The organism is Aeromonas sp. ASNIH5 (genome assembly GCF_002902865.1).
Taxonomy (GTDB): Bacteria; Pseudomonadota; Gammaproteobacteria; order Enterobacterales; family Aeromonadaceae; genus Aeromonas; species Aeromonas caviae.
In genome coordinates this window covers 3,982,501-4,208,688 of record NZ_CP026122.1, presented here as the reverse complement: position 1 = coordinate 4,208,688, position 226,188 = coordinate 3,982,501, and the positions used below count along the sequence as shown (strand labels likewise).

The window sequence follows — 226,188 nt, the reverse complement described above, 5'->3', positions numbered from 1 at the left end:
CTTCCCCGCCTCGGATCTCGTGCTGCAAAAGGCGCTGGGGGGCGGTGACAAGCTGCCGGTGAAAGAGGTGACAGCGCGCAGCGCCCCCTGGCAGCCGTGGCGCGCCTACGCCGCGAGCTGGCTGTGGCACGCCATGAGTGAACAACCGGCGCTGCTCACCCGGCCAACACAGACACAAGACGAGGAGAAGAGCCCATGATCCGCTATGACATGATGCCCACCGACCAGGGCGAACTGCTGGTCGCCATCGACGAACGCGGTCTGGTGCACGTGGACTTCCTGGCCGGACTGCGGCCGCTCCCCGACATGCAGGACTGGCAGCAGGACGGCGAGGCGCTCGCCCCCTTCCTCGCCGAGTTTCGGGACTACTTCGCGGGCCGGTTGCAGCGCTTCACCCTGCCGCTCGCCCCCAGGGGCACGGCGTTTCAGCAAGCGGTGTGGCAGGCGCTGTGCGACATCCCCTACGGGGAGACCCGCAGCTACGGCGACATCGCCCGCGCCATCGGCAAGCCAAACGCGGTGCGGGCGGTGGGTGCCGCGAACGGCCGCAATCCGCTCTCCATCATCATCCCCTGCCACCGGGTGATCGGCCAGAATGGCAGCCTCACCGGCTATGCGGGAGGCCTGCCCATCAAGCAGGCACTGCTGACGCTGGAGAGGGACTCTCGTTGATCCGGCACCACCCGGCCAGGGCTCACTGCCGCTGCGCCAGCCAGCCGTGAAACCCCAACGCCTGAAAGAAGCGGTGCGCCGCCGCGAAACCGACCCCTTGCAAGAGGCGCCGGGTCTGTCCCTCGTCCAGGGAGGTGAAGTCCTCTCCGAGGCGGCGCACCATCTGCTCGCAGGCAGGAAGCGGCAGACCGGCGAGGGCGGCTTGCAGCCCCATCGCCTTGCGCTCGAGCGGGTCCGTGGGCGCCATCAGATCCGCCAGCAGCAGGGGAGCGCCAGGATTGAGCTGGCGATAAATATCACCCAATAGCGCGGTTTTGGCATCTTGCGCCAGAAAATGCAGCACCAGCAGACAGAGTGCACCATCGCAAGGCTTATCCACCACAGGCAATGCGCCCAGGTGCCAGCACACCCTCTCCCCCATGCCCACCTGCTCGGCCCGCATCCTGGCATGGGCCAGCATGTCCGCCGAGATATCCTGGGCCACAAAGGTCCAGCGGGGGCAGAGACGGCCAAGCAGCAGCAGCTCGCTGCCCGTGCCCACCCCCACCAGCAGCACCCGGGCCTGCTGGCCCAACGCGGCCATCAGCCGGGAGGCACAAAGCTGGTGCAGCAGCTCGTAGCCTGGCACCAGCAGGGGGATGCGGCTGTCATAGGCCTTCGCCCCTTCTCCTTCGAATCGCTCCGTCATCTTTTGCTCCTTTGGTGTGAGCCCCCTTGATAGGGGCTGCCGCCGGGAGAAGGTCAAGAGCCACAGGGACGAGCCAGTTGCCAGCCCAGCCCTTCCCATGAAGGGAGGGCCCTAGCCCCCCTTGCCCAGCGCCGCTTTCAGAGCAGGATTGAAGACGCGCTGGAGGGAGGCGGGGTTGTTCACCAGCTTGGCCGCCGGGCGGCGCGGGCGCCTGACCAGCTCGCCGCCACAGTTGGGGCAGGTCAGGTGCAGATACTGATCGTTGCACTCGGCGCAGAAGGTGCACTCGAAGGAGCAGATGTAGGCCGTCGCCGTGTCGGCGGGCAGATCCCGGTCACAGCACTCGCAGTTGGGTCTGAGTTCAAGCATGGCAAGTTCCTGATGTACAAGGGGAAGCGGGAAAGAGAGCGGCTCAGTCGACGATAAAGAGGCGAGCGCCCAGTTCGGTATAGGAGCGATGGGGTTCGGCGTTGTCCGCCACCTGGTAGCTCATGCCCGGCGTCAGGGTGAAGACGCGGCCATCCTGCAACTCGGTGTGCAGCTCCCCTTCGAGGCAGAGCAGCACATGGCCCTTGCTGCACCAGTGATCCGCCAGATACCCGGGGGAGTACTCCACCATTCGCACCCGCAGATCCCCGAACTGCCGGGTGTGCCAGCGGGCGACGCCGCGTTCTCCCTTGTGTTCGGTCGGCGGGACCTCGGCCCAGTTCGTGGTGCAAAACGGCAGTGCATGGATGTTCATGACGGATCCTTTGTCAGAAGAAGGCTGGGGGAAGGTGCCTCACCACGGGATATCCGTGACAAGGCCGCGCCCCATACTGCCATCAAATCCGCTCCAGCCCCATGCCCACACGGGCAATCATCCCCTCTTCAGGCTGCCCATCACCTGCATCTCGCAGCGATGGCAGTCAAAGCGCAGGCGGAAACTCTCCTTGCCCATCTTGAGCGCCAGGGGCTCGGCCTTGAGACCGGGTACCTCCTTGGGGCAGAGCTGCTGGCTGTAGCGGATGCAGTGCTTCGTTGTCATCAGCACCACTTCCCGCTCCTCCTTGTTCGCCTCATACGCGGGGGCGATGCTCCCCACCCCGTGCTCGCGAAAGAACTGCTCCGCCGCGCTGTTCAGCACGTTGCCGAGGTAGGAGAGCCGATGTTGGGGATAAACGGCGCCTCGCAGGGGAATGCGCCGCTCGGGTCGCCGGTAGGCAGCCAGACGGGCCGCCTCCAGGGCGGCAATGCCGTCCCGGCGCAAGCCGTTAAGCTGTGAAGCCGCAATAAACAGCGGCCTCGTTATTGCCAACTCAATCTGGCGAGCCACAAACAGGGTGTTGCCGAGTTTGCCGAGCTGATCCCTGGCCTGCTGCAGCGCCCGTTCCGGGTTGTCCGCCGGCTGCTGGTCGCAGGGGAGCGTAACGGCGGCGCCAATGCCCTGCTCGTCGGTAAGCGTGAGCCGCAGTCCCTCGTCGCACTCCGATAGCCGCATATCGACCCGGATGCGGCGATCCGCGCTCCCCTTTTCGAGCTGCTTGCTGAAGGCCTGATCGTGGTTGCGAAAGATCTCGGTGCCCACCTTGAGACCGGGCATGGGTTCCGACAGGAGTAACCGCTTGCTCTGTGCCTTCTCTTCCACTTTATTGAGGCGCATCCCCACCAGCTCGCCCCCCGGCTTGAAGAAGCCGAGGCCATCGCCGTTGTTGAGGGCAACAGCCTGGCCGTCGATCTCGATGCCATCGCGGGTCACGCTGGTGACGCGCCCGAGCGGCTCCCCGACGTATTTCGGGCTGCGCGGCGAGTCGATGCCTGGCTGTCGGCCATGGAGGAAGTAGTCGGTGCTGCCCCGGTTGAAACTCTTCTTGGGATCCGGCGTAAAGGTGTAGCTGCAACGACCGGCGGAAGCGGCCACCAGGTCGGGGCGGCGCTCCAGGATGGTGTCCAGCTTCTGGCGATACCAGGCGGTGACGTTCTTGACGTAGTCGAGCCCCTTGAGGCGCCCTTCAATCTTGAAGGAGCGGATCCCTGCGGCGATCAGCGCCTCCAGGTTGTCGGTCTGATCCATGTCTTTCAAGGAGAGCAGGTGGCTGTTTTCCACCAGCACCTCCCCCCCTGGCGTTTGCAGGGAACAGGGCAGCCGACAGAGCTGGGCGCACTCGCCGCGATTCGCGCTGCGGCCGGTGCGGGCATGGCTGATGTTGCACTGGCCGCTGTAGGAGACGCACAAGGCGCCGTGGATGAAGAACTCCAGCTGCACGCTCGTGGCGGCGCTTATCTCGCGGATCTGCGCAAGGGAGAGCTCGCGGGCCAGCACCACCTGGGAGAAGCCCACGTCCTGCAGAAACTTCACCTTTTCCGGGGTGCGGTTGTCGGTCTGGGTGCTGGCGTGCAGCGCGATGGGGGGTAAATCGAGCGCCAGCAGCCCCATGTCCTGCACGATCAGCGCATCGGCGCCCGCCTCGTAGATCTGGTGGGTCAGGCGCCGGGCCTGCTCCAGCTCGTGGTCGTGCAGCAGGGTATTGAAGGCGACGAAGACCTGGGCGCCGAAGCGGTGGGCATGGCGCGCCAGCGCCTCGATGTCCTCGAGGCTGTTGCCTGCTGCGCTGCGGGCACCGAAGGCGGGGCCGCCCATGTAGACGGCGTCGGCGCCGTGGTTGATGGCCTCGATGCCATAGGCAAGGTTCTTGGCCGGGGCCAGCAACTCCAGGCGGTTGTGATGGTTCTGATCGCGCATAACGTCCGGTTCGAAGGGCTGCAAATGGCCGCCACTCTAGCCAGACTCCCCGCCCCCCGCCTTGATCCCGCTTAAGATCACCGCAGAATGCAGGATTGACCCGGTACAAGAACGTCTGGCTGCCCCCTCATCCCCCGGCCCTGAGAGAGTGCCGACTACGCTGGCACCCGACGCGGAGCTAGATCACGACCTTGAGGGCCAGCCCCAGCAGCACCAGGCCGCTCACCTTGTCGATCACGGTGGATTTGGCCTTGAGCCAGGCGAGTACGGGCCCGCGAGAGAGCACCAGGGCCACCAGCACATACCAGAGCGCATCGATGCCGCCTGCGGTCAGCATCATGATGCCCCCCTCACGCCAGCCGGTGTCGGCATGCACGAACTGGCTGAACAGGGCGATGAAGAAGATGGCGAGCTGGGGGTTCAAGAAGGCCACCATGAAGCCTTCGAACGCCCCCTGACGGCCACGCGCACCGTGCACCGTCTCGTCGGCAGCGTCGCCACTGGCGGGCTTGGCCAGCAGCGCCTTGAGCCCGAGCCAGGCGAGAAAGGCCGCGCCGCCGTAGCGGATCAGATCAAACAGCAGCGGGGTCTGGGTGATCAGTACCGAGAGCCCCAGCGCCGTGATGAGGGCGTAGATCCCCACCCCCAGGCCGTGGCCGAGCGCCGTCGCCACCCCGTGGCCCTGCCCCCCCTGCACAGTGTTGCGGATGATCAGCGCCAAGCTGGGCCCCGGACTGATGGCCCCCATCACGCAGATGGCGGCGAGCGCCAGCCAACTCGTCATTTCCATACTCTGTCCTTCTTTCAAGCCGAATGTTGCTACCCGGAATCAGGGTAGGGGTCGGCCAGCTATGCCAGAAGTGAAAGTTATGAATAGAGCCCATAGCCAACGGCTATAGGCTGGCATAACGGACTGCCCTAGCGGAGCGGGTCTGCCTTCCGCTCCAGCTGTTTGCGGCTCTCCCCCAGGGTGAATTGCAGGTGATCCCGCAGGAAGGGGTAGGCCAGCTCGCGAAACCAGCGGTGGGCCGGATCCAGGTGGTGGCGCTGGTGCCACAGCAGATGATACTGCTGCACCCGGGTGGCGAAGGGGAGGTCGCAAAAACTCAGGGCATGCTCCCTGGACAGCTGCCAGGCGATGTGGGCCGGGGTGGTCATCAGGCAATCGGTGCGCAGCAGCACCTCCACTGCGGCCTGGAAGAAGGGCACACGGGCAAACCAGCGACGGGAGAGCCCCAGGGGCGCCAGCACCTGCTCCACCGGGCTGTCCTTGTCGCCGCCGCCGCTCACCTGCAGGTGGGGCCAGGCGAGGTACTCCTCCAGGCTGGGCGCCGTGCCCGAGAGCGGGTGATGGCGCCCCATCAGCATCACCAGCCTGTCCTCCCCCTGATGCAGACCGCGGATCTGATCCGGCACCAGCTCGGTGATGGTGGAGACCAGATCCAGCTCGGACTGCCACAGCTGCGGCAGCAGGCGCTTGTCCCACAGGCTGTACTCCAGCGCCGCCTGGGGCGCGGCCCTTGCCAGCGCCGCGCAGATGTCCGGCAGGATGTGCTGGGCCACGTAGTCGGAGGAGGCGAGCCGGAACACCCGCTCGCAGCGCTCGGGGACAAACTCCGGCGCCGCGTAGAGCCGCTCCAGGGCACCGAGGGAGTCGGCAAGCGCCGCCGCCAGACTCTCGGCCCGCGGCGTCAGCAGCCAGCGCTGCCCCTCCCGCACCAGCAGCTCGTCACCAAACTCGCTGCGAAGCTGGCCGAGCTGCTTGCTGATAGAGGGCTGACTCAGGTGCAGCAGCTCCGCCGCCCGGCTGATGTTGCGGGTCTCCAGCAACACCTTGAGGGTGGGCAACAGGTTGAGATTCGCTTTGTGCACTGACAACACCTCGGGAAGGGAGAGCCTGGGTCGGGCTCTCATCTTAAGACAAGGAGAAGCGGGAATTTAAGCAAAATCACCACCTTGTTCCCCCATCCCCTCCTTGCGCTCCCCTGCCCGCGGGATGACACTGGAAAACCTGTACGACATAATTGCGCCATGTTCCGCCCGCGGGCACTCCACAACAAGAAGCGATAACAAGATGAAATACGCCAATATCACCGGCTGGGGCAAATGCCTGCCCCCCGCAGCGCTGACCAACGATGCCCTCGGTACCATCATGGATACCTCGGATGAGTGGATCTACCCGCGCACCGGCATCAAGGCCCGTCGGGTCTCCCACGTCAGCACCCAGGCGCTCGCCACCCTGGCCGCCCGCCGCGCCCTGGCGTGCGCAGGCCTGGACGCCGCCGCCCTCGATGGCATCATCCTGGCCACCGCCACCCCGGGCACGCTGGTCCCGAACTGCGCCTCTGCCGTGCAGCAGGCCCTCGGCGCCCACCAGGCGGCGGTATTCGACCTCAATGCCGCCTGTACCGGCTTCGTCTATGCGCTCTCGGTCGCCACCTCCCTGGTGCAGACCGGCATGATGCAGAAGGTGCTGGTGATCGGCGCCGAGCGTCTCACCCAGTTGCTGGACTGGGCCAAGCGTGACACCGCCGTGCTGTTTGGGGACGGCGCCGGCGCCGTGGTGATAGAGGCGAGCGAGCAGAAGAGCGGCCTGATTGCCAGCAAGCTCGGTTGCGACAGCGAGGCGCGGGAGATACTGCACGTGCCGAACTTTGGGACCGATCGGGTGCGTTTTGCCGACGTCGATGGCCTGTTCACCTTCAACTTCGAGGGGCAGGAGATCTTCAAGCGCGCCGTGCGCGGCATGGGCGAGGCCACCGGCGCCGTGCTGGCCCAGGCCGGCATAACCCCCGAGCAAGTCGACCTCATAGTGCCGCACCAGGCCAACGTGCGCATCATCGAGACCCTGGCCAAGCGCATGAACGCCTCCATGGAGAAGGTGATGGTCAACATAGAGCAGTACGGCAACACCTCCGCCGCCACCGTGCCCATCGCCCTGTGCGAGGCGCTGGAGCAGGGCCGGGTCAAGCCAGGCAGCCATCTGCTTACCGCCGCCTTCGGGGCCGGCCTGACCTGGGGCGCCGCTCTCATCAAATGGGGGGATCGCGTCACCCCGATCGCGAGCTGTGAAGAGGAGCTGCCCCCCTGCGAGCAGAGCGCCCTCGAGCTCATCGCCCACGCGGTGCAGGGCTGCCAGCAGGCGCGCACCGCCGACGCCTGAGCCTCGCCACGCCCCTTTCCCCCATCAAAAAGAGGAGCCCATCGTGGCTCCTCCGTGCCTGCCCTCCCTTCCGACCCTCTCGGACATCGGCATAAAAGTCATTGAAAAGCGTGAATTTTGAGCGAAACATATCAAAAAATAACCAGTTGACACTTTTTTGTCGTCAGAATGCGGCCAAGGGGTTCACAACCTTGCCGGATCTGGTAGTATGCGGCCTCGCACTTGGGGAGGGGTTCCCGAGCGGCCAAAGGGATCAGACTGTAAATCTGACGGCTCTGCCTTCGAAGGTTCGAATCCTTCTCCCTCCACCATTCAAGTGCGAACAATCAGGAAAATACCCCGTGGAGGGGTTCCCGAGCGGCCAAAGGGATCAGACTGTAAATCTGACGGCTCTGCCTTCGAAGGTTCGAATCCTTCTCCCTCCACCATCTTCCTGCATTGCGTGAACGGCCTGTAAAAAAGTAGTACCCCTGTGGAGGGGTTCCCGAGCGGCCAAAGGGATCAGACTGTAAATCTGACGGCTCTGCCTTCGAAGGTTCGAATCCTTCTCCCTCCACCATTATTCAGAAAACCCGGCCTGGCGCCGGGTTTTCGCATTTATGACCAGTGGTCATTTGACACTGTCAGATCTGACAATTGCCCTGCCCCCGCTTTTTCGAAACAGTAAAAGCCTCGAGTCGCAAGGAGCGCCCGCACATGTTTGAAATCTGGGATGAAAGGGGCCGTGAGCAGGGGTTGACGCTGCCCGAGCTGCAACAACGGCTGAGGGATTACCAGGGAGACGTGATGGTGCGCTACCTCAACCGCCTCGGCCTGCCGAGCACCCTGTTCCTGACCGTTGCGCAGGGCCAGGCCTACCAGCGCTTCAAGGCCGGCTCCCCCAGACTCGACTGGTCCTGGCTGGCCCAGGCCATGCATGGCACGCCCCTCCTCGATGCCGGAGGCCGTCAGCCGGAACACGCACTTCGTTGACGCGCCACCCGACCTCCCTTGAGTGCATTTCATCAGGGTCCCCCGCTTCCTGAGGGATCTCCCTCGCGCGCCTCCAGTCCCCTGCCCACTCGAGTGGCAAGTTGATTATCAGACGATTCCTACAGCCCCGATTTCCTCTCGCCCTGTATGATGCGCAGCCATCCATCTCCATCAGGTGAGAGCCATGCTTGCGTTCAAAGAAGAGTATCCGATGAGTGCCATGGCAACGATGGCCATGGCGGATGTCGCCGTCCCCTTTTACCAGCCGATCATAGGTCGAGACCGTCAGGTCAAGGGCTACGAGGCGCTGGCAAGACGCTGGGATCCGGTGGCGCAATGTTTCCAAGGCATCAATTTTCTCGCCCTCAGCCAGGATGAATCCCTGCATCTGGATATCGTCATGCTCAGGGCCATCATGAGGGATCTGCCCGTTCTGGCGAAAGGAGGGGAATATGCGCTCTCCATCAACCCGGCGCTGTGCAACCCCACTTACCAGGGGCTGTTGCTGCGGGTGCTGGTACAGGCGCGCAAGGTGGGGATCGCCATCTGGTTCGAGGTGCTGGAGCACACCCGGCTGGAGAGCCGGCACAGGGCGCTTATCGAGGAGCTGCGTGCCCATGGCGCCCACATCGCCTGCGATGACTTCGGCTCCCTGGCGTGCAACTTTCAGCGGCTGATGGCCCTGCCCTACGAGGTCGTCAAGCTGGATCGCTCTCTGCTGCTGCAGGCGACGCGCACCGCTCACGCCTTCAAGATGCTGGTGGGGCTGGTGGCCTACCTGCAGCGACTCGGCATGGCCGTGGTGTGCGAGGGGGTGGAAACCCAGGCCCATATCGAGATAGCAAGCCGCCTCGGCTGTGACTATCAGCAGGGCTACGCCTACGCCATGCCCTCCCCCCTCTCCCGCTGGTCCTAGGCGCCCTGGACACCATCAACCGGGCCCGGACCTGACTGCCTGCTCACCCCGCCGTTTTCCTCTTCCCGCACTGTGAATGGACTCACAGTTTGGCTCATTCAGAGCCCGTTTCAGACCCGCATCTCTATAATGGGCCCGCCTGGGCCTCTTCGACGCCTGGCATAACCTGTTGATGCTACGGAACATTACAATGAAAAATAGCCACAAGACCCTGCTCGCCGCTGCCATTTCCCTTGGATTGATGGCAGGCTGTAACAGCCAAAATGACTCCGAGACCCCGACCCCCATGGTTCGCTTCGCTACCTTCAATCTCGCCTTCGATCGCACTGCACCCGGCATGCTGGGGGAAGAGCTCGCCCTGACCCGCACCGAGCAGGATGCCCTGCTGGCCCGCCTCGCCGACGGCACCTTGAGCGGCGCCGAGAAGACCAAGGCCCTCGACGTGCAGCAGATCCGCAACATCGCCGAAATCCTCCAGCGCACCCGGCCGGACGTGTTGCTGCTGAGCGAATTCGACAATGACGGCAAGGGCCGCGACACCACGGACCTCAACGCCTTCAACGACAACTACCTGGCCCATGCCCAGCACGACGAGGTGACCGCCATCAGCTACCCGGTGCTGCAGAACTTTGCCACCAACACCGGCCTGATGAGCGGCCATGACCTCAACCTGGACGGCAAGATCAACAACGGGCCGGACGACGCCTGGGGCTTTGGCAACTACCACGGCCAGTATGCCTTCGCCGTGATGTCCCAGTACCCCATCGATACCAAGCAGATCCGCACCTTCCAGACCTTCAAATGGAAGGACATGCCGGGCGAAGCGAACCCCGTCATCGACGACTGCAACAATGCCAAGGCGCCGATCCCGGCCGGCCGCCAATGCGGCGATGCCTGGTATGACGACGCCGCCTGGCAGGCCTTCCCGCTCTCGTCCAAGAACCACGCCGACGTGCCGGTGCGCATCAAGCGTGGCAACAAGGAGGAGGTGATCCACTTCCTCATCTCCCACCCGACTCCGCCCATCTTCGGCAACGCGGCGCGCCACAACGTCAAGCACAACCGGGCCGAAGTCGCCTTCTGGCAGGATTACGTGGAGACCGCCAGCTACATGGTGGATGACGCCGGCAAGGCCGGTGGCTTGGCCGAGGGCGCCAGGTTCGTCATCGCCGGTGATCTCAACGCCGATCCCCAGATTGGCGATGGGGATCTCACCGCCATTCAGGCGCTGCACAACCATGTGCTGGTCAACCAGGCCGTCACCAACGGCGCCCTGATCCCGGTCAGCCAGGGCGGCCCCGAGTGCCTCGCCAGCCAGCCGGATCAGTGCAAGCGCAACAACAACCGCCCCACCCCGGAGCGCATCACCAGCAGCAGCGGCCTGCAGCTCGACCACGTGCTGCCCTCCGCCAACCTGAACGCGGTCGCCTCCGGCGTGTTCTGGCCGGCCAGCTTCGAGCCGGGCTACCACCTGGTGTATGACCCCAAGCTCGGCATCGCCAAGGGCGTCAGTTCGGATCACCGCCTGGTGTGGGTCGACGTCACACTGTGACTGTGACGCAGAGCAGACAAGCAACGGGGCACGCAGGCCCCGTTTTCACTGGTTTGTCATACCAGCTTCTCCACCCGGGCCGGCAGCCCCTGCCGGGCCGACGAGCCGATGGCCCAGTCCACCAGGGGATAGCGGCCATGGCGGCTGGGATCCAGCACCGCCAGATCGTTGAGGTTGACTCCGGCTCCGCGCAGGGGATTGGCGACCACTTTCTGGCCGTCTATCCAGTGTTCCCGCGCCCCCAGCTCCTTGTGGCCGAAACCGTGCTCGATGGCGATGGCATCGGCCTGTACCCCTGCCACGCACTCGGCCACCCCGATCACGCTGCCATCCGGGGTGCTGACCCGCACCCTGTCCCCGCTCTCTATCCCCAGCTGCGCCGCCGTCTGTGCATTGAGCCGCACCCGGTTGCTGGGGTTCACCTGGCGCAGACGATCCGAGCCGATGCTCATGGAGCTCATGGTGTGGGACTTGTAGCTGGTGAGCAGCAGCGGCCACTGGGCCGGCTTGAACGCCTCGTTGAGCGGCGTGCCGTCCGCCAGCTGGGGTCGGAAGAAGCGCGGGGTGCCGCTCAAGAACTGGCCGCTCTGGCTGTGGCGGCGGCTGCCCACCTCGGGGTTCCACACCATCAGCGGCTTGGGCCAGCGCTTGCTTGGCTGACCCGCGTCATCGCGCCCCTTGGCCGCCGGCTCGAAGCGCCCGCCACGGGCGAACAGATAGGCGGCGCGGCCCGCCTCCTCCGCACTCAAAGTGGCATTCAGCACCGGCAGGATCCGCTCCACCCCGGACCAGGCGAGATCCTCCGGATCTATGGCAGGCACCGGCTCGCCGAGATAGGCGACGTTGGCCGCCCCGTAGAGGGAGAAGTCCGCCGCCCTGTTCAAGCCATGCAACTTGCCGTCCGCCCCTTTGAGCGCCCCCTCGCCAAAGCCCGGCAGCCCCAGCCGTTTGGCCACCGCGATAAAAAAGGACTCCATGCAGACCGGATCCCCCTCGGCAGTCTTGGCGACACGAGGCTCCACGATGGGCCAGCGGCCGGTGGAGACCTTGGTCAGCACCCCGTGCCAGGCGGTGGCCCAGCCCCAGGACTCGTAGGTCAGGGTATCCGGCACTATGTAGTCCGACAGCGCCGACGACTCGTTGATGAAGCTGTCGATGCTGACCACAAGGGGCAGCACGGCGGGGTCCTTGAGCTCGTCGCCTATGGCCTTGCTGAGCCCGGCCTGACCGTAGAGGGGGTTGCCCATGTGGTTGATCCAGGCCTTGAGCCGGTAGGGGTAACCATTCACCGCCGCTGTCAGGTGTTCGCCGAGCAAGGGGCCGGAGATGGGGAACCAGGGCTCTTGCGCCGGATAGGGGTTCTGACCCGCCTCACGCTTGCGCCGATACTCAGAGGTCTTCTCGTAAGGGAACTTGGAGCGCGACAGGAAGACCCCGGCGGGCTTGACCATGCCGGGGAAGCTCGCCAGATCGTAGCGCGGCCCCGCCCCGAAGGGATCGAACTTGCCGCCACTCGCCACGGCGCCGCCCCTTGCGTTCAAGTTCCCAATCATGACGTTGAGCATCATGATGGCCCAAGCCGAGTAGAAGCCATTGGCGCTCATGGTGCCGCCGTGGGAGACCACTGCCGCGCGGGTGCCATGGCTGGTGAACTCCCGCGCCAGCGCCTCGATGTCCGCCACCGGCACGGTGCACTCGGCGCTGTATTGCGCGAGGGAGTGCTCCCGGCACGCCTCGGCCAGCAGCTGGAAGCTGCTTTTCACCATCAGCTCCCCCTTGGGGCCCTGAATGGGGCGATCCACCCAGAGATTGGCCCGCTCACACTGGCCGGCGGGTCTCGGCTCGCCGCTGTTCGCCTCCTCTACCAGCATGGCGTCCCCCTCTCCATAGGCTTCCCCCTCAAAGGGCAAGCCGAGATCGCTTGCCCGCAGCATCTGGCCGAAGCGCGGATGCCCCTCGTCGCAGACAACCAGATGGCTGGCGTTGCAAAAACCGCGATAGCCGGCCCGCTCGGCGGCAGCGGCATGGGGGGCCGTCAGGAAAGGCTCGGCGTAGCGTTGGTGGTCGATGATCCAGCGCAGCATGGCCATGGCCAGCGCCGAGTCGGTGGCAGGGCGGATGGGCAGCCAGCGGTTGGCGGGGGCGGAGGGCATGTTCACCGTGTTGGGCAGGCTGGGGGCCACCACCACGTAGGAGAAGGGCTTGCCCTGCCGCGCCCGGTTCGCCGCCAGCTGACGGGACTGACGCTTGAAGGGGTTGCCCGATTGCTGGGGCGAGGTACCCATGAACAGCAGGAAGTCGCTCTCGTCCCAGTCCGGCTTGAGGTGGGCGTTCTTCTCCAGATCGTCCAGCAGGGCGCCGGCCCCGACCCGGAACGACAGACCGCAGTAAGCGCCGTGATTGGCGAAGTTGCGGGTGCCAAAGCTGTTGAAGGTGAAACGCTTGATGAAGTGATCCCGCCCCTCGTCCGAGGCGTTGCTCACCAGCAGCTGGTTGGCCCTGGGGCCGTACTCCGGGTTGGCCGGGTCGAGGGGCTCGGCGAGGTTGCGAATGGCCCGCAGCCCCTCAACCTGGCCCTCGCCGAACAGATCCCCCCCTCCACCACCTCGGCCACCAGCTGCTCGAAGGGGATGCTCTGCCAGCGGCCGCTGCCACGGGGCCCCAGCCGCTTGAGGCAGTGGGTGACTCGCTGCGGGCTGTCGAGCTGCTCGAGCATGGCGTTGCCCCGGGCGCAGGCGGTGGAGCGCCCGTCCAGCCCCCCTTCCTGGTAGCCACTGGTTGCGAGCAGCGCCTGTTTGACCGGGGTCTTGAAGTCGATGTGGTGGCGGGCGGAGAGGGGGTGATAGGGGTTGCCCAAGATCCGCACTATCTGGTCGCGCTCGTTGTCGATGCGGGCCCGCACTCCGCACAGGGTCCAGCAGCCGAGGCACATGGTGTTGGCAACCCGCTGGGCCGGGTTGGGGTGCAGTTCCCCCCGCTCGTCAACCCGGTACTCCACGGCCAGCGAGTTGCCATGGATGGGATCCCGGGTCGGCTTGCCCGAGCTGCCGGTGGCAAGGCCAGTCGCCACCTGCTTGAGGGTGTCGCTGTAACCGGCGACGAACAATCCGGTGCCGCCGGCGATGGCGGCGCCCTTGAGAAACTTGCGTTTGCTGTGATCCATCAGAGTGCCTCGCGTGCAAAAGGAGTGGGTGCCTTGATGGCGGGGGAAGCAGAGGGGCGCACCAGCTCCGAGAGGGCCACCAGCAGGGCCAGCAGCAGACCGAAAGTGCCGAGAATGCCGAGCACACCGGCCGGGCCCCAGGCGATTTCATAGAGATAGACGCCAGCCCCGTACTTGGGTGCGAGCTGCCCCTGGATCAGCACCAGCCAGCGCAGGCCCCACACCAGGTGCAGCCCCAGCAGCGCCAGCCCCCAGAGTGCCAGGCGAGCAGAGATCCTGGGCCGCAGCAGCATCAGCAGGCCGGCCAGCCCCAGGGTCAGCAACAGCCAGTGGGCCGCCAGCCGCCAGCTCGGGTCGAGCCGATAGAGGGCTGCAGCCTCTGCCGCCGAGGCACCGCCCAACAGGGCCCAGCCCAGCAGGGAGAGCGCCAGCAGGCTCAAGGTCCAGCCACTTTGGCGCAGCAGAGTCGATTCGGTCTGGGCACCCCAGCCCGCCAGCAAGCGGTTGAGCAGCAGCAGGGCACTCTGGGCCCCCAGCACGGCGCTCAGGGTCAGCAGCCAGGGCAACCAGGGGGTATGCCAGAGCGGGCGCGCCGCCACCGCCATGGTCTCGAGCCCGGTATAGAGGGCGATACTGAGCCCGCTCAGGGCCGCCAGCAGGGAGAGGAGCCGCAGCCAAACGTGCCCCGACCAGCTTCCCAGGCAGAGCAGCTGGGCAAGGCGGGCTATCTTGTCCTCTTCTGCACCGCGCCGGGCCAGGGCGGGCCTTAGCAGCAGCCAGCCGAGCAGCATGGAGAGCAGGCTGAACAGCGGCAGCAGATAGGCGCCATACCACATGACGGAGCCAACGCGCGTCTGGGCATAGAAGTGCCAGGCCCGGGCCGGCTGGTGCAGATCCGCGGTCAGGGCGATGGGAGCCACCAGACCGGCCGCCACCATCAGCACCGCCGCCAGGGTCTGCAGCCGCGGGTCCGGCGCCTTGCGCCACAGCTCAAACGCGCCGAGCCAGAGGGCCCCGTAAGCAAGGCCGATGAGGAAGAAATATTGCACCGCCCAGGGCAGCCAGGTGATGGGCTGAGCCGGGGCCAGCAGTTCGTTAATGACCATGGGCTATCTCCTTGCCATCGTCGGTGAGCAGGGTGCGCAGGGCCGGGTTGCCGGCGACCTTGCTGACGAAGGCCTCGTCCATGCCGAGATAAAAGACCCGCGGCTGGGTATTGGCCTCGGGCTTGAGCACCTTGAGCGCCGGCTCGTGTTCGCGCAGCAGCTGGCTGATCCGGCTCTTGGGATCGTTCAAATCGCCTATGATGCGCGCCTCGCCGACACAGCTCTCCACGCAGGCGGGCAAGAGCCCCGCCTCCAGCCGATGGGCGCAGAAGGTGCACTTGTCGGCGGTGTTGGTCTCGTGGTTGATGAAGCGGGCATCGTAGGGACAGGCCTGCACGCAGTAACCGCAGCCGACGCACCAGTCGTTGTTGACCACGACGATGCCGTCATCGCGCTGGAAGGTGGCGCCGGTGGGGCAGACATCGAGGCAGGCAGGCTCGGCGCAGTGGTTGCACAGCCTCGGCAGCATCAAGAGGGAGGCGGGAGCCGCGAGGGCGACCACGTCGCTCACCTCGTACTGGCTCACCGTGGTGCGAAACTGGCCGAGGGGAGGCTGGTTTTCGATGGTGCAGGCCACGGTGCAGGCCTGGCAGCCGACGCAGCGGCGCAGGTCGATCAGCATGCCGTAACGCTTGCGCCCGTCCCCCCGGCTGATGGCCGCCCGCCCGTTGCGGGGAGCGGGAACGGACTGCGCCTGAACCTGGGTGACGGGGAGCAGGGCCGCCCCTGCGGTGAGGGCGGCGATCCCGGATAACAATCGGCGCTTGCTGGGCTCCATGGCGTCTTTCCTTCTGCTGAGCTGGCTTGAAAGGGGTTGGGCCGATTGTCCTCAACGCAGGAAGTCGCCTCTATTGTGGTTTTCCACATACCGGGAGCCGGGTTGATCCAGCGCAATAAAAAATGCCCCAGCCCTGCTGAACTGTGACCGGGGCGGCGTTTGCCGCCCCTCCCGGCCCCCGTTCGCATGCAAGCGCACATCCCGGTGATAGACTGCCCCCTTTGCACCGAGAGGAGAGCCCCCTGCACGCCCCAGTCCCCTTGCCCCTGCTCAGCCTGCTGCTCTGGCTCGCCCTGTCAGCCCTGCCGCTGCGGGTGCAGGCCGCCCCGCCCCCCTCTGTGCCAGAGCCGGCCCGACAGGAATCCACCCCATCCCAGGCTACGCCGGTGCAGGCCATGGCCGAGCCGATACGCATCGGCGTGCTGGCGACCCGCGGCCCGGCACTGGCCAGAGCCCAGTGGCAACCGCTGCTGCGCTGGCTGGCACAGCGCGTGCCCGACCATCGCTTCGTGCTGCATCCGCTGGGGCTCGATGAACTGGCCGAGGCCGTCGCCCGCGAGCACCTCGATTTCGTCATCACCAACCCGGGCCAGTCGGTGAGTCTGGCGCGCCAGTATCCGCTGGCCTGGCTCGCCACCCTCAAGAGTCCGGCCGGGGGGGACAACCTCGCCATCGGCGCCGCCCTGGTGGTGCCTGCCCAGACCCCCTACCAACACTGGCGTGACCTCGAGGGGCAAGCGGTCGCCGCCGTCTCGGAGAACGCCTTCGGCGGCTACCTCGCCTATCGCTTCGAGGCGGGCGAACAGGGGGTCAGGCTGGAGCGCTTCTTCTCCACCGTGCAGTTCACCGGCTTTCCGCTGGACCGGCTCATTGAGCGGCTGGCGGCAGGGGAGGTGGCCGCCGCCATCGTGCCGGTGTGCCAGCTGGAGCGCATGGAGCGGGAGGGCAAGGTCGCCAGGGGGGCGTTTCGGGTGCTGGACGATCAGGCGCCGGCCGGCTTTGGTTGCCAGAGCTCGACCCGGCTCTACCCCAACTGGTCCTTCGCCAAGACAGAGCGGGCCTCCCCCGCGCTGGCGCTGGCGGTGACCCGCGCGCTGTACGATCTGCCCGCTGATAGCGAGGCGGCCATCGCCGCCGATTCGGCGGGCTGGACCGTGCCCACCAGCGAGCTTGCCATCGACCGCCTGCTCAAGGCGCTGGATCGCCACCCGCTGCAGGGCCCCTGGTGGCAAGCGGCCTGGCACTGGCTGCGCCAGCATCAGCAGTGGGGCTGGGGTGCCCTGGCGTTGGTACTGCTGCTCGGCGGCCACCACCTGCTGCTGCAATACCTGTTCAACCGCAGCCAGCGCCGGCTGCTCAAAGCCCGCCACCAGCTCGAACAGAAGGGACGCCAGCTGGCACAGGCCAGACGGCTCGCCGAACTGGGCGAGCTGGGCGCCAACGTGGCCCACGAGATCAATCAGCCCCTCAGCGCCATCGCCAACTACAGCCAGGGAGCCTTGTTGCGACTGGACAGATTGGCACAGGATCCGGCCCAGTCTGCCGCCCAGGCCTCCCTGCGTCAGGCCCTGGAGCAGATAGGGCTACAGGTCCAGCGCATCACCCAGACCGTCAACCGGCTCAGGGCCAGGCTGCAAAAGCGCCCTCCCCGCTTCGCGCCTTGCGACCTGCCCACCCTGGTGGCGGAGTTGCACCCCCTGCTGGAGCAGATGCTGGCACCGCTCGACGTCGCCTTCACCCTGCACTGGCGGGGCCAGCCACGCCCGTTACCTCTGGACGGCACCGGGATGGAGCAGTTGCTGGTCAACCTCATCAAGAATGGCGCCGAGAGTGCAGCGAAGAGAGCGGCGCAGAGGGCAGCTAAGAGTGCGCGCCCCGCTGTTCACTCCCCTACTCACCCCACTACGCAAGCACCGGCACAGGAGCCTGCCCGGGTCGAGCTGCTGATCGCCTTCGAGGCGCAGAGGTTGCTGCTGGAGATCCGCGACAACGGTGCCGGCCTGAGGGTCCCCGCCACCGAACTGCAGCAGGCGTTTTACAGCGACAAGCCGGACGGCATGGGGCTGGGGCTCGCCATCTGCCGGGAGGTGGTCGAGAGCCATCGCGGCCAGTTCAGCCTGGAGAACCTGAGCCCCCACGGCTGCCTGGCCCGGGTCATCCTGCCCGTGCCGCCCCCCGAAACCCTCCCTTCATCCACTGACATGCCGAGGAACTGAGATGCCGACCCCTGCCCGCCCCCCGCTCTATCTGGTCGACGACGACGAGGCCGTGCTCGACTCCCTGCGCTTCATGCTGGAGAGCTGCGACGAGCGGCAGCTGCTCAGCTTTGCCGATGGCGAGCGCTTTCTGGCCGAGGTCGACCTGCACCAGCCCGCCTGCCTCATCCTCGACTGCCGCATGCCGGGGCTCTCTGGCCCCGAGGTGCAGCAGCGGCTGAAGACGGCCCAGAGCCCCATCGCCATCCTGTTTCTCACCGGCCACGGCGAGGTGCCACTGGCGGTGGAGTCCCTCAAGCTGGGGGCGGTGGATTTCTTGCAAAAGCCGGTGCAGCTGGCCCCCCTGCTCGCCGCCATCGAGCGGGCCGAGCAGGCGACGCTGAGTGCGGCCACCCGCCTCGCCCAGCTGGCCGCCTTTGAGCGCCTCACCCCGCGCGAACGCCAGTTGTTGCAGCTCATCGCCCGGGGCAACAAGAACCAGCAGATAGCGCAGGATCTCTGCATTTCGGTGCGCACCGTCGAGGTGTGCCGCGCCAGCCTGATGAAACGCCTGGCGGTGAACTCTCTCGCCGAGATGCTGCTGCGCTACGCGAAAGTGAACGAACAACCCTGAGTGGCCTGCAACCGTACAAAACGGGCAGGGATCACACATTTGGCGCTTCGATGGCGGTAGAGTGCCCTCTTCTCTTCACCAGGATCGCCCGGGTCCTGCGCCTTGTTTCGAGGACACATCATGGAACTGCTTCTGCTCAGCAACGGTAAAACCACAGAACACCCCGGCCTGCTCGGCTGGGCCCGCGACCGGGTGCAAACCCTGCTCGCTCGCAACCAGGTCAAGCGCATCCTGCTCATCCCCTACGCGGTGATCCGCAGCGACTGGGATGCCCGCGCCCGGGAGCTCACCGAGAGTCTGGGGGTGGACGCCATCAGCATCCATCACTTCGACGATCCGGTGGATGCCATCAACCGGGCCGACGCCATCTTCATCAGCGGCGGCAATACCTGGCTCCTGAACCAGCGGCTGCACGAGTATGGTCTGGTGGTCCCCATCCAGCGTGCGGTGCGCGAGCGGGGCGTGCCCTATGTGGGCTGGAGCGCCGGCTGCAACGTGGCCACCCCCAGCATCCGGACCACCAACGACATGCCGGTGTGCAGCGCCGTCGTGCTGCCTGCGCTGGGGCTCTTCCCCGTGCAGATCAACCCACACTATCTGGACGCCAGCATCAGCGGCCACATGGGGGAGACCCGGGACGAGCGTCTGGCCGAGTTCTGCGCCATCAACCCGAGCGAATCCGTGGTGGCCCTGCGTGAGGCGAGCCTGTTGCAGATCGGCGGCAATCACATCGAGTACTGGAGTGCCCGGGGCGAGACCTTCAAGATCTTCAAGCACGGCGAGCCCGTCCGGGAATACGGGGACGCTGCGCCTCTGGCAGCGCTCACCCCCTTCACGCCGGCACGCTGATCCTGCCAAACGACAGAGGGATGGCCTGCGCCATCCCTCTTGCTTTGTTGCTCGCCCCTTCGTGATTCATTCCAGAATGGCCATCTCCTCCCGAGAGCCGCTGCGACCGGGAGCCCTCAGCAACACCACCAGCGGCACGGCGCACAGGCTGACCCACATCATCAGGCGAAAATCCTGCAGGTAGGCGAGCAGGCTGGCCTGCCGGGTCACCTCGCCGTTGATCATGGCCAGCCCCTTCGGCGTCATCAGCTCCGCCATGCCCCCGCCCTGATGCAGGTTGACATTGAACGGGGTGATGTAGGCGGCGAACGCCTCGTGGTTCATCTGGGATCGCTGGGCCAGATAGGTGATCACCACCGAGATGCCGATGCTGCTGCCGATGTTGCGCACCAGGCTGAACAGCGCCGTCCCCTCGTTGCGATAGCGCGGCGCCAGGGTCGCAAAGGTGATGGTGGAGAGGGGCACGAAGATGAAGCCGAGCCCCAGCCCCTGGATGATGCCGGTGCGCACTATGTCCCAGCTGCCGATGTCCGTGTTGAACAGGGTCATCTCCCACATGGAGAAGCTGGTGAGCAGCAGCCCTGACAGGATGAGGTAACGGGCGTCCACCCGGCCCGACAGCCTGCCCACCAGCATCATGGCAACCATGGTGCCCACCCCGCGCGGGGCGAGCAGGTAACCCACGTCGATCACCGGGTAACCCATCAGCCCCTGCATGAAGGGAGGCAGCAGCGTCATGGTCGCCAGCAAGATGATGCCGACGATGAAGATGAAGAGCAGACCGACGCTGAAGTTGCGATCCCGGAACAGGGCCGGTTCTATGTAAGGATGCGGGTGGGTGAAGATATGCACCACGAAGAGGTAGAACGCCATCACCATCAGGGCGGTCTCGATGACGATCTCCCGGCTGGCGAACCAGTTCTGGGACTCTCCCCTGTCCAGCGCCATCTGCAACGCCCCGATGCCGAGACTCAGCAGGGCGAACCCCAGCAGATCGAAGCGGCGGCTGGCATCGATCTTCGTCTCCTCGATGAAGGCGGCAAGTCCGAACCAGGCCAGCAGGCCGAACGGCAGGTTGATGTAGAAGACCCAGCGCCAGTTGTAGTACTCGGTGAGCCAGCCCCCCAGCGACGGCCCCAGAATGGGGCCCACCATGACCCCTATCCCCCAGAGCGCCATGGCAGAGCCGTGCTTCTCAGGCGGATAGGTGTCCAGCAGCACCGCCTGTGAGAGGGGCACCAGGCTGGCCCCGAAGATCCCCTGAAGCAGGCGGAACAGCACTATCTGCTCCAGGCTCTGGGCCGCGCCGCACAGCATGGAGGCAACGGTAAAGCCCGCCACCGACCACATGAACAGCCTTTTGCGGCCAATTCTTGCCGAGATGAAACCGGTCAGCGGCATGAAGATGGCGGCCGCCACTATGTAGGAGGTGAGCACCCAGGAGATCTGATCCTGGGTCGCCCCCATGGCTCCCTGCATGTGGGGGAGGGCCACGTTGGCGATGGTGGTGTCCAGCGCCTGCATGATGGTCGCCACCATCACCGACAGGGTGATGAAGGTGCGACGGGAAGCCTGGTCTGCCTGCCCTGTGGCTGCGCTCGTCATATCAACCTCGACCTGACAGGCCAGGCAGGGTGCGCTGATGGCCGGTGTCTATCTCGGCGGTGGCACTCAGACCCGCCCTCAGGGTGGGCAGATCCGCTCCCGAATCCAGCTTGATCCGCACTGCCACCCGCTGGGCGATCTTGACCCAGTTGCCGGTGGCGTTCTGGGCCGGGATCACCGAAAACTCGGAGCCTGTGGCCGGGCTCAGGCTCTCCACCACCCCGGTCCAGTGCGCATCGGGGTAGGTATCCACACTGATGTCCACCTTCTGGCCAGGTTGCACATGGGTCAGCTCCGTCTCGGTGAAGTTCGCCTCCACCCAGGGGGTGTCGGTCTCCACCAGCATCATGGCGGTCATGCCCACCAGATTGTACTGGCCGGGCTTGGGCAACTGGCTGACGATGCCGTTGGCGGGGGCATAGATGGTGGTGCGAGCCAGATCCAGCCTGGCCTTGGCCAACTCGGCCGCGGCCTCCTGATAGGCGGGCTGCTGCTCCACCGGCAGGTTCACGTCCCCGCTGAGGGAGGCTTCAATCTTCTTGAGCCCCTCCTCCAGCGCCACCTGCTGCTGGGCGGTCTGTATGGTGAGCTGGCGGGCATCGTCGTAATTGGCGGTGGAGGTGAAGTGCCTGGTCACCAGATCCGCCTGGCGATGCTCCTCCTTCAGGGCATAGGCATGGCGGGTGCGGGCCACGGCGATCTCCGCCTGCTGGCCGCGATAACTGGTCTGCAGCGCCACCAGATCGGTGCGCACCTTGGCAAGTTCCGCCTCGGCCTTGGCCACGGCGACCCGGAAGGACTCCTGATCCAGCTCGAACAGCGGCTGGCCGGCCCGGACCTGCTGGTTTTCCTCGACGAACACCTTGGCCACCCGGCCCAGCACCTCGGTGCTGATGGGGACCTTGTCCGCCTTCACATAGGCGTTGTCCGTCTCCACATAGCGCCCGCCTTGCAGATAGATAACGCCCGCACCGATCAGGGCCAGTGCCGGCACCACCACCAGCAACAGCAGGCGGGTGCGGCGCCTGTTGGCGGCGGGACGGGAGGAAGAGGGGGAATCAGTGGTCATGATATGGCTCCACGTTGGTTGGCATCACAGGAAAGCATCAGAGGTGGCCGAGGTTGGCACGCAGGATCTTGAGGGAGCGGCACAGCGCCTCGGTCGCCTCCTCCCCCAGCTCGCCGATGGCCCTCTGATGCACCAGATCGGACGCCTGTTTGATCATCGCCAGATAGGGGGTGGCCCCTTCGGTCAGATGGAGCTGATAGGCACGCCTGTCATGGGGGTCGCTGCGCCGCTCCACCAGGCCGCTCTCCGCCAGCTGATCGAGCTGACGGGCCAGGGTGATGGGCTGGATGTCGAGCCGCTCCGCCAGATCCACCTGGCGGATCCCTTCGCTGCGTGCAATGTGCACCAGAGCTCTGGCCTGGGCCAGGGTGAGGCAGCTTCCCTCCAGCTGCTGCTGGAACTGGCGGCGCATCAGGCGCTGGACGTCGCCGATGAGAAAGCCAAGGGTGTCCGGTTGTTTGTTCATGATATGCAACCCATATAGTAAGCTTTACTTATTATATGCAAAGCGTATCCATGTGCAAGCTGGCCCCGGCCGCCGTTTGGGTTCATGCTGGGTGCCACCACCTCAACGGCAGGAGACACGTCATGGATATCAGGATGGAGCGGGACAGCCTGGGGGAGATAGCCGTCCCGGCGGACAGGCTCTGGGGGGCCCAGACCCAGCGCTCCCTGCATCACTTCAACATCTCGGGGGAGCGCCAACCCATGGAGATCATCCATGCCCTGGCCCGCATCAAGTCCGCATGCGCCCGGGTCAACCACGCCCTGGGGCTGCTCCCCGCCCGCAAGGCCCAGGCCATCATGGCCGCTGCCGACGAGATCCTGCGCGGCCTGCACGACGCCGAGTTTCCCCTGATGGTGTGGCAGACCGGCTCCGGCACCCAAACCAACATGAACCTCAACGAGGTGCTGGCAAACCGGGCCAGCGAACTGCTCGGCGGCCCCCGGGGGGAAGCGCGGCTGGTGCATCCCAACGACGAGGTAAACAAGAGCCAGTCCAGCAACGATGTCTTCCCGAGCGCCATGAACCTGGCGGCGGTCACCGCCATCACGCAGCGGTTGCTGCCGGCCCTCGCTGCCCTGAAGCAGACCCTGACAGGCAAGGCCGCCGCCTTCGACCACATCGTCAAGATTGGCCGCACCCATTTGCAGGATGCCACTCCCCTCACCCTGGGCCAGGAGATCTCCGGCTGGGTCGCCCAGCTTGAACAGGGGGAGCGCCATCTACGGGCCGCCCTGGCCCATTTGTGCGAGCTGGCGCTCGGCGGCACCGCCGTGGGCACCGGCCTCAACTGCCCTCCCGGCTTTGCCGAGGCGGTGGCCAGAACCCTGGCCGAGCAGACCGGCCTGCCGCTCATCAGCGCCCCCAACAAGTTCGAGGCCCTGGCGGCGAGTGACGCCCAGGTTCACGCCCACGGTGCCCTCAAGACGCTGGCAGCCTCCCTCATGAAGATCGCCAACGACGTGCGCTGGCTGGCGAGCGGCCCCCGCAGCGGGCTGGGGGAGCTGCTCATCCCCGAGAACGAGCCCGGATCCTCCATCATGCCCGGCAAGGTCAACCCGACCCAGAGCGAGGCGCTCACCATGCTGTGCGCCCAGGTGATGGGCAACGATGTGGCCATCAACATCGGCGGCGCCAGCGGCAACTTCGAGCTCAACGTGTTCAGGCCGATGATCGCCTACAACGTCCTGCAGAGCGTGCGGCTGCTGGCGGACGGCATGCAGAGCTTCCACGACCACTGCGCCGTCGGCATCACCCCGAACCAGGCCAGGATCGACGATCTGCTCTCCCGCTCCCTGATGCTGGTGACGGCCCTCAACCCCCATATCGGCTATGACAAGGCGGCCGAGATCGCCAAGCGGGCGCACCATCAGGGGCTCAGCCTGCGGGAGGCAGCCATTGCCTCGGGCCACCTCAGCGCGGAGCAGTTTGATGCCTGGGTGATCCCCGCTGACATGGTGGGTCGCACGCCATAAGGCAGCTCAGCTGCGCGATAATCCGAGCCCGGGTGATCCCCGCTGACATGGTGGGTCGCACGCCATAAGGCAGCTCAGCGCACTGCACGGCAATCCCATGCCCGGGGCATACCAGCTCAGGTGGCAGGCGCAGCAAATAGGGACTGTGATGGGCAATAAAGATGAAAAGGGCGCCATGGCGCCCTTTTCATTGCAGATCTGCCGTCAGGTCTTGCTCTGGCAGTTGAACATCCAGTGGGTGCCGAACTTGTCCACCAGGGATCCGAAATAGTCACCCCAGAACATCTCCGCCAGCGGCATCTCCACCTGGCCTCCCTCAGCCAGGGCTGCGAACAGGCGATCGGTCTCGCCCCGGCTGTCCGGCTCCAGGTTGAGGTAGCTGTTGTTGCCCTGCACCAGGGTGAACCCCATGCTGGCCGGAGCATCCGTGCCCATCAGCACGTGACCCCCAAGGATGGGCAGGGCCACATGCATCACCAGCTCCCCGTCTTCCTCCGACAAAGGGGGCTGGCCCGGGCAACCCGGGGACTCCTTGAACCTGTGGATGGGGCCGCTGAAGTCACCGCCGAACACTTCGCGATAGAAGAGGAAGGCAGCCTCCGTCTCCCGGGCAAAATTGAGATAGGTACTGACACGCGCCATGGGTTTCTCCTTGTCACCGATAGCTGGCCCCTGTGGCCAGCTAACAGCATAGAAGAGCACGGGGCTCTGTCAGGTGGCGCTCCGCCCCCTTCTGCGCACGGGGGAGCCGCGCTCACAGCCCGGGCTCGGTCGAACACGCAAAAGCGCAACCCGATTCGCAGTGGGTTGCACCTCATATAGGCATTCATAAGATGCATTGCCAACCCATTAATAATGCTGTGAAAAGCGGACAAGCGGCGGGCTTGAAAGGAGCCTGATGGAGACCGGATTCATGGAAGAATTCAACAATGTAACCAATACATTAAAATTTCTTGCTTGAAGGTTTCACCTGGTTGCACCATCATCGGCGAAATTTAACCGTCCGGTAATATTGTTACCTTCTAGACACAGGAAGTCCCATGGCCACTACCACCCTCGGCGTCAAACTCGATGAAGCGACCCGCGACCGCCTCAAACAGGCTGCGCAGACCCTGGATCGCACTCCCCACTGGCTGATCAAGCAAGCCATCTTCACCTATCTGGAGCAACTGGATCGCGGTCTGACCCCGCCCGAGCACTCCGGGCTGGCTGCCGCCGCCGGGGAAGAGGCCGTCGAGACCCTGACCGAGCAGGGCATCCAGGTCTTCCTCGAGTTTGCCGAGAGCATTCTGCCCCAGTCCGTGCTGCGGGCCGCCATCACGGGGGCTTATCGCCGCCCCGAGACCGAAGCCGTCCCCATGCTGCTGGAGCAGGCCCGTCTGCCCAAGGAGAAGGCTGACGCGACCCAGAAGCTGGCCATGGGCATCGCCGAGAAGCTGCGCAACCAGAAGAGCGCCAGCGGCCGTCAGGGCCTGGTGCAGGGGCTGCTTCAGGAGTTCTCCCTCTCCTCCCAGGAAGGGGTGGCCCTGATGTGCCTGGCGGAGGCGCTGCTGCGCATCCCCGACAAGGCGACCCGGGATGCCCTCATCCGCGACAAGATAAGTGGCGGCAACTGGAGCCAGCACCTGGGCCAGAGCACCTCATTGTTCGTCAACGCGGCCTCCTGGGGTCTGCTCATCACCGGCAAGCTGGTTGCCACCCACAACGAGGCGGGCATGAACAGCTCCCTCAAAGGACTCATCGGCAAGGGGGGTGAGCCGCTCATCCGCAAGGGCGTCGACATGGCGATGCGCCTGATGGGTGAACAGTTCGTCACCGGCGAGACCATCGCCGAGGCGCTGGCGAACGCAGGCGGCATGGAGAGCAAAGGGTTCCGCTACTCCTACGACATGCTAGGGGAAGCGGCCCTGACCGAGGAGGACGCCAAACGCTATCTGGCCTCCTACGAGCAGGCCATCCACGCCATCGGCAAGGCCTCCCACGGTCGCGGCATCTACGAGGGGCCGGGTATCTCCATCAAACTCTCCGCCCTGCATCCGCGCTACAGCCGCGCCCAGTACGATCGCGTCATGGAGGAGCTCTACCCCACCTTGCTGGGCCTGACCCAGCTCGCCAGGCAGTATGACATCGGCATCAACATCGACGCCGAAGAGGCCGATCGCCTGGAGATCTCCCTCGATCTGCTGGAGAAGCTCTGCTTCGATCCGTCCCTCGCCGACTGGAACGGCATCGGCTTCGTCATCCAGGCCTACCAGAAGCGCTGCCCCTATGTGATCGACTACGTCATCGATCTCGCCAAGCGCAGCCGTCACCGCCTGATGATCCGTCTGGTGAAGGGCGCCTACTGGGACAGCGAGATCAAGCGCGCCCAGCAGGAAGGGCTGGAAGGCTACCCGGTCTATACCCGCAAGCCCTACACGGACGTCTCCTACCTCGCCTGCGCCCGCAAGCTGCTGGCGGTGCCCGAGGCCATCTATCCCCAGTTCGCCACCCACAACGCCCACTCCCTGTCTGCCATCTATCAGCTGGCGGGTCAGAACTACTACCCGGGCCAGTACGAGTTCCAGTGCCTGCACGGCATGGGTGAACCGCTCTACGAACAGGTGGTCGGCAAGGTGGCCGACGGCAAGCTGGGTCGCCCCTGCCGCATCTATGCTCCGGTGGGCAGCCACGAGACCCTGCTCGCCTACCTGGTGCGCCGCCTGCTGGAGAACGGGGCCAACACCTCCTTCGTCAACCGCATCGCGGACAACAACATCTCCCTCTCGGATCTGGTGCAGGATCCGGTGCAGCAGATCGAGCAGATGGCCGCCCGTGAAGGGACCCTGGGTCTGCCCCATCCGCGCATCCCCCTGCCCCGGGATCTCTACGGCGAGGCGCGCCCGAACTCCGCAGGTCTGGATCTCGCGAACGAGCACCGCCTGGGGTCACTCTCCGCCGCCCTGCTCGCCAGCACCAACACCGCCTATCAAGCCGTGCCCATGCTGGGTTGCGACACCGAGGCGCCGACCCAGTTCCAGCCCGTGCTCAACCCGGCGGATCACCGCGATGTCGTCGGTCAGGTGAGCGAAGCCACGGTAGCGCTGGTGGACAAGGCTCTCGCCTGCTCCCTCACGAGCGGCCAGATCTGGCAGTCCACCCCGCCAGCCGAGCGGGCCGCCGTGCTGGACAGGGCCGCCGATCTGATGGAATCCGAACTGCAACCCCTGATGGGCCTGCTGGTTCGCGAATCCGGCAAGACCTTCGCCAACGCCATCGCCGAGGTACGCGAGGCGGTGGACTTCCTGCGCTACTACGCCGCCCAGGCGCGCAACCACTTCGCCAACGACACCCACAGACCGCTCGGCCCCGTGGTCTGCATCAGCCCCTGGAACTTCCCGCTGGCCATCTTCAGCGGCCAGGTTTGCGCGGCCCTGGCCGCCGGCAATACGGTGCTGGCCAAGCCTGCCGAGCAGACCCCCCTCATCGCGGCACAAGCGGTGCGCATCCTGCTGGAAGCGGGGGTTCCCGCCGGTGCGGTGCAACTGCTGCCGGGCCGTGGAGAGACCGTGGGTGCGGCGCTCATCGCGGACGAACGGGTGCGCGGCGTCATGTTCACCGGCTCCACCGAGGTGGCGGGCATCATCTCCCGCAACCTGGCCGGTCGCCTCGACGCCCAGGGTCGCACCATTCCCCTCATCGCCGAGACCGGCGGCCAGAACGCCATGATCGTCGACTCTTCCGCCTTGACCGAACAGGTGGTGATGGATGTCATCTCCTCGGCGTTCGACAGCGCCGGTCAGCGCTGCTCCGCCCTGCGAGTGCTGTGCGTGCAGGATGACGTGGCGGATCGGGTGATCCGGATGCTCAAGGGCGCCATGGCCGAGTACAAGGTCGGCAGCCCCGAGCACCTCTCCACCGACATCGGCCCCGTCATCGACGCCGAGGCCAAGACCAACATCGAACGCCACATCAAGGCCATGGGCGACAAGGGGCGCAAGGTGCACCAGATCGCCCGCACCCAGGGGGATGCCTGCAGCCGCGGCACCTTCGTGCTGCCGACCCTGATCGAGCTCGACAGCCTGGACGAACTGGGACGCGAAGTGTTCGGCCCTGTGCTGCACCTGGTCCGCTACCCGCGCACCCGGCTCGGGGAGCTGCTCGAGCAGATCAACGGCAGCGGTTACGGCCTGACCCTGGGTGTCCATACCCGCATCGACGAGACCATCGCCCAGGTGGTGAATGTGGCCAAGGTGGGCAACCTCTACGTCAACCGCAACATCGTAGGCGCCGTGGTCGGGGTGCAACCCTTCGGTGGGGAAGGGCTTTCCGGCACCGGTCCCAAGGCCGGCGGCCCGCTCTACATGTATCGCCTGCTCGGCGCCCGTCCCCAGGAGGCGGTGGCCAACCAGCTGCACCAGGAGTCCGGTGCCCTGCACGCCGAGGCGAAAGCCCCCCTCGTGGCCCTGCGCGACTGGGCGAGCAAGCAGGATCCGGCCCTCGCCTCCCTGTGCGATCACTACGCTGCGCTCTCCCAGAGCGGTCGTACCCAGCTGCTGACCGGCCCCACCGGCGAGCGCAACAGCTACAGCCTGCTGCCCCGGGAACGGGTGCTCTGTCTTGCCCAGGAGAAGGCCGACCTGCTGGCCCAGCTAGCCGCCTGTCTGGCGGTCGGCAGCCAGGTGCTGCTGCCGGACGATGCCCAGACACGCGCCCTGCTCTCTTCCCTGCCGACCGAGGCGCGGGATCCCATCGCGCTGGTGGCGGACTGGGCCACGGGGGAGACGGACTTCGATGCCCTGCTGCACCACGGCGACTCGGATCAGTTGCGGGAGGTGAGCAAGCTCGCCGCCGCGCGCCAGGCAGCCCGTAACGGAGCCATCATCGGTGTGCACGGCCTGCATCGCGGCGAGACCGACATCCCGCTGGAGCGCCTGCTCATCGAGCACGCCCTCTCGGTCAACACCGCCGCCGCCGGTGGCAACGCCAGCCTGATGACCATAGGCTAAGCGCCACATAGTGACGGAGACTCAAGCCCCGCCGATGCGGGGCTTGTTCTTTCGTCTCTGGGACACGCCCATGAAAAAGGCCGCCCTTGTCGGGGCGGCCTTTTTGTTCTCCCCTCTCCCCTCGCGGGAGAAGGGTGGGGGATGAGGGGCGACTCGCCTACACGTACTCCATAAAGACGCGGGAGGTGAGCTTGGTGATGAGCTCATAGGGAATGGTGCCGATCTGGTCGGCCACCCGCTCCACCGGCAGCCCTTCCCCCCAGAGCACCGCCTCGTCACCGGCCTTGTCGGTGGCGCCGGGGCCGAGATCCACTGTCGTCATATCCATGGAGACGCGGCCCACCAGGGGTACGATGCGGCCATTGACCAGCACAGGTGTGCCGTTGGGGGCCATGCGCGGATAGCCGTCGCCGTAACCGATGGCAATGACCCCGAGCCGGGTATCGCGATCCGACACCCAGTTGGCGCCATAGCCCACCGGCTCGCCCGCCTTGTGATCCCGCACCGCGATGAGCTGGGTCTTGAGGGTCATCACCGGTTGCAGGTCGTAATCCGCCGCCACCGTATTGGGGAAGGGCGAGACGCCGTAGAGGATGACGCCGGGGCGCACCCAGTCGCAGTGGGAATCTGGCCACGCCAGGATGCCTGCCGAGTTGGCCATGGCGCGCTCGCCCAACAGCGGCGCAGTCAGCTGGCTGAACAAGTCGATCTGCTCGCGGGTGGTGGGTTGCTCCAGCTCATCGGAGCGGCTGAAGTGGGTCATGACGTTGAACGGCTGCACCACGTTCTTGCACTTGCCGAGGCGCTCGATAAAGGCGGGCATCTCCTCGGCCCGCACGCCGAGACGGTGCATGCCGGTGTCGAGCTTGAGCCAGGTCACCACGGGGGCAGGCAGCTCGGCCCGCTCCAACGCTTCGAGCTGCTCCCAGGTGTGCACCGCGGTCTGCAGGTTGTTGGCCGCCAGCACCGGCAGGTCGGCGGCGCTGAAGAAGCCCTCCAGCAGCACGATGGGCTTGACCACGGCGCAGGAGCGCAGCATCAGCGCCTCTTCGATGCGGGCCACCGCATAGGCGTCCGCATCCACCAGGGTGCGGGCGACCGGCAGCAGGCCGTGACCGTAGGCGTTGGCCTTGACCACGGCAATGATCTTGCATTGGGGGGCGTGGCGTTTCACCACGGCGAGGTTGTGGCGCAGGGCCGCTGTATTGATCTGGGCGATAGCCGCTTTCATCTGTTTTCCCTTACGAGGGCATGATAATCAGGCACCGGGTGGTGTCAGCCCTCAAATCTCATCGTCTAAGGCCGGACCGGCAGAATTGTCGAACCGGGAAAACTGTTTATGGATGCCGGGAGCAGGCTCCCGACTTAGTAGTCATCGTCAAACGCCGGGCCCGCGTAGTTGTCAAAACGCGAGAACTGACCCTGGAAGGTGAGCCGCACTCGTCCTATGGGGCCGTTACGCTGCTTGCCGATGATGATCTCGGCGATCCCCTTGTCGGGGCTGTCGTCGTGATAGACCTCGTCGCGGTAGATGAACATGATCAAGTCCGCATCCTGCTCGATGGAGCCGGATTCCCGCAGATCCGAGTTGACCGGGCGCTTGTCGGCCCGCTGTTCCAGGCTCCGGTTGAGCTGGGAGAGCGCCACCACGGGGCACTGCAACTCTTTCGCCAGCGCCTTGAGGGAGCGGGAGATTTCACCGATTTCCAGAGTACGGTTGTCAGACAGGGCCGGCACCCGCATCAGCTGCAGGTAGTCCACCATGATCATGCTGATGCCGCCGTTGTCCCGCGCCACCCGACGGGCGCGCGAGCGCACTTCGGTCGGGGTGAGGCCGGAGGAGTCGTCGATGTACATCTTCCCCTTCTCCAGCAGCAGCCCCATGGTGGAGGAGAGCCGCGCCCAATCCTCGTCGTCGAGCTGGCCGGTCCGCACCTTGGTCTGGTCGATGCGCCCCACGGAGGCGAGCATACGCATGATGATCTGCTCGGAGGGCATCTCGAGGGAGAAGATCAGCACCGGCTTGTCGGCGGTGAGGGCCGCGTGCTCGCACAGGTTCATGGCAAAGGTGGTCTTGCCCATGGAGGGACGGGCGGCGACGATGACCAGATCCGAACGCTGCAGGCCGGCGGTCATCTTGTCCAGATCGTTGTAGCCGGACGACACGCCGGTCACCCCGTTGTGGGGGGTCTTGAACAGCTCTTCAATCTTGTCGACGGTCTGCTCGAGGATGAGCTTCAGGGGCTGGGGGCCCTCGTTGGCGCTGGTGCGCTGCTCGGCGATCTGGAACACCTTGCTCTCGGCAAGATCCAGCAGATCGTTGGAGGTACGGCCCTGGGGCTCGTAGCCCGCTTCGACTATCTCGTTGGCGACCGAGATCATCTCCCGCACCACCGCCCGCTCACGCACGATCTCGGCGTAGGCACTGATGTTGGCGGCACTCGGGGTGTTCTTGGCGATCTCCACCAGATAGGCGAAGCCACCGGCCTCTTCCAGTTGCTCGGAGCGCTCGAGCTCCTCCTGCAGAGTGATGAGGTCGATGGGGTTGCCCGCGTTGGAGAGGCGGGTCATGGCCTGGAAGATCAGGCGGTGCGGGCGGCTGTAGAAATCCTTGTCGATCACCCGTTCGGCGACCCGATCCCAGGCCTCGTTGTCCAGCATCAGGCCGCCCAGTACGGACTGTTCGGCCTCAAAAGAGTGGGGAGGTACTTTCAGCTGTTGTGTCTTGGCGTCTTTTTTCGCCGTCACTTGCTCTGCCATACACATAAAAACCGCAGCGGGAAGGGGACGGGAATTTTACAAAAGAAACCCCGCCATCGCGAGTGCTAATACGTCCCGTCATCGCATCCGGCGACAAGACGGGACCCAGGCCTCGTCAGCGTCATCCACTTGTGCGCCGCAGACATGCCTCACAGTACGAGAAAGGGCCAGACCAGGGTCTGATCCTTCGTTCTTGCTCTTTGTTTGTTGCGCAGCCTGCGCACCGAGCGACTCGGCCGTCTGTGTTTCATAAGCGCCTCCCCTGTCGGACGACTCAATCTGTTCATGAATAATTCATGCCATCCGTGATAATCATACCCGCAAGCTGCAACACAAAAAGGGACTGGCAGCCTGCCATGCGCCTCGCTGAGCTTGCACAAGCAGAGCATGCCCCCACCTACATGAGAGTGAAAGAGTCAAAATGAAAAAGATGCTGACCCTGTTTGCCCTGATCCTGGCCATTGGCCTTGGGGCACCCATCGCCGAGGCCAAGAAACTTGGTGGCGGCAAATCCTTTGGCAAGAGCTACAAGACGGCTCCGGCCCAACCTGCAGCCAAGCCGGTCGACACCAAGAACCCGACCGTGGGCGCCCAGGCCCCCAAGAAAGGCGGCATGATGGGCGGCCTGCTGGGTGGTCTGCTGGCCGGCGGCCTGTTCGCCTACCTGCTGGGCAGCGGCGCCTTCGAAGGTCTGCAAGGGATGGACTTCCTGCTGATCGCCCTGCTGGCACTGGGCGGTGTCTTCCTGTTCCGAGCCCTGCGCAGGAACAAGGCGGCAGCGGCCCAGCCACAGGCGGCCTATGCGGGCTATCAACCGCCCCAGAGCGCGGCCCCTCAGCAGTTCGAGCAGAGCCACAGCGCCCCGCAGGCCACCGGTTTTGCCGACAGCGACGTGCCCTTCCGTCTGCCCCCGGGCTTTGACATGAACGGCTTCCTGGCCGGTGCCCGCGATCACTACCGCACCCTGCAAGAGGCCTGGAACAAGAACGACCTGGAGAAGATCCGCGAGTACGTGAGCCCCGAGCTGTTCGAGCACCTCAAGGCCGAACGCGCCGAGCTCTCCGGTGAGCAGCACACCGAGGTGATGTACGTGGACACCCAGCTGGTCCGTGCCGACTACGGCAGCGACTGGGCCCAGGTGAGCGTACGCTTCAGCGGCCGCTACATGGACCGTCAGGAGCAGGTCGAGGAGGATATCAAGGAGGTGTGGCACCTCGAGCGTGATCTCGCCAAGGACAATGCCCCCTGGCATATCGTCGGCATCGAGCAGCTCTAAGGTTCAACCGACCCATTTCATCAAGGCGACCTCAGGGTCGCCTTTTTATTGCCATCAGATCGTGTCATGCCCTATTTCGAGGCAGCTCCCCGTGGCCGGATATATTTCCCGAGAGACACTGCTGATGACATTGAAAATAAAAAGAGAGGCAGCCATGGCTGCCTCTCTTTTTTATTGGCTCGGGGTGCAGGGATTATTTGCAACCCTCTACCGAGGTGGAGTTGATATAGCTGACCTCGCCGGCCGGCTGATAATCGGCGACCTGAATGGTCTTCTTCGCCGCGATATAATCCTTCAGCACACCGGCATCCACCAGACCGGCATTGATGGTGTCGATCTTCGGATAACCGTCACCACCGGCCGCGCTGAAGCTCGGGATGGAGAAGCTGTAGGTTGCCGCCGGATCGAAGGCCTTCCCGCCGATGGTGGCGATGTCCACGCTCTTGGCCTGGCAATCCACCGTCATCTTGATGCCGCCGAACTGGGCATAGCCACCGGTATTGGCGGTCTTGGTCGCGACCTGACCCAGGTAGGTCAGCAGCTCGTTGCCGCTCATGGTCGCCTTGTTGACGGTGTTGCCGAACGGATGCACGGTCAGCACGTCACGGTAGCTGATGTCCCCTGCCGCGATGGAGGCACGCACCCCACCGGAGTTGACGATGCCAAAGTCGGTGCTCAGCTTCTCGGCAGTCGCGGTGGTGATGAGACGACCCAGGTTGGTCTGCTTGTTGCGCACGTTGGCGCGTTCACCGTCCAGTACGCCATCGGTGGCACCGATGACCACACCCAGCTCCTGCTGTCCCTTCTCCTGATAGGTGAGCAGGGTGTTGTAGAGCTCGGGATCCTTGACGATCTCTTCCTGAATGAAATCACCGTCCGCATTCTTCAGGTTGACCGGGATCAGATCGTACTGGGTCAGGGTCAGCTTGCCATTCTGATAGTCAAACTGGGCACGACCCACATACTTGCCCCACTCGTGAGCCTGCATGATCCAGGTGCCGTTCTGCTGATCCGGCTGGCAGTCGTCGCCCGGCTTGAAGTCGGCGTACTTGTCCGGGGTGCCCGGCTCCATGCAGACCGGGTTCTGGGAGTGACCACCGATGATGGCGTCCAGAGTGCCTGCCGGCAGCGCACGGGCCATCTCCACGTCACCCGGTGCGTTGCTGCCGTGCTGGCCATTCTCGTAATGGCCCATGTGGGTGATGGCAAGAACCAGGTTCGCCTCTTTGTTGTCGCGGATTTGCTTGCCGAGATTGGCGGCTTCCGTGGTCGGATCGCGGAACTCCAGGGTCTGGACGTTGTTGGGATCCACCAACTGGGCGGTGTCCTCTGTGGTCAGACCCAGCACGGCGACCTTGAGGCCGCTCTCCAGCTTGAACACCTTGTAGGGATCGAAGTAGCGCTTGCCACTCGTCTTGTCATAGATGTTGGCGGAGATCATCGGGAACTGGGCCCACTGACGCTGTTTCTCGAGGATAGTCAGGGGGTTGTCGAACTCGTGGTTGCCCACCGCCATGGCATCATAACGGATGCTGTTCATGGCCATGAAGTCCGGCTCTGCATCCTGCAGATCCGACTCTGGCACCCCGGTGTTGACGTCACCGCCGGAGAGCACCAGCACTTCGCTGCCCGCCGCTTTCGCCTCGGCACGCAGCCGCTCGACCAGGGTCTTCTGGGCCGCCATGCCATATTCGCCCTTGTCGTTGTGCCAGAAACGACCGTGGGTATCATTGGTATGCAAAATGGTCAGCTTGCAGACATTTTCGGTGCAGGGGGCGACGCTGTCGTTGCTTGAGGTATTGCAGCCGCTCAATGCGGCAAGCACTGCCAGTGCGATACTTCCTTTGACAAATTTATAATTCATTTCCATATCACCTTGTTATTTTGTTATTGGACGACCCTATCCAGGATCGGGCGGTAATATAACAAACAACATGTGACGGTTTTTCATCGGCGACTCACAAATTCCGCCAAATGTGATCATCCACGCAACCTGTTTCCCCTATTTGGAACAGAGGCACCCCACTCGCAGAGCAATTTCCCCCATGATGGCAGCCCGCCGGTAACGGTTATGGCATACTGCCCGCCAATCAATGCCAAGGAGTGCCTGGAATGGCCAAGTACGACAAAATTTCCCCCGAAACCCAGCAGGAGGCGATGAAGATCGCCCGTGCCAACCAGAAGCCGGGGCAGACCAAGGAGCAAACCCAGCTCATCGCCCAGGGGATCCAGAAGGGCATAGACGAATACAAGAAACAGATGAAGGCGAAGGCCCGCGAGGCCAGCCGCCAGAAGAAACTGCAAGCCAAAGCCAGGCACTCTTCCCAAGAGACACGGGAAGAGGAGAGCGAAGCCGAGGTCATCGAGCTCACCCGCCAGCACCCGCTGCCCTGGATCCTGCTGGTGCTGAGCTGGCTGGTATTTGCCGTGCTCTGGTTCTGGTTCCGCTGATCCTGCCCAGGCAAACCTTTGCCCTGCGATCCGCTTCACAGCCCGGGCGCGGGGGACTGGTCATTCCCCACCCGGACTGCCTACACTCTGCCCCCCTTGTCAGGAGACACTCATCATGAACCCGGCCCCGCTCTATCTGCTGGCTCCCCTCGCCCTCTTCCTCGTGACCCTGGTGCTCTATCGCATCTCGCCACTGCGGGCGGTCGCCGCCGGCCATGCCCGCTGGTTTATCCTGCCCGCCTTCACCCTCTTTATCCTGCTCATCGTCATCAATGGCGCTGCGGATCCCGCCCTGAGAAGCCCTGCTTTCCACTGGCTGATGCCGGGGTTCGGCTTTGCCTTGAGCCTGTTCCCTGCCCTGCCCAAGGCACTGGTACCGCGCCTGGCTATCAAGGAGGGAGCCTTCGCTGCCCTGGGTCTGATGCTGATGAGCCTTGCCATGGTCTACTGATCGGCAAGCGCTGGCGTCACGATGGCGCCAGCCCCCCTTCTTGTACAAAGAATGGCCTTCGGGCATCTTGGTGGGCGGATAACCGGCATGGAGGCCAGATGAACAATCCGCCCGATTTCATGGCGCTGTGGGATTATCAGGATCCCGTTGCCAGCGCCCAGCGTTTTCAAGCACTGCTGCCCGAGGCGCGTGCCGCCAACCTGCAATGGGAGCTGGAGCTCCTCACCCAGATAGCCCGCACCCATTCGCTGCAACGCCAGTTTGCACAGGCGCACCAGCTGCTCGACGAGATAGAACCCCGCCTCACCGAGGCGACTCCACGGGCCCGCGTGCGCGCCTTGCTGGAGCGTGGCCGCACCTTCAACTCCGCCGGTGACAAGGCCAGCGCCAGAGCCCTGTTTGAACAGGCCTGGCAACTGGGAGAACAGCACGAAGAGCACTATCTGGCCATCGATGCGGCCCACATGGTGGCCATCGCCGCCCCCCTGGAGGAGCAGAGCCACTGGCACCAGCTGGCGATGACCCTGGCCGAGCGCAGTCACGACAAGCGGGCGCGAGGCTGGCTCGCCACCCTCTATAACAATCAGGGCTGGACCCTGTTCGAGCTGGGTCGCCTCGACGAGGCCATCGCCTGTCAGCAAAAGTGCCTGGTCTGGCACGAGCAGCACAACAACCAGGGCAAAGCCTTTATCGCCCGCTGGAGTCTGGCGCGCCTGAGCCGGGCCCAGGAGCGCCATGAACAGGCCATGGCCGAACTGGCGCAGTTGCGCGACGACATGACCGCCGCAGGCGCCCCCGAGGATGGCTATGTGTTCGAGGAGCTGGGGGAGAATGCACTCGTGCTCAATGATCCCGCGGCGACCGAGTACTTTGCCCGCGCCTGGTTTCTGCTGTCACAGGATGGCTGGTTCACCGCCAACGAGGCAGAACGACTGGCCAGGCTCAAGCTGCTCGCCAAACTCTGATAAGCGTGCGGGGCGGCCAATTGGCCGCCCCGCACATCAGCATGTCTGCCCGGGAGCAGAGATGACGACTCAGGCCGGACTCGCCTCTTCCCAGCCCTGCTTCTTGCGATAAATCGTGGAAGGGCTTATTTCCAGCAGGGCCGCCGCCTTGGGGATGTTGCCGTCACAACTGGCGATGGCCTGTTCGATGGCCTCCTTTTCCACCTGCCAGAGCGGACGAACCTGCCTGCGAACGACCACGGGTTCTGACTGGGGATCCGCGATCCCGACCGCAGGCTCCGGGGCCAGGGTACGCCCCCCGTTGAGGGGAGGTGGCAGGATATCCGGGCTCACCAGCTCGCCATCATTGAGCACCACTATGTTGCGTACCACGTTTTGCAGCTTGCGCACGTTGCCGGGCCAGGGGTAGTCGAGCAGCACCTGCACTGCGTCCGCATCAAAATCCCTGAACCGCTTGTTCTCCTCACCGGCATAACGCAGCAGCAACTCCCGGGCCAGCAGCAGGATGTCCTCTCCCCGCTCCCTCAGGGGGGGCAGCGCCAGCGGGATCACGTGCAGCCGGTAGTAAAGGTCTTCACGAAACCGTCCGGCCTTGACCTCCACCAGGGGATCCCGGTTGGTGGCGCAGACAAAGCGCACATCCACCGTCTCCAGCTTGCCGCTGCCGACCCGCTGCAGGGTGCCGGTCTGGATGAAGCGCAGCAGCTTGCTCTGCAGGTCGAGATCCATCTCGCAGATCTCGTCGAGGAAGAGGGTGCCGCCGTCCGCCAGACTGGCCGCCCCCTTGCGATCCCCTTGGGCACCGGTAAACGACCCCTTCACGTGGCCGAAGATCTCGCTCTCCATCAGGTCATGGGGAATGGCGGCGCAGTTGAGGGCGATGAAAGGCTGATCCCGACGCGGGCTGCACTGGTGGATGGCCTCGGCGCACACCTCCTTGCCGGTGCCGCTCTCGCCAGTGATGAAGACGGTGGCCTTGCTCGGCGCCGCGCTCTCGATGATGCGATAGACCGCCTGCATCGCCATGGAGGCGCCGATGAAACCGGCAAAGGAGCTGCGCTCGAAGTTTTCCCGATACTGGGCCACCAGCGAGCTGAGCTGCTGGTGCTTCAGGGCATTGCGCGCCGTGGCGCACAGGCGCTTGCCATCGAACGGCTTGGTGAGAAAATCGAAGGCCCCGAACCGCATCGCCTCCACCGCCACATCCACCGAGCCGTGAGCGGTGATCACCACCACGGAGCAGGGCAGCTGCCGCTCCGTGATCTGCTGCAAGATGTCCATGCCGGACATGTCGGGCAACTCCAGGTCGAGCAGCACCACAGGGGGCGGGCTTGCCAGCAATTGTGCCAAAGCCTGCTGGCCACAATCTGCCAGCTGCACCTCGTAGCCATCCTGGGCCAGATACTGCTCATAGACGACCGCCAGACTGCGGGTATCTTCCACCAACAGGACACGGGGTTTGCTTTCAGCCACGAGATCCATCCTTGCGCTTGATTTTGTTGTCTATTCTGGGGGCTAGCCGCCACACACTCAAGACGGCCTCATCGCTTTATCCGGGGGATTGCGACAATACACAAGCAAAAACGGCTCCCTGGGGAGCCGTTTTTATGGTGCTTTGAGCTTATTTCTTGGCGTTGTCGCCATCGGCAGCCGGTTTTTCGATGGCCAGCAGCTCTACGTCAAATACCAGCACGGCGTTGGCCGGGATGGAACCTGCACCGTGCTCGCCATAGGCCAGCTTGGACGGCAGGAAGAACTTGAACTTGGAGCCGACTGGCATCAGTTGCACCCCTTCGGTCCAGCCCGGGATCACCTGGTTGAGCGGGAAGGTAGCCGGCTCGCCGCGATCGACGGAGCTGTCAAACTTGGTGCCATCGGTCAGGGTACCGGTGTAGTGCACCTTGACGATGTCGGTGGCCTTCGGCTTGGCGCCGTCACCCATCTTCTCGACCTGATATTGCAGGCCGGACTCGGTGCTCTTCACGCCCTCTTTCTTGGCGTTGGCAGCCAGGAACTCTTCACCCTTCTTCAGGTTTTCCACGGCATCCTTGTCGGCCTTCGCCTTGGTCAGCTCGTTGATCTTGGCGTCGTATTCCTGCAGAACCTTCTGGATCTCCTCGTCGGTCATCTTGGCTTCTTTGCCCAGACCGTCGGTGACACCCTTCAGGATCACGGTGTTGTCCAGCTTGATGCCGAGCTCCTGCTGGCGCTCCAGGGTATTGGCGATATAACGACCCATGGAGAGGCCGATCGCATAGCCGGATTGCTCTTCAAAGCTCTTGGCCTCAGCCTTGGGGGCCTCTGCCGGCTTGCTGGCTTCTGCCTTGACCTCTGCGGTGTTGGTCGCAGCAGGTTTCTCATCTTTTTGGCAAGCAGTCAGACCGACGGCAACCGCCGCAGCCAACAGGGACACCTTCAGAAAATTGTTCATCAGTTTCTCCAAAACTCTAAATACCGCTCTCGGTTCCTTCGTGAAATGAGAGGTTTATCGTGATAAGCGCCTTATACTAACGCCGTGATCGCAGGTAACGAAAGCATGAGACAGGAAAAATGATCAAAAGTGCCATTTATCTCATCGGTATTTGCCTGATGCTGACGGGGTGCGAACAACGCTCACTTCCCAGCCAGCAGATCCACCTCGCCAACCAGGGGCTGCTGAGCGCGGATCTCGCCAGTTCCGGCAAGCTCGCGCTCGTCTCCAGCCTGAGTCAGGGCACTGTGGTGTGGGATCTGGAACAGGGCAAGGAGCGCTGGCGCTGGCGCCAGAGCGACGACCAGGAGGAGTTCGTCACCCTGACCCGCTTCTCCCCCGATGACAGCCATGCCATCACCGCCACCCAGCACACCTTCGCCATCTGGCGCTTGCAGGATGGCCGCTCCCAGGGCTACTACTCCCTGCCAGAATCCCGCCTGCGCGATGCGGCGATCTCGGCGGATGGCCGCCAGGTGCTCATCGGCCGTGAAGACGGCAAGGCGGAAGTGGTCGACACCCAGACCGGACGCCGGCTGCAATTCCTCGGCCACACCGAACAGGTCAACACGGTGGATCTCTCCCCCAATGGTCGCTATGCCCTCACCGGCGGCAACGATTACAGCGCCTATCTGTGGGATACCCGCACGGGCCAGGTGGTGTGGCGCTTCAACCACGCCGGGCGAGTCGTGATGGCGAGACTGGATCCGTCCGGACGTTTCGCCTTCACCGCAGACAGTCGCCAGGCCAGCATCTGGGATCTCAAAACCGGCAAGGAGCACAGCAGGTTGCAATATGATCACCGCTTCGAGGTCTACACCAGCGCCCGCTTCGCCAACGGCGGCAACTGGCTCATCACCGGCGCCCCCTCCCGCCAGCTCACTCTGTGGCAGGTGAGTGACGGCCAGCCGTTGCAGAGCTGGCGCGTCTCGCCCCATCCCAAGGTGAAACCGCCGAGCGCTGTGGTCTATGGCGTGGCTTTGCGCGACAATGACCACCTCGTCAGTGCCAGCTCCAGTGGCCTGGCTGAAATCTGGACTATCAAGTAAGGACCAAAAGGCCCATGAGTCAGCAACTAAACGAACGCCTCGAAACCCTGGAAAGCCGCCTCGCTTTTGCCGAATACACGGTGGAGCAGCTCAACGACGAGGTCACCACCCAGGGTCGCGAGCTGGACCGGCTCAAACACCAGATCCATCTACTGGTGGATAAATTGCAGAGCGTACAGCCGAGCCAGATCGCCAGCATGGCCGAAGAGACGCCGCCACCGCACTACTGATGCGTGCCAGCCATAAAAAAACCCGCGCCATGCGCGGGTTTTTTTATCATCGGCCAGGCCGTGATCAGTGCTGATGGCCCTTGCCACCACAACCGCCACCACCGCAGCAACCACCGTGACCGTGATCGTCGCCGTGATCGTGTGCATGGTTGTGACCATGGCCACCACAGCAGCCACCGTGGTCATGATCGTGATCATGGTCATGACCATGATCGTGACCGCAGCCACCGGCGCCGTGCACATGGCCGTGGGCCAGCTCTTCGGCGGTCGCGGCACGCACGTCCTTGATCTCGACCTTGAAGCCCAGGGTCACGCCAGCCAGGGGATGGTTGCCGTCCACCTTGATGAACTCCTCGGACACCTCGATGACGGTCACCGGGCGGTGACCATCGTCGGTCTCGGCCACAAAAGTATCCCCTTCAGACACTTCCATGCCGTCGAACAGCTCGCCGGGCACTTCCTGCACCAGATTCTCGTCGTACTCGCCATAGGCCTGGTTCGGCGTCAGGGTGACGTCGAACGCCTCGCCCACGCTGCGACCTTCCAGCTCGGCTTCGAGGCCGGAGACCAGGTAACGGGTACCGTGCAGATACACCAGCGGCTCTTTACCGACAGTGGTGTCGATGACTTCACCGTGTTCGTCGGTGACCGTGTATTCCAGCGTAACCACGCTCAGGGGAGCTACTTTCATGTCAGGGATCCTGCGGATAGAAAAAAACGGGCTCAGAATACCTCAAAAAGGCAGACAAGCATATGGTCGGTCCGGCTTCGGTGTGATGAAAAAGTCATCAACAGCGACCAGCCTGACCGGCGTACCATCACCTTGAGGCATGGCACTCACTCGGGACGAAACACCCCTATCACCTGCTCCGCCTCACGCGTCGCCTTGTCCACCTGCTCCTGAGTCTGCACCTGGGTATCCCCGCACTCGACACAGGTCACCTTCTCGACTCCATGCTCCATATACAGCATCATGGTGTCCATCTTGCCGCACGCCGGGCAAACCGCCCCGGCAATGAAGCGCTTTTTACGTCTGGTTTCCATTTTTGTTACCTCCAGGCAGCATCATATCAGGGTTTTTACATGCATCACGCCATCGAATATCAGCATTTTTCCACTTCCACCCTTCAGGTCGGCCCCCGCAAGCGCTCCCCCATGGGCCAATTGCTGCGCATCACCCAGGGGGTGGCGCTGCTGAAATTGGGTGCCCATGAGCTGCTGCTGACACCTGGCAGCCACTTCTGGCTCTGTGCCGATGCCCTCGCCGCCTTCACCCCTCTGGCTGGCTGCCAGCATGATCTACTGGCCTGCTCCGTGCGGGTGCCCCAGCCCGCCCAGGCTGGCTGGTTGCAGGCAAGCCCGTTGATGGACGCACTGCTGGACAGCCTGGCGGCCTGGTCACGCCCACGCGACTGGCAAGGCCCCTATGGGCAGCGGCTGCAAGTGGTGGGAGATGAGTTGCACGGCTGCACCATCTCGTCACTGGGGGATCAGGCACTGCAAGATGCCTGGCAAGCCCTGGCCAGAGCGCAGCCGGATAGCGTGGCTGCCTGGCAGACCCTGCTGGGCACTCGCGGTCTCGAGGGCCCGGACGCCCGGGCACTGCAGGATCAGTGGCAACTGTTGCAGGGGATTCGCCTGCTGCGAAGCGGCAGCACACCGTCACAGGTGGTGAGCAGGCTGGGTTATCGGGATGAAAGCGCGATGGCCGAGGCTCATCTGCAATGGCTCGGGGCGCCCCTCTCCCCTCAGCCGTCCGCGACCCGATAAGAGAGGCATAAAAGGATGACAAAAGAAATCCAGTTTTGCGGCTCACCGCCGCTAACAACAAAGGAGTCATTCATGTCACCATCCTTTATGCTGAACACCCGATTGACCGTCACCGACTAGATCAACAGGACATCCGCCATGACGAGCAAGGCCAACCAATCCCAGGGCATGTTGCTGTTCCACCTCTCTGCCAGACAATCCTTCGCCATCGGTACCCTCAAGGTGAAGGAGATCGTGCCCTACACCCAGCTCACCGCCCTGCCACAATCCCATCCCACCGTGCTCGGGGCCGCCAGCATGCGCGGCACCACCATCCCGGTGATCGACATGGCAATGGCCGTGGGCTACCGCCCCATCAGCCGGGAGGAGATGCCCCACTGCTTCATCATCATCACCGATTGCCGCCGCACCCAGGTGGGCTTTCTGGTGCGGGGCATCGACAAGATCACCGAGTGCAACTGGCGTGACATCGAGCCGCCCCCTCCCTCCTTGGGACAGAACGTCTTCGTCACCGGCGTGACCCGGGTGGGAGATCAGTTGATACAGTTGCTGGATGTGGAGCTCATCCTGTCGCGGGTCTATCCGGACGATCCCAGCCATCTCTACCCCGTGCTGACCGACGTGCAGCGCGAGCGGCTCAAGCCGATGCGGATCCTGCTGGTGGACGACTCCTCCGTCGCCCGTCGCCAGCTCATGGCGGCGCTCGATTACATCAACATCCCCTACGAGGTCTGCACCAACGGACGTGACGCCCTCACCCTGATGCAGACACGGGTCTCCCAGGGCACGCGGATAGACATCCTGGTGAGCGATATCGAGATGCCGGGGCTGGATGGTTACGAGCTGGCCTTCGAGGTGCAGAGCGATGCCAAGCTGGCGGGAGCCTACATCATCCTGCACACCTCCCTCTCCAGCGAGATCAGCGTGGAGCGGGCCCATCAGGTCGGCGCCCACGAGGCGCTCACCAAGTTTGAAGCCAACGAACTGATCCAGGCCATGCTGCGCGGCGCCGAGCACCACGATCGTCTGCTGGCCTGATGTCGCGGCGAGCCAATGGCTCGCCGCCCCCTTTTCCTCCCTGCTCTTCCGAGTCGCTGCATGTTGACAGAAAGCCACTTCCACGCCCCCTGGTGGGCGCGCAACCCCCATCTGCAAACCATTTTGCCCAAGTGGCTGCGCCGCTCGCCTGCCCGCTTCATCCAGGAGCGCCTCGAACTCCCGGACGGCGATTTCGTCGATCTGGCCTGGAGCGGCGAACCCGGCCAGGATGAACAACCCCTGGTGGTGGTGTTCCACGGGCTGGAGGGGAGCATTCACTCCCACTATGCCAAGGGGCTCTTTGCCCACCTGCAGCGACAAGGGAACGAGGCGGTGCTGATGCATTTTCGGGGGTGCAGTGGCGAGCCGAACCGGCTGCTGCAGGCCTATCACTCAGGCGCCATCGAGGACGCCCAGACGGTGATTGCCGAGCTGGAGCGGCGTTTTCCTGGCCGCCCCCTGGTCGCCATCGGCTATTCCCTGGGGGGCAACATGCTGGTCAATCTGCTGGCGCGGGCCTGCCCGGCACCATTGAAGGCGGCGGTGGTAGTGTCGGCCCCGCTGCAACTGGCAAGCTGTGCCGATCGGGTCAATCAGGGCTTCTCACGGGTCTATCAGAACTACCTGCTGCGGACCATGCGAACCAACCTGCAAAGCAAGATCCGGCGCCAGAGCGCGGCACGGGCGCGCTGGCAGCCGGCCCAGATCACCCGCATCGCCACACTGAGGGAGTTCGACGAGCTGGTGACAGCACCGCTCCATGGTTTCGAGAGCGCCGATCACTACTACCAGACCTGCTCCGGCCTGGGCCTGCTGGCCCGTATTCCCATACCGACCCTCGTCATTCACGCCGCCGACGATCCCTTCATGACCGATGCCGTCATTCCGGCGGCGGAGCAGCTCTCCCCTCTGGTGCGCTACGAGCTGAGCCGCCAGGGCGGCCACGTGGGCTTCCTGCACGGCTCTCCCTGGCGCCCCCGCTTCTGGCTGGATGAGCGCATCAGCCAGTGGTTGCGGGAACAGACTCAGGGCGCGAACCGGTAACCGTTGCGCCCCTCTTCCTTGGCCTGATAGAGGGCGCCATCGACCCGCTCGAGCAGCATGACGAGGCTCTCCCCGGCTCGCCACTGGGCTATCCCCTGGCTCAGGGTGAGGTGGGGGGCTACGTCGGAATCCTCATGGGGCAGAGCCCTGGCCGCCAGAGTGGCGCGAATGCGCTCCGCCACCTCCTGGCCACCGGCCAGCGTCGTCTCCTGCAGCAACACCACGAACTCCTCTCCCCCGTAGCGCGCCACCAGATCGCCGGGCTCCCGCACACTCTCCTCCAGGCACTCGGCCACCAGGATCAGGCACTCATCCCCCGCCTGATGCCCATAGCGATCGTTGTAGCGCTTGAAGAAATCCACATCGAGCAGGATCACGGTGAGCGGTACATCCTGGGTGGTGCCTTGCGCAATGGCACGCTTGCACGCCTGATCGAAGTGGCGACGGTTGGCTATGCCGGTCAGGGGATCCCGGTTGGCCATGGCATTCATCTTGTTTGCCAGCATCAGGTTGTCGTGCTCCCTTGACACCGCAAGCTCGAACCAGCCGTTGAGCATGCGCCGTCCCGTCTCCAGCACCACTAGCAAGACCCCGACCACGATGGTGTTGACCAGAACAAAGGGCTCAGGACTCCAGGAGGCTCTCACCAACAAGAACAGCAGGGGGACCGACACCAGTGCGTAAAACAGCCGCACATCGCAATACGCGGCGACGAGACCGGTCAGCAGCAACAGACTGACCATGTTGAAAATGAAACTGAAGCCCCCCTTCAAGTCGACGATCGAAATGGTGTAACCCACCATGGCCCAGGCTAGCCCCCAGGCCAGGGCACAGACGCACAGGGACACCAGCCAGATGGCATGGGATTGACGGGAGAGCCAGCCCCACCCGAGCGGCAGCAGCAGGCCAACACCTATCATGGCAAAGAGCTGCCATTTGTATGACCAGGGCAGGTTGCCGACCAGTACCAGGTGTGCATCCCGATAGATGTAGAAGCGGGTCAGCAGAAATACGAGGGCGATGAGATTGATGACCCAGTACCAGCGCAAACCGGCGCTCAGGGCGCGGCGGCGGGCATCGAACAGGTGCTGTTCGAATTGACTGGAGGGTCGGCGTGCGTCAATGGATTGCATGGCACCCCTCGTCCAAAACGAGACAAATCCCTTGCGCTTGCCGACCAGACATCGACAATATCCGCAACCCACTGAGTGAAGATGAAATCATGATTATCCCCTGGCAAGAACTGGAGCCGGACACCCTCACCAACCTGCTCGAACACTTTGTGCTGCAAGAAGGCACCGAATACGGTGAACAGGATGTCAGCCTGACCGACAAGGTCGAAGCAGTCAGGCAACAATTGCTACAAGGTAGCGCCGTGCTTGTCTACAGCGAGCTGCACGAAAGTGTCAATGTCGTCCCAAAGACTCATTTAAGCAAGTCACCCACTGACGACTTCCCCCAAGCGTAACGCGGTCACGGCTTATCGGGCGGCTCACCCCGCCCTCCACCTATCCAGCTCACATCATCAGGCCGCATGACCAGTTCGCCACCCAGCAGCACCTATTCCAACGTACCCAGAGCACAGGGCAGCCCTTGTTCACAGCTATTGCCGGGAAGCGTGGGGGCAGCGGGAGGATGACGGCGCACTTGACCGCACTTTGGGCCACCCCTTATAACGGAACTCCCAAGGAAGAGAGAATTCTATGTCCGCCAAGCATCCCATCATCGCGGTCACCGGTTCGTCCGGTGCCGGTACTTCCACCTCCACCAACGCCTTCCGCTCCATGTTCCACCAGCTTGGATACAAGGCGGCCGTGGTCGAGGGGGACAGTTTTCACCGCTACACCAGGCCCGAGATGGACGTGGCGATCCGCAAGGCCCGGGAGCAGGGGCGGCATATCAGCTACTTCGGCCCGGAGGCCAACGACTTCGGTCTGCTGGAGTCCTTTTTCCAGGAGTATGGCCAGAGCGGCACAGGCCAGTACCGGCGCTATCTGCACAGCTTCGACGAGGCAGTGCCTTTCAACCAGATGCCGGGCACCTTCACCCCCTGGCAGGATCTGCCCGGCGAGACGGATCTGCTGTTCTACGAAGGACTGCATGGCGGCGTGGTCACGGGGGAGCACAACGTGGCGCGACACGTGGACTTTCTCATCGGCGTGGTGCCCATCGTCAACCTGGAGTGGATCCAGAAGCTCATTCGCGACACCTCGGAACGCGGCCACTCCCGCGAGGCGGTGACCGACTCCATCGTGCGTTCCATGGACGACTACATCAACTTCATCACGCCGCAGTTCTCCCGCACCCACATCAACTTCCAGCGGGTGCCGACCGTCGATACTTCCAACCCCTTCAGCGCCAAGGTGATACCCAGCCTGGACGAGAGTATGCTGGTGATCAGGTTTCGGGGCATCAAGCAGGTGGACTTCCCCTACCTGCTGTCGATGATAGACGGCGCCTTCATGTCCAGGATGAACACCATCGTCGTGCCGGGTGGCAAGATGGGCTTCGCAATGGAACTGATCCTGCGCCCCCTGATCCAGCAACTGATCGAAACGGGCAAGATCACCTGAGCCAAGGAGCTTAACGATGCGCGCTGCACTTCTCTCATTCACGCTGGCAACCCTGCTGGGGGGTTGCAGCTCCGGCCCCGCCGCACCCACGGTCGAAACGGGCACCATGGTGGTTCGCCCGGCGGAGCATTGGACCTACGGAGCGACACCACGCTATGCGCTGGCCGAACAGTTCCAGTATGCGGGCAACAGCGCCGCGCCCTGGCTCGAGCCGGTACAGCAGGCCGTCATCCGGCAACTGGACGGCAAAGGCTGGCGCAGCGTTCCCCTGGATGAGGCCGACGTCTGGGTCGCCATCGGGGTAGCTGGCAGCCAGGACATGAGCGATGGCGAGATCTTCTCCCGCCTCGGCATGACACCGGGCCTGAACGTCGCCGCCAATGCCCGCAAGGGGACCCTGGCCGTCGTGCTGCTCGACGGGCATAGCCAGAAAGCGGTGTGGAGCAGCGCCATCCAGCTCGCCAGCGACGTGCCTGTCGCAGAGGAAGCCCGTGGCCAGCTTAGCCAGCAACTGGCCGCCCAGTTGCTGGGCTCGCTACCGTCAGAGTGATGTCTCTTTCAACAAAAACGGCCTGCTTCACGCAGGCCGTTTTCCATGCACGCCGTGACGGCATCAGGGTCACTTCAACTCGCAGGTCAGCTGGGTCACACCGCTCTTGACCAGGGTGGCCTGCTTGTCCTGACGGGAGAAGGTAGTCACCCCGTCGGAATAGCTGGCAGTCTCTTTGGGCGACTCGATGCGCCCCAGCTTGTGATAGACACCGGCATAAGGGAACTGCACCATGTCGGCCTGGGCATCATAGGTGATGGCCAGCAACTCTTCCCCGCACTGATACTGGCTGTATTGATACTGGGTCGGCTGCGGCATGCTGCAGGCGGCCAGACCGAACAGGGGAAGCAACATCATCATTTTTTTCATCGCACTTTCCTTATGTCATGGCGTTATCGACGGGACAAACTTTAGCGGTCAACCCTCAAGAATTTGATAACTATGGGTAATTTCTACCGCTTTTTCCAACATCAGGGAAACTGAACAATATTTTTCCATGGACAGATCCACCGCACGGGCGACCTGCTTCTCCGCCAGCCCCTTGCCGGTCACCACGAACTTGAGGTGGATCTGCTCAAATACCCGGGGAACGGTATCGGCGCGGGTCCCTTCCAGTTCGACATGGCAGGCGGTCACGGACTGACGGGCCTTCTCCAGGATGGAGACCACATCGATGGAGCTGCAACCGCCGACAGCCAGCAGGATCATCTCCATCGGGCTGGCACCTTCACCCGGGTTGGCGCCATCCAGGGTCACCTGATGACCGGACTCGCTCTCCCCCACAAACTTCATGCCTTCCACCCAGCTGACCTTGGCTTTCATCTCTCACTTTCCTCTCAATGACAACGGTTCTAACGCCCATAGCATACCTCAAGCCGGGGTCGAGTGGCACATGCGCCAGGATCTTGCCCGTTCCCGACGATAAAGCCCCGTTTGTGGCGACAGCAGCCTCTCCTGCGAAACGGACGACGACCCAAAGGGAAATAGATCGAAATCAACATCCGACCTCCTCTTCTTGCCTAGAATGCCCCGGACGACGCAGCAGATGGCGGCTCACCGGTGGACGGCAAAACCCCAAAGCCTTGTCAGCACAGGCAAAGGCTCTTATTCTACTGCGACCAAAGAGTAAGGAATGGCAAGCTTGGCAACTTGCCTGGACGCACAGTCCATAAAAATGACACTACAGAGGAAGTCTCATGATCATTGGCAAACCGCAAAGCGATCCCACCCTTGAGTGGTTCTTGTCGCATTGCCACATTCATAAGTATCCCGCCAAGAGCACCCTGATCCACGCCGGTGAAAAAGCGGAAACCCTCTACTACATCGTCAAGGGCACCGTCGCCGTCCTGATCAAGGATGACGAAGGCAAGGAGATGATCCTCTCCTACCTGAATCAGGGGGATTTCCTGGGCGAGATGGGGATGTTCGAAGAGAACGAGAATCCGGAGCGTTCCGCCTGGGTACGTGCCAAAGGCGCCTGCGAAGTTGCCGAGATCTCCTACAAGAAGTTCCGCCAGCTGATCCAGGTCAACCCGGACATCCTGATGCGTCTATCTGGTCAAATGGCCAAGCGCCTGCAGCACACCAGCCAGAAGGTCGGCAACCTCGCCTTCCTGGACGTGACCGGCCGCATTGCCCAGACCCTGCTCAACCTGGCCAAACAGCCGGATGCCATGACCCACCCGGATGGCATGCAGATCAAAATCACCCGCCAGGAGATCGGCCAGATCGTCGGCTGCTCCCGTGAAACCGTCGGCCGCATCCTCAAGATGCTGGAAGAGCAGGAGCTCATCTCCGCCCACGGCAAGACCATAGTGGTGTTTGGTACCCGCTGACCGGGTTCCGCCGACGGCGCCCGCACAGCGCCGTTGGATAAAAAGGCTGCCCATGGCAGCCTTTTCCGATCCTCTCCCCTATAATCCCGAACGCCCCGCCGTCATGGCCTTCGCCAAGAGAACTCCTATGCACCTTCAATGCCCCCTTTGCCGCAGCCCCCTGCACCTTCATGCCGCCTCCCGCGGGGTCTATTGCGACAACAAGCACCATTTCGATCCCGCACCGGAAGGCTATCTGGACCTCATCCCCGGCAAGAAGAACCCCAAGGACAGCGACAGCCGGGCCCTGCTGCGCGCCAAGCGCCGCTTCCTGGAACAAGGCCACCAGCTGCCTCTGGTGGACGCCATGGCGAACCTGCTCGCGCCTCTTGGCGAGCGCGAGCTTGTCCACCTCGGCTGTGGCGAGGGGTACTACTGCCGCGCCCTGGCTGAGCGGCTGCCCGGCTGGCAGGTCGGCGGTTTCGATCTGGCCAAGAATGCCATCTTCGCCGCCAACAAGGCGCAACCGGAAGGCCAGTTCGTCATCGCCGACCCAGCGCGCGCCCCGCTGCTGCCTGGCACGGCCCAGGTGCTACTGGTCAACGACCTCAAGGTCAAGACGGAACTCCTGGTCAGCTGGCTGGCGCCGGGCGGCTATCTGCTCCACGTGCAGCCAGGCCCTCGCCATCAGTGGCAATTGCGCGTCAGCCTCAATCCGGTGAGCATGGAACATCCCCTGAGCTGGCCCGCCTTCACCGGGCTCGTCAGTGTTGCCCAGCAACGCGCCCAGTTCAGTACGGCGCTGGATCAGGGCCTGCGCGAGCACATTCTGGAGACCAGTCGCCTCGGCTGGCGTGCCAGCGGCGAGCAGCGCCACGCCTTCACCCACCAGGGGCCCGACGCCCTCGAGCAGGATCTGCTGCTCAGCCTGTGGCAAAAACCGCTGTGAACCGGTGACATACCATGAAAAAAGGCCCTGACGGGCCTTTTTGACAAAGCGAGTGCGCCTTTCCCCTGACAGGGAAGAGACACCCGACCACGCAGCAAGACAAAAAATGGGGCCCTCGGCCCCATTTTTCATCACGGCAGATCAGTTGCAGCTCGCCGCGCCCTGATCGACCCAGACGGCGGCCTTGCCGGGCTCATCGCCCTTGGTCCAGTACTGGGCCTTCCACTTGCGGCCGTTGTGGCTGGTGACATCACCGCCGTTGTAGACCACTCCGGCATCCCAACCCAGTTGCACCTGGCTCACCAGTTTCCACTGATCGGCGGTGCGGCTCGGCTCGTTGCCCTGGGTCCAATACTTGGCCTGCCACACCAGTTGCTTGTGGCTCACCTTGTCATTGGTGTTGTAGACGGTACCAGCACTCCAGGCCGGATGGTTGGCCGCATCCGGATCGCTGGCCTCGCAGCCACCACCTGTACTGGCCGGCTTGACGGTCAGGCGGGTAACGGCTGTGGCATCCAGCGCCCCGTCGGTGACCACCAGGGTCAGATCGTAGGCCGTATCACTGGTCACGTTCGAGCCCGTCACCACCAGGGTCGCGCTGTCCAGACCGGTGGCGCTGAGCCCGGCCGGCACTGTCCACTGATAGCTCAAGGCATCACCATTGGGGTCGGAAGCGGTGGCCTTGATGCTCACCTGCTTGCCGGCCTCGACGGTCGCACTGGCCGGTACGCTGACCACGGGGGGCAGATTCGGCTGCGGCGCCTTGTTGGTGACCACCACCTGATCCTTGGCCGAGAGCCCCTGATCGTCCGTCACGGTCAGCTCGAACACCAGATTGATGTCGCTGCTGACGGCATCCAGTACCACACGGGCCTTGGCCTGGGTAACATCCAGCAGGCTGGCCTGGGGTCCGGAGACCTGTTTCCAGCTGTAGGTCAGCGCCCCGTTTTCCGGATCGTGGGAGGCGCTGCCGTTGAGGGTCACCTCGGCCGGGCCGGTGGCACTCAGATCGCTGCCGGCATTGGCAACCGGCGGCTTGTTGGCCGGCGGCAGCGTACCCTCGCCGTGGCCCAGCCCCTCGTGCATGGCGTTGAGGATGTCGCCGTTGTCCGCATCAATTTCCCAGGCGAACAGACCGCCGAGCTGGTTCGCCAGCACGTACTGCCCCTTGGCCTTGACCGAGCGGTCGTTGTCGAAGGTGATGAGGTCGCCACTGCTGGCCTTGAAGACATAGGGGGCCTCGGCCGACTCGTCATAGCCCTGCTCCCAGCCTGCGCCCATGCGGTTGTTGACGATGTCGCGGTAATCCACCACGCCATTTTCCCAGGTACCGCTCACCGGTCCGGTGGCGGTGCCGGTGAAGGGGTTGCCGGCCTGGTAGTTCTTCACTCCGGTCCAGCCACGGCCATACATGGCCGCCCCCACCACAATCTTGCCCGGTGTCACCCCCTGACCCAGCAGCGCCTTGACGCCCTTGTCGGTGGTGTACTTGGTGGCCGGATCCCAGCTGGAGGCAAAGAGGTTGGTCTGGTGGGCCAGATTCGTCAGGTCGAAGGCGCCGCTGAAGTCGTAGCTCATCAGGAAGATGTGGTCCATGTACTGCTGGGCCGCCTGATAATCCACCTTGGCAATCTTGTCACCGCCGGCGCTGATGGCCGAGGTCAGCTCATACTGGCGGCCAGTCTCGGCTTCCAGTTCATCGAGCATGGCTCGCAACTCCTTCATCAGCACCACATAGGTGGCGCCGTCATTCGGGCCGCCCAGGCTGGGGTTGGCCCCCTGTCCGCCCGGGAACTCCCAGTCGATGTCCACGCCGTCGAAGAATTTCCAGGTCTGCAGGAACTCTTTGACCGAGGCGACGAAGGTATCGCGCTTGGTCTTGTCACCCAGGAAATAGAAGGGATCGGAGAGGGTCCATCCGCCGACAGACGGCAGAATTTTGAGGTCCGGATGGGCCTGTTTGAGGGCCATCAGGTTGCCGAAGTTGCCCTTGTAGGGCTCATCCCAGGCGCTGAGGTTGCCTTGGGACATCTGGATCGCCGCCCAGGGATCATGGATGGAGACCTTGAAGTCTTCGCGGCCCGCACAGGAGCGCTGCAACGCCTCGAAGCTGCCGGAGATCTCTTTGAGGCTGTCGTTGATGCCGTTGCCACCGCAGATGGGGGTGAAGCCGTAGAGAATATGGGTCAGGTTCTGGGCCGGGATCTTGTCCACGGTGAACTTGCGACCATAGACACCCCACTCCACGTAGTAGGCCCCCACCACCTTGCCGGACTTGTTGGCGTAGGGCTTGTTGTTCTCCTTGAGGGGCGCATTGAGCGGCGCCAGGTGGCTGCCGTCGGTATCGGCGACCATCAGCTCCTTCTTGTCGGAGAGGGTGCAGCCGTCGGCGTTGCACAGGGCCACCTGCATCTGGTAACGCCCCCCCTTGGTGACCTTGAAGTTGGCGGTACCCGCGGCGGAGGCCGGGCCTGACCACACCTCCTTGCCATCGAGCAGTACCTTGGCGGTCTGTCCGACGTCACCGGACCAGAGGTTCCAGGTCACGCTCACGGGAGCGCCATCCTTGTGGACGGTCACCAGCTGGTTGTAGGCCGAAGCGGCCTGATTGACTTCAACGATGGCAAACTTGGTGGGGCCGGATCCAATGGTGGGTTTGCCCGGGGCAGCGGCGAAGGCGGAGGTAGTGCAAAGCCCCCCGACCAGAAGCGCCAGCAGGGAAAGTTTTGGACTTAACATATTTGAACTTCCTTATTTCGTTATTGGAATTAACAACGAAAAAGGCAACGCAACCTGCCAGGTAACGCAGACAACATCGCAACCATGGCTTGGCCCATGGACGATACAACCTGTGGTGGCCCCGCTATCCTAGGTACGCAGACCCTTAGACCGGAAGCTTTGCGTCCCGGACTTTCATCCGGTTTGCCTTTTTGCACAACTTGATTTGCGACAAAAATAATCGCCGAAAGACTATAGAGGAGAGTCGCCCGGGTGCCACCTGCCAAAAGTGACACCCAGCAAGACTCAATTATCACCAATCACGAAAAATGGCGACGAAAATGGCGCCATCATCGGCGATCATGACGCCTGGATGGCATCCAGAAAATGTTCAGCCAATGCTCGATTCTGTGAGACCAGTCACTGAACCGGCATCAGCAGGCTGTTCATCAGTGCGCGCAGCTTGAGAGGTTTGACCGGTTTGCTCACGTAGCCGAAGCCGTGCTCACGGATCTGTGCCTGCAACTCGCTCTTGCGATCCGCACTGATGATGATGCCGCCGATACCGTTGCCGTGGGCCAGCCTGATCATGTGCAGCGCCTGCAACCCGGTCTTGCCGTCATCCAGGTGATAATCCGACAGCACCAGCGCAGGCAGGAAGCCGCCGCCGATGATCTCTTCCGCCTGCTCCAGGCTCTGGGCACAGCGCACCTCGCAGCCCCAGCGTCCCAGCAGCGAGGCCATGGCGATGAGGATATCCTCCTCGTTGTCGATGCAGAGGATCCTGACCCCTTCCAGCTGACTGTCTCGCAGGGCCGGGGTCGTCACCTGGCTGGGGATGACGGGCCGGGTCGCGAGGTTCAGGGTGATGGCAAAGACGGACCCCGCTCCGGGCCAGCTGCGCAGGGAGAGCTGATGACCCAGCACCAGCGAAATGCCGCGGGCGATGGCGAGCCCGAGGCCAAGCCCCTGCTCCCTGGCGGTGCGGGAGTGATCGAGGCGGGAAAACTCGTCGAAGATCGCCTCCTGCTTGCCCTCCGGGATGCCGGGGCCGTTGTCCCACACCTCGATGCGCACCTTATCCCCCATGCGGCGACAGCCGAGCAGCACCCGACCGCCGGGGTTGTAGCGAAATGCGTTGGTGAGGAAGTTCTGCAACACCCGCCGCAGCAAGCGCACATCGCTGTAGACCGCAAGGCGGCTCTCCACCACGGAGAACTGGATCCCACCGGCCTGGGCCAGCACGCCGAATTCCGCCTTGAGATTGTCCAGCACATCGCTCAGGGCGAAATCGAGCTTCTTCGCCTTGAACTTGCCCGCCTCGAGGCGCGAGATGTCCAGCAGATCCGTGATGAGATCCTCGGTCGCCCCCAGGGCGTCGTCGATGTGGCGAGCGATGCGGGCCGGTTCGTCCTCCGGGGGCAGCATTTCCAGCAAGGAGGAGGTGAAGAGCTTGGCCGCGTTCAGTGGCTGGGTCAGGTCGTGGCTCACCGCCGCAAGGAACCGACTCTTGGACTGGTTGGCCCGCTCCACCTGCTGGTTTACCAGCAGCAGTTGGCGGTTGAGTTCGGAGAGCTCGTGGGTGCGCTCGGCCACCCGCGCTTCCAGGTGCTCGTTCGCTTCCCGCAGCACCCGCTCCGCCGCCCTGAACGGGGTGATATCGGTGAAGGTCATGACAAAGCCCCCCGCAGGCATGGGGTTGCCCTGCATCTCGATGACTCGGCCATCGGGACGCTCCCGCGCCGAGACATGGGGGCTGCCACGCTTCATGAAGGCAACCCGCCGCGCCACCTGGGCCTCGATGTCTCCCTGGCCGCACAACCCCTGTCCAGCGTTGTAGCGGATGATCTCCTCGATGGAACGGCCCACCTGAATGAGACCGGGGGGATAGGAGAACAGCTCGATGTAGCGTCGGTTCCAGGCCACCAGCCTGAGCTCCCTGTCCACCACGGAGATCCCCTGCCCCATGTGTTCGATTGCCCCCTGCAACAGGCCGCGGTTGAAGCGGAACATGTCGGAGGCCTCGTCCACTATGGTGGCGATCTCCTCGAGCTGCATGTTGCGTCCCTGCAGGGCAGAGGCCAGCACCAGGCGGGCGGACGAGGTGCCGAATACCCCCGCCAGCAGTCGCTCCGTGTGGGCGATGAGCTCGGCGGAGGCCTGCATCTGGGGCGCCAAGGTGCCTCCCCGCTCGCCGGCGAAGCGACCGAAGGCCCGCTTGACGCGGCTGGAACCGACGAAGCGGGCCGCCAGCATCTCCAGCTCCTTCACCGAGACCCGCGCATGATAAAGCGCCGAGGTGTCCCGGCTCGTCTTGCCGACGAAGTTGGCGGCCTGCAGCCGCTCGCTCACCGCCGCCCGTGACAGCAGGGAGCCCGCCACATAGCCGGCGAGGTTGAGCAGAAGACTCAGGAAGAGGCACCAGGCCCCCAGGCTCAGATCCCGCACCGCTGGCCAGTCTGGGGGCGCCAGCAGGGCTTCGAGGGGGGAGCCAGCCAGCAGTCCGCTCTCCGCCAGCAGGGTCACGAACCAGAGGCTGACCCCGAGGGCGAGCCCGAGATAGACGCCCTTGCGATTGCCATGACGCCAGTACAGGCCGAGCAGCAGGGCTGGCGAGAACTGGGCCACGGCCCCGAACGAAAGGTAACCGATGCGCGACAGACTGGTGAGATCCCCGAGCCAGAGATAGAGCGCCCAGGCCGCCAGCAAAATCAGCAAGATGGCGCCCCGACGCACCTGCAGCAGCAACAGCATCAGGCGCTCGTCCCGCCCCTGTTGCCAGACCCGGCGCAGCAGGACCGGCAACACCAGATCGTTGCTCACCATGATGGCCAGGGCGATGGTGCAGACGATCACCATGCCGGTGGCCGCCGAGGTACCGCCGAGAAATGCCAGCATCGCCATGCCGTCGTAGCCGAGCGACATGGGGAGGCTTATCACATAGGTGTCCGAGGCCATGTCTGCCCCGACCCACTGCTTGCCTGCCAGCGCCAGCGGCCAGATGAAGAGCCCCATCAGGAAGAGATAGAGGGGGAAGATCCAGCGGGCCCAGTGCAGATCCTGCCCCTGGTTGTTCTCCACCACGGTCACGTGAAACTGGCGCGGCAGGCAGATGACGGCACACATGGCGATCAGGGTGTAGATGGCGAGCTCCAGCAGACTGCCCGGCGTCACCGCCACCACCGCATCGAGGAAGTCGCCCGCCACCAGGGTACGCGCCTCGCTCGGTCTAGCGATGATGAGCCAGAGCGCAAAGCCCCCCACCGCCATGAAGGCGAGCAGCTTGACCACGGACTCGAAGGCGATGGCCACCACCATGCCCCTGTGGTGCTCGGTGGCATCCAGGTTGCGGGTGCCGAACAGAATGCTGAACAGGGCCAGCAGCAGGGTGACCCCCAGCGCCAGCTCCGCCATGTTGCTGGTGGGGCTGACCCCCGTGCTGTTGGCCATCAGCAGATCGAGCCCGGTGACGATCGCCTTGAGCTGCAGCACCAGATAGGGAAGTATCCCCATGACGGCGATGAGGCTGATCACCATGGCCAGGCGCTGGGACTTGCCATAACGAGCGGCGATGAAATCGGCGATGGAGGTGATGTGCTCGCGCTTGGCCACCAGGATGAGGCGGGCCAGCAGGCGCCAGCCAAACAGGAACACCAGCATGGGGCCCAGGTAGATGGGCACCGGCGACCAGGGGGATTCGCTGGCCTGGCCCACTGTGCCGAAGAAGGTCCAGGAGGTGCAATAGACCGCCAGCGACAGGCTGTAGAGCAGAGGCTGCCCCTTGGGGCGACGGCGCTTGTTCTTGTCCGCCACATAGGCGATGAGGAACAGCAAGCCCAGATAGGCGAGCGACAACCCGATCAGCAGCCATCCTTGGTGCATCTCTCTACTTCCCTTTTCCAGATAAGTCGGAGGCCTGCCGCGCCAGAGACCGGCAGACCTGTGTCATCGGCCCTGTTCAGGGCTCTCTTCACGCAGCCGCAACACGAAGACCGGCAGCACTACCAGCACCATGATAAAGAAGATGCCGCCTCCCAGCGGCTCGAACAGCACGCCGCAGATCGCCATCAGGGCCGCCACCGTCATGCCGAGGCCGAGCGCCGCATAGAGCGCCTGGGTGGGGATCTGCTGCTCCGCGGGCAACTGGCGGGTCATGAAGCGGATGGCGCCAAGGTGACTGACGCAGAAGGTGACCCCGTGCAGCAGCTGGCCGAGCACCAGCACCGCCAGGTCGGTAGAACTGCCGAGCAGCACCCAGCGCACCACGCAGCCAAGGGCCCCCACCAGAAACAGCGTCTGGGCGCCGAAGCGCTGGAGGAAGCGCTTGTCCGCGGCGAACATGGCGATCTCCGCCACCACTCCCAGAGCCCATAGATACCCGATCAGGGTGCCGCTGTAGCCGGCGCTCTTCCAGTAGATGGCGCTGAAACCGTAGTAGGCCGCATGACTCCCCTGCAGCAGGGCGGTGATGAGCAGGAAGCGGCGCACCGGGGCCGACCTGAGCGTGACGAGCAGCGAGGCCTTGGCCCGCTCCCCTTGCAGCTCCCGGGGGGCGGGTCGCAGCGGCAGCAGGCTGAGCCCCAGCATGATCAGCAGCCCGGCCACCATGGTGTGCAGCACCCAGTCGCTGCCAAAGTTGCCCACCAGGGCCCCCACCAGGGTGGAGGCGACGATAAAGGCAAAGGAGCCGCACAGCCGCACCTTGCCGTAGTCGAGGTGGGTCTGAACCACCATGCGGGTGGCAAGCGCCTCTCCCATGGGCATCAGGGTCGGGTAGATGAAGTTGGCCGCCAGGGTCAGCACCACCAGCCACCAGAGGCTGTGGCCCAGATAGAAACCGAGGAAGGCCAGCAGACTCAGCAGACAGAGCAGCCGGGTGACGGGCAGCAACTGGCCGGCCCCCTTGACTCGCCCCATCACCATCAGGTTGCCGGCAAAGCGGATGGCCATGCCCACCCCCAGCAACAGCCCTATCTGTTCAGTCCTCACCCCGATGCCTTCCAGCCAGAGCGACCAGAACGGCAGGTAGGCGCCATAAACGAAGTAGAAGGCACCAAAAAACAGGGCTAACCAGGAGAACGCGGGCATAGAGGCTCGGGCTGCATGACAAGGGGCACAAATGATAACCGATTTCGGGACGGGGATCCCCAGGCGGCATGACAGATAAAAACCATAAATATCAATAAAGTTGAACCTTTGTCACATCCCCCTGTCTATTGGGTAACACCGCTTCCTGATGAGTGTTGCAATCCTTCCACCCGCCCCTGGCGGGTTTCTTTTTTGCATACGCCGACCTTCATGACAAAAGGGGCCCGAGGGCCCCTTTTCCTGCATGCTGGTCCACGACCATCAGAACACGTACTTGACCCGTGCACTGAGGTTGCGGCCAGGCTCGGTCTGCTTGCTGGTATCCGCGGTGGCGGCAAGGCCGGTGATGCTCTCGTAGCTCACGTACTCCTTGTCAAACAGGTTGAATACCCCCACGTTGAGCTGCAGGTCCTGCACCGGCTTGAACTGGGCATAGAGATCCACCACGCCCCAGCCTGCGCTCTTGATGTTGTCGTTGCCTCGCGCATCCTTGCCCACCTTGTCCATGTCGTCGGCAAAGCGCAATGCGGTGTTGATGTTCCAGTTCGGCTGCTCCAGACGCACCCCGACGCTGCCGTTCAGGGGGCTCAGGCTGTTGATGTAGTTGCCCTCGCCATCCTTGCCCTCGATGTAGGCCAGGTTGCCCCAGACGTTGACCAGCTCGTTCAACCAGTAATCCGCCTTGGCCTCGGCCCCCTTGGTGGTCGCCTTGTCCAGGTTCTGGTACTGATAGAGGGCGGTACGGCCTTCGGTGCCCACGGCCGTCAGTTCGATGAAGTCGTCGAACTTGTTGTAGAAGGTGGCCACTTCATAGCTGAACCCGCCACGGCTGCCGCGCACCCCCAGATCGATGCCGTCGCTGCTCTCTGGCTTGAGGTTCGGGTTGGGCTCGATGCGATAGCCATACGCCTGGTGGTTCAGGGTGGAGAAGGCGTTGTCATACATGGGCGCCTTGAAGCCGTGGCTGTACTGGGCGAACAGGTTCGCCGCCTCGTGCGCCTTGAACACCAGCCCCAGCTTGGGAGAGAACTCCCCTTCGGAGATCTTCTTCATGTTCTCGCCCGTGTAGGCGGGATCCTCGTCCGGGGTCATCTTGTAGTAGTCGTAACGCACGCCCGGGGTCAGCACCCAACGCTCGCCGAACTTGATCTCGTCAAAGGCCCAGAGCGCACTGCGCTCGCTGGTGGTGGAGGGGAAGCTCAGCTCGTTGTAGCCGACGAAGTCACCCGGCACGGTCGGCCCCTTGAAGCGGGTGCGCTCGTTGTCGGTGTGCTCGTATTCCAGGCCCCAGGCCAGACGCTGGCTGGCGAGCGCCTTGTTGAACTTCACCTGGGCGCCCAGGCTCTCCTGCTCGAAACCGTTGTGATCCAGGGAGTTCTTGGTCACATAGGGGTTGCCCGGCATGACCGGATACTTGGACGAAGCGTACTGATCCAGGGTCTGCTTGGCGCGGCTGTAGTAGATCTTGCTGTCCACGCGATCCGCCCAGGGGGCGTTCAGGGCGAGGCCATGATCCAGTACCAGGGAGAGGTTGTCGGTCTCCTTGTCGGTAATGGGCTGGTTGAAGACGGAGCCCGCCTTGGTCAGATCGATGGCATCCGGATCCTGCCCCTCGGTGAAGTAATCCACCGTCAGTTTCAGGAACTGCTCATCGGAGAGATTCCACTTGCTCTTGAACAGCACGGCCTGGCTGACGATGTCGAACTCGTTCTTGTCGCCGTCATAATTCTGGGTGACACCGCCATCGCGCCAGGTGTAGCGCAGCAGGTTCTCGACTTCCCCGGTGCGCAGCGCCCCCGTGATGCCGGCCATTCTCTGGTGACTGCTGGAGGCATAACCCGTGGTCGCATCCAGATAGCTGTCGCGGCCCTTGAGGAAGTCGCCTGCATCCTTGGTGGTGATGGCAATGACGCCTCCCAGGGCATCGGAACCGTAAGCGGCGGAGGCCGGCCCTTTGGCCACTTCCACCTGCTTGATCATGTCGGTGTCGAAGTAGGTCTGACCCACGCCGCCATTCTTGTAGGCATCGTTCTGGCGCACACCGTCCTGCACCACCTTGACCCGGTTTTCGCTCATGCCGCGAATGGTGAAGGTCTGGGCATCTCCTGCACCTCCCTGCACGCTCACCCCGGGCTCATAGCGGAACAGATCGGCGACGTTGCTGACGACCTGCTCTTCAATCTGCTCCGAGGTAATGACGGCGATGGGACCGGAAACATCTTCCAGCTTCTGTTCCATCCGTGAGCCGCTGACGACCATGACTTCATCGGCTTTCTTGTCTGCGGCGAAAGCGGGGGAGATCAGCCCGGCCGCCACGGCGAGGGCTATCAGGGAGGGGGGGGTGTTGTGCGCCACTGCAAAGTCCTTATTGAGAATTATTATCAAGAGGAAGGCATATTACCCCGCCAGAGACAAAGATCAATAATAAAGTAAATAATTCTCATTTCACTTTATCGTCATTCCCCCTTACACTGGCGCCACTTTTTCGCTCGCCATGCCGCCATCCCATGGTGCAGCCTTTTCCCATCCCCTGTTTCTTGAGTGAGTAACCATGATCCGACGACTCCCCCTGCTCGCCCTGCCCCTGCTGCTGGCCGCCTGCACCACCACGCCGCAGAACACCCCACCCGAGACCCTCTATGACGCACGGCTCGATACGGCCCAGGGGCAGGCGCTGACCTTCGAGCAGGCGATGGCGCGGGTGGCGGATGCCGACATCGTGCTGGTGGGGGAGCTTCACACTCACCCGGCCATCCATCTGTTGCAGGCACGTCTGCTGGCGGGGCTTGACGAGATGTCGCAAGCCGATGGCCGGGCCTTGGTACTCTCCATGGAGCAGTTCAGCCGCGCCGATCAGCCGGTGCTGGATGCCTACCTGGCCGGACGCATCGGCGAATCGGCCCTCATTCGAGATGGCCATGCCTGGCCCAACTACCAGAGTGATTACCGCCCTCTGGTGGAGTTCGCCAAGGCGCAGCACCTGCCAGTGATTGCCGCTAATGCCCCCAAACCTCTGGTGAGCTGCGTCGGTCAGGAGGGAGCGGCCTGGCTCGACAAACTGCCGGTCAATCGCCGCAACCAGCTTGCCCGCGAGCTGACTCTGGGGGATGACGGCTACCGCCAGAAGTTCATGGCCTCCATGCACCATGGGGATGCGGACGGCAACGCCCGTCGCTTCGCCGCCCAGACCAGCTGGGACGACACCATGGCCGAAAGCATGGTGGATTATCTGGGCAAGCATCCCGGCAGGCGCATCATGCATATCGCAGGCAACTTCCACGTGGAGGGGGGACTCGGGATCGCCAGTCGCATCGCCAGCCGCAATCCGGCACTCAAGGTGGCACTCATCGTGCCGCAAACCGGTGACGAGACAGCCCCCGGGAGAGACGCCGATGTCAGGGTCCACATCGCTCCCCTGCCGGAACGCTGGCTAAATGCAAAGGAAATGAAGCAAGATATGGGCGCACTGCATCAATCCCGAAGCCGTGACTGCAGCCAATGGTTGCAACCCTCAAAATAGCCCAAGGATTTCATATGGATGTGTTACTCGTCATCGACATGCAACAGGGGTTGTTCGATAACCCCCGCCATCAGGATGCCCAGGTCATCGCCAACATCAATCGTCTGGCCGATCGCGTGCGGGGCCAACACGGACGGGTCATCTATGTGCAACACGACGAACCGGGTTCCGAACTGGAACCTGGCAGTGCGGGCTGGCAACTCCACGCCGATCTGGCCCCGTCTCCCCACGACAGCCGGGTGCGCAAGACCGCCTGTGACAGCTTCCTCGATACCGAGCTCGGCTTCCTGCTGGCAGAGCAGTCGGTAGACAGACTGCTCATCTGCGGCTGTGCCACCGACTTTTGCGTCGATACCACGTTGCGCAGCGCCGCCGCCAGGGGCTTTGACGCCTTTGCGGTGACCGACGCCCATACCACGGCGGACAGGCCGCACCTGAGTGCGGAGCAGATCATCCAGCACCACCACTTCATGTGGCGGCATCTGAGCCTGCCTCAAGGCAGAAGCGTGACCCTGCTCACGACGGATGAGCTGCTGGCCACCATCTAACCCGAGCGGGCGTGTTAATCTGCCCGCTCTGAAGCGATCACCCGATTGGAGTCTTGTGTGCGTCTACTCTCTGCCGTTGCCCTCACGCTGCTGTTACCGGCGCTCACCGCCTGCTCCGGATTGCCGGGGGCAGCACCCGATGGCCCGGCCCCCCTGTTCCACACCCATATCAGCGACGACGGGAGCAAGCGCTTCACCTTTGAGGCCGCCCCTCTCGACGTCCTGCCAACCCGGTTGCAGGAGGGAGATGACAACCGGCTGAGCCGCCGCGACAAGAGCCTGCTGGAACGCCGGGAAGCCCTGCAGGACGAGCAGCTCACCCAGATGCTGGCCACGCGCAAGTATTGCCGAAGCGGCTATATCGTCCTCAGCCAGACCTCCTGGAAGATCCGCGGGGAATGCAACGAAAGCGCCAGCCAGGCCGATCGCGATGCCTTCCCCAACCAGGCAGGCTGGCAGGAGTAACCCGGGACATAACAACAAAACGGGCAGCCCAGGCTGCCCGTTTCTCATCTCGCTGATTGTCCCCTCAAACGGGTTCATCCGCCGGGCTGGTCAGCTCGGCGCCATTGTCGATGCGTTTGTGCCCTTCCACCAGGTGAACGAAGTCCACCAGCTCGTCGCCGGAGACACGGAACGCCTGACCGAATCCCTTGACGAACAGCCCCTGCTCGGGCTTGAGCCTAAACAGCACGAAGTCCTTGAGGTTGGAGAGCCCTTTGACTATCTCGCCGAAGCGCCCTTCCAGCGCCGCAACGGCCTTCTCCCAGCGTGCGTCGTCGCGCGCCACCACCTCGGCGACCGCATCGAAGGTCAGACGCTTGCGGGCAAACAGCTCGCGGGCCCCGGTTTCGTCCTCGATCAGCATCAGCGATACCTTGGGCACCTGTTGCAGGTTGCGGGCGTGGCGAGCTATTTCGGAGATGAGCACATAGTAACCATCTTCCTGCAGCACGAAGGGGGCATAGCTGGCATTGGGGTTGCCTTCGCCATCCACAGTGGCGAGCTGCAGGGTACGGCAACCGTCGCGGAACTCGCGGATCTCCGGTTGCAGGCGGTTTTGCAGGCGCTCCTGACGTTCACTCATGCTTTCACTTCCTCTTGATACTGACGGCGCAGGGCCATGAAACGCTCCACCTGCTCAGGCAGCAGTTGACGCTGCTCGTCCCGGCCCAGGTAGATCTTGAAAATGCAGCGGCCACTGTGGCCGAAGAACTGGAAGGAGTGCCCTTCCTTGCCCATGAAGAGCTTGCTGACCAGGGCGATGCCCGCCACGTTGTCGAGCTTGAGGTGGCCGTGCAGTTCGCCGTCCCGCCCCATCAGGTTGTAGTAGCCGCGCGCGTTCTTGCCCTTGGGGAAGGGAGCCTTCACCTCGAAGATGGAGCCATCGGATTCGACGATGGTGGTCACCTGACCCCAGCTGGACAGGTCCGCCAGCAGGGCTTCGGCCTCCCCGGCCGGCACTTGCGTCATCAGGGCGGCAGGCAGATGGCGTACCACCTCCCACTCGCTGACGGCCAGCTCGGTGGCGAGGGTGGACGGGTGGGCGCTGGGGTCTTGCTCCAGCAGCGCCTGAATGCGTTGTGCAATGCTCATCGGTTCTCCCTGGATGATCTGGCGATGGTGCTCGGTGTCGCGGCGGATACTGTAATAAAGCGCCCCAAGTAACGCAATTGATAATCGCTTTCATTCTCAGTGCATTTTGATGGACGACTTGATATTCTCGGCGGCAACCCTATTTCATTCACCCTTCGGAGGTTCGCATGGGCCGTCGTTTTGCCCTCGCATTCAGCCTGCTCGGCTGTGCCCTTTCCCTCTCTTCCCCATCCGTCATGGCGGTGGAGCGTATCGTCAGCATAGGCCCGGCCACCACGGAACTCATCCTGGCACTGGGAGGCGAGCAGAGCCTGGTCGCCACCGATGTCAGCAGTCCGGAGCCCAGAGGCGTGCCCAAGGTCGGCTATCACCGCGCCCTCGCCGCCGAAGGGATCCTGAGCCTCTCTCCGACCCTGGTGGTCGGCAGCGACGAGATGGGCCCGAACAGCACGCTTGATCAGTTGCGCCGTGCCAACGTCAAGGTCGAGGTCATGGACACAGCCCCTACGCTGGCCAACCTCAACGAGCGTATCGACACCCTGGCCCATCTCCTGGGTGACCAGGCGGCAGGGAGCAAGCTCAAGGAGGAAATTGCCGCCCAAAGCGACACCCTGGCGGCGCAGGCGAAGCAGAACAAGCCCCTCAAGGTCGCCTTCCTGCTGCTGCACAAGGGTCAACCCACCAGCATCGCTGGCGGCAACACCACCGCCAGCGCCCTCGTCACCCTGGCGGGCGGCGTCAATCCGGTGGCTGGGCTCCACGACTATAAGCCCGTTTCCACCGAATCCCTCATCGAGCTGCAACCTGATCTGGTGCTGGTGAGCGGTCGCGACTGGCAGCAGTATCAGGATCCCGACGCCGTTCTGAGCCAGGTACCGGCCCTGTCAGCCACCCCTGCAGGCAAGAATAAAGCCATCCACGCCATCGACGGACATGCCCTGCAAGGGGGCCTCAGCCTTCGTTCCCTGCAACAGGCGAACCAGATCGCCCAGTGGATCAAGCAGGGTTCCTGATGCGCCTGCCTCTGCCCTGGCTGCTCGCCCTGACCGGCTGCGCGCTGGCGTTGCTGCTGGTCGGGTCCCTCGCGACCGGCCCCATGTCCCTCTCCCTTGGCGAGAGCCTGCGCGCCCTGTTTGCCGGACCCCAGAGCGGGATTGAGGCTCACAAATTATTGATCGTGCAGGAGATCCGTCTGCCACGAACCCTGCTCTGCATCGCCGTGGGGGGCATTCTCGGCCTCTGCGGCGCCGTCATGCAGGGACTGTTTCGCAACCCCCTGGCAGACCCCGGCATCATAGGGGTGTCGGGCGGGGCAGCACTCGGCGCAGCCCTGGCCATCGTGTTGCTCGCCCCGTTGGGCTCGCACCTGCAGAGCCTGCTCGGCCTGGGGTTGCTGCCCCTGCTCGCCTTTCTCGGCGGAGCCCTCACCACCACCCTCGTCTATCTGCTGGGTACCCGGGAGGGGGGCACCTCGGTCACCGTGATGCTGCTGGCCGGGGTGGCCATCACGGCGCTCTCCGGCGCCGTCATCGGACTGCTCACCTATCTCGCCGACGATCAGATGCTGCGCAACCTGAGCCTGTGGCAGATGGGCTCCCTGGCGGCAGGCAAGCCGGTCGATGTGACGCTGGCGCTGCTGACCCTGGCCGCTTTGCTGCTGCTGTTCATGCGCGATGCCAATCCCCTCAACGCCCTGCTGCTGGGAGAGGGAGAGGCACGGCATCTGGGGGTGAACGTGCAGACACTGAAGCGTCGCCTCATCCTGCTCACCGCTGCCGGTGTCGGCGTGGCGGTGGCCGTGGCGGGCATGATCGGCTTTGTCGGCCTGGTGGTTCCCCATCTGGTACGGCTGCTGGCCGGTCCCAACCATGTCCGCCTGTTGCCGCTGTCTGCCCTGTTGGGGGCTGGCCTGCTGCTGGGGGCCGACATGCTGGCACGCACCCTGCTCGCTCCGGCCGAGCTGCCCGTCGGCATCATCACCGCCCTGCTGGGGGCCCCCTTCTTCATCTGGCTCTTGGTCAAGAGCCGCCGAACCCTGTAACAGGAGATCGTCACCTTGCCCGGATCCCCCTCCCCCCTGCTCAGTTGCCGGGGTCTTCACCTCAGTCGTGGTAACCGGCTTATCCTGGACAGCCTGGATCTCGACCTGCATGTCGGCAGCCTGACCGCCCTGCTCGGCCCCAACGGGGCGGGCAAAAGCTCACTGCTCAAGTGCCTGACCGGCGAGCTGGAACATGAAGGGGAGATCCACCTGTTCGGCCAGACCCGCAGGGGGTGGGCCGACAACGCTCTGGCCCACCGGGTCGGTGTGCTGCCGCAAAGCTCCTCCTTGAGCTTCCCCTTCCTGTGCGAAGAGGTGGTGGCCATGGGCCGGCTGCCCCACAGCGAGCCTGCCAGCCGGCGCGACGAGATAGTCCGCTCCGCCATGACCCACGCCGGGGTCGACCATCTGGCGAACCGCCTCTATCCCGGCCTTTCAGGCGGGGAGCGTCAACGGGTGCAGTTCGCCCGGGTGCTGGCCCAGATCTGGCAGGCCCCGGAGGAACCGCAGCAAGCGCGGCTGCTGCTGCTGGACGAGCCCACCTCGGCGCTGGATCTCAAATACCAGCACCAGTTGCTCGCTATGGCCCGGGCGCTGGCCGGTCGCAACACCGCCGTGCTGGTGGTGTTGCACGACCTCAATCTGGCAGCCCGCTACGCCGATAGGCTGGTGATGCTGGAGCAGGGCAGGCTGATGGCTGACGGCAGCGCAGGCGAGGTGCTGACCCCGGCGCTCATCGCGCGCCTCTACGGCTACCCCGCCCAGGTGATCCGCCACCCCGAGAGCGGCGTCCCCATGGTGGTGTGACACCCGGGGACAGATAGCAACAGAGCGCCATCAGGCGCTCTGTCTTTTTGCGGTATCCAGCCCTGGGCTGACCAGCAGGGCAATCCCCACGGGCACATCAGGCTATCTGGTAGCGCCCCGGCTTGTGATTGAGTGTCAACACCAGGTTACAGATGATGGCTGCCACCACAGAAAGCGCCAGCAGCCAGGGGGAGACCACGAAGAAAGAGGCGACCACGATGGCGCAATCCAGCCCCATTTGCAGCTTGCCTGCCCGCACACCCCATCTGTCCTGAATGAAGAGCGCTAGGATGTTGAAGCCCCCCAGGCTCGCCTTGTGGCGGAACATGATGAGCAGCCCCATGCCGATCAGGGTGCCGCCGATCAGCGCCGCATAGACGGGTTCGATCTTGCCGATTTGCAGCACGGCGTTGAGGTGATCCGTCATGAAGGAGACAGTGGCCACGGCGGCAAAGGTATTGAGGGTGAAGCGCGGCCCCATTCTGAGCCAGGCCAGGGCATAGAAAGGCAGGTTCATGGCGAAGAACAGCAGGCCGAAGCTGATGCCGGTCACCTGTTGCAGCAGCAGCGCCAGGCCGGCGGTGCCACCGGTGAGCAGGCCGACCTGATGGAACAGGAAGATGCCGAGGGAAACGAAGCCTGCTGCGGTCAGCAAGGCGAGCACATCCTCATACAGTGGATGCGCAGAGCGTGAAGTGTTGTCCATAACCAGGTATCCAGTCGCGAAGTAAGAGAGTGTTGGCCGCCCGTCGGGCGGAGCGAGCCCCGTGAACCGGGGCTTCGTTATGCCGACAGTCTCCATTTTGAGTGAGATGGATCACAAGTCCCGCCCTTCACGCGCCAAAATGGTGCGCGTCATCCAGGCGTTACAATCCTTGCACCAAAATGTCCCACACTCACCGCCGGCCTGATGCTGAAAAACCTGAAACGGGCCGCTGCCCCCGCGCCCGAATCGTTCTAGAATGAGTCGCTTGTCACTGCCAGCGGAACAACAGCGGATGAGAGTCACCGTATTCGGAATAGGTTATGTCGGGTTGGTTCAGGCCGCCGTACTGGCGGAGATGGGTCACAAGGTGGCCTGCGTGGATGTGGATGCCGACAAGGTCGCAGGCCTGAAAGCGGGACACATTCCCCTCTTCGAGCCCGGCCTCGCCCCTCTGGTGCTGCGCAATCATCAGGCCGGCCGCCTGATCTTCACCACAGACCCGGCACGGGCGGTGGAGTTTGCCGAGCTTATCTTCATCGCGGTCGGAACGCCGCCGGACGAGGACGGATCCGCCGACCTCCATCAGGTAATGACGGTGGCGGACACCATAGGCCGCCTGATGCAAGGGGGCAAGGTGGTGGTCAACAAGAGCACTGTCCCTGTCGGCACCGCCAGCCGGGTACGGCGACACATTGCGGAGCGCCTCGCCGACCGTGGTCTCGATCTTCCGCTCGACGTGGTCTCCAACCCCGAATTTCTCAAGGAGGGCGCCGCCGTCGCCGACTGCCTGCGGCCGGATCGCATCATCATCGGCACCGACTCCGATCACGCCTTCTCCCTGCTGGAGGAGCTCTACGCCCCCTTCAACCGCAAGCGAGACCGCATCCTGCGGATGGATGCACGCAGCGCCGAACTGACCAAGTACGCCGCCAACGCCATGCTGGCGACCCGCATCTCCTTCATGAACGAGATGGCCACCCTGGCCGAAGCCCTGGGCGCCGACATCGAGGAAGTGCGCAAGGGCATTGGTGCCGATCCGCGCATCGGCCACCACTTCATCTACCCGGGCTGCGGTTATGGCGGATCCTGCTTCCCCAAGGATGTCAGGGCGCTGATCCACACCGCGAAGGAGGCGGGGTGCGAGACCCCCCTGCTGCGCTCGGTGGAGCAGGTCAACGAGGCGCAGAAGCACAGGCTGATGACCCGGCTGCACCACCATTTTGGTGCCAGTCTGTCGGGGCGCACCTTCGCGTTATGGGGACTCGCCTTCAAACCCAATACCGACGACATGCGCGAAGCCCCGAGCAGGGTGCTGATGGAGGCGATCTGGGCGGCAGGAGGCCAGGTGCAGGCATTCGACCCCGAGGCCATGACCGAGGCCGCCCGCCTCTATGGCCAGCGGGCGGACTTGACCCTGTGCGACACCCAGGAAGCCGCCCTCCAGGGGGCCGACGCCCTGCTCGTCTGCACCGAGTGGCAACAGTTCCGCGCACCGGATTTCGACCTGCTTCGCCAGACCCTGAAGCAGGCCATCATCTTCGACGGCCGCAACCTCTATGACCCGGCCCGTCTGCGCCAGCGCGGTTTCACCTACTATGCCATCGGCCGTGGCGACAGCCTGACCCATCAGGAGGAGCGATGAAGTACCTCGTCACCGGCGCCGCCGGGTTTATCGGATTTCATGTGGCGCGCAGGCTCTGTGGCGACGGCCATCAGGTGGTGGGGATAGACAACCTCAACGACTACTACGCGGTGAGTCTCAAGGAGGCGCGCCTCGCCCTGCTCACGCCTCTGCCCGGCTTTCGCTTCGAGCGCACCGATCTCGCGGACCGCGCGGCCATGGCTTCGCTCTTTGCCCGCGAGCAGTTTGACCGGGTGATCCATCTGGGGGCCCAGGCCGGGGTGCGCTACTCCCTGGACAACCCCTTCGCCTATGCCGACAGCAACCTCACCGGCCACCTCACCGTGCTGGAAGGGTGTCGCCAGACCCGGGTGCAGCACCTGATCTATGCCTCCTCCAGCTCGGTCTACGGGCTGAACGAACAGATGCCGTTCAAGCCGTCCCATGGGGCGGATCATCCCGTCTCTCTCTATGCGGCGAGCAAGAAGGCGGGAGAGCTGATGGCCCACTCCTACTCCCATCTCTACGGCCTGCCCACAACCGGGCTGCGCTTTTTCACCGTCTACGGCCCCTGGGGTCGGCCCGACATGGCCCTGTTCAAGTTCGTGCACGCCATCCTGAACGGCGACCCCATCGACCTCTACAACCAGGGCCAGCTCTGCCGGGATTTCACCCATGTCGACGACATCGTCGAGGGGACAGTGCGCATCTCAGACATCCCCCCTGCGGGCGATGCCCACTGGCAGGGGGCCCCGGACGCCAGCCCGGCCCCCTATCGCCTCTTCAACATCGGCAACGACAGCCCGGTCAGGCTGCTGGACTTCGTGGATGCCATCGAGGCGGCCCTCGGCAAACGGGCCATCCGCAACATGCTACCCATGCAGCCCGGCGACGTGCTCGCCACCTGGGCCGACACCCGCTCGTTGTTTGACGCCACGGGCTATCGCCCCCGTGTCGGGCTCAAGGAAGGGGTTGACGGCTTTGTCCGCTGGTATCGGGACTACTACCGGGTCTGAGCCAGGCGAGGTGGCAGGGTCGCCTGGCTCAGACCCTGCGCTCAGGATGAAGGGGTATAGCTGAAGGGCACCATGGTGGGGGAGAGCCCACGACAGGCGGGTTTGAGTGCTTGCGGGCCTGCCAGCAGCCAGTCGGTACGGTGACGGTTGCCGAGGTTTTCCATCTTCGCGGGGTCAAAACACCTCACCATCAGGTCGGCGCTCCCCAGTACCCAGCGCCCGGGGGCAGCCTCTATCCAGGCGGCAGCTTCCCGGGCCTGCTCCCCGTCTCCCATCAGATAAGGGTAATGTTTCACTGGTTGCAGGCTAAACAGCAGATGCTGCTCCTTGAAGCCCGCCAGCAGCAGTTCATCCCCCGCGGGCACCCTCTGCGCCGCCAATGCCATGACTCCCTGAGGGGTTCGCACCTCGTTGAGGCGCACGCTTATCCAGCAGGAGTAGATCAGCCACCCCACCGCCAGGGAGCAGAGAATGGCGGTCAGTGGCGCCCGGCGAAGCCAGGCATTGATCAGCAGCAAGGATCCCCCCAGCACCAGCAGGGGAAGCCAGGGATCCGGCCCCAGTTCCCCCAGACGGCTGGCCACTCTGTAGCTATATGCCAGCACCAGAGCCCCCACCAGCCCTACCCCTCCCAGCAACCAGCCGAGCCCGGCCAGCAGTCGCCCCGGCCAGATCCGGACCAGCAGGGTGCCGATGAAGGGTGCGGTCAGGAGCGCCAGGGCGGGCGTACCGGGCGTGATGTAGACGCCCCGCTTGCCCGGCGAGCAGGAGAAAAACAGCACCACCAGCACCAGATAACCCAGCAGCAGCAGGATACGCCTGTCCTGCGCCCGGATGGCGCGCCGCCAGGCCACCACCAGCCAGGGCAACAGCAGGGAGAGCGGCAGCCAGAACGGCGGGATCACCGAGGTGATGTAGTACCAGAAGGGTTTGACGTGATGCCAGGCGCTGGTATAGCGAGTCACCGTCTGGCGCAGCAGTATGTTGTCTCTGTAGGCCAGCAGGAGGGGATCTCCGCTTCGGGTCACGGCCTCCAGCATGGGGACCAGCCAGAGGCCCATCGCCAGGGCCATGGCCAGCGGCCCGAGCAGGGCCTTCAGCCAGGCTGACAAAGGCGCGGCGCGGATTTGTGCCCTGTGGGTCCAGAGCGCGGGAAGCAGCACCAGCAGGGCCAGTACTCCCACCCCCTTGGTGATGACGCCAAGCCCTGCGGCAAACCAGCCGAGCCAGTACCAGCGCCACCCGCCACCGCAGAGGAGGAAGCGCAGAAAACCATAGAGACCGAGGGTGATGAAGGCCGTCGCCAGGGCATCGATCTGCGCCGTCTTGGCCTGCAGGGTGAACTGGACGGTGAACAGCAGCAACAGCCCGGCCATAAAGCCGACCGCTGGGTTCCATAACCGACGCCCCAGGTCCCACACAAGCAAGATGGTCAGCAAGCCAGACAGCAGGGAGGGCAGCAGAAAGGCCACCTTGATGGAGCCAGTCAACACATAACCGATCGCGATCCCCCACATAAACAGCGGCGGCTTGTCCGGATAGAGCTCCCCGCCGCGCATGGGGAAGAGCCACTGGCCACTCTCCACCATCTCCTTGGCGATCAGGGCAAAGCGCGGCTCGTCCGCCGGCCAGGGGTCCCGCAGACCCAGCCCGGCCCCCAGCACCACCAGCGCGATCAGCAGCAACCAGCCAAGGGACGTCTGATTGAGCAGGGTGCGATCACTCACCATGACGAGCCTCCCCGGTCACTCCCTTGTCACGCCGCCAGCCCCGATGCTGGATATCGAGATAGAGGCTGTAGAGCGCGGTGAAGGTGGGGAAGAGGTTTTGCAGCACGCCGACGGAGTCCTGCTTGGGAGAGAAGGTGAAGTAGCTGAGCGTCATCAGGCTGCCGAGCACGCTCATGTACCAGAACAGGCGCGGGATGACGGGTCGCCCCGCCCGCCTGGACGCCAGAAACTGCACCAGCCAGCGTCCGCCGAACATCAGCGCCCCCGTGTAGCCGATCAGCTTCCAGCCGGTGACGTGCACCCCGGTCCAGTCCAGCCAGTCGATGGGGGCAGACAGCCAGGCGTCCATCACTCCAGCATCTCCCGGATTTCAACCACCTTGGATCGGCGCTGCAACCACCAGACCCCGACCACGTCCACCAGCCCGACCCAGAGCCGGTTCCAGACCCCATATTTGGAGATGCCCGCCTGGCGCGGCCTGTGGTTGACCGGCCAGGGCGCCATGCGCCCCCCTTGTGCCTGGATCAGCGCGGGGATGTAGCGGTGCATGTGATTGAAGGCGGGCAGTTTCAGATACCAGTCGCGACGCACCACCTTGAGCCCGCAGCCGGTATCCGGAATGCCGTCGCGCAGCAGCAGATCGCGAAAGCCGTTGGCCAGCGTTGAAGAGAGGCGCTTGACCCAGTCGTCACGGCGGTTGACCCGGTGGCCGATGAGGCCCACTTGGTATGGATCGCTCTGGTAGCGGCGCATCGCCTCCTCCAGCATGGCGGGGATGTCGGCGGGATCGTTCTGACCATCGCCGTCGAGTACCACCAGCCAGTCGCCACGCCCGTGGCGCACCCCGCTCAGCACCGCCATGCTCTGGCCCACGGCATGGACATGGCACAGCACCCTCAGCCTGGTGAAACGCGTCTGCAAATCGCGCAGCACCACATGACTACCGTCCACACTGCCATCGTCCACATAGATAAGTTCGTACTCGAACCTGCCCCCAAGGGCGGCATCTATTTCGCCGACGAGCGGGGCCAGATTGTCCCGCTCATCCTTGGCAGGCACCACGACAGAGATATCGACCGATTCGACCATATGCACATCCTGCCCTCATCCGAGGCGCTATCGATTCACCCGGCAGACCCGACGACATTGCATCGATGGCCTGGCTGACATCATGCAAATACAAGGCGTTAGAAAACAACTGTGTCAGCATATTGAACCTCAATTAACAAATCTGTCAAAGCAGTCACTGACCCGGGAGCCATACCGCTTCTCCCCTGCACCAAAAGTTCCATACCGTTTTCATCTCTGTTGCTCACCCACATAACCAGATGTTCCATCTGCTGGCTGGCGTCCCTCCCCGGATCGGGCCTATATGTTGCGGATACCAAAGACGAGGTTTCCATGAAAAAACGACTCTGGGGCTGGGGACTCCTGATACTGCTGGCCACCACTTCCCACGCAGATCCCTTTCGTCAGGCCCCCAAGGCCATGAGCGCACTGCGCCAGGGCGCCGCCATGGAACAGGGCAATCCGAGGCAGGCCATCGCCCACTACTGCACCGCCGCCAACCTTGGCAACCCGGAAGCCTATTACCGCATCGGCCGCCTGCTGGCCCGCGGCCCCCAGGGGATCCGCAATGCCCGCAGCGCCAACGCCTACCTGGCCATGGCCATGCGCCTTGGCAACCAGCAGGCCGCCCGTTACTACAACGAGCGGGTCGGCAATGCCCCCCTGGGTACCTGCGGCATCGGAGGCGGTGGCGGTGGAGCTCCCTGGGTACGCCCCAGCACCCCCTTCGATCAGGAGCGCTACCTGGCCAGACAGTCACAGGCCAAGCAAAAGCTGGCTGTCATGATCCGCCAGGCCGCCCAGCGTCACAAAGTGGACCCCCAGCTCGCCCTGGCCATCGCCATCGCCGAATCCAATCTGAACAGCACCGCCGTCTCCCCCAAGCAGGCACAGGGCGTCATGCAGCTCATTCCCGAAACCCAGGCCCGCTTCGGCGTGACCCGGCCGTTCGATGCCCAGCAGAACATCCGTGGCGCCATGATCTACCTGAAGTGGCTGGAGAAGCAGTTCGGTCCGGACTGGGTGAGGATCAGCGCCGCCTACAACGCCGGGGAGCAAGCCGTACTGCGCCACGGCGGTGTGCCGCCCTATCAGGAAACCCAGGAGTATGTGCAGCGGGTGCTCTACTACTCGGGGCAGGATCCTGACAAACCTGCCCGTCGCAGCTCACCGCGCTGAGCTTGCCCGGCGGCCCCTCTTCCCTCGCGCCTGTCGACCGTCCCGGCCTGCGGCGCCCGGCTTTGCCGCCCCTCTCCCATTGGTTTACAATCGACGGGTTTTTTGGAACCGGGTTGACGGCCCGTCGACCCGGCCCCACCACGACATCAGTTTGTTAATGCCAAGACATTAAACTGCTGAAAGGAAGAGAATTAGCCAATGGCTCAATTTATTTACACGATGAACCATTGAAGTGAGATGAAAGCCAGCTAGAGCTAGCAAGAGCTGCATAAAGCTGGCAAATTCAGGACCTTACAATCAATATCCGACAGCTAATCTCGGCTTTCCACAGCTCTTTTTTTGGCCCCATTTTGGCCCCAAACTCATCAGTTCTGTATTTTTTGGCCCCAGGATGGCCCCAATTTTTGAGGCCTTTTGCTGGAGATGATGGCTCCAATCACCAAGAGATACAGCACTGTTAGATCTGACAGTTGCCAAGATGGAAAGAGGGGGGAAGTGTGCCGTGAGTGAATGGCTCATTGATTTACCTGAGGCAGGAATGGCCACATTGCGTGGCCATTGTCACATCAGCGGGTGAGGTCTTCTATCTGGGTCACCTTGCCATTGATGATGGTCACGGCCTGAGGGATGTCACTTTCGCGGGCCTGATAGGTCCAACGTTCCCCAATCTTCGGGGCATCCAGAAGGCGTTCATCAATGATGTCCTCTTTCATCTGCGGTTGACCGCACTTCTTCTGCACGTTGAAAGATGAATCTCCCTCACTGATGAGCGCGTTCTTACAACGCATTGCTCCTGCATGAGATGTCAGTGGCACAAGAGCAATCACACACAACAGCATCCATTGTTTCATAGCCATTCCTTGTCAGAGGTGTATTGGTCAATTTCAGGCATCAATTGTAGTCCGACCTCAAAGACATGGACTCTGGATTTGACCCCATAGATCCAGACACTTTTTCCCGCTTAGGGTTGTGATACCCGACTGCGCAGAAATTCCCGAGGTGAACGGTATCCCAAGGCGCTGTGCGGGTGGTGTTCGTTATAATGCTCAAACGCGATGGCCAAATTGCCTACCGCTGTTCGGCTATCTGGTTTCGGCATCATCTCGATATAGTCTCGCTTCATCGTCTTCACGAAGCTCTCCGCTATACCGTTGCTCTGTGGGCTTCTCACCGCCGTCGTTCTGGGCTCCAACCCGATTTCTCGTGCAAACGCGCGGGTCTCATGGGCTCGATACGCCGAGCCATTATCAGTCAGCCACTCCACCGGTGATGCCGGCAACGCATCCCCGAAGCGTCGTTCGACAGATCTCAGCATGACATCTTGCACCGTGTCACTGTCGTAACCCCCGGTGCTGGCAGCCCAGTCCAACGCCTCCCTATCGCAGCAGTCCATGGCGAACGTGACTCGTAGTTTTTCACCGTTATCGCAGCGAAACTCGAAGCCATCCGAGCACCAACGTCGATTGCTATCTTTGACGGCAACACGCCCCTTATGTGCCTGCTGGGCCAATGGTGCAGCCGGTTTTCTTTCCAGCAGCAGGCCATGCTCTCTCATGACGCGATATACCCGTTTGGCGTTTACTACAGGCTGTCTTGTTGCCTCTGACTGACGCCGTAACAGCGCCCAGACCCGGCGATAGCCATAGGAGGGAAGTTCTGCCATCGCCTCCATGATACGGCCAAGTAAGGCTGCATCATCACGCTGGCGATGATGACGACCATCTTGCCAACCTGGTTTGCGATGAACACGAACGGATAGCTGCGCACGCGATACATTAAGGGCCTGGCTCACAGCACTTAATCGTCGTCCCCCGGCAACAAGGGCGCATGCGCAATCCATTTTTTTGCTCGACCATACTCCACGGCTTCTTTGAGGATCTCGTTCTCCATGGTCTTCTTCCCGAGCAGACGCTGGAGCTCTCGGATCTGCTTGATGGCAGCAGCCAACTCGGAGGCTGGAACAACATCCTCACCGGCGGTGATCGCCGTGAGAGAGCCTTCCTGGAATTGTTTACGCCATTTGAAAAGCTGGTTGGCGTTGACGTCGTGCAAGCGAGCGACATGAGATACGGTCATTCCGGGCTCAAAGGTCTGCTGCACGATGGAGATCTTTTCCTGCGGAGTCCGGCGTCGACGGCGCTCAGCCCCTGTTAACACTTCGACCATTTTCTCGTTGCGACTAGTACTGAACATAGTTCCAAGACTACCTCTTAAATTAAGAGGGGCGAAGTGTCTGGATCTTCAAGGGGCCAATCTAGACTCAAACTTCCATCTCAAATGTTGGTAGATCAGGGGCCCATCCTGCCATCTCACTACTTCGGTAAAACGCCTTCTGGCCGATGGCCACCCCTCCCCCCCTCGCACGATCACCACGTCCCCGCCCGTGTAGCCCGCCGCGAAAAATGAGAAATTCTTACGGGGAAAATGACTATCGACTGGAGCATGGTATTTATCATTCTCTGCGATGCAGATTCCGCCGAGAATGAAAGATGCTATTGGCAGATGAATGCTTGAGTTTCTTGACGGGTTCGGCCACTTGGCGGCGTCACAAGATTGACCTGTGCATTACCTGAGATACAGAGGCTGATGACATGTTCATCTTCATCATCGATATCCCGAGTAAATAGCTGTTCCGAATAGTAGATCACCGGAGGAAGGGAACTCAGTCCAGTTTGTGCGATCTGATTAGTCGCTAAACAAAACAAGCCACACCCAAAGGACTGAGTTGATGCCTATCCTACCACCTCTGCCACGACCACAACGGCGCCGCATTCACAAAATCATCCATGCCACCCGTGATAAAGGACATGCTCGTCGCTTGATGGCCATCTTGCTGTTACATGAAGGACGCACGATCACCGATGTTCATCACCTTACCGGCGCTGCGCGCTCGACCATCGGTCGTTGGCTTCGGTGGTATCGAGATGAAGGCATAGATGCGCTAGAAGCCTTACCGGCTGGCCGTGCCCCAGTCTTACCTATCGCCAAGATTGTCACCTTACTGGTGCTGCTCATGCAGTTTTCTCCGCAAGATTTTGGTTATCAGCGCAGCCGTTGGTGTACTGAACTATTGGCTATAAAAATCAATCGGTTAACAGGGCTCAATGTGGCAGCCTCCACGCTCCGCCGATGGTTACCTCGTATGGGCATTGTCTGGCGCAGGCCCGTGCCGACCTTGCGGATAAAAGACCCAGCCTATCAGGAAAAAATGGCGAATATCGACGCCGCGCTGGCCCGCTGTGATGCCGATAATCCGGTGTTTTATGAGGATGAAGTCGATATAGACCTCAATCCCAAATTAGGAGCCGACTGGATGTTCAGAGCGCAGCAAAAGCGGGTTGTCACACCGGGGCAGAATGCCAAGCATTATCTGGCAGGCGTTCTCCACGCAGGCAACGGAAGGGTACTTTACGTCAGCGGGATCAAGAAAAACTCATCGCTGTTTATTGCCATGCTGGAAAAGCTGCGCCACCACTACCGACGAGCCAAAACCATCACGTTGATCCTCGATAACTACATCATTCACAAAAGCAAACAGACCGAGCGATGGTTGAAGAAGAATCCCAAGTTCTGCCTGGTGTTCCAGCCAGTTTACAGCCCTTGGGTTAATCACATAGAACGGCTATGGCACAAGTTACATGAAACCATCACGCGCAATCATCAATGCAGAGGGATGGCAAACCTGCTGGCCCGAGTGAAACACTTCATGGATACCGTGTCTCCTTTCCCGGGGAATGGCTATGGCACAGCGAAGGTGTAGCACTATTGGGATCAGTTATTTACCATCCGGGCTGAAAGTGCTAGAGGTGATGCTGTTGGTTGCTGTCAGTGAGCTGGGGAAATCTGCACTTCTTACCAAAACCTGCTCTCCATTGTTCAGGACGTCATTTGCATTGTCGTCAATGAACACCAAGAAATGCGAGGGGTCTGCCGTTACGCAATTGTCGTTGGCATCAGCCAAACACGCAGTCACTACCGTCTGATTGTCAATTGCTTGGCTACGAGCGAATCTCATGTTTTTCAGTATGTTACGGGACTCGAAATGCAGGGCGTTTCCGCTGAGCAAGCTGGATAAAGCCGGGGCCCCAATACCGAGTAAAATGACGCCCAAACTGACCGCTATCATCAGTTCAAGCAATGTGAATCCTTTCACATTCTTCATAGCGATATCCTCCTTGTACAAATAAAGCCTAACCACTGATTGCCATATCGCCAGAAAAAGCCAACGTTTAACAGGGGTTTAAACCTCGATTTCATAGGTTGGTAAATCAGGCGCGGGCCCAATGATGGCGCCTCCCTGGTAAAACGCCTTCTGGCCGATGGCCACCCCTCCCCCACGCACGATCACCACGCCCCCGCCCGGGGTCTCCAGCGTGGTGCCAGTGCCCGTCGTTGCGGTGACGGTACCGACCAGCAGCGGGTCGGCACCGGGTATCAGCGCTTGGAACTGCTTGAACAGGTTCATACAAATCGCTCCACACTCAGTTGCTGGCGCACCGTCATGGCCTTGTTCTGCAGCTCAGCAGAAACCCTGACGCCCCGGTTGTATCCCTTCCAGCCATCCACCGCGAGCAACGCCCCGGGCAGAATAAGCCCCGTATCGGCAGACAACGGCAGTTGGATGGTCTGGGTGCGCTTCGGCATGGTCTTGGCCAAGCCCACCACACCCTGGGCGCGGGCCGCCACCACATCACACACCAGCGGGTGGGTGATGGCCAAAGCCTGCCGCTCCCCTGCTGTGCCTTGACGCAGCACCCGCGCGTTGATGCCCTGATGGCCACCGCTGACATAGATGCCGTTCGCCGGCTGCCCCGGCTGGAAATCGCTGCCCAGCGTCGTGATGATGGCGCGGGGGATGGCCACGTCGGCCAGCGCCCCATCGAGCTGCCAGGGCACGGTCGGATAGCGCGGCTTGATGACCAGGTGCCGATCGCGCTGGTGCGGCAACACGAACCCACCTGCCGCCTCGGCCAGGTACTTGATCGCCTCGATGGGTGTCTGACTGTCCAGGCTGAAGAAGCCGCCAGGTACCAGCCAATCCGGCGCCTGCCAGTCCAGGGTCCACCCGAACGGCAGCAGCGCCTCTGCGAGTTGGGCCATGGTCGCTGCACCGATCTCGCTCACTGCCTGGGGTAAGACATGGGTCGGTGACAAATAGGCCGTGCGAGAGCGCCCGGTGAGGGTCGCCGACTCACGGGCAAAGCTCTGGCTTGATTGCCAACCATCGCACACGCAATCCCACTGCTGGCCGTTGACGAAGATGCTTACCTCCTCCTCGTCCGTCATCTCGGCTGCCGCGATGCGGGGGATCTGGGCCGTGAACTGCCAGGCCCAGGAGTCGGTGTCGAGCTCGATGCTCAGCGAGGTGGCGGGAATGTCGAGCCCGTCCCTGACCCGCACAATGCTTGCTGCGTTGCTCACCAGGTAAACCCTCCGGGTTGGAATAACGATGTGGGCTTGCCCGAACCAGACAAACTCCAGGGAGGCATCCCCCCGAGGGCGGCCGAACGCCAGCTTGCGGCTGCGCTTGTCCGGCCGCTCCGGGGTGATGGGGGGCTTGGGGGGCGGCGTGATACCCCAGGGGGGCTGTATCGCCTCGTCCCACCCATCCCGCCAGCTTTTGCGAAGAGGCAGGCCCCACTGCCAGCGCTGACCGGTCAGGGTGAACCCCAGCCCGATACCCTGGGCCCAGCCGCCCTGCCACTCGTTGTCCAGGCGCGGCAGGTCGCGATAACCGCTCACCTGCCAGCACCCCGCCCTGGTGGCCTCACGCCACGGCGAGCGCGGGGTGACATCGCAGCGCGGCAGGCTGGTAAAGCCGGTGCCGTGGGTCGTGCCCAGTGCCGGGCCTTCTTCAAAGCGATCCTGCACCAGGTTATCGCAGCGCGGCATCTGGGCCGCGACACCTACCAGAGTGCTCTCCAGCGCCGTGCCCTCTTGCCAGGACTGCTGATGGTGCGCCTGGGCCACCCCGGGGCGCTCCCAGTGGCTGGTGACGCTGGTCACTACATCCTGGGCTTGCTGCCATTGCCCCTGGCTGGTGTGGCTCGGCCCCCGAAACACGTTGATGTCATAGCCCGCCTCAATCTGGTAGAGCGCGGCCCGCGCCGTCACGGTCAGCGTTGCATCGATCACCACGCTGGCGGTGATGTCCGTGACCGTGGCCGGGGCCGTGCTGGCCAGGGTAGCCGGATGGATGGGCGTGATCGTGACATCTGTCAGCGGTGCCTGCCCCTGCCCCTGCAAGACGGCAGGCAGCACCAACCCGGGGGAGCTGGCGAAGGTGGGCGGCAGACAGGTGCCCTGCAGCACGGCCGCATAGCGCACCACCATGGCCGGGTTCAGCTCCAGGGCAGCGGACGACTTGCGGGCCTTCTGCAGCGCCAGGCGGGCGTCGGTTCTGGCCATGCTGACCTCTTGGCTCACGCAGAGCGGTTAGGGTTCGGTGAAGGTGGCATTGTTGATGCGCACCATGGCGCCCGCATACAGCTCGTTCGCCGGGATCTCGATGTCGGCCCCGCTGCCCGGTGGCCCCACATCCAGGTCTGCGATAAAGACCCCATCGCGGTTGGCCAACCGCCCCCACGCATGGACCCCGTTGCCGGTGACCATCTTCTCGGCAAGCGGCTTGAGGGTCAGCACCCCGCCCGTCACGCTCTGGGCGCAGGGGTGGGTAAACTGCATGGCGACCAGCAGCACCTGACTGGTGACGGCGGCCCCCGGGGCGGGGCGTGGCCCGGTGTAAATGGTGAGGGTCGCCGGCCCCGCACTGCCTGAGTCGATGGCCGTGGCCAGCAGATTGGCGCGAGCGGTGCGCAACGTATCGGAGTAGGTGAACATTTCAACCTCCTGACAGGCCGACCCCCTCACCGGGGGCGTAGGGGGTAGGGAGCTGGTAGTCGGCCGCCACGGCGTTGTAATCGGCCGGGCCGAACGCCGGATCGTCCTGGGCGACCAGCATGTAACGGCGGTTGAGCCAAAGCAGGTCGAACCGGTACTTGCCGTCAGATGCCCGGCTGTAGGTCTCGCCGACGATATTGCCCGCCTGGTCAAAGCACAGCACCCGACGCCTGACCCCCTCCCCGTTGATGGTGACGGTGCTCTCGATATAGCCCTGCTCAACGTTACGTATCCCATCACGGAGCCAGAAATAGTCTTGTCCAACGCAGATTTTGGTCGGCATGCTAACAAACAACTGCCGCACTGGGCCTGCGAAAAACGGTGGTTCACCACGCCAGGCCACATCCTGAGGTTGGAACTGGCTACGGGCCTCCTTGTTGATGGGGATAATCGCCATCGGCACAGTGACAAGTGTGTACGGAAGGGTATCCGCCATGATTACCTCCACGGGCCTGTCAGGTCGAAGCCCATAAGAGTTATTTGACCTGCTGTAGTTTGCGACTCTGCATAACCGACTTGGATCAGGCGCACTATCTTTCCAGGCAACGCGGGCAATCCGATATAATTCTTGCCTGAAAGTGCTGCTACATTGACAAATGGCTGAATGAGGCCAATCAAGTAACCACGTAGCTCATTACCCGTTTCCATCACCATAGGCGGGGATGCACTCGCATAAAACGCATTATCAGGCCCGTTTGGGTAGTTCATTCCATTGCCTGGTCGGCCAAACAATCCTTTGGTCCACCAATTATTAATCGTCCCTGCCAATTGGGTAAAATTCCGCGCCAATACCCTATAACTGGTGTTATCAAACAATGGGAATGTATTGCCATAACTGGTATTTGAAGATCCGGCATTGGTCGCCCAGTTGCGTGACAGTTCTGATGTGGACGTAGTTGGGTAATGGCTCAACACCGCATGGTAACGATCACCTGGTCGCACCGACAGCAGATAACCGAAACAAAACAGAAACTGATAATTGGCAGACGCATAGGCAGGCAAAAAATAAAATAATTGGCTGTCACCAATAAAATCCCAACGACCATTGCTATAACGCTTAGTCGCTGGCCAGCGGTGCTCGAAAATCAATGTGTATGTGTCGATATCGATCACATCCTCGACCATCGCCACCTTTGCTAGATAGGCATTACTGGTTCCTGTCCAGCCGCTGAATGCGGTGTTGTCGATGCGCAGGCTCACATTACCCGACTCGCTGACGTTGCTCGGCCGGTAGATGGCCACCTGACCGTCACCACTCTCATGGGTCAGAGTCCAGCCGAGGGGGGCCACCTTCATCGACATGATGCCGCTGCCAGCACTACCCGGGTTGCCGCCGTCCAGCTCGAACCAGACTTCGGTGCTGCTCACCTTCTTCGCCCGATGCTCGCCGTTGTAGGCGGCCGGGCTCGCCCCGCTCACCTCGATCACGGAGTCCTGCAGGTAAGCATGACCGCCGGAAAACGTGGCCTTGGCGGCACCCTCGGCAGCATCCCACATCAGGGCATTAATCGTGAGGTTGCCGAACCCGGTCACCAGCACCGCTTTGAGCAGGGCCGTCAGGGCCCCGGCGGCGGTGTCCCCCAGGCTTGGCGCTCCCTGCATCGCATTGCTGTACCATTTCACTGGAAAATCCATGATGCACCCCTTTTCTTTAGCGCCAAGGCCCGACAAGATCAAAACCCATTAATGATCTTGGATCAGTGTTAAAGGTATTGGTCTGATAGGTAGGCCGGATAAAACGCACTAACTTGCCAGGCAAGGCGGGCAGGTTAGCGAAGTTATTACGATGCCAATCCAAGACGTCGCCATAGGGCACGATCAGACCCGGCATATAGCCACGTAAGTGGTTGCCAGACTCCACTACCATGATGGGGTCTGTACTCATATAAAAACTGTTATCGGGGGCGTTTGGAACAGAAAGACCAGCACCGAAGCGACCGAAAAGCCCCTTTAACCAGTAACTGGTAACACCAAAGAGTTGATGAAATGGGCGAGCAAGAATACGGAAGCTAGAATCATCAAAGGCTGTGAACGCCGTGGCACAAATATTATTGTTGGTGTTTTTATTTGCCATATGCAAACTACTATGGGCCGGGTTTGTCGTGGTGTAGGTATGCAGCATGGCATGATAGCGATCCCCTGGACGAACCGATTTCAAATAGCCAAAACAGAATCCAGATTGAAAGCTGGCGTTGCCGATTGCAGGAAACCAGTAGAATAACTGTGAGTCACCAATCAAGTCCCAAATCTTGGCGCTGTAACGCTGGGTAGCTGGCCAACAGTGTTCATAAATAGTGGTGTAGGTATCAATATCCACCACATCCTCGACCATGGCTATTTTGGCAAAGTAGCTAGCTGACCCAGAGGAATTCGTTCCTGTCCAGCCGCTGAATGCGGTGTTGTCGATGCGCAAGGAAACGTTCCCCGACTCGCTGACATTGGTGGGGCGATAGATGGCCACCATGCCGTCACCGCTCTCATGGGTCAGAGTCCAGCCGAGGGGGGCCACCTTCATCGACATGATGCCGCTGCCAGCACTACCCGGGTTGCCGCCGTCCAGCTCGAACCAGACTTCGGTGCTGCTCACCTTCTTCGCCCGATGCTCGCCGTTGTAGGCGGCCGGGCTCGCTCCGCTCACCTCGATCACCGAATCCTGCAGGTAAGCATGACCGCCGGAAAACGTGGCCTTGGCGGCCCCCTCGGCGGCATCCCACACCAGGGCATTGATCGTGAGGTTGCCGAACCCGGTCACCAGCACCGCCTTGAGCAGGGCCGTCAGGGCCCCGGCGGTGATGTCCCCCAGGCTCGGGGCACCCTGCATCTGACTCGCATACCATTTCACCGGAAACGCCATGATGATCTCCTATAGAGGTGGGGCAGATTGCCCCACCTGGTTGGTCCCTTATGGGGTGTTGATGTTGCCGCGCAGGGCCAGCTCGAACTTGTCGGTATCCTGTGACGCCACCGACTGCAACACGGTACGGATCGGCCAGAAGGGGGCGCCGGCTGCCTCGGTGGTGAAACGCAGCACGTTGCCACTCGCCCAGCCTGACCCCCAGCCCCGCTTGTCCAGCCGGAAATAGGGCTGGCCGTTGTTGGGGTTGATGGGCGCCAGATCGGTGTTCACATCCCCCGCCGCGATCTGGCCCACATGCTCCCCGACCAGCACAAAGGTGGTGCTGGAGGTGAAGATCACCGCCCAGCGCTCCTGCAGGGCGCCCCGGTTGGTGACCAGGATCGGGTAAACCGTGTCGTTGTATTGCGCCGTGGACTGGTCTCCGATGAGGAAATCAGACCAGACATTGGTCCACGCCTTCTGATCGAACAGGTTGGTATACCTGGCCCACAGGTCGCCGATGATGAGGGCGCTGGAGACATAGGTATCTGCCGGGTCATAGGCATGGGACAGCGCCTTGGTCAGCAGCAGGCGCCCCGAGATCTCCACGTCGCTGACCAGGCTCATGTCCTCGATGCGATGCACGGCATAGAGGGGTTCGACATAGCCGGTCAGGTCTAATGGAGTGCCGAGCGTCACCACGCCGCTATCCAGGTTGACGCTGTAGAGGGTGGTCGCCAGCGCTTTGCCGTTCTTGTCCTCCACATGGGCATGCGCCAGGCGGGTGCGGCCGGTGCTGAGCTGCTGCCCGGCACTGACCCCCAGCGGGAACGCCGACTTGCGGGTGCTGTGAACCACCACCGTGGTCCCCTTGCGGATGAAGGGCACCCGGCCATCGGACGGCAACCGCACCGGATCCAGCCCGATGATGTCGGCATCGAGAGGCAGATAGCTGAACACCACACAGTTGAACAGGATGGTGTCGGCCACCACGCTGATGGGGCGCCAGATCTTGCCGTCCAGCCCCACCTGGTCAACGTCATACCAGGGCTGGCTCTCGTTGCCCGCAGCGGTGACGAACCGACCAAAGCGCACCGTCACCACCCCGGTCTGGTAGTTCACCCGGCCATCCATGTCGGTGGTGGTGAAATAGCCGTCCCCGTCCGCCGTGGCCTCGATGCGCCGCCCGCTCGCGGTGTTGGCGCTGATGTAGAGGCTACCCGGCGCCACCGGCGCCCCCGGGGTGCGGAAGGTCACCTCATCCACCGACTGGGCACTGAACGAGGTGGCCAGGGACTGCAGCGACGGCTGCGCCGTCTGCCCGGCCGCCCAGTCAGACAGCACCGCCAAGCCGTTCGAGTAGTCGATGGTGCCTGCCTGGATACCGGATCCCGTCTCCGGGTCCGGGTTGCGGTAGAGCAGGCCCTGCCGATCCACGTAGGTGCTCCCCCCCAGGGTGAAGCGCAGCGACCCTTCCAGAATGGCCTCCGCAAACCCGGGGGTGACATCAATGCGCAGCGCCTGGGCGGTCAGGGTGGCGTTTTGCGCCAAGGCACTGTTGTTGTTGCGGTAGGTCACTTCGACCCAGCCCCCCTCGCCATCGGGGAAGGTGTACGCCGTGTTGTGGTACTCGATGCCGGTCATGGTCCAGCGCTGCACCGCCACCTGGTTGTTGCCCACCCATTTGGTGCCCACGGTCACCCAGGCATAGGTCGGCTTGGGCAAGAGGGCACTGCCATCCGGCATGAAATGCAGGGTGCCGGCGGCGTAGTTGATGGCCCCCAGGGTGTTGCCGCTGGCGTCCTTGAGGTTGCCCTGGCCGTCATCCAGCAGGGTGATCACCGGGTCGCGGGTCTGGATCACCAGCTCCTGATCGTCCACATCGAACTTGTGATAGAGCGCGTTGAATTTGACATGCACCGACCCGGGGGTCAGGTTGGTGGCCCCGCCGCCTGCGCCGTCCAGGGTGATGGAGAGGTGCCCCACCTGGCCGGGGGTACTCAGGCGCTCCGGTTCAACGTGGCGCTCGGTCACCGGCTCACCGTACTGGTACTGGGCGATGTACTCCTGGCCCAGCGCCGGCAGGGTGATGTGATCGAGAATGATCACCCCCTCGGCATAGTTGATGGTGCCGGTGATGTTACCGCGCAGGCGCCCATCCCCCACCGCATCGTTGGCCGTTTGGCCGCTGCCCCAGGTCAGGATCACGCTCTTGGGGGTGATCCCGGTGTGGGGCAGTTGCCATGCCGACTTGCTGATGCTGATGGGCTGGTTGCTGCGGTTGGTGTAGTTGACCGGGGTCGCCCAGCTGAACAGGATTGCGGTGTCCACGTCCGGCAGGGCTCCCAGGGTCAGCATGACCGACCCGGTGGCCAGGTTGACGATCCCGGTGCCGAACGAGCGATCCGCGCCGAACAGCTCGCCGCGCCCGTTGTCCTTCAAGTCGTACCATTTCCCCTGCGCCATAAACGACACCGTGAGGGTGCCCGGTGCCGGGGTCGGCAGCAGGGTGATGGTGTAGGCATAGCCCCGGTTGTTGGCCTTGATGTCGATCCTGGCCGTGTCAGCGATACGGGACGGGCGAGACGCTGGCCAGAAGCTGATGGTTTTGCTGGCGGTCCCGTAGTTCGGGCACTGGGCATTGAACTCCAGCTGACCCCGGCCATAGTCGATGGCACCCACCACGGACCCGGCGACAACCAGCTCGCCCCCCTTGTCGGTGATGACGGCTGCACCGATGGTGATGGTCAGGGTGCCGGGTTTCACGCCTGTGCCGAGGAACAGGCCCCGGCTGGGGGCAATGCTGACCACGGTCGAGAAGCTGACCAGGCCCTTGCCCGAATCCACCAGGCTGGCCATTTCGCCAGCCGCTGTCAGATCCACCGCTGGGGTCTCGGTGCGGGCAGACGGCACGATCTGGGTAAAGATCGTCTTGGCCCGCACCTGCATGGCGCCCAGGTTCACCGCCTCCGCCAGCTTGGTGGTGGCGAAGTAGTTGGCGGCATCGGCCACCACGGTTTCCCGCAGGGCGGTTTTGACGTTGGTCACCACATCATAGGGGGTCGGCTGCTCCCCCTCGAAGGTGTAACGCAGCGGGTCCGCCAGCTTGCAGGTCACCACGTTTCGGGTGAACTCGGGCACGTTGGGCACCTGGAACTTGGCCAGCTGCTGGGTGACTTCCAGCACCCGCACATACTGCTCGAACTCCCCCGCCTTGCCCTCGTTGCCGACCAGCACCAGGGTCTCCCCCACTTCCGGCAGGCGCACTTCGACGCGCTGGAAGAAGCGGATCGCCCGCTGGCCTTCGAGCTGGGTGTCGTACAGGAAGCCGCGCCACTTGGGCCCACGGGCCAGATAGCGCTCCAGCACGTCGCGGGCATTGGCGCGGGTGTCGTGATGATCCCGGGTGTTGATGAGGCATAGCCCCACGTTCGGGTCAGCCGGGGGCACCTGCACGATGATATGGGCACCCCGATAGGTGTCCGTGTCATCCGTCTGCACCGCCAGAAACGCCTTGCGCATGCTGACCACCCCATAAGTGCGGTCGAGATCGCTGATGTCCTGAAACAGGCCATTGTGCTCGCCGCTCACGATCTCCTGCCCGGTGATGCGGCCGCCGCCGTCCGTGGTGTCAGTCAACCGCTGACTGGCCATCAGTTTGATGTCGCCGGAATGAATGGTCATGGGGTTACCTCAAGAAGGCGAAGGGTGATTTCATAAGGGGTCTGGGCATCCGGATCCGCGATCCGGTAGAGTTGCTTTGCCTCCAGCCCACCGCTGTTTTCTCGACGCCATATGACGGTGAAGATGCGCCCGTTGAGGAAGAGCTGCATCCGAGTAGACGGGGCCGCAGCCAATGACTGCAATGCCAACACGGTCGAACGCCTTACCCATGCCTCACCATCAGAGCGAAGAGTGATGGGGCGCCCCTCGGATTGGACGGACTCTTCGACGATGATGGCCCCTGAAAGCGTTGGGGTTATGACCTGTCCAACAGGCTCCCACGCGAACTCATCTTCCCAGTCCAGGTCATCTGGCAATTCGATACCCGCTAATGTGATCATCAGCTTCTGAGTCCTTGCTGTTTCAACAGACGCAGCAACGCATCCAGGTTTTCCTCATCGGACTGGAGTTCTGCGCTGTGAGTGTCGGATTTGAGATAGATGGTGACCGTTTTATTACTGCCTGATGGCGTCGGTGCACTCTGTTGTTGCGGCGGCGTGGTCCCTACAGTCGGCTGAGTCGTCGCTTTCTCCGCTTCCTTATGCTGCGCCTTATTCAACTCCTTCTGGAGCTGGGCACGCATGGCCTCCATCTCCTTCTGAAATTTCTCTGCGTACCACTTGCTCCACTCGCTGTAGGCGGGGATGTCCCTGACTTTCTGGCTGTAGCGGGCCAGCTCGTCCTCCACTCCGGCCAGGGTGTTGGCCAGGGCATCGGCGTTGCCGCGGAGCTGGTTGATATCCACCGTTTTGTAGAAGAAGGAGCCAGCACCAACCGTGCGAGTCACATCCCCTCGCCCCGCCCCCGACAGGGCAGAGCTGCCACCACTCGTACTGCTGATGGCGTCTTCCACATCGGCTTTGGTCTTTTTGGCCTCTTCTTGCACCCCTTTGAGGTTCTCCCTCATGGTGTCGGTAGCCTTCTTCGACTTATCCGCCGCGGTGTTGAAGCCATCACCAATCTCTGCTGCTTTCGCTTTGGTCTGGCGGATATGATCATCCAGATAGGTAAGCCCGCGTCCTTGCTCCTGTGCAGAGACCTTTCCCGCCTGCCCTACCGATAACCAGACCTTTTTCAGCTCCTCCAGCTCTTGCACCGTGTCTGCCTTGTTGACGGCCGCCTTCATGGCGGCGGCAATGTCTTGCGAGGTGGCATTCACATCGGTAGCAACAGCGCGGAAGGTGTCGATGGTCTGGCGGCCCACGGCATCAATGCCGGTATGGAGCGCTTGATAATCCACGCCCAAGCGGCGCAGCTTTTCTGACAGCACCGACTCAGTGATCTGGGCCGTGCTGATGGCACCATTTTTCATGGTGTCAAAAGCCGCCATTGACTGGACCTTCAATACCTCGAGATCCTGTAGGCTCATGTCCTGCAGACTCTTGCGCAGCCCCGCATCAATCTCGGTCTGGGTGACCTTGCCCTGCTCACGCAGCGACTCGAGCGCCAGGGTAATGTTCTGCAGGGAGGTGGGATCCCCCAATTGCAGACCCTTGAACACCTCGCTGATCCCGGTGGCCGTTTCCTTCCCTTTTGCCTTGAGCAAGTCGAAGTCGGCCACCAGCTTCAGCACGGCTGGTCGAGTCTTGGCGTCAATGGCCTGGCCAGCCATGTCGGCTCCAGCCGCCAGATCGAGAAATCCCTGTCGCATGCTGGCCAGTGCAGCATCGGCCTGATATTGCAAGGACTCGGCCTTGAGCCCGGAGGCTTCAAGCGCCTTTTGCACCTGCAACTGGCCCGTCAGGTACTCGCGATGGCCTTTGAGCCGCTGCTCGTAGGCTGCCCGCTCGACGGCAGAGAGGTTGGCGACCTCCTGTGCAGTGAGGATCTGCACATTCTTGAACTCGTCAAACTGCGCCATGGTGGTCATGCCCTGGCGCTGCAGTTGGGCGAAGAAGGCGCGAGACTGCTCGGCCACTCGCTGCTCAACCTCCCCAGCCTCGCCCATCTTGGCCGCCCAGACCCCGGCGTCTTCGGCCAGCTTGGCCAGCCCTTTTCCACCCTCGTAGACAAGAACAGAGAGGCCAGCCGCAACGGCACCATTACCCAGGGTAAGCGCCCCCAGCACCCCATTGAGCTTGACCGCTTTCTTGCTCGTCTTGTCGAGCTCTTTGCCGGCCTCTGCTGCCGGCTGTACCACCCCGGTTTTCATCGCCTGCCCGAAGCCGAGCAGTTGGGTACTCCACTGGATCACCTTCATGGTGCCCCAGACCTTCACCACCAACCCGATCCCGTCTCTCATCTCGACAAGGGTTTCGGTGATCCCACGAATGGCGATGGCACCAGATCTCATGCCATCGGACACACCTTGCGCCCAGGTTGCCAAACTGCCATCTGCCGCTGCGGCTTTGATCTGGGCAGTGACCTCTGCCAGCTCGGATTTGATGAAGGCAAAAATCCCCGCATCGGCCACGGCCAGTTCGACCTGGTTGAGCTGCTCGAGAAAGTTCGACCATATTCCACTGAAGGTCTGCGCCATCTCCTCCGACGCACCGGCCGCATCCTCGCCCATCGCCTTGATCAGCAGTTCGATCTCGTTTCGACCCAGCTTGCCTGCCGTGGCCATGGCGATGATCTCGTCAGTGGTCTTGCCCATGGCTTTCGACAGCAGTTTGGCCGCTGCCACCGAGCGCTCATTGAGCTGGTTCATCTCCTCCGCTTGCAGCTTGCCTTTCACATAGGCTTGCCCGAGGGCGGTGATGACCCCTTCCAGATCCTGATAGGTGCCGGCCGTCTTGGCGGTGTAGTTGGCCGTGGCCTGCAGCACCCCGTTATAGGGGTCCAATCCGAAGTTCTTGGCCTTGATAAAGGCGGTGGTAATCTCGTTGAGTTGGAACGGGGTCTTCTCGTTGAACTCCCGCAACCAGGCCAGCGCCTTCTCGCCGCCGGCGGCACTCCCTTCCACGCTCTTGAGCGAGACGCCCAGGCGCTCAATCTCATCCGCGGTTCTGACCATCCCGGTGGTTCGGGCAGCCAGTTGATCAAAACTGAGAAAGGCTGCTGCAACGCCGGTGATCTTGCCCGCCAGAGCTTCCCATCCTTGCTCACCACTCTGAACCGCTTCATGCAGCTGCTCGGTGTTCTGTTCTGCCTGCTTGGCTTTCTTGCTGTATACCTCCATCCCGGCAGCATTGGATCGCAATTGCCCTGCCTGTCCTGCAAGCTGGCTCTTCAGATAAGCCACCTGGGTTCCAGCCTGTTGGCTGGCCGTTTCAATCCGTTTCTGCTCGCTGGCCAGCTTGCGGGTGTCGACTCCTGCTTCGGTCAGAGCCCGGCGCAGCCCATTGAGCGTGGTGTTCTGCCGCTGATATTGGCTATCGAGGGATTGCACTTCCCGGCGAGCAGCGTTGAACTCCCGGGACTGCTGGCGCAGCGCCTTCTCGCTGGCATCCAGTCCGTTCTTGAGGGCATTGGTTTGCCCCGCGCTCTCTTTGTACTGGTCCCCCAGCAGACGAACCTGATCCCGCGCATCCTTGAGCGCCTGGCGCTGCTCCTTGGTGACGCTGGTCGCCTCACTGTTGGCCTGGCGCAGCAGATCCACCTTGGCCTTGGCTTCCGCATGAGCGCTCGCCAGCCGCTCGGTCTCCTGCCGACTGGTGCTGTAGGCAGCATTGGACGCCGTCAGCTCTTTCTTGGCATCCGCCAGTGCCTTGCCCATGCCGGTAGCACGGGTGCGGGCAGCCTCGAGCCCCTCACCCAGATCGGCAGTGCTGCGCTTGAGATTGGCAAACTGGGTCAGGGTCGCGTTTTGCTCACCGAGGCGCTGCAGCTCATCCCCCAGGGAGCCGACCTGCTCGCTGCTCGATTCGGTCTCACCACCCAAGGTATCCACCTCAGCGATGAGCTTGCTGATCTCGGCCAGCCCCTCAACGGCGGCGCGGATCCGCAGCTGGATATCGGTATCGTTGCTGGCCATGGGGATTCCTCAGAAATGAAAAAACCCGCCGAAGCGGGTTAATAGTTACTTTTTGTGACAATGGCGATCTGTATTCAATTGCATCACACCATTTTTTGGATGATATTTGTCCTGCCACATTCAAACAAAATGGGGTGCCAGTCGGTTACGCCGCTGGTGTTGTGCTGTCAGGAAAACTCCTGCCAGTGCCCGATCTACCCGATAAGGTGTGACGGGACTTCAACTTCAACATTGAAGCCCGGCACTGTTCTGTCTGTTATCCCCCCGGGCTTCAAGCAACTTTTGGAGCCCTATATGGCAAGTTCAATTCATAAACAACGTCACCGCGCAGCGGTAAACCAAGCATATCGTTGCTACTACTGCGGCATGCCTATGTGGGAGGCGAACCCAACACAGTTTTCTGATCGATATCAGATAAGCAAGCAGCAAGTAGACCACTTCCAATGCACCGGGGAGCATCTATTAGCCAAATGCGATGGCGGGCCTAACTCTGCGAGCAACATTGTGGCTGCTTGTAAGTATTGCAACCAAGCAAGGCACAATGACAAAGACCCTTTGACTGCAGCTAAATACAAGAAGAAGGTCAAGTCTCTCGCCAAAATGGGACAATGGCATACCTCAAGAATCCTTCAGCAAGCTCAACAGTCAAAGAGCCCAAAAGCGAAGTAACTGCATCGCGGGTCGAATAACAGAATGGCATCCATCGATGCCATTCGATTAGTTGAGGATCTCCATCCGATACGGCTCGGACTTACCGGGCTGAGTCACCAATGAGCCTTCCAGCTCCCCTTCCATAAACTCGCCACTCATCAGCGCCAGGGCGCCCTGGGCGGCCAGCATGGCCTGGTCGATGGTGACGCGCACTCGCTGGCCGGGGTTGGCTAGGTTCTCGCCGTCGATCAGGAAGTAGCGCGGCTTGAGGGTCTCGGTGGTGCCGGTGTAGGTGGTGCCGGTCACGGCCGCTTTGGTGTAGCTCACCTTGCAAGCGACAGCCGCCGTGTCGTTCAGCGCCATCACCATGTTGCCATTCACCTTGTAATCGGTGTCGAGCACCAGCGTGGTGCTGCCGCTGGCGAGTTTCACTACGATGGTGCCGGGCTTGATGTAGGCGTTGCCCAACTCGACCCATCCCTCTTTACTGAGGGTCACCGGTTCATCCACGACCGCGGCCTCGGTCTGGGTGAAGGCCACCTGCTTGCCGGCGATGGCATCGGCCAGCAGTTGCTTGGTCATGGAGTCCCACTTCAGTGAGAGCTTGGCCGGGTCCTTCGGCAGTTGAACCGAGTCCAGCGCCTGGCCAAAGGTGCTGCGCTTCTTGGAGATGCGCGACTTCTCCTCGGTGGTCGGTGGGGTGACGGTGATCTCGTTGACGTTGATGGGGCCAATCAGGGGCCCTTTCACGCCGTTGTTGATTTCGGCGATGTAGACATCACCGGCCAGCAGCAGGCCTTTGTCGGTAAATGACATGCTTGGATGCTCCTATGGTATCCAGATGGGGGTGCCAACCTAGAGGATGGCGGTGTAGGTGAGGCTGAATTGGATGGAGGTCAGCAAGGTGTCGCTGCCGATTTCTTCGGGTTCCAGATTGATGGTGCCAACCGAGATAGCGAGCAGCGTCGTGCCCGGCAGGGGGATCCCCGCCGTCGAGGGCACCAGCGCCGCCAGCACCTCTGACAGCAACTGATCACGCCCGGCACGTCCGGCACTCGCGGGCTGGTAGAGATCCACCTGAATGTTGCGGGTGCGCTTCCACTCCCGCCCCCGCCGCTCCGGTTTGCCCTCGGTCAGTTCCCGAAAATGGGCCAGCGGCAGTGGGGTATGCTGGTCGATCTGCGGGTCGCTGTCGCACACCCGGTCTTCTGGTGACAGTGAAGGCACGCTGCGCAACTTGGCCAGCAGCGCATCGATGATGACGGTCGCTTCGGTCATGTCACTCTCCTGCTGAAGGTGCTGGCAAGGTTGGCTTGCAGCTCATCGAGGAACTGCTCGGTGATGATGTCGCTCCACCAGCCCCGCAGGCCCACACCACCCGCCATCACCAGCCGAGGCTTACCGGCTTTCGCATAGCGGATCATCGGGCGTCGCTTCTTGCCGTAGGGGTTGATAAAGCCGTAGACCTGCACTCGCTTGCCGCCCCGCATCACCCAGACGCTGGCCCGGGTGCCAGTACCATCGGTACGCTGACTGGCAAATTTGACTCGGCTGAACGGGATCGTCTTCAGGTCCAGGCTGATGGTGGCAACGTCGTTGCTGACGTTCGCCTTGTCGAGCCGGATCCGCGCCCTGACCGAGGCTGTATTGAAACCATCCGCTGAGATCCGGTTCACGATGTCACCACGGGTGTTGGAAGCCACTTCATTGACCACGGCCACCAGCTGCTTGCGGATCGTGGCAGGGAGCGCCTTGAATGCATCAACGCTCTCGCTTAGGCCGGTGACGTTGATCACCCTGGCCCTGCGCTTGCGGCTAAGTCCGCCCGGCATCAGACCACCATCACTCGGAGCGTGGTGCCGTTGTCACTGCCCTCAATCAGCCCATCGATACGATATTGCCGTCCCCGCAAGGTGATCTGGTCACCCTGTCGTGCAAAGGGGGGGACGAGTTCAGGCAGGATCAGGTCTATCTGGTGTCGCGGTTCGCTGCGGGCCCCCACCATCACGTTCTCAGCCGCCAAGAAGGCGGTGACCGGATAAGGATCCCCCTGCTTCGGGGTGTAGGTCGCTGGCTCGCCGGAGAGCTTGCGGGCCGAGATCTGCAAGGCGCCAGGCTCGCTGGCGGTGTCTTCGATCAAGTACCAGCAGGCATTTCCCTTCAGCAACTGCCCGGGCAGGATATCGCCCCGAGCCCGCACCGTGATCAAAGTCGAACCGGTTGCATAGATACTGGCCTGGGCCTCGCGACCTGCCGCCTTCGGGTCAATGATCTTCGCCCACAGTTTGCCAAGCAGCGGCCATTCTGGGGGCGTGCCAGTTGCGGCGCCAAAGCGCGTCAGCCGGGTGTCGAGTTCGCCACTTTTAAGCATGCGTCCCCCTAGCCCACCACGATGTCACGGTAGGGGTGGATCAGCGAGTCATACGCCAGCGGCAGAGTCGTGGCAATGGTGCCCGTCACCACGGCCTCCCGGTGGGTGTACCAATGGCCGATCAGTAGCAAGGCCGCCAGCTTGAGCGCAGGAGTGAGGGGCTGCCCCTCCTCCCCTGCTGCCACCAGCGGCTTGTTGATGTCGGACTGGATGTGGCTGATCGCCGCTTCAATCAAACCGGTCAGAAGCGCATCTTCGTCGGTCATCTCCGGTTCGATTCGGCACTGAGCCTTGGCTTCAACCACGGTGATCAGCAACATGTTTACTCCTCACCCTCGGCTGCGGTGTAGGCCTCAGCCACGCCACCGTCGATCAAGGCCTGCGCCTTGGCTGCGTCAAATCCGGTGATGTCGCCGGGGCTGTAGTTCTTGAAGGGGCGGATCACCTTGATAAGCATCACGGTGGGTTCGCTCCCCGCCTTGTCTGGTTTGGCCATGATGGCTCTCCTGAACGGTCTTGATAGGGAAATGGAAGGGGCTACGAAGTAGCCCCGTGACAGGGCTTACCAGGTAACGGCGGTCCCCAATACCAGCCCTTCTACGTGACGGAAGCCCACGTCGTGGTTACCGACCAGACGGATCAGGGACTGGTTGCGGGCAAAGGAGCTGACCAGCTCGCCGGCAGCATCCACATAGGTGGCTTCGCGGCTGAAGTCGATGGTCATGTTGTCCTGCTCGCCGATCACCACGTCGTTCCAGTCGGCGAAGTAGATCTCGGTCTGGTTGGTACCCGCGCCGAGGTTCACCGGAATGGTGTTGGTATGGGCAACCGGGTAACCCTTCAGCAGGCCTTGGGCCATTTCCGGATAGACCTTATTACCGTTGCCATCGCGCAGGCCGAACAGCTTCATCCAGGAGCGCGGGCTCATGCCCCAACCCGGGTTGATCATCATGGAGTCGGAGCTCATCAGTTTCAGGATGAGCAAGTCGAGGTAAGCATCGATGGTGTCCAGATCCGCCGTGCCGGTCCAGGCAACAGTACGGCCCGCGTCGGTGGCCACTTTCTTGAAGCCGATCGGGGTATTGTTGCTGCCGTCATCGCGCAGGAACGCCTTGTCTTCACGACCGCCCATGGCCGCGAGCATGTCACCCAGCACCAGCTGTTCGACGTTGTACCCGGCACGCCCGATCAGCTGGTTGCTAATCGGCACCAGGGTGATCATGGTCTTGGCCGCCAGCTTCACGTCATCGAAGCTGCCACCGGTAGCCTTGGCATCAACGCCTTCCCCCACGTAGCTGGAGGTGGCCCCACCGGACATGCGCGGCATGCTCAGATTGCCGTTGGGCAGCGGCACCGGCCGGGCCCCGAGTTTGCGAACGATGGTGCGGGGGCGCAGCAACTCGATCACCTCGGAGTGCAGGTTCTCGGGAATGATTGCGCCACCGGAACCAGCCGCGGTGCTGATAGCCATGGCAATCCCGGCATCACCGATCTCGTTGGCGGCAAACTGCTCTGCCAGCTTCATGTCCCCCTCACCTGCAGCAACGGCCATGGCGAGACGAGCCATACCAGCACCGGGGTACTGCTTGAGTTCTTGTTTCACATGTACTGCCGGGGGGGCCTGGGATCCGTGAGCATTGACCGGCACAGCCTGCTGCGCCATCAGTCGCTCGGTGCTTTCTTGGCGAGCAATGGCGGCACTGATCTGGTTCGCTTGCGCCTCCAGATTGGCAAACTGAGCCAGTTGCTCGTCACTCAAGGCAGTGCCGCTCGCTTCCAGGTCGGCAAGGGCTTTGATCTGGGCGACGATTTCGCCACGCTCGCGGCGGAGGGTTTCGATAGTTTTCATCGAGTGGTTTCCTTTGGGTATAAAAAAAGCCCCTGACGGGGCTTATTGGGATGGGCTCCGCCGCAGGGCTAGAGCTGGTTCTGCAATTCGATGGCCTTGGCCCGCAGGCCGATGGTCTGTTGGGGTTTGCCCTGGCTGGCCACGCTGGCGGCGAGGGCGTTGAGGTAGTCCTGGGGATTGGCCAGCTCGTCTGCCAGGCCATTGGCCACGGCTTCACTGCCGCTGAAGAGGGCCGCTTCAGTGGCCTGCACTTGCTCTGCCGGCAGGCCGCGATATCGAGCGACGGAGCTCACGAACAGCTCGTAGGCCTGATCCATCCGGTGGTCAATGGCGGCCATCGCCCCCTCGGAGAGAGGCTCGTGCGGGGTGCCGTCTTTCTTGCGCTCGCCGCGGTAGAAGGTGGTGAAGGTGAGGCCCACTTCCTGCTCCCACTTGCTCACCTCCATGTGCTCCATGATGACGCCCACCGAGCCGCAGCCGCCGGTCTCGCTCACCACCACCCTGGTGCAAGCGGCAGCGATGAAATAGGCGGCCGAGTAGGCGGCAAAGTTGACCAGCGCGGTAATCGGTTTGACGCTGCGCTTGGAAAAGATGTATTCCGCCAGCTCCTTGCAGCCCACCGCCATGCCGCCGCCAGAGTTGATGTCGAGCACGATCTCCTTGACCCGTTCGTCAGCCTGCGCGGTGGCGATCTGCATCCTCACCCACTCGTAGCTGGTCAGCTCGGTGCAGGTGGCATCGATGTGACCACGCCGCGCCATCAGGATGCCGTGCACTGGGATCACCGCCAGACCGCCGATGCGGTTCTTGAACTCCCCTCTGGCCTCCAGCGGCGCAGGCTCGAACCCGTCCGGCAACTCGTCGGCGGCCATGATGTCTCGCTGGTTGCCCAGCATCCGTGTCAGCAGCAGGCTCTTCACCCCGGCCAGAACTTCCTGGGTGGCATAGAGGGGTTGGCCAAACGCCATGCTGGCCAGATGGGGGTAATTGATCAGCTTCGGCATAGGATGGCCTCGATCTCGTTGAGTTGTTCGGCGCTGGCTTTGGTGATGCCTGGCGGGAGGGAGCCAGTGCTCACCATGTTGAGCGGAGTCAGGTAGATATCTCCACCTGCTACCGGCGGCAGGTTCTCCAGCCGGCGGATATCGTTGACGCTGAGCCAGCCCCATTGGCGGCCGAGGGCATAGGCCTCGTAGCGGGATTTCTGATCTGCCCGTAGCAACCCGGAGACGTTGAACTCGATGTAGAGGTTCTTTCGCTCCGCTGGCAACAGCAGGTCACGCATCATGGCGCCTTCGATCCGCTTGACCCATGCCAGCAGGGTGTAGATGACAAACTGCAGCCCCTGGTGCTCGATGTTGTTGTTCGTCGCCCGCTCCAGTTCGCCGATCATGTGCGGCGGTACCTTGTAGAGCCGGCAGATCTCGTTGGCGCCATACTTGCGGGACTCCAGCAGCTGCGCCTGCTCGTTGTTCATGGCGAGCTGTTTGTACTGCATCCCCTCCTGCAGTAATGCGACCGAAAAGGCGTTGCGCAGTCCGGAATGGCGCTCTACAAACTTGCCGAGGAACGCATCCACCTTGGCCTGTGAGTCGAACTTGGCGCCATCCTTCGGGCTCTCGATGACTCCGGAGAGCGTGGTGCCGTTGGCAAACACCCGTCCCGCATGCTCATCCACCGCCATCGCAAGTCCGATGGTGTCCGGGTTGGTCTGGATTGGTGACAATCCCAGGTAGCCGTCAAGACTGAACGCCTTGACGTGGTGCACCATCCGCATCGGCAGGATCTGGTTGCTGCCATCCAGCAACTGGTAGTAGGGCAACCCATCCGGTCCCTTGAGCACAGCTACCTTGTCCGGGTTGATGGGAATGAGTTCGGTGATGAAACCCCGCCCATCCCGGTCGATCAGGCTGTAGCTGTTACCCCGCAGGCCCAGGTGGCCCATGCGTTGTTCGTTGTACTCGAACGCAGTGTCTTTCTGGTTCGGCTGGTTGTGGATCAGGTCGTAAAGGGGGTGGTCGGTGGCACGCAGCCGCTTGTCATCGTCACGGCGGTAGAGCTCGCAAGGGAGCTGGGCCACCGACTCCGCCAGCAGGGTGACACAGGCACGCACGACGCCTTGTGCCAAGGCAGTCTCCGGCGTCACCAGCACCCCAGCCTTGGTCGTCTTACCGGCCATGCTGCTGATCCACTGACTGAAGTTGCCGCCCTTGCGCCCGCTGCCGAACATCATTGGCAGGAACATCAGCTATCCCCCTTGTTGCGTTTGGCAAACTCGGCGGCCGCCACTGCCCGGCTCATCAGAAATGACCAAGCGAGGCAGAGCAGGCCACCGACCACCCAGCCAAGGGGGTGTGAGTAGAGACTGGCGCCATAGGCCAGTGCCGCAGCCCCCAGCAGGCCCACGATGAAAATGGAAAGTTGTGTCAGCATAAAACGTCCGAGGTTTCGTAGATGGAGCGATCATCTTCACGGCCCGGCACCATGGCCCGACCGATGGCCATCATCAGCGCGACAGCACCGTCTATCTTCTGGTCGGCGCTCTCCTTGACCGGGCGCACCATGTCATCGTTACCGGGCAGATGCTTGCCGATCACGTTGCCAATGCACCAGGTCATCAGGCTGTTGCCGTCGTGGTGGAAGCGGCCTGCCGTGATGGCCGCCTCCAGCTCTTTCATGGCGCCGGACATGTTCTGATAGTTCTGGGTGATGGTGATGGGGGTCATCCCTTCGTCCGCCAATGAATGCGAGAGAGCGATGGCGCCCGCCGGGTCGAGGGGTGTTTCCAGCACCTTGTTGTCGAGGTTGGCCTCTTTGGCCTCCTCGAAGATCTCGCGATAGTCGATCTCCGCGCCATCGGTGGTACTGAGTTCACCCAGATTGACCCACTTCTGGTATCGCTCCGCCAGACGCCGGTTGTCGTTATCGAACACGGTATCTTCCGGCACCCAGAATCGGGGGGCCACGGAGTAGTAGTGGCGCTTGCCGTCGATATCGCGCCAGAACAGGCGGGCCATGGAGTTCATGTCGAGCTTGCGTGCCAGGTCGAAGCCGAGAATGCACTCGTCACCGGCAAACTGCTCCAGGGTGAGGCTCTTGTCCTCGCAGGCCGCCCAGCGCTGCATGTTGTAGAACGCCGTCTTGGCCGAGACCCAGACGTTGAGGTGTTTGGTCTTGAAGATGTTGGCAAAGCGGGCCGACTTGATTGCCTTGGCCTGCTGCGCCAGCAGGTGATCTGAGTAGACCGAGATCCCCATATTGGGGTTGGCCTTGGCCAGCACAGCGGGATCTGCCCAGTCATCACCTTCGTCGATGGTGTAGATGATCCCGAACAGCTCATCGTCCGGCACCGTGCCGGCGAGCATCTCGATCACCTCCCGCCGCTTGTCGTAACAGGGCCCGTCGATGTTGTAGCCCGCGGTGGTGATGATCCACATCAGGGGCTGCTTGCGGGCTCCCATACCGGTGATCATGGTGGTATAGAGATCGTCGCTGTCGTGCTCGTGGTATTCGTCCACGATGGCGCAGGATGGCGACTGGCCGTCACCAGGGTTGCCGATCAGTGGCTCGAAGCGGGCGCCATCAGCAGGGATGTTCATGTTGCTGGCGTTGACCTCGATGCCGTAATGATCGAGCAACGCCGGGGTACGTTTGGCCATCAGGCGGGCTGGGCGGAATACCTCCCACGCCTGTTTCTCTGTCGTGGCGCCGGAGTAAACCTCGGCGCCAAATTCGTTATCCGCCGCGAAGCAGTAGAGGCCAACCGGGGCGGAGAGCGCCGACTTGCCGTTCTTGCGGGGGATCTCGTTGTAAACCTCGCGAAAGCGCCGTAGGCCACTTCCTTTGCGCACCCAGCCGAACACGCTGCAGATAATGAACAGCTGCCAAGGCTCGAGGTTCAGAGTCTGGCGCTTGAAGGCCCACTCACCCTTGGTGTGGGGCATGAGCTGAACGAACTTGGCGGCCCGCTCGGCTTTGTCCTTGTCGAATCGGTAGCGAAACTTGGCCGACTTCTCCTTGGCCAGATCATCGAGATGACGCTGGCAGGCCTGGATCACATAGCGGCAGGCAGGAATCTTGCCGCGCACTATGTCGCGGGCGTAGCCATTGGCCACGTTGACGTAGGGATAGCTTTTGCGTGCGGCCATGGTCCATCCCTACAAAGCAGCGAACGGGTTGCCGCCTCCCTTCTTCTTGTTGCCGCCGATCAAGCGCGAGCGGCTGGAAGGGTCCAGCCCGAGCATGGCCCCGTATGTGGTCATTTGCTTGAGTGATTCGTTGGCGACGGTACAGGCCGGATTCTTGACTGGACCACCAGTGGCCCCTTCAACCACCAGGCCGTGCTTGGTGATCTCAATCTCGGCTCTGCGCCAGCGGGAGTAAGCGGCGCAGAACGCCTCCAGGTTGTGCAGATCGGTGATGCACAGCACCTCGGCGGCGCACAGTTCTTTGATGACCATATCCCACAGCGTGGGAGCCCATGGATCCTCTGCCAGCCACTCAGGGCAGGCGACCCCGATGAGAGGGGTGAAGGTGGGTTCGTCTTTATTCAGTGCCCGCTTGCCGGCATTGCCCCCCAGGCGCTTCAGTGCGGTCGGCTTGGGCTTTCTGCCGCGCCCGGGCACGGCAGCTGCACCGGCCATCGCGCCCTCCATTTAAATTTTTAATTTCGCGGGTATAAAAATTTCGCGGGGCGGAGCAGTGGTGAGGTCGAAAAGCTGGGAGGATTTGATCCCCCCTACCCCCTCCCCAGCCCCGCCCGGCGGGCTGCCAGCGCCTCTGCCCGCGTCTTGGTGGCGTGGCAAGGGTCGCAGATGCTCTGCAAGTTATCGTCATCATCGGTGCCGCCAGCGGCCTTGTTGACGATGTGATCGACCTGAGTCGCTGGTGTCACGATGCCCAAGGCAAGGCACACCTGGCACAGGTACTTGTCCCTCTCCAGTATCCGCTTGCGTCGCTTGCGCCACGCCCAGTCATAGCCGCGATCATCGGCGCTGACCTTGGCCACCGTCTTCCACCCATCGAGCAGATGTATATGGGCTGGGCAGTAGCCATGCCGCTCGGTGGTCAACTGATGACAGGTGCGCTCTCTGCACACCTTGGGAACTCGTAGAGGCATGGCTGCTACCTGGTTGGTGCCGCACCGGCACACATTAACGCGGGACGACCCGCCAGATGGGAGAGTGACCCGGTGCGGCGATTCGGTTACTGATGGGAAATTAGGGAGTGGTAGGCTCTTTCGCAGGCCAGACCGGAGGCTCGAGCTCGGTCATAAGCTCTTGCCAACTCTCCCGCTCGCGCATCAGCCCGGCTGAGCAGGTCGGCGAGCACCACGGCGGGCTGTCTGGCTGTTTCGCCTGGCTGGGCAGCGCCGGTATGGCTGGCGCACTGATTTGCTCGTGCTGCCAAGCGGCGGGCTTGCTCGTGCAACCCAACAGCAACAGCACTGGCAGCAGCAGCGTCACTCTCAGCCCGGGCAATCTCTTGTTCTGCATCCTGTCTCACCTTCTCTATGTCCGCTTGGCGACGCTGCTCAGCCTCTCGCGCAGCGGTTACCGCATCCGCTCGTGCAGTGGCCAGCTCGGCCGCCTGTTTGTTCCACTTCTCTGACCACTCAAGCCCCTTGTCATGAGCTCCGGAGCTGTAGCCTGAGTGGTGAATCCACCACGCCAGCAGCGCTACCGCGGTCAGGCGAGCGAAGAACCACACCACGGGATGCGCATCGAGGAACTGCCTGACGGGGTTCATGCTGCAGCCACCCCATTTTTGATGGCCGCAGCGGCATCCATGCCCCTGAACAGACATTCCTCTGCGACACGCCGGCGGGTCAGCCCGCGCATCACCTTGCCATCGTTCTTGTTCCACTTCCGAAACTCACGGGCTGCACCATCGTAATCACCGGCGTTCAGCTTGCGCAGCAGCGTGGAATCTCCCAACCCTTCCGGGATGGTGTCGGCATCGATATCAGAACCGACGTTGTAGGCGAACGACACCAGCGCATCGAACTGGCCTTGAGTCAGTGGAACCTTGACCAGCGACAACACATCTCGCTCAAAGCGGCGGAGGTCATCAACGAACGCGCTGTCAGCCTGTTGCTGCGACCACTCCAGCCCGGGCTTCACCTCTGGCCCTGTGTGCCCCCACCCGATAGTCCACGGCTCCCCATTTTTACTGCCAGGGTCTGGGTAGGCCCTCAACTTGCAGGTCTCGAAGTAGTGCATAAGGCTGATGCCGTGCGGTGATGTGCGCTCAACTCGGACCATTGCCAAACCTCCTATCCAGCACGCGACCGGCAAACTCGCGGATCTTCTCGACCCCGAGGAACCCGATCGAACCGCCGACAAACCCGGATGCGGTGGCCGCAATCCCGAACAGCTCCATCCCAGACATCACCGAGAGGGAAATGGCACCACACAGCAACGACTCGAGTAGCCGCTGTCGAACGCCGCCGCCGGAGTAAGTCACCCGCAGCCAGGAGATCACCACGGACAGAATGAAGCCATACAGCGCGGGCCAGTGAGTGTCGGCCCACGCCAGCAGCCAGGCCAACAGGCCAAGGTCTTTATCAGGCATCTTCATACCCACCACCCCGCAGGGCCTCTGAAATGAAAAAACCCCGGCAAGGCCGAGGTTTGGAAAGGGAAATAAAAAAGGACTGAACCCTTTCGGGTGCAGTCCTCCATCATTAGAAATCAATCTACACAAAATTGCTCTCGATTGTCAACCGCCACCAATAGGCAAACGATCCCACCACACATTGAACACGGTATGGCCCGCCAGTTTCTCAGGAGCATCGGACACGACAGCTCTGTGCAACATCATGACGTCATAGCGACTGACCTGCACATCGATCAATTTTGCGTGACCACTGTCTGTCCGCGTGATCAACCCAACGGGATCTGTAAACAGCACGGCACACTGCTCAGCAAGGCCCCTTGGTAGGTAGCCATCCAACCCCTGCACGCACATTACAACCTGAGCCCGCCTCGCGTTGAGATTACCTCCCCCCCACAGTGCGCCGCCACTTGCCAATAGCCATATCAAATATCCAAGCACTGCCGCCGCTGCTGCCACTGACCCTATTCTGACTCCCATCACGCCTCCTAGGCAAAAGCCTATCTGTCAACACCAACACCCCACCAACCCCGCTCATGCACGCAATTTGCTGCAGTGCCACCAGCTCCGCCCTGCATGCCCCCATATCACGACCATCCCGCTCCTGTGCCAGGATCATCATCATGAGAGCAGAGTTACCAGCCCCAAGCAGCTGGAAAAGCTTGAACTCCATAAAAGCCTCCTCGCGATCTTGGGATGTATAAACCCCTCTCTCCTGCCAATAATGGAGAGGATATTCAGTCATCAACATAATAACGGGCCTCCGGCATCACCTGCTCGGATAAAAATTGAATGCGTCAGTTATTAGGCAGGAGCTGCCAATGCTGATAATCTACAGATCAGAAATTAATTCTGTCAATCATTTTCGATAAAAACTTTTTTAAGAAGCTCACACGCACAAATATGTCCCGTCAGAACAAAACCACTTTTTGTAGCGTTTTTCCACTGACTGTAGACTCTAGTTAAGAAATTTATGATCTTGATTATACGTAATATGGAAAAGCAATACGTGAAATATCTATCCATCCTGCATTGATGACCCATGGCTCTTATTCGATAACAATGGTTTTGATACATGATATAAACATTGTCACCGTCCGCTACATCATGGTCGACCTAACTGGCCTTACCCATCGCATCAAACCATGGTAACTGTTCGCTGACGTCAACACGGCTGCATTAAAGGCTTTAAGGCTGATTACCCATCAAGACTGCAATCTTGATGAAGGCCGGAGCCGGATAGATAAAACCCCAATTGAATCCCCACCGACACTTCAACTACCTCAGAGCCTGCATGCCGCCTGACTTCAACAGGCTATCTACTTTTGTGGGGCTGACATGATGATATCATCACAAAATCAAATAATCATGGTTGGTTGTGCAGTATCAGATTTTAAATATTGATTGCCATGGTGTTCATGTGCACCTAAATCAACCATTGGCAGATGCTTAAAAATGATTTTAAGACTAACATCATCCCCCACGAAAAAGAGTTTAAGCGATGTGGCTGCTTAAACACTTTAACGATACCAACCGATAACCAGCCAGTCGTCGTCTAAAACATCTATTCATTGCTTTAATAGTATTTAAAAACTGTCTTATCGATACAGAAGCAGGGTTTGTCACAACAAGACATATTTAGCCGCTAAAATGACTTTAATGGGTAGGCAGGCTACTTGGGAAACCTGAGAAACCCCAAACGACACCCATCACGGACGACAAAGCTCTTTCGTTACTGTACAAAAACACAGCATCATACTTGTCTACCCCGGACTGGTTCCGGCCCTCCCGCCAACCGCTCAGCATGCTGCTGCACCAGGTAGGTTCGCGCCAGTTCAGGGCCCTTACACCCCAGCCAGGTGTCGTAGTCATCCGGCGACACGATGACCAGGCCACGCTTCTCGTCCCCTGGTTTGTGCATTCGCCGCAGCAGCGGGTGCGTGTCGGCATTGATGGTGAGCTGGGAGAAACTGAAGGTGTAGCCCTGCTCCTCCTGCCATGCCCGCCAGATGCCGGCCACCGCGAAGGGCATGCCGTCGGCCATGCTGATCCGCCAGCGCTCGGCCTTGCCGCTCTCGTAACAGGGTTCGAAGAAACCGGTCATAGGCACCAAGCAGAGATGCCCCTGCTGCCAAGCGTGGCGGTAGGTCGGCTTTTCACCCACCGTCTCGGCCCTGGCGTTCATAGTGGTGTAGTGCTTGTTGCCAGGCTGCACCTTTCTCTTCGGCACCATCCCATAGCTGGCGATCAGCGCCTGCCGCCGTCCGTCTCGCTGGATCAGGATCGGGGCCTGGTAGTCCTGCCACACCTCCTCCTTCCAGTCGTACCCGGGGTCATCAACCCCGAAGTATTCCACCAGCTCCGCCTTGGTGGTCGGGATGTAGTTGATGCACATGCACAGCCCCTCCGTCGGATGAGAGCCCAGACTCACCGAGCCGGTTTCTACCAAGCATAATTCGACGCGGCACAGCCCGCACTGCCAAGACCCGATTGCCGACCAGTGATCTTTCCGGATCCCTCGGATAAAATGCCTGTATGTTCATACAGTGATAATTGCCATGATCCCCCACGCCACCGATGCACCTATCATAGAGCTCCCTCTGTTCCTCACCCCTGCCGCCTGTGGGTTTCCCTCCCCGGCTCAGGACTATGTGGAACAGTCCATCGACCTCAACCAACACTGTGTCCCCCACCCGGCGGCCACCTTCTATGTGCGGGCCAGCGGACACAGCATGGTCGGGGAAGGCATCAATGACGGCGATATGCTGATCATCGACCGAGCCGTCACAGCTCGCCACGGCGACATCGTGCTGGCCTGTCTGGATGGTGAGTTCACCGTCAAGATCTTGCAGTCCGACCCGCCCGCACTACTACCGTCCAACCCGGATTTCGCCCCCATCATTCTGCAAGAAGGGCAGGAGCTGGATATCTTCGGCGTCGTCACCTTCGTTCTGCACAAAACCCGGCGAGGGTAGCCATGCCAACCGCCATTGCCCTGGTCGACGTGAACAACTTCTATGCCTCCTGCGAGCGCTTGTTTCGCCCCGACCTCAGAGGGGTGCCGATCGTCGTGCTCTCCAACAACGATGGCTGTGTCGTGGCCAGATCGGCAGAAGCCAAGCGGTTGGGGATCAAGATGGGGGTGCCCTACTTCCAGATCCGCGAGCTCTATGAGGAGCAGGGCGGTATCTGGTTCAGCTCCAACTACGCCCTCTACGGCGACATGTCGAACCGGGTGATGACCACCCTGGAGAGCATGGCCCCAACCGTCGAGGTCTACAGCATTGATGAAGCCTTCGTCGAGCTCAGCGAAAGTTGGGCAGGTGACCTGCTGGCCTATGGCCGCCAGATCCGCGAGCGGGTGCAGCAGTGGACTGGCCTCACCGTCGGAGTCGGGATTGCGCCGACCAAGACCCTTGCCAAGCTGGCGAACTACGCAGCCAAGAAGTGGCCGGCCACCGGCGGTGTGGTGGATCTGCGTGATGAGGGGCGCCGCGCCAAGCTGATGGCCATCACCCCGGTTGAGGAAGTCTGGGGGATCGGACGCAAGCTGACCGCCAAACTCAACAAACAGGGCATCAACTCCGTGGCAGACCTGGTGGCAGCCGACCCCAAGAGCCTGCGCCGACAGTATGGGGTTGTCGTCGAGCGCACCGTGCAAGAGCTGCGGGGGCTCCCCTGTGCCGAGCTGGAGCAATTGGCCCAGGCCAAACAACAGGTCATCTGCAGCCGGAGCTTTGGTGAACGCATCACCGCGTTTGGGCCCATGCGGGAGGCGCTGGCCGGCTACATGGAGCGGGCCGCCGAGAAGCTGCGTGCAGAGGGGCAACGGTGCCGCCACATCACCCTCTTTATAAGGAGCAGCCCCTTCTCGGAGCGGGAGACCTACTACAGCAACCAGATATCGGCCAAGCTGCAGACAGCCACCTCAGACACCCGAGATCTACTTGCTCTGATTGAACCGCTGCTGCGCCGTATCTGGCGGGATGATGTCCGCTACATGAAGGGGGGCGTCATGCTGGCTGACTTCAGCCCGGCCAGCATGCACCAGGGAGACTTGTTCGCTGACCGGCAGCAGGATCCACGCAGCGAGGCACTGATGAAGGTGATTGACCAGATCAATCAGGGAAGGTTGGGGAAGGTCTACTTTGCAGCTCGTGGCCGGGACACCAGCGAGTGGATGATGAAACGAGAGCAGCTTAGCCCTCGCTACACCACCTGTATCAGCGAGCTCCCCGCGGTGAAGGCATGAGTTTGACCAGCTTGGTCAACTGTTGCTGAAGAGACACCGACTTTGGCACCGACGGCATCTTCTTGGGGCTTGGTGGAGCCTCTGGATGAATGCAGAGCACCTTGATGAAAATCCGCTTGTGGACTTTCTTCTCCTCTTTTAGCCCTCTCCGAACTTCAGCTACCAGCTCGACACATTTCATCGAGCGTAAGTAGATCATGAGATCGCCAGCCTGACCACTCGGTATCTCAAGCACCTCGACGACGTCATACAGGTCGAAGAAATCGCCGTGAAGAAGTCCCCACCCTGCCATCTTCAGAGCTGGCGATCTCAATTTGCTATCCATGCGTTGTGGCCCCATCCTCGCTCTTGCAGTTCAGTCCCCCCCCCGGTGTCAGAATAGTTGTCGCCTAATCTGAATAATCTAAATGTGAAGACCGGGGGCGGATAAAGAGTGTCGAATGGCTCGTTATTCAAGTGAGCGCAAGGCTGCTTTGCTCAAGAAGCTGCTGCCGCCCATCAATATGTCGGTGGCCGAGTTGGCTCGGCAGGAAAACATCAGCGAGGTCACTCTGTATAATTGGCGCAAACACGCCAAAGACGGAGGGTCTCCTGTGCCCGGGGACAACAAACTGACCGATGAATGGCCCCCCCCGGTGTCAGAATAGTTGTCGCCTAATCTGAATAATCTAAATGTGAAGACCGGGGGCGGATAAAGAGTGTCGAATGGCTCGTTATTCAAGTGAGCGCAAGGCTGCTTTGCTCAAGAAGCTGCTGCCGCCCATCAATATGTCGGTGGCCGAGTTGGCTCGGCAGGAAAACATCAGCGAGGTCACTCTGTATAATTGGCGCAAACACGCCAAAGACGGAGGGTCTCCTGTGCCCGGGGACAACAAACTGACCGATGAATGGCCCGCCGAGGCCAAGTTCGCCGTCGTGCTGGAAACCGCTGCGCTTTCCGAGATTGAACTCAGTGAGTACTGCCGCCGTAAGGGTCTCTATCCCGAGCAAGTCCAGCAATGGCGCCAAGCCTGTATTCTGGGCCAGCAATCCGCTCGTACCTTACAACAGGCGGAGAAGGCACAGGCCAAAGCGGACAAGAAGCGTATCCGGCAACTGGAGCAAGAGCTGCGGCGCAAAGACAAGGCCCTGGCCGAGGCGGCAGCTCTGCTGATATTGCAAAAAAAGCTCGATGCCTACTGGAGCAACGTCGACGAGGACAACTGACCTCGTTGCCAGAGCGGCAGCAATACGTTGCATGGTGGCGCGAAGCGCTTGAAGCTGGCGCCCGCAAGCATCCTGCGGCCGAGGTGTTGGGGCTGAGTCTGCGCACGCTCCAGCGCTGGTTGGCCGGGCCTGAGCTGAGTGCCGATAGGCGACCGGATGCGGTTCGTTCCATACCTGCTCATGCATTGAGCCCAGAGGAGCGGCAGGCCGTGCTGGACGTCTGCAATAGCCAGGAGTTCGCCTCGTTGCCGCCGAGTCAAATTGTGCCACGGCTGGCCGACCAGGGGCGCTACTTGGCCAGTGAGTCGAGCTTCTATCGCATCTTGCGGGCGGCTGACCAGCAGCACAGGCGTGGCCGGAGCCAGCCACCGCGTCATGTGCCGGTACCAACCAGCCATACCGCGACTGGGCCCAATCAAGTGTGGTCCTGGGATATCACCTACTTGCCGTCACTCGTGCGCGGCCAGTATTACTACCTCTATCTGATAGAGGACATCTACAGCCGCAAAGGGGTGGGCTGGGAAGTGCATGAGCAAGAGTGCGGTGAACGGGCGGCGGCGTTGCTGCAACGGAGCATCATCCGCGAGCAGTGCTGGAAGCAGCCGCTGGTCTTGCACTCGGACAACGGCGCGCCAATGAAGTCAGTCACGCTGCTGACCAAGATGCATGACCTGGGTGTCACGCCCTCGCGGGGACGGCCTCGGGTCAGCAACGATAATCCGTACTCGGAGTCATTGTTCAGGACGCTGAAGTACTGTCCGCAGTGGCCATCAGACGGCTTTGCCAGTCTGGAAGCGGCCAGGGAGTGGGTGCGCGACTTTATGGCCTGGTATAACGAAGAGCACCGGCATAGCCGTATCCGCTTCGTCACACCCAACGAGCGGCATCGGGGTGACGATAAAGCCCTGCTGGCGAAACGGGATGCTGTGTACCAGGCCGCCCGAGCACAACACCCAGCGAGGTGGAGTGGCAAGACGCGAGACTGGACACCTATCGGTGCCGTGATGCTAAATCCGGAGCGGCCCGAGAAACCCGAGCCGGAGCAGAAAGAGGCTGCTTAAAACAGCTTTGCGCGACAACTATCTTGAAAAACGCCGCCCCCCACAATCAGCTCTGTACTTGCTCCACACTCACCGTTCGACCTTGCTTACCTTCGAAGGTGGCCGCTAATTCCACTGCCTTTTCATGACTAAACCCTCTGGCATCGCGAACTTCTGTGGATGCACGAGGTTTACCTTCTCGACTCAGGCTTGAGATATAGAGGGGGCCGATCGGTATTCCCTCATCCTTGAGGCGAACAATCCAGCTACCAGGAGCCGCCTTCATAGGAATAGGCAGTTCCACATGATGCAGATTTCCGCTCTCATCACGCACGATGGCAACTGCAACAGCATACCCAGGGCCCCGACGATTCGCCGACGCCCACGCCTTGGCTGCAGTCTCGTACAGCAGGGCAGCTGCCGGATCCCAGAGGTAATTACATGGTGATGCGGTGATCAGGTACCCACTCTCAATTTCACTGTAAACTGCATATCCAATGTGTTTAGACATCCTGTTCCCTCTTCTACCCGATGAAGATCCAGTTCCATGGCCAACCGTACTGCATAACTCGGTCAGAACATCTATACGCTGTAAGCACCTCATTACTGTGCTCTATGATAGCGGTAATCGCCTATCACCGCAGCCCATTGCTCCACAACAATAGCCTCAGACGAGGTGATTTCACTATGTACCCAAAGAGAAATCCTATATCAAAGTCTAGTTTGAGCTACTAAATAACCGTTCCGAAATGTAGATCACTTATCCGGGAAAGAAGGGAACTCGGCGTCGTTTGTGCGATCTGATTAATCGCCAAACCAATCAAACGACAAACGAGCCGAGCCCGAAATGATACTAACACTCCCCGACCATGATGAGCGACGCCGGATCATCAACAAGATGCACCGGACCAAAGATAAAGATCTCTGCCGGAGGCTCAACGCCATCTTGCTCCTTGCTGACGGGCACAGTGTCTCGGCTGTTTCTCGGCTCACTGCCGCCGCCCGGTCATCGATCAATCGCTGGGTGAACTGGTACACCTTGTACGGTCTGGAGGGGCTTGAAAGCGAGCCTCGGGGGCGCAAGCCGGTGCTGCCATTTGCTCACATCTCGGGTCTATTACACCTGTTGATCCAGTTGTCTCCACAGGAGCTCGGATATCAGCGCTCTCGTTGGAGTACCGAACTGATGGCGCTTGAACTCAAACGGAGTTGGCGCCTGACATTGCATGCTTCAACAATACGGCGATGGCTGCCCAGGCTAGGGATTGTCTGGCGCCGGGCCGCGCCCACTTTGCACATCCGCGATCCCCATAAAGAGCGGAAAATGGCCGCCATCAATGAGGCCTTGGGACGCTGCAGTGCGGACCATCCCGTGTTCTATGAAGATGAGGTGGATATCCACCTCAATCCCAAGCTGGGGGCGGACTGGATGATGCGAGGGAAGCAGAAGAAAGTGGCAACTCCGGGCCAGAATCGCAAACATTACCTCGCTGGCGCCCTGCATGCCGGAACAGGTAACGTGACCTATGTGGCGAGCGATAGCAAAGACACGGACTTGTTCTTGTCACTGCTCCAGACACTAAAGCGAACTTATCGGCGCGCCAAGAGCATCACGCTGATCCTGGATAACTACATCATCCACAAGAGCAAAAAAGCACAGCGATGGCTGGCAAGAAATCCGAAGTTCATCGTGCTTTTTCAGCCGGTGTATTCGCCATGGGTGAACCAGATTGAGCGGCTGTGGCATGCCCTCCATGAAACGATCACCCGGAACCACCAATGCCGCACATTGGGTGAGTTATTACGTCGCGTGTTCTACTTCCTGGATCATGCCGCCCCGTTCCCCGGTAATGGACATGGGCTTATGCAACTGGAGCGAAATTAGGATCAGCTATTTAGGTTGATGTTTACTAAATACCTTCTTTGACTGCTTCTATATCAAGAAGATTAATTTTATTGATTTTATCTTTGTGTATTACGATCGTCAGTTTGGCCGGATATTTAAATCGCATTTCGCTGATTCTAAATGTCCACAGCATAATTTTCAGTAAATCTTCATCACTGATTCTTCTATGTTCTTTAATTCTTGTTATCCCTGATCCAAAAATTGGAACAGAGACACTTTCCTGACCATACACCTGATTAACCTTATCCCAAAAACTAATTAAAAATCCAAGATACTCAGGCATTGTCAAATATGCTTTATTTTGAGAATCAAACTTTGAAAAAGCCGTAAAAATATAGTCATTATATACACAAACCGTTCCTATCTTATATTTTTGTTTTTTTCCAGACCGACGTAGGTCGTTAATCTCCAACACTTCACCTTCGTCAAAATCATAATTGGAAATGTATTCATCAAGTGTCTCAATAGGTTCAATGAGATGCTGCTTTAAATACACCCCATTAAGTGATTTATATGCAATCACTTTATCATCAACTTGCGTATCAAAATATTCGTTGAAAGCAATAACTTTGAATCCAGCCTGTTTGAATATATCACCACTTTTTATGCATATCTTACTGCTCTCTACTTCAATTTCTATCTCATTAAGATGGTTTGATGACCACCATATATATACATAATAGAAAAATAGAAGCAATAAAAAGATAAACCCAGATTGAATTTTATGTTTGTCTGGAATTTCGCAGAAGATCAATACCAATGATAGTATTGTACTTAGAGCCGATGTTGACTCAAGAAATTTTTTTCTAATCCTAGAGTCGAAAAAATCTACTTTTTTCATAATTATCTTTTTGTGTAAAAATGCCACTATATCAAATAATGGCATTGAGGAAAGTCAATTAATTTCGAAAAATAAAGACACCAGATTCTCTTTTAGAGTTTTTCATGAAGCCTGTGTCTTTTAATGCTTTCTCTATGAGTTCTTTATTCATAGGGATATGCAAAGTAGGAACATCACTCATTGAGTCTCTGAACTTAGGGAGTTTATCCCACAGATCCTTCACATCTTGTATCAAACAGTTATTACTTAATAGCTTGTCATTTGTTTTGTAGTCCGGATAAATGACTATCACAGGTAAACCTAAAGAATTGATGCCATAATCTATTTCTTCTCGAAGAGCTTGAGAGCTTTTGGTCGATTGACTAAGGAAAAGAATGATGTTTTTTGAATTACGCAGTCTTTCTCTCAACCTCGGTTTGAGTGTGCTCTCCCAATCACTACCATCACGCACATTGTATGTTTTATCATGTGAATTAATAAATGGAAATTCTGAGTCGCTGACTTTCCATGCTTTTAACAGATTGTAATACACAAAATCCTTAGTTGCATTTGCCCCTAATCCACCCTCAGTAAATGGCTCCGAAACATAAAACGCTGCATAATTTCCATTTGCATAAGCCATTGTTAACTCCTATGTATGACTTTTCGGCCAGCAGTTAGATAGATAAAATTAAAAACATAGTGACACATTAAAAGTGCAGCAGCACAAACCTTTTAAAATACAAATCCCACACAATAAACCACTCTATCCGTTATGCCACACTACAACGACGATCTTTTCACATGATAGGGTAATGAATAGACAACCGTCCCTGAGTTACAGCACTCAAATTGCTGCTTTTAACCAATGATAATGGTCGCATGTACTACTCATAAACAAGCTTGGCGGACACCAAGATTGCCATATGGGTATGATACTATCATATGAGTTCCAAGCGAGATAAAACATTGAGGAAATTTGCCACGGATCAAATAAATGTCTATGTAACTAAAGGATCAGAAGAGGTTTACAGCACTAGGGCTAAATAACTGATCCCAATAGTGCTACACCTTCGCTGTGCCATAGCCATTCCCCGGGAAAGGAGACACGGTATCCATGAAGTGTTTCACTCGGGCCAGCAGGTTTGCCATCCCTCTGCATTGATGATTGCGCGTGATGGTTTCATGTAACTTGTGCCATAGCCGTTCTATGTGATTAACCCAAGGGCTGTAAACTGGCTGGAACACCAGGCAGAACTTGGGATTCTTCTTCAACCATCGCTCGGTCTGTTTGCTTTTGTGAATGATGTAGTTATCGAGGATCAACGTGATGGTTTTGGCTCGTCGGTAGTGGTGGCGCAGCTTTTCCAGCATGGCAATAAACAGCGATGAGTTTTTCTTGATCCCGCTGACGTAAAGTACCCTTCCGTTGCCTGCGTGGAGAACGCCTGCCAGATAATGCTTGGCATTCTGCCCCGGTGTGACAACCCGCTTTTGCTGCGCTCTGAACATCCAGTCGGCTCCTAATTTGGGATTGAGGTCTATATCGACTTCATCCTCATAAAACACCGGATTATCGGCATCACAGCGGGCCAGCGCGGCGTCGATATTCGCCATTTTTTCCTGATAGGCTGGGTCTTTTATCCGCAAGGTCGGCACGGGCCTGCGCCAGACAATGCCCATACGAGGTAACCATCGGCGGAGCGTGGAGGCTGCCACATTGAGCCCTGTTAACCGATTGATTTTTATAGCCAATAGTTCAGTACACCAACGGCTGCGCTGATAACCAAAATCTTGCGGAGAAAACTGCATGAGCAGCACCAGTAAGGTGACAATCTTGGCGATAGGTAAGACTGGGGCACGGCCAGCCGGTAAGGCTTCTAGCGCATCTATGCCTTCATCTCGATACCACCGAAGCCAACGACCGATGGTCGAGCGCGCAGCGCCGGTAAGGTGATGAACATCGGTGATCGTGCGTCCTTCATGTAACAGCAAGATGGCCATCAAGCGACGAGCATGTCCTTTATCACGGGTGGCATGGATGATTTTGTGAATGCGGCGCCGTTGTGGTCGTGGCAGAGGTGGTAGGATAGGCATCAACTCAGTCCTTTGGGTGTGGCTTGTTTTGTTTAGCGACTAATCAGATCGCACAAACTGGACTGAGTTCCCTTCCTCCGGTGATCTACTATTCGGAACAGCTATTTAGGATTCACCTTGAGCCACCCGCTTATAGAACGCCGCCACCTCGCTCTCCTGCACATGGCACCAAGCCAGCACCGCTTGATAAAGCGGGTACCACTGCCGCTCCCACTCGCCTCGGCTAAGCGTCCCCAGCAAGGGCTCGATGGCGCGACGCACCTGGGTACCGGGGATGGGCCGCAGCCCGGTACCGCCACAGCGCGGGCATACCTTGTCGACGGCTTTGCCGTGCAGGCGACTCAGCTCCAGATCGCGGATCACCCCTCGCCCGTGACAGAACTGCGGGTGACAGGCTGCCCCCGGGGTATCCACCGTGCGGCAGTAGTGTTGCACCGCCAACGCGGCGATTGCCTTCAGGGCCATCCCCTGGCCGCGCTCCTTGACGGCCCCCACATACTTGGGCACCAGCTTGCTGCACTGGGCCATCACCCCGATCACCGCCTTGCGATGGCTCTCCTTGTCCTTGGTATAGCGGGCCATCATCAGTGCCAAGCCCACCCCTTCATATTTTTGCACCAGCCCCAACGCCCCCAGCACATCGGCCTGCGTCAGGTGAGAGGGCCCGGTGGAGCGGGACTGAATGGCCTGGATCATCGCCGAGCGGGGTTCCCCTATCGACAGCGCATATTCGAGTCGCATCAGAATGCCTCCAGTGACCAGTGGGCGCCTTTGCGCTGGACCCCGACGAAGGTGAACATCCAGTGCTGCTTGGCGGCCACCTTGATCTTCACCCGGGCATCGTCCTCCCAGAACCCCTTCACCTCGTGCAGCTCGATCAGCCCATCCCGGCGCACCACCATGAAGTCCGGGGTGTAGAAGGTCTTGTCGGCCAGCCGCAACTTGAGCGGTTCAAACTCGTAGTGCAGCACCTCCCCCGCCAGCATCAACGTGCGCAGGTGGCCGGCATAGGCCTCCTCGGTCTTGTTCATGGATCCCGGGACCGACTGCGGACGGGCACGCGCCTTCACCCTCAGTTCTCCTGCAGGCTTTCCACTGTATGGCGTCATCCAAACACTCCCAGGCCGGCGGCCTTGTTCAACGTCATCACGACGTGATCCAGCTGGCTGCCGTGGGTTTGCTCCCACTGCTGCCAGCCCTTGTTGTGCAATTCCATGTGTGCCTGGTGGCAGAGCGGAAAGGTCATCAGGTCATGGCTCTTGCTGCCCATCACACTGAGCCCGTGCCCCACCACGTGGTGCGCCTCGATGCCATCGGTCTGGCCGGTCACCACGCACGGCAACTGGCGGACGAACGCCAGATAGTTGGCCGACTCCCAGCGCCGCATCTTGGGGCGGGGGATATGCAGCATCGGCGGCTCCGGGTCGATGGCCTTCACCGCTGGCTTGATACGCAGCCGGCCGCGCAGCTCGGCCAGCGGATCCTGCTCCAGCAGCTCGGTGCGATTCACCCGATAGCGGGCATCCGTCTCGCGATAGCCGCGTCCTGGCACCAGCAACCGCTCCGGCTCCAGCGGCGGCAAACGGCAGGCGTGGCGCACCACGGCGATCGGCAGATGCTGCTGCACCTTGAACACGCTGGCCCACCAGCAGAGATCCCGTGCCTGCAACTGGGCAATGGCAACCCCACACCAGCCCGCCACCCGGGTCAGCAGTGCCCGGGCGATCGCCGCGGCGTGCTCCGCCGGGTTGAACGGCAACTGGCCATCCCGGTATGCGTTGTCATGGTGCCAGCACAAGGGGAGCGGCAGGCCCCCCATCTCGGCGGTGACCGACTCCCCGATACAGCCATGGCCGATCAGGCAATGGCCCACGCTGCGCAAGGCCAGCTCGCCGCCCGCGGCGTTGACGATGGAAGGGTTGAGAAGGGCACTGGCCAGCTCCGGGAACTGAGCCAGCAGGTCGCCACCGTCTGGGGCAGGAACCAATACCGCCGGGCGGTTGGCCAGGGCGGTGCGAAGCTGTGCCAGCCCCTCCCCCACCTTCAGCAGCACCATCCCCATCTCTGGCACAAAGACCGGGCGGGCCGGGATCATCCCAGCTTCTCCACCATCTCCAGCTTGTCGAGCAGCGGGCCCAGGCGGGTCAATAGCTGATAGCTGGCGGTGCGGCGCACGGCGAGAGACTCAGAGGAAATGACCCGGCGAGCGGCTTCGGCGGCAGTCAGGCCCGGGCAGGCTGTGTCGATGGAACGGAACAGCTCGACGCTGGCATTGATGGCAGCCCCGGTCGGGTTGCTGGCCTGCTGTTGTAAATGACGTGAACGGGCCGCACTGCGGCTAGAGAATTGGCTCATAACCAGTACCTCACGGTAGGGGTGATGGCATTATGATAACAAAATACAAACCAAAAGTTAGTTTTTGTTGGTTAGGATTTCCAGTCACTTAACCTACTAATTAGATGAGTAGAAACACTTAGGCACATGACAGCAACTCCCTCAAAAAGGTCAATACTGAATGCACTGTGCAAACCGTTGTGTTGATCCAGAGGAGAAGGAGAGGACATGAATCAAATGAAAAAGTACTTCATTGAGGTGATTTGGCCAGTAATGAAGAAACACATCATTAGCTTTGCCAGCGCACTACTGGGAGCAATCTTGAAAGACGCGTTCAGTAGCAAACCATCCACCAGTACCAGTTGAAGAAGCAAGTCCATGCTGAATGTAACGACACCAGCACTGGCTTTAATCCCACAAACTGTCGCCCGGGACACTCGGGCGACACTAGATAGAAAGACCGCCCACAAAAAGCCTCTAAAGAGAATCAAACTCTCCCATCTCTCCCGCCCCTGAATCGCAAGCGTGTAGGGAACCATTGAGTTGTTACAGGCTGATTCCAAGAATTTATTTTATAAAAACGAATCGAAAATTCACCAAGTTGGTTGATTTTCCAGTTTGTGTAGGATAGAGTTCAGGATAGATGTAACCCCCACCACACAACTAAGGAATGCACCATGGCTCTCACTGAGTTCGGCAAAGCCGTCCGCATGGCGAGAATCCAGATTGGAGAAACGCTACTCACAATGGCGAATGCACTGAACGTGTCATCGTCATTTTTGAGCGGGCTTGAAACTGGGAGTAAAAAAGTTTCCAAAGAATGGGTAAGCAAGATCAGCACATATCTGGAAGACAAGGGCTACCCAGTGCCCGAATTGGAAGAACTCGCGGCGGTATCTAACGAATCCGTAGGACTGGAAGGACTCTCTGCTCAGCAAAAGATGCTAGTAGCCGGGTTCGCCAAGTCCCCCTTTACCACAGAGCAACTGGCCCGTTTTGCTGAACTGCTCGAGCAAATGAACAAAGGTGATAAATGAACGACCCTCAGCATTACATGATGCGTGGCAACAGAGTCTTACCCATGTCTTCTCGCAGCATTGAACTCCTCGCAAAAGGCTTTTGCGGGGCAGTTAAAATTGGCAAGAAATACAAACGTTTCGATGTGTTCTTCGAGTCTCTCGTGGAATACAACATCACATTGAACATCGTCGATGATGAACAATGGGCGGAAGATACACATAACCTCACCAGAGGCCATTTCGATCCCGATACAATGACGATCAGTGTTCCTCAGAGCACCTATGAACTTGCTTGCCTACGGGATCAGGATTCGCTCTCCATCATGTTTCATGAATTGGGCCACCTGCTGCTTGGACATAAGCCGATGCTGCACTTCTCTCAGAAACCTCCGGAGGAAATTGAAGATGCAGAGTGGCAGGCAGACCAGTTTGCAGAGCATGTACTCACCCTGCTGGGATTCAACATTCAGCAGCTGAGCTTTGACTTTGCAAAATGAAAAAGCCCTGTAAGAACAGGGCCTTGGATGGAGCTGAGTGTTAGCGCACAAAGCTCCGAAGAAAACGGGGGATAACCCATCCGCTTATCTCAGATTCGCACCCTCAGATTAGCGGTTCTCCTTGAAAATGACAATCCTGTATGGGTTTACAGGATTGACGGCTAATCTGAGGATAATCCTTATGGCCACTGGTATTTGTTCGAAATGCGGTAACCCTTGCTCCATCATCTTCCGTCCCTATTTCACAAAGAACGGAAAGATCATTCGCTCTCGGTCAGGAAGGATGTTCCCGATTCCTGTCTGTGACTGCACGAGTCGCACAGTGTAGCTCATTAAAAAGACCGAATTGGAGACATATCTAAAGGGGCTTAAGCCCCTTTATTGATTCAATACACATTGCTAGTGCAATACTGTACATCGCTCATGCCGCCACCTTCCCCAGCCCGACCTTGGCCAGCAGCTCGGCGAACCGGCTCTGGTACCAGTGCGGCTGCGTCTCGCGCTGGCAGCGCGGATCCACGATGTTCTTGCCGTACAGCAGCCCCTTGGGCGTGATCGCCCAGAACTCCTTCTGCTTATCCGGTGACTTGGTGGAGGGGCGGCGCATCTTGGTCAGCAACCCGTTCGACTCGAGCAGGGCGTTGAAGTAGCGCACCCCCATGCTCACCCCGTGCTGCTTCAGCCCCTCGGTGGCCGAGAAGGTCGGCCGCGAACTGCCATCGGTGGCATCGCTCGGCGCGTCGATGGCGTAGGCTGGCAGCAGGTTAGGCAGACCGTGTTGGCGCTGGATGGTCTGCAGCATGCCCAGCTTGCCGGAGTTACTGACGTTCAGCATGCGGGCCGCGGTCTCAACGAACAGCAGCTCGACCTGTACCGCCTCCATGTTGATGACCGGGGCCTGGCCGATCGCGTACTGCCCCGTCTTGCGAATGCTGGGCAGCACCTCACCGGTGACCCACTGCTTGAACCCCTTGGCCGCGGGCAGCTTGCTGCCGAAGATCAGGGCATAGACCCCGCTCTCGCACAGGAAGCTGACCTCCTGCATCCCGCTGGTCGTGGGGGTGTCGCGTTTCACGACATCCCCCTCGTCCACATGACGCTTCACCGCATCCCTCGGGTTGCTGTAGCCCAGCGCCTTGCACACATCGACGGCACAGAACAGCACGCGCCCGGCTTCATCGATCAGGCGCACCTTGCCAAACTCCATACTGTCAAAACTCAACACCTGCATGTCACTCTCCCGATTGTCATGTCCTTGGCATAGCCCCAAAAGATACTGTGTATTTATACAGCCATCAATCACCGTTTGTTATGTTCTCACGGCGGGATATGACCTACACCATCAACGGCAGATGCTGCCTGACCAGCAATCCCAGGGGGAGCTCCTCGACGTCCAGTTGCAGCAGCACCAGGCCGAAGGCGTGCGCCCGGGTGAACTCCTGCCGCGCCCCCTTGCTCTGCTGCCAGCCGGGCAAAAACGCCACCGCCTCACACTCCATCAGCATCGGGATGGCGATCCGCATATAGGCATCATGCGCCCAGCCATCCGGCAGCACGGCGGGGTTCATCACCCTGGCCCCCTGCCCTTGCAGGTAGGCCTCGGCGGCAAAGAACGCAGGCCGGTTGAACTGTGGCAGGCCCGTCATGGGCCCTGCCACATACACCTTCACCCCGGCCAGGTCGATCAGGCCACGTTCATTCAGTTCTTTCAGTTCAACGGTCATGATGGGCCTCCCCGGCCAGATCGCGATTCGCACGGTTGAGCGCCACCAGCACCACCTTGGTGATCGCCAGCAGCAGTGTGCCCAACCACACCAGCAGCAACAGGATGGCCCGCAGCGGTGCCAGCAGCAGGCGCACCACAGGGCACGGGAACATCACCAACACCCAGCCCGCGAGGATCACCCACACCACCGGCGCCTGCAGCATCTGCCAGCCCATACCCCCCTCATAGGGCACCATGGCCAGCACAAACAGCGCCACGAACAGGTACATCAGCACGAAGAAGGCCTTAGCCATGGCTGGCCTCCTTGGTCTTCGCCGCCAGCTCTGAGAGCTCACGGCACGCCGACACCAGCCGTGGTTCATCCAGTAACGCCGCCTCGTCCTCTTGCACTTCTTCCCGCCATGCCCGCAGCGCTACCCATATCAGCACCAGCAACACGGCCAGCAGCAGCGCCCAGCCGACGATCAACATCCCAAACAGCATGCCTATGTTCATCCCTTCCTCCCCCTCCCGGTGGTGGCTTGATGGGCTGCCTTGTGCATGGCAGTCCCGACGATCTCGCCTATCTCGGTGCTCCAGGCACCAAACCCGATATCGTGGATCACCCACATCCCGATCGACACACAGATTCCGCCCTCTTGCGCCTTCACCAGCTCCTCGATCCCCAACAGCGGCGCTTGCCAATCCCGGGTCGGGGTGTGCTGGGCGTAGTAGTGCATCATGACTGCACCTCTTGCTCGCCAAGCTGCTCATTGAGCTGCCGCACCCGGTAATTCAGCATCTGCATCTCACGCTCTTGCCGGTGGAAGTCATCGTGATAGCGAGCGAGGCGCTGCGCCTTCTGTTCGGCATCACGTAGCCGACGATTCATCACTTCAGGATCGCCAATCCGACTCAACACATGAGCCATCATCTCCAGCTCAAGCCGGTGATTCTTCTGGATTTGACCCCATAGATCCAGACACTTTTTCCCGCTTAGGGTTGTGATACCCGACTGCGCAGAAATTCCCGAGGTGAACGGTATCCCAAGGCGCTGTGCGGGTGGTGTTCGTTATAATGCTCAAACGCGATGGCCAAATTGCCTACCGCTGTTCGGCTATCTGGTTTCGGCATCATCTCGATATAGTCTCGCTTCATCGTCTTCACGAAGCTCTCCGCTATACCGTTGCTCTGTGGGCTTCTCACCGCCGTCGTTCTGGGCTCCAACCCGATTTCTCGTGCAAACGCGCGGGTCTCATGGGCTCGATACGCCGAGCCATTATCAGTCAGCCACTCCACCGGTGATGCCGGCAACGCATCCCCGAAGCGTCGTTCGACAGATCTCAGCATGACATCTTGCACCGTGTCACTGTCGTAACCCCCGGTGCTGGCAGCCCAGTCCAACGCCTCCCTATCGCAGCAGTCCATGGCGAACGTGACTCGTAGTTTTTCACCGTTATCGCAGCGAAACTCGAAGCCATCCGAGCACCAACGTCGATTGCTATCTTTGACGGCAACACGCCCCTTATGTGCCTGCTGGGCCAATGGTGCAGCCGGTTTTCTTTCCAGCAGCAGGCCATGCTCTCTCATGACGCGATATACCCGTTTGGCGTTTACTACAGGCTGTCTTGTTGCCTCTGACTGACGCCGTAACAGCGCCCAGACCCGGCGATAGCCATAGGAGGGAAGTTCTGCCATCGCCTCCATGATACGGCCAAGTAAGGCTGCATCATCACGCTGGCGATGATGACGACCATCTTGCCAACCTGGTTTGCGATGAACACGAACGGATAGCTGCGCACGCGATACATTAAGGGCCTGGCTCACAGCACTTAATCGTCGTCCCCCGGCAACAAGGGCGCATGCGCAATCCATTTTTTTGCTCGACCATACTCCACGGCTTCTTTGAGGATCTCGTTCTCCATGGTCTTCTTCCCGAGCAGACGCTGGAGCTCTCGGATCTGCTTGATGGCAGCAGCCAACTCGGAGGCTGGAACAACATCCTCACCGGCGGTGATCGCCGTGAGAGAGCCTTCCTGGAATTGTTTACGCCATTTGAAAAGCTGGTTGGCGTTGACGTCGTGCAAGCGAGCGACATGAGATACGGTCATTCCGGGCTCAAAGGTCTGCTGCACGATGGAGATCTTTTCCTGCGGAGTCCGGCGTCGACGGCGCTCAGCCCCTGTTAACACTTCGACCATTTTCTCGTTGCGACTAGTACTGAACATAGTTCCAAGACTACCTCTTAAATTAAGAGGGGCGAAGTGTCTGGATCTTCAAGGGGCCAATCTATCTTCTGATGAGCCCAAACCTGCTCTGCCCCCCTTCCGTGCGCCCCCTGAAGCATACAGACATGTCCAGCAAGCAACTTCACATGGCCGCGACTGTTCACCCAGAGCAGCCCCCAGCCACGGGGCAGGTCGTCCAGGGTGATGATGCCTTCAGGACACATGTAGTACCGATAAGTGCCCATCCCCAGCACTTCACCATTGCGGTGCGGCTTCTTGGCATCGGCGAGGAAGTCAGCACGAGAAACCTTCACCTCAACGAGAACAGAACCGCCGTTGCAACCCCAGCGATATCCCCAAGCATCTGCCCGCTCACCACCATAGAGCCCACCCACCTCGATCATGGCGATCTGGCATGCTGGCCCCCTGCTTCCCATGGGGCGCTTGAGCCACGCGCAGGCAATCTCTGATAAGCGAGAGTGAGTCATCTGTTCGCTCATGCCTCTACCCTCACCAGTTCCACCGCCTGGCCCCGGATCCGCGCAGCCTCTGCCCGTGCCTCCTCGGCCCCATCCCACACCAGGTAATAACCGGCGCCGGTGGCGGCATCGGTCTTGCCCAGGGTATCCAGCGAATTCGACACCTCCAGGTGCACCCGCTCCCCCACCCAGCCCCGCACCGGCGGATAGATGACCACCCGGCAGAACTGCGCCTCACGGACATCGCGCTCGACGTTCGCATTGAATTGACTGGCCATCACGCACCTCCCCCGCGTTTGAACAGCGCCTTCAAGCTGGCAACGCCGCGCTGCCCAGCTTGCTGGTAGAACTCGGGGCTGTGGCGGATCTGCTCACGAGTGGGCAACCCCTTCAGCACCTCAGCCTCGATATCCTCCCCGGCCATCACACGGCGCACGACCTGGTCATAGGCTTGAGCGAACACCTTGCGGTACTCGTCAGCGGTCAGCGTCTGGCGTTCGAAGCGGGTAGCTCGAGCGGCAATCACCACGGCCGGGTGGCTCTTACGGTGGCGTACCACATCGGCCAACGCCTGATCGACCGTCGGTAGTCCAAGCGACTCCGGCGTGACCTGGCACCACTTGATGAACATCCCGGTGCTGGGGAAGAACGGGATCTCCTGCTCGCGAGCCACCCGCATGCCCAGCTGCAGCTGCTCGCGACTGGTGCACTCAGCATCCACCAGAGCTCGGGTCCATTCGGCCAGGGCTCGGCGCTGGGCGTCATCGGTCGGGAAAGCATGCTTCCAGGCAGGGAACACGATCTTCAACTGTTCGAACAACATCGACACCATCTGCGAGTCGTGGTCGGTCAAAACCCTCTGCTGTTGCTCTCCGGCATGTGCAGCAAGACCATAACTCGTCATGTCCTCGAGCACTGCGCTCAGTGGTTTCATGCTCATCAGAAGCCCTCCTGCATCCGGCGATTCAGCTCGTCGGCAGTCATGGATTGGGTCAGGTCGGTATGCTGGCCACTGACGGGCCGATGGGTGGGGGCGTTGCGTCTCACCGTCAACGGGGTCCACTGCTGGCGCAGCTTCTGCGGGGACAGCACATTGGTGCACCAGAATGCATCCCGGCTCACCCAGTCATACAGCTCGCAGATATCCCGGTGGCTGCGCTGGTCGAGCTCACGCATCAGGCGGATCACATTGGCCCACTGTGCCCAGTTCGGTTCAAGCGCGGTGGGCGCGATCACTTGCACCCGTTTGAACATCCACTGCGCGGTCGTCAGGTCTTCCGCCGTACCCCAGGCTTTGCCATTGGGCGTCTGGATCGCAGCCCCCGGGATAACCCGGGTCTTGGGCTCGGCAACAGTGGGCTCATCAGAGAGGGGGTCAGCAGTGACAGGCTCATCAGCGATAGGCTGTTCACTCTGCTGGTCGAAAGTCGCGACAGCGAGTTGCGACGAAGAGTCTTTAAGATCTGTCTTTATGTTCTTACTGATATAGTCTTCGGCGTGTTGTTCGGCGGGTAAATCCGCGCCGCCACTTTGCGAACCAGCCTCCAACCCCAGTGCTGGCGCGGCCTCAGAATCCGCGCCATATTCCGCGCAAAATATTTGCGATAATCCGCGCTGATAGGCATCGAAATTGAGCAGGCTCACCACGGTATAGCCCCCCTTGCCACGGGCCCCCACACAGCTGATTGCCCCCTCTGCCCTGAAGAACTCCAGCGCCCGGCGGGCCTGATCTTCCGAGATGCCGCACTCCTGCCCCAGGCTCTTGGCCGAGCACACCAACTGCCCGCGGGAAAGCTGCACCCGCTTGCCGCCAAACACCACGGTGCGCTGCTCATGCGCCACCTCGAGGATCAGGTGAAACATCACCACCTTCTTGGCGACATCCCGGTACCAGGCCGCGTTCTTCATGCTGCGGTAGAACAGGCGAAAACCGGTGCGGGCATTGTCGTCCACGTTGCAACCTCGTTGCGTTGGGGCGGCCACCGGGGCCGCCAGTCTGATCACCTCACCCATGTCCCACCTCCCGTAGATGCTGCATCAGGCAGTCAAGGTGGCGCCTTGCCTGCTCCGGGGAAACGGGGATCTTGATTCCGCCACGGAACCCGCCATAAACCAGGAATGTGCCGCACTGGCTACAAACCAGTCGTGGCAGCATGCTGGGAATGACACTGGGTCGACGCTGACGCGTAAGTGAAGGCCGAGGCAGCTCTGGCCGCTGATGCCCGACCAAAGACATGCTATTGGCACCTTGCTCAAAGGCATTGTTAACCGTATGCTTTTCCATGTTCTCATCCCCAATCGATGACTGAACCATGGCCTCGGCTGTTGACGCAGCGCGGGGCCGCCTTGTATCTACTTGCTGGAAGTCGTCGGCAGTTGCCGCACATTTGCGCCAGTGCTGCTGATCAGCCCCAGCACATGCTCGGCGGCCTGGGTACCGATGCGCTCGATTTGTCCCTGCTCTATCCTGTCGATCACCCCGTCTGCCCGAGCGTCGTGAATGGCCTGCATCAACTTGCCGAACACCGCCTGCGCCAGCAGCACCTGCTCTACCAGGTCGTCATCGCTCACGACCCCCGCTGGTAAGTCCACCAGCACCTTGCCCCGACTGACGGCCCAGGCATCGAGGATGGCGTTATCACCGGTGATCTCGGTGACGGCAACCGCCTCGGCCAGGGTGAGATGGCGGTCGTCGCAATCCGGGTTGAGCTTCTTGCAAAACTCCGCCGGCTTGCGCCCCATCAGCCGCGCCAGTTCGCTGGCGTTGAAGCGATGGCCAATGCCATAAGCCGCCGCCATCACGTCCGATGACCGGAAAACCGCCCTGACTTTTGCCGTGGTGTCATTCCGTTGCTCTGTCATAGTGATCCCTAACGGTTGGTTATAAATGCCCGGTGAATGCTGATACAATCGCCCGCCCTTCGTCGGTCAGAGGCAATTCAGCAAGCTCAGATTGGCTCAAACCTTGCTGCTTGAGCTTGGCCACCCAGGTGCTTGGCACTTTGCCACGCCTGAAGGCGTTGCTTACCCCCTCCGGGGTGATGCCGAGCGCAGCCGCGATGGCACTCTTGGTACCGAATCGAGTTAACAGGGTATGCATGGCGTCCTCTGGCGTTTAACACACACCAAATCATAACTCTTGGTTAGTAAAATTCGCAAGAGGTTAAAGTTAGGCGAAATTGACAAACAATAACTGGACGTTAGGAAATGGATGAGAAACAGACACCAATGGCGCGTTTTGAAGCCGACAAAATTGCATTCTCGCAGCGACTTAATGCCGCTCTCGATGAATTGGGCTGGCCTGCTCGAGGCCGGATAGTTCGACTTAAACGCACGTTGAGGGAAAGCCTGTCTGAAATCTCTGTACGCAAATGGCTCAAAGGTGAGGGGTTGCCTGAAGTAAAGCGCCTGGGAGAGCTCTCGCGCATCACTGGCAAGAGTGTGCAGTGGTTGCTGACAGGCACCGATCCGGGTGACGGCAATATCGAGCCACAGCCGTTCCCTATCTACCAGGTGCCCTTGATTTCGTGGGTTAGTGCCGGGGAGTTCAAGGACTGCGGCGACATCCCGAGTCTGGAAGAGGCAGAAGAGGTCACCATCAGCCCAGTTCGCGTCAGCACTCGGGCCTATGCCGTGCGGGTGAAGGGTGACTCCATGGTCGCGCCCATGGGGGGAAAGTCATACCCTGACGGCACTATCATCATCGTGGATCCAGAAGTGGAACCTGCCCATGGCAAGAAGGTGATAGCCCGCTATGGCAGCGACATGACCTTCAAAGAGCTGGTGATGGATTCCGGTTCCTGGTGGTTAAAACCCCTCAACCCGCAATACCCCCTGCTGCCGGTCAATGAAGACGTGCAGATCTGCGCCGTACTGGTCTGCTCGGTGATGGTCGAGTAACGCCAATCCGCAATCGGGTTATGAATCTGCATCGCGATTTGCAAGCAACTGCCGCTTGAGCAGGTCGAACTCCTGCATGGTGATCTCACCGTGCTCACGCAGCCACACCAGTTTGCCCAGTTCATCTGCCACACTGCCGCCGTGCTCAGGCCTCACCGCCTGAGCGGCGCACTGATGGATCAATCCCTCTACTCGCGCCACCCACACCTCTGCAGACCGTCTGGCCTGCGCCACCGCAGCCGAATCTGCCCTGAACTCCCCGGCCAGCAGGGTGATGCTCAGTAGTTGATAATCGGGCTCCTGGGTGGTGATCAACACCTGCACCAACGACACGGTCCCCGTGCTGGTTTGCTTGGCGCTCAGGCCGCCCAGCAATGCGCCGACACCGCCCATCAACACACCGCCAACCAACGCCCGACCTAGCTGACTGCCGCCCTGCGTCTTGGTGTGCGTGGCGCCGGCCGTCTCCCTGACCTTGACCCCGATCACCTGCGTACCCTGGATGATCTTGCGGGCACGGATATGCCCATCAAAAAAGCGCACCGCCAACCGGTGGCGGACCATGTCTATCCCTATCCCCTCCCAGCCCCCATCAGACCAGGTGTGGTACGTGGCCACAAACGCCTCTTGCTGCTGCTTCACCGCCAACTGATGGGCCAGGTCGGCCCCCACCCCGCCAAGCAGCGTGGACCCGCATTGCGGGCACGGGCTCTCTCCTTCCTCAATCAGCGCATGACACGCTTGGCACTCCATCAACCTGCTCACTCGGCATCCCTCCCTTCAGCACGTCCCAGTTTTGCACCGAATGAGCCTGAATGAAAAAAAACCTAAAAAACCTAACTTTCGGGTATTGACCGAAATCAAACCTGATATATGCTAACCAAAAGTTAGGAATTGAATTCAGTGCGAAAGACGACCCCAGCCGGAGGGCCAGAACAACACTGGCAGCGGTGGCAACAAACCGCTTGGGGACATAACACCGGCAACCGGGCTGACTCACCTCCCCGCTCTCCCTTGGCAAGGCTGGTATGCGTGCCGACCAAGGTGAACGGAAAACACAGTCAGTGACCGGCTGGCAGCTGGAAAGACAGCGTTGTTGAAGTGATAGCGAACGAAGCGAGGGCGGGTCTGACTCCCCAGCCACCACCCGGTGAAAGGCCGGGACACAACCGGGATTGCATTGCAGGTGAGCCTAGGCCCATGGGGTACCGCACGAGAGACCCGGAGACCAATGCAATCCACGGTTGTGGTGAATGGGAAGGTCTTTGCGCCAACCGGCATTCGTAGGGATGCCCCCTAGACCTCGGCCGGTGTCAGACCCGGCCACCACAGCAAACCCGTCAGTTGGGCAAGTCGAAAGACCTCAGCGCTGACGCCGGATAGGGTAACCGGCAACCAACCCACCGCAGGGTTACGCGGTCGCCTGGTCCCGCTGTGAAGCGCCACCCAGGCCCTCGCCGAGAGGCGACAGTTTCGATAGGTAGGTCTGCCCGTGAGGGCGCACCGGTACCGATAGCAAGAACGGCTGACTCACTGTGAAGTGCTCAAGCCACCACCACAGGTGCAACGCATGTGGTTACTACTCCTGATGTTGATCTGGCTGTTCGGGCTGGCAGCTGACCAACTTGCAATACCAGCCGTCACCCACCTGACGGCGCCATCAAGGGCAGCACCACTGCCCATGCTGGCACAGGGCTCCGGGCCCTGACCAATCAGCCCGACATGTTCTCTCCTGGCCCCGGCAACGGGGCCCTTATCCCACAAGCGATAGCGGCCCAACAGCGGGTCACGGCCTCCTATTGCCTGTCGCTTGCGTGATGAGACCAATTTCAGACATAGCGGAGGCAGTCATGCACCCACGCGAGTTCATTGCCAAGCACATCAAGGCAACGCTGGAGAAGGAGGAATTCCCCCCCCATGCGGTCTCGCTAGGGGTGAAAGAAGCCACCTTCTATTTCGACCGGACGCCCAGCTTCGCCAAGGGGAAGGTGTTCGATGAGTGCCTCAAGGCAGCCCGCGCAGTAGCCAGGGTCGCAAAGAAGGCCAAGCCCTGATCCGGGGAGCGGGTCATATCTCAACGAAGAGGCAACGATGAACCACTACGCCCAAGCGCTGGCCGAACTGCAGGCCCAGCCTGACCACGATCTCAAGCAGATTGGCGACCAATGGCAGACCCCCAAGGCGCTGGCCTGGGGCCTGTTCCACCAGTTCGCCCCCACCCTGGGGCCGGTGGTGCTCGACATGTTCGCCGACGACTGCAACGCCCTGGTGTCGAACTACTACGACGCCGAAGACAATGCCCTCACCCAGGAGCTGGCCGCCGACCTGCGCCGCCTCGGTGGTGCCGCCTTCGGCAACCCGCCCTACTCCCGCCCGTGCGCGGATAGCGAGGGCAACCCCATCACCGGAATGGAGGCCATCCTCAACTTCTGCCGTGAGCAACGGGCACAGGGCGCCAAGATCATGCTGCTTATCAAGGCCGCCACCAGCGAGACCTGGTGGCCGGAAGATGCCGACTTCATCCAGTTCATCAGCGGCCGCATCGGCTTTGAGGTGCCTAGCTGGTACGTACCCCGCGACCCGAAGAAAGACAAGCCCAGCGCCAGCGGCTTCGCCTCAGCCGTGGTGATCTTCGACGCCGGCTGGCAGGGCGAGCGCCGCCCTGAAGCGCGTCTGCGCCGTGACGACCTCATCATCACCGGTCAGATCATCCTCGACATGATCCACCGCCAGGCTGTCGCGCTCAACGAAGAGGCCAGCCAGGCCATCGCCAAGGCTGTCACTGCCGAGCCAGCCCAGCCACAAGACCAACCTGCCGTAACCAAACCAACAGCGTGGGAACCGCCAGCGGCCAGCGATGATGCGACCAACACTGCGGCGGCAGACGAACTGGCAACACAGGAGCTGATATCGCCCATCACGGAAAGCACCATGCTGGGCGAACAGGGCTATGCCGATGTCAGCAGCATCATGGGCAAACAGATCGAGTGCAGCGACTTGGGCGAAGAACAGCAGGCCAAGGTCAGGGGTTATGTGCACGGTTGGCTGGACGAGCAGTATCCGCTCTCCGAGATCTTCTATCGGCTCGACCTGGCCGTTGCCAACCTGCTGGCCGGCAAGCCTATCCACCTAGGCTTTGTCACAGAGGATAGTCGTTCCCCCGTCCTGCCCCACTGGCAGCGCCACCCCGCAGTGAAGGGGGTTATCTACCAGATCGACGATGCGGACATCCTGACCCCGGCCAGGACCGCCGAGCTGGCCGCCTGGATCATCGACAACCTGACGGCCTCAGGCGATCTGCTGGCACAGGCCACCGCCAAAGCCGCCGAGCTGTTGGCGCAGAGTGCCGAACCTGTGCAGAGCGAACTGCAGCTCGAGCTGTTGTCTGAGCCAGAACCGGATAGCCACCAGCAAGATGAGGCCCCCAACATCAAGCCGCTGGAAGACTGGGCCTTCGACTACCAGAACGACGAGCTCAATCTGGGTGGCGCCGAGTGGTCGTGCTTCGTCGCCGTGCTGACCGTGCTCTACGGCGCCAAGGAGCACTACACCGCCCGGGAGGTAGCGATCGCCATCTCGGTCAGCGACGAGCAGCTCATGGACGAGTACACCACCCTGGACGAGGAAACCAAGGCGCTGCTGCGCAAGGTTGTCTCAACTCTGAAGCAGGTTGAGGGATACAATTTCACCGAGTCCTTCACCATGCTCGACCTGCACCGCCAGGAGGCTGTCATCGCCTTGCTGAACGCCCTGCATAACGAGCCGACCCTCAGCCCCGTCACGCAAAAGAGTGTGATGATCAACGCCATTACCCGAGTGAATGAGGTGATGGCATGAGCAAATCACTTCGCCGCTCCCGCGCCGTCAGGGCCAAGGTGACCGGGGCCCCGCTCAACCTGGGATCAGCCATCAACGTGGATCTGTTCGCCGGCGGCGGTGGCGCCAGCACGGGGATTGAGCGTGGGCTTGGGTGCCCGGTGCACATCGCCATCAACCACAACCCCAAGGCGCTCTCCATGCACCAGGCAAACCACCCGGAGGCTCTGCATCTGCAAGAGGATATCTGGGCCGTGGACCCGGTTGCTGTGCTGGCAGGGCGCTCGGTCGGTTGGCTGCACGCCAGCCCGGATTGCACCCACCACTCACAGGCCGCCGGCGGTCAGCCGCGCAAGCAGGAGATCCGCAGCCTGGCATGGGTGATCACCAAATGGCTTGCCCTGAGCAAACCTGCCGTGCTTTCCATGGAGAACGTCAAGCAGATGCGCACCTGGGGGCCCCTCATCGCCAAGCGGGACAAGGCCACTGGCCGGGTCATCAAGCTGGTCGAGGTTCAGCGCGGCAAGAAGACCAAGATCGAGCTGCATATCGCCGAGCCCGGAGAACGGGTGCCACGCCAGCAGCAATACCTTGTGCCGGATCCCAAGCGGGCAGGCCAGACTTGGCGCCGCTTTCTGGCCAGCATCGAGCGCATGGGGTATGAGCTTGACCATACCGTGAAGAATGCAGCCGATTACGGTGCGGCCACCAGCCGCCAGCGCCTCTACCTCGTTGCCCGCCGGGACGGGGAACCCGTTTGCTGGCCCGCTCCAACCCATTGCAAGGCCCCGGCACCAGGCAGCCACCTCAAGCCCTATCGGGTAACGGCGGATCACATCGACTGGTCTATCCCCTGCCCCAGCATCTTCCTCACCAAGGAAGAAGCCCGGGCACAGGGGCTGAACGTCAAACGCCCACTGGCCGATGCCACCCTGGAGCGCGTGGCAATCGGGGTGATCCGCGAGGTGCTGACCAATCCCAAGCCCTTCGTCATCGAGCTGGCAAACTGGTCAGGGCGCGGTGTCGATTCGGTTGATGCCCCATTGCGCACTATTACAGGCTGGCCCAAGGGTGGCGCGTTCGCCGTGTGCAACCCGAGTCTGGCCCCTCTGGTGGTGCGCCACTTCGGTAAAGGGGGTGAGCACGGGGTGGATGAACCTGCGGCAGCCATCATGGCCGGCGGCGGTGGCAAGTCCATGCTGGCGGCTCCCTTGATGGTGCAGGCCAATGGCGGGTTCAACACCGTGCCCGCCAGATCCGTGTCTGACCCATGCAGCACCATCACCTCGAGCGGCAGCCAGCAGCAACTGGCCTCAGCCTTCATGGTGCACCTGCGCAGGAACCTGCCACCGAGCACTTCGGAAAGCCAGCTCCCTACCATCGTCTCGGCGGACCAGCACCACGCCCTGGTGCAGACCGTGATGGCGAGCCCGGGTGAGTGCGGCCTGACACCGGAGCAAGAGGCCGGAGCCCTGCGGGTCAGCGCCTTCCTGATGCGCTACTACTCGAGCGGCGGGCAGTGGGGTGCTGTCACCGAGCCGATGCACACCATCACCACCAAGGACCGGCTGGCACTGGTGACCGTGACCTGGTGCGGCAACACCTGGGTGATCGTGGATATCGGCCTGCGCATGCTGGTACCGAAGGAGCTCTATGGCTGCCAGGGCATGCCGCGCCACTACATCCATGACCGCGGCCACGACGGCACCCCGCTCTCCATCACCGATCAGGTGTTGATGGTGGGCAACAGCGTCAGCCCGCCGCCGATGGCGGCCATTGCCAGAGCCAATAACCCGTACAAGCACCTGCAAGCCAGGAGGGCAGCATGACCAAGCAGCAAGCCGCCGGGATCACCATCCTGGTGCTCAACACACTGGCCGCGCTCATTGCGCTGGCTCTGATGTAAGGGGGGACGCAGCATGATCACGGTCACCGATACCAAAGGACAAAAACACCACTTGGCGCTGGACGCCATAGCCAAGGTGAGCGAGGCCTCTCTCAGCTCACGTTGGCATGGGATTCGCTCCTACATCAAGACGTTCGACGGCGATGAGCTGGGTGTGCGGGAGGACGCCCAGCAGGTACTGGCGCAGATCGAGGCGAGAAGCGTATGAGCATCGTACAGGACGTTGCCGAGTGGATTCATGCCCGCACCGGCGGCGCCATCAGTGCCGATGTGGCTGCCGAGTTCTCCCTCACTGTCAGTGAGGCCAGCATCGTGATGGGCCAGATCCACAGGGAGTCTCGCTTCACCACTCGAATTGAACACTTCTGCATGGTTGGGCAAAACGGTCGCGGGCGCCATACCCGCCGCCTCTTCGTTGACATGGTGAAACCGCCGCAGTGGCGCAAGACCCCGGTGATCGGCATCAATGGGGATCAGGTCGTCCGGTTCGACAGTGTCACGGATGCGGAGACCAAGGGCGGTTTTGTCAGGGTCGGCATCACCCGCTGTCTTGCCGGCCAGCAGGAAAAGCACGGCGGGTACCGCTGGCAAATCGATACCACCAAAGGAGCAGGCCAATGCACCGCTACAGCTACACCCTGAATGCGGCCACCGAATTGGGGGCAGCACCGGATCGTCTGACCGGGACCATCGAGGCGCACCACCCGATGACTCACCAGCAGATCCGGCTGGCCGCCATCGACAAGGCCCCGGCCCAGTATCTGAATTTCAACGAACTGGAGTACCAGGAGATTGAATCCCCCCTGAATTGAATGCCCAGCCATGCAGGCCTGGATGTAACGAACCACGACTGTCCGGGAGGACACGATGCATATCAAACTTTACCAGCGCAATTACCGGGATGATCTCAAGCAGGCCATCCAGCAGGAGCATGCCGGCAACCATCAGGATGCGGCCCTCTCCTACAAGAAAGCCCAGCACCACGCCACCAGCGCCAACATGTTGGAAAAGGCCAAGTTCGCGATGGCTCGCCGTATTCACTGCCTCAAGCAGGCAAAGGACCCCCAATGGAGGCAGGTCAACACCAAGTTCCAGCAGCTCTATCAAACCCAGGGGCATAACTGATGGCCAGCCGCGGTATCAACAAGGCCATCCTGATCGGCAACCTCGGCCAGGATCCGGAAGTGCGCTACATGCCCGGCGGGAACGCTGTCACCAGCATCACCTTGGCGACCTCCGACACCTGGCGCGATAAGCAGACCGGCGAGGCCAAGGAGCGCACCGAGTGGCATCGTGTCGTCTTCATGGGAATGTTGGCTGAGGTGGCAGGGAAGCACCTGAAGAAGGGCTCTCAGGTCTATGTGGAGGGCAAACTGCGGACTCGCAAATGGCAGGACCAGAGCGGCCAGGAGCGCTACACCACCGAGGTGCTCGTGGACAGCTTCACAGGGGTGATGCAGATGCTGGGAGGAAGCGGGCAAAACGGAGGAGGGAAACAGCAAGCGGCAGGCAGCCAGCAAAGGCCAACGCCACAGCCGGCGCAATCACCGGCCTACACCGAACCACCGATCGCTTATGACGACGATCTGCCGTTCTAGCGTAACGAAAGACAGTGGCCCCATGGGGCCGCTCTTCTCGCCGTGAGGCGTAAAGGAGACATGAATATGCATCAGAAAGTGGTTGTGATGGAACGCCCCAGCTGGGTTCTGCCTCGAGTTTTGGGAGAGATGTTCGGGTACACTGAGAAGGCCATCAGCGAGAAGCGGAAGAAGGGTCAGCTTATAGAGGGGGTCCACTACAAGTTGGCCCCGGATGGGAAGTATGTCTATCACTGGCGGAGATATGAGGATTGGCTGACCGGAACCAAGAACTGATCGACATCGTTGCTGAAACACCAGGTGTCGAACTGCACGGCAAGAGTCTTCGCATCGACTTCCGATTCCACGGCAAGCGATGCCGGGAAACGCTCAACATGCCGGCCACCAAAGCCAACATCAAGCACGCCTCCCGCAAGCGGGAGGCTATCCTGCATGAAATCGCCATCGGTGTCTTCGACTACGCCAAACACTTCCCAGACAGCAAGAACGCCCACCGGTTCGCCGGCACGACCGCAAGCCGGGACATCTCTCTGGGCGACCTGGTAGAGCACTACCTGAAGATCAAGGATGTGGACATAGGCGATAACGCCCGTGGCCGATATCGCTCAATCCTGGGGATGCTGGCATCTGACCTGGACCACACCCGGGTCGTCAGCACCTTCCGGACCGAAGACCTGCAGCAATGGCGCCGGTACCTGATGACCGAGCCGCGTAACAGAACCAGCAAGCCCTTGGCTCCGAGATCGGTCAACTACTATATGATGGTCGCCGCTGGGCTGTTCAACTTCGCCAAGCAGAACGGCTACACCCATCAGGACCTTTCTTCAGTGCTGACCAAGGTGGAAGTGATCCGGGATAAACCAGACCCATTTGATCAAGATGAGTTTCGTCGCCTGCAGGAGTCTGCCAGGCACGATATGGACGCAATGTGGGTCCAGCTCGCCTGCTGGACAGGCATGCGCACTGGGGAGCTCTGCTCCCTGGCATGGGAGGATGTTGACCTGGAGCGCGGGGAATTGCAGATCCGCCGAAACATCACCCAGGCCCGCAACTTCAAGGTGCCGAAGACAGGTCATGAGCGCACGATTGTGCTCCTCCCACCGGCAATTGAGGCACTCAGACGCATGCGGCCAATGACAGCCATGCGCCAATCCCACAACATCAAGAAGACGCTCCGGGACCGCCGGCAGGTAGATGAAAAGGTCACGTTCGTGTTCAGCCCCGATGTAACCAGCAAGACACCCGGGCTCAGCATCTGCTACACGGCCTTCACCTTGGGTGACAAATGGGACAGGTTGATAAAGAGGGCTGGCATTCGCCGCCGAACCCAATACCATATGCGCCATACATTTGCTTGCTGGATGCTGACCGCTGGCGCCAACCCTGAATGGGTTGCGTCTTACCTTGGGCACGAGGACAGCACCATGGTGCGAACAGTCTATGGCAAATGGATTCCCGAACAAGACCGCGACGAAGCGGACAGGGTTTGGGGCAGGCTTGGGGCCAGCTTTTCAGATTTGGCCCCATTACAGCCCCAAGATTTCAAAGCAACACAATAACAACCTGTAAATTAAAGAGAATTAGCCAATGGCTCAATTTATTTACACCATGAACAGGGTTGGCAAGGTCGTGCCGCCCAAGCGTCATATTCTCAAGAACATCTCCCTCTCCTTCTTCCCGGGGGCCAAAATAGGCGTGCTGGGTCTGAACGGCGCCGGGAAATCGACCCTGCTGCGCATCATGGCGGGTATCGACACCGAGATCGAAGGGGAAGCCCGTCCGCAGCCCGGCATCAAGATCGGCTACCTGCCCCAGGAGCCGAAGCTGGATCCGGAGCAGACCGTACGCGAAGCGGTCGAAGAGGCGGTCGGCGACGTCAAACGCGCCATGGCGCGCCTCGACGAGGTCTATGCAGCCTATGCCGACCCGGATGCGGATTTTGACAAGCTGGCCCGCGAACAGGGCGAGCTGGAAGCCATCATCGCCGCCCAGGGCGGTCACAACATGGAAAACCAGCTGGAGCGCGCGGCCGATGCCCTGCGCCTGCCGGCCTGGGATGCCCAGATCAAGCACCTCTCCGGTGGTGAGCGCCGCCGCGTGGCCCTGTGCCGCCTGCTGCTGGAAAAGCCGGACATGCTGCTGCTGGACGAACCGACCAACCACCTGGATGCGGAATCCGTGGCCTGGCTGGAGCGCTTCCTGCACGACTACGAAGGCACCGTCGTGGCCATCACCCACGACCGCTACTTCCTCGACAACGTGGCGGGCTGGATCCTGGAGCTGGACCGCGGCGAAGGCATCCCCTGGGAGGGCAACTACTCCTCCTGGCTGGAGCAAAAAGATGCCCGTCTGGCCCAGGAAGCGAGTTCCGAAGCCGCCCGTCGCAAGTCCATCGAGAAGGAACTGGAGTGGGTTCGTCAGAACCCGAAAGGCCGTCAGGCCAAATCCAAGGCTCGTATGGCTCGCTTCGAAGAGCTCAACACCAACGACTACCAGAAGCGCAACGAGACCAACGAGCTGTTCATTCCGCCCGGACCGCGCCTGGGCGACAAGGTGGTGGAGGTGGCCAACCTCTGCAAGTCCTATGGCGACCGCCAGCTGATCGACGATCTCTCATTCTCCATTCCGAAGGGTGCCATCGTCGGCATCATCGGTCCGAACGGTGCCGGTAAATCGACCCTGTTCCGCATGATGTCGGGTCAGGAGCAGCCGGATTCCGGCTCCATCACCCTGGGTGACACCGTGGTGCTGGCCTCCGTGGATCAGTTCCGCGACAGCATGAACGACAAGAAGACGGTGTTCGAGGAAGTCGCCGACGGCCAGGACATCCTGCGCATCGGCAACTACGAGTTCCCGAGCCGCGCCTACATCGGCCGCTTCAACTTCAAGGGTTCCGACCAGCAGAAGCGGGTCGGCGAGCTCTCCGGTGGTGAACGTGGCCGTCTGCACCTGGCCAAGCTGCTGCAGACCGGCGGCAACGTGCTGCTGCTGGATGAACCGACCAACGATCTGGACATCGAAACCCTGCGCGCCCTCGAGAACGCCCTGCTGGAGTTCCCGGGTTGCGCCATGGTCATCTCCCACGACCGCTGGTTCCTCGACCGCATCGCCACCCACATCCTGGACTACCAGGACGAGGGCAAGATCGAATTCTTTGAAGGCAACTTCACCGAATACGAAGAGTGGAAGAAGAAGACCTACGGTGCCGAGGCTATCCAGCCGCGCCGCGCCAAGTACAAGCGCATTGCCAAGTAAGGCGAGGCAACAGCTGCGCCGCCAGGTATGACGTCACAAGGGGAGCCGGGGCTCCCCTTTTTTGCCTCTTCTGACTTACAATCTCCACCTATTCCCCACCGATAGCGACCCATGACCCAAGCCTCCACCACCAGACTCACCATCCAGATCCAGCTCGAACCCGGCTGCCTGGGGCCGGATGGCAAGCAGCACATCGATACCTTCTGCGCGGCCGCCAACCGGATCCTCGCCGCCATCGAACCCCGACGGGTGCACTGGGTGCTGCTGCCCCGCCATGACAAGCAACTTGCCGAGCAGGCCTACTTCCTTGATGGCCGCCCCTTGAGCGAAACCCAGGCCACCCTGCTGCTGCAACGCATGGGGTTGACCCTCGATCCCTTGCTGGAGCAGAGCGATGCCGTGCTGAGCCAGCTTATCGAACGCTACCAGAAAAACCGTTGATCCCGATGTGGAAACGGGGCTCTATTGGTCCCCTTTCTCCTGCCTCCGGGAGAAAACGTTTGAATTTTTACTCTATTCATTGATCCGCCTCGCACATCCGGGGTTTGTAAACCTGGCCGCCTGTGTGAAAATGTGCGCGCTGTCACGGTATCAGGACGAGTCTGGTCACTTCACCGCCAGAATCAGGGTCCGTCGCCCCGCATGGATGGGCCGGGCCCCCTGCTGCCTATTTCACGTCACCCATTGGAATCCAACATGAATCAACCACATCACGCTACCGGGCAGACCGCCAGCCCGGCTGCCGGGCATGGATTGCTCGAGCGCCTGTTTGCCCTGCGCGGTCATGGCACCACGGCCCGCACCGAGGTGATCGCCGGCATCACCACCTTCCTGACCATGGTCTACATCGTCTTCGTCAACCCGCAGATCCTCTCTGCGGCAGGCATGGACACCCAGGCCGTGTTCGTTACCACCTGCCTCATCGCCGGCATCGGCAGCATCCTGATGGGTCTGCTGGCCAACCTGCCCATCGCCCTGGCTCCCGCCATGGGCCTCAACGCCTTCTTCGCCTTCGTGGTGGTGGCCGGCATGGGCTACTCCTGGCAGGTCGGCATGGGCACCATCTTCTGGGGTGCGCTGGGCCTGCTGATCCTGACCCTGCTGCGGGTACGCTACTGGCTCATCGCCAACATTCCCCTGACACTTCGGGTCGGCATCACCGCCGGCATCGGTCTGCTCATCGCCCTGCTCGGCCTGCACAATGCCGGCATCGTGGTCGCGAGCCCCGCCACCATGGTGACCGTGGGCAACCTCACCTCCCTGCCCTGCCTGCTGGGGCTGCTCGGCTTCTTCCTCATCTGCATCTTCTCCGCCCGCGGCGTCCACTCCGCCGTGCTCATCGCCATCGTGGTGACCACCACCCTGGGCTGGCTGTTCGGCGACGTCACCTTCAAGGGCTTCGTCTCTGTGCCGCCGAGCATTGCACCGGTCTTCGGCCAGCTGGACCTGATGGGATCGCTGGACATCAGCCTCGCCGGGATCATCTTCTCCTTCATGCTGGTCAACCTGTTCGACTCTTCCGGCACCCTGATCGGCGTGACCAACCGCGCCAAGCTGGCCGATGACAAGGGGCACTTCCCGCGCATGAAGCAGGCCCTGGTGGTGGACAGCGTCAGCTCCGTCGGCGGCGCCTTCATGGGGACCTCGTCCGTGACCGCCTATATCGAGAGCAGCTCCGGCGTCGCCGTGGGTGGCCGCACCGGCCTGACCGCCATCGTGGTGGGCATCCTCTTCCTGCTGGCCATCTTCTTCTCTCCGGTTGCCGCCATGGTGCCGGCGTATGCCGCGGCGGGGGCCCTCATCTACGTGGGCGTGCTGATGTGCTCCGAGCTGACCCGGGTGAAGTGGGAAGACCTGACCGAAGCGGTGCCGGCCTTCATGACCGCGGTGATGATGCCGTTCAGCTTCTCCATCACCGAAGGGATCGCCGTGGGCTTCATCTCCTACTGCGTGATGAAGGCGGGCACAGGCCGCTGGCGCGAGATCAACCCCTGCGTGCTGGTGGTGGCCCTGCTCTTCGTCCTCAAGTTTGTCTGGGTCGATGCCCACTGATTTTTCTTCCATGAAAAGAAAAACCAGACTCTGAAAACAAAAATGCCCGTCATCGACGGGCATTTTTTTAGGTTCATCGCGGCTTTCCGGGGAAGGCCGCCTTGATTTTCAGAAAAAAGTATTCTGAGTCCCTAAATCCATATGCCATACGCTTTATCACTTTGATCTTGTTGTTCACCCCTTCCAGCACACTCGTGTGCATCGGGTAGTTTGCACTCGCCAGGATCCCCCGCATATATTTCGATAAATTTCGACCAAATCGTTGCAGCGGCGCTAGCCCGCTTTCCTTCACCTGCCGCATCCAGCTCCGCCATCGTCGCCATCCTTCCCACACGCTCGGCGCATACCAGATGCCCTTCAACCCCTCTTTCAGCACGTACACCATCGCCAGCGGTTGATTCGCCGCCAACAGCTCCTGCAACTTCACATCCTGTTTTTCACTCAACTTCGCCCGATTACGTAGCAGCAACCAACGCGCACTTTTGACCACTTTTCGCGCCGGTTTATCGCTTTTCAGTGCATTCGCCTGCTCCACTCGCACCCGGTCCACCACCTCTCGGCCATAGCGAGCCACCACGTGGAACAGGTCGTAGACCACCTCCGCCTGCGGGCAGTGTTGCTTCACCTCCAGGTCGAACGCCGTGTTCATGTCCATCGCCACCGCTTCAATCTGCTGGCATCGCTCGCCGAGCTGCTCGAAGAAGGGACGGATAGCGGCCCGGCTGTTGCCGTGCCCCACCCACAGGACGCGGGTTCGCTCGGCATCCATGATCACGGTGGCATAGCGGTGTCCCTTGTGCAGGGCAAACTCATCCATCACCAGCCGCCGCACCTCCCCAAGTTCGATGGTGCCCACACTGGTCTGCAAACGGCGCTTGTCGATCTCCTTGATGGTGTGCCAACCGACCCCGGTGAGCTGGCTGACATGGCGGATGGGGAGGTACTGAACGAGCGCTTCAATCCAGCACTGCATGCGCCGGGTGAGGCGGGAGCCAGAGGGGAGCCAGTCGATATGTTCACTGACGCGACCACAGCGCAGACAGTCGACGCGGCGAACAGGCAGTTGTAACCAGACTTGTCGGTCAAATAGGTCTCGCTCACGCACCCGGCGGATACGTTGGTCGTGGATCAATGGCGTGGGTTGCAGGCATCGGCGACAACGGGGCAACAGGTCGGCGCGAGGCTCAAGGGTAAACAGGGTGTGATGGTTGGCAGAAAGCGCTTGGGCGATGACGGTATAACCTGGCCAGAAGGAGGCAATATCAATATGATGCACGGCGACAGCAGGGTGATGGTGGTGGTGTGTTTGGAGACAGCCAGTTTACCAGCACCCTGTCTGTCAACTTCCACTTCCCCAAGATCCCGCGAAGAACCTTTTTTTATGGCGGGTACAGGGCTCAGCGTATGCCGCGGGCCTCACGGATCCACTCCCAGGCCTGCTGGATCTCCTGGGTCTTCTCCTTGGCCATCTCCATCATCTCGGGGGGCAATCCCTTGGCGGCCAGCTTGTCAGGGTGATGCTTGCTCATCTCCTTGCGATAGGCTCGCTTGATCTCCTGATCGCTGTCGCTCTCGTTCACCCCGAGCAACTGATAGGCATCCTTGAGGCGATCCCGGGAGGGGGGCTCCTGACGGTATTGCTGCCCCTGGCCACCGCCCTGCTGTTGCTGACGGTGGAAGAAGTTCATCTGGGCCTCGGCCATGGCCAGAATGCGGGCCAGCTCGATGCGACTGAACCCCAGCTCGTCGGCGATGGTTTGCAGGATGGCCCGCTCGTTCGCCTCCACCTGACCGTCGGCGAAGGCGGCCTGCAGCTGGACCTCGAGGAAGAAGCGCAGGATGTCACGCTGCCCCAGGCTCGCCTGGCGAAACTCCGCCAGGGTCTCGCGCAGGGGGAAGTCACTCTCCTTGCCCTGGCGGAATGACTCCTGGGCCCTTACCCGCTGCTCTCCGGCCAGCCGCATCCTGTCCATCAGGTTGGACGCGACCCTTATTTCGTGCTCGGTGACCTGGCCACTCGCCTTGGCGATGTGGCCCATAACGGCGAAGGTGGCATGGAAGAAAACGGCCTGCTGCTGCTGGCTGGGCGCCCGCTGGAAGGCCCCGCGGATCCCCATGCCCCGATCGAAGCGATGGCCGATCCACAGGCCCAGCAGGGCACCGAAGATGTTGCCGAGCAGAAAACCGAAGAAGGTGCCAAGCACCTTGCCCCAAATACGCATGGTTCAAGACCTCGTGATGTTAATGGGTGCCGGCGAGCAGTTGCTCGTCCAGCTCGCGCAGCCGATCCACTGTGCCGATGTCGCGCCACTCGCCTGCCAGCAGGCTGCCACCCACCCGTCCCTGCGCCATCCAGTCGCGCAGCAGGGGGGCCAGCTTGCGCGCCCCGCAGGGCAAGCCGGCAAAGGCGGCAGGCTGATAGAGGCCGACGCCGCTGAAGGTGAGGGCCGGGGTGTCCAGCACCCGACCCGCTTGCAGGGAGAAGTCCCCTTGCGGGTGCTGGGGAGGGTTGGGCACCAGCCAGAGGTGGGCGAGCTCCTCCCCAAGCGGCTGGTTCACCAGAGCGCGATAATCCAGGTCGAGCCAGGTATCGCCGTTGATCACCAGAAAGGGTTCGCAGCCCAGCAGGGGCAGCGCCTGCACGATGCCGCCGGCGGTCTCGAGCGCGCTCTCTTCGGCCGACCAGTGGATGGATACCCCGAGTGCACTGCCATCGCCGAGGGCCGCCACCAGCTTGTGTCCGAGCCAGGCGTGGTTGATGACAAGTGTGGTCACGCCGGCTGCCTTGAGTTTTTCGATATGGTGCACGATGAGCGGCTTGCCCCCCGCCGCCAGCAGCGGCTTGGGCAGCAGATCGGTGAGCGGACGCATCCGCTCGCCGCGCCCGGCGGCCAGGATCATCGCCTTCATGGTGTCACCCCGGTGCGCGCCAATCCGGGCAGCACCACCTGCTCCAGCCACTGGCCGAAGCGGGCCAGCACCGGATAGGCGGCGCCATGGCTGCGACAGACATCAACGACGTAGCCCAGGGTACGGGGAATGTCCTTGAGGTAGCCGGCCTTGCCATCGCGGTGATAGAGGCGGGTGAAGATCCCCGCCGCCTTGAGGTGGCGCTGCATGCCGGTGAGATCGGCTGCGCGACGAAACGCGGCATAGTCCAGATTGCCGAGCAGACCGGCCCCTTGCAGGGTGTCGAAGCCAAGTCGCATGCCCTGCTCGATCACCACGTCCGGCCAGCGCACGTAGCAATCTTTGAGCAGGGAGACCAGGTCATAGCTCAGCGGCCCGATGACCATGTCCTGGAAGTCGATCACCGCCAGCTCGCTGTCGGCCGGGGTCTCGCCGCCGCACACCATCAGGTTGCGGCTGTGAAAGTCCCGGTGCATCACTCCTTGTGGCTGGGCCTGGTTGCTCGCCGTGAGGCAGGCGAAGGTCTCCGCCAGCAACTGCTGCTCTTCATCACTCAGGGCCAGTTGCAGGTGATGCCCCAGCAACCACTCGGGGAAGATGGCATTTTCGCGGGCCATGAAGGCCTCATCGAAGGGCTCGAGCTCGAGCGCCACGGCGCCGAGCCCTGGCAGCAGGGCGATGGCCTTGCCATACCAGGCCAGTACGCTCTCTTCGTTCAGGCAGCCGATAAGCTGGGTATCCCCCAGATCCGTCACCGCCAGCAATCCCTGCTCGTAGTCGACCCCCTTTACCTCGGGGGCCAGCAGCCCCGCATCGTGCAGGGCGGTCGCATTGCGAACGAATTCATGATTTTTTTCGGTTTTCGGATTAGCATCCACCCACACCAGACCGCCGCCCCGGAAGTAGCGGCGGAAACTGGCGTCACCGGAAATAAGCGTCAACGAGAGGTTGGCGTCACCGGAAATCCGGCGAGCCCATTGCAAAAGCAGGGAAGCGCGATCGTGCATGAGTCGGGAACCAAATTGGAAAGCAGCACTTGGCTGTTAGCCCTGGCCGCAATAATGCTTTATCATTGCCGGCTAACATAAAGCAATGACATGCAATGTCAACTCGATGGATCCTGACATAAAATGCATGCCCTGAATCCACCGTTTTTACTACGGATTGCGCGAGCCTTTCACATGACAAAATGGACACTGGGATACTCCTGTCCCATCGCCCTGACCATCAGCCTTGTTCCTGCCCTGAGCCCGCTCATGGCCCAGGCAGCGCCACTCAATGCGCCACCCGCTACCGGGATCCTCGACAGCCTCTGCTATGACTATGTCCCCAAGATAGAGAAGCCCACTGCGGGCCAGGACGCCAATGCCCAGCCCGTCGAGGTGGATGCCGATCGCCTGGAGGCCAAGCAGGGCGGTACCGCCGTCTACGAGGGTGACGTCAAGGTGCGCCAGGGCGTGCGCAAGTTCGACTCCGACTATGCCCAGCTCGACCAGAAGAGCCGGGATGTCATCGCCATCGGCAACATCTATTACAACGATGGCCAGATCACGGTCACCAGCGACAAGACCCTGAAATCCAACCTGGACACCAAGAACTCCGAGCTGGAAGAGGGCAAGTATCAGGTCCATGGCTCACCGGTGCGCGGCTTCGCCGAAAAGGTGACCATGACCAACAACAACCAGAACATCACTCTGGAAGGGGCCCAGTACACCACCTGCCCACCGGGCCAGGAGGCTTGGACCCTGAAGGCCGGCAGCATCGACATCGATCAGTCCGAGGTATTCGGGGAGGCCTGGAACGCCAGCCTCTGGCTCTATGACTATCCGGTCTTCTACTTCCCTTATATCAACTTCCCCATCAAGGATGAGCGCAAGACAGGTCTGCTCTACCCAGGCTATACCCAAAGCTCCAAGAACGGCATGGACATCACCCAGCCGTTCTACTGGAACATCGCCCCCAACTACGATGCCACCATCACCTCCCGCTTCATGGACAGACGGGGCCTGATGGAACAGGTCGAGTTCCGCTACATGCCGGACCCGGCCCACGTGGGGAGCCTCTACTTCGAGAACCTGGCAGACGACAAGCAGTACGACGAGACGGCCAGCCTCAATCAGCATCTCTCTGACGGTCACCGTTACCTGCTCAGTGCCCGCCACACCTCCATGTTCATGGACAACGCCATGCGGGTGTCGGTGGACTACACCAAGGTACGGGACCAGGACTACAACTACTTCAACGACTTCACCCCCAAGGTGGGGACCCAGGTCGACAACCAGTTGCAGCAATCCCTGAAGGCAGGTTACTACCAGCAGAACTGGAACCTCGATGCCGAGGTACGGACCTATCAGATCCTGCTGGCCAGCGCCCAGCAGCCCCACGAGCTGATGCCGCGCATCAACCACAACTACTACCAGCAGGGCAGCTGGTACGATCTGGCCTGGAATACCGAGCTGACCAACTTCGGCTACAACAACGATCAGGCCATCGAGCAGAACAAGGGGGAAGCCTATACCGGCACCCGGGTCTACACGGCCCCCACCCTGACCATCCCCCTCGTTGACGAGGCGGGCTACTTCCTCGACAGCCAATACAAGCTGATGTACACCCGTTACGACCAGACGGTACCGGACAACATGAGCCAGGCATTCCGTGACAAATTTGATCCAACGTCAAAAGGCATCAATACCGGAACCGGGAAACAAGAAAATGTCACTCTGGAAGAGGGGGCCATCACCCGGGTACTGCCCTCGTTCCGTCTCAAGGGCGGCATGACCTTCGAGCGGGATCAGCAGTGGTTTGGCGAGGGAGCCAACCAGACCCTGGAACCTGAATTCCAGTACCTCTATGTGCCCTACAAGGATCAGGACAACATCGGTGTCTATGACTCCACCACCATGCGCCAGGACTACTACAGCCTGTTCAGCGATCGCCGCTTCGCCGGTCTGGACCGCATCAGCGACTCCAACCGGCTCTCCTTTGGGGTCACCACCCGCATTTATGATCCGGCCGGGGATGAACGAATCCGGTTGGCCGTTGCCCAAGCCTTCGACTTCGTTGCGCCCAGGGTCAAGCTTTACAGCAGCGATGAGCTGAGCACCAATACCCGCTCCCCGCTGTCGTTCGAGGGTGACGCCAAGATCAACGAGCAGTGGTATGCCCATGCGGGGGCACAATATGATATGGAACAGCGCCAGATAAGCTCTGCCAACAGCGCACTGGAATACCGTCACGAGAAGTTGATCAGCCAGTTGAACCACCGCTTCGTGCGGGATGCCAACTACGACCTCGACCACAAGGGGCAGGTGACGGATCTCAACCAGATCGGCCTGCTGCTGACCACCCCGCTGGACGATCGCTGGCACCTTTATGGCGGCTACTATCAGGAGCTCAATCAGAACGTCAAAGTGGACCGCAAGGTGGGTCTGAAATACGACTCCTGCTGCTGGAGCATCAACTTCAACCTGGAATGGGTCAACACGCCAGACAACGTGAACCTGACCCCGACGTCCGAGCGCAGCCTCGGCATTCAATTTGAAATGAAAGGATTGGGTAGCGTGGGTACCGGCTCCAAGGGCACTTCCCTGGACACCGAAGCACTGCCTTACATTCGTCCGTTTAACCTGCGAGACCAGTAATCGGTCTGGCAAACGCCTTGAGAGATGGATATGAAGAAGACGTTGATTTCCCTGCTGACCGCAGGCCTGTTCGGAGTCATGAGCCAGGGTGCCCTCGCCGCCCCCGAGCTGATGGACAAGGTGCTTGCCGTGGTCAACAAGGATGTGGTGCTGGCCAGTCAGCAAGAGGCCCTGGTGCAAAAGGTCAAGGCCTCCGCCCAGGAGAGCGGCCAGTCCCTGCCCGATGACGTCACCCTGCGCAAGCAGGCGCTGGATCGCCTGATCCAGGAGAGCCTGCAACTGCAACTGGCGGAGCGCCAGGGGCTCAAGATCAGTGACACCCAGCTGGAACAGGCCATTCAGAGCATCGCCGCCGACAACAAGATGAACCTGGAGCAACTGCGCGCCCAACTGGAGCGGGAAGGCCTGACCTACGCCCAGTACCGTGAGGAGGTGCGCCGCGAGATCCTGATGAACGAGGTGCGCCGCAGCCAGGTCCGCCGTCGCATCAACATCTCCGATCAGGAGGTCAAACAGGTGGTCGAGGCCCTGAGCAAACAGGGCCAGCAGCAGACGTCATATCATATCGGCCATATCCAGGTCGCACTGCCGGACAACCCGAATGCCGAGCAGCTCAACGCTGCCAAGGCCAAGATCGAGCGCATTCTGGCGTCCCTGAAAGAGGGGGCCGACTTCCGCAAGCTGGCCATTGCCGAGAGTAACGGTCCCAAGGCGCTGGAAGGGGGTGACTGGGGCTGGTTGAGCCCGCAGGAGATGCCCACCCTGATGGCGGAAGCCGTGCAAGGGGCCGGCAAGGGTGACATCGTCGGCCCGCTGCGCTCCGGCGCCGGTCTGCACATCATCAAGATCTTCGACACCAAGGGTCAGCAACAGGTCATGCAGACCGAGGTGAAGGCGCGCCACATCCTGATCAAGCCCTCCATCATCCTGAGCGAGGAGAAGGCCAAGGGCACCCTGGACGGCATCCTGCACGACATCAAGAGCGGCAAGGCCAGCTTTGCCAGCATGGCAGAGAAATACTCCGAGGATCCGGGCTCTGCGGTGCAGGGTGGCGAGCTGGGCTGGTCTGATCCCAACGTCTATGTGCCGGAATTCCGCGACATGCTGGGGCGCCTGCAACCGGGCCAGATCAGCGAACCCTTCCGCACCAGCCACGGCTGGCACATCGTGCAGCTCGAGGATCGCCGCAGCCAGGACGCCACCGGCAAGGCCCAGGAGCAACGCGCCTACCAGCTCATCTTCAACCGCCGCTTCGCCGAAGAGTCCCAGGCCTGGCTGGATGAGCTGCGCGACGAAGCCTACATCCAGATCGAACCCAATTGATGGGCGACAAGCAGATGAACAAGGCGCATCCAGGGCACGCCGAGGCACAGCTGAGCTGCCACCGGCTTGCCATCACCCCGGGTGAACCGGCTGGCATAGGCCCGGATCTGGTCCTGCAGATTGCCCAGCGGGCCTGGCCCCATCAGCTGGTTGTGATCGCCGATCCCGCCCTGTTGCGCGAACGGGCCGCCCTGCTGGGGCTGTCCGTCGAGCTTGAACCCTATGACGAAAGCGCCCCCACCCGTCCGCAGCGGGCGGGGACTCTGACCGTCTGCCCCGTGCCGCTCGGCGCCCCCGTGGTGCCAGGCAAGCTGGATGAGGGCAACGGCGCCTATGTGCTGGCCACCTTGCAGCGCGCCTGCGACGGCAACCTGAGCGGCGAATTTGCCGCCGTGGTGACCGGGCCGGTGCACAAGGGGATCATCAACCAGGCGGGCGTCTCGTTCAGCGGTCACACCGAGTTCTTCGCCCAGCAGTCCGACACCGCCGATGTGGTGATGCTGCTGGCCACCGAAGGGCTGAGAGTGGCCCTCGCGACCACCCATATTCCCCTTGCCTATGTGGCCAAGGCCATCACCGAGGATCGCCTTGGCAAGGTGATCCGCATCCTGGATGCGGATCTCAAGCGCAAGTTCGGCATCGAACACCCTCGGATCTATGTCTGCGGCCTCAATCCCCATGCCGGGGAAGGGGGTCATCTGGGCCGTGAAGAGATCGATGTCATCGAACCCGCCCTGGCCGCCCTGCGCCAGGAAGGGATCGATCTGGTCGGCCCGCTGCCGGCCGATACCCTGTTCCAGGACAAATACCTCAAGGATGCGGATGCGGTACTCGCCATGTACCACGATCAGGGGCTGCCCGTGCTCAAGTACAAGGGCTTTGGCAACTCGGTCAACATCACCCTCGGACTTCCCTTCATCCGTACCTCGGTGGACCACGGCACCGCGCTGGATCTGGCAGGCAAGAACCTGGCAGACCCCGGCAGCCTCACCACCGCGATCAACCACGCCATCCAGATGGTAGAGAAAAAAAGATATGAGCAGTAAGGTGCACATGGGCCACACGGCCCGTAAGCGTTTCGGTCAGAACTTCTTGCACGACCGGTATGTGATCGACCAGATAGTGGCCGCCATCAACCCGCAACCGGGTCAGAATCTGGTGGAGATAGGCCCGGGTCTGGCCGCGCTCACCGAGCCGGTCGCCGCCCAGATGGACAAGATGACCGTGGTCGAGCTGGACCGAGATCTTGCCGCACGTCTGCGCGAACACCCGACCCTCAAGGAGAAGCTGACCGTCATCGAAGCCGATGCCATGCGCTTTGACTTCAGCACCCTGATGGGGGAAGGCAAGGGGCCGCTGCGCATCTTCGGCAACCTGCCCTACAACATCTCCACCCCGCTCATCTTCCACCTGTGCGAATTTGCCGACCGGGTGGAGGACATGCACTTCATGCTGCAAAAGGAAGTGGTGCTGCGTCTGGCCGCCGGCCCGGGCAGCAAGGCCTATGGCCGTCTGAGCGTGATGACCCAGTACTACTGTCAGGTAGTGCCGGTGCTGGAAGTTGGCCCGGGCGCCTTCAAGCCGGCGCCGAAGGTGGATTCCGCCGTGGTACGTCTGATCCCGCACAAGAACCCGACTATCGTCGCGAAAGACATTCGTTGCCTGAACCGGGTCTGCACCGAAGGCTTCGGCCAGCGTCGCAAGACCATTCGCAACAGCTTCTCCAACTTCATCACCGACGCCCAGCTGACCGAGCTTGGCATCGATGGCAACCTGCGCCCGGAGAATCTCTCCCTCGAGCAGTTCGTCACGATCGCCAACTGGCTGGCCGACCAGCAACAGGCCTGATCCCATGACCCAAGCCCGGATAGTGGTCCGCCCCCACCCCAGCTATGTGGCGGGAACCGCAGATCCCTACCATTTTCTCTATCGCATCGAGATTGAGAACCTGGGTCCGGGCACGGTGCAACTGCTGCATCGACGCTGGCTCATTACGGATGCCAATGGCAAGATGCTGGAAGTGGAAGGTCCCGGCGTGGTCGGTGAACAACCCCTGATCGCCCCCGGCGAGACCTTTTCCTACCAGAGTGGCGTTCCCCTCGCCACACCGCTTGGCGTGATGGAAGGCAGCTACATCCTGCAGGATGAATCGGGGCAACAATTCGAAGCCCCCATCGCCCCCTTCACGCTGGCCGTCCCCAACATAATCAACTGAGGTTTCATGGCGAACTGTTTCGTCGGTGATATCCAGGGCTGCTACGACGATTTGCGCCGTCTGCTGGATCTTGCCGAGTTCGACTTCGATAACGACACGCTCTGGCTGTGCGGCGATCTCGTCGCCCGGGGGCCGGACTCCCTCAACACCCTGCGTTTCGTCAAATCACTGGGGCAGCAGGCCGTCACCGTGCTCGGCAACCACGACCTGCACCTGCTCGCGGTGGCCCACGGGGTCGCCCCGCTCAAGAAGAAAGACAAGCTGCAGGCGCTGATGGAGGCGCCGGATCGGGACGAGCTGCTGGAGTGGCTGCGTCACCGTCCCCTGCTGGCAGAACACCCCGACCTGCCCATCATGATGGTGCATGCGGGCCTCTCCCCCGCCTGGGACGCCCACACCGCCCGCAGTTGCGCCCGGGAGGTGGAGAGCCTGCTGCGCGGGGATCAGTACAGCTGGCTGCTGCACAACATGTATGGCGATCAGCCCGACAGCTGGAACGACAACCTGCTGGGCATAGAGCGTTACCGCTACATCATCAACAGCTTCACCCGGATGCGCTTTTGCTACTTCGACGGGCGCCTCGACTTCAAATGCAAGAAGGGCCCCACCGAATCGACCCCGGGCCTGCGCCCCTGGTTCGAGCAGCGCGAGCACCATGTGGATGACCCCATCCTGGTCTTCGGCCACTGGGCGGCCCTGATGGGCAGCACCGGCAAATCCGATATCAAGGGACTCGACACCGGGTGCGTCTGGGGCAACAGCCTCACCCTGTGGCGCTACGAGGACGACGCCCTGATCGCCACCCCCTGCCCGGCCTATGCCAAGTAGAGCGGCTCTTTGCGGAACAAGGGAATGATCCGCCGTTGAGAGGACAGCAATGCCCTCTCCTGCGAAATGGAGCTGAAAACAGAACGGGCCCGGCAATGTCGGGCCCGTTTTTTCATGATGAGCGGATCAGAGCCTGCGCCCCAGCCGTTTCTCGACCTGGCGCCGCTCCCATTCCGGGCCAAACAGCTTGAAGGGCTGGAACAGGTTGATGGCGTGAGAAGCCAATCCCAACCCCCAGCCCAGCATGGGCCACCAGGCCCAGATATAATCCGGGTTGCTCAGGTAGTTGATGATGAACAGCCCCCCTATCACCAGCACATAGCTCATGAGGTGGCCGTAGAAGCCCCTGAGCCCCTCCACGAACTTCATCGCCTCCCGCTCATCCCGCGCCACCTGCACGCGTCCCCGATCTTCGCCCTCATTCCCTTTCATCTCGCTCTCCTGCAGTTGGGTCACATCGAGCTCGAAGACGGCGGCCAGGGCCTTGAGGGATTCCAGTCCAGGTTGCTGGCCCTGCTCTATTCGCTGAATGGTGCGAACGCTCAGGCCAGTGAGGGTCGCCAGCTGTTCCTGGGACCATCCCCGTTGCAATCTCAACTTCCTGACGATCATCTTGCGCTCCTTGTGGTGATTGACAGGGCCAGCATAGGGGAAGGGGATGAGAGGCGACACGACAGATGGCCGACACTCACCTGACTTCCTTTAAAAATCATAAAGTTACTACCACGCAATCGTGGCTTTTGCGCCCCGAGCAGCCAGGCTTGGCGTGCCGCTGGCGGCCAGGCGTCGCGGGGGTTACAACCCCTGCATCAGCTCGGCACCAATCTCGAAGGAGCGCAGGCGCGCCTGATGATCGACGATGGGGCCGTTGAACATCAGCTCGTCCGCTCCGGTCTCTGCCAGCAGAGCCTTGAGGCCGTGGCGTACCCGATCCGGCTCCCCCACCAGGGAGCGAGCCAGGGTCTGCTCCATCGCCATCAATTCGCGGGGAGACCACTCATCCCCCAGCGTCTGCACCGGCAGTGGCAGCTTGCCGGCATCCCCCCGGTAGAGACGCAGGAACTGCTGCTGTAGGGTGGTGAACAGGAAGCGGGCCTCACGGTCGGTGTCGGCGGCGATCAGATTCACGCACACCACCGCATGGGGTTTGGGCCAGCGGGCAGAGGGGCGGTATTGGGTACGGTAGATCTCCAGCGCCTGCAGCAACATGGCGGGAGCGAAGTGGGAAGCAAAGCCGAACGGCAACCCCATGGCCGCAGCCAGTTGGGCACTGTAGAGGCTGGAGCCCAGCAGCCAGATGGGCACATGGAGTCCCTGACCCGGCACCGCCTGCACGGCACCGACCTCGTCGCCAAAATAACTCATCAGTTCGCGTACATCCGCCGGGAAATCATCCACCTCGCCGCTGCGCTGGCGGCGCAGCGCGTGCATGGTGCGCTGATCGCTGCCAGGGGCGCGGCCCAGGCCGAGATCGATGCGATCCGGATAGAGGGAACTCAGCGTACCGAACTGCTCCGCAATGACCAGGGGGGAGTGGTTCGGCAACATGATGCCGCCAGCCCCGAGCCGCAACGTCGTGGTGCCCCCGGCCAGGTGGCCAATCAGCACCGCTGTGGCGGCGCTGGCAATGCCCGGCATGTTGTGGTGCTCCGCCAGCCAGTAGCGGTGGTAACCCCAGCGCTCCGCATGGCGAGCCAGATCCAGCGAGTGGCGAAACGACTCGGACGGCAGGCCACCTTCGGGAACGGGCACCAGATCCAGCACGGAATAGGGGACGACAGACATGGGACACTCCATTGGTTCACAGGGCGTTTATCAGGGGAGCAATGTAGCACGAGATATCTGAACGAATCATCTCACCACAGAGCAAGGGGGCAGCCCGGAGGCCGGCTGTTGATTTGGGGCCGAAGAGCGCAAGATCGAGTCCTAGGCTTTTTGTCATCCAGCAAGCACACTGTTAGGTGACCAATACGGCGATCGCCAGGGGACAAGGATCCGTCCATGACAAACGCAAGTCTCAGTCGCAGACCCTTTTACGTACACATTGCCACCCTTTTCATCCTGCTCTTCTCCTTGCTGGGGGGCGCCCTCATCGTGCTGCAGTTCCAGCAGGGCATGCAGCAGGGGCTGGAGCACGAACGTCAGAGCTTCCAGCAATACCGGGAGCAGCTTGCCCTCGCCATCAAGCTGAACCAGCGACCGGCCCGCATGTCCCTGAATCTGCTGCGCAGCGGCCAGCTGTCCGCCATGACAGACCTCGAGACGCGGCTCGCCTTCCTGCCCCAGCTGGCGGAAGTACTGGCCAACAGCACCAGTTACGGCGCCATCTATGCCGGTTACGAGGACGGCGATTTCTTTCTGGTTCGCAAGCTGACCGAACGGGCGAGAGGGGCGCTGGAGGCGCCTCCGCCCGAGAGCCGCCTGCTGGTCCAGAGCCTGCATCAGGGACAGGGAGAGTTCCTCTATTTCGACCAGCGGCTGCGGCTGCTGGAGCGGCGCCCCATGCCGGACTACCGTTTCGATCCGCGAGATCGGGGCTGGTACAAGGAGGCGCGCTGGAGCACGGGCATCATAGTGACCCACCCCTACCTCTTCTTCACTACCCGGGAGCCAGGCATGACACTGGCGGTGGAGAGCGACGATCGCCGGGCAGTGATCGGGCTCGATGCGGGCGTGGAGGGACTCTCTTCCCTCATCGGCGAGTTGCCCCTGCCCGGTCACAGCCAGCTGGTGCTGTTTGACGAGGTCGGGACCCTGCTGGCCACGGATCCCGAGCGCCTCCCAAGCTTCGAGCAACTGAGCCGCCTGCCCATGCTGTCGGCCCTCAATCACCCCATTCTCACCAGGCTGCAACAAGAGATGGCCGCGCGGCCTGCCCTGCTGCATCACCCCGCCGAGCTGACCCTGGCAACGGTTCAGGGTCAGGAGTGGCTGGTCAATCTCTCCTCCCTCGGGGAAGAGTCCCCGTTTTATCTCGCCCTCCTGGTGCCCACCGAGGTGCTCACCGCCCCGGCGCGCCAGGATGCGCTGCACAATCTCGCCTGGGCCCTTGCCGGTCTGCTGCTCCTGCTGCCCGTCATCTGGCTGGCTGCCCGGCGCACTGCCGCCCCCTTGCTGGTATTGACCGGGGAGGCTGAGCGGATCCAGCACTTCGACTTTGGCGAAAGCCCGGGGCCGGATTCGGCAATCCGCGAAATTGACAACCTCGCCCGCGCCATGTCCAGCATGCGCCTGACCCTCGGCAATTTCATGAACATGGGCCGGGCACTGGCGGCAGAGCATCGCTTCGATTCATTGCTCAGCCGCATCCTGCACGAGACGGTGGCGGCTGCCCAGGCCGAGGGCGGCTGCCTCTTCCTGGCCCAGGAGAGCGAGATGCAGGCCGTTCACGCCATCTGGCAGGGGCAGCCGCTGGCGTGCGAACAGGTACAGTGGCAGGCGGCGCTGCTCGGCGGTCTCTACCACACGGAGCGCCTCTGCCTGCCCCTCGACGAGGCACAGTGGGCCCGCTACCTCACCGACTGGGGCCCCTTCCCCGGTGCCTGCCAACTGCTGGTCGAGCCCCTTCACAACCACCGTCAGGAGCTGATCGGCTGCCTGCTGCTGATCCTGCCAGACTGCTCGGCCCGCGAACTGGCCTCGCGCATCAGCCTCATCGAGGCGCTGGCGGGCACCTCCTCCTCCGCCATCGAAAACCAGCGCCTGCTGGAGGAGCAGAAGCAGCTGCTGGAAGCCTTCATCGAGCTCATCGCCGGTGCCATCGATGCCAAGAGCCCCTACACCGGCGGCCACTGCCAGCGGGTGCCGGAACTGGCCAGGATGCTGACCCAGGCTGCCTGCTCACAGCAGACGGGGCCCTTTGCCGATTTCCGGCTCAACGAAGAGGAGTGGGAGGCCATCCATATCGCGAGCTGGCTGCACGACTGCGGCAAGGTCACCACCCCGGAGTTCGTGGTGGACAAGGCGACCAAACTCGAGACCATCTACGACAGGATCCACGAGATCCGCACCCGCTTCGAGGTGCTCAAGCGGGATGCTCACATTGAGGCGCTCTGCGCCCTGCTGCCCCCATCCGGGCAGCAGGCCGCCCTCGAGGCCCTGCTCCCCCTCTGGCACACCCTGGATCAGGAGTTCGCCTTCGTGGCCGAGTGCAATCTGGGGGGCGAGTGGATGGCGCCGGAGAAGCTCGCCAGGCTGGATACCATTGCCAGCCGCACCTGGTTGCGCACTCTGGACGATCGGCTCGGCATCAGTCAGGAGGAGCGCAAGCGCCACCAGGAGGCCCCCTCTCCCCTCCCCTGCCGCGAGTCGCTGCTCGCCGACAAGGCGGTCCATCTCATCCCTCGCCCCGAGCACGACAATCTCGCCCGACACAACCCATGGGGCTTCAAGGTGCGGGTGCCCACCCACCTCTACAACAGGGGGGAGCGCTACAACCTCGCCATCGGCCGCGGCACCCTCACCGAAGAGGAGCGCTACAAGATCAACGATCACATCATCCAGACCATACGCATGCTGGAGAAGCTTCCTTTCCCCCGCCATTTGCGCAAGGTGCCGGAGATTGCGGGGGGCCATCACGAACGGATGGACGGCACGGGCTATCCGCGCCAGTTGCAAGGGGGACAGATGAGCATTCCAGCCCGCATCATGGCCATTGCAGACATCTTCGAGGCGCTGACGGCGAGCGATCGCCCCTACAAGTCAGGCAAGACGGTCTCCCAGTCCCTGGCCATCATGGTGAAGATGGTGCAGGAACAGCACATAGACCCGGCCCTGTTTGCCCTCTTCATCGAGAGCGGCATCTGGCGGGACTACGCCAGACGCTTCCTCGCCCCCGAGCAGCTGGACGAGGTAGAATGCCAGGCCCTGCTGGCAGGATCACACTGACCTTCCGCTGGCACTCGCCCATAAAAAAAACGGTCAACCCGGGTTGACCGTTTTTCGTTCCACTGCGCCCCTTAGAACAGCAGGTGCGCCACACCGGCAATCACCGGCAGGGTGACCAGGGTGCGCAGCAGGAAGATGACGAACAGCTCCCACAACTTGACCGGGATCTTGCTGCCCAGCAACAGAGCGCCCACTTCCGACATGTAGATGAGCTGGGTGACCGACATGGCGGCGATCACGAAGCGGGTGATGTCGCTCTCGATGGTGGAGGCCAGCACCGCCGGGATGAACATGTCGGCGAAGCCCACCATGATGGTCTTGGAAGCGGCTTCCGCCTCCGGCAGTTGCAGCAGCTCGAGCAAAGGCACGAAGGGCGCCCCCAGCCAGTTGAACACTGGGGTGTGCTCCGCCAGCATCAGGGCACAGGTCCCGACGGCCATCACCACCGGCAGCACGCCAAATACCATGTCCAGGGCGTTTTTCACCCCTTCACGCGCCACGGCGCCGAGATCCGTCATGCTGTCGGCCTTGGTCAGGGCACGATGGTAGCCGTAGCTCAGCACGCTGTGCTGATGGGGGATTGCCTCCTGCTTGCGGCACAGGGGAGTACCGTCGCTGTAGACATCCTTCTTCCAGGAGAGCGGCGGCAGGCGCGGTACCACGATGGCGGCCACCACACCGGCCAGGCAGACGGTCAGGTAGAAGGGGACGAACATATGCTCCAGCTTCACCTGGGAGATCACCACCAGACAGAAGGTGATGGAGACGGCGGAGAAGGTGGTACCGATGACGGCCGCTTCCCGCTGGGTGTAGAACTTGCCTTCATACTGCTTGCTGGTCAGCAGGATCCCGACGCTGCCATCACCGAGCCAGGAGGCGAAGCAGTCCACCGCAGAACGACCCGGCAGACGGAACACCGGACGCATGATGCGGGTCATCATGGTACCGACAAACTCCAGCAGACCAAAATCCAGCAGCAAGGGCAGCAGCAGACCCGCAAAGATGAAGACGGAGAACAGTACCGGCAGCAGATCGTGCAGCACCAGGCCGCCGGTCGCCCCTGAGCGCAGTACCTCGGGACCGGCTTCAAAGAAGGTCAACAGCACGAAGACCCCGCCCAGCACCCGCACGCACGCCCAGAAGGGGGAGACGTTGAACAGGCTGTTGAGGAAGGGGCGTTTCACCAGGATCGCCGGTTTGAACAGCCAGGCGATCAGGGTCATCAGCATGGTGGTGGTGATGATGGCGCTGACCATGGCCACCAGATGATCGGCAAACACCGTTTGAACCAGCTTCGCCAACACGGCGACGGGAATGGTGACATTGCCGTCATAGATGACCGGGGTCATGAACAGCAGGATCCCGATCAGTGACGGGATCAAAAACATCAGCACGTTGCGGCGAGTACGGATTGCCGGTGCTTCCAGGGTCTTTTCCAACATATAAACAGCCTTAAATATGACTTTTCCTTCAGCCGGGCCGCCTGCATACTCATGCCCTCGCCCGGAAAACGGGCGCAAGAATAACCCAAAAAACTGCACAAACAAGCCGTTAATTGATCATTTCAAGCATAAATATTTTATCAGGCGAACCATCCATAAGAACAAACCAAAACAGTCATGCATATCGATTCAATTTGAATGGTTAGCATAATGTTTCATACAGGTTACATTCAGGTGCGCAGTATAATCCGCAGCCACTGTCAGGCAATAAGAGACATGAAAAATATATCTATAGGGTGATCCCATCGATCGCCCCATAAAAAAAACCGGAGCCTGTCTGGCTCCGGTCTTGTCACGAACATGATGCTCAATCGCGAACGTAAATGACTTCGACGCCGTCGTCGTCCTCATCGTCCCAGTCGTCATCGTCCAGGCCATCATCGAAGGCCTTGGACGCCGCCAGGGCATCGGCTTCCGCCTTGGCAAGCTGGTTCTTGTGGTAGTCGTCCCACTTGAACTCCACCTTCTCGATGGCGTCTCTGGCATCCTCCGCCAGCTGACGGGGCATGGTGTCCAGCAGATCCAGGATGTCGTAGCACACCTTCTTGGTGCCTTCCTTGCTGATGGCGGTGATGGCGTAGACCGGACCTTCGTGGTTGAGGGCTGCCTTGACTCTGTCCATCACTTCCTGAGCCTCTTCTTCCAGGATCAGGTCCATCTTGTTGAACACCAGCCAGCGCGGTTTGCCCGCAAGCTCGGGGCTGTATTTTTCCAGCTCCCGGACGATGGTCACGGCGTTCTCGGCCGGATCGGAGCCATCCACCGGGCAGATATCCACCAGGTGGATCAGGACGCGGCAACGCTCCAGGTGCTTGAGGAAGCGGATCCCCAGGCCTGCCCCCTCGGCAGCCCCTTCGATGAGGCCGGGAATGTCGGCAATGACGAAGGAGCGGGAGTTCTCACCACGTACCACACCCAGGTTCGGTACCAGGGTGGTGAAGGGGTAGTCTGCCACTTTCGGACGGGCCGCAGAAACGGCGCGAATGAAGGTGGACTTGCCTGCGTTGGGCAGACCCAGCATGCCGACATCCGCCAGCAGCAGCAGCTCCAGCCTCAGGGTACGCACTTCACCCGGGGTGCCGTTGCTCTTCTGGCGCGGCGCCCGGTTGACCGAGCTCTTGAAGCGGGTGTTGCCAAGGCCGTGGAAGCCGCCCTTGGCAACCAGCAGCTTCTGATCGTGACTGGTCAAATCTCCCAGCAGTTCGCCGGTGTCTTCATCGGTGGCGCGGGTGCCGACCGGTACTCGCAGGATCTTGTCCTTGCCGCGACGACCGGTACAGTTGGCACTCTGGCCGTTCTCGCCACGCTCGGCGGCGTGGAAGCGCTCGAAACGGTAGTCGATCAGGGTGTTCAGGTTTTCATCGGCCACCAGATACACGTCACCACCATCACCGCCGTCACCGCCGTCCGGGCCGCCGTTCGGGATGTACTTCTCGCGGCGGAAGCTCACACAACCGTTACCACCGTCACCGGCATCGACTCGAATCTGGACTTCATCAACAAACTTCATAGGTAACCGTCACCTTAATTCGAAAAACCGATACGCAATTATAGTGATACGGGCCCCTTCGGGCGAGGCGCATCTGGCCGATGAGGGCTGTCAGCGCCGGCTCATCCGCGTGCCGTTTTTTCGTCAAACTCATCAGAAAAACAAAAGCCCCGCCAGGTTGGCGGGGCTTCGGATCCTTGCGGTCCGTAATTACTCAGCAACGATGCTGACGTACTTACGATTCTGCGGACCTTTAACTTCGAACTGCACTTTACCGTTCGCGGTAGCGAACAGAGTGTGGTCCTTGCCCAGACCAACGTTCTCACCAGCGTGGAACTTGGTGCCGCGCTGACGAACGATGATGCTGCCAGCCAGAACTGTTTCGCCGCCGAAACGCTTCACGCCCAGGCGTTTAGCTTCAGAATCGCGACCGTTGCGGGATGAACCGCCAGCTTTTTTGTGTGCCATCTATCGGACTCCTCTAATTAAGCGCTGATGCCAGTGATTTTGACTTCAGTGAACCACTGACGGTGGCCCGCTTGCTTACGGTGGTGCTTACGACGACGGAACTTGACGATAGTCACTTTCTCGCCACGGCCGTGAGCCACAACTTCAGCCACAACCTTGCCACCTTCAACGAAAGGAGCACCTACTTTGAAAGTGTCGCCTGCAGCAACCATCAGCACTTCGTTGAAGTCGATGGTAGCGCCAGTCTCAACGTTCAGCTTTTCCAGACGAACGATTTGACCTTCGGCCACACGGTGTTGTTTTCCGCCGCTTTGGAATACCGCGTACATTTGATTAACTCCGTAAAGGCGTGTCTTTTGCTCAAGGCCAGACACGCACAAAAACCTATAACAATGGGCGGGCATTCTACGCAGAACGATTTGCCGAGGCAAGGCCAATTTAGCAAAAAGTTTATTTTGTGCGCATATCTGCCCCCGTGAATAAACGCCTAACTGTAACCCATTGTGAAATCGTGTAGAATCCCCGCCATTGCTAAAAACGCAGTAAATGCTGCCGTCACGTTACGAGACTTATGGACCAACAGACTATCCGTGCGCTCTGTGCCGCCGACATGACGGCGGTCAATGAACTGATCCTGGCGAGACTCCAGTCCGATGTCAGCCTGATCAACCAGCTGGGTTTCTATATTGTCAGTGCAGGCGGAAAACGGATGCGCCCCATGCTGACCGTGATGGCCGCACGCGCACTGGGCTATGAGGGTGAAGATCACCTGAAACTGGCCGCCATCATCGAGTTCATTCACACCTCTACCCTGCTGCACGACGACGTGGTCGACGAATCCGACCTGCGCCGCGGCCGGGAAACCGCCAACGCCCTGTTTGGCAACGCCGCCAGCGTCCTGGTGGGTGACTACCTCTACAGCCGCTCCTTCCAGATGATGAGCGAACTCTCCAACCTGAAGGTGATGGAGATACTCTCCGATGCCACCAACACCATCGCCGAAGGAGAAGTGCTGCAGCTGATGAACTGCAACGATCCGGATACCACGGAAGAGAGCTACATGACGGTCATCTACTGCAAGACCGCCAAGCTGTTTGAAGCCGCGACCCGACTCGCCGCCGTGCTGACCCATCAGCCCCAGCCCGTCGAGCAGGCCATGACCGACTACGGCAAGTACCTGGGTACCGCCTTCCAGATCATCGACGACGTGATGGACTACTGCTCCCAGAGCGAGGAGATGGGCAAGAACGTGGGTGACGATCTGGCCGAAGGCAAGCCGACCCTGCCGCTGTTGCGCGCCATGGAGGCAGGTACCCCGGAAGAGCGTCAACTGGTGCGCGATGCCATCGAGCACCGCAACGGGATGGATCACCTGGAGCGTATTCTGGGCATCCTGGATCGCACCGGAGCTCTCGAATACTCCCGCCAGCGAGCTCGGGAAGAGGCTGACAAGGCCATCGCCGCTCTCGCCATCCTGCCGGACTCCCGGCACAAGCAAGCGCTGGAGACCCTGGCCCACATGGCGGTACAGCGCAGCGCCTGATGCTCAGCCGGAAATAAAAAAGAGGCCCTTTGGCCTCTTTTTTATTGTCCGGAAAACACAGTCTGGCTCACTCATCACCATCCTCTATCGCGCCAGCGCCCACAGAATAACGGCCCCGGCCACCACCAGACAGCCGCCGATGCGGCGCAGCTGCTCGGTGGGCTGCTCGCTCAGCAGCCGCAGCATCTGTTGCCAGGCGCGCGGCATCAGCAGCGGTCCCAACCCCTCGAACAGCAACAGCAACCCCAGCCCCATCAACATGGATGTCAGCATCACCTCTCCTTATCCCCTGCCGGTCTGTGGCTGGCAAACAAAAGGGCCTGAATCATCAGGCCCTTGGGTCATATCAACACGTGTTTACTGCTTGTCACCGTGCGGCGACTTGAGGTAGCGGAAGAACTCGCTGTCCGGCTTCAGCACCATGAGGTCGTTGCCACCGGCGAAGCTCTTGCGATAGGCCTCCATGCTGCGCACGAAGCTGAAGAACTCGGGGTCCTTCTTGTAGCTGTCGGCGTAGATCCTGGCGGCCTCGGCATCCCCTTCACCGCGCAGCTGGCGTGCGTTGCTCTCGGCATCCGCGATCATCACGGTCACCTTGCGGTCGATGTCGGCACGCAGGATCTCGGCCTGCTCGCGGCCCTGTGAACGGTGTTCACGGGCGACAGCGGTCCGCTCGGCCCGCATCCGCTGATAGATGGAGCTGGAGACTTCCACCGGCAGGTTGATCTGCTTGATGCGCACATCCACCACCTTGATGCCGAGCTCGGAGGAGCGCGCCATCTTCATCAGGGCATCTTCCATCACGGTACTGCGCTCGCCGGAGACGATGTCCTTGATGGTGCGGTTACCGATCTCGGAACGCAGGCCGTTGTTGATCTTGCGCTTGAGCAGGTCTTCAGCCTGGATCTTGTTGCCACCACCGGTCGCCAGGTAGTACTTGGAGAAGTCCTCGATCTTCCACTTCACGTAGGAGTCGATGATGAGATCCTTCTTCTCGGACGTAACGAAGCGATCCGCCTGGCCTTCCAGGGTCTGGATGCGGGCATCCATCTTGCGTACCTGGTCGATGAGCGGCACCTTGAAGTGCAGACCCGGCTCGTACAGGCGTGGTTCACCGGAGTCGACCCGTTTCACCTTGCCAAACTGCACCACGATCCCCTTCTGTCCTTCATCGACGATGAAGATGGAAGAGAAGCAGACCATGGCGGCCACAGCGATGACACCAATAGCTAGCTTTTTCATCTATCAGTTTCTCCCTGTGCTGAAACGATCACCGCCACGCAGCGGGGTCGGAGTGGAGTTGGCCCCTTCGTTGGACGGCTGGGCCGCCTCGACTGCCGGGGTGCCCGCAGGACGTGCCGGTTGCACGGCATTCGCCTTGCCAGAGAGCTTGTCGAGCGGCAGATAGATCATGCTGTTGTTGCCAGCCGGCATGTCGACCACCACCTTGTTGGCCTGCTGATAGAGCTCTTCCATGGTTTCGAGGTAGATACGATCACGGGTCAGCTCGGGTGCGGCCTGATACTGGGGCAGCAGCTCGTTGAAGCGAGCGACTTCACCCTTGGCCTTCAACACGATCTGGGACTTGTAGGCTTCGGCCTCCTGCTCCAGACGTTTGACCTGGCCACGAGCCTTGGGCTCCACTTCACGGGCATAGGCTTCCGCTTCACGGATGAAACGCTGCTCATCTTCCTGGGCGGAGATGGCGTCATCAAACGCATCCTTCACCTCTTCCGGCGGACGCGCCGGCAGGAAGTTGACGTCCACGATCTGCAGACCCATCTGATAGGGCTCGATGATGCTGTCGATCACCTGCCAGGTTTCCTGACGCACCTTCTCACGACCCGTGGTCAGCACATCGTCCATCCGGGTGTGACCCACCACGTAGCGCAGGGCGCTGTCGGTGGCCTGGCTCAGGCTCTCGTCTGCATTGGTCACGCTGAACAGGTACTGCTCGGGATCGACCACACGATACTGCACGTCCATCTCGACCCGCACCACGTTCTCATCCTGGGTCAGCATGAAACCGGACGCCGGCAGGGAACGGACCGATTCCACGTCCACCGGGATCACCCGGTCGATGAAGGTCGGTTTCCAGCGCAGACCGGGATCCACGTTGTGGGAGTATTCGCCAAAGCGCAGCACCACGCCCCGCTCGGCTTCGCGAATGGTGTAGAAGCCGCTGACGACCCACACCACCACGGCCACCACCAGCGCGATGGAGAGGCCGAACTTGCCGACGTCACCACCACCGGATTTGCCACCACCGAGCAGACCGCCAAAACGACGGCTCACCTTGCGAAGCATCTCGTCCAGATCAGGGGGGCCCTGATTCTTGCCGTTGTTCCCCCAGGGGTCACGGTCTTTGCCATTGTTACCAGGCTCATTCCAAGCCATCAGCGTCTCCATTAATACATGCGGATGGATATCATCTCTATCGGGCCACAGAGGGGCGATGAAGTCAGCAAACCAGTTATGTTCATCGACCCATCAAGGCCTGATAAAGCGTTGTAAACTCTCACCTTCTTGTTTCATGAGGCGGTTCCAGTCAGCCCGTTGCAGGCGAACTTCCAGCACAAAGTCCCCCTCCTCGCTGAAACCTTCCTGCTCGATACCTTTCAGCCGATAGAGCGCACTGCGCAGTCTGGCGGCGGAAGGGGGCAGTTGCAGGGTGTGATGCACCATGGAGCCGGCCAGCAGTTCGGTCAGTGCCTGGAACAGGTATTCACTGCCCTCGCCAGTCTGGGCCGACAACCAGACTCGCACCGGTCGTCCAGCCTCATCCCGTTCAAGACCAGCCGGACGATCCCCCAGCTTGTCGATCTTGTTGCAGATCATCAGTTGGGGACGGTCATCCGCCTCGATCTCGGCCAGCACACGCTGGACCGACTCGATATTCTCCTGCATCTGTTCATCGGCGCAGTCCACCACGTGCAGCAGCAGGTCCGCTTCGCGAGTCTCCTGCAGGGTCGCCTTGAAGGCCGCGACCAGATCATGGGGCAAGTGCCGAATAAATCCAACTGTATCCGCCAGGATCACATCACCCACATCCTGGATCACCAATTTGCGCAGGGTGGGGTCCAGGGTTGCGAACAATTGGTCGGCAGCATACACGCTGGCATCTGTAAGTTGGTTGAACAAAGTGGATTTTCCGGCGTTGGTATACCCCACCAGAGAAACGGTCGGCACTTCGTTGCGGTTGCGGGCACGGCGCCCCTGCTCCCGCTGCTTGGCCACCTTGTCGAGGCGGCGCAAAATGGCCTTGATGCGCTCACGCAGCAGGCGTCGGTCGGTTTCAAGCTGGGTTTCACCCGGGCCGCGCAGACCGATCCCCCCCTTTTGTCGCTCAAGGTGGGTCCAGCCTCGCACCAGACGAGTGGAAAGATGGCGCAACTGGGCCAGTTCGACCTGCAACTTGCCTTCGTGAGTGCGGGCGCGCTGGGCGAAGATATCGAGGATAAGGCCTGTTCTGTCCACGACCCGGCACTGGAACAGACGCTCCAGGTTGCGCTCCTGGGCGGGGGTCAGGGCATGGTTGAAGATGACCACGTCGGCGTCCAGCATCTGGACCTGGGACGCGATCTCTTCCGCCTTGCCGCTGCCGACAAAAAATTTGGCGCTGGGTGCGCTGCGACTGGTGGTGATCACCCCCAGTGCATTGACCCCGGCCGAGCTCACCAGCATCTTGAGCTCGTCCAGATCCTCCCGCTCGCCCTCATCGCTGAAGTTGACATGTACCAGAACGGCCTGTTCACCAGCTTCGTAACGGTCAAACAAGCGCTTGCTCCTTGACAGGTATCATGATGGATCTGAGTTGGCGAGTGAACTCGCCGCAGGATATCACGCCTCGGCTTCACCCTGCTCTTCACCGGCGGCGCCCGGGGCGTGCTGGTGATGGTTGACGGCACGGGCCGGCACCACGGTGGAAATGGCGTGCTTGTAGACCATCTGGCTCACGGTGTTCTTCAGCAGAATGACAAACTGGTCAAACGATTCGATCTGACCCTGCAGTTTGATGCCGTTCACCAAATAGATAGAAACAGGAATACGCTCACGGCGCAGCGCATTCAAAAACGGGTCTTGGAGAGATTGCCCCTTAGCCATCTTTCTTTTCCTTATAGTTTGTTGTTTTTAAACACCGGATATTCAATATAACAACCTGATTATACAGGAGTGTCAAGCCGGACCAGCTTGGGCGACGACCCTGGCCAGATTGCCAGACTCACCAGATTCCAACCAGGTCACATCAGGCCAACCGCGCAACCAGGTCATCTGACGCTTGGCCAACTGGCGGGTGGCAACAATGCCGCGATAACGCATCTCATCATACTCCACTTCCCCCGCCAGGTAGTCCCACATTTGGCGGTATCCCACGCAGCGAATGGAGGGAAGATCCGGGGTGAGATCCCCCCGCTCGTAAAGCGCCCTGACCTCCTGCTCGAAGCCGCTGCCCAGCATCTTGTCAAACCGCTGTTCGATGCGCTGGTGCAGCACGGCCCGCTCCCTCGGCGCGATGGCAAACTGCAGCGCCCGGTAGGGCAGCCCCTCTCCCTGTACCTGGGTCAGCTCGGTGAGGGTCTTGCCGCTGATGCGGTAAACCTCGAGCGCCCGGCACAGGCGCTGGGGATCGTTGGGGTGGATGCGGGCACCGGCCACCGGGTCGATGCGCACCAGTTCGTCATGCAGCGCCTGCCAGCCGAGGCGGGCAGCCTCTTCCTCGATGCCGGCCCGAATGGCGGGATCGGCGGAAGGCAGCGGAGAAAGCCCCTCCAGCAGCGCCTTGAAATAGAGCATGGTGCCGCCCACCAGCAGCGGAATGCGGCCACGGTCGGCGATCTCTTTCATCTCCCGCAGGGCATCCTTGCAAAAATCCGCCGCCGAATAGCTCATGGCGGGATCCAGGATGTCGATCAGCCGGTGCGGGGCCTGCGCCAGCTCGGCTGGCGTCGGCTTGGCGGTGCCTATGTCCATGCCGCGATAGATGAGCGCGGAGTCCACGCTGATGATGTCGCAGGGCAGGGCCTGGCACAGTTCAATGGCGAGATCCGTCTTGCCGGAGGCCGTCGGCCCCATCAGAAAAATTGCAGTCGGCAAGTCAGCCACGTTAAACACTCCCTTCGGCCGCCCCTTCACGGGCGAACCGGCATAAAACTGGTCATATGGATGCAACAGACGACGAGACGCCGTCAGTTGCCATCGGCAAACTCGGCCAGCACGTTCGCCAGCGGCAACGGACGCACCATGCGAACGTCTGCCAGTTGGTCACTGAAATCGGCAACAAGTTCCGTCAACAACCGGGTGGCAGTGGCAAAATCGTATATTTTTTCGGCACTTATGCCTTGTTCCACCAACCACTGGCATAGTACCCCAGCCTGCGCGTCGGCATCACTGTCAGATCCGCTCTCGACCAATTGCAACAATTCGGGTAAGAGGCGGGCCAGATCGGTCTGGCGCAGCAGGGCAGGCACCCGAGTCAGGATCATGGTGTCGCGTCCCCCGCTTTTCAACTCCAGCCCCATGCGTTTGAGCAGACGTTCCCGCTCCTCCACCAGGGCGACCAGGTTTTTCGGCAGCTTGAAGGAGACCGGCAGCAACAGAGGCTGGGCCGCCAGCCCCTGGCCCCAGGCATCCAGCAGCCAGTGGCGCAGCAACAGACGCTCGGCGCGCACCAGGGAGAGCAGCGCCAGTTGCCCCTGACGCTCCATCAGCAGATAGGCCTGCTCGACCAGGCTCAGGGCGCGCCACTCCCCCGTTCGGGCTGGCGTCTCGACGGCACCGCTCTCGGCTCCGGGCCGGGATGCCGGCGTCGCCACCTCGGGCAGGGGGGTGAGCAAGGCGCCCATGCCTCGCATCGCGGCCCGGCTCGGGGGTTCGGGAGGCTGGTAGTGTCCTCCCCTGCCACCACCGCCTTCCCGCACGCCGTCGCCATCTCGTGCAGGGGCAGGAGCCCGATAGCCGTGTTCGGCACCGTACCACTCGGTGCGCGGCGCCTGACCCGGATAGGTGATCTCCGGGCTGCCCGGCAGCTCGACCTGGGTCTCGGCCAGGGGTGCATCGGTGGCGCTCCCTGCCCCGTCCTGACGCAGGGCGGTAAACAGCGCCTGGAAGATGAAATCGTGGATGAGACGCGCCTGATGGAAACGCACTTCGTGCTTGGCCGGATGGACGTTGACATCCACCTGGCGGGGATCCAGCTCGATATAGAGCACATAGGCCGCGAAGCGATCGGCGGGCAGCAGCTCGTCATAGGCCTGGCGAATGGCGTGATTGATGAGCTTGTCCCGCATCATGCGGCCATTGACATAGGTGTATTGCAGGTCGTTCTGCGGCCTGGCTCCTGCCGGGGTGGCCAGCCAGCCCCACAACCGCACGTCGCTGTGTTCGCTCGATACCGCCAGGGCATGGTGCATGAAGGGGGAACCGCAGACGGCGACGAGGCGGCGCTCCTGCTCCGCCACCGTGTTGGCCGCCTTGTACTGGCGCACCACCTTGCCGTTGTGGCGCAGGATCAGGGTAGCGTCGAAGCGGGAGAGCGCGATGCGGCGCACCAGTTCGTCGATGTGGGCAAATTCGGTCTTTTCGCTGCGCATGAACTTGCGCCGCGCCGGGGTGTTGAAGAAGAGATCCACCACCTCCACCGTGGTGCCCACCGGGTGGGCTGCCGGCTTGACGGTGACGCTCATCTCACGCCCTTCCGCCTGGGCCTGCCAGGCCTCGCTCTGCTCTGCCGTACGGGAGGTGAAGGTGAGGCGGGAGACGGAGCTGATGGAGGCGAGCGCCTCCCCGCGAAAGCCCAGGCTGTTGATCCCTTCCAGATCGTCCAGGGTCGCCACCTTGGAGGTGGCGTGGCGCGACAGCGCCAGCACCAGCTCATCCCTGGCGACACCGCAGCCGTTGTCACGAATGCGGATAAGCTTGGCGCCTCCCTTGTCGATGTCGATCTCGACCCGGTCAGCCCCCGCATCCAGGCTGTTTTCCACCAGTTCCTTCACCACGGAGGAGGGCCGCTCCACGACCTCACCGGCAGCAATCTGGTTGGCCAGAATCGGCGGCAATATACGGATTGGCATCGCTTGCTCCTGCAGATGAAAAAGGGGAAGAGGTGGACCTGGCGCCATCAACGCTCACCGCCCCTCCCTGCCATCGGCAGAGAAGGGCGGCGTTCTTCAGCCCGCGCTATTTTCGCGGAATATAGAGCACCTGCCCTATCTGGATGTCCCGTGACTTGAGCTTGTTGATCTCCACCAGTCGCGCCTGACTCACCCCATGTTTCTCGGCGAGACGGGAGAGACTCTGGCCGCGGGTGACCACGTGGCGGATCATGTTGGACTTGTCGTTGCTCTGCACGCTGGCTACCGGCGCACTCGGCTCCTGGGCTGCGACCTTGTAAGGTTTGATCACGCCGGCACCGGAGGCGCTGCCGACGCTGCTGACCGGGGCGCCGCCCTCACCGACGCGATAGGGCTCGCTCGCCGGCATCCGGTTGGTCACGACCTGCTGCGTTGGCTGGGCAACCGGCTTGCTGACGGCGACCGGCTTGCTGGCAGGCGCCTGACGCGGCGGGGCGGCAACCTGGCCCTTGCCGGTGAGCATGGGCCCCTTGGTCGGATGGCTGCGGTAATAGTTGCGGATCCCCTCGAAGATGGCCCGGGCCAGCTGATCCTGATAGCTGGCGGTGGCCAGCAGCTTCTCCTCGGCGTGGTTCGAGATAAAGCCCGTCTCCACCAGTACCGAGGGGATGTCCGGCGCCTTCAGCACCGCCAGACTCGCATGTTCCGGCGCCTTCTTGTGCAATCTGGCCACCCGGCCGAGCGAGCGCAGGATCTGGCGGCTGACGTCATAGCCTTCGGCCCTGGACTTGTCCATGGAGAGATCCAGGAAGGTCTGCGCCAGATAGGGGTTGGGATCAGACTCGGCCAATACCTTGCCAACGCCCCCCAGCAGCTCCCCCTGCTTCTCCTGCTTCTCGAGCCAGCTACCCATCTCGCGGTTGGCGCGGTTGGTCGACAGCACCCAGACGGAGGCGCCGCGAGGAGTCGAGTTGTGGAAGCTGTCGGCATGCACCGACACCAGCAGGTCTGCCTTGGCCTTGCGGGCGATTTCGGAGCGTTTGTTGAGATCGACGAAGTAGTCGCCACGGCGGGTCAGCACGGCTCGCATGCCGGGCTCCCGGTCGATGAGGGCCGCCAGCTTCTGGGAGACCGCCAGGGTCACCCGCTTCTCGTAGGTGCGGCGCGGGCCGATGGAGCCCGGGTCTTCCCCGCCGTGACCAGGATCGATGGCGATGACGATGGCCTTGCCGTGCCCCCCGACGGGAGCGGGCTGAGCCGCGGTACTCCCCTTCTCTTCATAGGGAAGATCGATCACCAGACGGTGGCCATAGGGGCCTGCCGGCGCCAGCGGGAAGACCACCGGCTTGATGGCAGAGCCGAGATCCAGCACCAGTCGCAGGCCGCCCTTTTCCAGCGGCGTGCTCTCGCGGATCTTGCGCACCAGCTCGCTCTTGTTCTCGATGCGGGCCAGGTTGGTGGCGTTGCTCGCCCCTTTCAGGTCGATTACCAGACGGTTCGGACCGGTCAGGGTGAAGTAGTTGAAATTGGGGGCGCTGCTCATGTCGAGCACCACCCGGGTGTTGTCCGGTGATGGCCACACCCGCACACTCTTGAGCTGATTGGCCCAGGTAGGCAATGCCATCAGGGAGAGAACAAAAACAAGGATCACGCGCACTGAGATGACAACCGTTCCAGAATGGCTTCGCCGATAGCAGTACGGGCATCAATCTGCACCTCGCGCTGCTCGTTTGCATAACTCAGGGTGATCTCGAGATCCGGGGCTGGCAGCCAGCCGTCGCCCTTCTCTGGCCACTCCACCAGGCAGAGGGTATCGGCGGCGAAATAGTCGCGAATGCCCATGAACTCCAGCTCTTCCGGGTCGGCCAGTCGATAGAGATCGAAGTGATAGACCTGCCACTGGGCAAGCTCATAGGGCTCCACCAGGGTATAGGTCGGACTCTTGACCTTGCCCTCATGACCCAGTCCCTGCACCCAGCCTCGGGTCAGGGTGGTTTTGCCGGCCCCGAGGGCACCGTGCAGAAATACCGTGGTGGCCTGCTGGCATGCCTTTGCCAGACGGCCACCCAGCGCCACTGTTGCTGCCTCGTCCGGCAGTGTCATCATCAAGGTTTTTGCCATGTTCTTCTTGTTACTTGTTACTGTGTCGGATTGACCAGACGACGGATCCAGGGCAGCAGATCCGATGCCAGCATGCCCCTCTCACCCTCGGCGGCGGCCAGGTCGGCGGCCTCTGCGTGGATCACGGCCCCGAGTCGGGTGGCCATGCCCGCAGACCAGCCCTGAGCCAGAAGGGCGGCGATTATACCAGACAAGAGGTCACCCATGCCGCCACTGGCCATGCCGGGGTTGCCCTCGTCGCACAGGGAAATACGCCTGCCGTCGCAGATGAGCGACCCCGCCCCCTTGAGCAGCACCACGCCACCGTAGCGCTGTTGCAGCCGCGAGACGGCCGCAAACCTGTCCCCCTCGACCTCGGCGATGGTGCAGCCCAGCAGGCGAGCCGCCTCCCCGGGGTGGGGTGTGAGCACCCAATTATCCTGATGACGGGGGGCCTGCGCCAGCCAATTCAATCCATCGGCGTCCAATACCAGTGGCACGGCGGCTCCGATGCCCTGTTCGAACCGGGCCCGGCCCCACTCATCCTGACCGAGCCCGGGGCCCAGTACCTGCACCGATGCCCACCCTTCATCCATGTCCGCCGGGCATCCCATCAGCTCGGGTTGAACCAGGCTGGCCGCAGGGCAATCCGGGTGCTGGCGCAGGCGTACCAATCCTGCCCCCGCCCGCAGACAGGCCTGACCCGCCAGCAGGATGGCCCCCTGCATGCCGAGGTTCCCCCCCGTCAGCAGTACCTTGCCGCTGTGTCCCTTGTGAGCCGAGCGCCTGCGCGGGGTCAGCAACCCCTTGAGGCTGGGATAATCGATCCGCTCGGCAGCGGGAACCCGTTCCTCCCCCGGCGTCACACCCAGGGGATCCCGGTCGAGGTGACCGACTCCGTCTACCCCGTCGGCGGTGAGCATGCCCTGCTTGATGCCGATGAAAGTGAGGGTGCGGGTGGCACGCACCAGTGCGCCCATGGCGCGGCCGGTGTCGGCATGGAGACCGGAGGGGAGATCCACCGCCAGCACGGGCGCGTTCAAGCCATTGATTGTTGCGACGATCTTTGTCATTGACGAGGAGAGGGGAAGCTGGACGCCGGTACCGAGCAGTGCGTCTATGACCAGATCCGGCGGCGGCAGCGTGGCGGGCAGCAGATCCTCGGCCATGGTCACGCTCCCCCCCGATGCGAGCCACTCTTCGGCAGCCCGCCTGGCATCTCCCCTCAGCAGGCCGGGAGCCCGGGCGGCAATCACCAGAGGCTCGAGGCCGATGCGCCGGGCAAGGCGGGCCAGCACGTAGCCGTCCCCGCCGTTGTTGCCAGGGCCGACGAAGATCCACCACTGACGGCTGTCGGGCCAGTGGTGACAGGCATAGTTGCACAGCGCACTCCCGGCCCGCTCCATCAGCACATAGAGGGGCAACCCTTCCTGCTCGGCCCAGCGCCGTTCCATGCTGCGGATCTGCTCGGCCCGCCACAGGGGTTGTGCTAGACTCTCCCACTCATTTTTGCGGATAGCGTCCCCGAACACCTCTACCATGACGGCCCCCACGTTTCATCATCCCATGACCCGGCAACTGGCACGCCATATTGCCGCCCTGCGCCTGCCACACTCCTGCAGGCAGAGGGGGGATGCTGCATGACGGCTGCCGAACTTGCGCAACTGGCCCACGATATCAAGCTCTGGGCAAGGGAGCTAGGATTTGACCAGGTCGGCATCGCCGACACCGACCTCACCCTGGAAGAGCCGAAGTTGCAGGCCTGGCTGGATGCCGGTTATCACGGCACCATGGACTACATGGCGCGCCACGGCATGATGAGGGCCCGCCCCCACGAGCTGTTGCCGGGCACCTTGCGGGTCATCTCGGTGCGGATGAACTACCTCCCGTTCGAGGCGGGCTTTGCCGCCACCCTGCGCGATCCCACCCTCGGCTACATCAGCCGCTATGCCCTCGGCCGCGACTACCACAAGGTGCTGCGCAACCGGCTCAAACAGTTGGGGGAGCGCATCGAGCTGCGGTGCGACACCCTGTTGCGGGCGGCGGGACAAACCCTGGGCGAGTGGCGCCCCTTCGTCGACTCGGCCCCTATTCTGGAAAGGCCGCTGGCGGCCAAGGCCGGCCTTGGCTGGGCGGGAAAGCACTCACTGCTGATCAACGAGTCCGCCGGCTCCTTCTTCTTTCTGGGAGAATTGCTCATCGCCCTGCCGCTGCCCGTGGATGCCCCGGTGGAGAAGGAGCTGTGTGGCAAGTGCGTGGCCTGCATCAATATCTGCCCCACCGGTGCCATCATCGCCCCCTATGTGGTAGACGGACGGCGCTGCATCTCCTATCTCACCATCGAGAATGACGGCCCCATTCCCGAGGAGTTCAGGCCGCTCATGGGCAATCGCATCTATGGCTGTGACGACTGCCAGCTCATCTGCCCCTGGAACCGCTATGCGGATGCCAGCCCCGAACCCGATTTCAGCCCCCGCCCCGACCTGCATCGCCCTCCCCTGCTGGTACTGTGGCGCTGGAGCGAAGCCGAATTTCTCAAGCACACGGAAGGCAGCCCCATCCGCCGCATCGGCTATCAGCGCTGGCGCCGCAACCTGGCGGTGGCCCTTGGCAACGGACCGGCCAGCAGCGAGGTCCTGGCCGCCCTGCAACAGGCGCTGCCTGAGGCGGCGCCCATGGTGGCCGAACATATCGAGTGGGCGCTGGCGACCCTGGCCAGGCGTCAGCAGGAAGAGAATAAAAAGACGCGATTGCTGATCCGCTGCATCGAAAAAGGTCTGCCGGATCACGCATAAGTGATCTGGCACTTGCCGGATCGCAGCCATTTTTTCATGCTCTGCCGACCATTGAACATCGGCACAATAAAAGGAAGATTCTGATGCAGATGCTGGGAGTAGATATTGGGGGGTCCGGGATCAAGGGCTGCCTAGTCGACACCGAAACCGGGGAGCTGATTGGCGAACGCCACCGCATCGCCACACCGCAACCGGCAACCCCGGCCGCCGTGGCACACACCCTCAAGGCGCTGGTCGAACACTTCCAATGGAAGGGTCCCGTGGGGTGCGGTTTTCCCGCCACCATCCACAACGGCATCGCCAAGAATGCCTCCAACATCGACAAGAGCTGGATTGAGACCGATGCCGCCCACCTGTTTGCCGATGTGACCGGCCTGCCCTGCCATGTCCTGAACGACGCCGATGCGGCCGGTCTGGCGGAGATGCGCTTTGGCACCGGGCAGGATCGCCAGGGGGTCATCATTCTCATCACCGTCGGCACCGGCATCGGTACCGCCGTCTTCGTCAATGGCCAGTTGCTGCCCAATACCGAGCTGGGCCACCTGATGCTGGAAGGCATGGTGGCCGAACACTATTGCTCCGATGCGGTACGCAAGCGCGAGGATCTTTCCTGGGGCCGCTGGGGCAAACGTTTCAACAAATACCTGGCTCGCCTGGAGTTTCTGTTCTCCCCCGACCTCTTCATCCTGGGGGGCGGCAGCGCCGCCAAGCTCGACAAGTTCATCGACAAGATTGAGACCCGGGCTCCCCTGGTGGCGGCCGCGAACCTCAACCAGGCCGGCATCATAGGCGCCGCCCTCTATGGCGCGGCCCGGCAAGGGGGCTGACCGCCAGCAACATCAGAAGACCCGGCCCGTGCCGGGTCTCTCTCATCCGGGCTCAGAGATCGTCGAGGCGATGAGCACCGTGTACCAGACGGGTCAGGCGGGATTGGGCCATGGAGGCCAGGGCTTTCAGCAGCGCCGCCGTGTCGGGCGTGGGGCACTCCCGGGCCAGACGTTCCAGCTCGCCGATGAGCCTCTCCTCCTGGCGTGACACCAGGGCCACTATCTCCGCGGGCTGGGTTGTGGCGGGCAGCGCCAGACGATCCCCCTCGGCCAGCAGATCCTCGCCAAATCCCTGATCCAGCCAGGTCTCCTTCACCGCGCTTCCCATCTGCTCGCGATAATCGTGCAGATGAGCCGCCGCGGCATCCTCCCGCCCTTGCAGATAGGCCAGCAACATCCTGCTGCGCTCAGCATCCACCCGGGGGATCTGGCGCCCGTAAATGTGCCCTTGCCGATGATGAAGCTCCTCGAGATAGAGCATCAGGTCCTTGATCTGTTGGAATCGCATCTCGCCTCCCTCCTGGCATCCACCTGCAGCCAGTATAGGGAGCTGGCATGTCGACACGGCCACGAACTGGTCATTTATTGTTCTGCATCAAGGAGATGGAAAAGAAAACAGAAAAAGAGACGGCAGGAGGAAGGGGAAACCGGCAGCGATGCTGCCCGGACGACCGGGCACCTTGTCCGAAGGGGAGACATCAAATCGACGACATAAAAGATATTTACCAGCTTATATTCGGACCAATGTCATCAAATCGGAATCTTATATTGATACTGGTGGTTATACCTCCACACCATAGTCAAATGGCGGGAATCCTTATCCATTTTTTAGACGTCTAGACGTAAAAACATGCGTTGACACAGCCATCCGGACATCTTAGCATCATCCTCCATGATGACAGAGCTACCCAGTGAAACCTCTGCCCAATTTACCCGCCTGTAGCGCCCTGTGCTTTAAGGCTGTTAGCACGGAAGAATCCATGATTAAGTTGATCGGTCTCAACAAAGTCTACGGTAAAGGCAGTGATGCCGTGCACGCCCTGCGTGACGTGAGCCTGCATGTGCCCCAAGGCAAGATCTTCGGGGTGATCGGTGCCTCCGGTGCCGGCAAGAGTACCCTCATCCGCTGCGTCAACCTGCTGGAGCGCCCCACCGAGGGGCAGGTCATCGTCGATGGCCAGGACCTGGTCGCCCTCAGCGAGCGGGATCTGACTCAGGCTCGCCGCCAGATCGGCATGATCTTCCAGCACTTCAACCTGCTGGCCTCTCGCACCGTCTCCGCCAACATCGCCTTCCCGCTGGAACTGGCGGGCTGGAGCAAGGACAAGATCCAGAGCCGGGTCAGCGAACTGCTGGCCCTGGTCGGGCTGGAAGCCCGTGCCCACGCCTATCCGTCCGAGCTCTCCGGCGGGCAGAAGCAGCGCGTCGCCATCGCCCGCGCCCTGGCACCGGCTCCCAAGGTCCTGCTGTGTGACGAGGCCACCTCGGCCCTCGACCCGCAGACCACCCGCTCGATCCTGACCCTGCTCAAGGAGATCAACGTCAAGCTGGGGCTCACCATACTGCTCATCACCCACGAAATGGACGTGGTGAAGGGGATCTGCGACGAAGTGGCCATCATCAGCGACGGCCGTCTCATCGAGCAGGGGGAAGTGGCCTGGTTCTTCAGCAATGCCAAGACCCAGCTGGCCCGGGATTTCATCCACTCCACCATCCACCTGGAAGTGCCCCAGGAGTATCAGGATCGGATGAGTGCCGAGCGGGTGCCCGGCAGCTATCCCCTGGTGAAGCTCGGCTTTACCGGGACCACGGTGGATTCGCCGCTGATTTCCGAGGCGAGCCGCCGTTTCAACATCGACATCAGCATCCTGAGCGCAGACATCGAATACGCCGGTGGCGTCAAGTTCGGCTTCCTGCTGGCGGAACTGTTCGGGGACGAGGCCCAGTGCGAGGCCACCCAGCAGTTCCTCATCGACAACCACATTCAGCTGGAGGTAATGGGTTATGTCCGAAGCAATGATTAATCTGCTGATTTCGGCTCTGGGCGACACCCTCATCATGGTGTTTGCCTCCGCCCTGTTCGGCTGCCTGCTCGGCCTGCCGCTCGGCGTGGCGCTGCACGTGACCAAGGCGGGCCAGATCCTGGCCAATCCGCTGCTCAACAAGGTCCTGGGCGTCATCGTCAACGTCGGCCGCTCGGTGCCCTTCATCATTCTGCTGGTCGCCATCATTCCGTTGACCCGCTTCATCGTCGGCACCAGCATCGGTACCATCGCCGCCATCGTGCCGCTGACCGTGGGCTGCATCCCCTTCGTCGCCCGCCTGGTGGAAGGGGCTCTGATGGAAGTGCCTGACGGCCTGCTGGAAGCGGCCAAGGCCATGGGGGCCAAGCCCCTGCAAATCATCGCCAAGGTGCTGCTGCCCGAGGCCCTGCCGGGGATCCTCAACAGCGTCATCATCACCCTCGTCACCCTGGTGAACTACTCCGCCATGGCAGGTGCCATCGGAGGCGGTGGTCTCGGTGATGTGGGTATTCGCTACGGCTACCAGCGTTTCGATCCCACCGTCATGCTGGTCACCGTGGTCATTCTGGTGGTGCTGGTTCAACTCATCCAGAGCGCGGGTGAGCGCCTGGTCAAACAATGTGATCATCGTTAATCGTCGATTTCTGACAGGAGGTTTTTATGAAATTGGGCATCAAATCCGCAGCAGCTGCGCTGCTGGCAACCCTGGTACTGGTCGGTTGCGGCCAGAAGGAAGAGAACAAGACCCTGAAGGTGGGCGCCATCGCCGGTCCCGAGACCGAGCTGGTTGAGACCGCGGCCAAGGTTGCCAAGGAAAAATACGGCCTGACCGTCGAAGTGGTCACCTTCTCCGACTACGTCACCCCGAACGTGGCCCTGAACGACGGCAGCGTCGACGTCAACGCCTTCCAGCACAAGCCCTACCTGGATGCCCAGATCCGTGATCGCGGCTTCAAGCTGGTGCCGGTCGGCAACACCTTCGTCTACCCGATCGCCGGTTACTCCAAGAAGGTCAAGGCCCTGTCCGAGCTGAAAGACGGTGCCCAGATCGCAGTGCCGAACGATCCGACCAACCTGGGTCGTTCCCTGATCCTGCTGGAGAAGCAGGGCCTGCTGACGCTGAAAGAGGGTGCCGGTCTGGAAGCGACCGTACTGGACATCGCCAGCAACCCGCGCAACTTCAAGATCGTCGAGCTGGAAGCCGCACAACTGCCGCGCTCCCTGGAAGACGTGGATCTGGCCATCATCAACAACACCTTCGCCGGTCAGATTGGTCTGACCCCGACCGAGAACGGCCTGTTTGTCGAAGACAAGGAGTCCCCCTACGTCAACCTGATCGTTGCTCGCGAGAACAACAAGGACGACGAGAAGGTCAAGGAGTTCGTCCAGTCCTTCCAGACCGACGAGGTCTTCAAGAAGGGGACCGAGCTGTTCAAGGGCGGTCTGGTGAAAGGTTGGTAATCACTCACTCTGGAAAAAAGGCCACGTCAAGCGTGGCCTTTTTTTTTACCCCCGTTATGATAGCCGCAAGCACGGCAACACGAAAAACAGAACAACAATGAAGAAATGGTATCTGGCCTACTGCAAACCCAAGGAAGAGGCCCGCGCCCGCGCCCACCTGGCAGCCCAGGGCGTTGAATCCTATTACCCCATGGTCGAGATTGAAAAACTGCGGCGAGGCAAGCGCGTGCCCCAGCGCGAGCCCATGTTCCCCAACTATCTCTTCATCTACGTGGATCTGGAAGAGGTCACCCCGGTCACCCTGAAATCGACCCGGGGAATCAGTCGCATCATCCACTTCGGCAAGGAGTGGACCCCCGTCAGCAGCCAGCTGATCTACCGGCTCATGAGCCGGGACGACAGCGACGAGGCGCGCGCCAGCTATGCCCGTCTGCCGACCCAGGGAGACAAGGTACTTATCGAATCCGGTCCCCTCGCCGGGTTTGAAGCCATCTATCTGGAGCCGGATGGCGAAAAGCGGGCCATCCTGCTGGTCAACCTGCTCAACCAGGAGACCTGCAGCAGCTTCGAAAACCAGGCCTTCCGCCGCCTGGAGTGACCCGTCCTGTCGGCAGAAAGAGCCACAGGGCAGTACACAAGACACCATCCCCCTGCTTCCGAACGGTCAGGACCGCACCTGCGTCGTGCATCCTTCCACCACCAGGTTTTCGGGCCGAAAAAAACGGGGCAGACCCAGAGGTCTGCCCCGTTTTTCTCTCCCTTGCGTCAGGCATCCAGTTCGAAGCGGCTGATGGCCGATGTCAGTCTCCCCGTCTCCCGGGTCAGGCGGGCGGCGATCTGCTCCCCCTGCTGGCCATGCTCGCTGGACTGATGGCTGAGCCCGGCAATCTCCTCCACCGTGCCCGCCACCTCCTGCGCCGCCCTTGACTGCTGCTCGGTGGCGGTGGCGATGGCGGCAAGCTGGCCGCTGAGATCCTGCACCAGCGTCGCCATCGACTCCAGGGTCTCGGTCACCGAGGCCACGGCGCCGCGCCCCTGCTCCACCAGCAGGGTGCCGCTGCCCACGGTATCCGCGGTCTCCCGGGTTTGCTGCTGGATGCTGGCAATGGTCTGGTTGATCTCCATGGTCGATGCGCTGGTGCGGCTGGCCAACTGCCTCACTTCATCGGCTACCACGGCAAATCCCCGTCCCTGCTCACCGGCCCGCGCCGCCTCGATGGCCGCATTGAGTGCCAGCAGATTGGTCTGCTCGGCGATGGTGGCGATCACTTCGGTGACCCTCCCCACCTGCTCGCTCTGGCTGCTGAGCTGCGTCATCGCCTGGTTTGCCTGGGCAATCATGGCACCAATCTGCGCCATGGTGGTCCCCATGCGGGCGAGGGCCTGCTCTCCCTCCCTTGCCTGTTGCTCGGTCTGGCGAGCCGCTCCCGCCGCGTCCGCAATGTTGCCCGCCACATCCCGGGTACTGACCGACATCTGCTCGATGGCGGCTGCCACCGCATCGAGCCGCTGATTCTGGCTTGCCAGATCATCCACGATGGCATTGGTGGTCTCGCCCACCTCGCGGCCAGCCCCCTCCACCTGACCGACCGCCCCCTGGATCTCCCCCACCAGCTCGCGCAACTGTGCCGACATCCGATTGATGGAGCCCGTGAGCCCTCCCAGCTCATCCTGACGAAGCACGGGCAAGGGGGTGACGGGGAGGCGGCCATCGGCCACCAGGCCCGCCCGTTTCACCAGGCTGGCGATGTCCCGGGTCAGGCGTCGGCTGAACAGCAGGGCCACCAGGGTGCCCAGCAGGATGACGCTGGTGGTGGCCAGCAGCAGGGTGCGGTGAATGGTCTGACTGGCGGCCGCCATCTCCCCCGCCATCTTGTCCACCTCGGCACGGGTATGGGTCACCTGGGTCGCCAGCTGATCCGCCAGCCGGGTCAGGGCGGGCTCTATCTCGGTGGCCATCAGGTGGTTGGCCCTGTCCCAGTCCGGGGCCTGGCGCTTCTCTATCACCTGGCCGACCAGCTCGGCAAAGGGGGCTGACATCTCTTCAAAGAGCGTCCAGAGCCCCTTTTGTGCCTCGGTGAAGTTGGCCTCTTGCTGCTTCAGCTCGGCCACCCGCTGCTGGTGGAACTGGTAGTAGTCCCGGTACTTGTCCAGGTACTCCTTCTCCCCCGAGATGAGGAAATCCCGCAGGGCGGAGAGCGCATTGCCCAGGCTGTTGTAGGCATCCCCCACCTGCTTGAGCAGCAGGCGCCTGTCACCGGGCAACGTCGCCTGGGGCGTTGCCACCTCTTCATTGGCAAAAGACTGCAACTGATCGAGGGCCGACTCCGCCAGAGGGCCGGCCTCCAGCAGCATCAGGGTGTGGGCGGGCAGGTTCTCTTCGGTGTGAGCCAGGGCCCACACCTGTGACTGTGCCCCCTTGAAATCCTTGAGTGCCCGGGTCAGGTCGGGGGTGAAACGCTGGCGCTCGATGGCGTGCCAGGCCTCTTCCCACTCCTGCTTGATGCGATCACCCTGTGCCGGATCCTTGCCGAGGATGAGATAGGCCCGCAGGGATGAAACGGTGGCAATCAGGGCTTTCTGGCTCGCCTCGTCCCGCTGCAGGGCGGGCAGGGCCTGGGCCAGCAAGGCATCTTGCGAGCCTTCGATCCGGCCGAGCTGATGATAGACAAGGGCGGAGGAGAGAATGATGAGCAGGTTGATAAAACAGAAGCTCAACAACAACTTGCTTGATATTTTCATGGCCATCCTTGGAATTCGTCGGGCATCCTGCCCGGGATTAGCGTCTGATGAGCGCGGGCAAACGAGCCTGCCAACCCTGATGCCATCCCATCAGCTCCTCGCGGGGCATGGGACGGGCGGAGAAGAAGCCCTGGCATTGATCGCACCCCAGCTTCGCCAGCAATTGCCAGGTCGCCTCATCTTCGACCCCCTCGGCCACCGATTTCAAGCCCAACTTGCGAGCCAGCTCGATGCTGGACTCGATGATGGCTAGGCGAGAGGGATCTTCATAGCAGCGATCCACGAAGGATCTGTCCAGTTTCAACTCGGTAAAGGGGAGCAGGGCAAGCTGCTGCATGGAGGAGTAGCCGGTCCCGAAATCATCGATGGAGAGACCAAAACCGTGCATCCGCAAGCGGGTCAGCACCTCCAGCGACTTGCCGAGATCCTTGACGAAGGCGCTCTCGGTCACTTCGAGGGTGATGAGCTCGGGGTTGATGCTCCAGCGCTGGCAGTGGCTGAGCAGGGTGTTGCACAGATCCCCCTCGATGAGGGAGGTGGTGGAGAGGTTCATCGACAGGTTCAGGGAGAGCCCGGTCTTCTCCCACAGGTGGCCGTCCCGCAGCGCCTTGCCGATGATCACCTCGGTGAGCGGGTCGATGAGCCCGTTGTGCTCCGCCAGCGGGATGAAACGGGCCGGCGAGATGAGGCCATATTCGGGGTGCTGCCAGCGGGCAAGCGCCTCCATGCCGAGCCACTCCCCGTTGTGAAAACCCACCTTGGGTTGATACCAGGGCAGCAACTGGTCCTGATCCAGCGCCCGGCGCAGCTCATCCAGGGTCAGGTGATAACCATCCTCCTCCTGGCTGCGCACCTGCTGGGGCCGCCAGGCACCGATGAGCTGCGCGATCTGCTGGGGAGACGCGGGTTTCTCGATGCGCCCCAGCACCTGCAGGCCATAGGCCCGGCTCATGCGCAGCACGGCATCGACCACGTCATCCTCCAGGGCGCTGCACAGCACAATGCCGCCGCGGAACCCGCCAAGGGAGAGGCGGCGCAGCAGCGCCATGCCATCCATGCCCGGCATGCGCAGATCGCAGAACAGGATGTCGACCCTGTGGTGCTGGCACTGTGCCAGCGCCTCCTCCCCGTCCTGCGCCTCCAGCAGGTTGCCGTAGCCCAGTCCGCGGATCTGGTGCATCAGGGCCTTGCGCTGGAAGTTGTGATCCTCCACCACCATGATCGCCAACTCATGCCGTGCGCTATTCATCGAGCCATAACCCCGTTTCACCTCTGATAGAGTCCATCAATGCCTGTACCGCCCTGGCCAGGTCATCGAGCTTGTCTAGTTGTTTCAATCTGGCCGCCGCCTCCAGCCGGGCCGCCTCCTCTGCCAATGCCTGCTGTCCTACCATGCGCGCGGCCCCCTTGATGCGATGTGCCGTCTCCACCAGCGCCTGGGTATCCTGGCTGGCCAGCGCCAGCCTCATGTCCTCGCCATCCTGCTCGCTGGCGTCCAGGTATTCGCTGGCCATGCTGCGAGCCACCGCCTCATCCCCGAACAGGGTCAACCAGCTTATGCCTGGCAGCTGAACCCTGGCTTGCCGAGGCACCTCCGAGGCGAGCTGTTCTTCCTGAGTCGGCAACCAGCGCCCCAGGGTCTGGCTCAGGGCATCCAGGCTGTAGGGCTTGAACAGCATGTCGTTCATGCCGGCATCACGCATCTGCTGGCTCGCCTCCTCAGAGGTATCGGCCGTCACCCCGATAATGGGAGCACTGTCCCCGGCATCCCGCAAGGCTCGCGTGAGGGCATAGCCATCCATCACCGGCATGTGGCAGTCGGTCAGCAGCAGGGCGAAATCCTGCCCCTGCCAGGCGCGCAGCGCCTCCTCGCCATCTTCCACCACCTCGGATTCGAGCCCCAGGATAGCGAGCTGCCTCGTCAGCAATGCCCGGTTGACGGGGTGATCATCCGCCACCAGCACCCGCCCCCTGAGCTTCTCCCCCTCCATCCCCATCGACTGGCTCGCCTGCTGGTTGAACAGTGACTGGCAGGTTTCCAGCAACAGATCGGGGTAGAGAGGCGATTGTCCCAGTCGCCACCAGGCGTCGCCCCCCATGCGCCCCCGCAGGGCCTCATGGGGAGAGAGTACTATGCCCTTGAGGTTCGAACGCTGCAAACAGGCCAGCCAGTCACTGCCAAGGGCCTGTTCCAGGTGATTCTCCTGCGCCAGCAGATGCCCCTCGAGGGGCTGCTGCCAATGGTGTGCCTCCATGCGAACCAGTCTGGCGCCCAGCCTGGCCATCACCGATTCCAGCCCCTCATCCTCCCCAAACCACCACCATACCTGACCGGTCAGGGGCGGCGCTTCCCACTGGCACTCGGCCAGGGGCAGCGTGAAGGTCACGCAGGTGCCCATTCCGGGGGTACTTTCCAGGGTCAGGCTCCCCCCCATTTTCTGGGTGAGTTGATGACAGATGGCAAGCCCAAGCCCGGTGCCGCCAAACCGGCGATTGGTGTCGGACTCCACCTGCTTGAACGGGATGAAGAGGGTGCGCTGCTGCTCCAGGGCGATGCCTATCCCGGTATCCCGGACCCGGAAGGCCAGCCGGTCGTCTTCATAATCCACCTGGATGGCGATCGCCCCTGCCTCGGTGAACTTCACCGCGTTGTTCAACAGATTGGAGATCACCTGCCCCACCCTTATCCCGTCGATGCAGGCCAGATCCGGCACCGTCTTCCCCCACCGCAGCGTCACGTTGAGCCCCTTGCCATAGGCCAGGGCCGCATGTCCCCGGATGACATCGCAAATCACCGAGGTCAGGCGGCAGTGATGGGGGTGCAGTTGCAACTGCCCGGCTTCCATCTTGGAGAAGTCCAGGATGTCGTTCACCAGATAGAGCAGATGGTTGGTGGAGGTCGAGATATTGCGCAACATGTAGCGCTGATCGTCGTCCAGCGCGCTCATTTGCAGCAGCTCCAGCATGCCGTGCATGCCGGAGATGGGAGTGCGAAGCTCATGACTCATGGTGGCGAGGAAGCGGCTGCGCGCCTGGGTCGCCTCCTCCGCCACCCGCCTGGCCTGGCGCAGCTCCAGCTCCTGGCGCTTGAGCTTGGTGATGTCCTGCACCACGCCGTTCAATATGACCCCTTCAAGCCCCTCCTGGTGAACGAAATGACCACGGATCTGCAAATAGCCCGCCTCCCCCTGACGCCGGATCTCCACCTCGAGATCCAGCGGCTGCATGCTCAGGGCATGACGATCCACCGTGGCCACGAAGTCCTGGTGCGCCTTGCCTGTCAGCCCCAGGATGGAGGCACCGGTGACCGCCATGCCGACCAGGTCCTCTTCGACCCCCACCATCTCCCTGACCCCTTGCGAGGTGTAGAGGAAGTGCCCCTTGCCCGGCCCAAGCCAGTGATACTGATAGACCAGACCCGGCATGCTGTCAGTGATCTGGGTCAGCCGGGTCTGCGCCTCCTGGGCCGCAAACCGCGCCTGCTCCAGCTCGGTCACGTCGGTCAGCACTGTCAGGATCCCGAGCCGCTTGTCATCGGGCCCCGCAAAGAGCCGCTTGGTGTAGATCATCTGGTGCAGGCGATCGTCATCAAACCGGATCTCGCCCCGGCCATGAAGCTCCTCTCCGCTCTCCCAGACGCTGGCATCCTCCTCCATCACCCTGGCGCGGATCGACTCGGGCAATCGATCCTGGAGCAACCGCTCATAGGAGCCCGTCAGGTTCTCCCCGCCGAGGAACATCTGCCGATACGCCCGGTTCGTCATTGCCACTTCATAGCGCTCGTTGGTCAGCACCACCTGGTTGGGCAGGGCATCCAGCATCATCTGGACAAACACCAGCTGCTCCTCGAGCCGCCGCTCGGCCTCCCGCCGCTGGCTGATCTGGCGGCGCAACGTCCGGTTCCAGCCCATGAACAGCAAGAGGCAGAGCAGGAAGATGCCGCCGCCAAGGGAGGACCAGAGCAGCACCGTCTTCGGATCCAGTCCCGTCTGTATGGTCAGGGAGAGCCACTTTTTCTCCAGGGCGGAGAGCTCGTCGGGGGGAATGGCGATCAGCACCTTGGTGAGGATCTGCTGCAGCATGGGGTCCTGCAACTGGGTCGCCATGGCGATGGGTACCCGCAGGTCGCTGCCGGAGAAGACCACCTGGTAGCGGTCGCTGAATCCCTTTTGCAACGACTGCTCCAGGGTGGTGGTGCTCATCAGCACATAGTCGACCTTCTGCTGGTCCAGCAGGGGCAGCAATTCGGCATCGCTGGCCACCGGCACGGCGATGGCCCCCACCTCGTTCAGCAAGACCTGCTCCACCGAGCCCCCCACCATGCCCACCCTGTGCCCTTTCAGTGCCCTGGCGGCGGTGAGCTCGGCCATCCCCTGCCTCGCCACGACCACCCGGTTGATCGACGCGTAGTTGGGGGTAAACCGGGCAAACTGCTGACGCTCCGCGGTGGGAGTCATGGCCGGGATGAGATCCAGCTTGCGATCCTGGAAGAGCGCCATGCTCTGGGCCCAGCTCCGGGTCGGCACCAGGGTGAACTGGAGCCCGGCACGCTGGCTCATCAGTGTCAGCAGATCGGCAATGAGCCCCTTGAGCCGCCCCCTGTCGTCCACCTCGCTCATCCCGGGCCAATCCGGAGCAACCCCGTAGCGGATGACCGGATGTGCTTGCAACCACGCCTGCTCCTGCGGATTGAAGACGATCTCCCTGCTCCTTTTCACCAGGGCATAGTCGAGGATGTCCCCCGCCTCCAGAATGGCGCGACGCTCGAGGGGAGAGATATCCTCGAGGGCCCGCTCCAGCAATCCCTGCAAGACATCATTCCTGGGTGCCACGGCCATGGCGAGGGAGGTATCCCTCATCCAGTCGATCCTGGCCAGCGCCATGCCCGCCATGGCTTGCAGCCTGTTCAGCATGGGCAGCTCGGCCAGGTAGGCATCCGCCTTGCCCTCCTTGAGCATGAAGATCGCCTCGTCACGGCTGTCGGCCGTGATCAGATTCGAGATCCCAAGGCGCAGCAGCTCATCGCAGGCGCTGACACCGAAGACGCAGACCCAGCGCACCCCATAGGCCTCCTCCAGGGAGAGGCTCTCCCTCCCCCCCGTCAACAGCACGGCCCGGGGCAGTGCCATCAGCTCGGAGGTAAATTGCATCTGCAGGGTGCGGGTCGGGCTCGGAGCCACCCCGATCAACATGTCGACCTTGCCATCCAGCAAGGCCTGCTGGACCGCCGCATTGTTGACGTAGGCACGGTAGCGAAGGCTCACCCCTAGCCTGGCTGCAATCTGGGAGGCGAACTCATCCAGGGGGCCGGTGAAGTTGCCGCGCCCATCGGTATAGACATAGGGTGGCCAGGCCGCCGAAGGCATGCCGACAACCAATTCATCATGGGTGGCAAGCCAGTGCAGTTCGTCCAGGGTGAAGTTGCTCTGGTCCAGTTGCGCCGGCGCAGCCGCAACCATCAGGCTCCAGAAAGCCAGACCACATAGCAGGATGAGACGACAGCAGCGGCGGAACATTATCAACTCCCATACGAAACGGAGGGGGATCATAGAGTGTTTGGCGCAATGTGCGACAACTAAATTGAGACAATGCTCATCAGGAAAGAAAAATGGCAGGCCCAGGCCTGCCATCCACCAGGTCGGGGGCCGGGCCCCCTCCCATCAGGTTATTCGGTTCCCGAGCCGGAAACCGGTTTGAAACTCCCGCTCACGGATGTGGGCGATCTGCACTTCCTTGCCTTCCAGCCCGATGTCTTTGAGCAGGGCAGGTGAAAGATGCAGGTAGCTGACGCGACGCTCCAGCCGGGTGATCCTTTTTTGAACCAGGGTCTCTACGTGGCGCAGCAGGGCGAGTTCGATAGACATAATATTCTCCAGTTGAACGTGCGGTTCCCCCGGAGAGAGGTGATCACCCTGCGGGACAACCGCGGGTGATGAAAAAAGCAGGTGTTACCTGTCCCCTCCACGCGGCAAATAAAGAGCACGAGTCTTCGCGCTGCCAGAGCAGCGATCGAACGCAACGTTGAACATGGAATGTTGCATGGTCGTCTCCTTACCGTGTGAAAGTTGAACAAGTTGCCGCAGTGTAAAAAAACACCGAATTTTACGCAATATCTCTCCCACCCATATGGGTGGAATGCGGCCAAAAAGAGGTTCAGTCAAATCCCTGACAACAGCCGGAACTCCTCCAGCGCATAGGTATCCGTCATGCCGCTCACATAATCGAGCAGCAGCCGCACCCGGTAGTACCACTCCTGCTCGCTCTCCTTTTCGAAACGGGGATCCCGGCTCGCCACCGCCAGCCGGTACGCCTTGAGGTGGCGGGCAGAGAGGCGGTGGAACAGCCGCCGGGCAAAGAAGAGCTCGCTCCCGCCATTGCCTGCAAGCAGCCGCTCGAACTGGCTGGCGGGCAGGGCCAGCAGGCAGGCGTAGGTGGAGAGCACCCCGCGCAGGGCGGCATAGCCTTCCAACTCCAGCGCCTCCACCTCCGGGCGCATGAACACCAGCTCGCGAGCCACCCGCTTGAGGGTATCGAGTACCCGGGCTGCCGGAGCCTGACCGTGCAGCAGCGCCTGGGGATAGGCCCCGCTCAGGATCTGATCGTGCTCGGCCACATAGGTATGGGCGGCCAGCGCCACCAGATCCCGGGTCAGATGCTGGCGAAAATGGGGGAAGAACCCCCGACCGGAGGCAAGCGCCTCATCGAGCAGGTCGGCCATGTAACCGCCCTCATCCGCCTCGCGCAGGGCTGCCAGCAGTTCGTTCTGGGTGAGGATGTGCCTGTCCACCGCATCCTCGAGATCGGCGATGCAGTAAGAGATGTCGTCCGCCGCCTCCATGATGTAGACCAGCGGATGACGGCACCCCTCGGCCAGCCCCAGGCTCTGGCCGAGGGCACGATAGAGGGGTTGTTCGCTGAAGAAGATGCCGCGCTTGCTGGTCCAGCCGTGGTGCTGACCATAGCCCTGGGGATGGTGCAGGCCCGGCAGGGGCTGCTGCGGGTATTTGCACAGCGCCGCCAGCTGCCCCAGGGTGAGGTTCAGCTCATGCAGGCTGTGCACCAGTCGCAGGCTCTGGGCATTGCCGTCAAACACCAGCAGATCCTGGCGAAGGGTTGCCCACTGGGGGCTCGGCAACTGGTCGTGGGCACGGGCGAAGAGGCCGTCCAGCTCCTGGGCAAGCCACTGACTCATCACCTGCTCACCGAAATGGCCAAACGGCGGGTTGCCGACATCGTGCAACAGGCAGGACATCTCCACCAGATTGATGAAGGCCCCCTCGCACACCACTCCGGCTGGCAACGCCGCCAGGATGCGGCGACTGATCTGGCGACCGGTCTCCTGCACCTCCAACGAATGGGTGAGGCGGCTGCGCACCGAGGCTTTCACATCGAGCGGGAAGACCTGGGTCTTCTGCTGCAGGCGTCGCACCGGCGCCGCCTGCACGATGCGGGTGCGGTCCTGCTCCGTCGCCTCCAGCAGGTCTTCGTCTCCCCAGGGGTGAATGCGCTCGGGGGGGATCAAACGGTCATACATGTCGTGGCTCCTTGCCTGAGGCGTCGTGTCTACGAGAGCAGCCAGCGCCGCAGGCGGGCGATGTCACCCGGGTATTCCCGGCGCAGGGTTTCAATCCAGTCTTCCACGTTCTCCCACCAGGCGGGGTGATCCGGGCTCTGGATAAGCTGGGCCGTCTGCTGCAACCGGCGCAGGCCGATGGAGCCCGCCGCCCCCTTGATCTTGTGGGCCTCCTCCACCACACCGGCCTGATCCCTGGCAATCATGTTGGAGTCGAGCACTGCCATGTAGTCCGGCATCATCTTCTCGAACAGCTCGACGCTGGAGAACAGCACCGGCTTGCCGACCGTGCTGGCGTAATCGGTGAGGAAGGGCAGATCCAGCAGGGCATCCTGATGGTGGACATCGTCCTGCTCGTCCGCCTCGTCCCCGGCGAGATCCGCAAACAGGTGGCCTATCACCTCCCGCACCGCCTTGGAGCCCAGCGGCTTGTTGATCACATCCTGCATGCCGTGATCCCGGTAGTACTGGCGATCGCCGGTGGCGTTGGCGGTGAGCGCCACCATGGGGGGCAAGCTGTCGCCGTAGCGCGCGAGCAGCTGCTCCGCCACATCGAACCCCGTCATGTCCGGCAGCTGGATGTCGAGCAGGATCAAGTCGAAATCATCCGGGTTGGCCATGGCCAGCGCCTCTGCACCATCTCGCGCCACCTTGACCTGATGGCCGAGCTTGTTCAGCAGGGCGCAGGCCACGGTGACGTTCAGCTCCACATCCTCCACCAGCAGGATGTCGAGGGAGGGCATCTCGGGCTCCGGGGCTGCGGCCCTGGGCTCGACGCAGTCCACCTCCAGCTCGGCGGTGAAGCAGGCGCCTTCGCCCGGGTCGCTGTCCACATAGAGTTGACCGCCCATGGCCTGCACCAGCTGGCGGGAGACCGCAAGGCCGATGCCGGTGCCGGTGGCGTGCTTCTTGCCCTGCACCTGATAGTACATGGCGAAGATCTTCTCCTGCTGGGCGCGGGGAATACCCACCCCGGTGTCTTCCACCTCGAAGTGCAGCGCCAGCTTGCCCGGTTCATCAGCGGCGTGGGCGAGACAGCGTATGGTGACGCCCCCTTCATCGGTGAACTTGACCGCATTGCCCACCAGGTTCCACAGCACCTGGCGCAGCCGGGTGCCGTCCGCCATCACGAACTGGGGCATGTCGCCGTCCCGGTCGAAGTGCAGGTAGAGCCCCTTCTGCTCTGCCTGGATGCGCGACAGCGTCTCCAGCTCGTCGAGGAAGGCGGGCAAATCCAGCGGAGCCGGCGCAATCTCCAGCCGGCGACGGTCGAGCTTGTCCAGATCGATGATGTCGTTGAAGATGTTGCCGAGCGTCACCGCGCTCAGGTGGATGGTCTTGAGCTGCTGCTGCTGTCTGGCATCGAGGGGCGTATCCATCAGCATCCGGCTCAGGCCGACGATGCCATTGAGCGGGGTGCGCAGCTCGTGGCTGATGGTGGAGATAAAGGTGGTCTTGTCCCGACTCGCCTTCTCCAGCTTGTCCTGGTACTGCTTGCGCTCGGTGATATCGCGACCAAAGCCGAGCAGGCCGAGCCGCTTGCCGAAGCGGTCGAAGAAGGGCACCTTTCGCAGCTCGAAGTAGGCCTTGCGGCCATCGGGATACTCCAGCCACTGCTCATAGGTGAGCGGCTCGTTCTGGGCGAAGACCTGCTTGTCGGTCTCCACCACCTTGCTGGCGATGTCGTGCTTGTAGACATCGAACGGGGTCAGGCCGATGAGTTCCGCTTCCACCTTGCCGGTGAGCTCCTCCATGGCGCGGTTGCAACCGGAGAACTGCTCGTCCTCGTTGCGGTAATAGACCAGATCGGGGGAACAGTCGATGAAGGAGCGCAAGAGGGCGGTACGCTCCCCCAGATGCAGCTGGGCCTTCTCCCGCTGGAACACTTCGTTTTCGAGATCCTCGATGGCTTGCTGGCGCAGGGTCTCGGCCCGGTTGGTCTCGGCGATCTGGGCATTGAGCCGGCTGATGTTCTCCTGCAACTGGCTGTTGAGCTCGAGATCCCGCTCGCGCATGTCTTGCAACTTGCGCACCATGCGGGTCAGCCGCTGGCGGGAGTCCTCCAGCTGATCCACCACGATGGAGAGAAAATAGACGGCCCAGGGGGTCACCAGCAGGCCGAAGAAGACAGAGCGCACCAGGTCGACGATGTCCACGGTGCCGCGCAAAAACAGGGTCACCCCCATCTGGATCGAAACGGCCAGCACTATGATGGCGGTGGCCAGGAACATGCTGAAGCGCACCAGTCCCAGCTTGGTCATCAGGTCGACGTAATATTGCGCCCAGGATTTGATCTGCTTCATCTCGTTGTTTTCTCCCCTTTTCTTGCGCAAACAGGATACCAGTACGGCGCCATGAACTCTTGTCCGTCGCGTATTCAATTATTGATTAACGTCACACTCCGGCTGGGGTAGCATGCCTGCCATGCCTCAGTCAGCACCGGTTCCACCGGAATACCGGGGCACACTGTCACCCTTCTCATTCGTTATGTCAGGAGCATACCCGATGCGAAATCATGTTCTGTTGAGCCTTGGCCTGCTGGTCGCCACCACCGCCCACGCCGATCTGGGGGAGATCCCCCGCCAGACCGGCTGGTCCGGTTTTCTGCTGGGCGGGGTCAATGCCGGCAGCCACAAGTCCAACTTCTATGCCGGTGACGACAGCAACAGCCGTATCGATGATCTGGGCTCCCCCGGCCGCGAAAGCGGTCTGAGCCCGCTGCTCAATGCCGATATCCGCTACACCTTCGCCGATACCCGCACCCAGGTCTTCCTCGGCAACCTCATCCAGGACGCGGTGCGCTTCGACTTTACCCAGCAACTCGGTCTGCGCCAGGAGATGGGTGACAAGGGTATCGTCGCCACCTCCCTGGTGTTCAACCTCATGCCGGTGGAAGTGTGGAGCGATCCCTTCGCCACCGGCGTGGACCGCAGCGCCACCGATCTCACCTCGAAAGGGGTGCGCTTTGCCTGGGACAGGATCTGGGGCAGCAACGTCTACGCCACCCTGACCAGCCGGGAAGTGGAGCTCGACGAGGAGCGCAGCGGCCAGCAATATGACCTGACCCACGGCACCCACTACGCCTCCATGCTGAGCCGCAACGGCAAGGTCCACGACCTGGCTGTCTCCTACCAGTACCACTTCGGCGGCGACCAGCTGCTGGAGCCCGCCTTCCTCTACAAGGAGGCCCGCCTGGACGGGAGTGCGGAGAGCTTCAAGAATACCGGTCTGCAGCTGACCTATGCCAAACGCGCCTCCCAGTGGTCCATCGTGAGCAACCTCTACGCCGGCAAGCGCAAGTATGACGAGGCGAATCCCCTGTTCGGCCAGCGCGCCGATGCCAGCGAGTTCGCCCTCAATGGCACCTTCTTCTGGCACAACCTGTTCGGCATCAAACCCCTTGCCGCCACCTTCACCGCGGCCTATTCCAGCGCCGACTCCGACATCGACTTCTACGATGCCGAGGCGCTTCGCTTCAGTACCGGGCTGCTTTACAACTTCTGACCCGCCCCAAGCAAGGAGGCCACCCCCGGGGTGGCCTCTTCATTTGCACAACCCTCGACCATCAGATGCCGAGGGAGTCCAGCAGATCGTCGTGCTCGTTGCTCGCCGGCGCGGCCGCCGGTGCCGGTTTGGCTGACTGCTTGGCCTGGGCGATCAGCTCGTCGGGATCCACCTCCTCCTGCACGCCGCCATCATGGATCCGGATAAACTCCGTCTTGTCCATGGCCAGCTCCAGATAGAAGATGTTGTTGCTGGCGGTGAAGAAGGTCACCCGGCGGGTCTCGGGATTGTCGAGGTTGGTGTCGACGCTCAGCATCACCTGCTTGTTGAGCGCCAGCATCTTGGGCTGGTTCTGGGTGATGTGGGTCTGCAGCTCGCGCCCCACCTTGGTGGTGAAGCTGCCGACGATCTGGTTCATCAGCTCGCCCATGACGTTGCTCACCTCGTCCGAGGTGTGGGAGATGGCGAGATCCTCCTTGGAGAGCCCCATGCTCAGCATGTAGCTCTGGTAGAGCTCCATGGCCGCGGCGGCGGAGAAGTTGATCACCACCAGCCCGGAGAAGCCGCCGTCAAACAGCACGAAACAGCCGATGTCAGGCTTGAGGCAGGTCTTGCTGATCCGCTGCACCATGCCGGAGAAGCGCACCTGGGTCTGGGTCGCCGCACTCAATACGCTCGTCACCGAATTGCACAGGCTCAGCAGTACGTCCTCTGTGGTCAATACGGCATCATCCTCGGATCTTGTCACTATCATGGAACCTTCCTGCTGATCGAAATAATGGGGCTGTCACTCGTGTCGCCCATGTCACCATGCACCGGCGCGATACGCTAACAGATTGCGTGATCCCGGTGCCCAAAGCGCGAGCCACCTCTCACTTGACTGGATTATCAGTCAGAAATGGCTGAAATCCATCCAGGGTAGCCAGACGGGTTTGCCAACTGGCAGCCGCCCCTTGCAAGGCCTGCTCCTCATAGGGAATGGCGGGACAGGCACCCCAGATGGGACCGGGCCAGGCCGCATCCAAGCTGAAGCGGGCCACGTGGTGCAGGTGCAGCTGAGGCACCAGATTGCCGAGGGCCGCCACGTTGATCTTGTCCGGGCCGAGTGCCCGCTCCATCAGGGTGGCGACGGCGCAGGACTCCTGCATCAACTGCTGTTGCTGCTCGGGGGCCAGATGATGGATCTCCCGCAGGTTGGCGACCCGGGGCACCAGAATCAGCCAGGGATACTGGCTGTCTTTGGCCAGCAGGACGCGGCACAGGGGCAGATCCCCGAGTATCCGGGTATCCGCCTGAAGGCGGGGGTGCAATTCAAACATGGGGGCCTCGCTGATCAACATGGGCACATCGGGAATCAAAGATGTGCCCACGTTACTGCAACGGGGAGCAAACTTAAAGGCGCGGCACGGCCCAACCGATGAAGCGCTTGCGAAGCGCGGGGTCCGCCTGCAGGAAAAGCTGTTGCAACTGCCCTTCCAGGGCGCTGGCCGGCACGGAGGAGGCCCGGGGCGTCGCCACGGCGGCCGCAGTCACATCCGCCGCACCGGCGAGCACGGCAGGCCCCTCGCCACGGTTGTACTCCATCAGACTGGCATGCCAGTCCATGCCGATCTGCATCCCCTGCACCACCAGCGTATCCTGGCGCACCTCGAGGGGCTGCCCCCCCGCCACCAGGCCCAGGACAGGGGCCCTGGCGTAGCGTTCCATCCCGGCCTCGTCCGCAGGCACGGGAGCCTGCAGGCGCACCGACTGCCCGCGGGCCTCATAGCGAAGCACCTGGGGCTCGGAGCGAACCTGGCGATCGTTGTAGCTGCTGTTGCGACTCGGGATCACCCCCTCATAACGCACCAGCAGTTGCTGCTCTCCGTCGGCCAGCACGGCGTGCTGCTCGTCCTGCACCTTGCCTGCGCTCACTGCCAGGATCTGGAAATCCCGGGGCACCTCGACCCTGACCTCGGCCTGCACACCGCCGCAGCACAGCAGCGCAACCCCTGCCCAACCCTGATGACGCTTCATTCCCTGACTCTCCTTTCGCGATGAAGGGCGCAGGGTAGCAGCCCCAGATGACAGAAAAATAACGGGATGCAGGCTCACCCCAGCAGATAATGGGGTCGCTCGGCAAACCACTGGGCCAGCACCTGCTTGAACAGCCGGATCTTGCGCGGCACCCGGCGCTGCTGGGCGTGCAGCACATGGATCGGGTGCAGGCCGGTCTGCCACTCCGTCAGCACGGCCACCAGCTCCCCTCGGGCCAGGCTGGCCTCCACCAGCATCAGTGGACACTTGGCAAAGCCCATGCCCGCCCGGGCCAGTTGCAGCAGGGTGCTGTAGTGGTTGGCCCGCACTCGCCCCTGCACCAGGATGTGCGCCTCCTCTTCCCCCTGGCGAAAGTGCCACTGCTCCCAGTCCGGGTTGTGGCCCTGCAGCAGGCAGGATCGCCCCCCCAGCTCATAGGGAGTGGCGGGGATCCCCTCCCGCGCCAGCAGGGCGGGGCTTGCCACCACCACATCCTTGAGCCTGCCGAGCGGCAGGGCCACCAGGTTGTCGGGGATCAGCTCCATGGCCCGCAGAGCGATGTCATTCTCCCCCTGGCTCATGTCGATCATGGCATTGGTGAAGTTGAGCTCGACCTGGACGCCGGGGCAGAGCTCGGCAAAACGGGCGAGCAGCTCGCTCACCATGCGGTCCCCCGTGCTGACCGGGCAGGTGAAGCGCAGGCGGCCGCTGTCCTCCTCGGTCAGGGCGCGGATCCCCTCCTCCGCCTCCCGGGCCAGGGCAAAGATCTCGCCGGCCTGCTGGTGAAGCACCCTCCCCGCCTCGGTCAGGCTGAGTCTGCGGGTCGTGCGCTGGAGCAGCTGGGCATTGAGGGCGGACTCCAGGGCGCTGACATGGCGGCTCAGCATCCCCTTGCTCACCCCCAGGGCATCGGCAGCGGCGGAGAAACTGCCCCGCTGCACCACTTCATAGAAACTGGCCAGGTGAGTGATATCCATCATTAGCACCAATATGGAAACAATGGGTTCATCATAAGCGCTTTTTCTCCCTTTTTATCCCGCTATCATCAACTCATCTCAACCAGGAGCGATAGATATGAAGATTGTGATTGTGGGTGCCTCCGGCACCATTGGCGCCGCCGTCAGCGAACTGCTTGCCCAGGATCACCAGGTGATCCGGGTCGGTCACAGCCAGGGGGATGCCAGAGTGGACATGCGCGACCCCGCCTCCATCAGAGCGCTCTTCGAGCAGGTCGGGTCCTTCGATGCCCTGGTGGTCGCCAGCGGCAGCGTCGCCTTCAATGCCCTGACCGAGATGACGGACGAGCAATGGCAGGTGGGGCTTCAGAGCAAGCTGATGGGCCAGATCAACCTGACCCGGGCCGCCATTACCCACCTGAGCGACCGTGGCTCCATCACCCTCATCAGCGGCATTCTGAGCGAGGAGCCCATCCACTGGGGGGTGAGCGCCACCACCATCAACGGTGCCATCGAGCACTTCGTGAAAGGGGCCGCCTGCGAGCTGCCAAGGGGCATTCGCATCAACGTGGTCAGCCCCACCGTGCTGGAAGAGTCCATGAGCAAGTATGCCGACTTCTTCCCGGGCTTCGTGCCGGTACCCGCCGCCCGGGTGGCCCAGGCCTACAAGAAATCGGTACTGGGGGTACAGACCGGTCAGATCTTCCGGGTCAATGGCTGAGCGCTCCGGACAACCCAATGAAAACGGGCCCCGTCATGGGGCCCGTTTTGTCATCTGCGTTGCAAGCGCCTCCCCTGCCACCGGCAAACGTTTGTTCGCCTGCGGCAAAAAAAGCGGTCGGCCTCAGTCGATCAGGCCGTACTGCTCCCGCAGTACCTCGATGATCTCCTGCTTCGGATTGGCACTGCGTACCAGCGGCTGACCGATGATCTTCTCGGCGATCCCCACATAGGTGCGGGAGATATCCATCATCACCTCGGTGGGCAGCTTGTTGTCCCGGGCCAGGGCGAAGCGCTCGGGCATGCGGTTCTTGTTGAGCAGGATGTCCGGATCCGGGAAGTGGTTCAGCAGCCACTGGCGGAAGCCCTCTTTGGACTTCTCGATGATCTCGCCGCCGCGAAGGGCTGCGCCGTCCCAGATGCGGGAGCTGTCGGGGGTGCCCACTTCATCCATGTAGATGAGCTTCTCGCGACCGGCGGCATCGGTCACGTAACCGAACTCGAACTTGGTGTCGACGAAGACCTGATCCAGGGCAGCCAGCGCCTCGCTGATGACGTTGAAGCCCTCTTTGAGCAGCGCCTCGTAGCGGTCGATGTCCGCCGGGGAGCGGAAGCCGAAGGCCTGATGGTGGCGCTCGATGTCGCCGCGGGAGACGTTGACGTCGTCCGCTTCCGGCACACCATCCAGCCCCTTGAGGATCCCCTTGGTGGACGGGGTGATGAGGATCTCGGGCAGCTTCTGATCCTTCTTGAGCCCTTCCGGCAGGGTGATGCCGCAGAATTCCCGCTCACCATCCTTGTAGGCACGCCACATGGAGCCGGTGATGTACTGGCGGGCAATCGCCTCGATCATCACGGGACGGGCTTTTTGCACGATCCAGACGAAGGGGTGCGGGATGTCCAGGATGTGGCTGTCCGCCAGCCCCTGCTCCTTGAACAGCTTGAACCAGTGGCTGGAGATGGCATTGAGCGCCGCGCCCTTGCCCGGCACGCCGTTCAGACCGTCCACCCCTTGCCAGATGCAGTCGAAAGCCGAGATGCGATCACTGATCACCATGAGGGCCAGGGGCGTATCGGCCGGCACATCATAGCCTTTCTCCCGAATGAGCCGGGCACTGTCTGCCGGGGTCAACCAGTAGACGCTGCGCACTTTGCCGGAATGGACAGGTTTATCGGTACGGATCGGCAAATCGTCGTTCACCGCCAATACTTGATCTGCAAGACTCATGGCTAATAACACTTCCTGTTGTGGGACTAGTTAGGCAGGGGCACCAGACCCCTGTCTGTGGGGGATTCACATCATCAGGTACTCAGGCCCGGGGCAACCGGCTCGGCACGCTGGCCCTGCGGCAACCCGGACATAACAAAACAGGGGCGCGAGGCCCCTGTTTCCATGCTTACTTCGCCCCCTGATCGGCCAAGCCCTTGGCAAAGGCCTCGGACAGGCTGATGTACATCTGGGAGATGACACCGGATGCGACAGGCTTCTTGTCCTTGTCGAACAGGGTGATGGAGGTCTTGCCGCCCGTCATCTCGCCGAGCTGGAAGCGATACTTGTCTTCCTCGAGCTTGAACGGTTCCGCTCCCTTGGCCTTCCAGAACTCGCTGTCCGGCTCATCGTATTCCACGTCGATCCAGCCCAGGGACTGCTGGGTATCCTTGATGGTGAAACCATAGGCAGGCAGCACCTGATTGAGGCGGCGCCACACCTGGTCAAACGACCCTTCGGCAATCCAGGCGCTCAGCTCGTTGTTGTCCAGACCCAGCTCCAGCCCCATGCCATCGCTGGACTTGTGCTGTTCACGGGCCTTGAGCTGCTTGTCGTAATAGAGGGAGAACTGGTTCAGGGCGCGGGTAGCATAACGCTGGGCGTCCGCCGGCGTCAGCACAGTGCTGGTCTCGCCGTCGATGGTCTCTTCGTGATCCAGCACCCGTACCGACATCTTGATGGCGTGGCGCTGCACATCGTTGCGCAGGGTGAACTGGTAACGCTGACGGATCTTGAAGTCATCGTCATCTTCCGCCCAGCCATCGAGCACCGCTGAGTTGTCAAACCAGCCGGTCTGCAAGACGCCGTCCTGTTGGTCCAGCTTCTCAGTGGTGACCTTGTGTTCGGCCAGGAAGTTCATCAGGAAGGCCCAGGTATCGCGCTCCACGCTCTGGGAGGTGCTGAGGGCATAGAAGGCGACGGTTGGCTCGCTGGCATTGGCCACCACCTGGCTGCCGGGCACCACGGTGAGCAACTGGGCGGGCGGACGCACGTCCACCTTGGCCCCGAGGGCGCCCTCACGGCTGCTCTCGGGCAGGGCCGGAATGTCGAAATTGCTGTTAAAGGCGGGGGTACTCAACCCGGCGGGCACAAGGAAGGCGCGGCCTTCGAGGCGGCTCTCTTCATACTCGAAGCCACGGTTGGCCATTTTGCGTTCCTGGGGTGAGCTGCAGGCAGCCAGCACGGCCACCGTCGCGACACTCAGTACCAGGCGCACTGCATTTCCCTTTCCATTTGCTTTAAACACTCGCCATCAACTCCGCAGTCATCAGTGCTCGCGCCATCGCCGCTTCCCCCTCGGGGGTGAGATCGGTCAGGGGCAGACGCAAGGTCGCCGTCGCCATCAATCCCAGCCGGGCACAGGCCCATTTCACCGGGATGGGACTCGGTTCACAGAACAGAGTCTGATGCAACGGCATCAATCGATTGTTGATGTCATGAGCCTGCCCGACATCACCGGCCAGGGCAGCACGACACATGTCGGCCATCTGGGGCGCCGCAATATTGGTGGTGACCGAAATGACACCATCGCCCCCTTGCAGCATAAAATCACATCCGCTGGCGTCATCGCCACTATAAAGCGCAAAATCCGGCCCGCACAGTTCGCGCAGCAGCGGGGTACGGCCAAGATCGCCAGTCGCTTCTTTCAAACCTATGATGCCGGGCACCTTGGCCAGACGGGCCACCGTCTCGGGTTTGAGGTCACAACAGGTGCGACCGGGCACATTATAGAGAATTTGAGGCAGACCACTAGCCTCGGCGATCGCACAATAGTGACGATAGAGGCCTTCCTGGGTGGGTTTGTTGTAATAGGGGGTAACCGAGAGACCCGCCACCACGCCCATGGTGGCGAAACGCCGGGAGAGGGCGATGGCATGAGCAGTATTGTTGGAGCCGCAGCCCGCGATGACGGGAATGCGTCCGGCGGCGTATTCCACCGTCTTCTCAACCACGGCGATATGTTCCTGCTCGCTCAGGGTGACCGACTCTCCCGTGGTTCCCACGGCGACAATGGCGCTGGTCCCGGCATCCACATGATATTCCACCAGCGCTGCCAGACTGACCCAATCGATGTCGCCCGAGGGCAGCATGGGGGTAACGAGCGCAACAATACTACCGCGTAACATGGATAATTCTCCCGATTTTCAGGGGCGTAATGGTAAAGCTGCCCCTTTTGAAAAACAAGGGAGGCACGGGACAAGCCGTGTTACCATCCGGCACAAAACGTATGAATGCACGAGCGCACAAGAGGCCTCACGGCAGGGTGCCTGCACCCGCGGTCAACGCATTCTCAATAATGGACGAGAGACGATTTATGACTCACTACCTGGTCGTAACGGCCATCGGCACGGACAGGCCTGGCATCGTCAATGAGGTGACCCGTCACGTCAGTGGCTGCGGTTGCAACATTGTCGACAGCCGTCTTGGCATCTTCGGCAACGAATTCACCTTCATCATGCTGCTGTCCGGTGACTGGAACAGCCTGATGCAACTGGAAATCAGCCTCCCACTGCGCAGCCAGGAGTGGGATCTCATCACCATGATGAAACGCACCGAGCGCCACCACTCCCTGCAATATGACATCAGCGCCAGCGCAGAGGTGCTGATCCGGGATCAGCCGGGCATCGTAAGTCAGTGCACCCAGTTCTTCAGCGATCACGGCTGGGACATCCAGGCCATGCAGACCATCACCCTGGAACAGCAGCCCTTCAACCTGCTCAAGGCGAACTTTCAGTTGAATCTCTCCAAGCAGGGAGAAGAGCCCGGCTCGAAGACAGCCTTCGCCGATTTCTGTCGTGGACTGGGCGCCGAGTCGTTCGAATTCATCGTCAATCACAAGTACGCCTGACGGCGTTTATCCGAGGAGACCCCATGTCACCACTAGAAGCTGGTACCCAGGCCCCCGATTTCTCCCTCTCCGATCAGGACGGCAATCAGGTTCGCCTCGCCGACCTGCGCGGCAAGAAGGTGCTGATCTATTTCTACCCCAAGGCGATGACCCCGGGTTGCACCACCCAGGCCTGCGGTCTGCGCGACGTCAATAGCGAGCTGGCTGCCCTCAATGTGGTGGTGCTCGGCATCAGCCCTGACAGCGCCAAGCGCCTGAAAAAGTTCGAGGAGCGCGACAACCTCAACTTCCGCCTGCTGGCCGATGAGGATCACGCGGTGGCCGATGCCTTTGGCGTCTGGGGCCCGAAGAAGTTCATGGGCAAGGAGTATGACGGCATCCATCGACTGAGCTTCCTCATCGACGAAGAGGGCAAGGTTGCCCATCGCTTCGACAAGTTCAAGACCAGCGATCACCATCAGGTGGTGCTCGACCTCGTCAAGGGGTAAGCCACCAGCGGCATTGTTGCAGGGCTCGCCATAGCGGGCCCTGCTCGTTTCACCACGGCATCAGCCCCCACTCTCTGGCGGCTCACCAGGGCGCCTCCTCCCCCCTTTTCTCGCCAACCTCCCCTCTCAGATCAAAAAATTCATCCTGGATATGGGTTAACGTGACCCCAGATTCATTTTCCAGCGAGACAGCCCATGAACATGAGCCACACCGAACGCCTGATCCTGAGCAACCAGTACGAGATCCTGGCCAAACTCAATCCGGAAAAGGCGGCGTTTTACCAGCGTGCCAGCACCATCGTCGAGCGCGGCTACTGCCTGCAGATCCTCGAGCTGGAGAAGAGCTTCGGCCATCTGGATCTTGCCACCTGCCAGGAGGTGCTGGACACCCTGGAGCTGCACCATGCACTGGCCATCTCCTGGGGCAACCTGGATGCCAGCGCCCGGGCCGATGTCAACGAGAGCCGCCTTGCCTTCAACGGCTACAGCCGCAGCCAGGAGCGGGAACTGGCGGATTACGTCTGCTTCCTGCTGGAAGTGGACAAGCGCTTCCCCGAACTGCCCTGCCCCTGCGATGAGCTCTCCAGCGACATCGCCATGCGGGACAAGTACCAACGCATGCTGGCGGTCTGGCGTCAGTGCCCCCGTCAATACAAGCTATCCATCCAGGAGATCAGCAAGGTGCTGGCCGCCTGAATGTGAAAAAGGCGCCTGAGGGCGCCTTTGTCGTCAGTCTGACTCCGGAAAGTCATTCGTAGAGGAAGGATTTGTCCAGCTGCTTGAAGGCGGCGTTGAGGGTATCGGCCAGCTCTTCGTAGCGGGGACGGGCCACCAGCTGACGTTGACCGCCCTGCTCGTTCATCTTGCCGTTTATCTCCCGATACCAGGTGGCGAGGGAGGGGGGCAGCCGGGTATCGGCGCGCTGGCCGAGCCAGTAGTACCCTTGCAGCGGCAGGCTGAGCAGGAAGAGCACGGACGCCATCACGGAGGGCCAGTAATGAAGCTCGCCAAACTGGAACTGCACCATGACGCTGAGCACCGCCAGTGCCGGGATCACCTTGAGGGCGAATTCGGTGGCCCTGATCACCCGATTCTCCGGGAACATGGAATTAAGCTCGGGACGGCGCGGCCAAAGAGTCATATAATGACGGCCTTGCTGTAATTTAGTTCCAAAAATGTTCATGCTCATGCTACCTCCGAGCTCTTTTCGAACGCATTAACGGCAAAACCTCGACAATATTTGAGAGGCAATAACAAAGGTTGAGGATGACTTTGTTATTTTTCAACAATCAGGTTATCCTTTGTACGCCCATTTTACGCTGGGGCACGGCCACTGACCAGTCAGGGACGTCTGAATTTCGGGTCTTGTATCACTATACAAGGGGCAAGCAACAGATTGCCAACCCTCATAAGGATAAGTTGATAGTTTTTGGACGCACCGCGTCCGGCGCATCCTCCAACCCAACCCAATCTGCGATAGGATTTATTCATGAGTAAGCTGGTTCTTGTTCTTAACTGTGGCAGCTCGTCCCTGAAGTTTGCTGTCATTGACGCAACCACCGGTGATGACCTGCTGTCCGGCCTGGCCGAATGCTTCAACCTCGACGACGCCCGCATCAAGTGGAAGCTGAACGGCGAGAAAGGCAACGCTGATCTGGGTGCCGGTGCCGCTCACCAGGAAGCGCTGGACTTCATCGTTCACAAGATCCTGCCGCTCAACCCGGAACTGTCCAAGAACCTGATCGCCATCGGCCACCGCGTGGTACACGGCGGCGAGCGTTTCACCTCCTCCGTTCGCATCTGTGATGACGTCATTGCCGGCATCGAAGCCGCCATTCCTTACGCACCGCTGCACAACCCGGCTCACCTGATCGGTATCCGTGCCGCCCTGAAGGTCTTCCCGGAACTGGCCGAGAAGAACGTCGCCGTGTTCGACACCGCCTTCCACCAGACCATGCCGGAAGAAGCCTTCCTGTACGCCCTGCCGTACAAGCTCTACAAAGAGAACGGCATCCGTCGCTACGGCGCCCACGGCACCAGCCACTACTACATCAGCCTGGAAGCGGCCAAGCAGCTGAACAAGCCGGTGGAAGAGCTCAACATCATCAACTGCCACCTGGGCAACGGCGGCTCCGTCTGCGCCATCAAGAACGGCCAGTCCGTCGACACCTCCATGGGCCTGACCCCGCTGGAAGGCCTGGTGATGGGTACCCGTTCCGGCGACATCGATCCGGCTATCATCTTCTTCCTGCACGACAAGCTGGGCATGAGCGTTGCCGAGATCAACACCATGCTGACCAAGGAATCCGGCCTGCAGGGTCTGACCGAAGTCACCTCCGACTGCCGTTTCGTTGAAGACAACTACGACAGCAAGGAAGAAGCCAAGCGCGCCATGGACGTGTACTGCTACCGTCTGGCCAAGTACATCGGTGCCTACGCCGCCGCCATGGACGGTCGTCTGGATGCCGTGGTCTTCACCGGCGGCATCGGCGAGAACTCCGCCCCGATCCGTGAGATCACCCTGAACAAGCTGGGCCTGCTGGGCTTTGACGTCGACCACGACGCCAACCTGAAGGCTCGCTTCGGCAAGGGCGGCGAGATCACCAAGGCTGGTTCCACCAAGGCCCTGGTTATCCCGACCAACGAAGAGTGGGTCATCGCCCACGACGCGCTGGAACTGGTCGGCGCATAAATTAGCTGTAGAGCAAGGCCGCCCCAGGGCGGCCTTTTCCTGATCCCAAAAAATGAACAAGGGGTAATAAGTGGCACGCACTATTATGCTCATCCCGGTCGGCACTGGTGTCGGCGTAACCTCCGTGAGTCTTGGCGTCGTTCGCGCCATGGAGCGTCACGGTGTCAATGTCAGCTTCTTCAAACCGGTCGCCCAGCCGCGTCCGGGTGAAACCGGTACCGAGCGCTCCACCGCCGTGATCCGCGCCGCTGCCAACATCAACCCGCCCGAGCCGTTCGCCCTCTCCTACGCCGAGAACATGATCACCTCCAGCAACACCGACATCCTGCTGGAAGAGATCGTGGCCCGCTTCGAAGAGCACGTGAAGACCAGCGGTGCCGAAGTGGTGGTGATCGAGGGCCTGGTTCCGACCGACAAGCAACCCTTTGCCAACAAGCTGAACTACGACGTCGCCAAGGCGCTGGACGCCGACATGGTGTTCGTGACCCATCCGGGCAACGACTCCAGCCAGAAGCTCAAAGAGCGCATCGAGCTGGCCTGCTCCAACTTCGGTGGCGTCAACAACCCGCGCATCGTGGGCTGCGTCATCAACAAGGTGGGTGCCCCGGTTGACGAGCACGGCGTGACCCGTCCCGACCTGACCGAGATGTTCGAAGCGCACCACCACGGCGCCGATACCGGCCACAACCTGGAAGTGCTGCAGGTCTTCGGCAAGAGTCCGCTGCGCATCCTCGGCTGCATTCCCTGGAACACCCAGCTGATCGCACCGCGCGCCAAGGATCTCGCCAAGCACCTGGCCGCCAAGATCATCAACAAGGGTGAGCTGGAAAGCCGCCGCCTGCAGACCGTGACCTTCTGCGCCCGCTCAATCCACAACATGATCGAGCACTTCCGTCCGGGCAGCCTGCTGGTGACCTCCGGCGACCGCTCCGACGTCATCGTCTCCGCCTGCCTGTCCGCCATGAACGGCGTCAAGCTGGGTGCCCTGCTGCTGACCGGCAACTACCACCCGGAACCCCAGGTGATGGCACTGTGCCAACAGGCCATGGCCACCGGTCTGCCGATCATGATCACCGGCACCAACACCTGGCAGACCGCCGTCAGCCTGCAGAACTTCAACGTCGACATCCCGGAAGATGACCGCGAGCGTATCGAGCTGGTGCAGGACTACGTTGCTGGTCACATCGACAAGCACTGGATCGAGTCTCTCTCCGCCAAGTCCACCCGCTCCCGTCGCCTGAGCCCGCCGGCCTTCCGCTATCAGCTGACCGAGCTGGCCCGTCAGGCCAACAAGCGCGTCGTGCTGCCGGAAGGGGAAGAGCCGCGCACCATCAAGGCTGCCGCTATCTGTGCCGAGCGTGGCATCGCCCGCCCGGTCCTGCTGGGCAACCCGGAAGAGATCCGTCGTGTTGCCGAACAGCAGGGCGTGGTACTGACCGACCGCGTCGAGATCATCGATCCCGTTGCCGTGCGCGAGCGCTATGTGGCTCGTCTGGTCGAGCTGCGCAAGAACAAGGGTATGACCGAAGTGGTTGCCCGCGAGCAGCTGGAAGACAACGTGGTACTGGGTACCATGATGCTGGAGCGCAATGAAGTTGACGGCCTGGTATCCGGCGCAGTGCACACTACTGCCAACACCATCCGTCCGCCGATGCAGATCATCAAGACCGCTCCGGGCTCTTCCCTGATCTCCTCCATCTTCTTCATGCTGCTGCCGGACCAGGTACTGGTCTACGGTGACTGCGCCATCAACCCGGATCCCACTGCCGAGCAGCTGGCCGAGATCGCCATCCAGTCCGCCGACTCCGCCGCCGCCTTCGGTATCGAGCCGCGCGTGGCCATGATCTCCTACTCCACCGGCACCTCCGGCGCCGGCGCGGACGTGGAGAAGGTGCGTGAAGCGACCGAGCTGGCCAAGGCCAAGCGTCCCGACCTCATCATCGACGGCCCGCTGCAGTACGATGCGGCCATCATGGAGAACGTCGCCAAGTCCAAGGCACCGAACTCCCCGGTTGCCGGCAAGGCCACCGTGTTCGTCTTCCCGGATCTCAACACCGGCAACACCACCTACAAGGCGGTACAGCGCTCCGCCGAGCTGGTCTCCATCGGCCCCATGCTGCAAGGCATGCGCAAGCCGGTCAACGACCTCTCCCGTGGCGCCCTGGTGGACGACATCGTCTACACCATCGCCCTGACCGGCATCCAGGCAGCCCAGGCCGAGTAATCGACCCGCAGTCCGATGCAATGAAAAACCCGCCGAGAGGCGGGTTTTTTTATGGCTCGCGCCCAGAAATGTTGATCCGCAAGATCAGGTCGGGATCCCGTCCGGATCCACGGACAGATCCGCGTTCCGCCCTTGGCAAGGCACGAGGGATAAGCAAACGCTCACACCCTCGCCAGGGGATTGCACAAATGCGATCCAGCCAGGATCAAATTGAAATATCCCTTTAAGATCATGCGACTAACGCCAGACACACCGCTAATCTACAGAGTTTTCCACAGCTTTTGTGGATAGTTTACCGATCATTTGAAAGAAAATGACAGGTGAAGCCCCTCCCTTCACCCTTCTCTTTCACCCCCTCGATAACCTCCTGATGCTGTGGCCTGCATCCCTACCGGCCCCCCCCCCCACTTGCCCGCAACGCTGCCAGACACGAAAAAGGGCTCCGAAGAGCCCTTGAACAGCTATTTTCACATCCGGCCACATCAGGGACGCAGGGATTTGTCCGCCCGGGAGATGCCACAGACACCGGAGCGCACCACTTCGATGATCTCGTTGGTCTGGGCAGCCGTCTTGATGAAGGCGTCCAGCTTTTCGCTGGTCCCGACGAGCTGCACCGTGTAGAGCTCGGGGGTGACGTCGACGATCTGGCCACGGAAGATGTCCGCCAGCCGCTTCAGTTCGTCACGTGCACCACCGGCGGCGCGCGCCTTGACCAGCGCGATCTCCCGCTCGATGTGCTCACCCTCGCTCAGGTCACACACCTTGAGCACGTCCACCAGCTTGTGCAGCTGCTTCTGGATCTGCTCCAGCACCCGCTCATCCCCCATGGTGACGATGGTCATGCGGGACAGGGTGGGATCCTCGGTGGGGGCCACCGTCAGGGTCTCGATGTTGTAGCCGCGCTGGGAGAAGAGGCCTACCACACGGCTCAGGGCGCCGGATTCGTTCTCCAGCAGTACTGAAATGATGTGTCTCATGATATTTCCCCCGCCTTGCTCAGCCACATCTCGTCATTGATGGAACCAAACTTGAGCTCCATGGGTACGGCCGAAATAATGTGTCCCATTGTCAGGTTCTCTCCGTCTTGCTCAGCCACATCTCGTCCATGGCGCCAAATTTGATCTGCATCGGATAGACGTGCTCATCCGGGTCGACCGAGATGTCCATGAACACCAGCCGATCCTTCATGGCGAAGGCTTTCTCCATGGCGCTCTCCAGCTCGGCCGGATCACTCACTGCGATGCCGACGTGGCCGTAGGCTTCCGCCAGTTTGACGAAGTCTGGCAGAGACTCCATGTAGGAGTGGCTGTGGCGACCACCGTAGAACATCTTCTGCCACTGCTTGACCATGCCCAGCGCTCGGTTGTTGATGGAGATGATCTTGATGGGCACCCCGTACTGCATGCAGGTGGAGAGCTCCTGAATGTTCATCTGCACCGAACCGTCGCCGGTGACGCAGCAGACCACCGCATCCGGGTTGGCAAACTGGGCGCCCATGGCGGCCGGAATGCCGAACCCCATGGTGCCGAGACCACCTGAGTTGATCCACTGGCGCGGCTTGGCAAACGGGTAGTAGAGGGCGGCAAACATCTGATGCTGGCCCACGTCGGAGGCCACGAACGCCTCCCCCTTGGTCACCTTGTAGAGGGTCTCGATCACCTGCTGCGGCTTGATCAGGGTGGGGTGGGTCTCGTAGGCCAGGCAGTTGCGTGAGCGCCACTGGCCGATCTGGCTCCACCAGTCCGCCAGTACCTGCTTGTCGTTGTCGAAACCACACTCGCGGATCACTTCCAGCATTTGCTCCAGCACGGTTTCCACCGAGCCGACGATGGGCACGTGGGCTTGCACCGTCTTGGAGATGGAGGTGGGATCGATGTCGATGTGGACTATGGTGGCATTGGGGCAGAACTTGGCCACGTTGTTGGTCACGCGGTCATCGAAGCGGGCACCCACGGCGAAGATCAGATCCGCATTGTGCATGGTCTTGTTCGCTTCGAAGGTGCCGTGCATGCCCAGCATGCCGATGAATTGCGGATGGGTGCCGGAGAAGGCCCCCAGCCCCATCAGAGTAGTGGTCACCGGCAGGTTCAACAGCTCCGCCAGCTTGGTCACCAGGTGATCCGCATTGGCATTGATGGCGCCGCCGCCGACGTACATCACCGGGCGCTCGGCCTCCACCAGCAGCTTGGCAGCCCGCTTGATCTGCCCCTTGTGTCCCGCCTTGGTCGGATTGTAGGAGCGCAGGGAAACGGACTCGGGATACTGATAGGGGAACTTCTCTTTCGGATTCTGCACGTCTTTGGGCAGATCCACCACCACCGGCCCCGGGCGGCCACTGGCGGCAATGTAATAGGCCTTCTTGATGGCCTCGGGAATGTCGCTGGCTTTCTTGCACAGGAAGCTGTGCTTCACCACCGGGCGGGAGATGCCGATCATGTCGGTCTCCTGGAACGCATCCTCCCCGATCATGCTGGTCGGCACCTGGCCGGACAGGATCACCAGGGGAATGGAATCCATGTAGGCGGTGGCGATCCCCGTGATGCAGTTGGTGGCGCCGGGACCCGAGGTCACCAGCACAGTGCCCACCTTGCCGGTGGAGCGGGCGTAACCGTCCGCCATGTGCACTGCGGCCTGCTCGTGCCGCACCAGGACATGCTCCATCTTGCCGTTTTCGAAGAGAGCGTCATAGATGTCGAGCACTGAGCCACCAGGGTAGCCGAAAACGTGTTCCACTCCCTGATCTTCCAGCGCTCTAACCACCATCTGGGCGCCTGATAACATCTCCATGATAAAGCCCTCCAGGCTTTGCTCCGTTAAGCGAAAGCTATCGACAGTCCGCTGCTTCCCGGCAGCGCCGATCCGAGTCTTGTTGTTGTCTGCAGGCAGATCAGGCGAGTTCGGAGCCGTCGATAGTAGAAAAATAGGGGTTTTCCATCATTCACCCGAAAAGCGGGTGAAAAACCAACTTAACCCGCCCGTGAACGCTTGTCCACGGCTTTGTCTGGCCATAACAGTCATAAATTTCAAACAGCTATTAACATTCAGTGACTTGGCCACCAGACGGGCAACAAAGAGGGGCCCTGGGGGGAACAACCAGCGGATCATGCTGCCCGCGTCGGTCAGGAACAAAATAAACGGCCCACCCCGAGGGGGTGAGCCGTCAAAAACTGGCTGGTTTCACTGCTCGTCTTCGGGTTCTGCCAGCCAGATCTGCTGATCCGGATCCGTCTCTTCGCAGACCGAAATGCTGACACCCATGTCGAGCAGCTCATGCAGGGTGAGATTGTCTGCCAGAGTCATGGTGTCGCCGTTTTCATTGGTAAAGCGCATGGTGTCCGTCCTCTCCGTGGTGGGATCGACTCAGTTTAGTCAAAGGCGCTGAGTTGGGATAACCAGGGACGCTCCTGGCCGGTGCGGCTGGCAAGCTCCCCCAGGCTGTCACACACCTCCTCCGGAAAGAGGGTCCTGCCCCAGAGGCGGCGGGAGAGCGCCCCCACCTCCTCCCCGGCCCCGGCCAGCAACCAGTCGGCCAGCTCTCCTGCCACATCGGGATAGCGTACCCTGCCAGGAGAAGGGGCCTCCAGCCAGCTTCGCACCGCATTGGCATCCAGGCTGTCCATCAACTGGGCCAACCCCATCAGCTCCAGGGTCCTGCCGTTGGTCAACTGCTCGAACTGGCCACCCAGGGGTTTGACCAGCAGCTTCTTGCCAAGGGAGAGCGCCTCGGAGGCAAGCTCGAATCCCGCATTGCTGATGACCCCGCGACAACCGGCCAGCGCCAGCTTGAACCCCTCTCTGGCCTGAGGTTCAAAGCGGATGTTGCGCCACTCGCTGCGCTTGCGCACCTCGGGATGGAAGCAGATGAACGACTGCTGGCTGAAACGCGACAACAGGGCCGCGATCGTCTCTGTCTGCTCGAATGGCAGATAGACCAGGATCTGCTGGTTGTCCGGCACCGGCTCGAGGGGATCGACGATGGGAGGCAGCAGGGGCTGGCCGAAATGGAACCAGTGCAGCCCCAAGGACTGGCGTACCGGCGCAAAATGGCGCATCAGCTGGCGGTTGAAGCCGCTCTCCCCCCAGCGCGGGATCGGCCAGTCGAAGCTCGCCTGATGGCTGATGGTGAGGCTGGGTTTGCCCCAGCGGCGAGCAGCATGGGCACTGAGCGGCTCGAAGTCGCTGATGACCAGATCGTACTCGCGACAATCGAGGGCACGCAGATCTTGCCAGAAACGCAGGGGAGAAAGTCCCTTGAGGGTGCGCCAGCCCGAGATGCGCCCCTGATGGCTGGCGAAAGTGATACCGGGGAAGGTGCGATAATCCCCGAACTCCCCCATCTCGAAGTAGCCGTCGGCGGCGCGCCCGCTGAACAGATAGTCCACCGCCACGCCCCTGCTCTTCAATGCGCGCGCCAGGGTCCGGCTGCGACTGATATGACCGTTGCCGGTCCCCTGAACGCCGAACAGTATCCTCATCCCTGGCTCCAACCCAGCGCCCAGAGGGCGCAACCACCACCAAGCAGCGCCCCGGCCACCAGATCGCTCAGATAATGCACCCCGAGCAGCAGGCGGGACGCCCCCACCAGCGCGGCCCAGACAAACAGCAGCGGTGCCCAGAGCGAGAAACTGGCGGCCAGTACGGTCGCCATCAGAAAGGCGGCCGCGGTATGGCCCGAGGGCAGGCTGTAACGATCCGACGGGGTGATGAAGACAGGCAGCCCTGCCGGGCGCTGGCGTTTGAGGGCATTCTTGAGCAGCAGGTAGAGCGGCAACTCGAGGGCAAACGCCCAGAGCGCCACCCTGACCGCCTCCTGCCCGGCGCTCCCCTGCCACCAGAGCAGGCAGGCCGCCACGGCATAGAGGGGGCCGTCACCGGTACGGGAGACAAGCCGGCTTATCCTGGCCTGCGGCTGATTGTAGGGGTGGAGCAGGCAGACACGGCACACCCGCAGGTCCCATTGCTGGATCTTGTTCATCACGGCCCTCCCTTGCATCCTGAGTGCAGACTAGGAGGGCGGCATGACACTTCGTTGACGCCCAGATAACAGATTGATGAAAAAAAGGGCCCAGGGGCCCTTTTTCATCCGTCATCCCGAAAAAGTCAGTTCAGGGCACCGCGCAGGCCGTTTTCCATCAGGCGGCAGTTGTGGGCCGCGAGGCGGCTCATGAAGTGCTCGTCCACCGTCAGACCAAACACCTGTTCGTAGAGATCCTTCATCACGAAAGGCTGCCACATCATGCTGAGGAAGGAGATCTTCAGCATCTCGGGGTCCAGGTTGTCCGCCAGCTGGCCGTTGGAGCGCATGGATTCGAGCAGGGCATCGAACTGGGGAAGTTGGCGATCCAGCAGGCGGCTCAGCACAAAATCACGCCCCGGGCTCTTTTCAGTGGACAATGCGCTGGAGATGGCGGAGGTCAGCTCGCTGTTGGGCGCCATCACCTGATAGTAGGTGTTGAGCAGATCGGTCAGGCTGCGGTTGCTGCTCTCGTCGTGCCAGGCTTGCTCGAGGGGCTCGGCCACATCCCCCAGCACCGCCTTGTAGAGGCCTTCCTTGCTGCCGAAGTAGTAGTGGATCATCGCCAGATTGGAGCCTGCCAGCTCGGCAATCTCGCGGGTCGTCACCTTGCTGTAGGGGGTGTTGAGAAAACGTTCGCGTGCGGCGGCAAGCAGCTTGTCACGAATGTCGGAACGTCCGACTGGACGGCCAGGTCTGCGTTTTTCCATGGAATACCTCAGATAATTCAGCAAGGGCTGATAAGTCGATCTGATTGTGCGGGTGATCGAGTACAGCAGGAATGACCAGATAATCAGGCATGAACCGAATATGGGACAAGAGAATTTGCACTCCTTTACAATCCGATTAAATAAACCAGTGAATTGAACCTGTCCATTCCGGTTGACACAGCATAAAAATCTCGTTATTGGTAGTAGCGTTATCGACTGGAAGGATTGAGACATCATGCGTATTGCCGCTCCGCTACTACTGCTCTCCCTAATCGCGACTCCTCGCGCGGGATCCTTGTAGCCGGGCTAAGGCATAGCCGGAATTTACAGAAACCCGTGCACCCCGCACGGGTTTTTTTATGCCATGCAGGATGCACGCAGCGAACTTAGGAAGAGGGAAGTCACATGTCAGATCGGGTCATCATATTCGACACCACCTTGCGTGATGGTGAGCAGGCGCTGTCGGCCAGCTTGACGGTCAAGGAGAAGCTGCAGATCGCCCAGGCGCTGGAGCGGCTCGGTGTCGATATCATGGAAGTGGGTTTCCCCGTCTCCTCCCCCGGCGATTTTCAATCGGTTCAGACCATCGCCCGCCACATCAAGAACAGCCGGGTCTGCGCCCTGGCTCGCGCCCTGCAAAAAGACATCGATGCCGCTGGCGAAGCCTTGAAAGTGGCAGAGGCGTTTCGCATCCATACCTTCATCTCCACCTCCTCCATCCACGTGGAGAGCAAGCTGAAAAAGAGCTTCGAAGACGTGCTGGAGATGGGGGTCGGCGCCATCAAGCACGCCTTGCGCTACACCGATGACGTGGAGTTCTCCTGCGAAGATGCGGGCCGCACCCCGATAGACAACCTGTGCCGCATGGTGGAAGCCGCCATCAAGGCCGGCGCCCGCACCATCAATATCCCGGATACCGTGGGCTACACGGTGCCGACCGAATTCTCCGGCATCATCCACACCCTGTTCAACCGAGTACCCAACATCGACAAGGCCATCATCTCGGTGCACTGCCACGACGATCTGGGCCTCTCGGTGGCCAACTCCATCAGTGCCGTGCAGATGGGGGCCCGCCAGATCGAGTGCACCATCAACGGCATCGGCGAGCGTGCTGGCAACTGCTCCCTGGAAGAGGTGGCGATGATCCTGAAAACCCGCGCCGACCTGCTCGGGGTACACACCAACATCCGCCACAGCGAGATCCATCGCACCAGCACCCTCGTCAGCCAAATCTGCAACATGCCGGTGCAGCCCAACAAGGCCATCGTCGGCGCCAACGCCTTCTCCCACAGCTCAGGCATCCATCAGGACGGCGTGCTCAAGGCGAAGAACACCTATGAAATCATCACCCCCGAGAGCATCGGTCTCACCCAGAACAACCTCAACATGACCTCCCGCTCCGGCCGCCACGTCATCAAGCACCGGATGGAGTCCATGGGCTACGCCGAGAGCAGCTACGACCTCGACGATCTCTACGCCAAGTTCCTCACCCTGGCCGACAAGAAGGGCCAGGTGTTCGACTACGACCTGGAGGCCCTCGCCTTCTTCAGCCAGATCCACGAGGAGCCCGAGCACTTCAAGCTGGAGTACCTCGGCGTGCAGAGCGGCAGCTCGGTGCTCGCCACCGCCTCGGTCAAGCTCAAGGTAGGCCAGGATCTGGTGTGCGAGGCCGCCACCGGCAACGGCCCGGTGGATGCGGTCTACCAGTGCATCAACCGCATCACCGGCTACGAGATCCGCATCGACAAATACGAACTCAAGGGCAAGGGCGAGGGCAAGAACGCCCTCGGCCAGGTGGACATCGTCGCCGAGTACAAGGGACGCAAGTTCCACGGCATGGGGCTGGCCACCGACATCATCGAATCCTCGGCCCAGGCCCTGGTTCACGTGATCAACAGCATCTGGCGCGCGGACCAGGTGGCCGAGCAGATGGAGCGCAACCACACCATCAAATCGGAAACCGTCTGAGCCCGCCGCCGGACAAGATGACAGCATGACATGGGGAGGACCGGGGCCAGGGCCGTGGCCCGGACCGGCCTCCCGGATGAAACGGAATCACACTATCAAGACGGAGAGAGTATGAGCAGTTATCGGATCGCAGTATTGCCGGGTGACGGCATTGGCCCGGAAGTGATGGCAGAGGCCATCAAGGTACTGGAAAAGGTGCAGACCAAATTCGGCTTCTCCCTCGACTATGACCGTCACGACGTCGGCGGCATCGCCATCGACAACCACGGCACACCGCTGCCCCAGAGCACGATCAAAGGCTGCGAAGCGGCCGATGCGGTGCTGTTCGGATCGGTGGGTGGCCCCAAGTGGGAGCACCTGCCGCCCAACGATCAGCCGGAGCGCGGTGCCCTGCTGCCCCTGCGTGCCCACTTCAAACTGTTCTGCAACCTGCGCCCGGCCCGCATCTACACCGGTCTGGAGCAGTTCTCCCCGCTGCGTGCCGACATCTCCGATCGCGGCTTCGACATCGCCTGCGTGCGCGAGCTGACCGGCGGCATCTATTTCGGCCAGCCCAAGGGGCGTGAAGGGGAAGGCGCCACCGAGAAGGCCTTCGACACCGAGGTGTACCACCGCTTCGAGATCGAGCGCATCGCCAAGATAGCGTTTGAATCGGCCCGGGTGCGCAAGTCCAGGGTCACCTCCATCGACAAGGCCAACGTGCTCGCCTCCTCCATCCTGTGGCGCGAGGTGGTGACCGAGGTCGCCAAGTCCTACCCGGACGTGGCCCTGAACCACATGTACATCGACAACGCCACCATGCAGCTCATCAAGGATCCGTCCCAGTTCGACGTGCTGCTCTGCTCCAACCTGTTCGGTGACATCCTCTCCGACGAGTGCGCCATGATCACCGGCTCCATGGGCCTGCTTCCCTCCGCCAGCCTCAACGAATCCGGCTTCGGCCTGTTCGAGCCGGCCGGTGGCTCGGCCCCGGATATCGCCGGCAAGGGGATTGCGAATCCCATCGCCCAGATCCTCTCCGCCGCCCTGATGCTGCGTTACAGTCTCGGCCAGGAAGCAGCCGCCCAGGCCATCGAGCAGGCCGTGGCCCAGACCCTGGCAGAAGGCTATTTCACCGCCGACCTGCATCAGGCCAGCGCCACGCACCCGGTGCAGAGCACGGCCGACATGGGCAGCCAGATCGCCGCGCGCATCTGATCCCACGGCATCGATAACAAGGAAACCGAGCAATGTCCAAGACCCTCTATCAGAAAGTGTTCGACGCCCACGTGGTGCGGGAAGTGGAAGGGGAAACCCCTCTCATCTACATCGACCGTCACCTGGTGCATGAAGTGACCAGCCCCCAGGCATTCGACGGCCTGCGCGCCATGAACCGCCAGCTGCGTCGCCCGGATCTGACCTGGGCCACCATGGATCACAACGTCTCCACCACCACCAAGGACATCGCCGCCTCCGGTGAGATGGCCCGCATCCAGATGGAGACACTCGCCGCCAACTGCAAGGCGTTCGGGGTTCGTCTCTATGACTTGAACCACAAATATCAGGGCATCGTCCACGTGATGGGCCCCGAGCTCGGCATCACATTGCCCGGCACCACCATCGTCTGCGGTGACTCACACACCGCCACCCACGGCGCCTTCGGCTCGCTCGCATTCGGTATCGGCACCTCCGAGGTGGAACACGTGATGGCCACCCAGACCCTGAAACAGGGCCGCGCCAGGACCATGCGTATCTCTGTCAACGGCAAGCTGGCCGCAGGCATCAGCGCCAAAGACGTGGTGCTCGCCATCATCGGCAAGGTGGGTCACGCAGGCGGGACCGGCTACGTGGTGGAGTTCGCCGGTGAAGCCATCGAGGGGCTCACCATGGAAGGGCGCATGACGGTGTGCAACATGGCCATCGAGCTCGGCGCCAAAGCGGGCATGATTGCCCCCGACCAGACCACCATCGACTACATCCGTGGCAAGGAGTTCGCTCCCAAGGGGGAGGCGCTGGAACAGGCCATCGCCTACTGGCTGACCCTCAAGAGCGACGAAGGTGCCCACTTCGACGCCGAAGTGGTGCTCGACGCCGCCGACATCGCCCCGCAAGTGACCTGGGGCACCAACCCGGGCCAGGTGATTGCCGTCAATGAGCCCATCCCTGCACCGGAATCCTTCGCCGATCCGGTGGAGCAGCAGTCCGCCCGCAAGGCCCTCGCCTACATGGACCTGCAACCGGGCCAGAAGCTCTCCGACGTGGCCATCGACAAGGTGTTCATCGGTTCGTGCACCAACAGCCGCATCGAGGATCTGCGCGCTGCTGCCGCCATCGCCCGCGGTCGCAAGGTCGCCGCCGGGGTACAGGCCCTGGTGGTGCCGGGCTCCGAGCAGGTGAAGGCCCAGGCCGAGGCCGAGGGGCTGGACAAGATCTTCATCGAGGCAGGCTTTGAGTGGCGTTTGCCCGGCTGCTCCATGTGTCTGGCCATGAACAACGACCGGCTGCAACCGGGGGAGCGCTGCGCCTCCACCAGCAACCGCAACTTCGAGGGGCGTCAGGGTCGTGCCGGTCGCACCCACCTGGTGAGCCCGGCCATGGCCGCCGCCGCCGCCGTCACCGGCCACTTCGCCGACATTCGCGCGCTGTAACGACAAGGAGAACATGATGACAGGTTTCAAACAGCATAAAGGGATCGTCGTTCCCCTCGACAGCGCCAACGTCGACACCGACGCCATCATTCCCAAGCAGTTCCTGCAGAAGGTGAACCGCATCGGCTTTGGCAAGCACCTGTTCCACGACTGGCGCTTCCTGGACGATGCAGGGGAACAGCCCAACCCGGAGTTCGTACTGAACAAACCGCAATTCGCTGGTGCCAGCATCCTGCTGGCCCGCGAGAACTTCGGCTGCGGCTCGAGTCGTGAGCACGCCCCCTGGGCGCTGGCGGACTACGGCTTCAAGACCATGATCGCCCCGAGCTTTGCCGACATCTTCTACGGCAACGCCATCAACAACGGCATGGTGCCGGTTCGTCTGAAAGAGGAGGAGGTCGACGCCCTGTTCCAGCTGGTCGCCGCCCAGCCGGGTATCGAGATCGAAGTGGATCTGGAGGCCAACCAGGTGCGTGCAGGCAGCCTCACGTTCAGCTTCGAAATCGACGAGTTCCGTCGCTACTGTCTGCTCAACGGGCTGGATGCCATCGGTCTGACCCTGCAGCACGAGGCCGCCATCAGCGCCTTCGAGGCGAAGCAGCCAAGCTGGATTTGACGAGCCTGCGACAAGAAAACGAGTAGAATCAACAGGGAGCCGAGGCTCCCTGTTTTATTGTCGGGTCGCGGTACAAAACCCGCCACCTCTGCATGTCCGACAGGAGACACCTATGTCCGCAAGGGGCGCCCTTTCATTGCTCTGCCTGCTGCTCAGCCTCCCGGCCCTGGGCGGGCAGACCTCTTTCACCAACAGTGGCGGCCAGCTCAACGTTGGCTGGCAGGACAAGGAGGGCAAGGCGCAGCAGCTCAGCTACCGGCTGGAGGCGGGCAAGCTGCCCCCTCTCATCGCTTACCGTCCGGCCAGGATGCAGGAAGACGTACTGCAAAGCCTGCTGCAACAGGCCCCCCTGGCGTTCCCCGAGGTGCAGTTCTCCCTCGTTCGCCCCGCCATGAGCCTCAGCATCAAGAGCCGCAACGCCGACAAGGCGCGGGAAGCCTCCCAATGGGTCAAGCCCGAGCAGGCCAAACTGGAGGCCGCCTGGCTCACGCAGCACTACTTCCAGCCCTTCACTGCCCCCGACGGCGCTCCCGCCATCAAGCAGGATCATGTGCGCATCGCCCTGGAGAGCCGGGACGAACTGGCCCCGTTGATGGAGCAGCTCAAGCAGGAAGGGGCCACCGAGACCGAGGCGCGCCAAAAGACGGTGGCCCACATGCTCGACTTCATCCAGGCCATCCCTTATCAACTGCTCGACAGCCAGTCGGGCCGCTCTGGCAAGGGATTTCTGAGCCCGCGCCAGGTGCTGGAGCAGAACCGGGGGGATTGCGACAGCAAGGTGACCCTGATGGCCGCCCTGCTGGCCCAGGGGTATCCCGATCTCAAGCAGGCCATGGTGTTCGTGCCGGGACACGCCCTGCTGGGGGTGGCCCTGCCAGCCAAACCGGGGGACGCCACCTTGAGCCGGGCGGGGGAGACCTACCTCCTGATGGAGCCGACCGGCCCGGCCCAGCTGCCCATGGGCCAGCTCGCGCCCACCAGCAAGACGCTGGTCGACAGCGGCCAGTTGAGCGTGCAGCCGGTGCAGGATGAGGGGAAATGAGACAGGCCAGCCCATGGCTGGCCTGTCTCGAGGAGGACGGGCGCCCGGGTCTCAGGTGAGGGAGAGAAACTCCAGCGCCAGCAGGAGACCGTCTTCTTCCTCCAGCACCCGCACGATGCGAGCCTGGGCCTCGAAGGGAGGCAGAAGATTGCTGCTGGTCGCCAGGCTCACCCGGATGGGCTGGGCCAGATCGAACGCGTGCTTGTTCACCTCGACGCCCATGCCGTTGGCGCTGAGATCCCGGCAGACCCCCTCCAGCACCTGCTGATGCTGGAACAGGGTGACGGGGGCATTGATGACCATGCGCTGGAAGGCACGTCTTTCCTTGGTGCTGGTGATCACTGGGGACTTCCTCCTTGGTGGTGGCTCGCACGATGCGGCCCGTGAAACATAGTGCTGGCCTCCCCCCAGGAACGCCAATACAATGCGATGCGTTGCTCAAACGGGGTGCGGTTTACCGCTGAGATTATACCCGTGAACCTGATCCAGATAATGCTGGCGGAGGAATTTGAGGCATGGCGCGCGTTTTTTGTGCCCTCATCCGCCGGCGCTCACCACACGCGAGGTGCCATTGATGAGCACCCCGACATCCACAGGAGTGCCATTGATGAAGACCCTGCTGCTGATCGCCACCAGCCTGCTCTCTGCCCAGGCGTTTGCCGCCGACACCCTCACCGTCTACACCTACGGCTCCTTCGCCGCCGAATGGGGGCCGGGCCCCAAAATCAAGCAGGCCTTCGAGAAGGAGTGCGGCTGCACCCTCAATCTGGTGCCCCTCGAGGATGGCGTCGCCATCCTCAACCGGCTGCGGCTGGAAGGCCAGCACAGCAAGGCCGACATGGTGCTGGGGCTGGACGATGCCCTCATCAGCGAGGCCAAGCAGAGCGGCCTGTTCGCCCCCCATTCCACCAGGCTCGATGGTCTCAAGGTACCGGGTGGCTGGCAAGACGACACCTTTGTCCCCTATGACTACGGCTACTTCGCCTTCGTCTATGACAGCAACAAGCTCAAGCAGCCCCCCAAGAGCCTGAAGGAGCTGGTGGCACGTCCCGATATCAAGGTGATCTATCAGGATCCCCGCACCTCCACCCCTGGTCAGGGGCTGATGCTCTGGATGAAGTCGGTCTACGGGGATGAGGCACCGACCGCCTGGGCGCAACTGGCCAAAAAGACGGTCACCGTCACCAAGGGGTGGTCAGAGGCCTACGGCATGTTCCTCGACGGCGAGGCGGACATGGTGCTCTCCTACACCACCTCCCCCGCCTATCACCTGATCACCGAGAGCAAACCCCAGTACCGGGCGGCCGCGTTCGAGGAGGGTCACTACCGCCAGGTGGAAGTAGCGGCCAAGCTCAAGGGCGCCACACAGGGCAAACTGGCTGACCAGTTCCTGCAATTCATGGTGAGCCCCGCCTTCCAGAACGAGATCCCCGGCGGCAACTGGATGTATCCGGTGACAGACGTGGCGCTGCCCAAGGGGTTCGAACAAATGATCACCGTAGCGAAGCCACTCACCTTCAGCTCTGACGAGGTGGCCGCCAACCGCAAGGGGTGGATCCGCGAATGGCTGCAAGCCGTCACCCAGTGAGTTCAGGTCGTCGTTCCCTCTGGTGGCTGCCCGGCAGTGCAGCCACCCTGGTCATCCTGCTGCTCTCCATTGGGCCGCTGGTCGCCCTGTTGTGGCAGGCGGGGGCCCTCTCCCCCCGCGCCCTGCTAGGCGATCCCTACCTGCGCCACGTGCTGGGTTTCAGCCTCTGGCAGGCACTGCTCTCCACCCTGCTGAGCCTGGGGCTTGCCATCCCGGTGGCCAGAGCCCTGGCGCGACGCCGTTTCACCGGACGCCGCCTGCTGCTCAAGCTGTTCGGCCTCTCCCTGGTGCTGCCAGTCATCATCGCCATCTTCGGCATGGTGGCGGTGCACGGTCGCCAGGGCTGGCTGCCGCAACTGCTGCACGGCCTGGGCCTGGATCCCGGCAACTACCTCTATGGCCTGTTCGGCATCCTGCTGGCCCATGTCTTCTTCAACATGCCGCTGGCCGCCCGCCTCATTCTGCAGAGCATAGAGAGCATCCCCGAGTCCTCCTGGCGCCTCGCCAGCCAGCTCGGCATGCGCTCCTCCCACATCTTCCGGCTGCTGGAGTGGCCGCTCATCCGCGGCATCTTGCCGGGGCTCGCCAGCCTCATTTTCATGCTCTGCTTCACCAGCTTCACCACAGTGCTGGCGCTCGGGGGCGGCCCCAAGTCCACCACACTGGAGGTGGCCGTCTACCAGGCGCTGCGCTTTGACTTCGATCTCGCCACCGCTGGCGGGCTCGCCCTGGTGCAACTGCTGCTGACCCTGGCCCTGCTCCTGCTGCAACACAAGCTGCAGACCACCCCGGCCAGTCGCCTCACCAGCCGTCGCCCCTGCCTGCGTCCCGACAGACACCAGAAGGGCAGCGCTCTGGTGGATGGGCTGGCCCTGACCATGGGGCTCGCCATCTTCCTGCCGCCCCTGCTGGCCATCGTGGTCGCCGGGTTCAACCCCGGTCTGCTGGCGGCGCTCGGCTCACCCCGGCTGTGGCAGGCAGGGGGGCAGTCTCTGGGCATAGCCCTGGCGGCGGGCTCTCTGGCCACTTTGCTCGGCGCCGGGCTGCTGCTCACCAGCCGGCATCTGAGGGTGCGGGATCGCAAACGGCGGGCCGCCGCCCTGTGGGAGGCCAGCGGCTCCATGATCCTGATGATCCCGGCGGTGGTGCTCTCCACCGGCCTCTTCATCCTGTTCATGCCCTTCACCGACGTCTTTGCCCTGGGCCCCTGGCTGGTGGTGCTGGTCAACGCCCTGATGGCGCTGCCCTATGTGCTGCGTACCCTCTCGGCCCCCATGCAACTGGTGGTGCGCCAGTACGATCGGCTGGCGGACAGCCTGGGGGTGCGCGGCCTGCATCGCCTGCGCCTGGTGGAGTGGCCCCTGCTACGCCGTCCGCTGGCCCTGGCCATGGCGCTCTCGATGATATTGTCCCTCGGGGATCTCGGGGCCATCGCCATGTTCGGCAGCCAGACCCTCACTACCCTGCCCTGGCTGCTCTATCAGCAGCTTGGCAGCTACCGGCTGACCGAGGCGGCCGCCACCGCCCTGCTGCTGCTCACCCTCTGCTTCTCCCTGTTCTGGCTGGTGGAGCGGGGACTGGGAGGCAGGCATGTGGATCACTGATCCCCGGCGGCATTGCCGCCTCCCTGCCCCCGGATCCGTCCAGGCATGCCCCTGGGGTGTCCCTTGGAGCAGTCACTCACGCTATCTTTCATCAATTTTTCTTACTTGTTGTTCTATAAAACGACATTCAGGAGCCAAACATGCTGGTAATTGAGGAACTGGTCACCAGTTATCCCGACTGGCAGGTGACCTTCAGTGCGACCTTGCCCAAGGGGGAGATCACCGCCCTCATCGGTCCGAGCGGCGCCGGCAAGTCCACCCTGCTCGGCATGATCGCGGGCTTCGTGCCGGTGGAGTCGGGCACCCTCACCTTCGACGGCCAGGATCTGCTGTCACTGGGCCCCGCCGAGCGCCCGGTCACCACCCTGTTCCAGGATCACAACCTCTTCCTGCACCTGTCGGTGTTCGACAACATCGCCATCGGCCTGCATCCCGGCCTGCGCTTGAATCCGGCCCAGAAAAGGCAGGTGCAGGAGGCCGCTGACAAGGTGGGCCTGGGGGAGATGCTGACGCGCCTGCCGGAGCAGCTCTCCGGCGGCCAGCAGCAGCGGGTGGGGCTGGCCCGCGCCCTGGTGCGGGGCAGGCCGCTGCTGCTGCTGGACGAGCCCTTCTCGGCCCTCGATCCGGCCCTGCGCCGGGAGATGCTGGCGGAGGTCGCCCGCCTCGCCTGCGAGCAGGGCATCACCGTGCTGATGGTCTCTCACAACCCCGAGGATGCCCAGCTCATCGCCGATCAGGTGCTCTTCATCGACGCGGGACGCATCGCCTTGCAGGGCAAGCCGGATATCCTGCACAGCAGCGATCACCCCGGGCTGCTGCGCTACCTGGGCCGCGCTCTGGCGCCACAGTGAAGGGCTGACAAGCAGATGGTCTCTCCCTGTCGTTCCCAGGACGATGCCCAGCTCATCGCCGATCAGGTGCTCTTCATCGACGCAGGGCGCATCGCCTTGCAGGGCAAGCCGGATATCCTGCACAGCAGCGATCACCCCGGGCTGCTGCGCTACCTGGGCCGCGCTCTGGCGCCACAGTGAAGGACTGACAAGCTGATGGTCTCTCCCTGTCGTTCCCAGGACGATGCCCAGCTCATCGCCGATCAGGCGCTCTTCATCGACGCAGGGCGCATCGCCTTGCAGGGCAAGCCGGATATCCTGCACAGCAGCGATCACCCCGGGTTACTGCGCTACCTGGGCCGACCGAGAGAGGCATGAGATAGGCGGGATCAAAAAAGGGGAAGCCGGACGGCTTCCCCTTTCTCATGCAGAGATCCCGTCAAATCAGAGATTTTCCTCGGCGAACGAAGCCAGCCGGCTGCGCACCACCCCGTTCAGGAAGATGTTGGCACTGCCGTCGAAATCCTTGAACCGCTCGACGATGTAGGTCAGACCCGAGGTCACCGGGCTCAGGTAGTTGGAGTCTATTTGAGCCAGGTTGCCGGAGCAGACGATCTTGGTCCCCTCCCCGCAGCGGGTGATGATGGTCTTGATCTGGGACGCGGTCAGGTTCTGGCACTCGTCCAGCAGCACGAAGGTGTTCTGGATGCTGCGCCCGCGCATGAAGTTGACCGATTTGAACTGGATATTGGCCTTCTCCATGATGTAGCTGAGCGACCCGCTCATGTTCTCGTCCTGCTTGTGCAGCACCTCCAGGGTGTCGGTCACCGCCGCCAGCCAGGGCATCATCTTCTCTTCTTCGGTCCCGGGCAGGAAGCCGATGCTCTCGGCAATTTCCGGGGTATTGCGGGTGACGATCACCTTCTCGTAGATCCCCTTCTCGATCACCAGCTCCAGCGCCGCCGCCATGGCAAGCAGGGTCTTGCCGCAGCCCGCCGGGCCGGTCAGGATCACCAGGTCGATGTGCGGATCCAGCAGGGCATCCAGCGCCATGCCCTGATAGACGTTCTTGGGATGCACCCCCCAGGCCTTGCGGGACATCAGCCGCTCGCGGCCGAGATCTTTCAGGCGGATCTTGTTGCCGTCGTGGCTCAGTACCCGCGCGGCAAAGAAGTTCTCCTCGTCCAGCAGGTACTGGTTGACGTGGACTCCCTCCAGCAGGTTGGCATCGATAACGTGGACCGTATCGCGGCCATGGGTTTCGCTGTCGCACTCGCCGACCCGCTCCCAGAAGCTGCCGGGCACCACCTGGAAGCCCTTGGCGAGCAGGCGGATGTCGTCGATGAGCTGGTCGCTGCGGTAATCCTCCACATGGGCAAGACCTGCTCCCTTGGCCTTGAGGCGCATGTTGATGTCTTTGGTGACCAGCACCACCTGACGCTTCATCTCGTGCTTTTGCAGGTAGAGGGCGGCGTTGATGATGCGGTTGTCCGCCTCCTTGTCGGTGAACACCTCGGCATCCTGGGGCAGATGGTGATCGCTGAAGATGGAGATACGGCCGCTCGCCTCGCCGGCCAGCGCCACTCCTTGCACTATCTGCTCCGGAGTCGCATCGCGGAACACATCTTCCAGGGCACGGATGGCGATGCGGGCATCACGGCTGACGTCCTTCTGGCGATCCTTGATGTTGTCGAGCTCTTCGAGCACCGTCATGGGGATGAGCACGTCGTGCTCTTTGAAGGAGTAGATGGCGAGGGGTTCGTGAAGCAGAACGTTGGTATCCAGGATAAACAGCTTTCGGTCCGTGTTGTCCATAAGCATCCTCCTTGGCACTGAAGGTGCCACGTGTGTGAATCTCAGATGTCATTGAAACCACACGGCCGTGACAGTTTTATTACCCCCAACGCTACGCCCGAATTTACCGGTGCGCAACAAATCGCTGCCATCATGGGCGTCGTTCGAACATAAAATCAGCAACAAAAAGGCCAGCATGTCGCCGGCCTTTGGTGGCAATCAGCACCTCAACCGCACTTGGAATCCCCGCAGTTGAGACAGGTCATGCAGCCATCTTTTTGCACCAGCGCCTTGGTGTGGCACTTGTAGCAGAGCGCGGCACTGGGTGGGAAACCGCTGCCCGCCGGCTGCTCTTCTGCCTGTTGCTGTGCCTGCAATTGCGCCTGCTTCTCGGCCAGGAACGCCTGCTGGTGCTCGTCCAGCCCGGGCACCTTGAGCATGCCGATCTCGGTGAGATGGGTTTCGATCACGTTGCCAATTTCGGCGATGAGAGAGGGCACGTACTTGCCCTTGTTCCAGTACCCCCCCTTGGGATCGAACACGGAGCGCAACTCCTCCACCAGAAAGGTGACGTCCCCTCCCTTGCGAAACACCGCCGAGATGATGCGGGTCAGCGCCACTATCCACTGATAGTGCTCCAGGCTCTTGGAGTTGATGAAGATCTCGAACGGGCGCCGGGTCTCGTGCACCGTGCCCTCGTTGAGAATGATGTCGTTGATGGTGATGAACAGCGAGTGCTCGGAGACATGCTCCGGCGTTTTCAGCTTGTAGGTGGTGCCCATCAACCGCTCCGGGCGCAACACGGTTTCATGCATGTGCACCACGTCATCCTGGGGCGTCGGCGCATCTTGCGGCTCATCCCGGGTTTTTACCTTGTAGGCGACGATTTTTCTGTCGATTTTCTTGACCATGTCTCGTCCTCAGAACTTGCCGTAATAGCCTTCTTTCAAGGCGTCATAGAGGTTGGCGGCGGTGTGCAGCTCGCCATCGTATTCGATCTCCTCGTTCCCCTTCGCCGTGATGACGGTGCCATCTTCCAGGGTGAACTCGTAACTGGTGTTCTCCAGATCCTTCTCCTTCACCAGCACGCCCTGGAAGGCGGCCGGGTTGAAGCGGAAGGTGGTACAGCCCTTGAGGCCGGAGTCCGAGGCATAGAGGTAGATATCCTTGAACTGCTCGAACGGAAAATCGGTCGGCACGTTGGCGGTCTTGGAGATGGAGGAGTCGATCCAGCGCTGGGCCGCCGCCTGGATATCCACGTGCCCGGTCGGCGTGACGTCGTCCGCGGTGATGAAGTAATCCGGCAGGCGGCTACCCTCCTCCTCGGCATAGGGCATGGCGGCCGGGTTCACCAGCTCGCGATAGGCCAGCAGCTCGAAGGAGTAGACATCCACGCTCTCCTTGCTCTTCTTGCCCGGCTTGATGACATTGCGGCTGTAGTGGTGGGCAAAGCTCGGCTCGATGCCGTTACTGGCGTTGTTGGCGAGCGACAGGGAGATGGTACCGGTCGGCGCTATGCTGCTGTGATGGGTGAAGCGTCCACCCACCTCAGCCAGCTCGGCTACCAGAGCGGGATCCACCTCGGCCACCTGCTGCATGTAGCGGCTGTAGCGGGCATGCAACACCTTGCCCTTCACCTTGTCGCCGAGCTTGATGCCATCTGCCGCCATTTCGGGGCGCAGACGCAGCATCTTGCCGGTGACTTCGAACTCCTGCTCCATGATGGGGGCCGGCCCCTTCTCCTTCGCCAGACGCAGAGACTCCTGCCAGCCGGTCATCGCCAGCTCCTGGGAGACCAGTTCGGTGAAGGCGACGGAGGCCGCAGAGCCGTACTTGATGCGCAGCATAGTGAGGGTCGAGCCCAGCCCCAGGAAGCCCATGCCATGGCGACGCTTGGCGGTGATCTCCTCGCGCTGCTTGGCCAGCGGCAGCTGGTTTATCTCCACCACGTTGTCGAGCATGCGGGTGAAGATGGCCACCACCTTGCGAAACGCGGGCCAGTCGAAGGCAGCCTGCTCGGTGAAGGGATCGCGCACGAAGGTGGTCAGGTTGACCGAGCCCAGCAGGCAGGCCCCATAGGGCGGCAGAGGCTGTTCACCGCAGGGGTTGGTGGCACGGATCTCTTCGCAGAACCAGTTGTTGTTCATCTGGTTCACCTTGTCGATCAGGATGAAACCGGGCTCCGCATAGTCGTAGGTAGAGGTCATGATGACGTTCCACAGCTTGCGCGCGGGCAGGGTCTTGTAGACCTTGCAGGCCACCTGGCCCAGCTCGTTGATCACCACACCCTCCTTGTTGGGCCAGTCCGCCCAGACCACCCTCGCAGGGTCATCCAGCGCGATGCCATCCTGCTCAACCTCCTTGGCGGTGTAGGGGAAGATCAATTGCCAGGGGGCATCCTCCTTCACCGCACTGACGAACTCTTCGGTGATGAGCAGGGAGAGGTTGAATTGACGCAGGCGACCATCCTCCCGCTTGGCCTGGATGAACTCGACGACATCGGGGTGACGGATATCCATGGTGCCCATCTGGGCGCCACGACGGCCACCGGCAGAGGAGACGGTAAAGCACATCTTGTCGTAGATATCCATGAAGGAGAGCGGCCCGGAGGTATAGGCCCCCGCTCCCGAGACGAAGGCTCCGCGCGGTCGCAGGGTTGAAAAATCATAGCCGATGCCACAACCCGCCTTCAGGGTCAGCCCCGCCTCGTGCACCTTGCCGAGGATATCGTCCATCGAATCCTCAATGGTGCCGGAGACGGTGCAGTTGATGGTGGAGGTCGCCGGCTTGTGCTCAAACGCCCCGGCGTTGGAGGTGATACGGCCCGCCGGAATGGCACCATTGCGCAGGGCCCACAGGAAGGGTTCATACCAGGTGTCGGGTTCGCGCTCCTGCGCAGCCAGCGCGCGAGCGACACGCTGGTAGGTCTCGTCGATGGAGCCGTCGATGGGGGCGCCATCCTTGCTCTTGAGACGATACTTGCTGTCCCAGATCTCGAGAGACGTCTCCTGCAGAGGGATCTGGCGGCTGGCGGTGACGCCCTCCAGTACCGGAATGGATTTAGCCATGGTCAATCAACCTCCTGTGAATGGGGCAATATCGTGACAAAAATACTACCAGTAGTGAATTTAAGAACTCAAAGCACAATATATTGTGATTTATCCGTCATAAGGGCGCCGATTCTATCCTAAAAAAATGCCCCGGCCAGCAGATTTCTGGGCCAGGGCATTTAACCGGTTCAATTTCCGAGAGATTTAAAGCGAGAGACTATCTCAGGGTTTCTTGACGTATACGCTCGGAGTCTCACCCGCCATATTCAGATAGAACTCATAGACGCCATCCGCCTCGGGCGAGAACTTCATGTCCTCATACTTGGAGCACGGGTTGACCGGTACAGGTTCCCCGCCGAGCACGGCAACGCCATCGCTCGGGCTCTTGTAACCGAAGTTGGTGCCACAACTCCAGCCGGAGTCGGCAAACTTGAACTTGTAAGGAGCCCACTCTTTCTTGAGCGTCCCCTTGGCCATGTAGAGCTTCTCGGCAACCTTGACGACCTTGCTTTCGTCGGTGGCCATCCAGTCGTTCATCTCACCACGCAGGTAGATGGACTTGCCGCCGAAGTCGCTGTTGTCCGCCGCTGCCTGCTCTGCACCACCATTGGATGCGCAACCGCCTAATACCAGGGTTCCCGCCGCCAGCATCATCGTTACTGTTCTTTTGAACATGTGTCCATTCCTCAAATTATTGTGATTCCTTGGTCCATCGATGTGGACCCGAGAATTAAACCAGAGCAGGCATGACAAGAAAGGTAGAAGCATCACATTCTGTGCTTTTTATATCCAGAATGCAGGCTTTCGAATAGATATTGAACAGATACAGGCCGCAAACAAGTCGATATTGGCTGGGATGATGAATGCGAGTATCAGAAAACACGGCGGGAAACAGCACCATAGTGCCCGCTTGCCCTCCAGTGAGGGCTGAATTTCAGGCAATAAAAAACCCCGCTCGAGTGAGCGGGGTTTCTTGTATTGGGTGCCTGGCAGTGTCCTACTCTCGCATGGCGAATGCCACACTACCATCGGCGCTACAGCGTTTCACTTCTGAGTTCGGCATGGGGTCAGGTGGTTCCACTGCGCTATTGCCGCCAGGCAAAATCTTCAATCTGAAAAAGCTGATTTAGTTATTCGTTCTCGGTATCTGCTACAAGTCTCTGAACACTTCTTGGGTGTTGTATGGTTAAGCCTCACGGGTAATTAGTATGGGTTAGCTCAACACGTCGCCGCGCTTACACACCCCACCTATCAACGTTGTGGTCTCCAACGGCCCTTTAGGACCCTCAAGGGGTCAGGGATGACTCATCTCAGGGCTCGCTTCCCGCTTAGATGCTTTCAGCGGTTATCGATTCCGAACTTAGCTACCGGGCAGTGCCACTGGCGTGACAACCCGAACACCAGAGGTTCGTTCACTCCGGTCCTCTCGTACTAGGAGCAACTCCCTTCAATCATCCAACGCCCACGGCAGATAGGGACCGAACTGTCTCACGACGTTCTGAACCCAGCTCGCGTACCACTTTAAATGGCGAACAGCCATACCCTTGGGACCGACTTCAGCCCCAGGATGTGATGAGCCGACATCGAGGTGCCAAACACCGCCGTCGATATGAACTCTTGGGCGGTATCAGCCTGTTATCCCCGGAGTACCTTTTATCCGTTGAGCGATGGCCCTTCCATTCAGAACCACCGGATCACTATGACCTACTTTCGTACCTGCTCGACCTGTCCGTCTCGCAGTTAAGCTGGCTTATGCCATTGCACTAACCTCCTGATGTCCGACCAGGATTAGCCAACCTTCGTGCTCCTCCGTTACTCTTTGGGAGGAGACCGCCCCAGTCAAACTACCCACCAGGCACTGTCCGCGAGCCCGATTCAGGGCCCTGCGTTAGAACATCAAACATACAAGGGTGGTATTTCAAGGACGGCTCCAGCGCAACTGGCGTCACGCCTTCAAAGCCTCCCACCTATCCTACACATGTAGGTTCAATGTTCAGTGCCAAGCTGTAGTAAAGGTTCACGGGGTCTTTCCGTCTAGCCGCGGGTACACCGCATCTTCACGGCGAATTCGATTTCACTGAGTCTCGGGTGGAGACAGCATGGCCATGGTTACACCATTCGTGCAGGTCGGAACTTACCCGACAAGGAATTTCGCTACCTTAGGACCGTTATAGTTAC

220 protein-coding genes, 3 tRNA genes, 2 rRNA genes, 3 pseudogenes and 2 riboswitches (2 of these 230 cut by a window edge) are annotated in these 226,188 nt (G+C 61.6%); of the genes and pseudogenes, 92 read left to right on the top strand and 136 right to left on the bottom strand.

Annotation, left to right across the window (positions count from 1 at the left end; all coding sequences use genetic code 11):
* Positions 1-199, top strand: partial view of an AlkA N-terminal domain-containing protein gene (locus tag C2U30_RS19920; RefSeq protein ID WP_103244390.1) — the final stretch only. The gene continues 1,310 nt to the left of window position 1, outside the view; the window shows 199 of its 1,509 coding nt (coding positions 1,311-1,509); its start codon lies off the left edge, out of view; its stop codon occupies positions 197-199.
* Entirely contained in the window at positions 196-672 is a 477-nt protein-coding gene (locus C2U30_RS19915) for a methylated-DNA--[protein]-cysteine S-methyltransferase (protein ID WP_103244389.1), read from the top strand. The genes C2U30_RS19920 and C2U30_RS19915 overlap by 4 nt, the downstream gene beginning before the upstream one ends.
* 22 nt (positions 673-694) lie before the next feature.
* Here C2U30_RS19915 and C2U30_RS19910 read toward each other — a convergent pair whose 3' ends face one another.
* From C2U30_RS19910 to C2U30_RS19885, 6 genes are all read right to left on the bottom strand, one after another.
* Positions 695-1,360: a class I SAM-dependent methyltransferase gene (locus C2U30_RS19910; protein ID WP_103244388.1), complete on the bottom strand. Its 666-nt coding sequence runs from the start codon at positions 1,358-1,360 to the stop codon at positions 695-697.
* A gap of 111 nt (positions 1,361-1,471) precedes the next feature.
* Complete coding sequence (locus C2U30_RS19905) at positions 1,472-1,729, bottom strand: DUF1272 domain-containing protein (protein ID WP_010673281.1); 258 nt, start codon at positions 1,727-1,729, stop codon at positions 1,472-1,474.
* A gap of 43 nt (positions 1,730-1,772) precedes the next feature.
* Positions 1,773-2,102, bottom strand: coding sequence for a DHCW motif cupin fold protein (locus C2U30_RS19900; protein WP_039041054.1), 330 nt, complete (start codon positions 2,100-2,102; stop codon positions 1,773-1,775).
* Between the two features lie 117 nt (positions 2,103-2,219).
* Positions 2,220-4,082, bottom strand: a complete 1,863-nt coding sequence (locus C2U30_RS19895; protein WP_103244737.1) for a peptidase U32 family protein — start codon at positions 4,080-4,082, stop codon at positions 2,220-2,222.
* A 178-nt stretch (positions 4,083-4,260) separates the two neighbouring features.
* Positions 4,261-4,872, bottom strand: coding sequence for a LysE family translocator (locus C2U30_RS19890; protein ID WP_103244387.1), 612 nt, complete (start codon positions 4,870-4,872; stop codon positions 4,261-4,263).
* Between the two features lie 128 nt (positions 4,873-5,000).
* Positions 5,001-5,954 (bottom strand): LysR family transcriptional regulator, encoded by a 954-nt coding sequence (locus tag C2U30_RS19885; protein ID WP_103244386.1) that lies wholly within the window; start codon positions 5,952-5,954, stop codon positions 5,001-5,003.
* 202 nt (positions 5,955-6,156) lie between these two features.
* Here C2U30_RS19885 and C2U30_RS19880 point away from each other — a divergent pair, with 202 nt between their 5' ends.
* The 7 genes from C2U30_RS19880 (at position 6,157) to C2U30_RS19850 (ending at position 10,685) form a co-directional block, all read left to right on the top strand.
* A complete protein-coding gene (locus tag C2U30_RS19880; RefSeq protein ID WP_103244385.1) occupies positions 6,157-7,245 on the top strand; it encodes a ketoacyl-ACP synthase III in 1,089 nt (362 codons plus the stop codon).
* Positions 7,246-7,471: 226 nt separating this feature from the next.
* Positions 7,472-7,556, top strand: a tRNA-Tyr gene (locus C2U30_RS19875).
* Between the two features lie 32 nt (positions 7,557-7,588).
* A tRNA-Tyr gene (locus tag C2U30_RS19870) sits at positions 7,589-7,673 on the top strand.
* A gap of 46 nt (positions 7,674-7,719) precedes the next feature.
* Positions 7,720-7,804: transfer RNA gene (locus C2U30_RS19865), tRNA-Tyr, on the top strand.
* A 137-nt stretch (positions 7,805-7,941) separates the two neighbouring features.
* Positions 7,942-8,217: a hypothetical protein gene (locus tag C2U30_RS19860; protein ID WP_103244384.1), complete on the top strand. Its 276-nt coding sequence runs from the start codon at positions 7,942-7,944 to the stop codon at positions 8,215-8,217.
* Positions 8,218-8,401: 184 nt separating this feature from the next.
* Positions 8,402-9,133, top strand: coding sequence for an EAL domain-containing protein (locus C2U30_RS19855; protein ID WP_103244383.1), 732 nt, complete (start codon positions 8,402-8,404; stop codon positions 9,131-9,133).
* Positions 9,134-9,323: 190 nt separating this feature from the next.
* Positions 9,324-10,685 (top strand): endonuclease/exonuclease/phosphatase family protein, encoded by a 1,362-nt coding sequence (locus C2U30_RS19850; protein WP_199767302.1) that lies wholly within the window; start codon positions 9,324-9,326, stop codon positions 10,683-10,685.
* Between the two features lie 56 nt (positions 10,686-10,741).
* Here the strand turns inward: C2U30_RS19850 and C2U30_RS19845 are convergent, their stop codons facing one another.
* Genes C2U30_RS19845 through dsrO form a run of 4 tightly spaced genes read right to left on the bottom strand, consistent with a single transcriptional unit; the run spans position 10,742 to position 15,732 of the window.
* On the bottom strand, positions 10,742-13,168 hold the full coding sequence (locus C2U30_RS19845; protein WP_267892992.1) for a molybdopterin dinucleotide binding domain-containing protein: 2,427 nt from the start codon (positions 13,166-13,168) through the stop codon (positions 10,742-10,744).
* Complete coding sequence (locus C2U30_RS23000) at positions 13,165-13,848, bottom strand: hypothetical protein (protein ID WP_233720988.1); 684 nt, start codon at positions 13,846-13,848, stop codon at positions 13,165-13,167. The genes C2U30_RS19845 and C2U30_RS23000 overlap by 4 nt, the downstream gene beginning before the upstream one ends.
* Positions 13,848-14,954 carry an NrfD/PsrC family molybdoenzyme membrane anchor subunit gene (gene nrfD, locus C2U30_RS19840; protein ID WP_103244381.1) on the bottom strand — a complete coding sequence of 369 codons (1,107 nt, stop codon included), beginning with the start codon at positions 14,952-14,954 and terminating at the stop codon, positions 13,848-13,850. Before nrfD ends, C2U30_RS23000 begins: the two co-directional genes overlap by 1 nt.
* Entirely contained in the window at positions 14,944-15,732 is a 789-nt protein-coding gene (gene dsrO / locus C2U30_RS19835; RefSeq protein WP_103244380.1) for a sulfate reduction electron transfer complex DsrMKJOP subunit DsrO, read from the bottom strand. The genes nrfD and dsrO overlap by 11 nt, the downstream gene beginning before the upstream one ends.
* 260 nt (positions 15,733-15,992) lie before the next feature.
* Between dsrO and C2U30_RS19830 the strand changes: the two genes are divergently transcribed.
* From C2U30_RS19830 to pepE, 3 genes are all read left to right on the top strand, one after another.
* Entirely contained in the window at positions 15,993-17,948 is a 1,956-nt protein-coding gene (locus tag C2U30_RS19830) for a sensor histidine kinase (protein WP_103244379.1), read from the top strand.
* 1 nt (position 17,949) lies between these two features.
* Entirely contained in the window at positions 17,950-18,561 is a 612-nt protein-coding gene (locus C2U30_RS19825; RefSeq protein WP_103244378.1) for a response regulator transcription factor, read from the top strand.
* 120 nt (positions 18,562-18,681) lie between these two features.
* The gene (gene pepE, locus C2U30_RS19820) at positions 18,682-19,410 is read left to right on the top strand and encodes a dipeptidase PepE (RefSeq protein ID WP_069651801.1); all 729 of its coding nucleotides are present in this window, start codon (positions 18,682-18,684) and stop codon (positions 19,408-19,410) included.
* Positions 19,411-19,476: 66 nt separating this feature from the next.
* Here pepE and C2U30_RS19815 read toward each other — a convergent pair whose 3' ends face one another.
* Genes C2U30_RS19815 through C2U30_RS19805 form a run of 3 tightly spaced genes read right to left on the bottom strand, consistent with a single transcriptional unit; the run spans position 19,477 to position 22,550 of the window.
* The gene (locus tag C2U30_RS19815; protein ID WP_103244377.1) at positions 19,477-21,015 is read right to left on the bottom strand and encodes a DHA2 family efflux MFS transporter permease subunit; all 1,539 of its coding nucleotides are present in this window, start codon (positions 21,013-21,015) and stop codon (positions 19,477-19,479) included.
* Position 21,016: 1 nt separating this feature from the next.
* A complete protein-coding gene (locus C2U30_RS19810; RefSeq protein WP_103244376.1) occupies positions 21,017-22,084 on the bottom strand; it encodes an HlyD family secretion protein in 1,068 nt (355 codons plus the stop codon).
* Between the two features lie 37 nt (positions 22,085-22,121).
* Complete coding sequence (locus C2U30_RS19805; protein WP_010673264.1) at positions 22,122-22,550, bottom strand: MarR family winged helix-turn-helix transcriptional regulator; 429 nt, start codon at positions 22,548-22,550, stop codon at positions 22,122-22,124.
* A 122-nt stretch (positions 22,551-22,672) separates the two neighbouring features.
* Between C2U30_RS19805 and fumC the strand changes: the two genes are divergently transcribed.
* Positions 22,673-24,064: a class II fumarate hydratase gene (gene fumC / locus C2U30_RS19800; RefSeq protein WP_103244375.1), complete on the top strand. Its 1,392-nt coding sequence runs from the start codon at positions 22,673-22,675 to the stop codon at positions 24,062-24,064.
* A gap of 204 nt (positions 24,065-24,268) precedes the next feature.
* Here the strand turns inward: fumC and C2U30_RS19795 are convergent, their stop codons facing one another.
* Positions 24,269-24,706, bottom strand: coding sequence for a VOC family protein (locus C2U30_RS19795; RefSeq protein ID WP_010673262.1), 438 nt, complete (start codon positions 24,704-24,706; stop codon positions 24,269-24,271).
* 398 nt (positions 24,707-25,104) lie between these two features.
* Here C2U30_RS19795 and putA point away from each other — a divergent pair, with 398 nt between their 5' ends.
* Positions 25,105-29,052 carry a trifunctional transcriptional regulator/proline dehydrogenase/L-glutamate gamma-semialdehyde dehydrogenase gene (putA, locus tag C2U30_RS19790; RefSeq protein ID WP_103244374.1) on the top strand — a complete coding sequence of 1,316 codons (3,948 nt, stop codon included), beginning with the start codon at positions 25,105-25,107 and terminating at the stop codon, positions 29,050-29,052.
* 157 nt (positions 29,053-29,209) lie between these two features.
* On the opposite strand, the gene alr is transcribed toward putA, so the two are convergent.
* Both alr and dnaB read right to left on the bottom strand, forming a co-directional pair.
* A complete protein-coding gene (alr, locus tag C2U30_RS19785) occupies positions 29,210-30,283 on the bottom strand; it encodes an alanine racemase (protein ID WP_103244373.1) in 1,074 nt (357 codons plus the stop codon).
* Between the two features lie 134 nt (positions 30,284-30,417).
* A complete protein-coding gene (dnaB, locus tag C2U30_RS19780) occupies positions 30,418-31,812 on the bottom strand; it encodes a replicative DNA helicase (RefSeq protein ID WP_039040054.1) in 1,395 nt (464 codons plus the stop codon).
* 421 nt (positions 31,813-32,233) lie between these two features.
* Between dnaB and C2U30_RS19775 the strand changes: the two genes are divergently transcribed.
* Entirely contained in the window at positions 32,234-33,088 is an 855-nt protein-coding gene (locus C2U30_RS19775; protein WP_103244372.1) for a Tim44 domain-containing protein, read from the top strand.
* A gap of 193 nt (positions 33,089-33,281) precedes the next feature.
* On the opposite strand, the gene ushA is transcribed toward C2U30_RS19775, so the two are convergent.
* Positions 33,282-34,952 carry a bifunctional UDP-sugar hydrolase/5'-nucleotidase UshA gene (gene ushA, locus C2U30_RS19770; protein WP_041211202.1) on the bottom strand — a complete coding sequence of 557 codons (1,671 nt, stop codon included), beginning with the start codon at positions 34,950-34,952 and terminating at the stop codon, positions 33,282-33,284.
* A 248-nt stretch (positions 34,953-35,200) separates the two neighbouring features.
* Between ushA and C2U30_RS19765 the strand changes: the two genes are divergently transcribed.
* From C2U30_RS19765 to C2U30_RS19755, 3 genes are all read left to right on the top strand, one after another.
* Complete coding sequence (locus C2U30_RS19765; protein WP_041211201.1) at positions 35,201-35,539, top strand: DUF2956 domain-containing protein; 339 nt, start codon at positions 35,201-35,203, stop codon at positions 35,537-35,539.
* Positions 35,540-35,654: 115 nt separating this feature from the next.
* Positions 35,655-35,990 (top strand): hypothetical protein, encoded by a 336-nt coding sequence (locus tag C2U30_RS19760; RefSeq protein WP_010673254.1) that lies wholly within the window; start codon positions 35,655-35,657, stop codon positions 35,988-35,990.
* Between the two features lie 98 nt (positions 35,991-36,088).
* Positions 36,089-36,955 (top strand): tetratricopeptide repeat protein, encoded by an 867-nt coding sequence (locus C2U30_RS19755; protein ID WP_103244371.1) that lies wholly within the window; start codon positions 36,089-36,091, stop codon positions 36,953-36,955.
* A 69-nt stretch (positions 36,956-37,024) separates the two neighbouring features.
* Here the strand turns inward: C2U30_RS19755 and C2U30_RS19750 are convergent, their stop codons facing one another.
* Complete coding sequence (locus tag C2U30_RS19750; RefSeq protein WP_103244370.1) at positions 37,025-38,428, bottom strand: sigma-54-dependent transcriptional regulator; 1,404 nt, start codon at positions 38,426-38,428, stop codon at positions 37,025-37,027.
* A gap of 148 nt (positions 38,429-38,576) precedes the next feature.
* Positions 38,577-39,386, bottom strand: a complete 810-nt coding sequence (fkpA, locus tag C2U30_RS19745; RefSeq protein ID WP_029313875.1) for an FKBP-type peptidyl-prolyl cis-trans isomerase — start codon at positions 39,384-39,386, stop codon at positions 38,577-38,579.
* Between the two features lie 119 nt (positions 39,387-39,505).
* Between fkpA and C2U30_RS19740 the strand changes: the two genes are divergently transcribed.
* Both C2U30_RS19740 and C2U30_RS19735 read left to right on the top strand, forming a co-directional pair.
* Positions 39,506-40,474 carry a WD40 repeat domain-containing protein gene (locus C2U30_RS19740; RefSeq protein WP_042016813.1) on the top strand — a complete coding sequence of 323 codons (969 nt, stop codon included), beginning with the start codon at positions 39,506-39,508 and terminating at the stop codon, positions 40,472-40,474.
* 14 nt (positions 40,475-40,488) lie between these two features.
* Entirely contained in the window at positions 40,489-40,704 is a 216-nt protein-coding gene (locus C2U30_RS19735) for a SlyX family protein (RefSeq protein ID WP_010673249.1), read from the top strand.
* Between the two features lie 64 nt (positions 40,705-40,768).
* Here C2U30_RS19735 and slyD read toward each other — a convergent pair whose 3' ends face one another.
* Positions 40,769-41,395, bottom strand: a complete 627-nt coding sequence (gene slyD / locus C2U30_RS19730) for a peptidylprolyl isomerase (protein WP_103244369.1) — start codon at positions 41,393-41,395, stop codon at positions 40,769-40,771.
* 146 nt (positions 41,396-41,541) lie between these two features.
* Positions 41,542-41,748: a YheV family putative zinc ribbon protein gene (locus tag C2U30_RS19725; RefSeq protein ID WP_010673247.1), complete on the bottom strand. Its 207-nt coding sequence runs from the start codon at positions 41,746-41,748 to the stop codon at positions 41,542-41,544.
* 39 nt (positions 41,749-41,787) lie between these two features.
* Here C2U30_RS19725 and C2U30_RS19720 point away from each other — a divergent pair, with 39 nt between their 5' ends.
* The 3 genes from C2U30_RS19720 (at position 41,788) to C2U30_RS19710 (ending at position 44,556) form a co-directional block, all read left to right on the top strand.
* Positions 41,788-42,474, top strand: coding sequence for a hypothetical protein (locus C2U30_RS19720; protein WP_103244368.1), 687 nt, complete (start codon positions 41,788-41,790; stop codon positions 42,472-42,474).
* Between the two features lie 138 nt (positions 42,475-42,612).
* Complete coding sequence (locus tag C2U30_RS19715) at positions 42,613-43,512, top strand: chemotaxis protein (protein ID WP_103244367.1); 900 nt, start codon at positions 42,613-42,615, stop codon at positions 43,510-43,512.
* Positions 43,513-43,572: 60 nt separating this feature from the next.
* Entirely contained in the window at positions 43,573-44,556 is a 984-nt protein-coding gene (locus tag C2U30_RS19710; RefSeq protein ID WP_103244366.1) for a hydrolase, read from the top strand.
* On the opposite strand, the gene C2U30_RS19705 is transcribed toward C2U30_RS19710, so the two are convergent.
* A complete protein-coding gene (locus C2U30_RS19705; protein WP_042864339.1) occupies positions 44,538-45,689 on the bottom strand; it encodes a GGDEF domain-containing protein in 1,152 nt (383 codons plus the stop codon). The genes C2U30_RS19710 and C2U30_RS19705 overlap by 19 nt on opposite strands.
* Positions 45,690-45,778: 89 nt before the next feature.
* Here C2U30_RS19705 and C2U30_RS19700 point away from each other — a divergent pair, with 89 nt between their 5' ends.
* From C2U30_RS19700 to C2U30_RS19690, 3 genes are all read left to right on the top strand, one after another.
* Positions 45,779-46,024, top strand: a complete 246-nt coding sequence (locus C2U30_RS19700) for a YheU family protein (RefSeq protein WP_010673242.1) — start codon at positions 45,779-45,781, stop codon at positions 46,022-46,024.
* 235 nt (positions 46,025-46,259) lie between these two features.
* Entirely contained in the window at positions 46,260-47,129 is an 870-nt protein-coding gene (locus C2U30_RS19695) for a phosphoribulokinase (RefSeq protein ID WP_010673241.1), read from the top strand.
* A 16-nt stretch (positions 47,130-47,145) separates the two neighbouring features.
* Positions 47,146-47,679, top strand: coding sequence for a DUF4136 domain-containing protein (locus C2U30_RS19690; RefSeq protein WP_103244365.1), 534 nt, complete (start codon positions 47,146-47,148; stop codon positions 47,677-47,679).
* A gap of 69 nt (positions 47,680-47,748) precedes the next feature.
* On the opposite strand, the gene C2U30_RS19685 is transcribed toward C2U30_RS19690, so the two are convergent.
* Both C2U30_RS19685 and C2U30_RS19680 read right to left on the bottom strand, forming a co-directional pair.
* A complete protein-coding gene (locus tag C2U30_RS19685; protein ID WP_010673239.1) occupies positions 47,749-48,048 on the bottom strand; it encodes a hypothetical protein in 300 nt (99 codons plus the stop codon).
* Between the two features lie 48 nt (positions 48,049-48,096).
* Positions 48,097-48,501 carry an OsmC family protein gene (locus tag C2U30_RS19680; RefSeq protein WP_010673238.1) on the bottom strand — a complete coding sequence of 135 codons (405 nt, stop codon included), beginning with the start codon at positions 48,499-48,501 and terminating at the stop codon, positions 48,097-48,099.
* A 374-nt stretch (positions 48,502-48,875) separates the two neighbouring features.
* On the opposite strand from C2U30_RS19680, the gene crp reads away from it, so the two are divergent.
* Both crp and C2U30_RS19670 read left to right on the top strand, forming a co-directional pair.
* Positions 48,876-49,514 (top strand): cAMP-activated global transcriptional regulator CRP, encoded by a 639-nt coding sequence (crp, locus tag C2U30_RS19675; RefSeq protein WP_010673237.1) that lies wholly within the window; start codon positions 48,876-48,878, stop codon positions 49,512-49,514.
* Positions 49,515-49,641: 127 nt separating this feature from the next.
* On the top strand, positions 49,642-50,442 hold the full coding sequence (locus C2U30_RS19670; protein ID WP_069651817.1) for a putative RNA methyltransferase: 801 nt from the start codon (positions 49,642-49,644) through the stop codon (positions 50,440-50,442).
* A 141-nt stretch (positions 50,443-50,583) separates the two neighbouring features.
* On the opposite strand, the gene C2U30_RS19665 is transcribed toward C2U30_RS19670, so the two are convergent.
* The 4 genes from C2U30_RS19665 to C2U30_RS19650 all read right to left on the bottom strand — a co-directional run bounded on the left by C2U30_RS19665 (position 50,584) and on the right by C2U30_RS19650 (position 60,603).
* Positions 50,584-53,181 (bottom strand): glycosyl hydrolase family 18 protein, encoded by a 2,598-nt coding sequence (locus C2U30_RS19665; RefSeq protein WP_103244364.1) that lies wholly within the window; start codon positions 53,179-53,181, stop codon positions 50,584-50,586.
* A gap of 111 nt (positions 53,182-53,292) precedes the next feature.
* Positions 53,293-53,379: riboswitch (cyclic di-GMP riboswitch) on the bottom strand.
* Between the two features lie 201 nt (positions 53,380-53,580).
* A complete protein-coding gene (locus C2U30_RS19660; RefSeq protein ID WP_103244363.1) occupies positions 53,581-57,042 on the bottom strand; it encodes a hybrid sensor histidine kinase/response regulator in 3,462 nt (1,153 codons plus the stop codon).
* Between the two features lie 63 nt (positions 57,043-57,105).
* Complete coding sequence (locus C2U30_RS19655) at positions 57,106-58,248, bottom strand: 3-phenylpropionate MFS transporter (protein WP_103244362.1); 1,143 nt, start codon at positions 58,246-58,248, stop codon at positions 57,106-57,108.
* Between the two features lie 261 nt (positions 58,249-58,509).
* On the bottom strand, positions 58,510-60,603 hold the full coding sequence (locus C2U30_RS19650) for a TonB-dependent hemoglobin/transferrin/lactoferrin family receptor (RefSeq protein ID WP_103244361.1): 2,094 nt from the start codon (positions 60,601-60,603) through the stop codon (positions 58,510-58,512).
* A gap of 196 nt (positions 60,604-60,799) precedes the next feature.
* On the opposite strand from C2U30_RS19650, the gene C2U30_RS19645 reads away from it, so the two are divergent.
* The 3 genes from C2U30_RS19645 to C2U30_RS19635 are packed head-to-tail and all read left to right on the top strand — an operon-like array spanning position 60,800 to position 62,781.
* Positions 60,800-61,768, top strand: a complete 969-nt coding sequence (locus C2U30_RS19645; protein WP_103244360.1) for a ChaN family lipoprotein — start codon at positions 60,800-60,802, stop codon at positions 61,766-61,768.
* A gap of 14 nt (positions 61,769-61,782) precedes the next feature.
* A complete protein-coding gene (locus C2U30_RS19640; protein ID WP_052815191.1) occupies positions 61,783-62,316 on the top strand; it encodes a cysteine hydrolase family protein in 534 nt (177 codons plus the stop codon).
* Between the two features lie 57 nt (positions 62,317-62,373).
* Positions 62,374-62,781, top strand: a complete 408-nt coding sequence (locus C2U30_RS19635) for a hypothetical protein (RefSeq protein ID WP_010673229.1) — start codon at positions 62,374-62,376, stop codon at positions 62,779-62,781.
* Between the two features lie 64 nt (positions 62,782-62,845).
* On the opposite strand, the gene hutZ is transcribed toward C2U30_RS19635, so the two are convergent.
* Positions 62,846-63,403, bottom strand: coding sequence for a heme utilization protein HutZ (gene hutZ, locus C2U30_RS19630; RefSeq protein WP_010673228.1), 558 nt, complete (start codon positions 63,401-63,403; stop codon positions 62,846-62,848).
* Positions 63,400-63,912 carry a heme utilization cystosolic carrier protein HutX gene (hutX, locus tag C2U30_RS19625; protein ID WP_045523746.1) on the bottom strand — a complete coding sequence of 171 codons (513 nt, stop codon included), beginning with the start codon at positions 63,910-63,912 and terminating at the stop codon, positions 63,400-63,402. The genes hutZ and hutX overlap by 4 nt, the downstream gene beginning before the upstream one ends.
* A gap of 167 nt (positions 63,913-64,079) precedes the next feature.
* Between hutX and C2U30_RS19620 the strand changes: the two genes are divergently transcribed.
* The 3 genes from C2U30_RS19620 to C2U30_RS19610 are packed head-to-tail and all read left to right on the top strand — an operon-like array spanning position 64,080 to position 66,760.
* Positions 64,080-64,925, top strand: coding sequence for a heme/hemin ABC transporter substrate-binding protein (locus C2U30_RS19620; protein ID WP_103244359.1), 846 nt, complete (start codon positions 64,080-64,082; stop codon positions 64,923-64,925).
* Complete coding sequence (locus C2U30_RS19615) at positions 64,922-65,953, top strand: FecCD family ABC transporter permease (RefSeq protein WP_039040072.1); 1,032 nt, start codon at positions 64,922-64,924, stop codon at positions 65,951-65,953. Before C2U30_RS19620 ends, C2U30_RS19615 begins: the two co-directional genes overlap by 4 nt.
* Before the next feature lie 15 nt (positions 65,954-65,968).
* Positions 65,969-66,760: a heme ABC transporter ATP-binding protein gene (locus tag C2U30_RS19610; RefSeq protein ID WP_103244358.1), complete on the top strand. Its 792-nt coding sequence runs from the start codon at positions 65,969-65,971 to the stop codon at positions 66,758-66,760.
* 97 nt (positions 66,761-66,857) lie between these two features.
* On the opposite strand, the gene C2U30_RS19605 is transcribed toward C2U30_RS19610, so the two are convergent.
* The gene (locus tag C2U30_RS19605) at positions 66,858-67,466 is read right to left on the bottom strand and encodes a YitT family protein (RefSeq protein ID WP_039040037.1); all 609 of its coding nucleotides are present in this window, start codon (positions 67,464-67,466) and stop codon (positions 66,858-66,860) included.
* Between the two features lie 292 nt (positions 67,467-67,758).
* On the opposite strand from C2U30_RS19605, the gene C2U30_RS19600 reads away from it, so the two are divergent.
* Complete coding sequence (locus C2U30_RS19600; protein ID WP_103244357.1) at positions 67,759-69,108, top strand: UDP-glucose dehydrogenase family protein; 1,350 nt, start codon at positions 67,759-67,761, stop codon at positions 69,106-69,108.
* Complete coding sequence (locus C2U30_RS19595; RefSeq protein ID WP_103244356.1) at positions 69,105-70,103, top strand: NAD-dependent epimerase; 999 nt, start codon at positions 69,105-69,107, stop codon at positions 70,101-70,103. Before C2U30_RS19600 ends, C2U30_RS19595 begins: the two co-directional genes overlap by 4 nt.
* A gap of 41 nt (positions 70,104-70,144) precedes the next feature.
* On the opposite strand, the gene C2U30_RS19590 is transcribed toward C2U30_RS19595, so the two are convergent.
* From C2U30_RS19590 to C2U30_RS19580, 3 genes are read right to left on the bottom strand one after another with little or no spacing between them, the layout of a single operon-like run.
* Positions 70,145-71,833 (bottom strand): ArnT family glycosyltransferase, encoded by a 1,689-nt coding sequence (locus C2U30_RS19590; protein ID WP_199767301.1) that lies wholly within the window; start codon positions 71,831-71,833, stop codon positions 70,145-70,147.
* Positions 71,823-72,182, bottom strand: a complete 360-nt coding sequence (locus C2U30_RS19585; RefSeq protein WP_045523761.1) for a lipid-A-disaccharide synthase N-terminal domain-containing protein — start codon at positions 72,180-72,182, stop codon at positions 71,823-71,825. The genes C2U30_RS19590 and C2U30_RS19585 overlap by 11 nt, the downstream gene beginning before the upstream one ends.
* A complete protein-coding gene (locus C2U30_RS19580; protein ID WP_103244355.1) occupies positions 72,182-72,922 on the bottom strand; it encodes a glycosyltransferase family 2 protein in 741 nt (246 codons plus the stop codon). The genes C2U30_RS19585 and C2U30_RS19580 overlap by 1 nt, the downstream gene beginning before the upstream one ends.
* Before the next feature lie 312 nt (positions 72,923-73,234).
* On the opposite strand from C2U30_RS19580, the gene C2U30_RS19570 reads away from it, so the two are divergent.
* Positions 73,235-74,080 (top strand): lytic transglycosylase domain-containing protein, encoded by an 846-nt coding sequence (locus C2U30_RS19570; RefSeq protein WP_042864350.1) that lies wholly within the window; start codon positions 73,235-73,237, stop codon positions 74,078-74,080.
* A gap of 566 nt (positions 74,081-74,646) precedes the next feature.
* Here the strand turns inward: C2U30_RS19570 and C2U30_RS19565 are convergent.
* Both C2U30_RS19565 and C2U30_RS19560 read right to left on the bottom strand, forming a co-directional pair.
* A complete protein-coding gene (locus C2U30_RS19565) occupies positions 74,647-74,931 on the bottom strand; it encodes a DUF2845 domain-containing protein (RefSeq protein ID WP_158654933.1) in 285 nt (94 codons plus the stop codon).
* 110 nt (positions 74,932-75,041) lie between these two features.
* Positions 75,042-76,246, bottom strand: a protein-coding gene (locus tag C2U30_RS19560; RefSeq protein ID WP_103243716.1) for an IS3 family transposase whose coding sequence is annotated in 2 segments (ribosomal slippage) — positions 75,042-75,928 and positions 75,928-76,246 — 1,206 coding nt in all. Because the reading frame shifts where the segments join, the coding sequence is not laid out codon by codon here.
* Between the two features lie 562 nt (positions 76,247-76,808).
* Between C2U30_RS19560 and C2U30_RS19550 the strand changes: the two genes are divergently transcribed.
* Positions 76,809-77,840, top strand: a complete 1,032-nt coding sequence (locus C2U30_RS19550; RefSeq protein WP_001809438.1) for an IS630-like element ISAhy2 family transposase — start codon at positions 76,809-76,811, stop codon at positions 77,838-77,840.
* 15 nt (positions 77,841-77,855) lie between these two features.
* Here the strand turns inward: C2U30_RS19550 and C2U30_RS19545 are convergent, their stop codons facing one another.
* From C2U30_RS19545 to C2U30_RS19500, 10 genes are all read right to left on the bottom strand, one after another.
* Positions 77,856-78,242: a GspH/FimT family pseudopilin gene (locus tag C2U30_RS19545; protein WP_103244354.1), complete on the bottom strand. Its 387-nt coding sequence runs from the start codon at positions 78,240-78,242 to the stop codon at positions 77,856-77,858.
* Positions 78,243-78,320: 78 nt separating this feature from the next.
* The gene (locus C2U30_RS19540; protein WP_103244353.1) at positions 78,321-78,545 is read right to left on the bottom strand and encodes a hypothetical protein; all 225 of its coding nucleotides are present in this window, start codon (positions 78,543-78,545) and stop codon (positions 78,321-78,323) included.
* On the bottom strand, positions 78,542-80,488 hold the full coding sequence (locus C2U30_RS19535) for a hypothetical protein (RefSeq protein ID WP_103244352.1): 1,947 nt from the start codon (positions 80,486-80,488) through the stop codon (positions 78,542-78,544). The genes C2U30_RS19540 and C2U30_RS19535 overlap by 4 nt, the downstream gene beginning before the upstream one ends.
* A gap of 27 nt (positions 80,489-80,515) precedes the next feature.
* The gene (locus C2U30_RS19530) at positions 80,516-80,920 is read right to left on the bottom strand and encodes a hypothetical protein (RefSeq protein WP_103244351.1); all 405 of its coding nucleotides are present in this window, start codon (positions 80,918-80,920) and stop codon (positions 80,516-80,518) included.
* A 1-nt stretch (position 80,921) separates the two neighbouring features.
* Positions 80,922-81,263, bottom strand: a complete 342-nt coding sequence (locus C2U30_RS19525) for a hypothetical protein (RefSeq protein ID WP_233720985.1) — start codon at positions 81,261-81,263, stop codon at positions 80,922-80,924.
* A gap of 155 nt (positions 81,264-81,418) precedes the next feature.
* Complete coding sequence (locus tag C2U30_RS19520) at positions 81,419-82,615, bottom strand: hypothetical protein (RefSeq protein WP_233720983.1); 1,197 nt, start codon at positions 82,613-82,615, stop codon at positions 81,419-81,421.
* 16 nt (positions 82,616-82,631) lie between these two features.
* A complete protein-coding gene (locus C2U30_RS19515) occupies positions 82,632-83,834 on the bottom strand; it encodes a hypothetical protein (protein WP_233720980.1) in 1,203 nt (400 codons plus the stop codon).
* 48 nt (positions 83,835-83,882) lie between these two features.
* Positions 83,883-87,500 carry a curculin (mannose-binding) lectin protein gene (locus C2U30_RS19510; protein ID WP_103244349.1) on the bottom strand — a complete coding sequence of 1,206 codons (3,618 nt, stop codon included), beginning with the start codon at positions 87,498-87,500 and terminating at the stop codon, positions 83,883-83,885.
* On the bottom strand, positions 87,497-87,880 hold the full coding sequence (locus tag C2U30_RS19505) for a hypothetical protein (RefSeq protein WP_231959421.1): 384 nt from the start codon (positions 87,878-87,880) through the stop codon (positions 87,497-87,499). The genes C2U30_RS19510 and C2U30_RS19505 overlap by 4 nt, the downstream gene beginning before the upstream one ends.
* Entirely contained in the window at positions 87,880-91,455 is a 3,576-nt protein-coding gene (locus C2U30_RS19500; protein WP_103244348.1) for a tape measure protein, read from the bottom strand. Before C2U30_RS19500 ends, C2U30_RS19505 begins: the two co-directional genes overlap by 1 nt.
* A gap of 60 nt (positions 91,456-91,515) precedes the next feature.
* On the opposite strand from C2U30_RS19500, the gene C2U30_RS23200 reads away from it, so the two are divergent.
* Entirely contained in the window at positions 91,516-92,124 is a 609-nt protein-coding gene (locus C2U30_RS23200; RefSeq protein ID WP_442752133.1) for an HNH endonuclease, read from the top strand.
* Between the two features lie 48 nt (positions 92,125-92,172).
* Here the strand turns inward: C2U30_RS23200 and C2U30_RS19495 are convergent, their stop codons facing one another.
* From C2U30_RS19495 to C2U30_RS19410, 19 genes are all read right to left on the bottom strand, one after another.
* The gene (locus tag C2U30_RS19495) at positions 92,173-92,922 is read right to left on the bottom strand and encodes a hypothetical protein (RefSeq protein ID WP_103244347.1); all 750 of its coding nucleotides are present in this window, start codon (positions 92,920-92,922) and stop codon (positions 92,173-92,175) included.
* A 39-nt stretch (positions 92,923-92,961) separates the two neighbouring features.
* Positions 92,962-93,384 (bottom strand): hypothetical protein, encoded by a 423-nt coding sequence (locus C2U30_RS19490; RefSeq protein WP_103244346.1) that lies wholly within the window; start codon positions 93,382-93,384, stop codon positions 92,962-92,964.
* Complete coding sequence (locus C2U30_RS19485) at positions 93,381-93,938, bottom strand: hypothetical protein (RefSeq protein WP_103244345.1); 558 nt, start codon at positions 93,936-93,938, stop codon at positions 93,381-93,383. Before C2U30_RS19485 ends, C2U30_RS19490 begins: the two co-directional genes overlap by 4 nt.
* Positions 93,938-94,477: a hypothetical protein gene (locus C2U30_RS19480; RefSeq protein WP_042016766.1), complete on the bottom strand. Its 540-nt coding sequence runs from the start codon at positions 94,475-94,477 to the stop codon at positions 93,938-93,940. The genes C2U30_RS19485 and C2U30_RS19480 overlap by 1 nt, the downstream gene beginning before the upstream one ends.
* Before the next feature lie 8 nt (positions 94,478-94,485).
* Positions 94,486-94,797: a head-tail connector protein gene (locus C2U30_RS19475; protein WP_103244344.1), complete on the bottom strand. Its 312-nt coding sequence runs from the start codon at positions 94,795-94,797 to the stop codon at positions 94,486-94,488.
* Positions 94,798-94,799: 2 nt separating this feature from the next.
* On the bottom strand, positions 94,800-94,973 hold the full coding sequence (locus C2U30_RS22705; protein WP_154676067.1) for a hypothetical protein: 174 nt from the start codon (positions 94,971-94,973) through the stop codon (positions 94,800-94,802).
* Between the two features lie 66 nt (positions 94,974-95,039).
* On the bottom strand, positions 95,040-96,326 hold the full coding sequence (locus tag C2U30_RS19470; protein WP_103244343.1) for a phage major capsid protein: 1,287 nt from the start codon (positions 96,324-96,326) through the stop codon (positions 95,040-95,042).
* Between the two features lie 68 nt (positions 96,327-96,394).
* The gene (locus C2U30_RS19465; protein ID WP_103244342.1) at positions 96,395-97,330 is read right to left on the bottom strand and encodes a S49 family peptidase; all 936 of its coding nucleotides are present in this window, start codon (positions 97,328-97,330) and stop codon (positions 96,395-96,397) included.
* Complete coding sequence (locus tag C2U30_RS19460) at positions 97,318-98,571, bottom strand: phage portal protein (protein WP_042881752.1); 1,254 nt, start codon at positions 98,569-98,571, stop codon at positions 97,318-97,320. Before C2U30_RS19460 ends, C2U30_RS19465 begins: the two co-directional genes overlap by 13 nt.
* On the bottom strand, positions 98,571-98,759 hold the full coding sequence (locus tag C2U30_RS19455) for a hypothetical protein (RefSeq protein ID WP_103244341.1): 189 nt from the start codon (positions 98,757-98,759) through the stop codon (positions 98,571-98,573). The genes C2U30_RS19460 and C2U30_RS19455 overlap by 1 nt, the downstream gene beginning before the upstream one ends.
* A complete protein-coding gene (locus tag C2U30_RS19450; protein ID WP_103244340.1) occupies positions 98,753-100,474 on the bottom strand; it encodes a terminase large subunit in 1,722 nt (573 codons plus the stop codon). The genes C2U30_RS19455 and C2U30_RS19450 overlap by 7 nt, the downstream gene beginning before the upstream one ends.
* 9 nt (positions 100,475-100,483) lie before the next feature.
* Positions 100,484-100,969 (bottom strand): phage terminase small subunit P27 family, encoded by a 486-nt coding sequence (locus tag C2U30_RS19445; protein WP_101149435.1) that lies wholly within the window; start codon positions 100,967-100,969, stop codon positions 100,484-100,486.
* 95 nt (positions 100,970-101,064) lie between these two features.
* Positions 101,065-101,445, bottom strand: coding sequence for an HNH endonuclease (locus tag C2U30_RS19440; protein ID WP_103244339.1), 381 nt, complete (start codon positions 101,443-101,445; stop codon positions 101,065-101,067).
* An 86-nt stretch (positions 101,446-101,531) separates the two neighbouring features.
* On the bottom strand, positions 101,532-102,074 hold the full coding sequence (locus C2U30_RS19435) for a DUF2514 domain-containing protein (RefSeq protein ID WP_103244338.1): 543 nt from the start codon (positions 102,072-102,074) through the stop codon (positions 101,532-101,534).
* Positions 102,071-102,547: a lysozyme gene (locus tag C2U30_RS19430; protein ID WP_234924025.1), complete on the bottom strand. Its 477-nt coding sequence runs from the start codon at positions 102,545-102,547 to the stop codon at positions 102,071-102,073. The genes C2U30_RS19435 and C2U30_RS19430 overlap by 4 nt, the downstream gene beginning before the upstream one ends.
* A 28-nt stretch (positions 102,548-102,575) precedes the next feature.
* A complete protein-coding gene (locus tag C2U30_RS19425) occupies positions 102,576-102,905 on the bottom strand; it encodes a phage holin, lambda family (protein ID WP_231557464.1) in 330 nt (109 codons plus the stop codon).
* A gap of 141 nt (positions 102,906-103,046) precedes the next feature.
* A complete protein-coding gene (locus C2U30_RS19420; RefSeq protein ID WP_158654931.1) occupies positions 103,047-103,238 on the bottom strand; it encodes a hypothetical protein in 192 nt (63 codons plus the stop codon).
* A gap of 85 nt (positions 103,239-103,323) precedes the next feature.
* Positions 103,324-103,692 (bottom strand): hypothetical protein, encoded by a 369-nt coding sequence (locus C2U30_RS19415; RefSeq protein ID WP_103244335.1) that lies wholly within the window; start codon positions 103,690-103,692, stop codon positions 103,324-103,326.
* Positions 103,693-104,694: 1,002 nt separating this feature from the next.
* The gene (locus C2U30_RS19410) at positions 104,695-105,336 is read right to left on the bottom strand and encodes an SOS response-associated peptidase (RefSeq protein WP_103244334.1); all 642 of its coding nucleotides are present in this window, start codon (positions 105,334-105,336) and stop codon (positions 104,695-104,697) included.
* 163 nt (positions 105,337-105,499) lie between these two features.
* Here C2U30_RS19410 and umuD point away from each other — a divergent pair, with 163 nt between their 5' ends.
* Together umuD and umuC are read left to right on the top strand one after the other, a co-directional pair.
* Complete coding sequence (umuD, locus tag C2U30_RS19405) at positions 105,500-105,916, top strand: translesion error-prone DNA polymerase V autoproteolytic subunit (RefSeq protein ID WP_103244333.1); 417 nt, start codon at positions 105,500-105,502, stop codon at positions 105,914-105,916.
* Between the two features lie 2 nt (positions 105,917-105,918).
* Complete coding sequence (gene umuC / locus C2U30_RS19400; protein ID WP_103244332.1) at positions 105,919-107,193, top strand: translesion error-prone DNA polymerase V subunit UmuC; 1,275 nt, start codon at positions 105,919-105,921, stop codon at positions 107,191-107,193.
* Here umuC and C2U30_RS19395 read toward each other — a convergent pair.
* Complete coding sequence (locus C2U30_RS19395; RefSeq protein WP_199767300.1) at positions 107,165-107,518, bottom strand: hypothetical protein; 354 nt, start codon at positions 107,516-107,518, stop codon at positions 107,165-107,167. The two genes, umuC and C2U30_RS19395, sit on opposite strands and share 29 nt — an antisense overlap.
* A gap of 115 nt (positions 107,519-107,633) precedes the next feature.
* Here C2U30_RS19395 and C2U30_RS19390 point away from each other — a divergent pair.
* Positions 107,634-107,822, top strand: a pseudogene (locus C2U30_RS19390) (transposase); the annotation flags it as partial.
* Positions 107,823-107,898: 76 nt separating this feature from the next.
* Positions 107,899-109,460, top strand: a protein-coding gene (locus tag C2U30_RS19385) for an IS3-like element ISAs20 family transposase (protein ID WP_088813959.1) whose coding sequence is annotated in 2 segments (ribosomal slippage) — positions 107,899-108,361 and positions 108,361-109,460 — 1,563 coding nt in all. Because the reading frame shifts where the segments join, the coding sequence is not laid out codon by codon here.
* A 46-nt stretch (positions 109,461-109,506) separates the two neighbouring features.
* Here the strand turns inward: C2U30_RS19385 and C2U30_RS22700 are convergent.
* Positions 109,507-109,950, bottom strand: a complete 444-nt coding sequence (locus C2U30_RS22700) for a hypothetical protein (protein ID WP_158654930.1) — start codon at positions 109,948-109,950, stop codon at positions 109,507-109,509.
* A 336-nt stretch (positions 109,951-110,286) separates the two neighbouring features.
* On the opposite strand from C2U30_RS22700, the gene C2U30_RS19380 reads away from it, so the two are divergent.
* Positions 110,287-111,324 carry an IS630-like element ISAeme16 family transposase gene (locus tag C2U30_RS19380; RefSeq protein WP_103244016.1) on the top strand — a complete coding sequence of 346 codons (1,038 nt, stop codon included), beginning with the start codon at positions 110,287-110,289 and terminating at the stop codon, positions 111,322-111,324.
* A gap of 25 nt (positions 111,325-111,349) precedes the next feature.
* Here C2U30_RS19380 and C2U30_RS19375 read toward each other — a convergent pair whose 3' ends face one another.
* The 7 genes from C2U30_RS19375 to C2U30_RS19345 form a co-directional block, all read right to left on the bottom strand.
* Positions 111,350-112,186 carry a macro domain-containing protein gene (locus C2U30_RS19375; protein ID WP_103244331.1) on the bottom strand — a complete coding sequence of 279 codons (837 nt, stop codon included), beginning with the start codon at positions 112,184-112,186 and terminating at the stop codon, positions 111,350-111,352.
* Between the two features lie 58 nt (positions 112,187-112,244).
* A complete protein-coding gene (locus C2U30_RS19370; protein ID WP_103244330.1) occupies positions 112,245-112,808 on the bottom strand; it encodes a TIR domain-containing protein in 564 nt (187 codons plus the stop codon).
* 422 nt (positions 112,809-113,230) lie between these two features.
* The gene (locus C2U30_RS19365) at positions 113,231-114,262 is read right to left on the bottom strand and encodes an IS630-like element ISAhy2 family transposase (protein WP_001809438.1); all 1,032 of its coding nucleotides are present in this window, start codon (positions 114,260-114,262) and stop codon (positions 113,231-113,233) included.
* A 105-nt stretch (positions 114,263-114,367) separates the two neighbouring features.
* Positions 114,368-115,003 (bottom strand): antitermination protein Q, encoded by a 636-nt coding sequence (locus C2U30_RS19360; protein WP_158654929.1) that lies wholly within the window; start codon positions 115,001-115,003, stop codon positions 114,368-114,370.
* The gene (locus tag C2U30_RS19355; protein WP_233720976.1) at positions 115,003-115,332 is read right to left on the bottom strand and encodes a DUF1064 domain-containing protein; all 330 of its coding nucleotides are present in this window, start codon (positions 115,330-115,332) and stop codon (positions 115,003-115,005) included. The genes C2U30_RS19360 and C2U30_RS19355 overlap by 1 nt, the downstream gene beginning before the upstream one ends.
* Positions 115,333-115,367: 35 nt before the next feature.
* Entirely contained in the window at positions 115,368-116,357 is a 990-nt protein-coding gene (locus tag C2U30_RS19350; RefSeq protein ID WP_103244329.1) for a DUF968 domain-containing protein, read from the bottom strand.
* On the bottom strand, positions 116,354-116,617 hold the full coding sequence (locus tag C2U30_RS19345) for a hypothetical protein (RefSeq protein ID WP_103244328.1): 264 nt from the start codon (positions 116,615-116,617) through the stop codon (positions 116,354-116,356). Before C2U30_RS19345 ends, C2U30_RS19350 begins: the two co-directional genes overlap by 4 nt.
* 207 nt (positions 116,618-116,824) lie before the next feature.
* Here C2U30_RS19345 and C2U30_RS22695 point away from each other — a divergent pair, with 207 nt between their 5' ends.
* From C2U30_RS22695 to C2U30_RS19330, 3 genes are all read left to right on the top strand, one after another.
* Positions 116,825-116,962: a hypothetical protein gene (locus C2U30_RS22695; RefSeq protein ID WP_158654928.1), complete on the top strand. Its 138-nt coding sequence runs from the start codon at positions 116,825-116,827 to the stop codon at positions 116,960-116,962.
* Positions 116,963-117,273: 311 nt separating this feature from the next.
* Complete coding sequence (locus C2U30_RS19335) at positions 117,274-117,633, top strand: helix-turn-helix domain-containing protein (RefSeq protein WP_103244326.1); 360 nt, start codon at positions 117,274-117,276, stop codon at positions 117,631-117,633.
* On the top strand, positions 117,630-118,112 hold the full coding sequence (locus C2U30_RS19330; protein ID WP_103244325.1) for an ImmA/IrrE family metallo-endopeptidase: 483 nt from the start codon (positions 117,630-117,632) through the stop codon (positions 118,110-118,112). The genes C2U30_RS19335 and C2U30_RS19330 overlap by 4 nt, the downstream gene beginning before the upstream one ends.
* Before the next feature lie 421 nt (positions 118,113-118,533).
* On the opposite strand, the gene C2U30_RS19325 is transcribed toward C2U30_RS19330, so the two are convergent.
* From C2U30_RS19325 to C2U30_RS19260, 13 genes are all read right to left on the bottom strand, one after another.
* On the bottom strand, positions 118,534-119,343 hold the full coding sequence (locus tag C2U30_RS19325) for a BRO-N domain-containing protein (protein ID WP_103244324.1): 810 nt from the start codon (positions 119,341-119,343) through the stop codon (positions 118,534-118,536).
* A 103-nt stretch (positions 119,344-119,446) separates the two neighbouring features.
* Positions 119,447-119,836, bottom strand: coding sequence for a DUF4406 domain-containing protein (locus C2U30_RS19320; protein WP_103244323.1), 390 nt, complete (start codon positions 119,834-119,836; stop codon positions 119,447-119,449).
* A complete protein-coding gene (locus tag C2U30_RS19315; RefSeq protein ID WP_103244322.1) occupies positions 119,826-120,131 on the bottom strand; it encodes a hypothetical protein in 306 nt (101 codons plus the stop codon). Before C2U30_RS19315 ends, C2U30_RS19320 begins: the two co-directional genes overlap by 11 nt.
* A complete protein-coding gene (locus C2U30_RS19310) occupies positions 120,124-120,333 on the bottom strand; it encodes a hypothetical protein (RefSeq protein ID WP_042016738.1) in 210 nt (69 codons plus the stop codon). Before C2U30_RS19310 ends, C2U30_RS19315 begins: the two co-directional genes overlap by 8 nt.
* Positions 120,330-120,560 (bottom strand): hypothetical protein, encoded by a 231-nt coding sequence (locus C2U30_RS19305; RefSeq protein ID WP_233720974.1) that lies wholly within the window; start codon positions 120,558-120,560, stop codon positions 120,330-120,332. Before C2U30_RS19305 ends, C2U30_RS19310 begins: the two co-directional genes overlap by 4 nt.
* Positions 120,557-120,739 carry a hypothetical protein gene (locus C2U30_RS19300; protein WP_158654927.1) on the bottom strand — a complete coding sequence of 61 codons (183 nt, stop codon included), beginning with the start codon at positions 120,737-120,739 and terminating at the stop codon, positions 120,557-120,559. Before C2U30_RS19300 ends, C2U30_RS19305 begins: the two co-directional genes overlap by 4 nt.
* Positions 120,740-120,813: 74 nt before the next feature.
* Positions 120,814-122,018 (bottom strand): IS3 family transposase gene (locus tag C2U30_RS19295; RefSeq protein ID WP_103243716.1). Its coding sequence is split into 2 segments (ribosomal slippage): positions 120,814-121,700 and positions 121,700-122,018, totalling 1,206 coding nucleotides; the frame shifts between segments, so codons are not numbered across the junction.
* A gap of 44 nt (positions 122,019-122,062) precedes the next feature.
* On the bottom strand, positions 122,063-122,545 hold the full coding sequence (locus C2U30_RS19290) for a hypothetical protein (RefSeq protein WP_199767299.1): 483 nt from the start codon (positions 122,543-122,545) through the stop codon (positions 122,063-122,065).
* Entirely contained in the window at positions 122,542-122,802 is a 261-nt protein-coding gene (locus tag C2U30_RS19285; protein ID WP_103244320.1) for a hypothetical protein, read from the bottom strand. Before C2U30_RS19285 ends, C2U30_RS19290 begins: the two co-directional genes overlap by 4 nt.
* Positions 122,802-123,464, bottom strand: coding sequence for a replication protein P (locus tag C2U30_RS19280; RefSeq protein ID WP_103244319.1), 663 nt, complete (start codon positions 123,462-123,464; stop codon positions 122,802-122,804). Before C2U30_RS19280 ends, C2U30_RS19285 begins: the two co-directional genes overlap by 1 nt.
* The gene (locus C2U30_RS22690) at positions 123,464-124,537 is read right to left on the bottom strand and encodes a hypothetical protein (RefSeq protein WP_158654926.1); all 1,074 of its coding nucleotides are present in this window, start codon (positions 124,535-124,537) and stop codon (positions 123,464-123,466) included. Before C2U30_RS22690 ends, C2U30_RS19280 begins: the two co-directional genes overlap by 1 nt.
* Before the next feature lie 339 nt (positions 124,538-124,876).
* Positions 124,877-125,386 carry a phage regulatory CII family protein gene (locus tag C2U30_RS19265; RefSeq protein WP_103244318.1) on the bottom strand — a complete coding sequence of 170 codons (510 nt, stop codon included), beginning with the start codon at positions 125,384-125,386 and terminating at the stop codon, positions 124,877-124,879.
* Positions 125,387-125,405: 19 nt separating this feature from the next.
* Positions 125,406-125,624 carry a hypothetical protein gene (locus tag C2U30_RS19260; protein WP_042016734.1) on the bottom strand — a complete coding sequence of 73 codons (219 nt, stop codon included), beginning with the start codon at positions 125,622-125,624 and terminating at the stop codon, positions 125,406-125,408.
* Positions 125,625-125,731: 107 nt separating this feature from the next.
* Here C2U30_RS19260 and C2U30_RS19255 point away from each other — a divergent pair, with 107 nt between their 5' ends.
* A complete protein-coding gene (locus C2U30_RS19255; protein ID WP_080768057.1) occupies positions 125,732-126,424 on the top strand; it encodes a LexA family protein in 693 nt (230 codons plus the stop codon).
* A gap of 18 nt (positions 126,425-126,442) precedes the next feature.
* Here C2U30_RS19255 and C2U30_RS22825 read toward each other — a convergent pair whose 3' ends face one another.
* Complete coding sequence (locus C2U30_RS22825; protein WP_197713271.1) at positions 126,443-127,189, bottom strand: hypothetical protein; 747 nt, start codon at positions 127,187-127,189, stop codon at positions 126,443-126,445.
* A 1,085-nt stretch (positions 127,190-128,274) separates the two neighbouring features.
* Here C2U30_RS22825 and C2U30_RS19245 point away from each other — a divergent pair.
* The 13 genes from C2U30_RS19245 (at position 128,275) to C2U30_RS19185 (ending at position 139,051) form a co-directional block, all read left to right on the top strand.
* A complete protein-coding gene (locus C2U30_RS19245) occupies positions 128,275-128,478 on the top strand; it encodes a hypothetical protein (RefSeq protein ID WP_042016732.1) in 204 nt (67 codons plus the stop codon).
* Between the two features lie 37 nt (positions 128,479-128,515).
* On the top strand, positions 128,516-130,261 hold the full coding sequence (locus C2U30_RS19240) for a phage N-6-adenine-methyltransferase (RefSeq protein WP_103244317.1): 1,746 nt from the start codon (positions 128,516-128,518) through the stop codon (positions 130,259-130,261).
* Entirely contained in the window at positions 130,258-132,069 is a 1,812-nt protein-coding gene (locus C2U30_RS19235) for a DNA cytosine methyltransferase (protein ID WP_103244316.1), read from the top strand. Before C2U30_RS19240 ends, C2U30_RS19235 begins: the two co-directional genes overlap by 4 nt.
* Before the next feature lie 90 nt (positions 132,070-132,159).
* The gene (locus tag C2U30_RS19230) at positions 132,160-132,354 is read left to right on the top strand and encodes a hypothetical protein (RefSeq protein ID WP_102948874.1); all 195 of its coding nucleotides are present in this window, start codon (positions 132,160-132,162) and stop codon (positions 132,352-132,354) included.
* On the top strand, positions 132,351-132,788 hold the full coding sequence (locus C2U30_RS19225) for a hypothetical protein (protein WP_103244315.1): 438 nt from the start codon (positions 132,351-132,353) through the stop codon (positions 132,786-132,788). The genes C2U30_RS19230 and C2U30_RS19225 overlap by 4 nt, the downstream gene beginning before the upstream one ends.
* The gene (locus C2U30_RS19220; protein ID WP_102948876.1) at positions 132,764-132,958 is read left to right on the top strand and encodes a hypothetical protein; all 195 of its coding nucleotides are present in this window, start codon (positions 132,764-132,766) and stop codon (positions 132,956-132,958) included. The genes C2U30_RS19225 and C2U30_RS19220 overlap by 25 nt, the downstream gene beginning before the upstream one ends.
* Before the next feature lie 55 nt (positions 132,959-133,013).
* Entirely contained in the window at positions 133,014-133,271 is a 258-nt protein-coding gene (locus C2U30_RS19215) for a hypothetical protein (RefSeq protein ID WP_103244314.1), read from the top strand.
* Positions 133,271-133,744: a single-stranded DNA-binding protein gene (gene ssb / locus C2U30_RS19210; protein WP_103244313.1), complete on the top strand. Its 474-nt coding sequence runs from the start codon at positions 133,271-133,273 to the stop codon at positions 133,742-133,744. The genes C2U30_RS19215 and ssb overlap by 1 nt, the downstream gene beginning before the upstream one ends.
* Positions 133,745-133,804: 60 nt before the next feature.
* Positions 133,805-134,020 carry an excisionase family protein gene (xisR, locus tag C2U30_RS19205; RefSeq protein WP_307773191.1) on the top strand — a complete coding sequence of 72 codons (216 nt, stop codon included), beginning with the start codon at positions 133,805-133,807 and terminating at the stop codon, positions 134,018-134,020.
* Complete coding sequence (locus C2U30_RS19200) at positions 133,996-135,303, top strand: site-specific integrase (protein ID WP_103244312.1); 1,308 nt, start codon at positions 133,996-133,998, stop codon at positions 135,301-135,303. Before xisR ends, C2U30_RS19200 begins: the two co-directional genes overlap by 25 nt.
* A gap of 28 nt (positions 135,304-135,331) precedes the next feature.
* On the top strand, positions 135,332-136,999 hold the full coding sequence (gene ettA / locus C2U30_RS19195) for an energy-dependent translational throttle protein EttA (protein WP_010673216.1): 1,668 nt from the start codon (positions 135,332-135,334) through the stop codon (positions 136,997-136,999).
* 111 nt (positions 137,000-137,110) lie between these two features.
* Positions 137,111-137,440 carry a hypothetical protein gene (locus C2U30_RS19190; protein WP_103244311.1) on the top strand — a complete coding sequence of 110 codons (330 nt, stop codon included), beginning with the start codon at positions 137,111-137,113 and terminating at the stop codon, positions 137,438-137,440.
* 255 nt (positions 137,441-137,695) lie between these two features.
* Positions 137,696-139,051, top strand: a complete 1,356-nt coding sequence (locus tag C2U30_RS19185; protein WP_103244310.1) for an NCS2 family permease — start codon at positions 137,696-137,698, stop codon at positions 139,049-139,051.
* A gap of 73 nt (positions 139,052-139,124) precedes the next feature.
* Here the strand turns inward: C2U30_RS19185 and C2U30_RS19180 are convergent, their stop codons facing one another.
* The 4 genes from C2U30_RS19180 to C2U30_RS19165 all read right to left on the bottom strand — a co-directional run bounded on the left by C2U30_RS19180 (position 139,125) and on the right by C2U30_RS19165 (position 142,968).
* Positions 139,125-140,327, bottom strand: coding sequence for an ISL3-like element ISAeme19 family transposase (locus C2U30_RS19180; RefSeq protein WP_076611394.1), 1,203 nt, complete (start codon positions 140,325-140,327; stop codon positions 139,125-139,127).
* A gap of 121 nt (positions 140,328-140,448) precedes the next feature.
* Complete coding sequence (gene djlA, locus C2U30_RS19175; protein ID WP_039040028.1) at positions 140,449-141,273, bottom strand: co-chaperone DjlA; 825 nt, start codon at positions 141,271-141,273, stop codon at positions 140,449-140,451.
* A 19-nt stretch (positions 141,274-141,292) separates the two neighbouring features.
* Positions 141,293-141,961 carry an N-acetylmuramate alpha-1-phosphate uridylyltransferase MurU gene (gene murU, locus C2U30_RS19170; RefSeq protein WP_103244309.1) on the bottom strand — a complete coding sequence of 223 codons (669 nt, stop codon included), beginning with the start codon at positions 141,959-141,961 and terminating at the stop codon, positions 141,293-141,295.
* Positions 141,958-142,968, bottom strand: coding sequence for an aminoglycoside phosphotransferase family protein (locus C2U30_RS19165; RefSeq protein WP_103244308.1), 1,011 nt, complete (start codon positions 142,966-142,968; stop codon positions 141,958-141,960). The genes murU and C2U30_RS19165 overlap by 4 nt, the downstream gene beginning before the upstream one ends.
* 174 nt (positions 142,969-143,142) lie before the next feature.
* Here C2U30_RS19165 and lptD point away from each other — a divergent pair, with 174 nt between their 5' ends.
* Genes lptD through C2U30_RS19135 form a run of 6 tightly spaced genes read left to right on the top strand, consistent with a single transcriptional unit; the run spans position 143,143 to position 149,968 of the window.
* Positions 143,143-145,602 carry an LPS assembly protein LptD gene (gene lptD, locus C2U30_RS19160; protein WP_103244307.1) on the top strand — a complete coding sequence of 820 codons (2,460 nt, stop codon included), beginning with the start codon at positions 143,143-143,145 and terminating at the stop codon, positions 145,600-145,602.
* Between the two features lie 30 nt (positions 145,603-145,632).
* Positions 145,633-146,925, top strand: a complete 1,293-nt coding sequence (gene surA, locus C2U30_RS19155) for a peptidylprolyl isomerase SurA (protein ID WP_010673209.1) — start codon at positions 145,633-145,635, stop codon at positions 146,923-146,925.
* Between the two features lie 50 nt (positions 146,926-146,975).
* The gene (gene pdxA / locus C2U30_RS19150) at positions 146,976-147,971 is read left to right on the top strand and encodes a 4-hydroxythreonine-4-phosphate dehydrogenase PdxA (protein ID WP_080944220.1); all 996 of its coding nucleotides are present in this window, start codon (positions 146,976-146,978) and stop codon (positions 147,969-147,971) included.
* The gene (gene rsmA, locus C2U30_RS19145; protein WP_010673207.1) at positions 147,961-148,773 is read left to right on the top strand and encodes a 16S rRNA (adenine(1518)-N(6)/adenine(1519)-N(6))-dimethyltransferase RsmA; all 813 of its coding nucleotides are present in this window, start codon (positions 147,961-147,963) and stop codon (positions 148,771-148,773) included. Before pdxA ends, rsmA begins: the two co-directional genes overlap by 11 nt.
* A 4-nt stretch (positions 148,774-148,777) precedes the next feature.
* Positions 148,778-149,140, top strand: a complete 363-nt coding sequence (apaG, locus tag C2U30_RS19140) for a Co2+/Mg2+ efflux protein ApaG (protein ID WP_010673206.1) — start codon at positions 148,778-148,780, stop codon at positions 149,138-149,140.
* 6 nt (positions 149,141-149,146) lie between these two features.
* The gene (locus C2U30_RS19135; protein ID WP_103244306.1) at positions 149,147-149,968 is read left to right on the top strand and encodes a symmetrical bis(5'-nucleosyl)-tetraphosphatase; all 822 of its coding nucleotides are present in this window, start codon (positions 149,147-149,149) and stop codon (positions 149,966-149,968) included.
* 126 nt (positions 149,969-150,094) lie between these two features.
* On the opposite strand, the gene C2U30_RS19130 is transcribed toward C2U30_RS19135, so the two are convergent.
* Positions 150,095-150,580 (bottom strand): 2TM domain-containing protein, encoded by a 486-nt coding sequence (locus C2U30_RS19130; protein ID WP_045523772.1) that lies wholly within the window; start codon positions 150,578-150,580, stop codon positions 150,095-150,097.
* Positions 150,581-150,763: 183 nt separating this feature from the next.
* Positions 150,764-151,753, bottom strand: coding sequence for a luciferase-like monooxygenase (locus C2U30_RS19125; RefSeq protein WP_103244305.1), 990 nt, complete (start codon positions 151,751-151,753; stop codon positions 150,764-150,766).
* Positions 151,754-151,969: 216 nt separating this feature from the next.
* On the opposite strand from C2U30_RS19125, the gene C2U30_RS19120 reads away from it, so the two are divergent.
* Positions 151,970-154,855, top strand: a complete 2,886-nt coding sequence (locus C2U30_RS19120; RefSeq protein ID WP_103244304.1) for an HD domain-containing phosphohydrolase — start codon at positions 151,970-151,972, stop codon at positions 154,853-154,855.
* A 71-nt stretch (positions 154,856-154,926) separates the two neighbouring features.
* Here C2U30_RS19120 and C2U30_RS19115 read toward each other — a convergent pair whose 3' ends face one another.
* From C2U30_RS19115 to rplU, 4 genes are all read right to left on the bottom strand, one after another.
* Positions 154,927-156,297, bottom strand: a complete 1,371-nt coding sequence (locus tag C2U30_RS19115) for a YjiH family protein (RefSeq protein WP_010673201.1) — start codon at positions 156,295-156,297, stop codon at positions 154,927-154,929.
* A gap of 367 nt (positions 156,298-156,664) precedes the next feature.
* The gene (cgtA, locus tag C2U30_RS19110; protein ID WP_010673200.1) at positions 156,665-157,867 is read right to left on the bottom strand and encodes an Obg family GTPase CgtA; all 1,203 of its coding nucleotides are present in this window, start codon (positions 157,865-157,867) and stop codon (positions 156,665-156,667) included.
* 189 nt (positions 157,868-158,056) lie between these two features.
* Positions 158,057-158,314, bottom strand: a complete 258-nt coding sequence (rpmA, locus tag C2U30_RS19105) for a 50S ribosomal protein L27 (protein ID WP_010673199.1) — start codon at positions 158,312-158,314, stop codon at positions 158,057-158,059.
* Between the two features lie 17 nt (positions 158,315-158,331).
* Positions 158,332-158,643, bottom strand: a complete 312-nt coding sequence (rplU, locus tag C2U30_RS19100; RefSeq protein ID WP_005304210.1) for a 50S ribosomal protein L21 — start codon at positions 158,641-158,643, stop codon at positions 158,332-158,334.
* 242 nt (positions 158,644-158,885) lie between these two features.
* Here rplU and ispB point away from each other — a divergent pair, with 242 nt between their 5' ends.
* On the top strand, positions 158,886-159,857 hold the full coding sequence (ispB, locus tag C2U30_RS19095; protein WP_103244303.1) for an octaprenyl diphosphate synthase: 972 nt from the start codon (positions 158,886-158,888) through the stop codon (positions 159,855-159,857).
* 84 nt (positions 159,858-159,941) lie between these two features.
* On the opposite strand, the gene C2U30_RS19090 is transcribed toward ispB, so the two are convergent.
* The 10 genes from C2U30_RS19090 to C2U30_RS19045 all read right to left on the bottom strand — a co-directional run bounded on the left by C2U30_RS19090 (position 159,942) and on the right by C2U30_RS19045 (position 170,568).
* Positions 159,942-160,130: a DUF2065 domain-containing protein gene (locus C2U30_RS19090; protein ID WP_103244302.1), complete on the bottom strand. Its 189-nt coding sequence runs from the start codon at positions 160,128-160,130 to the stop codon at positions 159,942-159,944.
* A gap of 84 nt (positions 160,131-160,214) precedes the next feature.
* Complete coding sequence (gene hflC / locus C2U30_RS19085; RefSeq protein WP_103244301.1) at positions 160,215-161,099, bottom strand: protease modulator HflC; 885 nt, start codon at positions 161,097-161,099, stop codon at positions 160,215-160,217.
* Between the two features lie 3 nt (positions 161,100-161,102).
* A complete protein-coding gene (hflK, locus tag C2U30_RS19080) occupies positions 161,103-162,254 on the bottom strand; it encodes an FtsH protease activity modulator HflK (RefSeq protein ID WP_010673195.1) in 1,152 nt (383 codons plus the stop codon).
* A 93-nt stretch (positions 162,255-162,347) separates the two neighbouring features.
* Positions 162,348-163,634, bottom strand: coding sequence for a ribosome rescue GTPase HflX (gene hflX / locus C2U30_RS19075; protein ID WP_103244300.1), 1,287 nt, complete (start codon positions 163,632-163,634; stop codon positions 162,348-162,350).
* A gap of 63 nt (positions 163,635-163,697) precedes the next feature.
* A complete protein-coding gene (gene hfq, locus C2U30_RS19070; RefSeq protein ID WP_011704864.1) occupies positions 163,698-163,961 on the bottom strand; it encodes an RNA chaperone Hfq in 264 nt (87 codons plus the stop codon).
* A 72-nt stretch (positions 163,962-164,033) separates the two neighbouring features.
* Positions 164,034-164,951 (bottom strand): tRNA (adenosine(37)-N6)-dimethylallyltransferase MiaA, encoded by a 918-nt coding sequence (miaA, locus tag C2U30_RS19065; protein WP_080768053.1) that lies wholly within the window; start codon positions 164,949-164,951, stop codon positions 164,034-164,036.
* Positions 164,952-165,043: 92 nt separating this feature from the next.
* Entirely contained in the window at positions 165,044-166,927 is a 1,884-nt protein-coding gene (gene mutL, locus C2U30_RS19060; RefSeq protein ID WP_103244299.1) for a DNA mismatch repair endonuclease MutL, read from the bottom strand.
* Positions 166,928-167,033: 106 nt separating this feature from the next.
* Positions 167,034-168,551, bottom strand: a complete 1,518-nt coding sequence (locus tag C2U30_RS19055; protein ID WP_233720972.1) for an N-acetylmuramoyl-L-alanine amidase — start codon at positions 168,549-168,551, stop codon at positions 167,034-167,036.
* Between the two features lie 23 nt (positions 168,552-168,574).
* Positions 168,575-169,048: a tRNA (adenosine(37)-N6)-threonylcarbamoyltransferase complex ATPase subunit type 1 TsaE gene (gene tsaE, locus C2U30_RS19050; RefSeq protein ID WP_029313846.1), complete on the bottom strand. Its 474-nt coding sequence runs from the start codon at positions 169,046-169,048 to the stop codon at positions 168,575-168,577.
* A 17-nt stretch (positions 169,049-169,065) separates the two neighbouring features.
* Positions 169,066-170,568 carry an NAD(P)H-hydrate dehydratase gene (locus tag C2U30_RS19045; protein WP_103244731.1) on the bottom strand — a complete coding sequence of 501 codons (1,503 nt, stop codon included), beginning with the start codon at positions 170,566-170,568 and terminating at the stop codon, positions 169,066-169,068.
* A gap of 99 nt (positions 170,569-170,667) precedes the next feature.
* Between C2U30_RS19045 and queG the strand changes: the two genes are divergently transcribed.
* Both queG and ppgK read left to right on the top strand, forming a co-directional pair.
* Positions 170,668-171,822 (top strand): tRNA epoxyqueuosine(34) reductase QueG, encoded by a 1,155-nt coding sequence (gene queG, locus C2U30_RS19040; protein ID WP_103244297.1) that lies wholly within the window; start codon positions 170,668-170,670, stop codon positions 171,820-171,822.
* An 83-nt stretch (positions 171,823-171,905) separates the two neighbouring features.
* Positions 171,906-172,649: a polyphosphate--glucose phosphotransferase gene (gene ppgK, locus C2U30_RS19035; protein ID WP_010673187.1), complete on the top strand. Its 744-nt coding sequence runs from the start codon at positions 171,906-171,908 to the stop codon at positions 172,647-172,649.
* Positions 172,650-172,701: 52 nt separating this feature from the next.
* On the opposite strand, the gene C2U30_RS19030 is transcribed toward ppgK, so the two are convergent.
* Positions 172,702-173,157, bottom strand: coding sequence for a hypothetical protein (locus C2U30_RS19030; protein ID WP_010673186.1), 456 nt, complete (start codon positions 173,155-173,157; stop codon positions 172,702-172,704).
* A 472-nt stretch (positions 173,158-173,629) separates the two neighbouring features.
* Between C2U30_RS19030 and metN the strand changes: the two genes are divergently transcribed.
* The 4 genes from metN to rfaH all read left to right on the top strand — a co-directional run bounded on the left by metN (position 173,630) and on the right by rfaH (position 176,732).
* Positions 173,630-174,673, top strand: coding sequence for a methionine ABC transporter ATP-binding protein MetN (gene metN, locus C2U30_RS19025; RefSeq protein WP_010673185.1), 1,044 nt, complete (start codon positions 173,630-173,632; stop codon positions 174,671-174,673).
* The gene (locus C2U30_RS19020) at positions 174,654-175,307 is read left to right on the top strand and encodes a methionine ABC transporter permease (protein ID WP_103244296.1); all 654 of its coding nucleotides are present in this window, start codon (positions 174,654-174,656) and stop codon (positions 175,305-175,307) included. Before metN ends, C2U30_RS19020 begins: the two co-directional genes overlap by 20 nt.
* Before the next feature lie 26 nt (positions 175,308-175,333).
* Positions 175,334-176,134 (top strand): methionine ABC transporter substrate-binding lipoprotein MetQ, encoded by an 801-nt coding sequence (gene metQ / locus C2U30_RS19015; protein ID WP_041211129.1) that lies wholly within the window; start codon positions 175,334-175,336, stop codon positions 176,132-176,134.
* Between the two features lie 97 nt (positions 176,135-176,231).
* The gene (gene rfaH, locus C2U30_RS19010; protein WP_010673182.1) at positions 176,232-176,732 is read left to right on the top strand and encodes a transcription/translation regulatory transformer protein RfaH; all 501 of its coding nucleotides are present in this window, start codon (positions 176,232-176,234) and stop codon (positions 176,730-176,732) included.
* A 167-nt stretch (positions 176,733-176,899) separates the two neighbouring features.
* Here rfaH and C2U30_RS19005 read toward each other — a convergent pair whose 3' ends face one another.
* The 6 genes from C2U30_RS19005 to arcB form a co-directional block, all read right to left on the bottom strand.
* Positions 176,900-178,876 carry a methyl-accepting chemotaxis protein gene (locus C2U30_RS19005; RefSeq protein ID WP_103244295.1) on the bottom strand — a complete coding sequence of 659 codons (1,977 nt, stop codon included), beginning with the start codon at positions 178,874-178,876 and terminating at the stop codon, positions 176,900-176,902.
* 37 nt (positions 178,877-178,913) lie between these two features.
* Positions 178,914-180,125: an EAL domain-containing response regulator gene (locus tag C2U30_RS19000; protein ID WP_041214588.1), complete on the bottom strand. Its 1,212-nt coding sequence runs from the start codon at positions 180,123-180,125 to the stop codon at positions 178,914-178,916.
* Positions 180,118-184,392, bottom strand: coding sequence for a transporter substrate-binding domain-containing protein (locus tag C2U30_RS18995; protein WP_199767298.1), 4,275 nt, complete (start codon positions 184,390-184,392; stop codon positions 180,118-180,120). Before C2U30_RS18995 ends, C2U30_RS19000 begins: the two co-directional genes overlap by 8 nt.
* Positions 184,393-184,536: 144 nt before the next feature.
* Complete coding sequence (locus C2U30_RS18990) at positions 184,537-184,740, bottom strand: hypothetical protein (RefSeq protein WP_041211124.1); 204 nt, start codon at positions 184,738-184,740, stop codon at positions 184,537-184,539.
* Between the two features lie 293 nt (positions 184,741-185,033).
* Entirely contained in the window at positions 185,034-186,410 is a 1,377-nt protein-coding gene (gene dgt, locus C2U30_RS18985) for a dGTPase (protein ID WP_103244293.1), read from the bottom strand.
* Positions 186,411-186,439: 29 nt separating this feature from the next.
* Positions 186,440-188,752, bottom strand: coding sequence for an aerobic respiration two-component sensor histidine kinase ArcB (gene arcB / locus C2U30_RS18980; protein ID WP_103244292.1), 2,313 nt, complete (start codon positions 188,750-188,752; stop codon positions 186,440-186,442).
* A gap of 202 nt (positions 188,753-188,954) precedes the next feature.
* Here arcB and C2U30_RS18975 point away from each other — a divergent pair, with 202 nt between their 5' ends.
* Positions 188,955-189,953 carry a DUF2860 family protein gene (locus C2U30_RS18975; RefSeq protein ID WP_042881204.1) on the top strand — a complete coding sequence of 333 codons (999 nt, stop codon included), beginning with the start codon at positions 188,955-188,957 and terminating at the stop codon, positions 189,951-189,953.
* 61 nt (positions 189,954-190,014) lie between these two features.
* Here C2U30_RS18975 and C2U30_RS18970 read toward each other — a convergent pair whose 3' ends face one another.
* From C2U30_RS18970 to C2U30_RS18955, 4 genes are all read right to left on the bottom strand, one after another.
* Positions 190,015-190,707 (bottom strand): DUF3334 family protein, encoded by a 693-nt coding sequence (locus tag C2U30_RS18970; protein ID WP_029313837.1) that lies wholly within the window; start codon positions 190,705-190,707, stop codon positions 190,015-190,017.
* A gap of 118 nt (positions 190,708-190,825) precedes the next feature.
* On the bottom strand, positions 190,826-191,272 hold the full coding sequence (locus C2U30_RS18965) for an HIT domain-containing protein (RefSeq protein WP_103244730.1): 447 nt from the start codon (positions 191,270-191,272) through the stop codon (positions 190,826-190,828).
* Between the two features lie 73 nt (positions 191,273-191,345).
* The gene (locus C2U30_RS18960; protein ID WP_103244291.1) at positions 191,346-191,969 is read right to left on the bottom strand and encodes a DUF2057 domain-containing protein; all 624 of its coding nucleotides are present in this window, start codon (positions 191,967-191,969) and stop codon (positions 191,346-191,348) included.
* Between the two features lie 74 nt (positions 191,970-192,043).
* Positions 192,044-192,946: a LysR family transcriptional regulator gene (locus C2U30_RS18955; protein ID WP_042016837.1), complete on the bottom strand. Its 903-nt coding sequence runs from the start codon at positions 192,944-192,946 to the stop codon at positions 192,044-192,046.
* Positions 192,947-193,043: 97 nt separating this feature from the next.
* Here C2U30_RS18955 and C2U30_RS18950 point away from each other — a divergent pair, with 97 nt between their 5' ends.
* Positions 193,044-193,646, top strand: a complete 603-nt coding sequence (locus C2U30_RS18950) for a short chain dehydrogenase (protein WP_042881199.1) — start codon at positions 193,044-193,046, stop codon at positions 193,644-193,646.
* A gap of 123 nt (positions 193,647-193,769) precedes the next feature.
* Here the strand turns inward: C2U30_RS18950 and C2U30_RS18945 are convergent, their stop codons facing one another.
* The 3 genes from C2U30_RS18945 to dapA form a co-directional block, all read right to left on the bottom strand.
* On the bottom strand, positions 193,770-194,873 hold the full coding sequence (locus C2U30_RS18945) for a phosphoribosylaminoimidazolesuccinocarboxamide synthase (RefSeq protein ID WP_039040947.1): 1,104 nt from the start codon (positions 194,871-194,873) through the stop codon (positions 193,770-193,772).
* 169 nt (positions 194,874-195,042) lie between these two features.
* Complete coding sequence (bamC, locus tag C2U30_RS18940; protein WP_029313833.1) at positions 195,043-196,161, bottom strand: outer membrane protein assembly factor BamC; 1,119 nt, start codon at positions 196,159-196,161, stop codon at positions 195,043-195,045.
* Entirely contained in the window at positions 196,154-197,041 is an 888-nt protein-coding gene (dapA, locus tag C2U30_RS18935) for a 4-hydroxy-tetrahydrodipicolinate synthase (RefSeq protein ID WP_103244290.1), read from the bottom strand. Before dapA ends, bamC begins: the two co-directional genes overlap by 8 nt.
* 188 nt (positions 197,042-197,229) lie before the next feature.
* Here dapA and C2U30_RS18930 point away from each other — a divergent pair, with 188 nt between their 5' ends.
* The 3 genes from C2U30_RS18930 (at position 197,230) to C2U30_RS18920 (ending at position 198,947) form a co-directional block, all read left to right on the top strand.
* Positions 197,230-197,763: a glycine cleavage system protein R gene (locus C2U30_RS18930; RefSeq protein WP_010673166.1), complete on the top strand. Its 534-nt coding sequence runs from the start codon at positions 197,230-197,232 to the stop codon at positions 197,761-197,763.
* Between the two features lie 23 nt (positions 197,764-197,786).
* Entirely contained in the window at positions 197,787-198,251 is a 465-nt protein-coding gene (gene bcp, locus C2U30_RS18925) for a thioredoxin-dependent thiol peroxidase (protein WP_010673165.1), read from the top strand.
* Between the two features lie 195 nt (positions 198,252-198,446).
* Positions 198,447-198,947: a YfbU family protein gene (locus tag C2U30_RS18920; protein ID WP_039040945.1), complete on the top strand. Its 501-nt coding sequence runs from the start codon at positions 198,447-198,449 to the stop codon at positions 198,945-198,947.
* 52 nt (positions 198,948-198,999) lie between these two features.
* Here the strand turns inward: C2U30_RS18920 and yfbV are convergent, their stop codons facing one another.
* Positions 199,000-199,440 (bottom strand): terminus macrodomain insulation protein YfbV, encoded by a 441-nt coding sequence (gene yfbV / locus C2U30_RS18915; RefSeq protein ID WP_039040944.1) that lies wholly within the window; start codon positions 199,438-199,440, stop codon positions 199,000-199,002.
* 300 nt (positions 199,441-199,740) lie between these two features.
* Here yfbV and C2U30_RS18910 point away from each other — a divergent pair, with 300 nt between their 5' ends.
* Together C2U30_RS18910 and pta are read left to right on the top strand one after the other, a co-directional pair.
* On the top strand, positions 199,741-200,943 hold the full coding sequence (locus C2U30_RS18910) for an acetate kinase (protein WP_010673162.1): 1,203 nt from the start codon (positions 199,741-199,743) through the stop codon (positions 200,941-200,943).
* A gap of 70 nt (positions 200,944-201,013) precedes the next feature.
* Complete coding sequence (gene pta, locus C2U30_RS18905) at positions 201,014-203,167, top strand: phosphate acetyltransferase (RefSeq protein ID WP_010673161.1); 2,154 nt, start codon at positions 201,014-201,016, stop codon at positions 203,165-203,167.
* Positions 203,168-203,649: 482 nt separating this feature from the next.
* On the opposite strand, the gene ilvN is transcribed toward pta, so the two are convergent.
* The 6 genes from ilvN to C2U30_RS18870 form a co-directional block, all read right to left on the bottom strand.
* Positions 203,650-204,144, bottom strand: a complete 495-nt coding sequence (ilvN, locus tag C2U30_RS18900) for an acetolactate synthase small subunit (protein ID WP_010673160.1) — start codon at positions 204,142-204,144, stop codon at positions 203,650-203,652.
* A 91-nt stretch (positions 204,145-204,235) separates the two neighbouring features.
* Positions 204,236-205,954, bottom strand: a complete 1,719-nt coding sequence (locus tag C2U30_RS18890; protein WP_103244289.1) for an acetolactate synthase 3 large subunit — start codon at positions 205,952-205,954, stop codon at positions 204,236-204,238.
* Positions 205,955-206,344: 390 nt separating this feature from the next.
* Positions 206,345-206,497 carry a hypothetical protein gene (locus C2U30_RS18885; RefSeq protein ID WP_010673158.1) on the bottom strand — a complete coding sequence of 51 codons (153 nt, stop codon included), beginning with the start codon at positions 206,495-206,497 and terminating at the stop codon, positions 206,345-206,347.
* A gap of 35 nt (positions 206,498-206,532) precedes the next feature.
* Positions 206,533-207,642: an MJ1255/VC2487 family glycosyltransferase gene (locus C2U30_RS18880; protein ID WP_103244288.1), complete on the bottom strand. Its 1,110-nt coding sequence runs from the start codon at positions 207,640-207,642 to the stop codon at positions 206,533-206,535.
* Complete coding sequence (locus C2U30_RS18875; RefSeq protein WP_043156166.1) at positions 207,639-208,142, bottom strand: phosphatase PAP2 family protein; 504 nt, start codon at positions 208,140-208,142, stop codon at positions 207,639-207,641. Before C2U30_RS18875 ends, C2U30_RS18880 begins: the two co-directional genes overlap by 4 nt.
* A 125-nt stretch (positions 208,143-208,267) precedes the next feature.
* Positions 208,268-208,891 (bottom strand): TetR/AcrR family transcriptional regulator, encoded by a 624-nt coding sequence (locus tag C2U30_RS18870; protein WP_010673155.1) that lies wholly within the window; start codon positions 208,889-208,891, stop codon positions 208,268-208,270.
* Between the two features lie 405 nt (positions 208,892-209,296).
* Here C2U30_RS18870 and leuA point away from each other — a divergent pair, with 405 nt between their 5' ends.
* From leuA to C2U30_RS18845, 5 genes are all read left to right on the top strand, one after another.
* On the top strand, positions 209,297-210,859 hold the full coding sequence (gene leuA, locus C2U30_RS18865; protein WP_010673154.1) for a 2-isopropylmalate synthase: 1,563 nt from the start codon (positions 209,297-209,299) through the stop codon (positions 210,857-210,859).
* A 111-nt stretch (positions 210,860-210,970) separates the two neighbouring features.
* Positions 210,971-212,056, top strand: coding sequence for a 3-isopropylmalate dehydrogenase (gene leuB, locus C2U30_RS18860; protein WP_039041178.1), 1,086 nt, complete (start codon positions 210,971-210,973; stop codon positions 212,054-212,056).
* Positions 212,057-212,088: 32 nt separating this feature from the next.
* The gene (leuC, locus tag C2U30_RS18855) at positions 212,089-213,486 is read left to right on the top strand and encodes a 3-isopropylmalate dehydratase large subunit (RefSeq protein WP_043156165.1); all 1,398 of its coding nucleotides are present in this window, start codon (positions 212,089-212,091) and stop codon (positions 213,484-213,486) included.
* Positions 213,487-213,502: 16 nt separating this feature from the next.
* Positions 213,503-214,102, top strand: coding sequence for a 3-isopropylmalate dehydratase small subunit (gene leuD / locus C2U30_RS18850; RefSeq protein ID WP_010673151.1), 600 nt, complete (start codon positions 213,503-213,505; stop codon positions 214,100-214,102).
* Positions 214,103-214,214: 112 nt separating this feature from the next.
* On the top strand, positions 214,215-215,144 hold the full coding sequence (locus C2U30_RS18845) for a hypothetical protein (RefSeq protein ID WP_043156162.1): 930 nt from the start codon (positions 214,215-214,217) through the stop codon (positions 215,142-215,144).
* Positions 215,145-215,195: 51 nt separating this feature from the next.
* On the opposite strand, the gene C2U30_RS18840 is transcribed toward C2U30_RS18845, so the two are convergent.
* A complete protein-coding gene (locus C2U30_RS18840) occupies positions 215,196-215,486 on the bottom strand; it encodes a PilZ domain-containing protein (RefSeq protein ID WP_039041182.1) in 291 nt (96 codons plus the stop codon).
* A 91-nt stretch (positions 215,487-215,577) separates the two neighbouring features.
* A riboswitch (TPP riboswitch) is annotated at positions 215,578-215,668 on the top strand.
* A gap of 83 nt (positions 215,669-215,751) precedes the next feature.
* On the opposite strand from C2U30_RS18840, the gene thiB reads away from it, so the two are divergent.
* The 5 genes and pseudogenes from thiB to C2U30_RS22815 form a co-directional block, all read left to right on the top strand.
* Positions 215,752-216,732: a thiamine ABC transporter substrate binding subunit gene (gene thiB, locus C2U30_RS18835; RefSeq protein WP_043156160.1), complete on the top strand. Its 981-nt coding sequence runs from the start codon at positions 215,752-215,754 to the stop codon at positions 216,730-216,732.
* A complete protein-coding gene (gene thiP / locus C2U30_RS18830) occupies positions 216,708-218,336 on the top strand; it encodes a thiamine/thiamine pyrophosphate ABC transporter permease (RefSeq protein ID WP_050485252.1) in 1,629 nt (542 codons plus the stop codon). Before thiB ends, thiP begins: the two co-directional genes overlap by 25 nt.
* Before the next feature lie 140 nt (positions 218,337-218,476).
* Positions 218,477-219,187 carry a thiamine ABC transporter ATP-binding protein gene (gene thiQ / locus C2U30_RS18825; RefSeq protein ID WP_049637131.1) on the top strand — a complete coding sequence of 237 codons (711 nt, stop codon included), beginning with the start codon at positions 218,477-218,479 and terminating at the stop codon, positions 219,185-219,187.
* Between the two features lie 39 nt (positions 219,188-219,226).
* A pseudogene (locus C2U30_RS22820) lies at positions 219,227-219,367 on the top strand (thiamine ABC transporter ATP-binding protein); the annotation flags it as partial.
* 12 nt (positions 219,368-219,379) lie between these two features.
* Positions 219,380-219,544, top strand: a pseudogene (locus tag C2U30_RS22815) (thiamine ABC transporter ATP-binding protein); the annotation flags it as partial.
* 66 nt (positions 219,545-219,610) lie between these two features.
* Here the strand turns inward: C2U30_RS22815 and C2U30_RS18820 are convergent.
* From C2U30_RS18820 to C2U30_RS18795, 6 genes are all read right to left on the bottom strand, one after another.
* The gene (locus tag C2U30_RS18820) at positions 219,611-220,981 is read right to left on the bottom strand and encodes a PhoH family protein (RefSeq protein ID WP_010673145.1); all 1,371 of its coding nucleotides are present in this window, start codon (positions 220,979-220,981) and stop codon (positions 219,611-219,613) included.
* Between the two features lie 206 nt (positions 220,982-221,187).
* Positions 221,188-221,871, bottom strand: a complete 684-nt coding sequence (locus C2U30_RS18815) for a TSCPD domain-containing protein (protein ID WP_010673144.1) — start codon at positions 221,869-221,871, stop codon at positions 221,188-221,190.
* A gap of 9 nt (positions 221,872-221,880) precedes the next feature.
* Positions 221,881-224,028 carry an adenosylcobalamin-dependent ribonucleoside-diphosphate reductase gene (locus C2U30_RS18810; protein WP_103244729.1) on the bottom strand — a complete coding sequence of 716 codons (2,148 nt, stop codon included), beginning with the start codon at positions 224,026-224,028 and terminating at the stop codon, positions 221,881-221,883.
* A gap of 204 nt (positions 224,029-224,232) precedes the next feature.
* Entirely contained in the window at positions 224,233-224,685 is a 453-nt protein-coding gene (locus tag C2U30_RS18805; RefSeq protein ID WP_103244287.1) for a pullulanase, read from the bottom strand.
* Between the two features lie 309 nt (positions 224,686-224,994).
* A 5S ribosomal RNA gene (gene rrf / locus C2U30_RS18800) occupies positions 224,995-225,109 on the bottom strand.
* Positions 225,110-225,192: 83 nt separating this feature from the next.
* Positions 225,193-226,188 (bottom strand): 23S ribosomal RNA (locus C2U30_RS18795) (it continues 1,893 nt past the right edge of the window).

Coding starts and splice junctions, on each gene's coding strand:
- C2U30_RS19915 (WP_103244389.1), top strand. CDS start 196: ATGATCCGCTATGACATGATGCCCACCGACCAGGGCGAACTGCTGGTC.
- C2U30_RS19910 (WP_103244388.1), bottom strand. CDS start 1,360: ATGACGGAGCGATTCGAAGGAGAAGGGGCGAAGGCCTATGACAGCCGC.
- C2U30_RS19905 (WP_010673281.1), bottom strand. CDS start 1,729: ATGCTTGAACTCAGACCCAACTGCGAGTGCTGTGACCGGGATCTGCCC.
- C2U30_RS19900 (WP_039041054.1), bottom strand. CDS start 2,102: ATGAACATCCATGCACTGCCGTTTTGCACCACGAACTGGGCCGAGGTC.
- C2U30_RS19895 (WP_103244737.1), bottom strand. CDS start 4,082: ATGCGCGATCAGAACCATCACAACCGCCTGGAGTTGCTGGCCCCGGCC.
- C2U30_RS19890 (WP_103244387.1), bottom strand. CDS start 4,872: ATGGAAATGACGAGTTGGCTGGCGCTCGCCGCCATCTGCGTGATGGGG.
- C2U30_RS19880 (WP_103244385.1), top strand. CDS start 6,157: ATGAAATACGCCAATATCACCGGCTGGGGCAAATGCCTGCCCCCCGCA.
- C2U30_RS19860 (WP_103244384.1), top strand. CDS start 7,942: ATGTTTGAAATCTGGGATGAAAGGGGCCGTGAGCAGGGGTTGACGCTG.
- C2U30_RS19855 (WP_103244383.1), top strand. CDS start 8,402: ATGCTTGCGTTCAAAGAAGAGTATCCGATGAGTGCCATGGCAACGATG.
- C2U30_RS19850 (WP_199767302.1), top strand. CDS start 9,324: ATGAAAAATAGCCACAAGACCCTGCTCGCCGCTGCCATTTCCCTTGGA.
- C2U30_RS23000 (WP_233720988.1), bottom strand. CDS start 13,848: ATGGATCACAGCAAACGCAAGTTTCTCAAGGGCGCCGCCATCGCCGGC.
- nrfD (WP_103244381.1), bottom strand. CDS start 14,954: ATGGTCATTAACGAACTGCTGGCCCCGGCTCAGCCCATCACCTGGCTG.
- dsrO (WP_103244380.1), bottom strand. CDS start 15,732: ATGGAGCCCAGCAAGCGCCGATTGTTATCCGGGATCGCCGCCCTCACC.
- C2U30_RS19825 (WP_103244378.1), top strand. CDS start 17,950: ATGCCGACCCCTGCCCGCCCCCCGCTCTATCTGGTCGACGACGACGAG.
- pepE (WP_069651801.1), top strand. CDS start 18,682: ATGGAACTGCTTCTGCTCAGCAACGGTAAAACCACAGAACACCCCGGC.
- C2U30_RS19815 (WP_103244377.1), bottom strand. CDS start 21,015: ATGACGAGCGCAGCCACAGGGCAGGCAGACCAGGCTTCCCGTCGCACC.
- C2U30_RS19810 (WP_103244376.1), bottom strand. CDS start 22,084: ATGACCACTGATTCCCCCTCTTCCTCCCGTCCCGCCGCCAACAGGCGC.
- C2U30_RS19805 (WP_010673264.1), bottom strand. CDS start 22,550: ATGAACAAACAACCGGACACCCTTGGCTTTCTCATCGGCGACGTCCAG.
- fumC (WP_103244375.1), top strand. CDS start 22,673: ATGGATATCAGGATGGAGCGGGACAGCCTGGGGGAGATAGCCGTCCCG.
- C2U30_RS19795 (WP_010673262.1), bottom strand. CDS start 24,706: ATGGCGCGTGTCAGTACCTATCTCAATTTTGCCCGGGAGACGGAGGCT.
- putA (WP_103244374.1), top strand. CDS start 25,105: ATGGCCACTACCACCCTCGGCGTCAAACTCGATGAAGCGACCCGCGAC.
- alr (WP_103244373.1), bottom strand. CDS start 30,283: ATGAAAGCGGCTATCGCCCAGATCAATACAGCGGCCCTGCGCCACAAC.
- dnaB (WP_039040054.1), bottom strand. CDS start 31,812: ATGGCAGAGCAAGTGACGGCGAAAAAAGACGCCAAGACACAACAGCTG.
- C2U30_RS19775 (WP_103244372.1), top strand. CDS start 32,234: ATGAAAAAGATGCTGACCCTGTTTGCCCTGATCCTGGCCATTGGCCTT.
- ushA (WP_041211202.1), bottom strand. CDS start 34,952: ATGAATTATAAATTTGTCAAAGGAAGTATCGCACTGGCAGTGCTTGCC.
- C2U30_RS19765 (WP_041211201.1), top strand. CDS start 35,201: ATGGCCAAGTACGACAAAATTTCCCCCGAAACCCAGCAGGAGGCGATG.
- C2U30_RS19760 (WP_010673254.1), top strand. CDS start 35,655: ATGAACCCGGCCCCGCTCTATCTGCTGGCTCCCCTCGCCCTCTTCCTC.
- C2U30_RS19755 (WP_103244371.1), top strand. CDS start 36,089: ATGAACAATCCGCCCGATTTCATGGCGCTGTGGGATTATCAGGATCCC.
- fkpA (WP_029313875.1), bottom strand. CDS start 39,386: ATGAACAATTTTCTGAAGGTGTCCCTGTTGGCTGCGGCGGTTGCCGTC.
- C2U30_RS19740 (WP_042016813.1), top strand. CDS start 39,506: ATGATCAAAAGTGCCATTTATCTCATCGGTATTTGCCTGATGCTGACG.
- C2U30_RS19735 (WP_010673249.1), top strand. CDS start 40,489: ATGAGTCAGCAACTAAACGAACGCCTCGAAACCCTGGAAAGCCGCCTC.
- slyD (WP_103244369.1), bottom strand. CDS start 41,395: ATGAAAGTAGCTCCCCTGAGCGTGGTTACGCTGGAATACACGGTCACC.
- C2U30_RS19725 (WP_010673247.1), bottom strand. CDS start 41,748: ATGGAAACCAGACGTAAAAAGCGCTTCATTGCCGGGGCGGTTTGCCCG.
- C2U30_RS19720 (WP_103244368.1), top strand. CDS start 41,788: ATGCATCACGCCATCGAATATCAGCATTTTTCCACTTCCACCCTTCAG.
- C2U30_RS19715 (WP_103244367.1), top strand. CDS start 42,613: ATGACGAGCAAGGCCAACCAATCCCAGGGCATGTTGCTGTTCCACCTC.
- C2U30_RS19710 (WP_103244366.1), top strand. CDS start 43,573: ATGTTGACAGAAAGCCACTTCCACGCCCCCTGGTGGGCGCGCAACCCC.
- C2U30_RS19705 (WP_042864339.1), bottom strand. CDS start 45,689: ATGCAATCCATTGACGCACGCCGACCCTCCAGTCAATTCGAACAGCAC.
- C2U30_RS19700 (WP_010673242.1), top strand. CDS start 45,779: ATGATTATCCCCTGGCAAGAACTGGAGCCGGACACCCTCACCAACCTG.
- C2U30_RS19695 (WP_010673241.1), top strand. CDS start 46,260: ATGTCCGCCAAGCATCCCATCATCGCGGTCACCGGTTCGTCCGGTGCC.
- C2U30_RS19690 (WP_103244365.1), top strand. CDS start 47,146: ATGCGCGCTGCACTTCTCTCATTCACGCTGGCAACCCTGCTGGGGGGT.
- C2U30_RS19685 (WP_010673239.1), bottom strand. CDS start 48,048: ATGAAAAAAATGATGATGTTGCTTCCCCTGTTCGGTCTGGCCGCCTGC.
- C2U30_RS19680 (WP_010673238.1), bottom strand. CDS start 48,501: ATGAAAGCCAAGGTCAGCTGGGTGGAAGGCATGAAGTTTGTGGGGGAG.
- crp (WP_010673237.1), top strand. CDS start 48,876: ATGATCATTGGCAAACCGCAAAGCGATCCCACCCTTGAGTGGTTCTTG.
- C2U30_RS19670 (WP_069651817.1), top strand. CDS start 49,642: ATGCACCTTCAATGCCCCCTTTGCCGCAGCCCCCTGCACCTTCATGCC.
- C2U30_RS19665 (WP_103244364.1), bottom strand. CDS start 53,181: ATGTTAAGTCCAAAACTTTCCCTGCTGGCGCTTCTGGTCGGGGGGCTT.
- C2U30_RS19660 (WP_103244363.1), bottom strand. CDS start 57,042: ATGCACCAAGGATGGCTGCTGATCGGGTTGTCGCTCGCCTATCTGGGC.
- C2U30_RS19655 (WP_103244362.1), bottom strand. CDS start 58,248: ATGCCCGCGTTCTCCTGGTTAGCCCTGTTTTTTGGTGCCTTCTACTTC.
- C2U30_RS19645 (WP_103244360.1), top strand. CDS start 60,800: ATGATCCGACGACTCCCCCTGCTCGCCCTGCCCCTGCTGCTGGCCGCC.
- C2U30_RS19640 (WP_052815191.1), top strand. CDS start 61,783: ATGGATGTGTTACTCGTCATCGACATGCAACAGGGGTTGTTCGATAAC.
- hutZ (WP_010673228.1), bottom strand. CDS start 63,403: ATGAGTGAACGTCAGGAGCGCCTGCAAAACCGCCTGCAACCGGAGATC.
- hutX (WP_045523746.1), bottom strand. CDS start 63,912: ATGAGCATTGCACAACGCATTCAGGCGCTGCTGGAGCAAGACCCCAGC.
- C2U30_RS19620 (WP_103244359.1), top strand. CDS start 64,080: ATGGGCCGTCGTTTTGCCCTCGCATTCAGCCTGCTCGGCTGTGCCCTT.
- C2U30_RS19605 (WP_039040037.1), bottom strand. CDS start 67,466: ATGGACAACACTTCACGCTCTGCGCATCCACTGTATGAGGATGTGCTC.
- C2U30_RS19600 (WP_103244357.1), top strand. CDS start 67,759: ATGAGAGTCACCGTATTCGGAATAGGTTATGTCGGGTTGGTTCAGGCC.
- C2U30_RS19595 (WP_103244356.1), top strand. CDS start 69,105: ATGAAGTACCTCGTCACCGGCGCCGCCGGGTTTATCGGATTTCATGTG.
- C2U30_RS19590 (WP_199767301.1), bottom strand. CDS start 71,833: ATGGTGAGTGATCGCACCCTGCTCAATCAGACGTCCCTTGGCTGGTTG.
- C2U30_RS19585 (WP_045523761.1), bottom strand. CDS start 72,182: ATGGACGCCTGGCTGTCTGCCCCCATCGACTGGCTGGACTGGACCGGG.
- C2U30_RS19580 (WP_103244355.1), bottom strand. CDS start 72,922: ATGGTCGAATCGGTCGATATCTCTGTCGTGGTGCCTGCCAAGGATGAG.
- C2U30_RS19570 (WP_042864350.1), top strand. CDS start 73,235: ATGAAAAAACGACTCTGGGGCTGGGGACTCCTGATACTGCTGGCCACC.
- C2U30_RS19565 (WP_158654933.1), bottom strand. CDS start 74,931: ATGAAACAATGGATGCTGTTGTGTGTGATTGCTCTTGTGCCACTGACA.
- C2U30_RS19550 (WP_001809438.1), top strand. CDS start 76,809: ATGCCTATCCTACCACCTCTGCCACGACCACAACGGCGCCGCATTCAC.
- C2U30_RS19545 (WP_103244354.1), bottom strand. CDS start 78,242: ATGAAGAATGTGAAAGGATTCACATTGCTTGAACTGATGATAGCGGTC.
- C2U30_RS19540 (WP_103244353.1), bottom strand. CDS start 78,545: ATGAACCTGTTCAAGCAGTTCCAAGCGCTGATACCCGGTGCCGACCCG.
- C2U30_RS19535 (WP_103244352.1), bottom strand. CDS start 80,488: ATGGCCAGAACCGACGCCCGCCTGGCGCTGCAGAAGGCCCGCAAGTCG.
- C2U30_RS19530 (WP_103244351.1), bottom strand. CDS start 80,920: ATGTTCACCTACTCCGATACGTTGCGCACCGCTCGCGCCAATCTGCTG.
- C2U30_RS19525 (WP_233720985.1), bottom strand. CDS start 81,263: ATGCCGACCAAAATCTGCGTTGGACAAGACTATTTCTGGCTCCGTGAT.
- C2U30_RS19520 (WP_233720983.1), bottom strand. CDS start 82,615: ATGGATTTTCCAGTGAAATGGTACAGCAATGCGATGCAGGGAGCGCCA.
- C2U30_RS19515 (WP_233720980.1), bottom strand. CDS start 83,834: ATGGCGTTTCCGGTGAAATGGTATGCGAGTCAGATGCAGGGTGCCCCG.
- C2U30_RS19510 (WP_103244349.1), bottom strand. CDS start 87,500: ATGACCATTCATTCCGGCGACATCAAACTGATGGCCAGTCAGCGGTTG.
- C2U30_RS19505 (WP_231959421.1), bottom strand. CDS start 87,880: ATGATCACATTAGCGGGTATCGAATTGCCAGATGACCTGGACTGGGAA.
- C2U30_RS19500 (WP_103244348.1), bottom strand. CDS start 91,455: ATGGCCAGCAACGATACCGATATCCAGCTGCGGATCCGCGCCGCCGTT.
- C2U30_RS23200 (WP_442752133.1), top strand. CDS start 91,516: ATGGCGATCTGTATTCAATTGCATCACACCATTTTTTGGATGATATTT.
- C2U30_RS19495 (WP_103244347.1), bottom strand. CDS start 92,922: ATGTCATTTACCGACAAAGGCCTGCTGCTGGCCGGTGATGTCTACATC.
- C2U30_RS19490 (WP_103244346.1), bottom strand. CDS start 93,384: ATGACCGAAGCGACCGTCATCATCGATGCGCTGCTGGCCAAGTTGCGC.
- C2U30_RS19485 (WP_103244345.1), bottom strand. CDS start 93,938: ATGCCGGGCGGACTTAGCCGCAAGCGCAGGGCCAGGGTGATCAACGTC.
- C2U30_RS19480 (WP_042016766.1), bottom strand. CDS start 94,477: ATGCTTAAAAGTGGCGAACTCGACACCCGGCTGACGCGCTTTGGCGCC.
- C2U30_RS19475 (WP_103244344.1), bottom strand. CDS start 94,797: ATGTTGCTGATCACCGTGGTTGAAGCCAAGGCTCAGTGCCGAATCGAA.
- C2U30_RS22705 (WP_154676067.1), bottom strand. CDS start 94,973: ATGGCCAAACCAGACAAGGCGGGGAGCGAACCCACCGTGATGCTTATC.
- C2U30_RS19470 (WP_103244343.1), bottom strand. CDS start 96,326: ATGAAAACTATCGAAACCCTCCGCCGCGAGCGTGGCGAAATCGTCGCC.
- C2U30_RS19465 (WP_103244342.1), bottom strand. CDS start 97,330: ATGCCGAAGCTGATCAATTACCCCCATCTGGCCAGCATGGCGTTTGGC.
- C2U30_RS19460 (WP_042881752.1), bottom strand. CDS start 98,571: ATGTTCCTGCCAATGATGTTCGGCAGCGGGCGCAAGGGCGGCAACTTC.
- C2U30_RS19455 (WP_103244341.1), bottom strand. CDS start 98,759: ATGCTGACACAACTTTCCATTTTCATCGTGGGCCTGCTGGGGGCTGCG.
- C2U30_RS19450 (WP_103244340.1), bottom strand. CDS start 100,474: ATGGCCGCACGCAAAAGCTATCCCTACGTCAACGTGGCCAATGGCTAC.
- C2U30_RS19445 (WP_101149435.1), bottom strand. CDS start 100,969: ATGGCCGGTGCAGCTGCCGTGCCCGGGCGCGGCAGAAAGCCCAAGCCG.
- C2U30_RS19440 (WP_103244339.1), bottom strand. CDS start 101,445: ATGCCTCTACGAGTTCCCAAGGTGTGCAGAGAGCGCACCTGTCATCAG.
- C2U30_RS19435 (WP_103244338.1), bottom strand. CDS start 102,074: ATGAACCCCGTCAGGCAGTTCCTCGATGCGCATCCCGTGGTGTGGTTC.
- C2U30_RS19430 (WP_234924025.1), bottom strand. CDS start 102,547: ATGCACTACTTCGAGACCTGCAAGTTGAGGGCCTACCCAGACCCTGGC.
- C2U30_RS19425 (WP_231557464.1), bottom strand. CDS start 102,905: ATGAAGATGCCTGATAAAGACCTTGGCCTGTTGGCCTGGCTGCTGGCG.
- C2U30_RS19415 (WP_103244335.1), bottom strand. CDS start 103,692: ATGTTGATGACTGAATATCCTCTCCATTATTGGCAGGAGAGAGGGGTT.
- C2U30_RS19410 (WP_103244334.1), bottom strand. CDS start 105,336: ATGTGCATCAACTACATCCCGACCACCAAGGCGGAGCTGGTGGAATAC.
- umuD (WP_103244333.1), top strand. CDS start 105,500: ATGATCCCCCACGCCACCGATGCACCTATCATAGAGCTCCCTCTGTTC.
- umuC (WP_103244332.1), top strand. CDS start 105,919: ATGCCAACCGCCATTGCCCTGGTCGACGTGAACAACTTCTATGCCTCC.
- C2U30_RS19395 (WP_199767300.1), bottom strand. CDS start 107,518: ATGGATAGCAAATTGAGATCGCCAGCTCTGAAGATGGCAGGGTGGGGA.
- C2U30_RS22700 (WP_158654930.1), bottom strand. CDS start 109,950: ATGTCTAAACACATTGGATATGCAGTTTACAGTGAAATTGAGAGTGGG.
- C2U30_RS19380 (WP_103244016.1), top strand. CDS start 110,287: ATGATACTAACACTCCCCGACCATGATGAGCGACGCCGGATCATCAAC.
- C2U30_RS19375 (WP_103244331.1), bottom strand. CDS start 112,186: ATGAAAAAAGTAGATTTTTTCGACTCTAGGATTAGAAAAAAATTTCTT.
- C2U30_RS19370 (WP_103244330.1), bottom strand. CDS start 112,808: ATGGCTTATGCAAATGGAAATTATGCAGCGTTTTATGTTTCGGAGCCA.
- C2U30_RS19365 (WP_001809438.1), bottom strand. CDS start 114,262: ATGCCTATCCTACCACCTCTGCCACGACCACAACGGCGCCGCATTCAC.
- C2U30_RS19360 (WP_158654929.1), bottom strand. CDS start 115,003: ATGCGACTCGAATATGCGCTGTCGATAGGGGAACCCCGCTCGGCGATG.
- C2U30_RS19350 (WP_103244329.1), bottom strand. CDS start 116,357: ATGATCCCGGCCCGCCCGGTCTTTGTGCCAGAGATGGGGATGGTGCTG.
- C2U30_RS19345 (WP_103244328.1), bottom strand. CDS start 116,617: ATGAGCCAATTCTCTAGCCGCAGTGCGGCCCGTTCACGTCATTTACAA.
- C2U30_RS22695 (WP_158654928.1), top strand. CDS start 116,825: ATGAATCAAATGAAAAAGTACTTCATTGAGGTGATTTGGCCAGTAATG.
- C2U30_RS19335 (WP_103244326.1), top strand. CDS start 117,274: ATGGCTCTCACTGAGTTCGGCAAAGCCGTCCGCATGGCGAGAATCCAG.
- C2U30_RS19330 (WP_103244325.1), top strand. CDS start 117,630: ATGAACGACCCTCAGCATTACATGATGCGTGGCAACAGAGTCTTACCC.
- C2U30_RS19325 (WP_103244324.1), bottom strand. CDS start 119,343: ATGCAGGTGTTGAGTTTTGACAGTATGGAGTTTGGCAAGGTGCGCCTG.
- C2U30_RS19320 (WP_103244323.1), bottom strand. CDS start 119,836: ATGACCGTTGAACTGAAAGAACTGAATGAACGTGGCCTGATCGACCTG.
- C2U30_RS19315 (WP_103244322.1), bottom strand. CDS start 120,131: ATGGCTAAGGCCTTCTTCGTGCTGATGTACCTGTTCGTGGCGCTGTTT.
- C2U30_RS19310 (WP_042016738.1), bottom strand. CDS start 120,333: ATGAACATAGGCATGCTGTTTGGGATGTTGATCGTCGGCTGGGCGCTG.
- C2U30_RS19305 (WP_233720974.1), bottom strand. CDS start 120,560: ATGATGCACTACTACGCCCAGCACACCCCGACCCGGGATTGGCAAGCG.
- C2U30_RS19290 (WP_199767299.1), bottom strand. CDS start 122,545: ATGAGCGAACAGATGACTCACTCTCGCTTATCAGAGATTGCCTGCGCG.
- C2U30_RS19285 (WP_103244320.1), bottom strand. CDS start 122,802: ATGGCCAGTCAATTCAATGCGAACGTCGAGCGCGATGTCCGTGAGGCG.
- C2U30_RS19280 (WP_103244319.1), bottom strand. CDS start 123,464: ATGAGCATGAAACCACTGAGCGCAGTGCTCGAGGACATGACGAGTTAT.
- C2U30_RS22690 (WP_158654926.1), bottom strand. CDS start 124,537: ATGGGTGAGGTGATCAGACTGGCGGCCCCGGTGGCCGCCCCAACGCAA.
- C2U30_RS19265 (WP_103244318.1), bottom strand. CDS start 125,386: ATGACAGAGCAACGGAATGACACCACGGCAAAAGTCAGGGCGGTTTTC.
- C2U30_RS19260 (WP_042016734.1), bottom strand. CDS start 125,624: ATGCATACCCTGTTAACTCGATTCGGTACCAAGAGTGCCATCGCGGCT.
- C2U30_RS19255 (WP_080768057.1), top strand. CDS start 125,732: ATGGATGAGAAACAGACACCAATGGCGCGTTTTGAAGCCGACAAAATT.
- C2U30_RS19245 (WP_042016732.1), top strand. CDS start 128,275: ATGCACCCACGCGAGTTCATTGCCAAGCACATCAAGGCAACGCTGGAG.
- C2U30_RS19240 (WP_103244317.1), top strand. CDS start 128,516: ATGAACCACTACGCCCAAGCGCTGGCCGAACTGCAGGCCCAGCCTGAC.
- C2U30_RS19235 (WP_103244316.1), top strand. CDS start 130,258: ATGAGCAAATCACTTCGCCGCTCCCGCGCCGTCAGGGCCAAGGTGACC.
- C2U30_RS19230 (WP_102948874.1), top strand. CDS start 132,160: ATGATCACGGTCACCGATACCAAAGGACAAAAACACCACTTGGCGCTG.
- C2U30_RS19225 (WP_103244315.1), top strand. CDS start 132,351: ATGAGCATCGTACAGGACGTTGCCGAGTGGATTCATGCCCGCACCGGC.
- C2U30_RS19220 (WP_102948876.1), top strand. CDS start 132,764: ATGCACCGCTACAGCTACACCCTGAATGCGGCCACCGAATTGGGGGCA.
- C2U30_RS19215 (WP_103244314.1), top strand. CDS start 133,014: ATGCATATCAAACTTTACCAGCGCAATTACCGGGATGATCTCAAGCAG.
- ssb (WP_103244313.1), top strand. CDS start 133,271: ATGGCCAGCCGCGGTATCAACAAGGCCATCCTGATCGGCAACCTCGGC.
- xisR (WP_307773191.1), top strand. CDS start 133,805: ATGAATATGCATCAGAAAGTGGTTGTGATGGAACGCCCCAGCTGGGTT.
- ettA (WP_010673216.1), top strand. CDS start 135,332: ATGGCTCAATTTATTTACACCATGAACAGGGTTGGCAAGGTCGTGCCG.
- C2U30_RS19190 (WP_103244311.1), top strand. CDS start 137,111: ATGACCCAAGCCTCCACCACCAGACTCACCATCCAGATCCAGCTCGAA.
- C2U30_RS19185 (WP_103244310.1), top strand. CDS start 137,696: ATGAATCAACCACATCACGCTACCGGGCAGACCGCCAGCCCGGCTGCC.
- djlA (WP_039040028.1), bottom strand. CDS start 141,273: ATGCGTATTTGGGGCAAGGTGCTTGGCACCTTCTTCGGTTTTCTGCTC.
- murU (WP_103244309.1), bottom strand. CDS start 141,961: ATGAAGGCGATGATCCTGGCCGCCGGGCGCGGCGAGCGGATGCGTCCG.
- C2U30_RS19165 (WP_103244308.1), bottom strand. CDS start 142,968: ATGCACGATCGCGCTTCCCTGCTTTTGCAATGGGCTCGCCGGATTTCC.
- lptD (WP_103244307.1), top strand. CDS start 143,143: ATGACAAAATGGACACTGGGATACTCCTGTCCCATCGCCCTGACCATC.
- surA (WP_010673209.1), top strand. CDS start 145,633: ATGAAGAAGACGTTGATTTCCCTGCTGACCGCAGGCCTGTTCGGAGTC.
- rsmA (WP_010673207.1), top strand. CDS start 147,961: ATGAGCAGTAAGGTGCACATGGGCCACACGGCCCGTAAGCGTTTCGGT.
- apaG (WP_010673206.1), top strand. CDS start 148,778: ATGACCCAAGCCCGGATAGTGGTCCGCCCCCACCCCAGCTATGTGGCG.
- C2U30_RS19135 (WP_103244306.1), top strand. CDS start 149,147: ATGGCGAACTGTTTCGTCGGTGATATCCAGGGCTGCTACGACGATTTG.
- C2U30_RS19130 (WP_045523772.1), bottom strand. CDS start 150,580: ATGATCGTCAGGAAGTTGAGATTGCAACGGGGATGGTCCCAGGAACAG.
- C2U30_RS19125 (WP_103244305.1), bottom strand. CDS start 151,753: ATGTCTGTCGTCCCCTATTCCGTGCTGGATCTGGTGCCCGTTCCCGAA.
- C2U30_RS19120 (WP_103244304.1), top strand. CDS start 151,970: ATGACAAACGCAAGTCTCAGTCGCAGACCCTTTTACGTACACATTGCC.
- C2U30_RS19115 (WP_010673201.1), bottom strand. CDS start 156,297: ATGTTGGAAAAGACCCTGGAAGCACCGGCAATCCGTACTCGCCGCAAC.
- cgtA (WP_010673200.1), bottom strand. CDS start 157,867: ATGAAGTTTGTTGATGAAGTCCAGATTCGAGTCGATGCCGGTGACGGT.
- rpmA (WP_010673199.1), bottom strand. CDS start 158,314: ATGGCACACAAAAAAGCTGGCGGTTCATCCCGCAACGGTCGCGATTCT.
- rplU (WP_005304210.1), bottom strand. CDS start 158,643: ATGTACGCGGTATTCCAAAGCGGCGGAAAACAACACCGTGTGGCCGAA.
- ispB (WP_103244303.1), top strand. CDS start 158,886: ATGGACCAACAGACTATCCGTGCGCTCTGTGCCGCCGACATGACGGCG.
- C2U30_RS19090 (WP_103244302.1), bottom strand. CDS start 160,130: ATGCTGACATCCATGTTGATGGGGCTGGGGTTGCTGTTGCTGTTCGAG.
- hflC (WP_103244301.1), bottom strand. CDS start 161,099: ATGAAAAAGCTAGCTATTGGTGTCATCGCTGTGGCCGCCATGGTCTGC.
- hflK (WP_010673195.1), bottom strand. CDS start 162,254: ATGGCTTGGAATGAGCCTGGTAACAATGGCAAAGACCGTGACCCCTGG.
- hfq (WP_011704864.1), bottom strand. CDS start 163,961: ATGGCTAAGGGGCAATCTCTCCAAGACCCGTTTTTGAATGCGCTGCGC.
- mutL (WP_103244299.1), bottom strand. CDS start 166,927: ATGCCAATCCGTATATTGCCGCCGATTCTGGCCAACCAGATTGCTGCC.
- C2U30_RS19055 (WP_233720972.1), bottom strand. CDS start 168,551: ATGGCATTGCCTACCTGGGCCAATCAGCTCAAGAGTGTGCGGGTGTGG.
- tsaE (WP_029313846.1), bottom strand. CDS start 169,048: ATGGCAAAAACCTTGATGATGACACTGCCGGACGAGGCAGCAACAGTG.
- C2U30_RS19045 (WP_103244731.1), bottom strand. CDS start 170,568: ATGGTAGAGGTGTTCGGGGACGCTATCCGCAAAAATGAGTGGGAGAGT.
- queG (WP_103244297.1), top strand. CDS start 170,668: ATGACGGCTGCCGAACTTGCGCAACTGGCCCACGATATCAAGCTCTGG.
- ppgK (WP_010673187.1), top strand. CDS start 171,906: ATGCAGATGCTGGGAGTAGATATTGGGGGGTCCGGGATCAAGGGCTGC.
- C2U30_RS19030 (WP_010673186.1), bottom strand. CDS start 173,157: ATGCGATTCCAACAGATCAAGGACCTGATGCTCTATCTCGAGGAGCTT.
- metN (WP_010673185.1), top strand. CDS start 173,630: ATGATTAAGTTGATCGGTCTCAACAAAGTCTACGGTAAAGGCAGTGAT.
- C2U30_RS19020 (WP_103244296.1), top strand. CDS start 174,654: ATGTCCGAAGCAATGATTAATCTGCTGATTTCGGCTCTGGGCGACACC.
- metQ (WP_041211129.1), top strand. CDS start 175,334: ATGAAATTGGGCATCAAATCCGCAGCAGCTGCGCTGCTGGCAACCCTG.
- rfaH (WP_010673182.1), top strand. CDS start 176,232: ATGAAGAAATGGTATCTGGCCTACTGCAAACCCAAGGAAGAGGCCCGC.
- C2U30_RS19005 (WP_103244295.1), bottom strand. CDS start 178,876: ATGAAAATATCAAGCAAGTTGTTGTTGAGCTTCTGTTTTATCAACCTG.
- C2U30_RS19000 (WP_041214588.1), bottom strand. CDS start 180,125: ATGAATAGCGCACGGCATGAGTTGGCGATCATGGTGGTGGAGGATCAC.
- C2U30_RS18995 (WP_199767298.1), bottom strand. CDS start 184,392: ATGTTCCGCCGCTGCTGTCGTCTCATCCTGCTATGTGGTCTGGCTTTC.
- C2U30_RS18990 (WP_041211124.1), bottom strand. CDS start 184,740: ATGTCTATCGAACTCGCCCTGCTGCGCCACGTAGAGACCCTGGTTCAA.
- dgt (WP_103244293.1), bottom strand. CDS start 186,410: ATGTATGACCGTTTGATCCCCCCCGAGCGCATTCACCCCTGGGGAGAC.
- arcB (WP_103244292.1), bottom strand. CDS start 188,752: ATGAAGCAGATCAAATCCTGGGCGCAATATTACGTCGACCTGATGACC.
- C2U30_RS18975 (WP_042881204.1), top strand. CDS start 188,955: ATGCGAAATCATGTTCTGTTGAGCCTTGGCCTGCTGGTCGCCACCACC.
- C2U30_RS18970 (WP_029313837.1), bottom strand. CDS start 190,707: ATGATAGTGACAAGATCCGAGGATGATGCCGTATTGACCACAGAGGAC.
- C2U30_RS18965 (WP_103244730.1), bottom strand. CDS start 191,272: ATGTTTGAATTGCACCCCCGCCTTCAGGCGGATACCCGGATACTCGGG.
- C2U30_RS18960 (WP_103244291.1), bottom strand. CDS start 191,969: ATGAAGCGTCATCAGGGTTGGGCAGGGGTTGCGCTGCTGTGCTGCGGC.
- C2U30_RS18955 (WP_042016837.1), bottom strand. CDS start 192,946: ATGGATATCACTCACCTGGCCAGTTTCTATGAAGTGGTGCAGCGGGGC.
- C2U30_RS18950 (WP_042881199.1), top strand. CDS start 193,044: ATGAAGATTGTGATTGTGGGTGCCTCCGGCACCATTGGCGCCGCCGTC.
- C2U30_RS18945 (WP_039040947.1), bottom strand. CDS start 194,873: ATGAGTCTTGCAGATCAAGTATTGGCGGTGAACGACGATTTGCCGATC.
- dapA (WP_103244290.1), bottom strand. CDS start 197,041: ATGTTACGCGGTAGTATTGTTGCGCTCGTTACCCCCATGCTGCCCTCG.
- C2U30_RS18930 (WP_010673166.1), top strand. CDS start 197,230: ATGACTCACTACCTGGTCGTAACGGCCATCGGCACGGACAGGCCTGGC.
- bcp (WP_010673165.1), top strand. CDS start 197,787: ATGTCACCACTAGAAGCTGGTACCCAGGCCCCCGATTTCTCCCTCTCC.
- C2U30_RS18920 (WP_039040945.1), top strand. CDS start 198,447: ATGAACATGAGCCACACCGAACGCCTGATCCTGAGCAACCAGTACGAG.
- yfbV (WP_039040944.1), bottom strand. CDS start 199,440: ATGAGCATGAACATTTTTGGAACTAAATTACAGCAAGGCCGTCATTAT.
- C2U30_RS18910 (WP_010673162.1), top strand. CDS start 199,741: ATGAGTAAGCTGGTTCTTGTTCTTAACTGTGGCAGCTCGTCCCTGAAG.
- ilvN (WP_010673160.1), bottom strand. CDS start 204,144: ATGAGACACATCATTTCAGTACTGCTGGAGAACGAATCCGGCGCCCTG.
- C2U30_RS18890 (WP_103244289.1), bottom strand. CDS start 205,954: ATGGAGATGTTATCAGGCGCCCAGATGGTGGTTAGAGCGCTGGAAGAT.
- C2U30_RS18885 (WP_010673158.1), bottom strand. CDS start 206,497: ATGCGCTTTACCAATGAAAACGGCGACACCATGACTCTGGCAGACAAT.
- C2U30_RS18880 (WP_103244288.1), bottom strand. CDS start 207,642: ATGAGGATACTGTTCGGCGTTCAGGGGACCGGCAACGGTCATATCAGT.
- C2U30_RS18875 (WP_043156166.1), bottom strand. CDS start 208,142: ATGAACAAGATCCAGCAATGGGACCTGCGGGTGTGCCGTGTCTGCCTG.
- C2U30_RS18870 (WP_010673155.1), bottom strand. CDS start 208,891: ATGGAAAAACGCAGACCTGGCCGTCCAGTCGGACGTTCCGACATTCGT.
- leuA (WP_010673154.1), top strand. CDS start 209,297: ATGTCAGATCGGGTCATCATATTCGACACCACCTTGCGTGATGGTGAG.
- leuB (WP_039041178.1), top strand. CDS start 210,971: ATGAGCAGTTATCGGATCGCAGTATTGCCGGGTGACGGCATTGGCCCG.
- leuC (WP_043156165.1), top strand. CDS start 212,089: ATGTCCAAGACCCTCTATCAGAAAGTGTTCGACGCCCACGTGGTGCGG.
- leuD (WP_010673151.1), top strand. CDS start 213,503: ATGACAGGTTTCAAACAGCATAAAGGGATCGTCGTTCCCCTCGACAGC.
- C2U30_RS18845 (WP_043156162.1), top strand. CDS start 214,215: ATGTCCGCAAGGGGCGCCCTTTCATTGCTCTGCCTGCTGCTCAGCCTC.
- thiB (WP_043156160.1), top strand. CDS start 215,752: ATGAAGACCCTGCTGCTGATCGCCACCAGCCTGCTCTCTGCCCAGGCG.
- thiP (WP_050485252.1), top strand. CDS start 216,708: ATGGCTGCAAGCCGTCACCCAGTGAGTTCAGGTCGTCGTTCCCTCTGG.
- thiQ (WP_049637131.1), top strand. CDS start 218,477: ATGCTGGTAATTGAGGAACTGGTCACCAGTTATCCCGACTGGCAGGTG.
- C2U30_RS18820 (WP_010673145.1), bottom strand. CDS start 220,981: ATGGACAACACGGACCGAAAGCTGTTTATCCTGGATACCAACGTTCTG.
- C2U30_RS18815 (WP_010673144.1), bottom strand. CDS start 221,871: ATGGTCAAGAAAATCGACAGAAAAATCGTCGCCTACAAGGTAAAAACC.
- C2U30_RS18810 (WP_103244729.1), bottom strand. CDS start 224,028: ATGGCTAAATCCATTCCGGTACTGGAGGGCGTCACCGCCAGCCGCCAG.
- C2U30_RS18805 (WP_103244287.1), bottom strand. CDS start 224,685: ATGTTCAAAAGAACAGTAACGATGATGCTGGCGGCGGGAACCCTGGTA.